A 230,686-nucleotide genomic window follows, 5' to 3' on the forward strand; every position below is an offset into this window, starting at 1 on the left:
CGGATCGAAGCCGGTCAGGTCGCAGCACAGCGATTCCGACAGATACTCGATCGCCAGCGCATCGTCGGCAAGGTCGAGGGTCGCGGTATGCTCGGCGCGGGCTTCCTCCTCGGTGCCGCCGAGCACGCAGGACAGGCCCGGCATGATACGCACGCCGTCAGGGCTGCGGCCGACGCCCGCCACGCGGCTGCGCAGGTCGGTGCGGAAATCGACACCCGCCTGGATCGTGGCGGCGGGGCAGAAGATCGCTTCGGCCGTGCGCGCGGCGAAGTCGCGGCCGTCGGGCGACTGGCCTGCCTGCACCAGCACCGGGCGGCCTTGCGGCAGTTCCGGCCCTTCGCGGTCCATTTCGGCCCACAGTTCGCAGGCGCGGGCGACGACTTCGACGGCGTTGCGATAGCGCGCGTCCTTGGGCGGCAGTTCGGTCTCGCCGAAGTTGGGCGCGGTGTCGGGGTGCGCGGTGGTGACGATGTTCCAGCCCGAACGGCCGCCGGTGATGCGCTCCATCGTGCCAAAGCGCTCGGCCAGCATCTCAGGGCTGTTGTATGTGGTGGAGACGGTGGCGACGAGGCCGATGTGCTTCGTCACCGCCGCCATCGCCGTCAGCAGCGTGACGGGATCGAGCGTCGGCATCGCAAGGCGTTCGGGGGCGCGGCCACCGGCGCCGCGCGATTGCAGCTGGTCGCCGAAGACGATCGCGTCGAAGCGGCCCTGTTCGGCCAGCTGCGCGACGCGGGTGTAGTAGTCCATGTGGAACACGCCCTCGGGCCGGGCGCGCTCATGCTTCCAGCCGGTCGGGAAGAAGCCGATGCCCTGCAGGAAGGCCCAAAGATGAATCTGGTTTTGCATCATGCGATCTCCGGGATCACGGCGCCGCCGGGCTGGTTGGAGGCGGTGGAAGGGATGGGCAGGCCAAGCCGCGCGCGCAGGTCTCCGGCCGGGCGAGGTGCCAGCAGGGAGGCAAGACGCGCGCCGATCTGCGGCAGCTGCGTCAGGGCATCGTTCAGGGTGAAGTGTGCGCCGTCGATCTCGCGCGCCTCGAAGCGTTCGGCCAGCATCGCGGCGTCGGCATCGGCGCCGACCTTGATCAGCCGCTTGGTCGCCTGCGGGGCGGCGGTGCCGTCGGACACCAGCGCGATGTCTGCATCGTCGATGGCGATCGGATCGTCGCCGTCCACCACCAGCAGCGGATGGCCGAGTGGCGGGCGCATCGCGTTGACGGGACCTGCGACCTTGAAGAACGCGCCCTTGTAGTTCGATGCCTTGACCTTCGATGCGTCGAGGTAGCGGCCGCTTGTCTTGTCGAGGATCAGCGTGTCGCTGCCCCAGCCGTCCCACAACGCGCGGGCGGCGCCGACCATGTCTTCGGCCATGCCCTCGGGCGCGCCTTCGGGGACGACCGACCAGCCGGTGCGCCCGGCGGCGAGAAAGTCCACTGCCGACAGCGCGCGGGCGACGTGGAAGGGGTGCGCCTTCGATGCGGGCACGGTGGCGACCACGCCCAGCGTCGAGGTCATCGGTGCGGCCCAGGCGACGAGCACTTGCGCGTCGAACGGACGCTCGCCCGAACGGCCGAGCATGAGGAGGTCGAACCCGGCCGCTTCGGCGGCCTGCAGCACGGCGCGGGCATGGCCGGGTACGGCGAAGGCCGGTTCGGCCACGGAGGCGGAAAGGATGAAAGGTCTGGTCATACGATGATCACCGGGTCGTGGAGAGGATGGATGGGTTCGCAGCCGGTCTCGGTAATGCGCACGAGGTCTTCGCAGTGGGCCGAGCCGCCGATGCCGGTATCCAGCGTCGGGCAGTCGACCGAGAGGATCATGCCGGGCTCGATGACGATGTCGGGCTTGCGCCAGAAACCGCCGTGGACTTCGCCGGGCTCGTCGGTGTGGGCAAGGCCGACGCTATGCGGGCCGAAGCCGATCGCGGCCTCGTACCCGGCGGCGCGGATCGCGGTCTCGCCGATCGCGGTGATCTCGGAATAGCGCAGGCCCGGGCGCAGCTTCTCGCGCACGGCTTGCCAGCCGAAGGCGGCGGCCTCGGCGGCGCGGCGCGCCTCGCGCGTCGGCTCGCCGATGAAGACGGTGCGCGCGAAGTCGCCATGGTAGCCGAGGAACTGGCTGACCCCGTCGAGCATCAGCGTCTGCCCGTCCTCGACCTGAAGGCGCGAGAGGTCGGAGGAGACGCGGTCGACGTTGAGGAACAGCGCGGTGTTGCCGCGCGCCGCGCACTCCATGCGATAGAGCGCCTGAAGCTCGACGTGCGTGGCGCCCGCGCGGATGGCATGGCCGACCGCATTGAGCGCATCGACGTTGGAGCGCGCCGCGCGCGCCATCAGCGCATGTTCCAGCGGCGACTTCACGAGGCGGATCTCGCGCAGGATGTTGTCGGCCTGGACCATCGCGCCGGGATGGTCGTGACGCTCAGCGACTTCGGCGATGACGGTGTGGTCGAAGCCGATCCGGCCCTGCCAGAGTCCCAGGCCCTTCATGGCCGCGACGATCGCGCCGCCCGCGTCGCTGCGTGCGGTCATGGCGCCGCTGAGGGTCGCGCTGACGGCCGCCCGGTGCCGTTCGGTGCCGCTGAGTGCCGCTGAGTGCCGTTCCGGAAGGACAGTAGAGAAGGGCACTTCGAGCGCGGTCTCGTCGCCCTCGTCGCCCATGTGGGTATAGAGCCAGACGGCGACGTCGCTGCGGTTGCGCCCGTCCGCCCAGCTATAATGATGCAGGAAGCGGCTGGTCACGAGGCCCGGATTCTCCGGCCTTTCGCGCGCGATCAGGGCGAAAGTGCCCGGCGGCTGCCCGGCGCGGGTGCGTCCGATCTGCGGCCAGTGACCCAGCGCGTGAAACACGTTGATCGGGTCGCCCAGCACCAGCCCGGCCAGATCGTGCTGCTCCATGACGGCGAGCGCGCGCGCCAGGTTCATCGGCCCTTCGCGCTCGAGCGCCGCGAGTAACGCGCCATCGTCGGGGAGGAGTGTCGTGTCCATGCTGCAATATGAACACGACCGGGCGCGGTTCGCGCTCAGTGCTAAAGTTTTATTCGCTAGCCGATAAACTTTCTCTTCATGTCACGGCTTGGCGAGCGACTGGGATAGCCTGCCTCTCATGAACCCGACTGACAAGAACCCATTTGCGCAGATCGAGCGCGCTTTCGTGCGGCTCGACGAGGGCCAGCTTCACTTGCGACGCCTTCCGGCCGCAGAGCCGGGGCACACGCCGCTGCTGCTGTTCCACGCCTCGCCTGCCTCTTCTTGGTTCCTGCAGGACTTCATGCTCGCCCTGCGCGCGGCAGGCCGGCTGGGCGAGATCGTCGCGCCCGACACGCTGGGCAACGGCGATTCGCCGCCGCCCGCCCCGGCCGAGCCCGACATTGCCTACTTCGCCGATTCGATGGAACGGCTTTGCACCGCGCTCGGCTTCGACGCGGTGGACGCCTATGGCACCCACACCGGCGCGCGCATCGCCTGCGAGCTGGCGGCGGGCCATGAAGGCCGCGTGCGCCGCCTCGTCCTCGACGGCATCACCGAATACGAGGACGAACTGCGGGACGCCGTCGTCGCCAACTATGCACCTGTGGTGGAGCCCGACGAATACGGCCGCCATCTGATCTGGGCCTTCAACTTCTGCCGCGACCAGGCGCTGTTCTTCCCGCACTTCATGAAGGACGCCGAGCACCGCCTCGCCGTGCCGATGCCGCCGCCGCAGATCCTGCATCGGATCACGCTCGACGTGCTCAAGGCGCTGGATACCTACCCCAAACCCTATATCGCCGCGTTCCGCTACCGCGCGTTCGAGCGCATGGCGCGGATCGCCGCGCCGACGCTGCTGCTCAAGCCGGAAACCGAACTGGCCCTGCTCAACGCCTCGGTGAAGACCGCGCTCGGCCTGCTGGCCGATGGGCATGAGGCATCCACCGGCGGCTCGGCGCAGGCCAAGGCGGACGTGATCGCGCAATTCCTCGCAGCCGGAGCATGAAGATGGACGCTACCACCGCAGCGGGTGCGCACAAGCGCCTCGACATCGGCATCTGCCTCGGTTTCGGGGTGGGCACGGTCGGCGTGTCGATCATGCTCAACACCGTGACGACGTACTTCCCGGCGCTGATGTCCACCGTGCTCGGGCAGTCGCCGGAGATTGCGGGCTACCTGCTGATGGTCTCCAAGCTGGCCGACGCGGTGATCGACGTCGTGATCGGCAGCCTGTCCGACCGCGCCCGCACCCGCTGGGGCCGCCGCAAGCCATTCCTTGCCGCAGGGGCGCTGCTTTCGGCGGTGTCGTTCGTGATGCTGTTCGCGCCGCCGGTCATGGGGCAGGGCGCGCTGATGGTCTGGATGATCGCCGCGCTGGTGATCTATTCGACTGCGTATTCGCTGTTCAACGTGCCGTACATGGCGCTGCCCGCCGAGCTGACCGACGGCTTCCACGAACGCACCCGCCTGATCGGTTTCCGCACCGTGTTCGTCTCGATCGGCCAGCTGCTGGCGATGGCGGGCACTGCGTGGCTGATCCAGAGCGGCGGCGCGGGCCGCGCGGGCTTCGCGACGATGGGCCTCGTCATGGCGCTCATCATCGGCGGCGCCATGACTGCGACGGCGCTCTCGGTGCCGGTCCAGCACGGTAGGCAGCCCGCGACGGGCAAGCACTTGCCGGGCTTCGCGCAGATGCGCGCCATCGCCCGCAACCGGCCGTTCATGATGCTGCTGGGCGCGAAAGTCTTCCAGTTCCTTTCGTTCGCCTCGGTCGCATCGACGATGCTGCTCTACATGCTCAACGTCGTGGGCGTGGGCTATACCGGCCAGATCATCATGGCCGTGACGCAGAATGTCGTCACCGCGCTCGCCATGCCGCTGTGGGTGTGGAGCGGCAAGACGATCGGCAAGCGCCGCACGTACCTTTGCGGCGTGGTGATCTTCTGCCTGACCACGCTGAGCTGGCTGCTGGCCGACAACTCCATCACCACCGTCGGCATCATGGTGCGCGCGGTAGGCGGCGGGCTCGGTTCGGGCGCGATCATCCTCATGTCGATCTCGATGCTGGGCGACACGCAGGCCTATGACCGCGTGCTGACCGGCGAGGCGCGCGAGGGCCTGCTCTCCAGCGCCATCGCCGTGGTCGAGAAGGTCAGCTTCGCGCTCGGCGTTGCGGTGCTCGGCGTGTTTCTCCATGCGCTCGGCTACGTGCCGACGACGGGCGGCGCGATCGTGAAGCAGCCCGAGAGCGCGATGCTGGCGCTGAAGGTCGGCTTCGCGGTGATCCCATCGATCATGTTCACGATCAACGGGCTGTTCCTGTGGGCCTACGACCTCGACGAAGACAAGTTCGCCGCCGCGCGCCTGCGCAGCGAAGAGGGCTTCGGGAACACCGCGCTGTGATTGCACGCGCTTACACGACCTGCCGCTACGGCCAGATGCATTACCGCATCGCCGGAACGGCGGGGGAGCGCGCGCCCGTCGTGCTGCTTCACCAGAACCCGTCATCGTCCTTCGAATACGAGCCGCTGATCGCCGCGCTCGCGGCCGATCGTCTGGTCGTGGCCTTCGATACGCCGGGCTACGGCATGTCGGATTCGCCGTCCGCGCCCCCGGGCATGGCGGGCTATGCGGCCGCCTTCTCCGATGCGCTCGATGCGCTGACGGAGGAAGGCGTGCTGGCGGGCAAGGTCGATCTTTACGGCTTCCACACCGGCTCGCTGTTGGCCTGCGAGCTTGCCATCGCCCGGCCGGACCGGGTCCGCGCCGTCGGCCTTACCGGCATCCCGATGTATGACGCCGAGGCCCTCGCCAAACGCCTCGCCGATGCCGAGAACTATCCTGCGCTCGACGAGGAGGGCACCGTCGTACGCGACCTGACGGCGGGCCTCTGGGCCTATGTCGTGGGCAAGCGCGACGCCCGCGTCCCGCTCGAAAAGGCGGCGCTGAACTTCGCCGACAAGGCGCGTGCGATGGACCGCTTCACCTGGGCCTATCGGGGCGTGTGGTCGTGGGACTTCGCCCGTCTCGAACAGGTCTCCCAGCCCGCGCTGCTGCTGCAGCCCGCCGAAGACCTCATGCACCTTTCACTCAAGGCGGCCGCGCGGCTGCCTTCCTGCCGAGTGGTTGAGCTTACCGACCTCGACCGCGACATTTTCGATATTGCACCGGAGCGACTAGCTGATGAATTGCGAGACTTCCTTGACCACCTCTGACCTTCCGCTTGCCGAAGTATCGCACTCGGTCCTCCACCCGGACTTCATCGTTCGCGAAGTGGCACGCCGCTACGCGCTGAAGGGCGACCTCACCTGCTTCCTGCTCTATCGCGGCATGAATGACGTCTACCTCGTGCAGGACGCCGAGGCGAAGTACGCCCTGCGCGTGTGGCGCAAGACCTACCGCGATGTCGACGACGTGTCCTATGAACTGGATTTCCTCGACTACCTGCGCCGCGCGGGCTTCCCCGCCTCGGTCGGTGTGCCGCAGCATGACGGCAAGCTCTACTTCAAGGTCATGTCGCCCGAGGGCGAGCGTGCGCTCGCGCTCTACGACTGGGCGCCGGGCGTGAAGTTCGGTGATCGGCTGTCCGAGGAAACCGCCTTCCGCATCGGCGCGGCCATGGCCGAGATGCACCTTCATGGTGATGCTTGGGTCGGCGAAGGTCACACGTTCTCGACCGAGACGGCCAAGGACTACAACATCTGCATGCCCGCGCTGATCGACTTCGTCTACGATCGCCCGGACGACCTGCGCGATTACCCGATCATCGCCGCCAACCTCGACAAGCGGCTGGACGAATACGCCGCTTCGGGCAAGGTTCCGCTCGGCGTGTGCCACCGCGACTTCCACCCGAGCAATGTCCACGTGGCGGAAGACGGCCAGATCACGCTTCTGGATTTCGACGCGGCGGGTGAGGATTTCCTCATGCAGGACGTGCAGAACTTCGTGTGGGGCAACCTCTTCTACGGCTTCGATCCCAAGATCGGCGAGGCTTTCGAGGCGGGCTATGAATCCGTGCGGCCCTTCACGCCCGAAGAGAAGGATGCGATTGAAGTGTTCCTGATGGCCAAGTGTCTGCGCCTTGTCGCAGGGATGGCGCATAGCTCGACGGCGGTGGGACGCGGCACGCTGCGCTTCCGCAATCTCGACTGGCTGGGCGACTACATCAAGACGCGCGCCCGCGCCGCCGGACTGCTCTGACGATGGCCGGCCCGCCAGCACTCGACCTGACTCCTCTCGATATGCCTGAGGTCTCCGCGACCGACGCTGTGCGGCCGAACACGCGCGGCGCCTGGACCATGGTGATCATGCTGTTCCTTGCGGGTATCCTGTCGGTGATCGACCGGGCCGCGCTGAACATCTTGGTCGACCCGGTCCGCGGCACGCTGGGCATCAGCGACGAGCAGATCGGGCTGCTGCAGGGCCTCGCCTTCGGGCTGTTCTATGCCTTCATGGGCATTCCCATGGGCCTTGCCGCGGACCGCATTTCGCGGCGCAACCTGATCGTCGCAGGCATCGGCCTGTGGAGCCTCGCGACGATCGGGAGCGGGCTGGCGCAGTCGTTCGGCTCGCTCTTCGCGGCGCGCCTGCTGGTCGGGCTGGGCGAGGCGGCGCTCGGTCCCGCCGCGATCTCGCTGATTGCGGACCTCTTCGCGCCTGCGCGGCGCGGGCGGCCGATCTCGGTCTACATGATGGGGCAGGGGCTGGCGAACGGCATCGCCATCTCGCTGACCAGCCTTATCCTCGCGGCGGCGGGAGCGGGGGCGTTCCTCGGCTTCCCGGTGCTGGGCGGGTTGGCGGCGTGGCGTACGGTGTTCGTGATCTTCGGTGCCTGCGGGCTCGTCATCGCGCTCGCCATGCTGCTGCTGACGCGCGAGCCGCCCCGGCAGGGCGATGCCCCCAAGGGCGCGGCGCAAGTGCCCGGCGCGGCGGAGGCGGCATACCTGTGGCGCAACCGCGGCGTGTTGCTGCCGCTCTATTTCGGTTTCGCGACCTGCTTCACCGTCGCTTACGGCGGCGCGTCGTGGGCGCCTTCGATGCTGCTGCGCGCCTATGGCGCCACGCCTGCCTATCTCGGTGCGTGGCTTGGCCCGTTGTCGATTCTGTTTTCGGCGATCGGGCCGTTGGTCGGCGGTACGCTGCTGGATCGTTCGATGCGTTCGGGCGATACCCTGGCGCGGTTCCGCATCCTGTCGGTCGCGCCGCTTTTCGCGCTGCCCTTCACGCTTTCGGTGCTGGCGCACGAGCTGCATTTCGCGACCGTGCTGGTCGCCTCGGCCAATGCGGTGTTCTCGGTCGTCGGCACGGTGATGTTCGCGACGCTGCAGTCGGTGGTGCCGCCGCGCATGCGGGGCAGTTCCATCGCGCTGACGCTGGTGCTCAACACCATCCTCGGCGCGAGCCTTGGCCCGCTCATGGTCGCCAGCGTGACCGAGCGCGTGTTCGGCGATCCGGCAAGCGTCGGCTGGTCGATCGCGCTGGTCTGCGTGCCGTTCCTGCTGCTGGGCACCGGGCTCTACGCCGTGGCCCTTCGCGCCATCCGCAAGGCACGGCTGCAGGGCGACAGTGAATGTGCGCGCCTGCTCGCAGGGGAAGCCCTTTAAGGAGATGACGATGCGCTGGGTATTCGGAGCCGCCATGCTGGCGATTACGTCCATGGCCGGCGCTCAGCCGCCCGAGGTGCCCTCCGACGCGCAGCTTCGCGAACGCTACGCCCTCCCGGCTTCGCACTTCGACACCATCGCCGGGGAGCCGTTGCACTACGTCGACGAAGGGCGCGGTCCGGCGATCCTGCTGCTGCATGGCTCCTATGCTAACTTGCGGCAGTGGGACGGCTGGGCGGCGAAGCTGAAGCGCCATTACCGGGTAATCCGCTTCGACCAGTCCCCGCTCGGCCTGTCCGGCCCGAACCCGCGCAACGACTATGAACTGAGCCAGCGCATTGCCGTGATCGACGCGCTGATGGACAAGCTCGGCGTGCGGCGCTTCGTCATCGCCGGCACCTCCAGCGCGGGTGTGCAGACCGCTGCCTACGCCGCCGCGCGGCCCGAGCGGGTCTCGGGCGTGATCCTCTCGAACATAGCCGCCGGGCCGCTCAAGATCGATTACGCGGCGATGCCGCAGGCGCTCAAGGATGCGGTGGCGCAGGACGCGAAGCATCCCGGCTGGCACGAGCCCGAATTCTGGCGCCAGATCATGCTGGCGAACATGCTCGACGCGAAGGCGGTCACGCCCGGGCTGGTGGCGCAGTGGACCGACCTCAACAACCGCGCGATGCGCGATCCGGCGACGACGGCGGGCGCGATGAAGGCGGCGACGGGTTCGCTGGCGTTCGCGCGCACCCCGGATGACTTGCGCGCGATCACCGTGCCGAGCCTGTTGCTGTGGTCTTCGGACGACCATGAAGTGCCGCTGGAGAAGGACGGGCGGCAGGCGCTCGACCTGCTCGGGGCGAAGGACAAGCGCCTCGAAGTGGTGGCGCAGTGCGGGCACATGATGCCGATGGACTGCCCCGCGCGCTCGGTGGACGCGGCGATGCCGTTCCTGAAGCGCGTGGCGGGGAAATGACGCTCCTCGTTCGTCATTGCGAGCGAAGCGAAGCAATCCAGGGCAGAGTCGCACCGCCCTGGATTGCTTCGCTTCGCTCGCAATGACGAGCCTTAGGGCTGACGGATACGGGATGAAGGGAGGGGCAATTACATCCCCTTTACCTCACTTCATCGCCGAACAGGCGTACCAGCTGCCGATCATCGCATGGCCCTGCGGGTGGCCTTCGGTGAAGAAGTCCTCGCGATCGGGCTTCAGGTAGGACGTGCCCTTGCGGTAGCCCACCAGCACCGTGTCACCCGCAAAACCGGCATCGACGGCGACCTTGTGCCAGTCGATCCGCGCCAGCGAGGTCATGAACGGTTCGTTGTTGTAGTGGCTCTCGAAGTCGCAGCGCATCTGGTCCCAGAGCGACAGGTGCTCGTGGCGCGGCGGCACGTCCACGTGGCACATCACGCCGCCGTCCCGCAGCAGGCGGTGGCACTCCCTGAATATCTGCCGCATGCCCTTGGCCGAAGTCTCGTGCATCACGGCAGACGAGCAGACGAGATCGAAGCTGCCGTCCGCGAAGTCGGTATGCTCGGCGTCCTGCTGGCTGAAGTGGATCGGCACGCCCATCGATTCCGCGCGGGCATGGCCATAGCGCAGCATCGGCGCGCCGACGTCGAGCGCGAAGATCTCCGCGTCCGGGAAAGCCTGCGCGATGGCGACGGTCGAATGGCCCACCGAGCAGCCGAGGTCGAGGATGCGCTTCGGCTTGAAGTCCGGGTAGAAGTCCTGAACGTGGCTGGCGAGGCTGTGCCCGCGCCCGTCGTTCTTCCATCCACCGTTGAGGTTGCGCAGGTACGTCGAGGCGAAGCGGTCGTAGAGCGCCCCGGCGCGAAAATCGTCCTGCGCGGTATCGACCACGTAGCTGCCCGGCATCCGGTGATGGTCGAAGGCGGCGATGTAACGCGGGATCTCAAGCTCCGGGTTCAGCCGCAGCGAGCCCTTGGGCTTGGCCACCTGCGCCTTCACCTTGCCTGCGAGTTCGTCGTACTGGCGGTCGATCGCGCCGTCCAGCGCCTGCCAGATGCGGTCCTGGTAGGTGAGCGAGAGCGTCAGCCAGTACTGGTGCAGCGGATGCGCTTCCAGCGCCTGACGGACTTGCGCGCTGGAGGTGGGCTTCGCGCCGGTCTTCTTCTCGATGCCGGGGACGATCACTTCGTCCAGCAGGCGGCGGTCGAGCGGGTCCATGTTGCGGTTGGTCCACGCCCGCATCGCGAGGAAGTGGTCCTCCATCGCCTGCTCGTCATGAGTGGCCTGCGGCATGACCGCGTGGCCGAAGTGTTCCTGGCGGTACTGTTCCATGGGTGATCCTCCTGCCTCAGTCGCGGGTCACGGCGTCGAGGACGCCTTCGTAGTCGTTCTGCTGTGCGAGTGCCTCGGGCATCAGCTTGTCGCGGGCGGAGCCGAGCACGCGGTCGTAGATCGCCTGGCGATAGGCGCTGCGCTCCGTCTTCGTCTGCGCGTCGGGTGCGAACATGTCGATGTCCGCCGGACCGTGCAAGCCCGCCGCCGCGAGCAGGCGTTCGTTCGCGTCGAGGCGGTCCTTGAGGACCACGACTTCGCCCAGCAGCGCCAGCACCATGCCGGCGAGGGCGTCGGTCGTCTCGCTTTCGAAGATGACCGGCTGGCTGCCCTTGGAGTGCGCCTTGCGGTCGAGGTTGATGCGGTCCGCCACTGTCAGTTCACTCCCAGATCGAAACGGAAGACGTGGCCGGTGCGCGCCACGATGTCCTTCTTGTCGAGGTCCGGCCCGTGGGCTTCCTCGGTCTGCGCGTCCTTGGCCTTGAGGTCGTAGCCGGTCTGGCTGGAGAGGATCACGACGAGGTCGGTGTCGTCCTCCACCGCGAAGGGAAATTCGTGCCAGGTGCCGATGTGCATGGCGAAACCGGCGCTGCCGTCGAAGCGGAAAGCGCGGACTTTCGACAAGTCGGGCAGGTCGTCCTCGCCGGGAGGGGCCATGACTGCGACGAAGGGCTTGCCGCCCAATGGCAGGAATGCCTGCGTGTGCTGGAAATGGCGCTCCATGTAGCGCACCTCCCCCTGGCGGCGGTCCATCTGCGCGAGGGTGATCTCCACCGGATGCTCGCATAGAAAGCGCGCCGGGTAGCTCATCTTCACCGCGCCCTTGTAGAAGTCGACCGAGACCGGCGTGACCGGCGCCTCGCGGCCGACGATCGCGCCGAATGGCGCCAGCGCCTCGGCGCTAGCCGGTTCGACTTCGAGCTGGATTACCGTCAATTCGCCGGTGGCCCGGCTGTCCTGTGTCATCCCTGTCTTCCCTCTGCCTTTCTGGCGAGGCGAGAATGATCGAGAATCGGAAATCTATTAGGGTGCAACAGTAAATTGATCGCCAGATGGAGAGGGCGGTGCTGCGACCCTTCGACAGGCTCAGGGTGAGCGGGGGTGGTGCAGGGACCAGTAGTCACGGCCCTCTCCACCCCGCTCAGGCTGAGCTTGTCGAAGCCCCCTTGGCCTAGCGGAACAGCCTCGGCGCGAAGTCCGCGAGGTAGCGGCGCCAGTTGGGCCATTCATGCCCGCCGCCGGTCTCGTTGTAGTGATACGCGATGTGGTAGCGATCGAACAGCGCGCGGGTCGGCGCGACGGTGCCGTAGAGGAAGTCGTCCTTGCCCATCGCGAAGTAGAGCAGCTTGAGATCGCGGGCCGACTGCTTGAGCGCGGCATCGTAAGTCTTCGCGTATTCGTCCACGCGGCCCTTGTCGGGACCGACGCCCAGACCCATCGAGAACACGCCGATCCAGCGGAACAGGTCGGGATGCGTCAACCCGTTGCGCAGCGTGTGCGATCCGCCCATCGACAGTCCCGCCATCGCCCGCGTTGCCGGGCGCGCGTCGGTGCGGTAGTTGGCGTCGACGTAAGGGATCAGGTCCTTGATCAGGTCGTTGCCAAAGTCCGGGTTGTCGAGCGTCATGACGCCTTCGCGCAGCGGTGTATGGCCGTCCGGCATGACGACGATCATCGGCACGGCCTTGCCGCTGGCGATCAGGTTGTCGAGGATCAGGTTGGCGTGGCCCACGCTGGTCCAGCTGTCGTCGCTGTCGCCGGCGCCGTGGACCAGATAGAGCACGGGGTACTTGCGCGCGTCCTTCGTGTAGCCGGGCGGCGTGTAGACATGAGCGCGGCGCTTGATGCCGAGCGAATTGGACCAATACTCGACGGTCGAGACGGTGCCGTGGGCGACTTTGGCATCCCACGTCTGGAACGCGCCTTCGGGGCCGGTGACCTCGAAGGTGGAATTGATGCCCTTCAGTTCCTCGGAGAAAGTCTTGCCGAGCGGATCGGGCGTCTTCACGCCATCGACGCGGAAAGCGAAGCGGTAGACATCGGCGGGGACGGGCTGGGGCGTGATGACGGTCCACAGGCCGGTCTTGTCCTTCGCCATCGTCAGGCCCTGCGGCGTACCTGGCGGGAAGCCCATCGGGATGATCTTCGCGATGTCGGTGCTGGTGAGCAGCACCTCTTTCGCATCAGGCGCGCAGATGCGGAAGGTGACGCGCTGGTCGGGAAGCTGTTCGACCGACTTGAACGGGGCTGGGCCGGAATAGAACGGCGGTGTGACGCAAGTGGACGGATCGAGCTGTACCTGCTGCTGCGCGGCGGCGGGCGCAAGCGGCATGGCGGTGGCGGCGCTCAGCGCGGCCAGAAAAGCGAGCCTGAATGACATGCAGGAATCCCTGATAGATGCAGCCTGTCGCTGCCAGTATCAGTCGATGTCAGTAAGCGGCTGTGGGCAAGGACGCCGCAGTGCCTTGCCCGCCTGTTGGATTTCGACGTGCATGTTCACCATGCCCCACTTCCCCCGCTTCGTCATTGCGAGCGTAGCGAAGCAATCCAGGGCGGCTTACGCGGCCCTGGATTGCTTCGCTACGCTCGCAATGACGGAGGTGAGGCCATGCCTCAGAACCGGATGATCTGGCGGATCGCCTCGCCGCGATCCATCGCGTCGAGCATTTCGTTCAGGTCGTCCAGCTTGTGTGTGGAGCTGATGAGGCGGTCCACCGGCAGGCGGCCGGCTTTCCACATCGCCACGTAGCGCGGAATGTCGCGCGCCGGGATCGACGAGCCCATGTAGGAGCCGATCAGCGACTTGCCCTCGGCCACCAGCGAGACGGCCTGCAGGTCGAGCCGCTGTTCGGGCGCGGGCAGGCCCACGGTGACGACACGGCCGCCGCGACGCGCTGCGGTATAGGCCGAGGCCAGCACCTTGGCGTTGCCCACGGTCTCGATCACGACGTCGGCCTTCCCGCCCAGATGCTCGGCCATCACGGCCTCAAGCTGGTCCGGGGTGGTGCCGATCGCACCGAGATCATCGGCCAGCGCGATCTTGTTCGGCGCGAGGTCCACGCCGATGACCGTCGCCGCGCCGCTCGCCACCGCGCCCATCAGCGCCGCAAGGCCGACGCCGCCGAGGCCGAAGACCACGACCGTCTCGCCCGCGCGGATGGCGGCGCTGTTGATGGCTGCGCCCACGCCCGTCAGCACCGCGCAGCCGAACACGGCGGCGACTTCCGCGGGAATGTCGCGGTCCACCTTCACGGTCGAGCGCTGGTCGACCACCACGTGCGTCGCGAAGCACGAGACGCCGAGGTGGTGGTGCACGTCGTTGCCGCAGTCGTGCAGGCGGAAGCCGCCGCCGATCAGTTCGCCGCGCCCGTTGGCCGCGGCGCCCGTCTCGCACAAGTAGCCCTCGCCCGAGAGGCAGGGGGTGCAGCGGCCGCACGAAGGCAGGAACACCAGCACCACGCGGTCGCCGACCTCGAGGCCGGTGACGCCGGAGCCAAGCGCCTCGACGATGCCGGTGCCTTCGTGGCCCAAGGCCATCGGCATCGGGCGCACGCGGTCGCCGTTCACCACCGACAGGTCGGAGTGGCACAGGCCCGCCGCGTCGATGGCCACGCGCACTTCGCCCTGGCCCGGTGCGTCGAGATCCAGTTCCGCGAAGCGCAGCGGGGTATTCTCGGCGTAAGGCTTGGCATTCCCGCCCGACTGGGCGAGCACGGCCGCGCGCGTCGTGGTGCCCATCAGCGCGCCCACTTCTTGTCGAACGCCCAGACCTCCTCGAAGCCGACGAGCGAGCAGAATTCCTTGAAGTCGAACAGGCCGGGCTCGGTCGGCTCGCCGGTGCCGTGGTCGCGCAGCTGGTTCAGCGCCAGCTCCATCGCGCGGGCCGAGACGAGGCTGGTGAGCGCGGGGTAGATCGCGAAGGCGAAGCCGAGTTCGGCCAGCACGTCGGTCGGGTAGGGCGGGGTCACGCCGCCGTTGGCGATGTTGACCATCACCGGTTTGCCGAAGGTCTCGCAGACCTTGCGCATCTCTTCCTCGGTGGTCACCGCCTCGGGGAAGAGGATGTCGGCGCCGGCCTTGTCGTAGGCTTCGAGGCGGCGCATCGTCTCGTCGAGGCCGAAGCTCTGGTAGGCGTCGGTGCGGGCGATGATCAGCATGTCCTCGCGCGCTTCGGCGGCGACCTTGATCTTGTCGACCATTTCCTCGGTGGTGACGACGCGCTTGCCCGGCGTGTGGCCGCACTTCTTGGGGAATTCCTGATCCTCGATCTGGATCGCGGCGATGCCCGCCTGCTCGTAGCCCTTCACGGTGTGGTGGACGTTGAGAAGACCGCCGAAGCCGGTGTCGGCATCCGCGATCAGGGCCGAGCCGATGGTGCGCTTGATCGTCGCCATGCGGTCGAGCATCTGGGTGTAGCTGACGATGCCCGCATCCGGCAGGCCGTAACCCGAAGCGGTCGTCCAGTAGCCGCTGCCGTAGACGACGTCGAAGCCCGCGCGCTCCGCCATCAGCGCGGCGATCATGTCGTGCACGCCGGGGACCGGGAAGAACTCGCCCTTGGCCAGCTTGGCCTTCAGGATGTTTGCGCTCATGCTTCAGTTTCCTCTGTCCAGAGCCACGGCGCGGCTGAGCGCTGGGCCTTTTCGAATGCGGTGATGTCCTGCCCGTGCAGGGCGAGGATGCGGGTGGTGTTGTTCCAGCCGGCGAGCAGCATTTCGCGGTCGCTGTCGGGAACGGTGAAGGCGAACTCCTGCCCGGCGCACGTCACGGTCTGCGCGGCGAGGTCGATGGATAGATCGTTGCCCGTTTTCGCCAGCGCCTGCAGCGCGGCGAGCGTCGCGGGCTCCATCATCCCTGCCACCATACCGTTGTTGGCGCAGTTGCCGCGGAAGATCTCGCCGAAGCTGGGCGCGAACACGGCGGTCAGGCCCATGCCGTCGAGCGACCAGACGGCATGCTCGCGGCTCGATCCGCAGCCGAAGTTGGCGCCCGCCAGCAGCACCGGCGGCTTGTCCGCAGCCTCGTAGGCTTCGAGCAGGGCCGGGCGGTCATGGAAGGCGAAGCGGCCGAGGCCCTTGCGCTCGGTGTGCAGCAGGAAGCGTGCCGGGAAGATGATGTCGGTGTCGACGTCGTCCTCGTCCAGCACGAAGGCGGGGGCGGTGAAGGGGGTGAAGCCGGGCATCAGGCGAACTCCTTCCGGACGTCGACGATGCGACCCGCGATCGCGGCGGCGGCGACCATCGCCGGGCTGGCGAGGTGCGTGCGTGCGCCCGCGCCCTGACGGCCCTCGAAGTTGCGGTTGGAGGTGGAGATGGAGCGCTTGCCTTCGGGCACGAAGTCTCCGTTCATCGCCACGCAGAGCGAGCAGCCCGCGTGATGCCACGCAAATCCCGCCGCCTCGAACACCTTGTCGAGCCCTTCGGCCTCGGCCTGGTGCTTGGTGACGGTGGAGCCGGGAACCACCATCGCGGTGACACCCTCGGCGACATGGCGGCCGCGGATTATGCCCGCGGCGGCGCGCAAGTCCTCGATGCGGCTGTTGGTGCAGCTGCCGATGAAGGCATAGTCGATGCCGATCCCGGCGATCGGCTTGCCCGCTTCAAGGCCCATGTAGTCCAGCGCGCGGGCAGGGCCGGCGGGCACGGTGCCGTCCACCGCCATGACCTGATCGGGCGAGGTACCGAAGGTCACCTGCGGGGCGATGGCGGCGGCGTCGATCTCGACCGTGCGGTCGAACACGGCGTCGTCGTCGGAACGCAGGGTGCGCCACCAGGCGACGGCCTGATCCCACATCGCGCCCTGCGGCGCGCGCGGGCGGCCCTTGAGCCAGGCGAAGGTAGTTTCGTCCGGCGCCACGAGGGCGACGCGCGACCCCGCTTCGATGCCCATGTTGCACAGCGTCATGCGCGCTTCTATCGACGCGGCGCGCACCGCCTCGCCGGTGAACTCGATGGCATGGCCGATGCCGCCGCCCGCGCCGATCGTGCCGATCAGGGCCAGGATCATGTCCTTGGTGGTGACATGCGGCTGCAGCTGCCCGGCGTAGTGGACGCGCAGGTTCCGGTTGCGCGCCTGCCAGAGCGTCTGCGTGGCCATCACCGTGCCGCACTCGCTGGCGCCGATGCCGAAGGCCAAGGCCCCGAAGGCCCCGTGCGTGGCGGTGTGGCTGTCCCCGCAAACCAGCGAGATGCCGGGCATCGTGAAGCCCTGCTCGGGCGAGATGACATGAACGATGCCCTGCCGCTCGCCTTCCAGCGCGAGGTATTCGATGCCGAACTCGGCGCAGTTCGCCTCCAGCAGCGCGACCTGCTTGCGCGCGAGTTCGCCCTTGATCGCGCCGCCGCGCTCCGAGGTCGGCACGGCATGGTCTGGCACCGCCAGCTGCGTCACCGGGCGGCGCACCGTAAGGGCATTGTCGCGCAGCAGCTCGAAGGACTGCGGGGTGCTCACCTCGTGCAAGAGGTGGCGGTCGATATAGATCAGGTCCTTGCCCGCATCGCCGCGCACCACCGTGTGCGCGTCCCAGAGGCGGTCGTAGAGCGTCTTCGGAGCAGATTGGCTGGTCATCACATCACGCATTGGAACGGGCAGGAGGCACCGTCGAGCGATCGGAACGGCATGTCCGTTCTACGGATAGTCGCCCCGGATCGCCCGCGCCAGCCCCGGCACCAGCAGCAGGCTGGCGAGGAAGAAGCCCACCGGGATCAGCGAATAGTTGAGCACCACGCCGAACAGCGCGGCGGGGCTCTGCTGCGCCGGGCCGGCGGTGGAGGAGACGAAGCCGCACAGGCTCAGCACCGCGCCCGAAATCACCGGGCCGAGCGCGAAGCTGAGCTTCTCGCAGGCAGACCACAGGCCCGCATAGCCGCCTTCGATGCCGCTCTCGTGCTCGCCAAGATGCACGGTGTCGGTGAACAGCGAGGTGACGAGCAGGATGAACCCGGCGTTGGTGACGCCGATCACCGCGCCGCGCAGCAGGATCAGCACGTCCTTGCCGCTGACCGCACCCAGCGAGACGCCGTCTCCCCAGTCGATGCCGAGCCATGTCAGCGTCACCGCGCACCAGCCGAGGCACAGATAGACGAACAGCGAAATCTTGCCGATCCGCCGCGAGATGCGCAGCCACAGCGGCTGCGTGACGAGGCCGGCCAGCGACATGATCAGGACATAGGCGGTCAGCAGTTCGATCCGGTCGACGAGATAGACGAAGACCAGCGCCACCACCGTATAGCTGCACGCCTGTCCCACGGTCTGGAGCAGATGGATGGCGGTCAGCTGCCGGAACGCCCGGTTGCGCCATGCGGCGGCAAGCATCCGCGTGAAGGGCACCGGCGCCTTCGCCGCTGCCGGGCGGTGCAGGCGCGAACGCAGGCCGAGCGCACAGCCGAGCATGGAGGCCAGGCACAGCGCGGCGAAGATCACCGACATCACGCTCCACGCCTGACGCCCGCCGCCGAGCCAGACGACCGTAGGCTGGGCAAGACCGATCCCCAGCACTACGCCGAGCGTGGTGAAGGCGATGCGCCATGCCAGCAGCTTGGTGCGTTCATGCGGGTCGGCGGAAAGGGTCGTGGCAACGGCGAGATAAGGCACGGAAAAGGCGCTGAAGGCCGTCATCGCCAGCAGGAACACCGCGCTCGTCGCGGCGGCGGCGGCATAGGGAGAGCCCATCGCTGGCAGGTTGAACAGCAGCACGAAGCCGATGCTCGTGGCGATGGCGCCGCCGACGAGGAACGGGATGCGTCCGATCGAACTTTCGCGCCGGTCGGACCACGCGCCGACCAGCGGGTCGCAGATGATCACCCACAGCTTGGGGAGCAGGATCACTAGCCCGGCCAGCCATGCCGGGACGCCGAGCACGGTGGTCATGTAGACGGGCAACAGCGCCGCCGGGGTGTCGCGGAAGACCTGCGCCCCGGTCTGGCCGAGGCCGTAGCGCACCATGGTGCCCGTATCGAGAGGAGTTCGGGGGGCGAGTGATTCGGATTCGTTCCGGGGTGTCTGGAGCAATTTCGGCCTCCACGCAGGACGGGAGGGAAACGTCTCATCGTCATCAACCGTATGACAGGCGCATTTCACCGCGATCCGCTGCGCGGATAAACGCGCACATCCGCCGTTTTTTGGTCGGTGTGCGGATTTTGTGCTCACCCTGCGGATAAAAAAGCATTCGCCAGGCGGTAATCGGGGCCGTAACGATAGCTTCACAAACATCGGAGGAGGGGTCCGATCAACAAAACGGGTTTGGGGTGAAGCTATGGAACGAGGTGTACCGATCCGGGCGGTTTGCCGGGCTATTTCGATACTTCAGGAAATAAATCAGATGGGCTCGCTTTCGATGATGCAGATCTCGAAACGTGGCCGCATCCCTTATCCCACCGCCTGCCGCATCGTGCAGACGCTGATGCATGAGGGCCTCATCGAGCAGGAGCCGGCGCGCAAGTTCTACCGGCCTACCGCGCTCGTCCAGTCGCTGTCGCAGGGCTTTCAGGCGGACAGCTTCCTAGTGGAACACAGCCGCCGGCATCTTCGGGCGCTGACGCACAAGATCGGCTGGCCGGTCTCGCTGACGGTTCGCATCGGCACGCATATGGTCGTGCGCGATTCGACCCACGCGGACACCTCGCTGACTTTCGAGCGGTATTATCCGGGCTTCCGCCTGCCGCTGATGGACTGCGCTTCGGGCCGGGTGTGCCTTGCGCATATGACGCCGGAACAGCTCGACCGCGTCATGGACTGGGTTTCGCTCGTCGGCTCGCCGTCGGAGCAGGACCTGACTGCCTACGTCTCGGTCAACACGCTCAACAAGATCCGCGAAGAAGGCTACGCGGCGATCGGTTGGGGCCAGCACAACCTGACGCCGGGCAAGACCTCGTCGGTGGCGGTGCCGATCTTCCGCGACGGCCAGTTCGAAGCGGCGCTGACGATGATCTACTTCGCCGCCGCCATGAAGCAGGGTGAGGCGGTGGAACGCCACCTTGCGGAACTCAAGGCGACGGCGGCAGCGATCACCGAAGAGATCAACTGCACCGAACTGCCGGACATGGAGTTTCCGGTTCTCAACTGATCGGAATCATCCGAAGGTCGCACGAAAAACGCCCGGTCTCGCGACCGGGCGTTTTGTTTTTTCGAGACTTTCCAGGACCGATGGTACGGCGGGGCAATCCTCCCTGTCGCGCAGCGATGGGGAGGTGGCAGCCCGCAGGGCTGACGGAGGGGTTTTTCTCCCCCTCCACCACCCGCTGCGCGGGCGGTCCCCCTCCCCATTCCTTCGGAACAGGGAGGATAAGGTTTTACCCCAGTTTCTTCGGCGCGGCCGGGGGCTGCGGCGGGGACCAGCCCGCCGGAACCGGCGCGGGCTTCTGCTCGCGGGCGTAGTTCTCGAGGCTGGAGAGCGAAGGCCCGTAGTCCTCGGTCGGCGAGTGCAGCCACTTTTCGTCCATCGCGCGCGCGGCCTCGACGAGGTCCTGCGGCAGTTCCTTGATGCCGCCGGGCAGCGTCTGGAACGTGGTGAAGTAAGTGATGTGGCCGGGGGCCTGACCCATCAGCATCCAGGGCAGCCACGGCGTCATGCGGGTCCATGCGCCGATGTGCGGGATGTGGGTGAGGTTGGGGTTCAGCACGTCCTCGCGCTTCACGGTGTAGATGAAGTGCTCGGAGACGCGGTTCATCACGCCCGAGGATTCGCGCGGCCACTTGTCGGGCTGCAGCGCGTTCGGATAGATCATGTCGATGTCGGTGTTGACGATCAGGGTTCCTTCCGGACCCTCCATCCAGTCCATCAGGAACGGCTTGGGCTCGGTCTTCACCTTCTGCAGCCCGCCGTAGCTCGGCGGCTCGGGGACCTTGTCGCTGATGGTGAAGTTGAACGGGTCGTTGGCGATCGGCACGACCTTGACGGTCTCGCCGGTATAGGGGTTGTCCCAAGTGTCCAGCAGCTTGCCGGTCTCGATGTCGCGATAGAACACGACTTCGCGCAGCATGCGGCGCCAGCTGCCGTCGTCCAGGCGCTTGATGCGGGTGAAGCTGAAGCCCTCGGCGATGAACAGCGGGCGGATCTTCTCGTTGTCGCGCACCCCGAAGGCCTTGCCGCGCAGCCAGCCGCACTTTTCCTTGGTGGGATCGACGTCACCGTCGATGCGCGCATACGTATCGCGGTTCCACACCGGGTCCTTGAAGTCCAGCTTGGTGGTGAAATTCAGGCGCGACGCGGCCGTCGCGGACTTGCCGGCGGCGGACGCCACCGTGGGAAGCGCCGCCACGCCTGCGGCGATGGCCGCCAGGCTGAGGCCTTCGCGGCGGGTAAACGTGTTATTCGACATGAGCTGATCACTCCATGAGGCCGAGAGGCTATGTGCCGCGATGGAGATGGATGAAGCCGGGGCCAGCGTCGATCAAGCTCCCACGAATGATCGCCAGACAGATACGGCGGATCGCCGATCACAATTTTTGATCATTGCGTATGGTCAAGGCAGGCACGTCTATTGGCCCCGAGCCGCACTGTCGGGCGCGGTCAGGGTGTTGTCAGGTGCCGCTAGGGTGCCTTTGGGTGCCGTTCAGTGCGCCTTGCGCATCGGTTCGAAGGCCGATTTCTCGAGAATTTCGCGCAGTGCCTTGCAGGCGGAAGTCTCGAAGTTCTCCGCCATGCTGACGAAGCCGAACTGCGAGGCGGTGACCTCGGTGCCGGGTACGCGCCTGAGCGTGCCGTTCTCCAGCTCCTCGGCAACCCGCTCGTCGGCGATCAGGCCGATGAAATCGCCGCTCAGAACCAGTAGGCGAATGACGTCCATCGAGGCCGTCCGCACACTCTTGCGCGCGACATCGCGGCCTGCCGTGGCCATGACCGAGACGATGTCGCTCTGGCCCGGAAATGCGCCGACAATGGCGGTGTCGAACTCCACCCACCGGTACTGGGAGATCGGGCGGCGCTTGGCGATATCGTCGAAAACCGGGTGCGTGGCGGCCGCGACGACGGAATAGTTAAGCGTCCCCAAGGGCTCGGTCAGCAGGGTGCCGCCATGTTCCTCGTCGGCCGGGATGGCGCAGCAGGCGAAGTCCACTTCACCTTGCTGGAGACGGCCGAGGAGCTGCGAACTGAAGCCCTCGAATACCCTGAGCGTGGTCGAGGGGTACTGCTCCGAAAACTCGGCGATGCAGCGGGCGAAGGCGTCGGTCAGGAAGATCGAGTGCACGCCCATGTTGATCGTCTGGTTGTGCGTGCTGTCGGCGACCTCGTCGAGGATGCGCTCCTGCTCGCGGAAGATCAGCCGGGCGCGGCGGACCAGACGGTCGCACAGCGGCGTCGGCCGGATGCCGCGCGGGCCGCGCTCGAACAGGCGGCCGTTCAGCGTTTCCTCAAGCTGGTGCATGCTCCAGGTCAGGGCGGGCTGGGAGATGCCCAGATCGCGCGCCGCCTGCCGGAAGCTCCCGGCTTCGTAGATCGCCACCATGCGTTGCAGTTTGACCAGGTCCATGCGCGTCACCGTTGATCGTCGGGCTCGGGTTTGTCCAGCCTTGCAAGCGGGGAGGGGCCATCGGCCGCACTCCCCGCCGTGCAGGGCGTTCAGTTCTGCGGAGCACCGGTGTCTTGGAAGTTCTGCCAGTCGCGGGTGACGAGGCGTTCGTCGATCAGCGTGCGCTGGTAGCATTCGCCGTCGCGGAACCACTGCCAGGTGCGGGCGCGCTTGGTGAAGTCCTCGTTCACCTGGATCATCTCGTAAAGATAGATGCCAGGCTCGTTGTGGCGGGTCCAGTTGAGGCAGGTCGAGCGGTTGTAGTCGTCCGGCTGCATCGCGGCGGCCCAGCCCTTGATCAGCTCGTTGTCCCAGCGGATGCGGCCGTCTTCGTACCACGCCGGGAAGTCGCGCACGTCGACGCGGCCGTCGTCCCAGAAGTAGTGGTTGGTCTGGTGGTATTCCTCGTGGCCCGGCTCGCCGACGAGGCGGCAGAACAGGCGCGAGCGATGCTGGTCGGTCAGTTCGCCGGTCTTCGCGTCGTAGTAGCGATACCAGCCTTCCCACACGCCTTCGTTGTTGCACAGCAGAGGCATGGCTTCCCGGATGCCGGGTTGCGAGACCTTGTTCACCATCATCGCCACTCCATAAGATGTCTTGAAAATGCCCATCGGCTGCCCCCTGCCTAGTTGCAGGAGGTGCACGCGCGAGCATTTTGCGTCCGATTGATCGCTGTTCGATCATATTGATCGCTTGCCTGACCGCTTCCGCGCGGGCGTGGCATTGGGGTTTCGAATCAGTTGATCACTGCAAGAGAGTCTAGGAGTCTTCGAGCCATGACGATGGACAGGCGTAGCTTCACCCTTGGTATGGCCAATGGCGCGATCGGTGTGGGAATGGCCTCGATGCTGCCTGCTGCAGCGCTCGCTGCCCCGGCCAAGAAGGCAGCGGCCGGGCTCGACGTGCTGGTGCTGGGCGCGGGTGTTTCCGGCCTGCAGGCCGCGTGGATGCTGGAGGAGCAGGGGCTCAAGGTCGCCGTCCTCGAAGGGCGCCAGCGCGTCGGCGGGCGGGTGATGACGCTGCTGGACGAGCCGGGCTATCCCGAGATGGGCTTCAACTCGATGGGCGAGGGCTATGGCCGCGGCGTCGACGCCGCGCAGCGCGCCGGGGTGACGCTGGAGGACATCGGCGGCCGATACCGCGTCGGCAAGCCGCCCATGCTGTGGATGAACGGCCAGCCCCTCACGCGTGAGGAATGGGCGCGCCATCCCGGCAACCCGTTCCCCGATGCGATGAAGTCGGTACTCCCCGCCGAGATGGTCAACAAGCTCCTTGCCGAGCGCACGCCGCTCAAGGACTGGAACGCCTGGACCGACCCGGCCAGCGCCGTGCTCGACGTTCCGTTGCATGATTTCCTGCGCGCGCAGGGGCTTTCGGACCCGGCGATCCGCCTCGCCAACGATGTCTCGCCTTATTACGGCACCAATTCGTGGGACGTCTCGGCGCTGATGCTGGAGTTCAACGACGGCTTCGTGAAGGCCCAGTTCGAGGCGGGGACAAAGTCGTTCGGCGTCAAGGGGGGCAACCTGCACTTGCCGATGGGCATGGCCAAGCTGCTCAAAGGCGACGTCATCCTCGGCAAGGAAGTGGTCGCGATCGAGGCCACCGACAGCGGCTCGACCGTCTATTGCCGGGATGGCTCGACGTTCAGCGCCAAGCGGGTGATCTGCTCGCTGCCGTTTTCGACGCTACGCTACGTGAAGATTCTGCCGGGCCTGTCCGGCGCGCAGGCGGAGGCGGTGTCGCAGATCGCCTATCAGCCGCTGTCGATGGCGTTCCTCACTGCCACCGCGCCGTTCTGGGACGAGGACGGGCTGTCGCCCGGCATGTGGACCGATGGCCTCGCGGGCACCGTCATTCCGCAGCACTACGGCGCGACGCCGGAGGAAGTCACCGGCTTGCTGGTGCAGGCGCGTGGCGGTCTCGCCAACTACTGGGACCGCTTGGGCCGGGACAAGGCGCTGGCGATGATCGTCGCGCAGATCGAGGCGATGCGCCCGGCGGCCAAGGGCAAGCTGATGGCGCGCACGTATTTCAGCTGGTCGCAGGAAGTCTTCAACGGCGGCGACTGGGCCTACTTCGGACCGGGACAGGTGAGCCGCCTCGTTCCCGAAATGTCCAAGCCCGCCGGTCGCCTGCACTTCTGCGGCGAGCATACCGCCACCGGCGCTCGCGGTCTCGAAGGTGCGCTGGAGTCGGCTGAGCGCGTGGCCCTCGAAGTTCTCGAAGCCTGACGCAAACACTTCTCCGAAGTGCGATCAGTTTGTATTATCGGTGATAACAATTTCCTTTGAATGCGCATGATCCGGGTGGTTTTCGGCCACCCGGATTTCGGCCGTTTCAGGGAGATTGCACGTGCGTCGTTCTCTTTGCGCCTTGCTGCTTGCGGTGATTGTTCTTTCCCCGGTCTCCGCCTCCGCCGCTCTTTCCACGCTCGGCAATTCGCCTGCGGGCCAGCAGGCCGACGGGGTGGAGGTGCAGGCGCCCACCGTGATCTGGCCCAAGGGCGCGCCTGAACTGAAGGGCTGGCCAGGCAAGGCCAGCGCCCCGGTGACCGAAGAACTGCGCGATGACGGCGAGACGCTGTGGAACGTCACCGTCCCGTCCTATCAGGCGTTCCTGCCCCCGCCCGGCAAGGCCACGGGAGCGGCGGTGATCATCGCGCCGGGCGGCGGCTTCCGCCTGCTCGCCATGCGGCACGAGGGGACGCGCGTGGCGCAATGGCTGGCGGAGCACGGCATCGCGGCCTTCGCGCTCAAATATCGCCTGATCCAGACCCTTCCCGGCGAGACCAACGAGGCGATGCGCAAGAGGGTCAACGCTACGATTCCCGCCGGGGTCGGTGGCGATCCCGGCGTGGCGGACGGGCTGGAAACGCTGCGCCTGCTGCGCTCACGCGCGGCCGAGTACCGCATCGATCCCAAGCGCATCGGTGTCGTCGGCTTCTCGGCGGGCGGTCATGTCGCGGGCATGATGGCTTTTGCTCCCGAGGCTGTGCGGCCCAATTTCGCCGGGCTGATCTACGGCATGCCGTTCGGCGCGAAGCTGCCGGAAATCCCGCCCGCGAACCTTCCCTATCCGGAAGGCACGCCCAGCGATCCCTGGCTGCAACCTGCGCCCAAGCCCGCGCCGGGCCGCCTGCCGCCGCTGTTCCTGGCCATGTCGCAGGATGACATGGCGGTGGGCTATGGCTTCCGGCCGTTCTACGATGCCCTGTTCGCCAGCGGCTACCGGCCCGAAACCCACCTGTATGAGCGGGGCGGCCACGGTTTCGGCATGAAGCAGACCGGCGGCACGACCGACCATTGGCTCGAGGAATTCCGCTGGTGGATCGCGGGCGAGGGCTTCACGCCCGGTAACTAGCCGGGCGCGGGTTCCGGCCTCAGGGAGCGGTGGTTTCCGCAGGCAGATTGGGGGTGCCCGCCTCGACATAGGCGGCGATGAGCTGGGCGAAGCGCTCGGGCACTTCCAGCGGCGGATAGTGGCCGACGTCGGGCATCATCACGCGCGAGATCTGCGCGTTCTTGAGGTAGCGCGCGATCGCATTGGCGGCCGATTCCGGCAGCAGGTGGTCGGCGGCGCCCCAGATCAGGAAAGTCGGCTTGCGGACCTTGGCCATTTCGACGGTGGCCTGCTTGCCGTCGCCGATGCGGGCGACGAGGGCGATCAGATTCTTCTCAGGGGTGCGGCGATAGAAGTCGTAGTATTCCTTGCGCGTCTGGGCGGAGATACGCGCAGCGTCGCCTGCGAAATAGCTCAGGAATTCGTTCCAGAAGGTCTGGTCGCGAAAGCCTGTCTGCTTGGCCCGCTCGGTCGCGTCGGTGAACGACTTGGGCATGACGAGATGGCTGGTATCCACCGGATCGGACGGGGTGTTCGACAGGATCAGCCGCTCGACGAGGTCGGGGCGGCGGGCGGCCAGATACATGCCCATCGTGCCGCCGCTCGACACGCCGACGAACGTGAGCTTCTTCACGCCGAGGCGGGTGAGCAGTTCCACCGGAATGTCGGTCGGCTGCATCGTCTTCGCAGCAGCGTCGGTGGCGCCGTCGGACAGGCCGTAGCCGGGAATGTCGTAGCGGATGATGCGGTAGCGGCCCTTGAGCGCCAGTGCGATCCGGTCCCACGTGCGCAGGCTGCTTTCCGAGCCATGGACCATGAACAGCACCGGCGCGTTTCTCGGCCCTTCATCCTTGTAGTGAATCTTGAGCCCGCCGATCACGGCATAGCGGCTCTGCGCATCGGCATACTTGCGGCGCAATTCCTCGATGGTGAGGTAGGGCAGGGCAGCCTTGGTTGCGGCTGCGGCGCTCTGCGCATGGGCGGCAGCCGGAACGAGGCCCAGCACCGAAATTGCGACTGTTGCGGCAAGCAGCGGAATGCGGATCATGGCTAACCTTCTTTATCAGGGACAGGCCGAGTTTATCGACTGCTTTCCCGATGTCCGAAAGATCGCCTGGACTATCCGACTGGCGGGCGTGCCCATACGCAAAGGCCCCGGCGAACCTGCGTCCGCCGGGGCCTCTATCTGTTTGCGATTCGGACGATCAGACGATCGCGGCCGCCTTTTCAAGACTGCGGAACATCGCCTGCTGTACGATGTACTCGTGCCGCGCATCGGCATCAGCCTCGAGGTGGGCGAGGTGCGTTTCGCGGGCATCGACCTTGTCCTCGACCGCCGCCTTGTTGGCGATGGTCTGCGCCTGCACGAAATCGCGCGTCACGGTGCGACGCTGGCGGTCGTAGAGCGAGAGCTGCGCTTCGGCGTCTGCGCCTTCGAGTATCACGCGGCTCAGCTTCTCGACGAGGTTCACCGCGTCATGGATGCCCGAGTTCATGCCGAAGCCGCCCAGCGGGTTGTTGAGGTGAGCGGAATCGCCCGCCAGCATGATGCGGCCCTGACGGAAGCTGTTCGCCACGCGCTGGTGGACGCGGTAGCAGGTGCGGTGCTCGGTCTGGACGGGAATGTTGACGCCCAGCAATTCGGCGAAGACCGCGTCCTTGGCGGCGTCGCTGGTCACTTCAGCGACGGAAGCGCCCGACTTCTGCGGCACGAGGACGCGCCACAGACCGGGAACCTTCAGCAGGACGCACCAGAACGGATCGCCGCTGACGTAGTTCACTTCCTTGACCCAGGGCAGATGCTCCTCGATCGGATAGGCGGTCGAGAGGGTCAGGAAGGTTTCGTCGTAGGTGAAGCCATCGAAGCCGATGCCCAGCCACTTGCGCACGGTGGAATTGCCGCCATCGGCGCCGATCAGGTAATCCGCGTGGAACAGCTTGATGTCGAACGGGGTCTCGACCGAAACCTGTACACCGTTGGAGCCCTGCACGCAGTTGGCGACCTGATGCGAGAACAGCACTTCCGCGTTCGGCATCTCGGCCAGCTTGGCGGCGATAAGGCGGGTCAGCTTCCACTGCTCGCACTGCAGGCGATAGGGATAGGGCGTGATGTCGCCGATTTCGCTCATGTCGAGCGAGAAGGTGCGGCCGGTGTTGCGGTTGCTGTACTGGTACAGCGGCGCGCGCAGGCCCTGGTCTTCCAGCGTCTGGCGCAGGCCGAGCTTTTCCAGCATCTCGAGCGTCGGCGGATGGAGGGTGGAGGCGCGCATGTCCTCAAGGCAGGTTGGCGCGCTTTCCAGAACGCGGACTGAAATCCCCTGCAGCGCCAGAGCATAAGCGGCCACCATGCCCACTGGGCCGCCACCGGCGACCAGTACCTGCGAGCGTGAATTGTCTAGTGGTAGCAGCAAGGCGTCCCCCGATGAGTAAATGCCTGTCAGGTAAGGTCGCCAAACGTCGCCGTGACTTGCACGACTGCGCGAAGACCGTCCCCCAGTGAACTGAAAACGACGTGTCGGACTGTGCGCCGCCTGCAGGACTGCCCTTCGACTTTTCGCGAATTCTGGTCCCAAGAGGCGCGCTGCCCTGTTTCGGCATAAGCGAGTTTGGCGGGAGGTGATCCGGTGATTGCACCGATGTTCGCGCTGCGATCACTCGGCCTTGATCACCCCTTGCCGTCCGGGGCATGTGGCAGAACGCAGGACAGGGAAACTCGGCCATGCCGGCCTACAGAATTGGAAAACCGATGTTACTTGACCCCAAGCCCCAGAGTTCCGCCGTTTCCGCGCTGCTCGATGCTCCCAAGACCGCCCGCATGCTCATCGGCGGACAGTGGGTCGATGCAGCGGACGGCGCCGTCGTCGAGACTCTCGATCCGGCCAGTGGAAAGATCATCGGCACGATCCCTGACGCCTCCGCTTCCGATGTGGACGCCGCCGTCGCCGCGGCGCGCAAGGCGCAAGGGCCGTGGGCCGCGACGCCGCCCGCCGAGCGTGCGCGTATCCTCTGGAAGATCGCCGACCTCATCGAGGCCAACATCGACGAATTGTCGGAACTGGAAGCGCTCGATCAGGGCAAGCCGCTCTACGTGGCGCGTTGGGCGGAAATCCCGGGCGCGGTCGGCCAGTTCCGTTTCTTCGCCGGGCAGGCCATGGCGATCGAGGGGCAGACCATCACCCCGTCGATCACCTATCAGCCGCAGGGCAAGGAAATGCGCGCCTGGACCGTGCGCGAGGCCGTCGGCGTCGTTGCGGCGATCGTGCCGTGGAACTCGCCGCTGGTGCTCACCGCGATGAAGCTGGCCCCGGCCTTCGCGGCGGGCTGCGCGGTCGTGCTCAAACCGGCCGAGGACACCTCGCTCTCGGCGATTCGCCTGGGTGAGCTGATCCAGGAAGCGGGCCTGCCCGACGGCGTGTTCAACGTGATCACCGGTCGCGGCGCGATTTCGGGTGCGGCGCTGGCCTCGCATCACGATGTCGACAAGGTCGCCTTTACCGGCAGCACTGCAACGGGCCGGGCGATTCTCGACGCGTCGAAGGGCAACCTCAAGCGCGTCAGCCTTGAACTGGGCGGCAAGTCGCCGGTCGTGATCATGGGTGATGCCGACCTGAACCTCGCGATTCCCGGCGCGGCGAACGCGATCTTCTTCAACGCCGGGCAGGTCTGCGTGGCGGGGTCGCGCTCCTATGTCCACGCCTCGGTCTACGATCAGGTGGTCGAGGGGCTGGCGGCTTATGCCGGCGGGCTCAAGCTCGGCCACGGTCTTGACCCGGCGACGCAGATGGGCCCGCTCGTCAACGCGCGCCAGGCCGAACGCGTCAGCGGTTTCATCGCGGGTGCGCGCAGCGAGGGCGCGGCCATCGTCGCGGGCGGCGAGCGCCTTGGCCCGGCCGGCACTTTCATCACCCCGACCGTGGTGGCGAACGTGACCGCCAGCATGGAAATCGTGCGCGAGGAAGTTTTCGGCCCGGTTCTCGCCGTGCAGAAGTTCGATGACGTGGAAGAAGTCGTCGCGATGGCCAACGACAGCGTCTACGGCCTTGCCGCCAGCATCTGGACGGAATCGCTCTCGCACGCGCATCGCCTGTCGTCGCGGATCAAGGCGGGTACGGTGTGGATCAACTGCCACTCGATGTACGACGCCAGCCTGCCGATCGGCGGCGTGAAGCAGTCCGGCTACGGCCGCGACAGCGGGCGCGAGGCGCTGGAAAGCTACCTCGAGACGAAGACCATCTGCGCGGTGGTGTGATGGACCAAATCCTCCCTGAGCTTACTCGGGGAGGGGGACCGCCGACGCAGTCGGTGGTGGAGGGGGAATTTCCCCTCCGTCAGCCGCTTCGCGACTGCCACCTCCCCATTGCTGCGCAACAGGGAGGATGTAGGACAAAAAAGAAGGCCCGGTAGGACTTGCGTCCCGCCGGGCCTTTTAGGGTGAGGGTGGGCCGGGCACCATTTCTGGCACCCGGTCCGGGAGAGATCAGAAGCTGTAGCGGGCAGTCGCCAGCACGGTGCGCGGGTCGGTCATGAAGCGCGGGTTCACGACCGAGAAGCCGAAGCCGGTCTGCCAGTTGATCTGGTTGAGCAGGTTCTTGCCAGCGACCTGGAACTGCCACGGCCCGACGTCGTACCCGACATAGGCATTGACGATCTGCGTCGAGGTCACCGCGCCGATTGCGGCGTTGTCCGCAGTCGAGAAGAACTTGTCGCGGAAGTTGGCGTCGGCGCCGAACTTCACCTTGCCCGAGCCGAGATCGAAGTTGTAGTCGAAGCCGACAGTCGCCTGGTAATCCGGTAGGAACGGCGGCGAGTTGCCCGCGAGCGAACCGCCCGAAGTGCGATACTTGCCGCGGTTCAGTGCGCCGTTGCCCCAGATCTGCAGGCCGTAGACCGGCTTCCACGCGATCTCGGCTTCGAGGCCCTTGATCGTCATGTTGTAGTTTTCGATCAGGAAGCCGCCGTCGCCGAGGTTGATCGATTCCTGACGGTTCTTGATCTTGTTGACGAAGCCCGAGAGCGCCACGCGCACGGTGCTGCCGAGGTCGGCCTTGATGCCCGCTTCGAAGGCGTCGGTGCTCTGCGGCTTGAACGCGGCGGCCAACTGCGCGGCGGTCGATGCGAGGCCATTATAGCCGCCCGACTTGAAGCCGACGCTGTACGAGCCGTAGAGCAGCACGTCGTTGCTCGGCTTGAAGTTGACGCCCAGCTTGGGGGTGAACTTCTTGTAGTGGTCGCGGCTAACTGCCGGATCGCCGCCGATGTCGGCGTTGAGCGCCTTGTCCTCGAGCGTGTAGCGGCCGCCGGCGATCAGGGCGAGCTGGTCGGTGACGTTGAAGGTCAGCTGGCCGTAACCCGCCCAGGCGTCGGTCTTGGCATGGAAGTTGGTGCGCGAGGGCACGAAGAACGTCGTCGTGTCGACGATCTGGTCGCCGTTTTCGTGGAAGTAGTAGAAGCCGACCACGTAATCGACGAGGCCGTCAGCCAGCGAGCCGGCGGCGTTAACTTCCTGGCTGAACTGCCACTGCTGGGAATCGCTGCTGCGCACGAACAGAGCAAGCGGTGTCGTGCCGGTGGAGCCGATCATCGAAGGATAGACGCCGCCCGAGAAGTCCTGAATCCAGAAGTCGTCCATCTCCGAGTAGCCGGTGATGGAGGTCAGCGTGCCGCCCGGATAGTCGGCCGAGAGGTGGAGCGATCCGCCCTTCTGCTTGACGCGGGTGTCCGATGCCACCGGCGAGAGCACGGTGCGGTACGAGCCCGAGAGCGGGACGATCTTGCCCTCGTCGTTGGTGGTGGTGTTGACCGACCACTGGCCGTCCGAGTTGAGGTCGAGGTAGAACAGGTTCAGGCGGGCCTTCACCACGTCGCCCTTGTAGGCGAGGTCGAACTGACCGCCCTTGAAGTCTTCCTTGCCCACCTTCTTGTCGAGCGTGGCGTTGTACTGGCGGCCGCCGTCACGGGCGCGCACGATGCCGTTGAACGATGCGGCCCACTTGCCGTCCTCGCTCAGCGGGACCGAGATGTAGCCCTTCACGCGTCGTTCGTTCCAGGTGCCGTAGCCGACCTGCACGTTGCCGGTGAACTCGTCCGAGGGCTGCTTGGTGATGATGTTGATCGCACCGGCCGAGGCATTGCGGCCGTAGAGCACGCCCTGCGGGCCGCGCAGGACTTCGATCCGCTCGATCTCGGCGAAGTCCATCAGCGCGCCCTGCATGCGGGCGTTGTAGACGTCGTTGATGTAGAGCGCGACTTCGGCTTCCGACATCACGTAGCCGCCGTCGGTGCCGCCGCCGCCGCGGATGTAGGCCTTGAGGCCCGCCGAGCCGCCGGTCACGCCGTCCAGCTTGAGGTTGGGGACGAGGCGCGCGACGTCGGTGGGGGTGTTCACCTGACGGGTCTGGATTTCGTCAGCGGTGATGGCGGTGACGCTGATGGGCACGTCCTGCAGGCGCTGTTCGGTGCGCTGCGAGGTGACGACGATGTCGCCGAAGCCGTTGGCATCGCTGCTCGCATTTGCGGCGGCGTCCTGCGCGGCGGCCATGGCGGGGAAGGAGCCGATCGCGGTCGCGAGCAGCAGCCCCTTGGAGAATGCCTTCATCATGGTGTCGAATGAACCTTTGTGCGTAGTATCTTCTGAACCCTGGCCCGTGGCGACGTGGCTCTTTTCGAAAGGAGCTTTGCGTCGGCGCCCGTCAGGCAAAGCGGAAGCTGTCGGTGATAAGGTTTTGTGGCAATGCTGCGCCGCAAACTGTCCGCAGGATGATAACTCAGACGCATCGCTCCATGCATGAACCGCTGTGCGGATAAAAACGGCCGGGTAGCGCGCCACTTTTCGGGGCGAGCGTCAGACTGCGGCGAAATCAACGCAGTGGAGGTCATGATGGCAGAGCTTACCGCAACGCAGGGCGCGGGCGTCGTACTGGTCACGGGCGCGGCGTCCGGCATCGGCAAGGCGGCGGCGGACCTGATCGAAGCGGCCGGGCGCACGGTGGTTCGCGCGGATTTGCACGATCAGGACGGACGCGGCGTCGCGCTCGATGTCGCCGATCCCGCCGCATGGGATGCACTCGTCGCGCGGCTGGAGGCCGAGGGTGGTATCGACGGCCTCGTCAACTGCGCGGGCGTCGGCGGCCTAGGCGCCATCGACGAGATCGCCATCGAGGACTGGGACCGCATCATGGCCGTCAACCTGCGAGGCACGGCGCTCGGCTGCCGCGCGGTGCTTCCGGCGATGCGCGCGCGGGGGCACGGGTCTATCGTCAATATCGGTTCCACCTTCGGTCTCGTCGCGCGCAACGACTGCGTGGCCTACGGCGTGAGCAAGGCGGCGGTAATCCACCTGACCCGCTGCATGGCGGTAGACCTTGCCGATGCGGGCGTGCGCGTGAACTGCGTGTGCCCCGGCCTGATCGAGACGCAGATGACAGCCCCGCTCGCCGATGCCGGGCTGGAGGCGCTGATGCAGGCCAACCTCCAGGCTCACGCGCTGCGCCGCATCGGCAAGCCCGCCGAGGTTGCGGAAATGGTCGCTTTCCTTATCTCGGATGCAGCCAGCTTCGTGACCGGGGCGGCGATCCCGGTCGATGGCGGCTACACCTCGGGCAAGTGGGTGTGACGCCCCACTGTCCGAGGGGTGGAGATTCCACTTTCGCAGGTGCGTGATCGCCGGCCCCGCTTATAGTTTGCGCATACGTCTTCAGGGATAACCCAATGCTCAACACCTTCCAGCAGCAGCTCCATGGCATGCTGCCCACCCCGACCTCGGAAGAAGCCTCGCGGCAGGAGTTCGCGAAGAGCCTCAAGCACTTCATCCAGCAGGGCCTGCTGCCCGGCCTGCACCCGATCTATTCGGGCCGCGCCGCCCAGCGCTTCGAGAAGGAAGCGGGTCGCGCGCCGGTCGATCGCCACGACATCCGCAAGGCGATGGTGCCGGACAACTACTTCCGCCACTACGCCGCTGTGAACCGCATCAGCCAGGAACTGCTGTGGGACAGCGTGATCGATTCGATCGAGCGCGAGGAAGACAGCCTCAAGGCCGCCGCCGCTGCGAATTCGGCGAAGAACAAGGGCGAGCTGCGCATCCCCGAGGGCTTCGAGGTTCCACGCTACGTCTCCTCGCTCGACATCCACTGCATGCCGGGTGGTTATGCGGGCGGCCCGGACGATGCTTCGGACGTCTCGCTCGGCGTGCTCTACGACCGCGGTGTGTACCTCTATTCGATGGGGTACACCGGCCCGTTCAACGACGACATGGGCCGCTCGGTGGTGAACTACCTCAAGCGTAACATGCCGGACTTCAAGCCCAGGCGCATCCTCGACCTGGGCTGCACGGTCGGCCACTCGACGCTGCCGTACAAGGAACTGTTCCCCGAGGCGGAGATCTGGGGCGTGGATGTCGGCGGTCCGATGGTGCGCTATGCCCACGCCCGCGCCGGTGCGTTCGGCCTCGACGTCAACTTCGCGCAGATGAACGCCGAGAAGACCGAGTTCGAGGACGCCTCGTTCGACCTCGTCGTCAGCCACATCCTGCTGCACGAGACCAGCGGCAAGGCAATGCCCCGCGTGTTCGAGGAATGCGCCCGCGTCCTCAAGCCCGGCGGCCTGATGATCCACGCGGATCTGCCGCCGTTCGACCTGATGGACCCGTTCACGCAGTTCATCCTCGACAACGAGACGTACTACAACAACGAGCCGTTCTGGGGCGCGATGCGCGACATGGACCAGATCGCGCTGGCCACCAAGGCGGGCTTCGACCCGGCGACCATCCGCTTCGACACCGCTCCGATGGCCGTGATGGAATATGCGGGTGCGGGCTATACCGAGGAATCGGCCGCCGACGTTGCCGAGCGCGAGTTCACGGCGGGCGAGTTCGCTCCCGGCGGCGGCTGGGAAGTTCTCATCGCCCAAAAGCCCGCAGCCTGACACAACAATGCGGAATGTCCTTCTTCTCTTCGTCATTGCGAGCGAAGCGAAGCAATCCAGAGCGGCGTTAACTGCCCTGGATTGCTTCGCTTCGCTCGCAATGACGAGGATGGGGAGTGGGCGCAGCCGCTACTAGGATAACAGACATGAAGCGTGACGCACGGGGCAAGCGGCCCCAGTTCTACCAAGACCCGGCCCTCGACCAGATGATGGGCATGATCATGGTCCTCGCGGGTGAGGTTTCGGTGCTGGCCGACCAGCTCGATTCTACCCAGCGTGTGCTGGCCAACCACAACATCGACGCGCGCGCCGAAGTCGATGCGCTCGTCCTCGACGACGCGGCGCTGGAAGCGCGCGAGGCGCGCCGCCAGCAGATGCTGGAACGCATGTTCTACCTCGTCCGCAAGGAAGCTTCCGAGGCGGCAGGCAAGGAAACAACCGAAGGCTACATCGCCACCCTCGACGCGATCGCGGAAGGGTAAGCGATACAATGAGCATAAATGCGAGCGCGCTGGCGAACATCGTCGGTGCGGACAACCTGCTGACCGACCCGGCCAAGGTCGCCTACTTCGCCACCGACGTCTACCGTGCACAGATCATGCCGGGCGCGGTCGCGCGTCCTGGCACGATCGAGGAACTGCAGGCCGTGGTGCGCGAGGCGGCGGCCGCCAAGCTGCCGTTCACCGTGCGCGGCGGCGGCGCGTCCTACACCGATGGCTACAATGCGGTGGACGGCTCGCACCTGCTGATCGACATGAGCCGCCTGAACCGCATCGTCGAGATCGACGAGTTCAACGGCTACGTCACCGTCGAGGCGGGCGTTACCTGGCTCCAGTTGTCCGACGCGCTGGAGGCCAAGGGCCTGCGTACGCCGTTCCGTGGGCCGTTCTCCGGCATTGCCGCGACCATCGGCGGATCGATGTCGCAAAACTCGATCAGCCACGGTTCGGGCGCATGGGGCATCTCGGCGGAATCGGCACTGGCCTTCGACATCGTGCTTGCCGACGGCAGCCTGCTGCGCACCGGCACAGGCGCGCTGGGCGAGAAGCCGTTCGGCCGTCATGCCGGGCCGGACCTCACGGGCCTGTTCACCGGCGACTGCGGCGTTTTCGGCCTCAAGGCCCGGGTTACGCTGCCGTTGCTGCGTCACAAGCCTGCGCATCGCGTGCTGTCCTTCGCCTTCGCCGAATTCGCGCAGATGCACGAATCGATGCGCCGCATCGCCATGGAGCGGGTCGAGGATTCGCACTTCGCGCTCGACGCCGCGCTGTCGCAGGGCCAGATCGCCAAGCAGGAGCGTGCGGGCGGCCAGCTGGCGATGGCGATGTCCATCGTCAAGAGTTCGCCCTCGGTCTTCGCCGGGCTCAAGCAGGTCGCGGCGGCGGGCATTCTCGCCCGCAAGCAGATTTCCGCTTCGAACTTCATGACGCACTACATCGTCGAGGGTTTTGACGATGCCGAGTGCCGCGCCAAGCTGCAGCGCCTGCGTGACCTGACCGCAGACCTCGGCCGCGAAATCGTCGCGACGGTGCCTTCGGTGGTGCGCGGCATGCCCTTCGCACCGCTCTACAACACGCTCGGCCCGGGCGGCGAGCGCTGGGTGCCGCTGCACGGCGTCATGGCGCATGACCGCGTGCGTGATTTCCACGAAGCGCTCCAGCGCTTCTACGCGGACCGCGCCGCCGACATGACGCAGCACGGCGTGTGGGGCGGCGGCATGTATTCCACCGTTGGGTCGAGCGGTTTCCTTTACGAAATCGCGCTCTACTGGCCGGACGAGCAGACCGCCTACCACGCGGAATCGGTGCCCGGCGACTACCTCGCCAGCCTGCCGAAATTCCCGGCGAACCCGGCCGCGCGTGAGTACGTCCATCGGCTCAAGGGTGAACTGGTCGACCTCTACGACGCCCACGGCGCGCTGCACTTCCAGCTCGGCCGAGCCTATCCCTACGCCGCGCGCCTCGGCGCGGAGCCCAAGGCGCTGGTCAGCGCGATCAAGTCGGCGCTCGATCCGCAGGGCCTCGTCGGTCCGGGCGTGCTGGGCCTGTGACCCGCAACAGCGTCCGCAAGTCCTACGTGGACCTTGCGGACGGGCAGCTGCACGTGCGCGAGGTGGCGGGCCTTGAAGCGCCGGGCGGGGAGCCCGCCATCGTCTTCCTGCACCAGACCGCGTGCTCGGCGCAGAGCTACGACCCGCTGCTGGCCGAACTCGATCTGCCCAACCGGCTCGTCGCGATCGACACGCCGGGCTTCGGGGGCAGCTTCGATCCGGTCGGCTGGCCTTCGCTCGCGGACTATGCGGCGTGGATTCTGGAAGGGATCGACGCGCTCGGGATCGGGCGTTTCCATGTCTTCGGGCATCACACCGGCTCCAGCCTTGCGGTGTACTTCGCCGCGAACCATCCCGAGCGGGTGGCGTCAATCATACTGGCGGGCGCCGAGCTGATGACGCCGGATGAGCGCGCGCACTTCGAGCAAACGCATGGCGAGCCGATCGGCCTCAAGCGCGACGGATCGCACCTCCAGACCAACTGGGACTACGCCGCCGGCTACAACGAGGGCATCGACGTGGAGATCATCCATGACGAAGTCGTCGCCATGCTGCGCGCATGGAAAGCCCGGCCGCAGGCCTACATGGCGGTGGCAAAGTCCGACACGCCTGCACTGGCAGCGCGTGTCACCGCGCCAGTGCTGCTGCTGACCTCACCCGACGACTACTTCCACGCCGAGCTGGACCGCGCGAAGGCCGCTTTCCCCGGCGCGAGCCTTGCCGTCACCGGCGGGGCGAACTTCCAGGCCACCGCGGACCCGCAAGGCGTCGCGCGCGCGGTGGAAGAGTTTCTGGCGTCGTCCCGGACTTGATCCGGGACCGCTGGCGGTCTTTAGGCGCGCGCTATCAGGACGATCCCGTCGAGAGGCGGGCTGGTCCTGATAGCGGTCCCGGATCAAATCCGGGACGACGTGTATCAGGAATAGTCCAGTTCCGGGCGGGTGCGCTCCTGCTGCGCGGGGTCGGTTTCAACGAGGTTGATGAATACCCCATCGCAGTCGCGGATGCAGACTTCCAGCTGCGCGCGGTGTTCCATCGCGAAGACCTGCGGCTCCGGCGCCCACGTTGCGCCGAGGGCGCGCAGCCTTTCCATCGTTCCGGCCATGTCGGTGACGTAGAAGACCAGCGCCACCTCGCCGATGCGCGCCGGGCCGGTTGCGGGGGGGATGGCCTCGTTCGTGGTGCCGTCCGCCAGCTTGAACAGGCCGACCATGCCGTAGTTGGGGCCGGGGCGCTTGACGATGCGGATCTCGAATGGGCGCGGGTCGTCGAAGCCCAGGATCTCGGTCGCCGAAGGATGGCTCAGCTTGCCCTCGAAGTAAGTCTCGGTGAGGCCGATGGCGCGGTAGAATTGCGTCGCCTTGTCGAGATCGCGCACGAAGATCGTCGCACGCACGAGGGCGGAGGAGGGATGCTCGGTCATCGGTCTGCCTTTGCTGGTTCGCCCCGATAGTTCCCGTCCTGCCGCGCCGCCGCGAGCGCGCGGCCGCCAATGGTCGTCAGGTGGACAACGGGACGGGTGTCGCCTTGCGGAAGGTCGGCCCGGGGCGCGATGAACGGTCATGATCGGGAGCATCAGCAGCCCCCGGTCCGCAAGGGCGACACGATCTTCCGGCCAGGGTTCTGCCGGCCCGTCTGCAACTCTTTCGGAGAGTCCGCTCTCCAGCTGCGTGGGATATAGAAAATGACGGATTCTCTCGGTTACCGCATGAAGTTCGCGGTGGTCGCCCCCTCGACCAACACCAGCGTCGAGCCCGAGTACGCGGACATGCGCCCGCGCGGCGTGACCAACCATTTCTCGCGCATCGCGATTCCCGACACCAAGGTCGTGGACGACGCGACGTTCGTGGAGATGCTGGAGAACATCCGCAGCGCCACGTTCGATGCGGTCGACGTGTCGATGTCGATGGACCCGGGCTGCGTCGTCATGGGCATGTCGGCCGAGACCTTCTGGGACGGCGCCGAGGGCGCCGAGCGCCTGCACCAGCGCATGCTGGAGCGGACCGGCGGCGTGCCGGTGATCATGGGCTCCACCGCCGTGGACGCCGCGATCCGGGCCTATGAGGAGGCCGACGGCAAGAAGATCCGCAAGATCGGCATCCTCACCCCTTATGCGCCGGTGGGCGACGCCAACGTCAAGAAGTTCTTCGAGGACCAGGGCTACGAGGTCGTCCACGTCGAAGGCCTCAAGTGCCAGTCGCCGATGCTGATCGCGCACGAGGACAAGCAGACCCTCAAGCGCGCCGCCATCAAGGTGAGCGAGGGCGTCGACGCGGTGATCCAGGCGGGCACCAACCTGGCCTTCGCCGAAGTCGCCGCCATGGCCGAGTTCTGGCTGGAAAAGCCGGTGATCGCGATCAACACCGCCACCTACTGGCACGCCCTGCGCACGATGGGCTTCACGGACCAGAAGGAAGGCTTCGGCCGCCTGCTTGCGGATTTCTGATCCGTCACTTGCAAAGCAAGCACTGGCGATACGGCATCGGCGCTCTAAGCTGACCTCAGGGTCGAGAGATTAGAATACGGAGTTCACAATGGAATACGATTACGTCCCGATGCCGCAGCGCCAGCCGCTCCAGTGGCCGGACGGCAAGCGCGTGGCGCTGCTGATCACCTTCAATCTCGAGACCTGGGATCTCACCAAGGATACCGACAAGCCCTATTACGCGGGCGGCCCGGCGATCCTGCCGGACATCCTGCCCGGCAACACGCCGGACTTCCCGAACTACACTTGGCGCGAATATGGCCAGCGCGTGGGCATCTGGCGCCTGTTCGACCTGTTCGACGAACTGGGCGTCAAGGCCAGCTGCACCACCAACGCCGTCACCTTCGAGCGTCGCAAGGCGATGACCGATGCGGTGCTGGAGCGCGGCTGGGAACTGCTCACCCACAACTGGGAGCAGGGCGAACTGCTCACCACCTTCGCGCACGAGCCGGAGAAGGAGCGCGACATCATCATGCGCTCGCTCGAGCAGTTCGAGAAGTACACCGGCCGCAAGTCCAAGGGCTGGCTCTCGTCGTCGCTGCGCGGCACGATGCAGACGGCGGACATCCTCGCAGGGGAGGGCTGCACCTTCTACTGCGACATCATGAACGACGACCAGCCGTACCTGCTGCGCACGCCGAACGGCCCGATCGTTTCTGTCCCGTATTCCAACGAGATCAACGACTTCACCTTCATCACCCGCAAGAACTTCACCACCGACCAATTCCGCGATGCGCTGATCGAGGAACTCGACGTCCTCTATGCGGAAGGCGCCAAGAGCGGCCGCATCATGAACATCGGCCTGCACCCGCACGTCGCCGGCCGCGCCCACCGCGTCCGCGCGGTGCGCGAGTTCATCGAGCACGCCAAGTCGCTCGACGGCGTCTGGTGGACCACGCGCGAGGAAATCGCCGAGTGGTATCTCCAGAACCACGAAAGCCATATTCCTGGCCAACTCGGCTGATGGAAAAGGCCCGGGTTCTCGTCGCCGGCGGCGGCATCGGCGGGTTGACGGCGGCCATCGGGCTCCTGCGCAAGGGGTTCGAGGTCGAAGTCTTCGAAGGCGCGCAGAGCTTCGGGGAAGTGGGGGCGGGCGTCACGCTCGCGCCCAACGCGATGGCGGGGCTGCAGTACCTCGGGCTCGGGCCAAAGATCGAGGCTGCGGGTAGCGAGCCGGTGCGGCAGGTCGTGCGGCACTGGGAAGATGGCCGCGTTCTCAAGACCTTGGAGCGCGGCAACCAGATGCGTGAGAAGTACGGCGTTCCGTACCTCTACATGCACCGCGCCGACCTGCACGCGATCCTCGTCGAGACAGCGCGGGAGCTGGGCGGCAAGCTGCACCTCTCCGCAAGGGTGGTGCAAGCGGCACACAGCGGCACACAAGCGTTGCTCAAGCTCGCAGACGGCACCGAACATCACGGCGACCTGCTCGTCGGCGCTGACGGGCTCAAGTCTGTAGTGCGCAAGATCTTCGAACCGATCTCCGCTCACTTCACCGGCCACGTCGCGTGGCGCGGCGTGGTGCCCGTGGACGAGCAGCTCCGCGAGCTGGCCGAGAACCCCGGCAACTTCATCGGGCCGGAGCGCATGGCGGTGTGGTATCCGCTGCGCGGCGGCACGCAGCTCAATCTCGTCTTCTTCGCCCGCGAGGAAGGCTGGACCGACGACGGCTGGACGATCCCCGCGAAACGTGCCGAACTGCAGCAGGTCTTCGCCGGCTGGTGCGAGCCGATCCAGTATATGATCGCGCATCTGGAGGAAGACCGCCTGTTCAAATGGGCGATCAATGCCCGCTCGGCGCTGTCGACCTGGAACCAAGGTGGCTGCATCACCCTGCTCGGCGACGCAGCGCATGCGATGACGCCATTCCTGGGGCAAGGCGCCTCCTGCGCCATCGAGGACGCGGTGGTCCTGTCGCGTGCGATGGAGGCCGGGGCCACGGTGGCCGAGGCGATCGAACGCTACGAACGTGCGCGCATCGCGCATGCGACGTTCATCCAGGCGGAATCGAACGCCAACGCCGAACGCCTGCAGAGCAAGGACGCGGACAACTTCGGCAAGAAGGAAGTCCGCAACGAGGAAACGCTGGGCCTGTTCGCCTACGATGCCGGCAAGGTGGAAGTATAAGATGACCCTGACTGCAGCCGATTTCCCCGTTGAACTCTCGCCCGGCACCTGGGACGTCCTGCGCGGCGACTTCCCGCTGCTGATCGACGGCAAGTTCGTATCCTCCGCAAGCGGCGCGGCGGGCGTAACCCACGATCCCGCGACCGGCGCCGCGCTGGCGGGCTTCGCGCTGGGCGATGCGGTGGACGTGGACCTTGCGGTCCGCGCGGCCCACAAGGCGTTCGGCGGCCCGTGGTCGAAGCTCTCGCACTTCGAGCGCGCAAGGCTGCTGCGCAAGCTGGCCGACCTGTTCGAGGCTAACACGCAAGTGCTGGCCGAACTCGAGGTCATCGACAACGGCATGCCGATGTGGCTCGCCGGACTGACCGCGCGCAACAATGCCGAACTGTTCCACTACTACGCGGGCTGGGCGGAGCGGATCGAGGGCACCACCACGACGCCGCCCGCGCATGTCCTCGCGGCGGGAGAGGCGCTGACCTACACCCTGCGCGAGCCGGTCGGCGTCGTTGGCCAGATCGTGCCGTGGAACGTGCCGCTCTCGATGGCGTGTCTCAAGCTGGCCCCGGCGCTGGCGGCGGGGTGCACCGTGGTCCTCAAGCCCGCCGAGGAGACGCCGCTCAGCGCCGTCGTGCTCGGCCGGCTGATCATGGAAGCGGGCTTCCCCGAGGGCGTCGTCAACATCGTCAATGGCGATGGCGCGACGGCGGGCGCGGCGTTGGTCAAGCACCCGCTGGTGTCCAAGATCTCGTTCACCGGGTCGACCGAAGTGGGCAAGCTGATCGTGCGCGAATGCGCCGACGATCTCAAGAAAGTCAGCCTCGAACTGGGCGGCAAGTCGCCGGTGATCGTCTTCCCGGATGCGGACATGGCCAAGGCCGTGCCGGGCGTTGCGATGGCGACCTTCTTCCTGCAGGGCCAGAACTGCATGGCGGGCACGCGCATCTTCGTCCACGCCGATATCTACGACGAACTGCTCGAAGGCATGGCCGCGTTCGCCGGGTCGATGAAGATCGGCCACGGCCTGCATGCGGACACGATGATCGGCCCGCTGATCTCCGCGAAGCAGAAGGCCCGCGTCATGAGCTACGTGGACGAGGCCAGGGCAGGCCCGGCGCGCGTCGTCGCGGGGGGCAAGGCGCCCGAAGGCCCCGGCCACTTCGTCGAGCCCACCATCGTCGCCGACACCACCCCCGACATGCGCGTGGTGCGCGAGGAGATATTCGGCCCGGTCATGGCCGTCCAGCGCTTCGAGGGCGACGACCTCGACGCCATCGCCGCGATGGCGAACGACAGCGACTTCGGCCTTTCGGGCAGCGTCTGGACGCAGGACCTGTCCACCGCGCACAAGATGGCGGCGCGGGTGCGGTCGGGCCATGTCTCGGTCAACACTCACGGCGCGGTCGGCGCGAACATCCCGTTCGGGGGCTTCAAGCAGTCGGGCTGGGGGCGTGAGTTCGGGCGCGAGGGGCTGGACCTCTATCTGGAGACCAAGGCCGTGACCGTGGCCCTGTGATGGAAAATGCAGTGACTTATCTTCGTCGTCATGCGGGCCGCATCGTCTATCATCACGCCAACGGCCCGCAGGGGATCGAGGACTTCGGCATCGACGTGCGCGCCGATGGTCGCACGGTCCGCGCCTATTGCGAGATGGGCGACGGCGCCCTGACCCGCGACGCTTCGTGGAGCCTCGATGCCGATCTGCGCCCGGTCGAGGGTCAGGTGCGCGTCGTCCAGCACGGCAAGCTGACGGGCAGTTCCTGGTACTATTTCACGCCTGACGCCACGCACTGCGAGTCGCTGACCGCGAACCTCGGGCGCACCAGCCAGACCTTGCCCGGACGGGTCGATTATCTCGGCCTGCATCCGCTAGTGGGCGACGGTGCCATCGCGCTTGCGCGCGGGACCGACGAGCCGGGGGCGGAGCGGATGATCCCGAGCGTCACCTGCTCCTACGACGTCAACGGCGAAAGCTCGCTTGTCGCGCTGCCGATCACGATCGGCGTTACCTATGTCGGCAAGGAGGAGGTGACCGTCCCGGCGGGCACGTTCACGGCCGACGTCTACGAACTGCGCTGGCAGCCGCACTGGCCGCCGGCGCGGCTGTGGGTGCACGGCGAGGATTCGGTGTTCCTGCGCCTGACCTGGGAATTCTCCGGCCTCGACAGCCAACTGGAGCGCTACGCGACCGCCACGGGCGAGGATAGCGCCTGGTTTGCAAGCTGACGTCGGCCCCGCTCACCCTTTTCCTGCTCTCACTCCTTTTCGTCATTGCTTCGCTACGCTCGCAATGACGAGGGGTGTGGACGACGCCTGCCCTCAATGTCGCTCGATCGAGACGTGGCGCAGTTCATGCACCGGCGCGAGGCGGCGGCGCAGTTCGCCATGGTCGCGTGCCGAACTGGCCGATATGATCGCGGCATGGGCGTCGGGGCCGATGCGCCAGACGTGGAGGTCGGTGATGCGCGCGTCGCCGGGGCCTTCGATGGCCTCGCGCACTTCTTCCGCGACGTGGTCGTCGGTGCGGTCGAGCAGGATGGCGGCGGTGTCCTTCATCAGCGACCATGACCAGCGCGCAATGACGACCGCGCCGACCACGCCCATCAGCGGGTCGAGGAAGGTCCAGCCCAGATAGCGCCCGGCCAGCAACGCGACGATCGCCATGACCGAGGTGAGCGCATCGGCCAGCACGTGCAGGTAGGCCGAGCGCAAGTTGTTGTCGTTGTGCGCGTGGCCGTGATGATGCCCGTGATCATGAGCGTGCTCATGATGGTGGCCATGCCCGTGCCCATGGTGGTGATGGTCGCCCGACAGCAGCAGGGCGCTGACGATGTTCACGATCAGGCCGATCACCGCGACGATGGTGGCGTCCCCGAACGCCACCGGGCCGGGGTTGAGCAGGCGTTCCACTGATTCCACCCCGATCCCCACCGCGAACAGCGCCAGAACCAGAGCCGAGGCGAAGCCGGCGAGGTCACCGACCTTGCCGGTCCCGAAGCTGAAGGCCGGATTTCGGCGGTGCCTGCGGGCATAGCGATAGGCCAGCGCGGCGACGCCGAGCGCTCCGGCATGGGTCGCCATGTGGAACCCGTCGGCGAGCAGGGCCATCGATCCCGTGGCATATCCGGCGACGATCTCGCCCACCATCATGACGGCGGTGAGCACGACGACCCACTGCGTGCGGCGGGCGTTGGCGTCGTGCGAGGCGCCGAGGAAATCGTGATCGTGAACGGATGGGTGAGGCAGGGAAGCCATGGGAAATGCGGTCTTTCTACTTCGCGTAACGGCGGATGGCGGCGATCACGGCCTGTACGCCGTCCTCGCGCTCGGCATCGGAGAGGTCGGGCGCGGAGACGTGGGTGCGCAGGTGGTCCTCGATCAGTTCGTCGATGAAACCGTTGACCGCGCCGCGCACCGCCGCGCTCTGCAGCAGCACTTTCGCGCAGTCCTCGCCCTCGACGAGCGAACGCTCGACCGCCTGCAACTGCCCGACCATGCGACGTATCCGCATGATGAGCGCCTGATTGTCCTTGCCGAGATGTGCCATACCTATACCCCCTTAGGGTATAAGCGGTGAAGCCGCAAGGTTTGACCCGCCCGGGCGGTCCCGATACGGGAACAAAGTCGAGGGCCGTTCATTTCAAAAGCCCGCGCCGACGCTCCGTTTCGCTTCGGGAGCGTCGCCCATCCGCCGGTTCGGGTCGCCATCCGCAGCCGGCGCCACAGACGCAGGATCACGAGCACGCGATGAGCGTAATCACCACTATCGCCGCAGCGGCAGCCGCCCCCGCCGCCACTCCGGCTCCCGCAAAGTCCCCCATTCCCGACGTTTCCGTGCAGGTCCGCGACTTGTCGAATTCGACCTTCGCGTGGTTCCAGACCTACTGGCTGCAGATCATCATCGCGGTGGCCATCGCCGTCGCCATCGTCTCGGCGCTTTACGCGCTACGCCGCCTCGGCGCGCGGTTGTGTCGGGAAGAGCGCGGGCGCGGCGACTGGCTCACCATCGTCGGCCGGGTGGTCACCAAGACGACCAACTATTTCATCATCATGGTCGCGATCCGCGCGGTCGACGGCTACGCGCAGACGCCGCCGATGATCGACCGGATGGTGACCTTCTTCTTCACCCTCGCCGCCGTCCTGCAAGGCGCGATCTGGGCGCGCGAGTTCATCCTCGGCGCAATCGAGCACAAGACTTCGGCCGAGCACTTCAAGGGCGAAGCGATCATCAACGCCATGGGCCTCATCCGCCTGCTGGTGAGCGTGGTCGTCTTCGCGGTGGCGACGGTGGTTCTGCTCGACAACATCGGCGTCAACGTCACCGGCCTCGTCGCGGGTCTGGGTGTGGGCGGCATCGCCATCGGTCTGGCAGCGCAAGGCATCTTCGCCGATCTTTTCGCGGCGCTGGCGATCATCTTCGACCGCCCCTTCAGCAAGGGCGATCAGATCAGCTTCGGCACCAGTTCGGGCGTGATCGAGGCGATCGGGCTCAAATCCACGCGCATCCGCGCCTATACCGGCGAACTGCGGATCATCGCCAACAAGAACCTGCTCGACAAGGAGATCCTGAACGTCAGCGGGCGCGACCACATCCGCCTGCCGTTCACCATCGGCGTCGCCTACGAGACCCCTCCGGAGACGCTGGCGCGCATTCCGGGCATCCTGACCGAGCTTGTCGAGGCGGAAGGCGGCAAGGCATCGCGCGCCGGTTTCGAGAGCTTCGGCGCCAGTTCGCTCGATTTCAGCCTGCTGGTGGACGTGCCCGGCAAGGACTGGGGCATCGCCCACCCCTTGCGCGACCGCTTGATGGTGGCGATCGTCAAGCGGTTCGCGCAGGAGGGCATTGCGATCCCCTATCCCACGCAGACGACCTTCACCGCCGCGCCCGACGGCACGATCATCATGCCCTATCCCGAAAAGGCGACCTGACGACGATGGCAGGGCGCTGTACGCCTTTCGTCGAAACCCCGGATGCGTTTGCCGGGAGAATCAGCTAAACGCAGGCGGCAATGGAGCTTTCCCGCCATATAGCCGCCGACCCCCGCGAGCCCGAACTGGACAACGTGCTCGTCGAGACCCCCTTGCCCGAAGGCAGGGGGTGGCGCACTTGGCCGCGCCGACTGTTGGCATGGCTGTGGCGGCTTCTGCCGTGGCACCGCTGGACGTGGAAGCAGCGCATCGTCCGCACTTTCGCGGGGGTTCTGGCGCTGTTCGTGCTGACCGTGGGCTATCTCGCGGTCACCGCGCCGCTGTCCAAGTCGCTCCAGCCGATCGCGCCGCCCGAGATCACCCTGCTCGCCGCCGACGGTACGCCGATCGCCCGCAACGGCGCGGTCACCGACGATCCGGTCAAGGTAAAGGACCTGCCGCCGCACGTCGTGCAGGCGTTCCTGGCGATCGAGGACCGGCGGTTCTATTCGCACTGGGGCATCGACCCGCGCGGCATCGCCCGCGCCGCGCTCAGCAACGTGACCGGCGGGAATACGCAGGGCGGCTCCACCATCACGCAGCAGCTGGCCAAGTTCACGTTCCTGAGTTCGGAGCGCAGCCTCACGCGCAAGGGGCGCGAGATGCTGATCGCGTTCTGGCTGGAGGCATGGCTGACCAAGGACGAGATCCTCGAGCGCTACCTTTCCAACGCCTACTTCGGGGACAATACCTACGGCATCCGCGCGGCCTCGCTGCACTACTTCCATCGCCAGCCCGAGAAGCTGACCGAGGGGCAGGCGGCGCTGCTGGCAGGGCTGATGAAGGCTCCCTCGCGCCTGGCGCCGACCAACAACTTCGCCGCGTCCGAAAAGCGGATGAGGGTGGTCCTGCAAGCCATGGCCGATGCGGGATACATGACTCCGCAGCACGCGAAGGCCGTATCCACGCCCCGTCTCGACGTGCGCAACCGGGCCGAGCTTCCGACCGGCACCTACTTCGCCGACTGGGCGCTGCCGCAGGCGCGCCAGCTCGAAGCGGCGGGCCACGCCGAGTCCTATCGCACCACGCTGGATTCGCGCCTGCAAGCCGCCGCGCACCGCGCCACCCGGCAGGTTCCTGCAGGCACGCAGGTCGCGCTCGTGGCCATGCGCCGTAACGGAGAGGTCGTCGCCATGGTCGGCGGGCGGGACTATTCGCAAAGCCCGTTCAACCGCGTCACGCAGGCGCGCCGCCAGCCAGGCTCGACTTTCAAGCTGTTCGTCTACCTCGCCGCGATCAAGTCCGGGATGAGCCCCGAGGATACGATCCCCAACACGCCGATCGATACCGGCTCCTACCGCCCGCAGAACGCCGGCGGGGCCTATTCGCCGACGATCACGCTGGAGGATGCCTTCGCGCGGTCCAGCAACGTCGCGGCGGTGCGGCTGTTCAACCGGGTCGGGGACGAGTCGGTGATCGACATGGCGCGGCGGCTCGGCGTGTCTTCGCCGCTGCCGATGGGCGATCCCAGTCTGGCGCTCGGCACCGCGACGATGACGCTGCTGGAACTGACCTCCGCCTATGCGGGCGTCGCCGCCAACAGCTTCCCGGTCGAGCCGCGCGCTTTCCCGGTGCCGGAGGCGGGCTGGTTCGACTGGTTGCTCGATGGCAAGCGCTCGCTCTCGAAGCATGATCACGAGGCGATCGAGGGCATGCTGCGCGCCACCGTCAATCGCGGCACAGGCCGTGCGGCCATGCTGCAGGCGCCGAACTTCGGCAAGACCGGCACCAGTCAGGAGAACCGCGATGCGCTCTTCGTGGGCTATTCGGGTGATCTCGTCGTCGGCGTCTGGGTCGGCAAGGACGATAATTCGCCGCTGAACGGGGTCTCCGGCGGCACCGTCCCGGCGCGCATCTGGCGCGACTTCATGCGCGAGGCATTGGGCGAGAAGGCCGCGCCGCCGCGCAAGGCTGCCGATCCGGACGGCCCGGTCCAGCCGCTCGACGTGCCCGACCTCGGCGACATTCCGGTGGGCGACGACAACCACATCCGCATCGAGAACGGGCAGGCGGTGTTGAGCACCAGGGTCGAAGGGGTGCCGCTCGACGTGACGCTGGACGGGCAGGGCCTGCGCATCGAGCCGAGCGGCAGCGCCTCACCCGCACCGAGATCATCGGTCGCGCCGAGCCCTTCGGGGGCGCCGTGACAGTTCGTCGTCCCGGACTTGATCCGGGACCGGTGGCTGTCTTTAGGCGAGTTCTGTCGGTAAGGTGCTGCTCCCGTAAGTGGGCTGGTCACGGCCAGCGGTCCCGGATCAAGTCCGGGAAGACGTCCCTGCCGCCATCACACCGGAATCTTCGTCCGGTACACCACCGGCCTTAGTGCAAAGCTGGTGGTGACTTGCGAGACGCCCTCGATCCGCGTCAGCCTGTTGCGCAGGAAATCCTCGAAAGTGCCCAGCGAAGGCACCAGCAGCCGCAACTGATAGTCCGCCTCCCCGGTCATCAGGTAGCATTCCATCACCTCGGGAAACTGCATGATCGCGGTCTCGAAGGCTTCGAGGTGGCGGTCGTCCTGCTGGTCGAGCCGCACGCGGACGAAGGCGGTGACGCCAAGGCCCACCGTCTCGGGATCGACCAGCGCGACGTAGCGGGTGATCACGCCTTCGCCTTCCAGCTGTTTGAGGCGGCGCAGGCAGGGGGACGGGGACAGGCCGACCCGCTCCGACAGTTCCTGATTGGTGATACGCCCGTCCGACTGCAGCTCGTCGAGAATCCGGCGGTCAATCGAGTCCAGCGGTGATGGCATGATTATGGCGTCCATTATGGAATTATCGGCAGGTTCTGCCAATGGATACGCGCCGAGAGGCCGAACACGCAAGGACATGCGCAGCCCGCCGAGCGTATTCTGCCGCGATGGCGCTCGAGCGCCATTCAGGGAGCATGAGCAGATGGCCGACACGATCACCCAGACCCGCGCCGACCTTGTCGCGACTCTGGAGGCGCTGGAGAAGCGGCTGCTGTGGCTTTCGGCATGGACGATCCACAACGCCAACCACCTGCGCCCCAAGCGCGATGGCCTGAAGGTCGGCGGGCATCAGGCCAGCTGCGCCTCGATGACGGCGATCATGTCCGCGCTCTACTTCCATGCGCTGCGCCCGCAGGACAAGGTGGCGGTGAAGCCCCACGCCGGGCCGGTGCTCCACGCGATCCACTATCTGCTGGGCGAGCAGACGCGCGAGAAGCTGGAGCGCTTTCGCGGCCTCGGCGGCGTGCAGAGCTATCCCTCGCGCACCAAGGACACGATCCCCGTCGATTTTTCGACCGGCTCGGTCGGCCTCGGCGTCGCGGTGACGGCGTTCTCGAGTCTGGTGCAGGACTATCTCGTCGCGCATGGTCAAGTGCGCGAGGAAGACGCGGGGCGGATGATCGCGCTGATGGGCGACGCCGAACTCGACGAAGGCAACATCTACGAATGCCTCATTGAAGGCTACAAGCACGACTTGCGCAACTGCTGGTGGGTGGTGGACTACAACCGCCAGTCGCTCGACAGCACGACGGCGGACCGCATGTTCCGCCGCTTCGACGACATCTTCGAGACCTGCGGCTGGCGCGTCGTCACGCTCAAGTACGGCAAGCTGCAGCGCGAGGCTTTCGCAAAGCCCGGCGGCAAGGCGATCGAGGAATGGATCGACCAGTGCCCCAACGCCGACTTCGCGGTGCTGACCTATCAGGGCGGTGTGGCCTGGCGGGCGCGGCTGATGGCCGACATCGGCGACAAGGCGCAAGTGCGCAAGCTGCTGGACAGCTACGACGACGATGCGCTGGCGGCGCTGATGACGAACCTTGGCGGCCACTGCATCGAGAGCCTGATCGACGCCTTCGATGCCTGCGACGATGACCGGCCGACGCTGTTCATCGCCTACACCGTCAAGGGCCACGGGCTACCGCTGGCGGGGCACAAGGACAACCATTCGGGCATGATGAACCCGCCCCAGATGGAGCAGTTCCGCAGCCTGATGGGCGTGCCGGAAGGGCAGGAGTGGGAACCCTGGGGCGGCCTTGGCGACAATGCCGCCGCCGCGCTCGACGCCTTCGTCAAGACCAGCCCGATCGCCCGCAAGCCCGCCGAACCGCTGGCGCCTGCCGTCGCCGTGCCCGCGCTGCCGGCGCCCGAAGGCGCGGAGCAATCGACGCAGGCCGCCTTCGGGCGCATCCTGCTCGACATTGCCAAGTCGGGTGAGGAACTGGCCGACCGCATCGTCACCACCGCGCCCGACGTCACGCAGACCACCAACCTCGGCGGCTTCGTCAACCAGCGCGGGCTGTTTCGGCGGCAGGAACTGGCCGACGTGTTCCAGAAGGCGAAGATCCCCTCGGCGCAGAAATGGTCGGCGCACGGGGCGGGCCAGCACATCGAACTGGGCATCGCCGAGAACAACTTCTTCATCATGCTCGCCTCGCTGGGGCTGGCCGGGCCGCACTTCGGCACACGGCTGCTGCCGGTGGGGACGGTCTACGACCCGTTCATTTCGCGCGGGCTCGATGCGCTGAACTATGGTTGCTATCAGGACTCGCGGTTCCTGCTGGTGGGCACGCCCTCGGGCCTGACGCTGGCGGCGGAGGGCGGCGCGCACCAGTCGATCAACACGCCGCTGATCGGCATGGGCCAGCCCGGCCTCACCGCCTTCGACCCGGCCTTCGCCGACGAACTGGCGCTCATCATGGGTTGGTCGTTCGACCACATGCAGCGCGAGGACGGCGGCTCGGTCTATTTGCGCCTCTCGACCCGCGCGATCCCGCAGGTGGAGCGCGAGGACGACGACTGGCAGGTCGATGCGCTGAAGGGCGGATACTGGCTGAAGGAGCCGGGGCCGGACGCGCAGGCGGCGATCGCCTTCTCCGGCGTCGTCGCGCCCGAAGCGCTGGCGGCGTGGGAAGAGCTGGCGGAGGATCTGCCGGGTATCGGCCTGCTCAACGTGACTTCGCCGGACCTGCTGCATCGGGGCTGGTCGGCGCGGCGGGCGGCGCGCTGGAACGGGCAGAAGCAGGCGCCGAGCCATGCCGAAGCCTTGCTGGGTGCGCTGGCGCCGGGGGCGGGGCTGGTGACGGTACTGGACGGCTCGCCGGGCGCACTGTCATGGCTGGGCGGGGTCAAGGGCATGCGCGTCAGCCCGCTCGGCACCGACCGCTTCGGGCAGACGGGGGACCTCTACGATCTCTACCGGACTTACCGCCTCGACGCCGACGCCATCATCGACGCCGCCGCCGAACTTTTCCTGGAGGACTGAGCGCCTTCAGCGGCGAGGGGGCGCGGTCGATCCCCTCGTCACCAGGGTGCAATCGAAGGTCTTCTTGCCGACTTCGCTGGTCTTCCAGAAGTCGAGGAGCAGCCGCACGGCTTCTTCGGCCATTTCGAAGATAGGCTGGCGCATCGTCGTCAGTTCCGGCCAGACGCTGCGGGCGATCCAGCTGTCGTCGAAGCCGACGACGGAGAGGTCGTCGGGGATCTTGACGCCGAGTTGCGCGGCGGCGGCGAAGACACCGGCGGCCATGTCGTCGTTCTCCGCGAAGATCGCGGTCGGCGGCTGGGGCGCGCGCATGATCTGCAGTCCGGCACCGATCCCGGAGGAAAACGTGAACTCGCCGGTGGCGGTGACGATGTCGGACGGGGCGTGGCCACGTTCCTCCAGCGCGGCGACGAAAGCTTCGCGCCGCCATTGGCTCGCGCCATGCGTCGCCGGGCCGTCGATCAGGCCGAACCTGCGGTGGCCGAGGCCCCAGAGGTGGCGGACGAGATCGTGCACCGCCGCCGCGTCGTTCGAGCGGACGCTGGCGACTTCGGGATTGTCGCGGATCGGGGCGAGCAGGACGTAGGGCAGCTTGCGCGCGTCGAGGGCGGCGATGACGGCCGCGTTGTCGCAGGCGGGCGGGGTGACGACCATGCCGTCCAGGCGGGCGCTGGCGAGCAGGCCGTCCATGGTCTCACGGATGTCGCTGGCCGAGGTGTCGACGCTCTCGATGACCAGTTGGAAGCCCGCCGCGCGGCAGGCGGCATAAGCGCCGTTGAGAATCTGGAGGGTGTAGCCCGGACTCGGGTTGTCGAACAGGATGCCGAGGAAGAACGAGCGTCCGGCCGCCAGCGCACGCGCGGCGAAGTTGGGGCGGTAACCGAGTTCGGCGACGGCCTTGTCGACCTTGGCCTTGAGGTCGGGGCGGACGCTCGCTTCGTTGTTGATGACCCGGGAGACGCTTTTCATCGAGACGCCCGCCTGACGGGCAACGTCCATGATGGTGACCTTTTTCATTTCCCCCGGTGCTTCCTCAGATTGGCTTTGTGCATGGCCTCTGTTTCACCAAGCCCGCCCGAATGCAAGGCAATCGCCATCACGCGGGAGGCGGGTTCAGTATGAAGACAGCGTTGTATCAAGCAATCCTGTTAGCGGTCACGTTCTACCTGCAATCGCAAGCATCTTTTTTAATGACAGCGCTGTTTTTTGGAAATACATATGCAGCAGATCAAACGTCAGGCGCAATCTTCAAGCGCGCCGGCAGAGCGGGAGGGGACAGTGAGCGAATTCCTTGCAGTCGCTTCGGCGCAAAAGCCGGGCGAACCCGTGGCGGCGCGGCCGGGCGGAGAGCTTTGGGAGGGTTGATCCTCCCAGCAAGGCCGGTCGCACCCTCCTCCGCGACCGGCCTTGCAGAAACCCCCGCTTGATCTACGACCGCTCCCGACACGCAGCACAAGGAATCCCCAGTCATGGCGATGGCGCCGTCCACCAGCAGTGATCCGCAATTCGCCGAGGAAGTGCCCGGAGGCCACGTCGATGCGGCCGAGCTGCGCTATTTCGTGATGGCGCTGTTCTTCATCTTCGGCGGCATCACCAGCCTGAACGACGTGATCATCCCCAAGCTCAAGGAACTGTTCACGCTCAGCTACACGCAGGCGATGCTGGTGCAGTTCTGCTTCTTCACGGCTTATGCGGTGATCGGCATTCCGGGCGCGATGCTGGTGCGTAAGGTCGGCTACATGCGCGGCGCGGCCGCCGGTCTGGTGATCATGATCGCGGGCTGCCTGGCGTTCATCCCGGCCTCGCAGACCGCGAGCTACTGGCTGTTCCTGGCCGCGTACTTCGTGCTCGCGGCGGGGGTCGTGATCGTGCAGGTGGTGGCGAACCCGCTGATCAGCCTGCTCGGCAAGCCGGAAACCACCAGTTCGCGCCTGACGTTCGCGCAGGCGTTCAACTCGCTGGGGACCACGATCTTCCCGATCGCGGGGTCGGTGCTGATCCTCGGCAGTCTGGCCAAGGTGTCCGCCCATGACCTGACCGGAGAGGCGCTCGACGCCTATCGCCGCGCGGAAAGCGCCGCGATCGTGCACGGCTATCTGGGCATCGCGGTTGCCCTGGCGATCGTCGCGGGAGCCGTGTGGACGTTCCGCAATCGTCTCCCGGTCGAGAAGCACGGGGACACCGACGGTTTCGCGGGCTTCGATCTGCTGAAGCGTCCGCGCTTCGGCTACGGCGCGCTATGCATCTTCCTGTATGTCGGGGCGGAAGTGTCGATAGGCTCGCTCATCGTCAGCTATCTGATGCAGGACCATGTGATGGCGCTGCCCGAGCAGTCGGCGGGCAAGCTGATCGGCCTCTACTGGGGCGGAGCGATGGTCGGCCGCTTCATCGGTTCGGCGGTGCTGCGCGTGCTGAACCCCGGCATCGTGCTGGCTTTCAATGCCTGCGCGGCGATAGCGCTGATCGCTCTTTCGGTGACGTCCAGCGGCCATGTCTCGGGCTATGCCCTGCTGGCTGTGGGTCTGATGAACTCGATCATGTTCCCGACCATCTTCAGCCTCGCCTGCGACAAGCTGGGCATGCGTGCGGCGGACGGGTCGGGCATCATCAACGTCGCGATCTGCGGCGGTGCGATCGTGCCGCTGGCGACCGGCGCGATCGCCGACGCGGCCGGGGGCAATCTCGGCGTGGCGCTGGTGCTTCCGGCGCTATGCTATGCGGTCATCGCGGGCTTCGGCCTCTTCGCGCGCAAGAGCGCCGCACAGGCGTAGGCCAACGCCGCCGCGATGCGTGGCTGATCGCTCACCCAGCGCTGGCGAGCAATCGCCGCCCATGGTACTCTCAGTGACGCACTCAAGAATGAGGCGGCATGGAGAGAGGCTATGGACGGTTTGGAATCCGTATTTTGCGCCTGCGAATTCCGCATCTTGTGCATTGCGGTGATGTGCACCGGCACGATCGCGGCTCTGACGGTCGCCTTACTGACCTGAGGCCGCACCCGGGATCAGGCCGACTGGCGCGCCCATCTCGATGATCCGGTCGTTCAGCGTTTTCAGGATGCGCAGGAACTCTGCCATGTCCGTTGCCGGAAGAGTCTCGAAGAACTCGGCGGCGAACGCATCCCGGTAAGGCGCGACTTCCTGCACCACCACCGCCCCGGCCGGCGTCAGGCTGATCCGCTTCGCGCGGCGATCGTTCGGATCGGGCGTGCGCATCGCCAGGCCATCGCGTTCCAGCGCATCCACAGCCTCGGTCACCGTGCGCGGCGCCTGATTGAGGGTGTCGGCTATATCGGTCGAGCGGATTGGCCCGGCCCGATCCAGCAGCATCAGCAGCTTGAGCTGCGCAAGGGACGTGCCCCGCTCGCGCACGCGATCGTTGAACAGGCGATGCATCCGCTGGTGCAGATCGCGCATCTCTTCGAGGATTTCGTGCTCGATGCTCATGACGAGAAATAGTGTGGGACCATATAAAATGGTGTTGCCATACATCGCGCTTAGGTGCAAGTGCGAGCGCAATCGCCGCTGCGATGCAGCAATAACGGTATGGATTTCGATTGATGGCAACGGATTTGAGCGAATCGCAGGGACAGTCTGCTGCGAATCAGGGGCAGGAGCGCGTGCCGCCGCTCAAGCGTCCGGGTGTGCGCCGGGGCCTGCTGGCGGCAGGCGTTCTGGTGCTGGTCGCAGGCGGCATCTGGCTCGCCCAGTACCAGATGTACGGCAAGTTCGAACAGGACACCAACGACGCCTATATCCAGGCTGACGCCGTCACGATCTCTCCCAAGATTTCCGGCTATGTCGAGCAGGTCCTCGTCGGTGACAACCAGGATGTGAAGGTGGGCCAGCCACTCGTCCGCATCGACCCGCGTGACTACGATGCGCAGGCGCAGCAGTATCAGGCCCAGATCGACGTCGCCAAGGCCAATGCCGACAATGTGCGCGCCACGATCGGCGAGCAGGAAGCGGCCATCGCGCAGGCGCGCGCGCAGCTTGCCTCGGCCGAGCAGGACGCGCGCTTCGCCGCCGGAGAGGCGGCCCGCTACGCGCCGCTCGCCGCCAGCGGAGCGGAGACCGCCGAGCGCCTGTCCAGCCTGCGCAATCAGGCGGTGAAAGCCCGCGCCGTCGCGGATGCACAGCGCGCCACGCTGCTTTCGGCCGAGCGCCGGATCGCTTCGCTCAATGCGCAGGTTCGTCAGGCCGACGCGCAGGGCGAGGCGGCGCGCGCGCAGCTGGCCGCCGCGCACGTCAACGTCGGCTCGACCGTGCTGAAGAGCAGCGTTGCCGGCCGGATCGGCGACCGCACGGTGCGGGCCGGGCAGTTCGTGCAGGCGGGGACGCGGCTGATGTCGGTGGTGCCGCTGTCCAAGCTCTACGTCACCGCCAATTTCAAGGAAACCCAGATCGGCCTGATGCGTCCGGGCCAGCCCGCGACGATCGAGATCGACGCGCTGGACGGCACGAAGATCGCCGGACACGTCGAAAGCATCTCGCCGGGTACGGGTGCGCAGTTCTCGCTGTTGCCGCCGCAGAATGCCACGGGCAACTTCACCAAGATCGTCCAGCGCGTGCCGGTGCGCATCGCCATCGACGCGGGCACCGAAGCGCGGCGCGTGCTGGTGCCGGGCCTGTCGGTGGTCGTCACCGTTGACACGATCTCGGCCAAGGGCGCGCAGCGCAGCATCGCCGCTCAGGAAGAGGCGCGCCGGGACGCCAAGCAGTGAACGACGCGGTTTCCGCGCCTCAACCTGAAAAGCGCGCTGATGCGGCGGCTTGGCTGGCCGTGGCGGCGGGCACGCTCGGTGCGCTCATGGCGACGCTCGACGTGTCGATCGTCAACAGTTCGCTGCCGACGATCCAGGGCGAAATCGGCGCCAGCGGCACCGAGGGCACGTGGATCGCGACGGCTTATCTGGTGGCGGAGATCATCGTCATTCCCCTCTCCGGCTGGCTCGAGCGGCTGCTCGGCCTGCGCACGCTGCTGCTGGTCGCCTCGATCCTGTTCACCCTGTTCTCGATCGCCTGCGGTCTTTCGACGACGCTGCCGATGATGATCGCCGGCCGCATCGGACAGGGCTTCACCGGCGGTGCGCTGATCCCGACGGCGATGACGATCGTGGCGACACGATTGCCTCGCGCGCAGCAACCGGTAGGCAACGCCCTGTTCGGCGCGACCGCGCTGCTGGGGCCGGTGGTCGGCCCGGTGCTCGGCGGCTGGCTGACCGAGAACGTGAGCTGGCACTACGCCTTCTTCCTCAACCTGCCGGTCGGCATCGCGCTGGTGACGCTGCTGCTCCTCGCGATCCCGCACCAGCCGGCCAAGCTGCACCTGATCCGCGAGGCGGACTGGCTCGGCATCCTCGGCCTTGCGCTGGGGCTGGGCGCGCTGACGGTGGTGCTGGAAGAGGGTGAGCGCGAACAGTGGTTCGAATCCTCGCTGATCATCACACTGACGCTGATCTCGCTGCTGGGCTTCGCCTTGCTGGGGCTGGGGCAGGTCATTGCGCGCAAACCTGTCATCCGGCTGAGCCTCCTGCTCAACCGGCAGTTCGGCAGCGTCGTCGCCATGGTCACCGTGGTCGGCATGGTGATTTACGGCACGTCCTATGCGATCCCGCAGTTCCTTGCGACCATCGCCGGGTACAATTCGCTGCAGGCGGGGCAGGTGGTGATGCTCTCGGGCATTCCGGTGATGCTGATGATGCCGATCACGCCATTGCTGTTGCGCAACGTGGACATCCGCATTTCCGTCTGCCTCGGGCTGTGTATCCTTGCGCTCAGCGCGTGGCTGGAGACCGGGCTGACTGCCACGTCCGATAGTTCGGATTTCACCGATTCCCAGCTGCTGCGCGGCATGGGCACCGTGTTCTGCATGATGTTCCTGAATCAGGCGGCGATCCGATCGGTGCCGCCGGAGCAGGCGGGCGACGCCTCGGGGCTCTACAATTCCGCGCGCAACCTGGGCGGCTCGTTCGCTCTCGCCGGGATCGCAATCATCCAGGACCAGCGGCTCTGGCTGCATAGCCGCAGGCTCGAGGAGAGCCTCAACGCCAACTCGCTGGCGGTCCAGAACTACGTCGCCGGGCAGGGGAGCGGCGCCTTGCGCTCGATCGCGGCGACGATCCAGACTCAGGCGCTGACGATGACGTACAGCGACATGTTCTGGATCATGTCGGTGGGGATCGTGTTCGTGATCCCGCTCGTGCTTTTCCTGCGCCCGCTGCCCAAGAATGCGCCGCTGGCGTCCGGACATTGAGGAAGACCATGCGTTCCCAGATTCTGCTGCTTTCCCTCGCCACCGGCTTGCTGGCCGGTTGCACCGTCGGCCCCGACTATGCCGGGCCGCCCAAGACGGCATCGGATGCCGCTGGAGGCTTCGTGCGCGCCGATGCGGGCACGACCAGTGCGCCGCCGGTCGCCGACTGGTGGAAGACCCTCGGCGATCCGCACCTCGACGCCCTGATCACCCGCGCGCTCGCGGACAACACCGACATTCGAGCTGCCGAAGCCCGGTTGCGGCAGGCCCGCGCGGCGCTGGGCGAGCAGCGCGCGAACAGCGCACCCAAGGCGAGCGCCTCGGCGCTCTATGCCCATGCGCACATTCCCGGGGCGAACCTTGGATCGAGTGACAGCGGAGAGGAAAGCGGCAGTTCCAGCAGCGACCTCAACCTCTACAATGTCGGCTTCGACGCGAGCTGGGAGATCGACCTTTTCGGCGGCCAGCGCCGCGCGGTCGAAGCCGCGCGCGCACAGATGGAAGGCACCGAGGCGAGCCTTGCCGACGTGCAGGTCAGCATCTCCGCCAACGTTGCGCAGAGCTACCTGAACTTGCGCGATCGCCAGCAGCGCATTGCGCTGGGCGAGCAGTCGGTGGCGATGCAGCAGGACATGCTGGCGCTCACCCGCCAGCGCTTCGATCGCGGCACGGCGACAGCGGCGGACGTCGCGCAGGCCGAGAGCCAACTGGATGCGACGCGGGCACGGATCTCCCCTCTGGCGGCCGAGCGGGACGCCTATTTCAATGCGCTGGCGGTGCTGACCGGTCAGCAGCCCGGTGCGGTCGATGCGGACCTGTCCGGGGGCGGTGAGATACCCTTACCCCCCGCCTTGGTGCCGGTGGGGGACCCTTCGGTGCTGCTTGCGCACCGTCCCGATATTCGCGCTGCCGAGCGTACGCTGGCCGCCGATACCGCGAAAATCGGCCAGGCGGAGGCGGCGCGCTTCCCGCGTCTGTCGTTCATGGGCCTCATCGGCATCGGCGGCACCAAGATCAGCGATCTGGGCAATCTCGACGACTTCGTGGCGGTCGGAGCGCCGCAGCTGAGCTGGAGTTTCCTCGATTTCGGCCGCACCAAGGCGAAAGTCGGACAGGCCAGGGCGACCCGTGACGAAGCGGAGGCCCGCTACGACGGCGCCGTCCTGTCGGCCCTGCAGGATGCGGAAGACGCCCTTGCACGGTTCCGCGAGGCCCGCGTGACCGTCGCCTCGCTAGCGCGCGTGCGGGACAAGGCGGCGCTGACCGAACGGCTGGCGCAGAGCCGCTATAAGGCGGGAACGACGACCAAGGTAGCCGCGCTCAGCGCTCGCAACGACCTCAATCGTGCCGAGCAGGACCTCGTCTCCGCGCGCGCCGCCCTGACGGGCGATTACGTCGCCATCCAGAAAGCGCTGGGCTTCGCCTGGCGCTGACCGGACCTAATTGAGCAGATCGGCCGGCAGGCATGGGCCGCTGTCGGCCGTCCAGTCGATTTGGTACGGCGCGGGATTGAATTGCAATCCTGCGCTGCCGGGCTTGCGTGGTCCGTATCCCGGTGCCTATTAGCCACGATGCGCATTGCTCTCTTCGAACCGGAAATCGCCGGAAACGTCGGCGCCGTCTTGCGGCTGTGTGCCTGTTTCGGCGCCGGGGTGGACCTCATCGAGCCGATGGGCTTCGCGTGGGACGATCGCCGGGTCCGCCGGACGGCGATGGACTATATCGATCACGTCAGCGTGACGCGGCATGCCGATTTCGCGGCATTCAAGAGTACCGTCGGGACCAGCAGGTTGGTGTTGTTCACGACGAAGAGCAGCGAATCCGCTTACGAATTCAGCTTCTGGCCGGACGACGTGCTGCTGTTCGGCAAGGAAAGCGCAGGTGTGCCCGAATTCGTAGCCGAGGCGTGCCAGGCCCGCGTACGCATTCCGATGCGTCCGCAGGTCCGCTCAATGAACCTCGCGACATCGGCGGCACTCGCACTCGGCGAAGGATTGCGGCAGACTTCGACGCTTCCATAACCCGGCCGATCAACAAAACTGCCGCGCTCGCTCAAGTGCCGCCCGGTGTCTGAGCTATAGTCGCAGCCATCACCACGGCGGGGACGCATGCAGGCAGACACCATCATTACCGGCGCGACGGTCATCACGATGGATGCCGGGCGCCGCGTCATCCGCGACGGCGCGGTGGCCTTTTCGGGGGACACCATCGTGGCGGTGGGCAAGGCCGCCGACCTTGCCGGGATCGCCGCGCTCGAAGTCGTGGACGGTTCCGGGTTCCTGCTGACGCCGGGCTTCGTCAATGCCCATGTCCACGTCACGGAGACGCTCATCCGGGGCTTCGTCCCCGGCGATCTGCCGTTCGACGAGACGCTCGGCCGGTGGGTGATCCCGCTCTACAAGGACCATTCCCCCGCCGAGCAGGCGGTGGCGGCTAGGCTTGCCGTCGCGGCGATGCTGCGCACCGGGACGACGACCTTCCTGGAGGCCGGAACGGTCATCGCCTTCGACGAAGTCATGGCCGCGATCGCCGGTACGGGTATCCGGGGCCGTGTCGGCCGCTGGACCGAGGACCGCGCATGGGATCCCGCTGCCGACGCCGATGCGCTCACCCGCGATGCCTTCGCGGCGCTGGAGCGCGACATCGAAGCTTATCCGCAGGACGGTCGCCGCATTGCCGCCTGGCCCAACCTCATCGGGCATATGACCGCGACCGACAGCTTGTGGCGGCAGGTGACGGAACTCGCCCGGCGAACCGGAACCGGCGTTTCGGCGCACATGAGCCCGGTCGCGGGCGATTCCGAATGGTATCTTGCCGCGACCGGGAAGCGCGCGGTCGAGCATCTGGCCGATCTGGGCGTGCTCGGGCCGCATCTCAACCTCGTCCACATGGTCCACATCGATGCGCGCGAGGCGGAACTGGTCGCGGCGAGCGGAACCCGTGTTACGCACTGCCCCGACGCCGCCCTGCGGGGCGGCTATGGCGTGACGCGGCGCGGGCTGTTCCCCGAACTGGCGGCGGCGGGCGTCACGATCGCGCTCGGCACCGACGGGGCGGACAACCACGACATGATGCGCGTCATGGCGCTGATGGCCTCGCTGTTCCGCGATGCGCGTGAAGACCGCTCGCTGTTCCCCGCCCACGCTGCGCTGGAGATGGCGACGCTGCACGGCGCGACAGTACTCGGGCTGTCGGACAGCATCGGGGCTCTCGCACAGGGCATGAAGGCGGACATCGTCGCCCATGACATCCGGCGTCCGGAATGGGTGCCGCTCAACAATCCGGTCGAGCAACTGGTCGCCTCAGCCGACGGGCGGGGTGTCCATTCGGTCTGGGTCGATGGCGTGCGTGTGGTGCAGGACCATCGCTGCACCCTCATCGACGAGGATGCGCTGTGGGCCGAGGGGCAGGCGATGGCGCAGGCCCTGCTCAGCCGATCGGGGTTGCCGTTGGTCAGTGAATGGCCGATCATCTGATGCAGGAAGGGACGAACAAGGTGGAATATTCGGCGATCACGGTAACCCCGCTCACGCCCGGTATGGGCGGGGTGGTATCGGGCGTGGACCTCACGCAGCCGCTCTCCAATATCGAGGTGGAGGAACTGCACCGCGCGCTGGAGGACCGGCTGGTGATCTTCTTCCGCGACCAGCCGATCGACCACGCGGCGCACAAGCGCTTTGCCAACTATTTCGGCGGCATCCATATCGCGCCGAGCACGAAACCCTGGCAGGAGCCGGGCCATCCCGAGATCACGATCATGCACGCCGACGGGGATTCCACCTTCGTCGCAGGCGAGGACTGGCATTCGGATATGAGCTGTGACGCAGAACCGCCGCTGGGCTCGGTGCTCTACCTGCACACGGTGCCGCCGGTAGGAGGGGATACCGCGTTCTCGAACATGTACGCGGCGTACGATGCCTTGTCCGACCGGATGAAGGCGCATCTGGAGGGGCTGACGGCGGTGCATGATGCGGTGGTCGGCTTCGGCGGCATCACGCCCGAGGGGATGAAGCTGCCGCGCAGCAGCCATCCGGTGATCCGGACGCATCCGACTTCGGGGCGCAAGGCCATCTACGTCAACAAGGGCTACACGACCTATATCGAGGGCCTGCCGCGCGCCGAAAGCGACGCGCTGCTGGCCTACCTGTTCGACCATGTGAAGCACCCGCTGTTCCAGTGCCGCTTCTCATGGGCGCAGCATTCGATCGCGTTCTGGGACAACCGCTGCACGCAGCACTCGGCGACCTGGGACTACTTCCCGCAAGTGCGTTCCGGCTATCGCGTGCAGATACTCGGCGATACTCCTGTATGATAATCAGTTGAATTATAAGAATAATAAAAACTATTGATCGGTCGCGAAGAATGTGTCCGGCGCTGGAAAAGGGCAGATATTGCCGTTGCTTCAACGTGCGGCTATCAAACCGATGAAGCGGGCGTACAGCTTTGCGCAAGCTTACGCGACGGCCGTGGTCCACGTGCGTGCCACGTGGCAAAAGGGGGCAGGTCCGCTTTTTGCAGCACTACATGAAACGCGGTCTGGATAGCGATCAGCGTCTGTTCCTGGCGGCACACACGCATAAGCCACGACGAGCGCAGGCCATAACGATGTTTGCGATCATGTACGTTATTGCGTGCTTGCTCATTCGATTGAGGGGATGCGATCCTCGATCAGCACGAGTACGTCACCGATAATCGTGCGCATGGCGATGCGGGCGACGTCGGGATCGCGCGACGCGATGGCGTCGCGTACCTTTGCGTGCTCGGCAACGTCAGCGGTACGACCCTTGATGCGGTTGGTGAAGCGGATCGACGTGCGCAGCGCGGTGCTGACCACTTCACGAAGCTGGATGTAAAAGGGATTTTTCGAAGCCCTTAGCACCGCAACGTGAAAGGCGATGTCGGCTTCCAGCGGATCGTCGAAGCCGCATTCAGCCGCCTGCATGCGGCACAGGCCCTCGTCAATGCGGCGGATGTCGTCTTCTCCGGCGACACGCGCGGCGAGAGAAGCCGCTTCAGGCTCCACCGCCACCCGCAACTCGTTGAACTGGCGCAGCAGGTCGATCGAAAGCTGTCGCTCCAGCATCCAGCGGAGCACGTCGGCATCGAACAGGTTCCAAGACGATGTCGGTTGGACAATCGTACCCTGGCGCGGTCGCGCGCTGAGCAAACCTTTCGCGGTCAACATTTTCACCGCTTCGCGCGTGACCGACCGACTGACCCCATGTTGCTTGGCGAGCTCCGCTTCAGTTGGGAAGACAGCACTGCCAAACTGCCCGGTGACGATCGCGCGGCCGATGCTGTCGAGCAAGCCGAAGGTAAGGTTCCGGCCGAGCTGAACTACCGGTTCATCGACGATGAGATGCGAAGACCCTGCCACGAAGCCGTCCTTGTCCTTCCAACCGGGCCATTGCCGCAATGCTATGGTAATCTGTACGTCCAGCCGAACAAGAACGTTTCATATGATAATTATGACTCTACAAGGTGATCCTTCGATCAAGGCTGGTCGGCGATTTCACGGATGCGATCGGCCAACGCATCCATCGCAAATGGCTTGGTCATGATCGCCATGTTCTTTGCCAACTGGCCGCTGCCCATCACCGCCTGCTCCGCATAGCCCGTTATGAACAGCACTTTGAGCGAGGGCAGGCGGGTCAGCGCGGCATCGGCTATCTGTCGCCCGTTCATGCCACCGGGCAAGCCCACGTCCGTGACCAGAAGGTCGATCGGCTGTCCGCTGTCGATCACGCGCATTGCGCTTGGTCCATCTTGTGCCTCCAGCACCCGATAGCCCAGTTCCTCTACGACCTCGACCACGAGCATCCGCACTGTCGGTTCGTCGTCCACCACCAGTACCCGGCCGACGCGCCGGGGCTGCTCGGCCGCTGGTTCACCTTCAAGAACCGGCGCCATGATCGCGGATGCCTCGAGCGTTGCGTGGCGCGGCAGGTATAGGCGCATGGTGGTGCCGCAGCCCGGTTCGGTTTCTATGTCTATCTGTCCTCCGGACTGACGTGCGAAACCGTAGATCATCGACAGGCCGAGCCCGGTGCCCTCACCGATCGGCTTGGTGGTGAAGAACGGATCGAAGGCGCGTGCGACCACCTCCCTGGCCATGCCTGTGCCCGTGTCGGCCACGCTGAGCTCGACATATTCGCCGGGTTGCAGGTCGTGCTCGCGCGCCTGTTGCGCCGACAGCGCGACATTGGCGCTCGAAATCCGGATGAGGCCACCGTCGGGCATGGCGTCTCGGGCATTGATGCACAAGTTGAGCAGCGCATTCTCGAGTTGATTGGGATCGACCAGAGTGGACCACAGCCCACCGTGAGAGGATGTCTGCACTTCCACATGGGGCCCAACCGTGCGCCTTACCATGTCCTCTATCCCGGCCACGAGCTTATCGACGTTCGTGGGCGTCGGAGCAAGCGTCTGGCGGCGGGAAAAGGCCAGCAGGCGATGGGTCAGCGCCGCTGCGCGGCGCACCGCGCCTTGCGCTGCTGTCGAATATTTCTCGAGTTCGCCGGTGCGGCCCTGGGCGATGCGCGTCTGCATCATCTCCAGCGCGCCCGAAATCCCGGCCAGCAGGTTGTTGAAATCGTGCGCGAGGCCGCCTGTAAGCTGTCCGACCGCCTCCATTTTTTGCGACTGGCGCAGGGCCTCCTCGGCGCGGTCGCGTTCGGCGGCCGTCTCGACCACTTCGTCGTAGAGGCGGCGGCGCTCTTCCTCGAGCTGGCGTTCCACGGCCTTGCGGGCCGATACGTCCTGCATGGCGCCGACCATGCGCTGCGGCCGCCCGGCTTCGTCGCGGATGACGTAACCGCGGTCGAGAACGTCGGCGTAGCTGCCATCTGCACGGCGGAAGCGGTACTCGTCGCTCCAGTCGGTGTCCTGACCGCCTATGACCTGGAAGATGCTGTCGTGGATGCGGGTGGCGTCGTCCGGGTGGATTTGCGCCAGCCACCATTCGCCTGTCGGGGCTACCGTCTCCGGAGCATGGCCGTAGGCATGGGTGAGTGCCTCGTTCCAGGTGACGAGGTCGTCGCGCAGGTCCCAGTCCCATACCGCGTCGTTGGTGGCCCGCCCGGCAAGCCGCAGGCGCTCGCCGGTTTCGCGCAGGGCGGCATTGGCCTCGCGGTCACTGGTGACGTCCTGCACCGTGCCAATGAGCCGGACGGGCGCACGCCCGTCGAAGAAGGCCAGACCATGGGCGCTGATGTGGCGCAGTTCGCCATCCTCGATGCCGATCGTCCGGTATTCGACCTCGAAGTGATGCGAGCCATCGGGATCGAGTGATGCCGCGACGGCGCGATCCGCGCGGTCACGGTCTTCGGGGTGGAGACCGGCCAGGAACGCGGTTTCGTAACTGACGCTTACCCCGGGAGAAAGGCCGAACAATTCGCGGCACCGGTCGTCCCACGTCAACGTGCCCTCGCGGGGTCGGTAGTCGAAGCGGCCCAGCTCGGCCGCGCGGACGGCCAGCTCCAACTCCTCGCGGCTGCGTTCCAGTGCGCGTTCGGTACGGCGGCGGACGGTCAGGTCGGTAAACAGGACGGCGACATGATGCCGCGCCGGATCGTCGACGCGATAGGCTTGTACGGCGTACCAGCGGTCGGCCAGCTGGCGGGCGGGGAGTTCGATCCTTTCGGAAATCCCGGTCTTCGCGACGCGCCCGTAGAGGTCGAACCAGTGTTGCTCATGGGCCGGCGCGATCTCGCGCATCCAGCGACCCGGGGCCTCGGCAATCCCGGTATAGGCCTCGAAGGAATCGTTGACCTCGATGAAGCGATAGTCACTGGCCTTGCCGTCATCGTCGAAGACTACCTCAACGACGCAGAAGCCGGCATCGATGGAATTGAAAAGGGAGCGATAGCGCAGTTCGCTGGCACGCAGTGCCACTTCGCTGCGGGCGCGATCCACCGCATCGCGCGTCCGCAGGGCTACGTCTTCCACTTGCAGGCTCTCGCGCCCGGTCCAGACGCGCGGGCTCGTGTCGTGGACGTAGAGGACGCTGTCGAGCCTGCCTTCGCGGAAGATCGGGCAGACCAAGAGTGCGCGCGAGCCGATGGTACGCCAGCCTTCCGCGAAGGCTCTGGTGCGTGGGTCGATGTCGCTGTCGGAAACCGCCAGAGTGCGGCCGAGTCGCAGTTCCGCGATGATCTCCGGACCGAAGCTGTCGAGCACGCGGGTCTCGCCGGCAAGGCTGGGCAGGCTGGGCAGGCTGGACGACCAGTCCGCGTCGAGGTAGGCCCTCGTACCGTCTTCGCTGATCGTCGCGAAGCCGCATCGCCCGGCTGCCAGGTGCTCACCCAGCAGTTGCGCGGCGGCCGCCAGGATGTCCTCGGCGTCGTCGCTGCGCCGCATCGCGTCGAGGAGACGCAGCTGGAACGCCTGCCGCTCCAGCAGTTCCTCGTGGCTGGGCCTCTCGGGTTCGTTGCTCACGCTCGGCCTTCGATGGGCAGGATCATGCGGCAGACTACACCGCCGGGTGCGAAATCGACGGTGGCCCCGGTGCCGTCGCCGCGTGCCAGGCTGCGGGTGATGAGGGTCTGGCCGAAGCCGTGGCGCCTGGGCATTTTCACATGCGGGCCACCGCTTTCCGTCCAGGCCACTTCGTAAAGATCGCGTTCCAGCTGTCGTCCGGTGACGGTTACGCAGCCGCTTTCTGCCGACAACGCGCCGTACTTGACCGCATTGGTCGTCAGTTCATGCACGACAAGGCCGAATGCGATGGCAACGTCCGGGCCGACCGACCGATCGAGTTCACCGATCTCCATGCGAGGTCCGGAGGACGATAGATAGGGCGCCAGTTCGCTGCGGATCATCGCCGACAGGTCTATGCCCGTCCATGAGGCGTCGGCGAGCAGGTTGTGCGTGGCGGCGAGCGCCTGAATGCGGCGGGTGAAGCGCACTCGGAAGTCGTCTAGCCCGTCAGAACCCGACAGAGTACGGCTACAGATCGACAGAACCATCGTAAGCGTGTTCTTCACCCGGTGGTCCAGCTCATGCATCAGCAGGGTCTGGCGTTTTTCTATGGCCTTGCGCTCGGACAGGTCGATCAGGGTGATCACGCTGCCGCCCGGCGCCTCTCCCGTCAGGCGCAAGGGGGCAACGCTGACCAGCAGGTCCTTGGGCGGACTGGCGAAGGGCGCGAAAGCTTCGAGCCCCTTCACCGCCTTGCCCGCGCCCGCCATGGCGATCAGGTCCTCGGTGCGGGTGGCGGCGCTGCCGTTCGGGAAGATCAGCGGCATGGCCTGCTCGAAGGGGCGGCCGGCGAGCTCTCCGGGCATGACGGCGCAGGCGGCGGCGTTGGCGTTGATGATCCGCCCTGAGCGATCACAGACGACCACGGCCTCGTTGGCGGAGGCGATGACGGCTTGCGCAATGCGCTCGGACTCCTCGGCGACGGCGGCCTCGACTCGGACCGTCACGTCGCTGAAGGTCAGCGCGGAGCCGATCCCGAATGCAAGGGGAAGCGGGGCGGCCGTGACCATTAGGTGCCGGTCGGCACCGTCGTGGGTCTGGACGAACTGTGTCTGATGCCGACCGTCGCGCGCCTGGACGATCGTTCCGCGCACCGTATCCGCCGTGCGGGCGTCCAGCCGGGCGAACAGCCCTTCACGCTGCAGGTCCGCCGCGCCGCAGCCGATCAGGGCGCAGAAGGCTGCGTTGGCGTAGAGCAAGCGCTCCTGGTCGTCGAGCGCGACGGCGCCGATATCCATCGCCTCCATCATCGCGCGATAGCTGTCTTCTCCCCCGGCTAGGGCGAATACGGTGTCCTCGTCGGCGCTGCGCACGACGACTGCGTCGGCGTCACCTTCGCGGATCGCGCGCAGGGTTTCCTCCGCGTCGTGGAGGCGGTGTCTCAGCTCCTCTATCGAGAGCGCGTCGAGCCCCGGCCCGGTCGTCACGCGGCGTCACCCAGCTGGAGGTGGACCAGCACTTTCTCGGTGTCCGACAGGTCGCCGATGATCTTCTGGATCGGCACCGGCAGTTGCCTTACCAGAGTGGGGATGGCGACGATGTTGTGCTCCCGCGCGAGCCGCGGGTTTTCCTTCAGATCGATGACTTTGACCGCATAGCTGGAATCGAGGTATTCCTTGCAGATCCGCTCGAGATTGCGGATCGCGGCGACTGACTTGGGGGTCTGCCCGGCGACGTAGAGGGTGAGTTCGGTAGACCTGTCCATGATCATCCCCTAAAAGCGCTTCGGCCGGTCGCAAGTTCCGCCAGATCGGACGCGGCCTGATCGCGGAAATCCGTTTCCGCCTGTATCAGCCGGAGCAATTCCGCCTCCTCCGCTGCGACGTCGGCCTGGAGCGCGGCGATTTCCACTTCGGCCTTGCGACGACGCTGCTCGACCTTCTGCTGCAGGGCGGTGACGGTAGTTCGTCGGTCTACCTCGTTGCGGCGGGCCTGCGCCTCGGCAAACCGCCGGGCCGAGCCGGTCAGCGCCCCATTCTCGCCCAGATAGGGTTCGACCAGGCTGATACCGTCGTCGCTCATGACGAATTCGCGCACCTGATTGGAGTGCGCCATGCCGCGCGCCTTCAGCAGATAAAGCTCGCGGTTGAACTCGCCGTTCACCTCGCGGTTGAGCAGCAGCAGCCAGGCATCCATCAGCGAGGACAGGCCGGCATCGGTCTGAGCCAGCGCCTGGTCGTGGGCGAGGTGGGTGAAGACGGCGGTGATGCCGTTGGACTTGAGGTAGTCCACCATCCGCAGCAGCATAGACTGGACTTCGAGTGTCTCGCCGCTGTCCATGAAGGCGGAGATCGGGTCGAGCACCACCAGCGAGGGACGGAAGCGCGCGATCTCGCGGATCATGATCGCAAGGTGCATCTCGAGACTGTAGAAGGTCGGCCGCGCCGATACGCAGCGCAGCAGGTCTCCTTCGATCCATGGCGCGATGTCGAGGCCGATCGAGCGCATGTTGCGCACGATCTGCCCGGCCGATTCCTCGAACGAGAAGATCATCGCCCGTTCGCCCCGGCGGCATGCGGCATCGACGAAGCACATCGCCATGGAGCTCTTGCCCGACCCGGCCACGCCTGAGACGAGGATGCTGCTGGCGCGATGAAAACCGCCGCCCGTCAGCATCTGATCGAGGTCGGCGATGCCGCTTGACACCCGTTCCTCGAAGACCTTGTGCGCAAGGCCGAGCGAACTGACCGGCAGGACGCTGAAGCCTTCCTCGCCGATCAGGAAAGGGTATTCGTTGGTGCCGTGGGCGGTGCCGCGATACTTTACGATGCGCATCCGGCGCGTCGAGATCTGGTTGTGGACGCGGTGGTCGAGCAGGATCACGCAGTCGGAGACGTATTCCTCAAGCCCCTGCCGCGTGAGCGAGCCGTCGCCGCGCTCGCCGGTGATCACGGCGGTCAGGCCCTTTCCCTTTAGCCAGTCGAACAGGCGGCGGATTTCCGCGCGCAGGATCGCGGGATTCTGGAAGGCCGAGAACAGGCTCTCGATCGTGTCCAGGACAATGCGTTTGGCGCCGACCTCGTCGATGGCGAGTTCGAGGCGCAGGAACAGGCCCTCCAGGTCGTAGTCGCCCACTTCGGCCAGTTCGGAAGGTTCGACGGCGATGTGCTCGATGGCGACGAGGCCCTTTTCGACGAGGCTGTCGAGCCCGAAGCCAAGCGAGGCGACGTTATCGACGATGTCCCTCGGGCGCTCCTCGAAGGTCACGAACACGCCCGGCTCGCCTTCCCGCGCGCCGTTGACGAGGAACGTCGAGGCGAACAGCGTCTTGCCGCAGCCTGCCGAGCCACATACGAGGGTGGGGCGTCCGCGCGGCAGGCCGCCCATGGTGATGTCGTCGAAGCCTTCGATACCCGTCAGGGCCTTTTCGATGCCGGCAGTCATGCTCGTCCCGATTTGATCGCAGAATCGGTGCTTATGCGAGCCCCCGATGCGAGGCAAACGATCTCATCCGCGCCGGGTTCCGAGTTGGCCGGATCAGCATTCCACGACGTTGGCGGCAAGACCGCCAAGGCTGGTTTCCTTGTACTTGCTGGCCATGTCTACGCCCGTCTGGCGCATCGTCTCGATCACCGCGTCGAGGCTGACGATATGGCGTCCGTCGCCCTGAAGCGCGAGGTAGGCGGCGTTGATGGCCTTGACCACGCCCATCGTGTTGCGTTCGATGCAGGGGATCTGGACGAGGCCACCGATGGGATCGCAGGTGAGCCCGAGGTTATGCTCCATGCCGATCTCGGCGGCATTCTCGATCTGCTGGTTGGTGCCGCCGAGCGCCGCTACGAGCCCCGCCGCCGCCATCGAGCAGGCGACGCCGACTTCGCCCTGGCACCCCATCTCGGCGGCCGAGATCGACGCGCGCTTCTTGTAGAGGAAGCCGATCGCCGCAGCCGTTAGCAACAGCGTGCGCTCGCCCTCACGGTCGGCACCGGGCACGAACTTGCGGTAGTAGAGCAGGGTTGCCGGGATGACCCCGGCGGCGCCGTTGGTGGGGGCGGTGACGACGCGGCCGCCCGCTGCGTTCTCCTCGTTCACGGCAAGCGCGAAGAGGCTGACCCATTCGAAGGTCTGGGCCGGGCCGAAGCTGTCCTTCTGGGCGCGCAGGCGGGTATGGATCGTCCGGGCGCGGCGACGCACTTTGAGGCCGCCGGGCAGCAGGCCCTCTTGTCTGAGCCCGCGCTGGACGCAGGCGTCCATGGCATCGATGATACGGTCGAGCCCGGCCAGCGTCTCCGCCTCCGGGCGCCAGACGCCTTCGTTGCGCAGCACCAGCGTGGCGAAGCAGAGCCCGGTTTCCTCGCCCAGCGCAAGCAGCCCTGCGCCGGAGGAGAACGGGAAAGGCTGGCGCAGGTTGTGGCCGCTCTCGGGCGTCAGGGGTGCAAGGGACGTCGCATCGCCGCGCACCACCGCGCCGCCCCCGACAGAGTACCAGTGCTGCTCCACCGGCTTCGCCCCTTCGCTGAACCATGCGGTGAAGCGCATGCCATTGGCGTGGGCGGGCAGGAACTCGCCGAAATGGAAGACGAGGTCGGTGCTCTCGTTAAACGCGATCTCGGTGTCGAACGTCCGGCTGGCAAGGCGGCCGTGCTCGCGAATGTCGGCGACGATCGCGGGCACCGCATCGGGATCGGCCGATTCCGGGCGCAGGCCGGAGAGACCCAGTAACACCGCCGCGTCGGTCGCATGGCCGCGCCCGGTCAGTGCGAGTGAGCCGTAGAGGTCGCAGGCCACACGTGACGGCGTTTGCGGTAGGCTCTCCATGAATGCCAGCGCCGCGCGCATCGGACCGACTGTGTGCGAACTCGACGGACCTATACCGATAGAGAAGATGTCGAGAGCGCTGATCGCAACTGCCGAGAGTTCGGCGTCGGAGGGGGGGAGGGCGGTCGTGTGCATATCGGTTTCCGATGCCGGTATAGCGCAGTGGATCATCGGGGAAAGGGGCCAGTTCCAGCTGAAGTGCCGGGGCCAGCAGCACACCGATCGTCAGGCCCTGTCGGCAGATCGGTGTTCAAGGCAGCGAGCGGTAGAACTCCAGTTTCATGTCCTCGGCCACGCATTCGAGGATCGGCGGGACGAGCCGGTCGTGAAAGTCGATATGCATGTGCTTTTCGTAAGCGGCCTCGTCGCGGAAAGTGGCGACGACCTGGAACAGGTCGGGGTCCGCCTCCGACTGGAACAGTTCATAGACGAGGGCATCGGGCTCGTTTTCGAACACCAGACCCTTCAGTTCGGATTGCAGGGCGATCATGTCGTCGCGCTTTTCCGGCCGGGTGCGCAGCTGGGCGATGAAGCTCTTGGCGGGCATAGGGTCAGGCCCTTCCATGAGGTGCGAGGTCGAACAGGAGCTCGCGTTCGTACGTGCCTTCCATGCAGCCGACGATCTTCTCGATCAGCGGCTTGTTGTGATCGTAAGCCATGTGGGCCTCGTCGGCGGCCTCATCGACGAAACTTTCGTGGACGGCGAACATGCCAGGTTCGGCAAGGCGGAAGAACTTGTAGACAAGCGTGCCCGGTTCCTGCTTCGACAAATCCTCCATCTGGCGGGCGAGGGCGATGAAATCGTCCTGCCGGTCGTGGCGGACGCGGAAGCGGGACAGGAAACTGAAGGCCATGAGGCACTCTCTCCTTTCAGTGCGGGACGAGTCGCTCTCGTTCCCGCAGGTTCTCTCCGAATGCCGCGCCTATCTTGGCGCGTGCTCCGTGGAATCGAGGATAGGCGATCACAGAATAAAAACAATCATGAATGCATGCTATATCGCGTTTCCCTGCCCCCCGAGAGGTTTGTCGACAACCACCGCATGAGCCCGGGGCATATGATGAAAATAGTCATCAAAAAAACATACATGAATGATTGCCAAACGCCGTCTTCGTGATAATCCTTGATGCAACCCGCAAACAAATGGCGGGGCACAAGGAGAGAGAGGCATGTTCACCAGGCAGCTTTACTGCTCGTCTTGCGCGTTCGCGCTCGTCGCCGGAATCGCAAGCACGCCAGCCTTCGCACAGGACACTTCGACCACGGACGCAGCGCCACAAGAATCGGGGCAGCAATCGTCGGGTGGCCTGGCCGAGATTGTCGTCACCGCAACCCGCCGCGCCACCGACCTTCAGTCCACGCCGGTCTCGGTCTCGGCGGTGGACAGCACGTTGATCGCGCAGGCCGCCCCGCGCGACCTCGGCGACATCGCGGCGTTCGTGCCGAACTTCTCGGCCGCGACGATCGCCAACTTCAATGCCGCCAGCTTTGCGATGCGCGGCGTCGGGCAGACCTCGATCATCGTCTATTTCGAGCCGCCGGTGGCGGTGCTGGTGGACGACTTCGTAGTGCCCTCGGTCCAGACTCAGCTGCTCGACACTTTCGACATTGCGCAGGTCGAAGTGCTGCGCGGCCCGCAGGGCACGCTGTTCGGCAAGAACACTACGGGCGGCGTCGTCACCGTGCGCACCAAGCGCCCGCAGATGGAGTACGTGGGCGTCGATGCCCGCGCCGAGTACGGCGACTTCGGCCAGAAGAAAGTGCAGGCCGCGCTCAACGTGCCGATCGGCGATATCGCCGCCTTCCGCCTCGTCGGCGGTTACGAGAAGTCTGACGGGTTCTACAAGAACGGGGCCTGTTACGGCCCGGTCACCGGCTTCGTCGACAACAAGTTCCAGGGGCGCAGCGGCTGCCTTGGCGGCGAGACGATCGGCGGCAAGGACGTTTGGCAGGCCCGGGCCAAGCTGCTGGTCGAGCCTTCGCCCAATTTCAGCGCGCTGTTCCAGTACGAATGGATCCGCGACCGGTCGGACTCGGTGCCGTCGGTGAACGAGAACTACCTCTATACCGGCACCAATCCCTTCGTTACCGACCTGCTCGGGCTGACCGATCCGAATGCGCAGGGCACCGATCCGCTGAAGCGGGCGGCCTATACCGGACGGCACGACGGCCTGCTGTTCATGGACAAGGGCCAGCGCATTTCGGTCGACGGGCTCTACGCCAACCTCGAATATGACACCGGCATCGGCACCGTCACTTCGGTCTCGGGCTATCGCAACCAGCGCTCGCGCATTCCCAACTCCTACGCGGGTGCGACGGCCGTGGCGGAAGACGGCCAGTACCTGTCGTTCTTCGACGCGACCCGCGATGACAACCGCAAGACTTGGCAGCAGGAACTGCGCTTCGCCTCCGACCTGCAGGGGCCGTTCAATTTCGTCGCGGGCGGGTTCTACCAGCGCGACAAGATCGATTTCTGCGTGGCGCAGATACTCGGGTTCCTCGACCTCACCTCCGGTCCGCTGCCGTTCGGCAACTGGAACGATACGCCGTACGTCCTGTGCAACGCGCAGCGGGCCAAGTCGCGCGCGGTGTTCCTCGAAGGCACGCTGAAGCTGGGCGAGAAGCTGACGATCGCGGCGGGCGGGCGCTATACCTGGGACGACAAGACCTGGCTCGGCCGGCAGCAGACCTTCATTCCGGCACTGAACGGCGGCTTCGACCCGACGATCACCATCAACGAGGCGCTCGACGCCAGCGTCTACAAGTACCCGGCGGGCGTCGTCAGCGTGAAGGGCAAGTGGCGCGAGCCGACCTACCGCGCCAGCATCAGCTATCAGGCCACCGACGATATCTTCGTCTTTGGCGGCTACTCGCATGGCTACAAGGGCGGCGGTTTCAACGACCAGATCGGCGGCTTCGCGGCCTTCGGCACCGACCTCGACGCCTTCCGCGCCGCCGCGCGGCCGACCGATCCGGAAAAGGCCGACAGCTTCGAACTGGGCTTCAAGTCGCAGTTCCTCGACAACCGGCTGCGCTTCAACCTCACCGGTTTCTACGTGAAGTACAAGGATCTGCAGAAGCAGCTCAACGTGCCAATCGTGGTCAACGGCCAGCCCAATCAGGTTACGTTGTTCGTCAACGCCGCCAGCGCCGACGTGAAGGGTATCGAAGCGGAACTCTCCGCCACTCCGGTCGAGGGCCTGACCCTGCGCGGCGTGCTCGGCTACCAGGACGGTAAGTACAAGACCTATACCGCCGAGAACGCGGGCTATGACCTGGCCTCCGCTCCGCTGGACCGCGCGCCGAAGTGGCAGTGGACGCTGGACGGCTCCTATGCGCTGCCGCTGGGCAGCGACTACAAGCTGACCGTGAACGGCAACGTCGCGTATACCGGGCGCAACCTCAATACGCAGGCGATCGACGATCCGCTGGGCAACACGTTCCTCAATGCGAGGACGCTGGTGAACGGCTCGATCACGCTCGCGCAGGCGGATGACCGCTACTACGTGCGCCTGATCGGCAAGAACCTGACCGACAAGCGCTACCGCGTGGCGGTGCAGAACGTCGCGGGGCTGTGGCTCAACTCGCAATACGGGGCGCCGCGTTACTTCGGTGTCGAACTCGGGCTGTCGTTCGGCGACCATCTTTGAGAGGTGCTTGATGTTTGAGGCAAAGGTGCTGCGCTGGGGAATCCCTCTTGCGCTGACGTGGTCGCTCGCGGCCTGCGGATCGGCGGATCAGCAGGCGCTGGCAGGCAAGGGCGCTCCCGAAGGCTGGGAGCGCCAGCTCGACGACGGCAGCGACGGCGAGGACTGGCCCGCTTTCGGCCGAACGTACGGCGAGCAGCACTACAGCCCGCTTGATCAGGTCAACGCCGGGAACGTCAAGGATCTCGGCCTCGTCTGGGCGGTGGACCTTCCGGCGGGCAACCCCGCGACCGGGCCGATCGAGGTGGGCGGCACGGTCTATCTCGCCAGCGGCTATTCGGTGGTCCGCGCGATCGACGTCGCTTCCGGCAAGGTGAAATGGGAACACGATCCCAAGGCCCCCGAAGCCTCCGGCATCCGCCTCAGGCAGGGCTGGGGCAGTCGCGGCATCGCCTACTGGAATCACAAGGTCATCACCGCTACGCAGGACGGCCGCCTCGTTGCGCTCGACGAGAAGACCGGCAAGCCCGTCTGGACCGTGCAGACGCTGGAGGAGGGCGCGCCGATGTTCATCTCCGGACCGCCGCGCGTGTTCGATGGCAAGGTGATCATCGGCAATGCCGGGTCCGACGAAAGCGCGGTGCGCGGCTTCGTCACCGCCTTCGATGCGGACAGCGGCAGGCAGCTCTGGAAGTTCTACACCGTCCCCGGCGACCCGGCGAAGGGCTTCGAGGACGAGACGCAGAAGATGGCCGCGAAGACCTGGAGCGGCGACTGGTGGAAGTACGGCGGCGGCGGTTCGGTGTGGAACGCCATCACTTACGACAAGGCCAACGACCAGATTCTGCTCGGCACCGGCAACGGCGCGCCTTGGAACCACAAGATCCGTTCTCTGGGCAAGGGCGACAACCTGTTCGTCTGCTCGATCGTCGCGCTCGATGCGAAGACGGGCAAGTACAAATGGCACTACCAGATCAACCCCGGCGAAAGCTGGGACTTCAACGCCGCGATGGATATGGAACTGGCCGACCTGACCATCGACGGCAAGCCGCGTCAGGTGGTGATGACGGCGCCGAAGAACGGCTTCTACTACGTGATCGACCGGAAGGATGGAAAGCTGATCTCGGCCGAGCCTTTCGTGGAAGTGACGTGGGCGAAGAAGATCGACCTTGCCACCGGCCGTCCGGTCGAGAACCCCGGCGTGCGCTACGAAAGCGGCAGGACTTCGTTCCGCCCGACGCCGCTCGGTGCGCATAGCTGGATGCCGATGGCATACAGCCCGAAGACGAAGTTGACCTATATTCCCGCCATCGATTTGCAGGCGCACTTCGACGATACTGGCATCACCCGGGAAAATTTCAAGTTCGCCGAGGGCATGGGACTGTCTCCGGGCGTCGGCTACGCGATCGACGCGGGGGGCAAGGACGTCACCGGCTGGCTCGTCGCCTGGGACCCGGTGGCGCAGAAGGCGCGCTGGAAGCTGCCGATGCCCACGCACGGCAACGGCGGCATCATGGCGACGGGCGGGAACCTGGTGTTCCAGGGGCGGCCCGACGGCGGCTTTTCGGCCTATGACGCCGAGGACGGCAAGCGCTTGTGGAACTTCGATGCGCGCGCGGGCGTGGTGGCGCCGCCGATCACGTACCGCGTCAACGGCAAGCAGTACGTCACGGTGATCGCCGGGATCGGCACCAGCGTCGGCCTGTTCGGCCCGATGTTTGCGCAGTATGGCATCGATTACCGCACGCAGGCGCGGCGGGTGCTGACTTTCGCGATCGGCGGCAAGCAACAGTTGCCGCCGCGCGAACCTTACAAGGCCGTCGCCTTCGAGGATGCCGACTTCAAGCCGGACGCCGGCAAGGCCGCGCGCGGAGAGGGCATCTTCGGCGGTCGCTGTGCGGTCTGCCATGGCACCTCGGTCATCGCGGGCGGCACCGCGCCGGACCTGCGTACTTCGCCGATCCCTGCCAATTCGGAGGCGTTCGCCGAAGTGGTCCGCAACGGCGCGCTGGTTCCTGCGGGAATGCCGAAATTCGGCGAATTCACGCCCGATCAGGTCGAGGCCCTACGCCAGTACATCCGCACCCGCGCCGAAGTCCTGCGCAGCGGACGGCCCGACAGTGCAGTAGGGTCTGCGCACAAGACCGGGGAGTGATCTGCGTTTCGGCAAGGGGCGCCCGGAAAGGGCGCCCCGATCCTCCGATCACGCTTCTCGGTTGGTATTTCTCAGCATTTTCCTGAAGTAAAAAGAGGATTTACCCTTCCGCTCATTGCTCGGGGGTGTGTTGCGCAAGAACTGATTCGTGTCGTTCGTCACCATCGCCCGCCGGCGATCAGTAGAGGGGCTCTGCAGTGCGCAAACAGAAGTTTACAGCGACCGCGCTCGTTACTCGTAGTTCACTGTCTTACATCCGCAGCGTGTTCGCGCTTGGCGAGGCCCGCCAGGCCTTCGTCAACGTTCATGACGAGGCCCACGCGGAAGGCCTTACCGGACTGGAAATCGTTTCCTGCATCACGCCGGACGACGGAGGCGGCTGGTTCGATGAAAGCCATCCGCTGATCCATGAAGATCGGCCTGCGCAGGTCACGTACACTTCGGGCACCGAAGGCAAGCCCAAGGGCATCGTCCTGACTTACGCCAATCTTGCGGATGCAGCGGAGCGGATCATCGACCAGATGGGCCTGACCGCAGAAGTGCGCGAGTATGTTGGCGTGCCGGTCACCTACAGCTTCGGCATCGGCCGCATCCGCGCAGTCAGCGCGGTCGGTGGATGCGCATATCTGCCGCCGCGAGGTTTCGATCCCCTCGAACTGGCTCGCATGCTGAGGTCGGGTGAGGTGAACGCCTTGTCCGCAGTCCCCACTCTTCTGCGTATCCTGCTGCAGCGGCGGTCCGTCATCGGGGATGCAGGCAAGAAGCTGCTGTGGCTGGAGATCGGTTCGCAATACATGTCGGGCGCTGAAAAGCGCGGCATTCGCGAGATGTTTCCCAATGCCCGCATCGTACAGCATTATGGCCTGACGGAAGCCTCGCGCAGCACTTTCCTCCAGATTTCCGACGTTCCGGATGCCGCGCTGGATTCAGTCGGCAAAGCCGTCGGCGCGACCGAGGTGGCGATTTCCGAAGAAGGACGCATCTGCATTCGCGGTCCGCACGTTGCGCGCTGGAAGCTGGATGCCGGCGAAATGCGCGATCTTTGCGGCGCCGACGGCTGGCTGGAGACCAGCGACCTCGGCCATATCGACGATGGCTATCTCTATTACGACGGGAGAGCGGACGACCTGATCAACTCAGGCGGCGTGAAGCTGAACCCGGATTTGCTCGAGATGCGCATTTCCCAGCTTCTCGGCCAGAGCGGCAGAGCTGTCGTGGCGAAAGTGCCTGACGCGCTTCGGGGCGAGGGCGTGCTGGTCGCCACGGATGCGACGGACATCGCCGCCGACCGGCTTCATTCGGCGGCGGCAGAGGCCCTGAAGGAATTCGGCGTCGTTGCCGGGGATTCCCTCCACATCCGTGTCATCCCGAAGATTCCGCGCACGGCGACGGGCAAGGCCATGCGCCGCGTCATGACCCAGGATTTCGTCGAGGAGCGCAAGGCTGCCGTCGTCGATCCCGTGCCCGATCGGGCACCCGAAGCGGCGCCGCGCGACGTCCAGGGGTTCTTCCGGCAGTTCTTCCCCGGACGGCGCATCGGCGCCCACGACAGTTTCGAAAGCCTGGGCGGGGACTCACTAAGCTACATCCAGTTCTCGCTTGGTTTCGAAGGACGTTTCGGTGCCCTGCCGGACGGGTGGGAGTCGCTCACTGTCGAGCAACTGGAAAAGAGCGCCGGCCCGCCGGCAGGAGACAACTGGCGCAAGCTCGACACCGCGATGCTGACGCGCGCGTTCTTCATGATCTGCATCGTGGCCTTGCATCTCGACACGTTCGTCTACAGCAAGAACTGGGGCGCAGCCTATTTCCTGTTCATGCTGTGCGGCTACAGCGTCATGCGCTTCCAGTGGCCGGAGATCAGCCGGACCGGAAAGCTGGGTACGATCTTCGGGACGGTGCTGAGCGTAGCTATCCCGACGTTGATGGTGACGATCGCAATGCAGCTGTGGGCCAGGAACCTCGAACTGAAGCCCCTGCTCTTGATATCGAACTGGTTCGACCCGCATCAATATCATGTGGCCTATTACTATTTCGCTGAAATCTACATGCAATTGCTGCTCGTCGTGGCGGCGCTCTTCTCTATCCCGGCCATTCGTAGATTTCTCAAGGCGAGGCCGATGAGCTTCTGCACGATGCTGCTGATCGCCGCGACCGTAGGAAGCTGGATGGTCGAGAAAGTCTGGGACACCAACTACATTTTCCATCGCACGCCGATCTGGTATCTGTGGACGGTTGCCGCGGGCATGCTGATAGCAAGTGCGCGAGACTTGCGGAGCCGGATCGTGGCCATGCCGATAGTGACGGTCGCGGTGCTTCTGCACCACGGTTTCACGTCCGCCAGCGGCTATATCGTGGGCGGCGTGGCCCTGTTGCTCTTCGGGACATCCATCAAGGTTCCGCCTGTTGCGAAATCCATCGTTTCCGAGGTCGCCGGGTCTTCGATGTTCATGTACCTCAGTCACTATCAGGTCAGGTCGCTGATCATTCGGGTGTTTCATGGCCCGAAGCCATGGGTTGCGCTTTCCGTCGCCATCGGGTTCGGCATCGTCTTTGCCCATGCTTACGCCTGGACCGAACGCAAGGTGCGCGGCTTCCTGCGGGCGCGGGAGGAGGGTACGGGCAGTCCAGCCACCTACGCATACGAAGAGCCTGCAGGACTGGTCAAAGCAATCAGTTGAATGTCTTGCCGGTGTCGATGACCCTGCTCGCGACAGCCACCTTTGGGGTGGTGATGCCGGCCGGCAATATGCGAATGCAAAAAAGGAGCGGCCGCAAGCGACGAGGCGATGCATGCGGCCGCTCCCTGCGCTTTTGTCAGCGTCCCGCTAGCAGGCGCGGGTAAAATGAAAAGCGTGAGCCTCGGCGAATTTCGCAATTCGATCGCCAAGCTTGCCGGACGGATACGAACGGACACGCTGTTCCTGCCCGCAAGGTGACAGGGTTTACACGGTTGACACGGTCCAGAAGGAAACGGTGTCACCTTGGGCCGGAAATGTGTCACCTTGCGGTTGTAAGGTGACACATTTTGCCGCGGATGTGTCACCTTGTGCGGGTGAGGTGTCACCTTGCGGTGTAACCTTGTGCAGTGTGAGGCGATCAGGCTGGGCATGGGCGCAATGTACCGGGCCCGACGACGTGTAGGAAAGCGGCTTGCCCGAGCGCTCCTTCAGGCGACAGGGCTGCCGACGGTGGGGGCCAGGCGATCAACCAGGATCGCGCTCGCCGCATTCAGGCCGATCACCTCGACTGCGATGCCGTGGTGTCGCATCTTCGTAACCACATCCTCCAGTGCACCGACCGCAGTGATGTCCCACAAATGGCTGGCGGTCAGGTCGATGAGGACATGGGCGACCGTGTCGCGCAGGTCGAAGCGATCAGCGAAAATCTCTGCACTGGCGAAGAAGATCTGGCCCGTGACGGTGTAGGTGCGCGTGTCGGTCGCCGGGTCATAATCCTCGCGCACGTCCATCAGACGCGTCACCTTGAAGGCGAAGAATACACCACTGAGCAACACCCCCACCGTGACGCCCGCCGAGAGATCATGCGTTGCGACGGTGACGATGACGGTGGCGACCATGACGATGCCGGATACCTTGGGATGCCGGGCAAGGTCGCGGATGGATCCCCAGGAAAAGGTGCTTGCCGATACCATAATCATGATCGCGACCAGTGCCGCCACCGGCACTTGTGCGACCCAGGGGCGGAGCGGCACCATGACCAGGAGGAGGAATACCCCTGCGACCAGCGTAGACAACCGCCGCCGCCCGCCGTAGCGCACATTGCCGACCGTCTGGCCGATCATGCCGCAACCGGCGATGCCGCCGAACAGCGCGGCGGCGACATTGGCAAGGCCCAGGCCCGTGCATTCGCGTGCCTTGGAACTGGCCGTCTCGGTCAGGTCGTCCACCACACTTGCCGTCATCATGGATTCCAGAAGGCCGACTGCCGCCATGGCCAGCGCATAAGGGGCGACGATGCGCAACGTCTGGCCGTCAAAGGGCACGGCGGGAAGCGTGAAGGCCGGCAGCGAGGCGGGCAGACGGCCCAGATCTGCGACAGTGTGGATGGGCATGGGAAAGGCGATGCTGATCGCGGTGAGGATCAGGATGCAGATGAGCGGCGAGGGAATGGCCCTGGTAAGGCGCGGAGCCAGATAGATGATCGCCAGCCCCCCTGCGATCATCGCATATGTGTGCCAGGTGACATGCAGCATCTGCGGCACCTGCGCCGAGAAGATGAGGATGGCGAGCGCGTTGACGAAGCCCGTGCGCACGGATCGAGAGACGAAGCGCATCAGCACGTCGAGCTTGAGCAGGCCGAATATGATCTGGAACAGCCCGGCCAGCAGCGTGGCGGCCAGGAGATATTGGAGGCCATTGGTATGGACCAGGGCTGCCGCGACCAGCGCCACCGATCCCGCCGCCCCGGAGATCATGGCGGGCCGCCCACCGGCAAAGGCGATGACGATACCGATGATGAAGGAGGCGAACAGGCCCACCTCCGGATCGATGCCCGCCACGAAGGAAAAGGCGATGACCTCCGGGATCAGGGCGAAGGTGCCGACCATGCCGGCGAGTATGTCGCGCCGGGCATCGCCCACGCCGTTGAACCATTCGGCGCGGTAGCGCGAAAGAGGGGAGCTGTGCATGCTGGAAAACCGACGATGGTCGCAGGGGCAGCGGCGTGGATAGGGCGGATTGCCCTGCAACGAACGTTGTCCGGCGGATCGGCGGCCGGAATAGCCACCCGGAATTTCACCGGGTCCTTGCGAATGGATGCCTCCTAGCGCGGCCGTCAGGCCAATGCAATCGCAGGACTAAACGGCTCCAACCCGCTGTTCGAAAAGCCTGTCTGAGGATTATCTAAGCGGGGTTCGATAAGCGCGCGCCGGTGCCTGCTCGCTCAGGGTTTCACGCGCAAAGCCGGCGGCATAGCCGTCATGGTCCTGCGCCCGCCAAAAGGGCCGAGCACGTGAAATTGGTCAATTGAACAGACGCCTGACAAGGGCTCGCTGCCGACGAGATTGATATTGGCGGCCTCGAGATCATGCATGGAAATGAATGCTATGTGCGCGCGTCGCCGGTCTCGCCGTGATCATGCGCCATGGGGCAACGCCTGCTCCTGAAAGGTATGCCCTTCGTTGCAGTGTTCGTTCGGGGTGATCCGTTTCTGCCCGAAGCGGGCATAGAGGGTCGGTAGAACGAACAAGGTCAATAGCGTCGCTGAGATCAGGCCGCCAATCACGACGGTCGCCAGCGGTTTTTGCACTTCCGCGCCGGCGCCTGAACCCAGCGCCATGGGCACGAAGCCGAGGCTGGCGACCAGTGCCGTCATGGCTACCGGGCGCAGACGCTGCATGGCGCCGGTACGGGCAGCTTCGGCCCGCTCTATCCCCGAACGGATCAGGTCCTGGATGGAGCTGACCATGACGAGGCCATTGAGCACGGCGATGCCGGACAGGGCGATGAAGCCGACTGCTGCCGAGATCGAGAAGTCCATGCCTCGCACGAACAGAAGAAGGGCCCCGCCGACCAGGGCGAAAGGAACGCCGGTGAAGACGATCGCGGCATCGCGAACGCTTCCAAGTGCCCCGTAGAGCAGCAGCAGGATGAGCACGAAGCAGGCCGGGATGACGAGCTTCAGGCGTTCGCTGGCTGACTTCATGTTCTCGAACTGGCCGCCCCATTCGACATAGCTGCCAGCGGGCAGGCGCACCGTCCGGGCAATCGCGGCCTGGGCATCGGCTACCACGCTACCGACGTCGCGCCCACGCACGTTGGCCTGCACCACGACGCGGCGCTTGCCGTTCTCGCGGCTGATCTGGTTGGGGCCATCCACGAGGTTGATCTCGGCGACGCTGGCGAGAGGGACATGAGAGCCGCCGGGCACCGCCACCTGCAACTGTTGGAGCAGGTTGATGTCGGCACGTTGTGCATCGGAAAGGCGGATCACCACCGGGAAGCGGCGGTCGCCTTCGAAGATCATGCCCGAGGTACGCCCACCTATCGTAGCGGTGACGGTATCCTGCACGTCCTGTGCGGTGACACCGAGGCGAGCCATCGCATCGCGGTTCACCTTTATGTCGAGCATCGGCAGGCCGGTGGTCTGTTCGACCTTCACATCCGCAGCGCCCTCGGTCTTGCGCAGGATACCAGCGATCTGTTCGGCGGTGCGGTTCATCGTGTTGAAGTCGTCACCGAAGACCTTGACGGCGATGTCGCCGCGAACGCCCGCGATGAGTTCGTTGAAGCGCATCTGGATCGGCTGTGTGATCTCGTAGGCATTGCCGGGGAACTTCGCGAGTTCGCCTTCGATGCGAGCGACCAGGTCAGCCTTTTCCAGCTTCGGGTCCGGCCATTCCTCGCGTGGTTTGAGGATGACGAACATGTCGGTGGCGTTGGGCGGCATCGGGTCGGACGCAAGTTCGGCCGTGCCGGTCTTTGAGAAGACGAACTTCACCTCCGGCTGTTTCGACATCATCCGTTCGATCGGCACCTGCATCGCCTGGCTCTGCTGGACAGAAGTAGCGGGAATACGCAGGGCCTGGATGAGAATGTCGCCTTCGTCGAGCTGGGGCAGGAACACTTGTCCGAGCGAAATGAACGCAGCGGCGGCAAGGACAAGACTGCCCAGCGCCGCACCGATCGTGAAGCTGGGCCGCTTCATCGCCCGGTCGAGGCCCTGCGCGTAGCGCTGTTTGAGCGAGGTTATGATGAGGCCGTCCTCTTCCTCCACCCGTTTGGAGAGCCAGATGGCGACGATCGCGGGAACGAAGGTGAGCGACAGGACGAAGGCGAAGGCCAGCGCCATGATGACGGTAAGCGCCATCGGCACGAAAGTCTTGCCCTCGACATCGGTAAGGCTGAGCAAAGGCACGTAGACGAGGATGATGATCGCCTGGCCGTAAACCGAAGGGCGGATCATCTCGCGCGCGGCCGAAGTCACGGTCGCGAGACGTTCCTTCACGCTGAGGAGACGACCATGATGCTGCTGCTCCTCGGCGATCCGGCGCAGCGCGTTCTCGACGATGATGACCGCGCCATCGACGATCAGGCCGAAGTCGAGCGCGCCCAGACTCATCAGGTTGGCCGAAACCCCGGCCTTGAGCATGCCGAAGCCGGTCAGCATCATCGTCACCGGAATGACGAGCGCGGCGATGAGGGCGGCGCGGAAGTTGCCGAGCAGCAGGAACAGCACGACGATGACGAGGATCGCGCCTTCGCCGAGGTTCCTGGCGACGGTCTTGATGGTTGAATCGACCAGTGCGGTGCGGTTGAGAACCGGCTGAACCACGACATCGGGCGGCAGCGAGGCATTGATGGACTGTAGCTTGTCGGCAACCGCGGTCGCCACCGTGCGGCTGTTCTCGCCGATGCGCATGATGGCGGTGCCGACCACGACTTCGGTGCCGTTCTCGGACGCCGAGCCCATGCGGATGGCCTGGCCCGAACGAACCGATGCGACTTGGTCGAGCGTGATCGGCACCCCGTCGCGGGTGGCGACGACGGTGCGGCCCAGTTCCGCCGAATTGCGGATCAGCGCGTCGGAGCGGACGGCAAGCCCCTCGCCATTACGGTCGACGAAACCGCCCCCGACGCTGGTGTTGTTGCGCTCCAGTGCGTTGCCCAGGTCGGTCAGCGAGAGGTCGAGCGCGGCAAGCCTCTGAATGTCGGGAACGACCAGGAACTGCCTGGCATAGCCGCCGATGGAATCGACGCCGGCCAGCCCCTTGGTGCTTTTCAGCAGCGGGGTGACGATCCAGTCCTGCGCCGTGCGCAGATAGGTCGCCTTCTCCGCCTCCGTGGTCAGTCGTTCACCTTCGGGGGTTATGTAACTGCCGTCGGGCTGCTGGCCGGGTTCACCCGGTCGATGCTTGTCGTCGGCGCGGTGCTGGAGCTTGACGGTCCACATGTAGACTTCGCCAAGCCCCGTGGCGATCGGCCCCATCTCGGGGTTCACGCCATCGGGCAGGTTCTCAGCGACGCCCTGCAGGCGTTCGCCGACCTGCTGGCGGGCGAAATAGATGTCGGTGGAGTCCGAGAAGACCGCCGTTACTTGCGCAAAGCCGTTGCGGCTGAGCGAGCGGGTGAAGTCGAGGCCGGGGATGCCGGCCAGTGCCGTCTCGATCGGGAACGAGACCTGCTTCTCCACCAGTTCGGGCGAGAGGGCGGGCGCGCGGACGTTGATCTGGACCTGGTTGTTGGTGATGTCCGGCACGGCATCGATCGGCAGGCGGGAAAGCGATGCCGCACCGATGACGGCGGCAATGGCGGTGAGAAGCAGGACGAGCCAGCGCTTCTCGACCGCCCATGTGACTACGCGGGCGATCATGGCTCAGTCCTCCACCGCTTCGCTCTTGCCCAGTTCGGCCTTGAGCGTGAAGCTGTTGACGGTGGCGATCTTCTCGGTGCCCTTGAGGCCCGACTTGACGATGACCATGTCCCCGGCACTGTCGCCCAAAATGACGGGCACAGCTTTGAAGCCGGTCTGCGTGCGCACGAAGATGACGGTCCTGCCCTCGTCGGTCTGGACCGCCGTAGTCGGCACCTTGACGGCCCCATCGCCGTTGTCGCCGTCGTCGCTGCTGGAAAGCGCAATGGATGCGGTGACCGGTTCGCCTACTCGCCATTGGCCCGCGCGATTGTCGAGCATGGCGATCACCGGCACGAGGCGAGTGGCCGTGTCGAGTGCCGGGGACACGAAGGTCACGCGCGCGGTCGTCTCTCGGCCTGCCGCCTTGACGGTCACGGGATTGCCCGGATGCACGCGGCCGGCATCCTGCGGCAGCACGTTGAGCGAGAGCGAGACGCTGGAAAGGTTCGCCACGCGGAACAGCTCGGCATCGGCGGCTACGGTCTGGCCCAGCACCACGCTGCGCGCGATGATCTGGCCGGAGATCGGCGAGAGGATGGCGATACGGTTCAGTGCGCCGCCACCCGTGCCTGCCGCCGATACCTGCTGCTGGGCGAGGCGAAGCGCGATACGCGCCTCGGTCGCGGCGGTACGCGCTGCGATGAGATCCTGTTCGGGCGAGACTTTCTGGGCGAACAGGCGCTGTTCGCGATCGAGGTTGGATTTGGCGAGGGAAAGCCGCGCCCGTGCGGCGTCGATCTCGGCGTTGAGGGAGGCTGCCTCGCGGCTCTCGATCACGGCGATCGCCTGGCCTTGTCCGACCGAATGGCCAAGGTTGCTGGTCAGCGAGACCACACGCCCGCCGATCGCGGCGGAGACGACCTGCATACCCTGGGGGTCTGCGTCGATCGTAGCGGGAAGTTCGACAGTGCCCGAGCCGCCGATCATGGGATGTGCGATCTGGATACCGGCCAAACCGATCTGCTCGGCGCTCATGACGATTGTGCCCTCGACCCGCTTGGCGTCCGTCGCGCCTTTCTCTTCGACTGGGGGGTGTGCCGCCTTGTCGCCGTCACCGCAGGCCGTGAGGGCAAGGGCGAACGAGAGGGGCAATGCGGCGTAAGTGCGCTTATTCTGTTTCATGGCAATCAGTTTCCCCCTTGAGGCGCGGCGGCGGGCGCGGTCAGGCGCTCCAGCTGCGCACGGGCAATCTGGTAGGATGCGAGCGCATCGATGGCGACGATGCGGATTTCGGCGAGCGTGCGCTCGGCATCGAGAAGGTCGAGCTGGCTGAACTTGCCCTCCCGGTATCCGATACGGGCGATGCGTGCGGCTTCCTGCGCAGCCTGCAAGGCAGGGCCGGAAGCCGCACGAGCGGTTGTCGCGGCATTGTCGGCATCGGCCTGCGCGTTGGTGATGGCCTGCTCGATATCGAGGGCCGTCACCCGGCGATTAGCCTCGGCCTGCGTGCGCTGCGCGCCGGCCTGAGCAAGCGCGGCGCTGCCGCTGTCGAAGACCTGCAGCGGGATCGACACCGTGAAAACAGCAGCGAAATCCTTCGTCGCTTCCAGACGGCGCACCGACGGGCCGACGTCGATGTTCGGTGTCCGATTCGCCTTGGCGAGACGGACGCCGGCGTCGGCGATGGCGAGGTCCGCATCGGCGGCAGCCAGTGCCAGTGTGCCTTGAGGACCGATCGGCGCCGACGGTCCGTACGGCGCGGAAGCGGGCGGCAGCCGATCGAGCAGGGCCGCGTCGAGAGGACCGTCGATGGCCCGGCCTATCCGGCGTTGAAGGTTCGTGCGCGCGGCACGGGCAAGGCGGTCCTGCCGTTCGGCATTGGCTTCAGCGTTCACGCGCACCACGTCGGCGCGCTGCTTTTCGAGCGGTGAGGCGCGGCCTGCCTGAACCCGCACACCGGCGGCTCTAAGTGCGTCAGCAGCGATCCGTGCCTGGTCCTTCGCCGCGATCAGTCGGCGCTCGGCCGAGACAGCTTCCACGTAGAGCTGCGTCACGTGCAGGCGAACGTCGGCGGCGATGATGGCAGCCTGCAGTTCTGCTCGGGACAGTTCCGCGTTGGCGACTGCAACGCGGGCACTGCGCTTGCCGCCCAGTTCCAAGGTCTGCATGAATCCGGCCGTGGTCTCGTTGCTGCCGATGCCGGAATAGCGACCGGTTCCCATGACATTCTCGATCTGCCCCTGAGCGACCGGATTTGGGCGAAGTCCTGCGACCTTGCGGCCGGCGATTGCCGCATCGACACCGGCGCGACCGGCATCCACTGCCGGAGCGGAGCCGCCTGCTGCCGCGATGGCATCTTCGAGCATCAGCGTTACGGCGCCATAAGGTGCGCCCGGTACTTCCTGCGCCTGCACCGTTGCGGCACAGGACGCTGCGGCGAGCAACGCCGCGAGTACAGTCTTCATGATGTGATAGTCCTGACGGAGGATTCCTGACCGACAGTCAGCCGGTCGACGGAAGCGTCAGGTTCGTGGAGGGCGTGGCATCACGTTATCGTCCGCCGAATGCAGCGGCGAGGCCCCTTTGAAGCCGAAAGTTTGCCCGTCCGAGTCGGCAATGGGTTGCTCGAACGTCATCTGCATGGTGCCGAGGTCATGGTTATGGCAGGCACCATGATGGTGCGGGAGGCCGCTATCGGCATCTGCAGGCGCTTCGTCACCGTCGCCGGGCGCATGATAGGAGAAATCGTACCCGGCGTCGCTGCCGCTCGCCGCCTCTACGGCGTGCGCCATGCCGGACCAGCTGATCAGGATCAACATAAGGCAGGCAAGGAAAGGCAGCAGCGTGCGCATCGATCAGCCCCTACCACTCCGCCGGTGCGGTGTAACCCCATTCGGGTTGAAACCAGCTTGCTTTGTGCCTGCCTTTCTACTTGCGACCGCGGCGTCTCCGGTCATGCAATGACTCAGAGCGAAAAAATGGTCGGGGCGAGCAAGGCAAGGAGCCGCCCCGACCAAAGGTCACAGGATGAAGGAACGCCCCATGACAAGCGTTCCTTACGGGCTTGTGGCTTGACGAGAGAGGCAAGCTACATGACCTACGCTATTGCGACGCATTCGCATATGCAAGCTATTTTTTACTCCACGAATGTGTGCCTGACATTTCGGGGATGCCGCATCCTCCACGCTTGCTGGGCGGCTGTCGCACCTCGGTACGTCGCGGGCACGTTGCTGCGCTTGCAAAAGAAAAGCCGACCCAAGGGCCGGCTTGATGAAGTTGGGAGAGGATACCTGAAAGGCAAGGCGGATATGCAGGCGGAAGGTCGATGCGCCAAGCGCTACAAGCGCAATGGTTCATCGAATTTCCGCATCGAGTCCATCTGCGCAAAAAACAGGCAAGAATGCTTCAGGCGACATCTTTTACCCTTGCATTCGGATGCATGGCAGCCGCAGAAAGGTCGTCTCGGTTTTTGCAAAAGATCACAGACGTATTGGGAGCTTGATCGCACATGCCTGACATCGACAAGACTACGGACATCGCCGCTCTCACCGTGCAACTGCTGAGCGCCTATCTGGTGAACAATACAGTGGCATCCGAAGATCTGTCCGGATTGATACGATCGACCAAAGCGGCATTGACCGATGACGCCGTCATCGAGCCAGTCGTCGAGGAAGCACCGACGTACACACCCGCTGTTTCTGTTCGCAAGAGCCAATCGTCACCGGAACATTTGTTGAGCCTGATCGATGGCAAGCCGTACAAGACGCTCAAGCGTCATCTGGCAGCGCACGGATTAACGCCTGCGACTTATCGGGAGCGCTATAACCTTCCTGCGAGCTATCCGATGGTCGCGCCGGATTTTGCGGCCAAGCGCCGCTCCATCGCCGAGAAAATCGGACTGGGTAGCCGCAAGCAGAAAACCTCTGGAGAACGCGCTCCAGTCGTGGCCAGTTCGGATGCTTCCGCCAATGAACCGACCGTCGCTGCCTCGGTCGCGGCAAACGACGTGGCACCCGAACAGGTGCCGTCGGTCGCCGTTGCGCCAGCAAAGGCCAAGGGACGTCGGGTAAAGAAGCCTGCTGGATCGGCCGCTAAGGCGCTGGACGCCGGTAGGGCAGGTGATGCGACTGCCGCAGCGTCGGCTGAACCGGCGGCCCCGAAAGCGCCGCGGCGCAAGGTCAAGGTCGCATCGAAGCCCGCAATTGCGGCCTCGGCGCAAACGGAACCTGCTGCCGAGGACGCTAAGGCGCCTGCGGCTCCGAAGAGCACTCGGACCAAGAAGCAGAAAGAACCGGCCGTCGCCGCACAGGGCTCCAAGCCTGCAAAGCGCGGGGCTGCATCTTCAGAAGCGACGCCTGACACCGTAGAACCCACAAATAGTGTAGTCCCGGAAGTTCCGGCAAAGCGCCGTGGCAAGCTTGGTCTGTTCAGTAAAGGCGACACCGGGAGCAAGAAGACTGCACCAGCAGCAGCAAGTAAAGACGGCGCATCAGGTGAAAAAGCTAATGCCGCGAAGGCGGAGAAACCTCGCCAGACGGGCAGGCCTAAGCGGATGGCTCGAACGCCGAAGGCAGCCTCTCCCGACGCTGGCTGAGCGCTGCCGGGTTTGAGTTTTACGACTATCGCGCCTTCGATCCTGGCATGCGCCGCTTTCGGCGGTGAGTACGTCTCGCGCCGCACCTTCCTGGGCGAACTGCGGTTGACGTTCTGAACATGGCGAAGGTGCGGGCAAGAAGGTGGGCTATGGGAAAGGGTGTATGCCCTCGTTCCTGTTGGCACGGTGTTGACGGGGATGTCGGTAGGCCGACACGCAGGTCGCGGTCGTGATCATTCCCCCGTGCATGCCGGGGCGAGACAGGGGAAGGCTGCATCGTTGCCGCCGTCTTCCCTTGAAGCAAGGGTCGCACGGAAGCGCAGGTGCTGTGGTGTGGCATCGATGACCTCGATGGCGATGTCTGCGATTTGGATCGTCTTTTGTGCTAGCGGAAAACGCATAGTCTGCGCGCTGCTCGCCCGGGCAAGATCGCCGATGCTGTAGCCGCGTTGCTCGAAGGTCAATTCGCCGTCTTCGGTCCCAATATAGGCGATATCGTATATCGTTCCGCTCTCGTCGGTATCGTAGTTCTTCAGATCGGGCAGGGCGGTGCCTTTCGCGTAGTCGCGCGGTGGGACAACCGCATCGCCCGCCATGGTACGCTGCGGCGTGCCGAAAGTCTCCGGGGCGGGCGCGGTGGAGCGGATCACCGGCACCTTCGGATCGGCGCGCATACGGTCGTGAATGGTTGCGGGCGGCTCGCTCGCTTCGGTGTCGGCGATGAGCGCTTCGGCAAAGGCAACCTCGTCGATCTTGAGGGGAAACCCGCCGGTCGCGGCGCGATCGGTGGCGCATACGAACTGCATTTGTGCATCCGCCAGCGTTCCGGCGGTGACCGGCTCCGGGTCGGGATAACTGAGTGCGGTCTCGTCGAGCCGCTCGTCCCGGGAGCCATAGCGCAAGTACAGATCCCAGCTTTCGGTCTGCCTGCGGCAGTCGGTGATCATCCAGGCGCGCAGGGATGCGGCCGGGTTGCCGGGCTCGCGCAGGATCTGGCTGGCTTCGTAGCGCACCGTGTCGCCGTCCCGCCGGATTGAGCCGACGTCGACGAACAGCACCTTTTCCGCCGCTTGGGCCACGTACCACCACTCGGAAGACCGCGCCTGGGAGGTGGAGGGCAAAAGGATGCCAAGGCTCCATGCGATGCCGAGCATTGCCGATTTCATCGAATTCTCCCGATCAGGCTCAGGTGCCGCAGCTATGGGCGGTGGACACTACGCCGGAGATGGCGTCGGTGGCCATCGTGGCGGCATCCTTCGCAGATTTGCCGAGGTGAACAGCGTAGTAACGCCCCAGTTCGCTGCGTGCTGTCTCGACAGCAGCGGTGGGGACGCCATCGGGAGCGGCGATCTCGGGCCTGGCCTCATGCGGTGCCTGACCCAGCCGTGCACGGTCCAGCGCGGTCTGATACGATCGGTATGCGGCGAAGCGTATCGTCCCGTCGCAGTCCGGCCAGGTGCCGCGAATCCTCGCGGCGAGGGTGTCGAGCGCCGGGGTCGGGGGCAGGGTCTGCTCGCAGTCGTTGCGCAGCACGAAGTTGTCCATGGTGGAGCCGAATACCGATTCCGTGGCCTCGATCAGCGCCGGATGGCGTACGATCGCCCCGCACGGCAGGTTGCGCTCGATGCCGTTCGCATCTTCGTCGAGGTAAGGGCCTAGCACGTTGAGAAAGGCCGCGAAGTGGCGTTCGCTGGTGAACAGGTCGCCCGTCGTCCTAACCTTGGGAGAATCCCCGTAAGGTTCGGAGAGGATCGACCAGCCGAAGGATTGCCCCTCATCCGTGCTCAGGCGGGTCAGGTAAGGGAAGAGGAGGGCGGTGATGCGCGTCCTGACAACTGCCCGCTCCGGGGCCGACCAGTCGGTGTCGACGGGTTCCCGCGCCCAGAGCGCAACCGCTTCCAACACCGGTGCGAACTGCGGGTCGAGGCGGCGCAGCACCGGCAGCGCCTGGTCGGGAGCATGCATCAGCGCGGCGATGGCAAGTGCACCGTTGCGCTCGGCATAAACGGTCTTGAGGCATTTGCGGATTTCCGCGCCCTCGCAGCCGCGCATCCGTTTCAGCGCCTGGCGCTGGGCGGCCAGTTCGCTCGACGGGCCGGTGCCGAACGCGCTTTCGCGGGACAGCGCGAAGAGTGCGGCCATCTCCCGATCCGCGACGGCAAGCGCCGGATCGGTGCAGATCGCCCGCTCCATCGCCGTGCGCGCCGCCGTGCAGGAGAAGCTCGGGCCATCGGTATGCGCGGCTTCACCCTGCGCATGAGCCGAAAGTGCCCAGAGCGACGCCGTGATCGCCAGCCCCCAGCACGCGGCCAGATGTTTCGCAGCCTTCATCTAGATCCTTTCGTGTTCGTTCAGGCGTCGATCAGAGCGCCCCTTGCGTGCAGAGTTTCGATGACGCGCGCCGCCGCAAGGTCGGCTGGTCGCGCAACACCTAACAGAGCGAAAGTGCCGCCCAGCATGAACGCGCAATGCCCGTGCACGGTGGCGATAAGCGAACTGGTAAGCTCTGCCGCGTTTGCGGCCTCCGTTGCAGGCAGAACCGTCGCGACCTCTCGCGCGATGACGCCGGTGAGACGCATGCGCTCGGCGGCGAGCGTCTCGGGCATCTCCATGCCTTCCGGCACGCGGTGCTCGTAGATCGCCGACCACAGGTTGCGATGGGTCTGCGCGAAGTCGAAATAGCCCTGGACGAGGACGATAATGCGCGCACGCCCCTCGGCCCCGCCAAGGCGCTCTTCCAGCCACTCGCTCCAGAGCCTGAACGTGCGCGCGTTGATCTCCATGACGAGCCGGTCGACGTTCCCGAAGACGTGCATCACCGTGCCCACCGAATAGCCGATACGCTTGGCGACCTCACGCGCGGAGAACCGGGCATAACCGCTTTCGGCCATGACCTGCCGCCCGTTGTCGAGGATCAGCGATTCCAGTTCCTCGCGTCCGTGGTCCGATCTCCTGCCCATCGTCAGCCGGCCTTGCGCACGAAAGGATAGCGCATCTGCGCCAGATAGCCCTTCGGCACAGTTTCGGGCACGCCGTAGCCCTGCGGCCACTGCCCCTTGGGGAAGTAGTGCGTGCCGAAAAGACGGTCGAGCCAGGGGAAGTGGATCGCGAAGTTCTTGTCGATTCCTTCGGCTTCCAGCGCGTGATGCCAGTGGTGGAAGCGCGGGACCACGATGAACCGGCCCAGACGGTCGAAGTCGCCCCGGATGTTGGCGTGGATCAGCGAGGAATAGACGTAGACCATGCCGATGTAAGCCTGCATGACCGAAGGCAGGAAGCCCAGTGTCAGCAGTGGCAGCGAAGTTACACCGCGCAGAAGCACGATCTCGGCGAAGTGCATTCGCCCACCGGCCAGCCAGTCCATGGACCGGGCCGAGTGGTGCACCGCATGGAAGCCCCAGAGAAACGGGATGCGGTGGAACACGCGGTGGAACCAGTACTGCGTAAGGTCGGTCAGGAGCATCGCCATGATGAACTGGACCAACCACGGCAATCCGCCCACGGTTGCGCGAATACCCGAAAGGGCGGTGCCATGCGCGTTGAGATAGCTCGACGGCGCAAGGGCAAGGAAGGTGATCAACTGCACCAGCATCGAACTGACGAGGAAGTAGAACAGGTCCTCGCTCCACTCGGGGCGGAACAGGCGCTGCCTGCCGCGATGAGGCACGAGGCGTTCCAGCGGGGCGAACATCAGGCCGGTGGCGACAAGGTTCACCGCGAAGAAATCGACACCGAAGAACACGCCCCAGTCGTGCATCTCGCGCGGCTGGACCGACGCGCCGCCAAGGATGGTTCCCGCAAGTGCCACCATCAGCGCAGTCATGCCCATCGCCTTGCGCGGCCGGAGCAGCAAGCTCAGCAGGGCAAGCGCATAGGCGCCCAGCAGCGTTGTGTAGACGACGATGCGAAAGCCTGATGATTTCAGCACCACGGCCAGTTCCGGCGTGGCGAACCAGTCAGGCCAGCGCAGCGCGACCACGAAGCACAGCCCGGCGGCGGCCAGCAGCATGGCAAAGAACCCCGCGAACCAGCCGGTGCCGAAGCCGCGTGCTTCGATCGGCGCTTCAAGGTCGCGTACCAGCTTCTTCAGAAATCCCGTCATTGTCGGCCTTCTCCAAAGTCCATGCGATATCGTATATCGCTATAATCGAACGCTGTCTAATTTTATATTGCACAGCGTTCAATTCACCTGTACCCATGTCATGCAATTGAGATCGAAAGGTGCGTCATGACCGGGATCCTGCTGTTCGCCACGCTAATCCTGAGCGTTCTGCTATATGATACGCGGCGACGCATTGGGCGCCTCGAGCGGCTTATCCCGGATCATCAGGCATTGGATCATGCCGTGCCGGTCCAGCCGGAGCGGCCGGAACATCAGGAGGTTGAAGCGATCGCGGCGCCGGACCTCGATTTCCAGCCGCCGGCGCAATTCGTGCCGTTGACGTCTGACTCGGGAGCGGTTCCAACTCCTGCTGCGGCGAACGAGCCCGAACCCGGCGAAGCTCAGTCGGAACCGGAATTCGAGCCCGCTTCAGGGCCTGAGTCCACGTTTCCCCAGCGCGCAATCGCGTCATGGACCGGTCTCGGATTCGAGGATCTGTTCGGTCGCAAGTTGCCGATCTGGGCGGGCGGCATCACGCTGATCGTGGCAGCCGTGCTGATGGTGAAATACTCGATAGACACCGGCCTGCTTTCCCCGGTGGTGCGGGTAATCATGGGGCTGTCCTTTGGCGGCGCGTTGATCGGCATGGGTGAACTTGCGCGTCACCGTCAGGAGGTCGTGCGCGATATACGTGTCGCCCAGGCCCTCGCGGGCGCCGGTGTGGGCGGGCTTTATGCCGCGGTTCTGGCGGCGAGCAATCTTTATGAACTGGTCGGGCCCGGCACGGCTTTCGCCGGACTGACGGCGATCACTGCGCTCGCTCTTGGTCTTGCCCTCAGGTTCGGGGCACCTTGCGCCGTGCTCGGCCTTGTCGGCGGTCTGGCGACCCCCGCGGTCGTGCAATCGCAGAGCCCCAGCGTACCCCTGCTGGCGGGATACCTGGCGATCGTCATTGGCGCGATTACCCTGCTTTCACGGCGCCAGCGTTGGGCCTGGCTGGGCATCGGCGCGCTGACCGGCGGTGCGGGCTGGAGCCTGCTGACGATTGCCATGGGCGATCTGGACAGTGGATCCACGCTGGCGATGGGGCTGCTCGTGATCCTGTTCGGCCTCGGTCTGCCCGCTCTCGCAATGGAAGGGCGTTCCGCGCCGATACTGCGCGCGGTGACCGGCGTGGTCGGGGCGCTGCAACTGGCGCTGGTCGTCGCCCGTGGCGATTTCGCGCCGCTGACATGGGGGCTTTACGGACTGCTCTCGCTGGCGTTCGTCTGGCTGGCGGGACGCACGCCGATTCTGCAGCGCACGGTCGCCGTCCCGCTGCTGACGGCGCTTGGCCTGATTGCCATCTGGCCGGCGCCGGATGCAGGGTTGTTCGCGGCTGTCGTGGTCGGGATTGCGGCGATCTACGGCAGCTATGCGTTGCGGCACTTGTGGCACGTCACCGGAGGCCTCGTCGAAGTAGGCCTGCTCGGCGCGATTGCGCTGGGCGGTTACATGGTCAGCTTCGGAAAGTTCTACGAAGGAAATACGGGTCAGGACTTGCGGTTCGCGGTGCTGGCAATGGCTTTCGCCGCCTTGCCCGCGCTGGGTGCCGGGTTGGGCTGGCGCAGCAGCGAACGCCTGGGCGACGCGCGCTTCGCGTTGCTGGCATCCTGTTCGGGCTTGCTGGTGGTGCTGGCGGGGATGGTCGGCCTGCCCGAATGGTGCGTATCGATCGTGATCGCCGTAGTTGCCGCCGCGTTGCTCGGGCTGTCGGTCACGGCACGCGATAGCCGGCTGGCGAAGGGCGCGCTCGGCTTCCTGAGCGCCGCGGTCGCCGCTCTGGTTATCACGATAGAGACGACCGGCGAACTCGCGCGCCTTTTCCAAGCTGCATCGGTCCCGCATCCCGCGCGTGCCGTGCTGCGGTGGGCGACGCTGTGCATCGTCGCGACCGGCTTTGCATGGCGCAACGCCGGCACCGTACTGCGATATGCACTGCAGCCGCTGGCTATATTGCTCGGCTATGGCCTGGTCGCGCAACTCGTCCCGGCTGCATGGCTGCCCGTGGCCACGGCGGCGGCGCTCGTCGCGCTGGTGGAGGGTGGCCGCCGCCGCCCGGCTCTCGCGCCGGGACCGGCATTGGCGACACTGGGCGGCCTGTTGGTGCTGTGGGCGCTGGAGCCGATGGGGTACTGGCTTGCGGCCGGAGCACTGTCGCTTGGCGGAAACCCGGTGTTCTACACGGACCTGCCATCGGTCGGCGTCGCGATGGGCAGGCTGCTCGTACCGGCCATCGCGCTGGCCGTCGCGCTATGGCGCAGTCCCGAGCATCAGCCGGCCATCGTACGTGCGGGTGGTGCCGCATTGTCCGGCGGACTGACCCTCGTTGGCGTGCATATCCTGTTCAAGCAACTTTTTACCATCGGTGATTACGCCGCCTTCGTCCGCGTCGGACTCGCCGAACGGTGTCTGTGGCAGGCCCTGCTCATGGCGATGGGTGCCTTGGCATGGCGCTACCTGGCGGCACGCCGCATAGCCGTCGGGCTGATCATGGTGAGCATCGCGCACAACCTCGTCTATACTGTCGCGTTGCACGATCCCTTGTGGGCGAAGCAGGCGGTCGGGCCATGGCCTTTGGTCAACTTGCTGCTGCCGGCCTTCGGCATCACGTTCGTCGGCATATCGATCCTCTTCCGCATCGTGCCCGATCGAGCGGAGTACTGGACGAGAATCGGCGATGCCCTGCGCATGTCGATGATCCTGCTTTTCGCCTTCGCCACGTTGCGCCAGTTGTTCACCGGCACGGTATTGCCTGTCGGGGAGGTGTTGGAGATCGAGAACATCGGGCGTTCGGTGCTCGCCATCCTGCTCGCCATCGGGTTCCTGCTATGGGGCATCCGCAAGAGCTTGCGCGACTGGCGGCTCGCTTCTCTTGCCCTGATGCTGGGGGCCGTGGGCAAGGTGTTCCTGTTCGATGCTTCCGGCCTTGAAGGCTTGCTGCGGATCGCTTCATTCCTAGCGCTTGGCTTCAGCCTGATCGGGATCGGATGGCTTTATACCCGCTATCGTCATTAAGGGCCGTACGTGCGGGGCAGTCGAGCCGATCCTCGACTGCCGCACCCAATCGCGGTTTTTGTTCAAAAATGGATATGGCTTATCCACTCGCTAATGCGAGTGACTTGCATTTGTTTCCGCTGGCGCTAGAAGGCCCGCCCATAAAGGGAGGCCGCCAAGTCATGATTTTTCGTTCGCTGCTCGTATTGCCGCTGGCCATGGCCGCATGGCCCGCATTGGCCCAGAATTCGGATGGTCTTGCGGCTAGCCATGCGGATGCCGACGAAGGCATCGTCGTCACGGCCGCGCGAACGATCCTGCCGTTGAACGCGCTGCCGCTGACGGTCGATGTCATCGACAACGCGGCGCTCAATCAGCAGGTGGCCATCGGTGGTTCGATAGTCGATGCCGTCTCCGCGCTCACGCCTTCGTTCTCGCCCACGCGCCAGAAGCTGTCCGGCGCGGGCGAGACGCTCCGCGGCCGCTCTCCGCTTTACGCAATCAACGGTATTCCGCAGACGGCGCCGCTGCGCGACGGTGCCCGCGACGGCTTCGCCATCGATCCGTTCTTCGTCGATCGCGTGGAAGTCATTTACGGCTCAAATGCCTTGCAGGGGATCGGGGGCACTGGCGGTATCGTCAATCAGGTCACGGTCGGTCCGCCCCGGCAGGACGGTATTTCAGGCCGTGTGCTGGTGCAGGGCAATTCGGACACCGGCTTCAGCGACGATGGCAGGGGTGGCAAGGTAGCCGGCCTGATCGGCTGGCGACAGGGGCGCTTCGACGCGACCGTCGGCGCGGCATTCGAAAAGCGCGGCGTCTTCTACGATGGCCACGGCGATCGTGTCGGCACCGACCTGACGCAGGGCGAGACGCAGGACAGCCGATCCTGGTCGGTGTTCGGTCGCTTCGGCTATGCGGTGTCGGACACGGCGCGACTGGATATCATGGTCAATCGCTTCGAACTGAAGGGCGAGGGCGATTTCGTCGCGGCCAACGGCGATTACCGGCGCAACCTGCCGACGACTTCGGTTCGCGGTACGCCGCCGGGCGTCCCCGCGACCAATCGCACGCAAAGCGCCGCACTGACGTACACCGATTCCGATCTCTGGGGCGGCAACCTGATGCTCCAGGGGTTCTACAACCTTTCGCGTGATACCTATGGCGGCGAGATCGCGCCGATCGCGACGTTCCAGGATGCCGCGCTTGCGCCGATAGGAACGCTGTTCGACCAGTCGCAGAACCGTAGCCGCAAGTATGGCGGCAAGTTCTCATATGAACGCAAAGTCCCCGGTTTCGAGGCGCTGACGGCCACGGTCGGGCTGGATGTGCTCTACGACAAGACCGAGCAGCGCCTGATCGCGACCGGTCGTGCCTGGGTACCGCCCGCGGAATATCGCAGCCTCGCACCGTTCGCGCAGGCCAACCTCGCGTTGTTCGACGACAAGGTGCACCTCGCGGGCGGTGTCCGGCATGAGGACGTGCGCATCACCATCGACGATTATCGCACGCTGGCCAGCTATGGTGGCGGTTTTGCGGTGTCGGGCGGCACTCCCCGGTTCAGCGATACCCTGCTGAACGGCGGCGTCATCGTCGAACCGTGGAAAGGCATCCGGGCCTATGCCAGCTATGCGGAAGGCTACACGGTTCCGGATGTCGGCCGTATCGCGCGCGCGGTCAACCGGCCGGGCGTCGACATCGACGACTATGTCAACATCAGCCCGATCGTGTCGAACAACCGGGAATTGGGGGTTGAGGTCAAGCGCGGTCCGCTGGATGCCAGCGCGGCCTATTTCTGGTCTACCAGCAAGAACGGCTCGCTGCTGGTGCAGAGCGGCGGCGTGTTCGAAGTTCAGCGTCAGCGGGTGGAAATCCAGGGGCTCGAAATCAACCTCTCCGCGCAGACGCCGCTGCCGGGGCTTACGCTGTCGGCCGGTTACGCGCACCTTATTGGGCGCACCGATGGTTCCGATGACGGGATCGAGGCGGTCGATCGCGATCTGGATGGTGCTAACATTTCTCCCGATCGCCTGAACCTTGCCGCAAGCTACCGCCAGGGGGCCGTCTCCGCCCGTATCCAGACTCAGTTCTTCCTCTCGCGCAAGTTCGAGCGGGCACCGGGCAACTATGATGATACGTACGGCTTCGGTGGCTACAACGTCACCGATCTCAGCTTGCGCTACGATACGCGCCTGGGCGGTCTGACACTGGCTGCACAGAACATCTTCGACAAGTTCTACATAGACTACTACACCCAGACGGTGCGGCCGACGGACAATGCGCACTTCTTTGCAGGACGCGGTCGCAACTTCACACTGGGCTGGGATTACCGCTTCTGATGAAGCTGCTCGATACCCTGCATCGCTGGGCCGGCGGGCTTGTCGGCCTGCTGCTGGCGATCGTGGGGCTGAGCGGTGCGATCCTCGTCCACCGGGATGCCTGGGTCGTCCTGCCCCATGCCAACGATGCGCAAGTGCAGGATACCCGGGTGCTGGCTGCGACGAGTGCCAGACTGATGGCCGATCCAACGCGGCGGCCGCAGTCGATCACGTTCGCCGACGCGGGTTTCGGGCTGGACCGTCTCGTCTACAAGGGCGGGGCGGGCGCATACGTGACGCAGGCGGGGGATCCGGTGCTGGCCTGGGGCAGCGGGTGGCAGCGGCCGGAACTGTGGCTTTCGGACTTTCACCAGCACCTGCTTGCGGGGGAAGAGGGCGAGACGGTGATCGGGATCGCCGGCCTGTGCGGACTGTTCTTCGTCGTCAGCGGCACCGTGCTGTGGTGGCGGACACGGCGAACGTTCGAAGTGCGGCTGTGGCCTGCGCGATTGACGCGGCCATCGATCGTGCGTCAGCACCGCGACCTGGGGATCGTCGTCGCGCCATTGCTGGCGCTCTCGCTGGTGACGGGAACGGTGCTTGTGTTCCGGCCGCTGGCGTCGGTCATCCTTGGGCCGGGGGCACCTGCCGAGATCGACCGGGCCCTGAAAGCGCCTGCAGGGGGCGGAGCAAGGCTGGCGGACGATCTTGACTGGGCTGCGATGATACGTGCCGCCCGCACCCGTTTTCCCGATGCGGAAGTGCGCAGCCTTGCCCTGCCGCGCGGCGACAGCGGCCTCATCACCCTGCGGATGCGCGGTCCGGAGGAGTGGTTGCCGAACGGGCGGACGACCGTATGGTTCGCTGCCGACACCGGGCGCATGGTGGCTGCGCGAGACGCGCGTGATCTTCCCGGCAGGGTGACGGCCTACAACGCCCTTTATCCGCTCCACGCGGGCAAGGTCGGAGGCATCGTGTTCCGGCTGGTCATGACGCTGTCCGGCCTTGCGCTGGCCATGCTGGGCACGCTTGCCGTCTGGACGTTCTGGTTCAGGCGGCCCGCGCGCAAGGTGGCGTTTCGCCGGTGATGGCAGGGCCAGACTGCCTGTCTCTGCAATTGCAGAGCCTGAGCCTAGGACTTTTCAAGGGCAAGCGAGGCCGTGCCAAGGCTGTGCCAGTTTTTCTCCTGCAGGGTAAATCGTATTTCGGTCATTTTGAGGATCGGCGGCAGAATTCCGTGGTTCAGCGCAGTTGAGAATGCTGCCTGGATCACCCGTTCAAATCTCATGTCCGGAACGGCAACGAGGATCAGGCCCGGATCGGCAATCTTGACATAGCTCGCCAGTACCTGGCCAAGATGAGCGCCGGCGGTATCGAACACGGCGCGCGCGTCGCTGTCGCCTGCGCATGCCCGGTCGAGAAGTTCGATGAACAATGCCTCGACCTGGGCCTCGTTACGCGGATCCAGCTGGGAAGCGTCAGCGCTGAAACCGCGCAGCACTATGCTGTAGATCGAGGCGTAGGTCGTGGCGCAGCCACGCGATCCACAGTAACAGAGTTCAGCATCATCTGGACTGCCGGTCCGCACATGGGCGAGTTCAGGGCCGAAGCCGTGCACGCCGACGCGCGGCAGGCCATCGCTGTAGGCGGCCGAGTCCAGTGACAATCCTACGTTGACCAGAGTAAAGGTGTCATGGCCTTGGGCCGCGCCGTGCCAATGCTGGGCGCGCGCCTTGTAGGTCGTGCCTTTTTCTATGGTCACCGGCAGGCCGATCCTGTCGGCCACCGCAGCGGCGAAAGGATACGGCGTGTCTTCGAAAGTCGCCATGAAATGAACAACGCCTTCCACGCTGTCGACCAGCGCGGGAACGCCGATGCCGACATGCTCGATGCGCTCTCTGGCAAACCCGCTCGCATCGATCGCCTGGGCGATCGTTTCCGCCACCCGCTCCGCAAGTTCCGCGATTGAACCGGGGCCGGCGAAAGGCAGTTCGCTCTCGCTGCGGATGGTGCCGTTGAGATCGACGAACGTGATCAGAAGGGTGTTTGTGGTGGAAATGACGGCGCCCAGCACCAGCGGGCCTTCGCTCGCGATCGTCAGGTAAGTCCGCGGTCGTCCGGAGCGTTTCTCGGTTTCCCGCGCCTCAACGACGTATCCTCGCGCCACAAGCTCTGCGGTTGTCTGTGAGATCGTACCGGCAGCCAGACCGGTCAACCGGGGCAAATCGCTGCGAGAAACCGGAGCATGGACACGAATGGCCTTGAGCACTTCGAGGCGGCTCGTGCTTGGGCTTCGTTTGCGCATTGGCGCCACCAATAAGATGACGCCTCCCCGATGGGAAGGGGCAAGGTTATTTCACTATATGAAATATAGTTTGACAGGAGGCGGAGCGTTCTCAACAATCTGCCTCGGGAAACAACTGCGGCCGCAAACAACCCGCGTGCCGAAGCGCCGAACGAGCGTCAAAAACAGGGGGGGACCGATGAGGCACCAAGGGAAAAGTGCGCGCGCATATCATGGCGCTGCAGGATCGAGCTGGCATGCGCTGGCATTGGCCGGGCTGGCCGCAATGGGGGTGATACCCTGTTCGGCAGATGCCCAGGAGACCGGCCAGCAGGACATGCCGACCGTCGAGAACGAGATCGTCGTGACCGGTACGTTGCTTCGTGGCGGTGCGCCTGTCGGCTCCAATTCCGTGATGCTCGGCGCCGACACCATCCAGAAAACGGCTGCGATATCGTCCAACGAACTGCTGGCTTCGGTGCCGCAGGTCTCCAACTTCTTCAATCGCGTGCCCCTGGCCGATCTCGCGATTGCCACGAACCAGATTCAGGTGACCCGGCCGAATATCCGCAACCTGGCACCGGGCGGAAAGACGAGTGTGGCGGCGAGTTCGCCTACCCTTATCCTCGTCGACGGGCACCGTATCGCTTCGGTCGGTGTGAACCAGGCTTCCATCGACCCCGATCTCATACCCATCGGCGCGATCGAGCGCGTGGACGTGGTCACTGAAGGCGGCTCGGCGACCTACGGCGCGGATGCGGTTGCGGGGACGATCAATTTCGTCACCCGGCGACGGTTCGACGGGCTGAAGGTCGATGGGCACTACGGCTTCGCCGACGATTACTGGCAATGGGATGCCAGCGCCACGGCTGGCAAGGACTGGGGCAGCGGATCGCTCTATGTTTCCTACAGCTATTCCAAGAGCGACAAGCTCTATGGCCGGGAGCGCAGCTTCATCCGCGATCTGGATTACACCGCGCAGCCCTATCGGCCCCGCGACCTGACTTGCGCATCGCCGAACCTGTCGCTGAATACCGTGATTCCCGCTTTCGGTGCGACGGTCGCCTCGGTCAACTACGCGGCTCCTGCCTATGTCGCGGGTACGCGCAACCTCTGCGACAATTCGCAGGACGACGTCTACATCCCGTCGGCGGAGCGGCACGGCGTGCTGGCCAGCCTGTTCCAGCAGTTGGATGACCGGACCGAGGTTACCGTGAAGGCGTTCTACGCGCGCCGATCGACGCTCAAGACGGGCGATCTGACCGGCGTCGTCGCCGTCAGCCCGGCCAACCCTTACGCCGCCGCCAGTTTGCCGCCGGGATTGGCGCTCGGGCCCACGACTGTTCAGATTCCCGGGTTCGGGACATTTCCTGCGGTCAATCTCGCCTCGGTAAGCTTCAATCTGCGACCGGTCCTGGGCGCAGACGCGCAGCGGGAACGCACCCGTCTGGAGGAGTGGGGCTTCAACGCCGAAGTCGTTCGCGATCTCGACGACAACTGGCAGGCCCGCCTGCTGTTCAACTGGAGCGAAAGCGACAGTTCGTTCGCACTTACCGGCATAAGCAGTGCGCGGCTCAACGCCGCCGGCGCCGGCACGAGCCTTGCCACGGCTTTCAACCCGTTCGACGTCAGCAGCAACAACCCGGCGCTCCTCGCCGACCTGATCGACAGCCAGATCGGGGGGCAGGCGCGCGACAATCTGGTCGACATCCGGGGCATCGTGGAAGGCCGCCTTGCAGTGCTGCCCGGCGGCGATCTGCGGCTGGCCGTCGGTTACGAATACATGAATGACCAGCTGCAGCAGCGCTATCTGAGCGACATCCGCATCGGCACGCTCTCGACCTATCCGTTCGCCAGCTATTCACGCAACGTGCACGCGTTCTTCGGTGAGGTGCGGGCGCCGTTGCTGTCCGACGGTGCCGGCGGCAGCATGCTCACCCTGTCGGCATCCGGTCGCTACGACAAGTACAGCGACTTCGGCGGAACGTTCAACACCAAGTTCGGCGGGACGTTCAAGCCGGCGGAATGGCTGTCCCTTCGCGGGAACTGGGGCACCTCGTTCACCGCTCCGACGCCGCTCGACCAGTTGGGGTCGCAGCGCAACACGATCAGTTCCTTCGCGTTCGTTCCCTTCGCCAACCCCGCCGATCCGCCACCGGGCGGCGCCTATACGGTCTCGATCCAGGGATCGACCGCCAACCTCAAGCCGCAAACCGCCGATACCTGGTCCGTCGGCGCGGACCTCACGCCGTTCCAGGGCTTGCGGGCGAGCGTCAACTATTATGACGTGAAGTTCCAGGACATCCTGCAGACGCCGCTCGTCAATGCGGATATTCTCGACAATTATCCCAGCCAGATCCTGACCCGAGGGACCGGCTTCTCCGCTGCCGAACTGCTGGCTTTCGCCGCCGGTGCACCAAACGGAGAGGCTGTCGTTCGACCGCTGATCGACAGTGGCACGCTGGTCTATTCGCTTGTCGACTTCCGGGTCGCGAACTTCGGCATCCTGCACATCAAGGGCATCGATTTCGACGTCAACTATGCGTACGATACCAGCTTCGGCAGCATCGACGCATCGGTCAACGGCAACCGCCCGCTTTCGCGCAAGGCGCAGGCGAGCCCGACCTCCCCGGTCGTCGATGAACTCGCGCTCGAAAGTCCCAAGCTGTATCTGCAGGCGGCTCTCGGCGCCACCGTCGGAGGTCTGCGTGCGCAGGCGACGTGGAACCACACAGGCGGCTATGCCATCGCGCCGACCAGTTCCGTGCCGGTACAGGACCGCGTTGGAGCGTTCGATACGGTCAATCTCTTCTTCAAGTACGATGTGCCCGGTCAGAGCGCGCTGCTGAAGAACCTGAGCTTCACGCTCAACGTGAACAACGTCTTCGATCAGGATCCGCCGCTGCTGCGCCGGAACCTACCCAGCGAACTGGGCTTCGCCAACGGCTTCACTTTCGGCCGCATGTTCATCCTCGGGGTGAGCAAGCAGTTTTGACCTTGCAGCAGGGGGGGGGCATCGACCGCCCGAACACACAGCATATCGGACTTGTCCGATGCCTTGGGAGACGATCATGAAAAATTCGTTCATCGGCGCCGGAGCCATCGGTCTGGCCGTTCTGGCGGGATCGACCTGCCTTGCGACTTCCAGCGCGGCGGCGGAATGCAAGTTCGCGCCTGTCCGGAAGATCGACAGGGATGTCGGCGTCGACCCACAATTGCTGATCGATGGCGCCTGTACCGATCCCGACTACAACGAGAACACGTTCGTCGTGGACAAGACCGAACAGCTTTCATTGGAAGTGTCCGGCGGACCTACGATCCCCTACACTCAGGTCACCGGTCACTTCCCGGCGACGCGAACGGCCGCAACGCTGCCGTCGTACGTGCGGCAGAGCCCGACACTTTTCCGGCAGGACTACGTATTCCGTTTCCCCGCGAAGGCATTCTGGAAGCACCGTTCCTTTCAGCAGCAGCACCCGTCGGGCGGCGGCGTGGTTGATAACCGGATGGCGTTCACCAACGGCGCGTTCTCAGTCAACTGGATGAGCGCAAGCACGGCCAATTCGGTGGCCAGCCATCGCCATGAGGCGGCGGCCACGAAAGTCGCCAAGGCCTATGCCAACAAGCTCTACGGCAACTCGGCGAAAATCTACAGCTACTTCTGGGGCTGCAGTGGAGGCGGCATCGTCAGCATGGCCGCCGCAGAGAACACCGTCGGTGTTTGGGATGGCGTCCAGCCGCAATGTCTGGGGCCGAAGGGCGTGGCGACTTTCCATTCGTTCCAATGGCAGGCACACTACACAATGGCGATCCCGCAGGCGAAGCGCGACGCCATCGCCGCAGCGGCAGCGCCCGGCGGCACCGGCGACATTTACGCCGGGTTGAACGATGAAGAGAAGGCCGTCCTCGACGAGTTCATCGCCGCAGGCTACCCGCTGCCCGCCATCGGCAACCATTTCAAGAGCCTGGTGCCGTTGGTCGACCCCATCGACATCCGCATGGCGGATCCGACCTACGAGGATGATTTCTGGTCCAAGCCGGGATATGCTGGCGCAAATCCGCCAGCCTATCTCAAGACGGCGTTGATCGATGGCTGGGCGACGATCACCGGGATCGATCGCAGCGCTGACGGCGCGCCGGAGACGATCCGGTTCGATCCCGCGACGCTTCCCCGGCTCGGCGTCACAGGCGACAACTACCTAGAGTTCTTCGTCTATGGTGCAGACGGCAAGACGCGCCTGATCGACCCCGAGACCGTGGTCGGCGAGCCGAGCGACAATCGCCGCCGGTACAGCCTACAGGGCAAGTACGATCCGGTGGCGGGCACGCTTGCACTGACCGGCACCACGACCAACGTGTTCGGAAAGACGTCGCCGCTGACCAACAGCAAGCTCCTGCTCGACGGCCTGAAAATCGGCGGCAAAATCAGGGTCAACAACCGCTTCATCCTGGCGATGTACTACTACCCGCGCTACAGCAACATTCCGGGCAGCCGAAGCTACGACCAGTATCGTAACGCCGACGGGTCGGCCAGGTACCCGCAGCGCGCGGACATCAGCGTCCTGTGGGGAGCGAACTATCGCACCATGGGCGGACGAGTCGAAACCGGCGACGTCAAGACCAGGACCATGATCATGGAGGGCATGAGTGACAACCTCTCCTGGCCGATCTTCAATGCCAGCTATGCCGAGCAGATCCAGCATGCCCTCGGCACGGCCAAGGCGGACAAGACGATGCGCTTCTACTTGCACGACAACGGCAATCACAGCACCGGAGGCGGCGAGCCGGGAATCTTCCAGCAATCGATCCAGGACCTGATGGCATGGGTGGAGCGCGGCGTGACGCCGCCGCCTTCGACGCGGTACACCATCCAGAAGGGCCAGGTCATGCCCGCGCCGCGCGCCGCCGATCGCGGTGGGCTCCAGCCGGTGATGACGCTCGCGGTCGACGGGGAAAATCGCGCGACGGTGGCGGCGGGTCAGCCGGTCAGGCTGGCGGCCACGCTGGAGATGCCTCCCGCCACTGGCAAGATCGTCCAGTATTTCTGGACGGTGTCGGGGACGGACGAGACGCCCACGGATCTATCCGCGCCGCAGCAGAAGGTGGATGTCGAGCGCACGCTGAGCTTCCCGGCTGCCGGCTCGTACCTCGTCCGGCTGACCGTGAACGGGCAGCGCGACGGGCAGATCGATCCGTTCGACAAGACGCTGCTGCGCAACTTCAAGGAGGTGCGCATCCTGGTGCAATAGGCGGTTGCCGCCTACTTCTTCATGGCCTGCACGAAGGCAAGCGCGCCCTTCACGTGATCGCGAACCTCGTCTTCGTTGTGAACGAAGGCGATCTTGCCGGAGGGCGCGATCACGTAAGTCGTGCGGGTATTGAACATCGCGCCGTCGTTGACGTCGAAAGCGTTCACAAGGCTTTCGTCTGCGCTGGCCAGAGCGAATTTTCCGTGTGCCGCGCCGGTTGAAAGGCCGCTCAGCGATCCGACGGAATCGCGCGACATGCCGACGACGGTTGCGCCCGCAGCGCGAAATTGATCGACCTTGGCCGCAAACTCTTCCGTTTCGGCGGCCTCAGTGAAGGCGGACGGAAAGAAGTACAGCACGACCGGGCCATCCTTGAGCAAGGCAGTGAGTTTGATCTGCCTAAGCGATCCATCCTGTACCGCATCGACCGTGAAGACCGGAGCCTGATCGCCTACGACCAGCGCTGCGTGCGCCTGATTTGCGAACATAAGATATAGACTGGAAATTGCGAACGCGATTTTCATGGCCACTTTTCACACATGAAGCCTTCGGTCCGCCATGGAAAACGGTATCGGCAAATAATGATCGCAGGCGCGAAGGGGAAGGATCTTCAAGAGATATGCGATTCATCAATCATGTTCGAGATTATTGCGACAACATATTTTCGATAAAGTGCTGGGGTCGTATTGAATAAAAATTTTCAATTTACCGCGCATGAGGCCCAAAATCCTTCAACGCCTGCTGCAGACTAGGCAGTTCGCGGGAAACCCATGCCGGGCCGAGCCCGGCAGGCGGCTGCTATCCCAGGACCAGTTTGTCGTGCTGCGTCACCTGTTCAGCGACTTGGCGCAAGCGAGATCAAGGCGCAAACTCTAATGCAAGGTGCTCCAGTTTCCGGGGGGTCAGGTCATGCCTTCCCAGATCGCCGCGATGCCCTGGCCGCCTCCGATGCACATCGTCGTCAGGCCGTAGCGCCCGCTGGTCCGGCGCAGTTCGTGGAACAGCTTGGTGGCGATGATCGCGCCCGTCGCACCGACCGGATGACCAAGCGCGATGCCGCTGCCGTTGGGGTTGACCTTGTCCGGATCGAGCCCGAGTTCCTGCGCCACCGCGCAGGCCTGCGCGGCGAAGGCCTCGTTTGCCTCGATCACGTCGAGGTCGGCGACGGCAAGCCCCGCCCGCGCCAGCGCCGCGCGGGTCGCCGGGACCGGGCCGATGCCCATGTATTCGGGCTCGACGCCCGCGTGGCCGTACGAAACGAGCCGGGCCAGCGGCGTCAGGCCATGGTCGCGGACCGCCTGCTCGCTGGCGAGCACGACCGCCGCCGCGCCGTCGTTGATGCCCGAGGCATTGCCGGCGGTGACGGTGCCATCGGTCTTGCGGAATACCGGGCGCAGCGTCTCGAAGTCGGCGAGGGTGGCATCGCGGCGGACGTATTCGTCCTCTTCGAACAGGCGGGTGCCCGCGCGCGTCTTCAGTTCGAACGGGGCGATCTGCTCGCGGAAACGCCCTTCCGCGATCGCGCGCGCGGCGCGGGTCTGGCTGGTGAGGGCGAGGGCGTCCTGCTGTTCGCGGCTGATGCCGTGGCGTGCGGCGACGTTCTCCGCCGTCACGCCCATCAGGATCTCGTGGAAGGGATCGGTGAGCGCGCCGTTCAGTCCGTCGATCACCGCGCCGTCGCCCATCTTGCGGCCCCAGCGCATGTCGGGGAGGTAGAACGGCGCGCGGCTCATGACCTCGGTGCCGCCTGCCAGCGCCACGTTGCAGTCGCCCAGCATGATCGCCTGCGCGGCCGAGATGATCGCCTGCAGCCCCGATCCGCACAGCCGGTTGACGGTCAGCGCGGGCGTCTCGACCGGCAGCCCGGCGCCGAGCGCGGCGATGCGGGCGACGAAGTGGTCGCGCGGGTGCGTGGTGATGACATGCCCGAACACGACATGGCCGACCGCCTCGGCCGCCACCCCGGAACGGACAAGCGCGGCGCGGGCGGCGTGAGCGCCGAGGTCTCCTGGCGTCTGGTCCTTGAGCGAACCGCCGAACGATCCGATGGCGGTGCGGGCGGCGGCGACGGCGTAGATGGTGGTCACGAGAGCGGTCCTGTCAGTGCGCGGGATCTAGGTGGTGGCGGTACTGGTCGCGCAGTTCGGACTTGATGACCTTGCCCGAACCGGTGTGCGGCAACTCGTCCACCGTCACGATGTCGTCGGGGAGCCACCAGCGCGCGACGTGCTCGGTGAGGTGGGCGAGCATCGCCTCGCGGCTCACCGTCTCGCCGGGCTGGAGGACGAGCAGCAGCAGCGGCCGCTCCTGCCAGCGCGGATGGGGCACGCCGATCACGGCGGCTTCCTTGACGGCGGGGTGCGCGACGGCGGCGTTTTCGAGGTCGATCGAGGAAATCCACTCGCCGCCCGACTTGATGACGTCCTTCGAGCGGTCGGTGATCTGGACGAAGCCGTCGGCATCGATGCGGGCGATGTCGCCGCTGTCGAACCAGCCCTGCGCGTCGAGCGCGGAGCCGGGTTCCTTGCCGAAGTAGCCTTTCGTCACCCAGTGCCCGCGCACCACCAGCGCGCCCACCGCGTCGGCGCCGGGGCCGGTGACGTTGCCGTCCGCATCCGCCACCCCGACCTCGCAGCCGAACAGGCAGCGCCCGGCCTTGGCGCGAAGGTCCAGCTCTTCTTCCCACGGCTGGCCGTGGTGGCGGCCCATCGGGCGGGTGACGGCGACGACGGGGCTGGTCTCGGTCATGCCCCAGGCCTGCATCGTCTCGACGCCGAGCAGGTCGCGGAAGCGCTGCACCAGCGCGCGCGGGGTCGCCGCGCCGCCCATGAACACGCGCTCGAGCCGCAGTGCCCCGCGTTCCTCTGCCGTGGCGGTGCGCTCGATTTGGTCGAGGATGGAGAACCACACGGTCGGCACGCCGAGCGAGAAGGTGATCGCCTCGTCCCGCAGCAGCGCATGGAGCGAGGCGCCGTCGAGCTGCGCGCCGGGCAGCACCAGCTTGGCCCCGCACATCGCCGAGCCATAAGGCACGCCCCACGAATTGACGTGGAACATCGGCGGCAACAGCAGCGCATTGTCGCGCGCCGAAAGCGCCATCGAGTCCGCCGTCATCAGCGACATCGCATGCAGCACCGTCGAGCGGTGGCTATAGAGCACGCCCTTGGGCGCGCCGGTGGTGCCGGAGGTGTAGCACAGGCTGGAGGCGGTGCGCTCATCGAGGTCGGGCCATTGTGCGAGCGGATCGGCGGCGGCGATCAGGTCTTCGTAGGCGATGAGATCGTCGCGCGTGGATGCGGGCATGTCCTCGCGCGCGCAGAGCACGATGACGGTGACGGGTTCATCGTGGATCGCCAGCACGCCCTCGGCAAGCGCCAGCAGGTCCGGGTCCACGAACAGCACCCGTGCGCCGCCGTCGGCGAGGACGTAGCGGATCTGCTCCTCGAACAGGCGCGGGTTCAGCGTGTGCAGCACCCGGCCGCTGGCGGGGACGCCGTAGTAGAGTTCGAGGTGCGGGATGCGGTTCCACGCCAGGCTGGCGATCCGGTCGCCGGGCTTCGTGCCCAGCGCGTCCAGCGCGGTGGCCAGTCGCCGCGAGCGCTGCGCCACTTGTGCCCAGGTGCTGCGCTCAAAGCTGCCGTCCACGCGGCGCGAGACCACTTCGGTGGCGCCGTGGTTGCGCGCCGCGTGGTCGATCACGCTGCCGATGGTCAGCGGCAGGCATTGCATCAGGCCCATCATCGCGCCTTCGTCCTTTCCCGAAACGTGTCCGTCTTCGCCGATCGGCGAGGTTCTCGTTCCGCCCCGGTTAGACGGCGCGGCGCGGGCCGCAAAAAGGAGCGCCGGACGCGGGCCGAATATCACAGGGGGAATAGGAACAGGGTTTCGATGCCGGGTGCCGCACCATCACATATGTGATATGGCAGAAGGGACATTCCGTTCCCGCACCGGATCGGGCTAACACTGGTCGCAACGAAGCCGCGCACGATAGCGGCCATACATGGAGAGGCTGATGATCCGGCGAACGGTCAAGTCCGCATCACGCACGCTAGAGGTGCTGGAACTGTTTGCGGAAGAGCGCAGGCCCATGCGGCTGCACGAGGTCTACACCACGCTCGGCTACCCGCAGTCCAGCGCCACCAACCTGCTCAAGAGCATGGTGGTGATGGGCTACCTCAACTACAACCGCATGACCCGCACCTACCTGCCGACGATGCGCGTGGGCGCACTGGGCAACTGGCTGCCGGGCTACGTCTATTCGGACGAGAGCTATCGCTGGCTGGTTGAGGAACTGCAGCGCCGCACCAACGAGACGGTGGGCCTCAGCACCCAGAACGACCTGTTCGTGCAGTACATCATCCTCAAGGCGCCGGACCACGAATTCAAGCTGCCGCCGCCGGTCGGCACGATGCGCCTGCTGGTCGATTCCGCCGGCGGCCTCGCGCTGATGAGCGAGATGAAGGACCGCGAGATCGACAAGATCTGCCGCTACACCAACTACTACCAGCTGGCCGAGCGCCAGCGCTTCGACCTTGCCGACCTGATGCGCGAGATCCGCTGGACCCGGCATACGGGCTACGCCTATCTCGCCAACAAGCCGACGCAGGAAGTGTCGTCGATCTCGATGACGCTGGGCGAGAAGATCCACGGCATTCCGCTCGCGATCGGCGTCGGTGGCTTTGCGGATCGCATCTCGCGCGCGCAGTACGACATCATCGAAGCGATGAAGGAGTGCATCGCCGAGTTCAAGGCGATCCGCGAGGAACAGGACTACGCGCAGGCGGCCGAGTAGGGGGTGCCCCCATCGTTCGTCATCGCGAGCGTAGCGAAGCAATCCAGAGTTACGTAAACCGCCCTGGGTTGCTTTGCTGCGCTCGCAATGACGATACGGTGCGGTCAATCACGCTGATGATTTTCGCGCCCGGTTCCGCGCGGAGATCGACAGCGCGAGGGACGGCGCGCTCATCCTCTCCGTTCGTGGAGAGAGGATGAGCCGTGAAGACCGAAGCGGAAAAGCAGGCATTCAAGCGCGCCTATATCGAGGCGCGCGGGTACTGGGTGGAGTTCAACGAAGGGCTGCTGGAATATAGCCCCGAGTGGCTGGAAGCGTACCTCGCCTATTCCTCCACGCCTGCGCGCACCGGCCCGCTTTCGGCGCGGATGCGCGAATTGATCTACGTCGCCGTCGACGGCTCCACCACGCATTTGTTCGCGGCCGGGCTGGAGGTGCATATCCGCATCGCGCTGGACGTGGGCTGCACCCCCGCCGAACTGGTCGAGGTGCTGCAAATCGCGACGCTGCAGGGGCTCGACAGCGTGGCGCTGGGCATGGACGTGCTGGCGCAGGAACTGGCGGCGCGCGGGACGCCGCTCGCCGGACCGCAGGACTGGCTCTCGGCCGCCGCGCGCGTCTCGCCGGAGTGGGCCTCGGCGCTGGCCCAGCTTCAGGCGACGGCGGACCGGACCTCGCGCCTTACCCCTTGCGAGCGCGCGCTGATCCGGCTGGCGCTGGCGGCTTCGCCCACGCATCTCAACGAAAGCGCGGTGCGCGTCGAAGTGCGCAGCGCATTGGATGCCGGGGCCTCGGCGGAGGAGATCGCGCAAGTGTTCCAACTGGTCGCGCACCTCGGCCTCCATGCCTGCACCGACGGCATCCCCGCCGTCATGCGCGCGGTGGCCGAGCGGGAGGGAGCCTGACGCGATGGACATCTCCTTCTTCACCGACGTCGCCAACGACCTCGGCGAAAGCCCGGTGTGGGACGCGCGGCGCGGCTGGCTGTGGTGGGTGGATATCCGCCACGACCGCGTCATGGCCGCCGATGCCGACGGCCGGGTGCAGCGCGACTGGACGTTCGACAGCGCGGTCGGCTCGATCGGGCTGGCGGACAGGGGCCTCGTCGCCGCCTTCGTCGATCACTTCGCGCTGATCGACGGGGATGGCGCGGTGCAGCCGCTGGCCCGCCCGCCGATCGGCACCGGAGCGATCCGCTTCAACGATGGCAAGGCCGACCGGCAGGGGCGTTTCCTCTCGGGCACCATGCAGCATGGCGGGCAGGAGGAGGCGCTCGCCACCGTCTGGCGCCTCGATCCCGATGGCACAGCCACGCGGGTCGAAGCCGGGATGAAGCTGACCAACGCGATCTGCTTCTCGCCGTGCGGCAATTGGCTCTACCTCACCGACACCCTCGAAGGCATGATCCGCCGCTACTCCTACGACCCGCAGACCGGAGCGCTGGGCGCGCGCGAGGACTTCTTCGACTGCGCACGCGTCGGCGCTCCGGACGGCGCCACCGTCGATGCCGAAGGCCGTCTGTGGGTGGCGCTGGTGACGACGCAGCGGATCGGCTGCATCTCGCCGCAGGGCGAATTGCTGCGCAGCATCGACGTGCCGGTGCCTTATCCCTCGTGCCCCGCCTTCGGGGGCGAGGACATGGCGACGCTCTACGTCACCACCATCGCCGATTCCGGCCACAAGCTGAAGTCCGACCACCCCGACGCCGGGCGCATGCTGGCGATCACCGGCCTCGACGCGCGCGGGATGGCCGAGGCGATTTACGTTCCGGACAATCACACTTGAAATTAGCGGCGCCGCAAGGGGCCTCGGGCTGGAAATGAGGCGGGCGCTCAAGGCAGTCAGCTGCCCATGGACCTCGATTTCACCCCCGCCGAACTGGCCTTCCGCGACGAGGTGCGCGCCTTCTTCGCGAAGACCGTGCCCGCCGAATGGCTCACCCGCGTGCGCGCCGGGCTCCGGCTCGAACCGGCCGAACTGATCGCCTACCAGAAGGCGCTCGCCGCCAAGGGCTGGGGCGCGCCGACCTGGCCCGTCGAGTACGGCGGCCCCGGCTGGACCCCGGCGCAGAACTACATCTTCGAAAGCGAATCCGCCCGCGCCGGGGCGCCGATCCAGTTCCACCAGGGCCTTGAACTGATCGGCCCGATCATCTTCACGTACGGTTCGCAGGAGCTGAAGGACCGCTACCTGCCCGGCATCATCAATGCCGACGACTGGTGGTGCCAGGGCTATTCCGAGCCGGGCGCGGGGTCCGACCTTGCCTCGCTGCGCACCACGGCGGTGCGCGACGGCGACCACTACGTCCTCAACGGGCAGAAGATGTGGACCAGCTACGCGCAGGTCGCCAGCCACATGTTCGTGCTCGCCCGCACGTCGCAGGAACCCAAGCGCCAGCAGGGCATCTCGCTGCTGCTGGTGGACATGAAGACGCCCGGCATCGCGATCCGCAAGATCGAGACGATGGACGAGAAGTATACCACCAACGAAGTCTTCCTCGACGACGTGCGGGTGCCGGTAACGAACCTCGTCGGCACCGAGGGCAAGGGCTGGGAATACGGCAAGGTGCTGCTCGACCGCGAGCGCATGGTCTGCTCGGCCACCGCGATCCACCTGCCGCAAGTGCTCGATGGCGTGCGCGATGCCGCGCGTGCCCGCAAGATCGGCGGGGTGCCGCTGATCGAGACGCCCGCCTTCGCCGCGCAGCTCGCGCAGCTGGAGATCGAGGCGATGGCGCTCGAAACCATGGTGCTGCGCCTGCTCGCCGACCTCGCCTCGGGCGCCGATTCCGGCCCGCGCGGCTCGATGGTCAAGCTGCGCTGGTCCGACCTCTACCAGCGCGCCACCGCGCTGTGGATGGACGCGCTCGGCCCGGAGGCGGCGCATTTCCGGGCGCTGGAAGGAGAAGGCCCCGCCGACATGCCCTACGGCATGCAGGGCGCCCTCTATTCGCGCGTCACCTCGATCTACGGCGGATCGAGCGAGATCCAGCACAACATCATCGCCCGCCGCGCGCTGGGTCTGTGAGGCTGCCATGAACTTCGAATATTCCGACGAACAGCGCATGCTGGCCGACAGCGCCAACCGCCTCGGCGCGGACTTGTGGCCCTCCAGCGACCGGCTCAAGCTGCTGGAGCGCTTCGACGACCTGACCGCGCGCACCGCCGCGCAAATGGCCGAACTCGGTTGGCTGATGCTGCCGATTGCCGAGGACGACGGCGGCCTCGGCGGCTCGGCGGTCGATGTCATGGCGATCATGGAGGGCGTCGGCCGCCACCTGATCCCGACCTCCTACGTCGCCAACGCGGTGCTCGTCCCCGCGCTGGTGAGCGGCGATCCCGCCGCCGCCGACCTGCTCGCCGCGATCGGCGAGGGCAGCGCCAAGGCGGCCGCGGGCCTGCTCGAACCCGATGGCGGCTACGACCTCGGCTGGGTCGAGTGCGCCGCGACCGGTAGCGGCACCGAATGGACGTTGACCGGCGAGAAGCTGCACGTCGAGGACGGCGCCGACGCCGACTGGTTCGTCGTCACCGCGAAGACCGATGCGGGCATCAGCCTGTTCCTCGTGCGCGCCGATGCGCCGGGCCTCACCGTCTCGCGCTTCCGCGCCATCGACCAGCACCGCCACGCCCGGCTGAAGCTGGACGGCGTCACCGCCGTGTTGATCGGCGAGGCGGGCGCGGCGCTCCCGAAGGTGGAACTCGCGGTTGACAAGGCGATCTGCGCGCATCTGGCCGAGGCGGTCGGATCGATGGAAGCGGCGCTTGCGGCCACGCTGGATTACCTTCGCACCCGCAAGCAGTTCGGCGTGGCGATCGGCAGCTTCCAGTCGCTCCAGCACCGCGCCGTGGACATGGGAATCGCGCTGGAGGAGGCGCGCTCGATGTCCTACCGCGCCACGCTCAGCCTGGGCCTTCCCGCAGCGGAGCGCCGCCGCGTGGTCTCGGCCGCCAAGGCGCGGGTGGGGCAGTGTGGGCTCTACGTCGGGCGGCAGGCGGTGCAGCTTCACGGCGGCGTCGGCTTCTCGGACGAGCTGATCATCAGCCACCACCTCAAGCGGCAGATGATGCTCGACTGCGCCTACGGCTCTGTGGAGCACCACGTCGCGCGCTTCGTCGCGCCACAAGTTCTGGGGGCGTGAAGGCGCTCTCACGAATGTGATTTTGGGTCCGCAGGGGCCCCAACGGTCGGTCCACGGCAGCCCCTTGCGGCATAGTCGGTGGATCGAGCCTCCCAGGAGATGATGGGCGAAATGGTTGAAGTTGCGAACAAGCATGTCGACGGCACGTACGACGCGGTCGTCGTCGGCGCGGGCATCGGCGGTCTCTACGCCGTCTACAAGCTGCGTGAGATGGGGCTTTCGGTGCTCGGCATCGAGGCGGGCGACAACGTCGGCGGCGTCTGGTACTGGAACCGCTATCCCGGCGCGCGCTGCGATCTGCTGACGATCGACTACTGCTACACCTTCTCGCCCGAAGTCGATGCCGAGTGGTCGTGGTCCGAGCAGTTCGCCGCCCAGCCCGAAATCCTCGAATACATCAACTTCGTCGCCGACCGCCATGAACTGCGCAAGGACTACCTGTTCGACACCCGCGTCAGCCGGGCCGAATACGACGAGGCGCGGCAGGTCTGGACCTTCGGGACCGAGACCGGCAAGACCTTCGAGGCGACCTATGCCGTCATGGCCACCGGCCCGCTCTCGGTACCCAAGCGCCCGGATTTCGAGGACTTCGACAGCTTCAAGGGCGAACTCTATTACTCCGGCCGCTGGCCCAAGGAGCCGGTGAGCTACGAGGGCAAGCGCGTGGGCGTGGTGGGCGTCGGCTCCACCGGCATCCAGATCATCCCGGTTGTGGCGCAAGAGGCGAAGGAGCTTTTCGTGTTCCAGCGCACGCCCAGCTTCACCATGCCGATGCGCAACCACAAGCACTCCGACGAGTACACCGCCGAGATCAAGCGCAACCTGCCGGCGATGCGCGTGGCGGCGAAGAACAGCCCGCTCGGCGGCGTGCGCCCGGCGACCACGCGCCCCTATTTCAGCCTGCCGCCCGAGCAGCGCGTGAAGATCATGGAATCGGCGTGGCAGAACGGTGGCCACACGTTCCTCGGCTCGTTCTCCGACCTCATGCAGAACGAGGAGGCCAACGAGCAGGTCGCCGAATTCGTGCGCGGCAAGATCAGCGAAGTGGTCAAGGATCCCGCCACCGCCGAGACGCTGAAGCCGCGCGGCTACCCGATCTTCGCGCGCCGCGCCTGCCTCGACACCAACTACTACGAGACCTACAACGAGGAGCACGTCAGCCTCGTCGACTGCTTCAAGGAGCCGATCGTCGGCCTGACCGAGAAGGGCGTGCGCACCGCAAGCCGCGAGATCGAGCTGGACATGCTGATCCTCGCCACCGGCTATGACGGCCTCACCGGCGCGCTGATGGCGTTCGACGTGGTGGGCCGGGATGGCAAGACGATCAACGAGGAATGGAAGGGCGGCGCGCACTCCTACCTCGGCCTGATGATGAAGGACTTCCCCAACCTGTTCATCGTCTGCGGCCCTAACGGCCCCTCGGCGCTGGCGAACATCTTCACCATCAACGAGCAGAACGTGAACTGGCTGGCCGGCGCGATCGAGCATATGCGCGGCAATGGCCTGACCGCCATGGAACCCACCGCCGAGGCCGAGCACGAGTGGATGGAGCATGTCCATGAACTCTCGCTCAACACCTTGGTGCGCAAGGCGAACACCTGGTACACCGGCGCCAATGTGGCGGGCAAGGCACGCGGGCTGACGATGTACACCGGCGGCTTCAAGGCCTACCGCGAAACCTGTCAGGAGGCCGCCGACGACGACTGGCGCGGCATGGTCTTCGAGAAGACCGGGGTTCCTGAAACGGTTGCCTGACCCTTCGCCATTTCCGGAATGATGCTGCCGGCCCGGCTCCCGATGGGGAGGCGGGCCGGTGGTCGTTTCGGGCCTTGCAAGGTGACGCAGGTTTACACGGTTTACACGGTCAAGGGGGAAAGGGCGTCACTTTGGGCCGGAATGTGTCACGTTAGAGGTGCAAGGTGACACATTTGGCGGTCGATGTGTCAGCTTTTGTGCGGGAGAGGTGTCACTACCTTGTGCGATGCGGCGCGATCGGATGGAGCATGGGCGCAGTGTATTGGACAGCGCTGCTTGTAGGAAAGCGGACTATCCGAAACCGCCCCATTGCGGCCATTGCCTGCCGGACATAAGTTCTGGCCATGGCCGAACATGAAATAGCTTTGCAGACGCGACTTTGGCGGCTTCAACCTAGATGGCTCAAACTGGCCATGATTTGCATCGGGCTTCCCGCGTGGTGCATTTTCGCAGTCTTTGGAGTTTTTTTGGGCGAACTCAGTTCGCCCGTAGTCCATGCGGCTATCGCTGTGTTCGTGAGCATCGGCTTGCTGGAATTGGCCTTCGTGGCGAAGGCACTTTGGCGTCAGGACCTGTAGGACCGCTTTCCACCCTTATCGTCATTCCCGCGAAGGCGGGAACCCATCTCCTGACGGTTCCTGTTGCACCGGCATCAGCTGGGTCCCTGCTTTCGCGGGTATGACGAGGATATAGCTGAGGACGCTTACGCTCCGGATCGCTGCGTTCGCGACGACGGACTGCCATGAAAAAACGGGGGCCTTCGAAAAGGCCCCCGCTTGAAAGTCAGGGAGGATGTTCTCCCCTTTCGGGAAGCTCTGTTCAGGCCTTGATGACCGAGTGGGTCAGCGAGCCGATCTTCTCGACGGTCGCTGTGATCACGTCGCCCGGCCAGACCCACTCCTGCGGGTCCATGCCCGCGCCGACGCCCGCCGGGGTGCCGGTGGCGATGATGTCGCCCGGCTCAAGCGTGATGCCCTTCGAGATGTCGGCGACCAGTTCGTCGACCTTGAACAGCATGAAGGCGGTGTTGCTCGACTGCTTGGTCACGCCGTTGACGGTGAGCGAGAGGTCGAGGGTCTGCGGATCGCCCAGCTCGTCGGCGGTGACCACGACCGGCCCCATCGGCGCGAAAGTGTCCTGGCCCTTGGAGTAGATCCACTGGCCGGCACGGCGGCAGTCGCGCGCGCTCATGTCGATGCAGACGGTATAGCCGAACACATAGTTCAGCGCGTCCTCACGGGCGACGCCCTTGGCCTTGGTGCCGATGATCGCGGCGAGTTCGACTTCCCAGTCGAGCTGCTGGGTGATCTCGCCGTTGTGGCGGATCGGCTCGCCCGGCGCGATCACCGAGGTCGGCGGCTTGGAGAAGATCACCGGCTGGCGCGGCAGTTCGGGCGAGGTGTCGAGCGACTTGGCGCTCTCGGCGACGTGCTCGGTGTAGTTGAGGCCGATGCCGAAGATGTTCTTGCGCGGACGAGGGATCGGCGCAAGCAGGATGACGTTGGCGAAGGGGATGGCGGTGCCCAGCGGGAACAGGCCCTCGGCCTGCTCGATCAGCTTGCTGGCGATCAGGACCGCCTGCGGGCCGAGGTCGATGAACTCGAGCATCGTCGCGGGGAAGGGAACGCCCATTTCCTCGCCGAACAGTTCGAGGTCGAGCACGAGATCGCCGCCGAAGCCGGAGACGAGGGCGCCGAGCCGGGCTTCGGCTTCGACATTGGCACGGTAAGTAACGAGACGCATTGGGCTATTCCCCCGAAGGTTATCGTGTTGAGTTGAAAATCAGGTCAGGATCGGCTGGTGACCGCCGTTTTCCGCCAGCGCTTCCTCGCGGTAGAGGCCAAGGGCGCGCATCACGGGCAGGTCGTTGAAGGTGAACAGGCAGGCATCCTCGCTGTCCGAGGCGTTCGCGTGTTCGTGGTACATCCAGGCGGGAACCACGAAGATGTCGCGTTCCTGCCAGTCGAAGCGCTGGCCGTTGATGATCGACCAGCCCTTCCCCTTGGCGCACTGGTAGACGAAGCTGCCGGTCTGGCGGTGGGCCTTCGTCCGCTCGCCGGGGCGCAGCAGTTGCATGGATGCGCCGATCGTCTGCATCACCGGACCGCCGGTATGCGGATTGACGTATTCCATCATCACACCGTCGAAGGGCGACCCGTCGGTGACTCGAGCGTACTTGGTCAGCGCCTCGTAGGTGGGCGCCCATTCGTATTTGAACAGCGGCGAATAGGGCTTGGACCACGCCATGCCTGCCGGGCGCAGGCCGGTGCCCGCCCAGGTCGCGGTGGAATCGTCGACCGGGTAGGAGACCGCCTGCTGCAGATCGGGATGAACCTCGTAGAAGTTGGCTTCCAGCGCGTTCATCAGCGGAATGTCGAGACCGTCCTGCCAGATGCACGGGGTGCCGCCCTCGGCGACGCCATGTTCGTGCCAGGTGCCGTTGGGCGTCAGCACGAAGTCGTTCGCGCCCAGCGTCATCTTGTGCCCGTCGACATTGGTGAAGGCGCCCTCGCCCTCCATGATGAAGCGCAGCGCGGAGGCAGAATGGCGGTGGCTGGAGGCCAGCTCGCCCGGCCCCATCACCTGCAGCCCCGAATAGAGCCAGCCCACGGCGGCGACCACGTCGGCGCGGCCGGGGTTCTCCAGATAGACGACGCGGCGCCCCGCCTGCTCCGGCGTGACGAGGTCGAGCGCCTTCATCACGTCGTCGCGCAGGTCCTTGTAGCGCCACAAGTACGGCACCGAGGTGGAGATCGGTTCCCACGGTTCGATCTTGTTCGCCACGGTCCACAGCGCGCCGGTGCCCAGCTGCTTCAGGCGCTCGTAATAGGCCACCAGTGCGGGCGTGTCCGCCACGTTCGCGCGGCCGATCATTTCCTCACGGTACTGGTCGTAGCTCTGATCGGCCATGGGTGCCTCCATCTGCGAGATATTACAGACCTAAAATAATTTGAATAAAGTGTCAAATGCAACTATTGTCCCTTATGTGAACCGCAGATTCCCTGTGCTTTTCCAAAGGAGCGCCGCATGTCCGCATCGTTTAAGGCAGCCCCCTTCAAGGCCGCCGTCATCCAGGCCGCATCGATCCCGACCGATTCTCTCGCCGCCGCCGAAAAGGCCGCTGGTCTGATCCGCAAGGCAGCCGCAGGCGGCGCGCAGCTCATGGTGTTCCCCGAGGCGTTCCTCGGCGGCTATCCCAAGGGTGCCTCGTTCGGCACGCCTGTCGGCATGCGCAAGCCGCAGGGACGCGAGGACTTCCGCGCCTATCACGAAGCCGCGATCGACCTGAACGGCCCCGAAGTGGACCTGCTCGCCGAAGCCACCGCCGAGACCGGCGCCTTCGTCGTCATCGGCGTGATCGAGCGGGACGGCGGCACCGTCTACTGCACCGCGCTGTTCTTCGACGGCGACAAGGGCCTCGTCGGCAAGCATCGCAAGCTCATGCCGACCGGCGCGGAACGCCTGATCTGGGGCTTCGGCGACGGCTCCACGCTGCCGGTCTTCGACACGCCCCTCGGCAAGGTCGGCGCGGTGATCTGCTGGGAAAACTACATGCCCATGATGCGCATGGCGATGTACGATCAGGGCATCTCCATCTACTGCGCCCCCACCGCCGACGACCGCGACGCCTGGCCCTCGACCATGCAGCACATCGCACTGGAGGGCCGCTGCTTCGTGCTTTCCGCCTGCCAGCATGTGACGCGCGGCGCCTATCCGGCCGACTATGACTGCGCGCTGGGCGACGATCCCGAGACGGTGCTGCTGCGCGGCGGCTCGATGATCGTGGATCCGCTGGGCACGGTGCTTGCAGGACCGGACTATTCGGCCGAAACGATCCTCTATGCCGATATCGAACCGGCGCAGGTGGTGCGCGGCAAGTACGACTTCGACGTCGTCGGCCACTACGCACGGCCCGACGTGTTCGAACTGAAGGTCAACGTCGCACCGCGCCGCGCGGTCACCCGTTCGGGGGAATAGCCAAGTGGAATTCGATTTTTCAAAAGTACCGGGCCCTGATCGCTACAAGCTGATGGGCTCCAGCATCACCCCGCGCCCGATCGCGTGGGTGACGACGGTGTCGGGCGCGGGGCTGCGCAATGCCGCGCCCTACAGCTTCTTCAACATGATGAGCGCCGAGCCGCCGCTGATCGTGCTGGGCATGATGCGCCGCCCCGACGGCACGCACAAGGACAGCGCCGCCAACATCCTCGAAACCGGGGAATTCGTGGTGAACCTCGTCTCCGAGGCCGACAGTGCGGCGATGAACTTCACTTGCATCGACGGCCCGCCCGAATTCGACGAACTGGCGGCGGCCGGTATCCCGACCCAGCCCTCCAGCGTGATCGGCGCCCCGCGCATCGCGACCGCGCCGGTGGCGATGGAGTGCCGTCTCTACGAGGCGGTCGAGACGGAGAAGACCACCATCGCGCTGGGCGAAGTGCTGCGCTTCCATATCGACGACGCCTTCATCGATGCCGAGAAGCTGCATGTCGATACGCTGGCGATGAACCTCGTCGCGCGCGTTCACGGCGCGGGCTGGTATGCGCGCACCACGGACCTGTTCCAGATGACCCGCCCCACCTTCGCGCAGTGGAGCGCGGAGAAGGCCGAGTCCTGACGGTACGGGGATGGCCTGCCGCCTTCGCGGCAGGCCACTCGCATCAGGCGGCGGGCACGTCGACCCAGGCATTGGTGTCCGCCGACCGGATCACTGCGTCGATGATGCGGGCCGAGCGCAGACCGTCGGCGAACGTCGGCAGACCGGCAGGTGCCTCCCCGCGCACGGCAGCGTACGTGTCCGCAACGAAGTTCTCGAAGCACTGGGCATAACCCTGCGCATGGCCCGGCGGCAGGCTGGAAAGACGGCGCGCGTCGGCCGCGCCCGCGCCCGGGCTGCGGAACAGTGTTTCGGCCGAATCCTCGGTGCCGAGCCAGACCGTCTCGGGGTTCTCCTGATCGAAGACGGCGGACTTGTGCGCGCCGTCGAACTCGAACCACAGCCGGTTCTTGCGGCCCGCCGAGACTTGCGAGATCACGGCGCTGCCCAGCACGCCGGACGCCGTGCGGAACAGGATGGTCGCGGCGTCCTCGGTATCGACCTTCACCAGCGGCCCGGTGGCCGCCCCGCCCGAGAAACTGGCCTGCGACACTGCGGGACGCTCCGGCACGGTGATCGTCATCGCCGCCATGACCGAGGCGATGCGCTCGCCGGTCACGAATTCCATGAGGTCGCACCAGTGCGAGCCGATGTCGGCGAAGGCCCGGCTGCGCCCGCCCTTCGATGCATCGACACGCCAGCTGGTCGCGTTCGGCGAGAGCAGCCAGTCCTGCAGATAGCTGCCGTGCAGCAATTGCCACGCGCCGAACTCGCCCGCCTCGCGCCGCGCGCGAATTTCGCGCACCAGCGGATGGAAACGGTAGACGAAGGGTACCGTGGCGATCCTGCCCGCCTCGGCCGCGAGGGTGTGGAGATGCAGCGCCTCGTCGGTGCCGACGGCCAGCGGCTTCTCGCAGATCACGTGGGCACCGGCCGCCAACGCCGCCTCGACATGGGCTGCGTGCAGGCTGTTGGGGCTGCAGACGTGGACGACATCGAGGCCGAGCCCCGCCAGTTCCTCCAGCGAGCCGATCGCCTGCGTGCCCCACTGCGCCGCCGCCGCGGCGGACCGTTCGGGAGAGGACGCCATGACGCCGACCAGTTCGACACCGGCCAGCAATGCCGCACGGCGGTGGATCTCGCCGATCATGCCGGCGCCGAGGATCGCAACGCGCAGGGGCTTGCGGGTGGAAACGGTCAACGGACTCTCCTGCTCTTGGTCATGCGGCCGCCGGATGCGGGGCCGCACCTCTAGCCGTGTCAGCGCTGTCAGGGAACAGGTTTGCGACCTTCGCAGAAGTCTTCACTTACTTCGCAGAAGTCGAGTGGACATAGGCGGCGATCTGCGCCAGTTGCGCGTCGTCGAGGCCGGAGCCCATCTCCTTCATCTTGCCCACCTTGAGTGCATAGACGATCTGCGCCTGCGCGTATCCGGCGATCACTGAGACCGGCGGCGCTCCCGATCCGACTTTCGAATGGCAGGCTGCGCAGCGCCCGTCGAACAGCGACTTGCCCACGTTCGCGGCCGAGGCGGCGGCGGGATGCTGGAGTTGCGGGGCCACGGCTCCCGGCGCCCGCAGCCCGAATGCCTGCAGCCGGTCGGTGCCGACCAGCACCATGCCATCCACTACGGCTGGCTCGTTGTACTTGCCCGAGGTGAACAGCGCATCGCCGCTCTGCCACAGCGGTTTCAGGCTCTTTGCGTCGAAGGCATGGAGGCGTGCGCCCGGGGCATCGGGCTGGTAGATGTCGACGCTGCGCGGCACATTGGTGTCCAGCACCCAGACCACGCCGTTCTCGCCGCCATTGCTGGAGACCACCGGCGAGCCGGGGTTCTGCATCGTCACTGTCATCTCGCGCCCGTCAACCTTGAGGTAGGCCGGCTCGCTCTTGCGTGTCACCACCCGGACCCGCACGAGGCTGGGCGGCACGTTGGTGCCGAAGTCCGGGCCGGTCTTGGCGCTGCCCGCAAGGAACAGGTAGTGCTCGCCGAGGCGATTGCGGAAATGGGCCAGCGTGGCGCGGCTCTTGGCGGAATTCACCATACCGATGCTGTCGGAATAGGGACCGAAGACCACCACCGGACCGCGCGACTTCAGTTCCGGCTGCACGCTCGGCGCAAGGAGCGAGCCGTCGCTCGCTGGATCGGTGCTGCAGGCATGGCGCTTATGGGTGCCGCCGGGCATGTGATCGCGATCGAGCAGATAGGCGTTGCCCTGCTTGCCCGCCCCCAGCGTCAGCAGGTGCGGCGTGCCCGCGCTGCCGCGATCGAGGTCGAACAGGACCGCGCCGCTCCCCGCGATGTCGATGTCGGACGCGGCCGTCTGGCAATAGTTGAACGGTGAATACGTGCCCGTCAGGCGCAGGCCAGCCTTGGGATCGTCGCGGAACTGCAGGATCGATTGCCCCCAGGCACCCGCGACTTCAGGGAATACGCCCGGGATGCCACGCTTCTCGAGGGCGGAAAGGAAGCTGGCCCCGGTCGCGATATAGATGCGCCCCTGCGCGTCGATCGCCGGGCCGGACGCGCCCCACATGCCGCCCTGCTGCAAGTCCGCACGCGGCATCGAGGAGAAGGCGCTCGCCACCCGGTGGTTTGCGGTATTCACCGATACGAGGAAGCCTTGAAGGTCAGGCCCGAACGCCACGTAAAGGCGCCCGCCGTCGCGGCTCAGGTTGAGAGCGCCGCGCTGGTAGTAGATTTGGCCCGGCACGAAGCGGCTGACGCCGTTGCGGTTGACCTGCGCCGTGACGGTGCGGTGGCTGATCTCTACCGGCCAGCCTGAAACTTCCTCCCCGGTCCGCAGGTCCAGCGCATGGGTGTCCCAGGTCCAGTCGCCCCGGCAACTGGTGACGTAGAGCCGGTTGGCGGCGCGGTCAATCACCGGTGTGGAGAGGTTGCCGAACTGGCCGTCCTGGCACGGGTCGGCGGTCAGCCTGCGCTTCCACAGGATCGTTCCAGCCGGAAGGTCGGCCCGCTGCCCGGCGTGGATGGCATAGGCATAGCCGGTGCTGGATACGACGAAGGTGACGCGCAGCGTCCGGCCCGCCTGCGCGCCCTCGTCGAAGCCCAGCGCGCTGACGTAGAGCGGCGAGGCGAACAGGCGCGGCGGCGTGCTCCCGTGGAAATCCAGCCTCGGCGACTGCCAGATCTCACCGAACTGTCCGCCCGCTACTGCTGCCGGGGTGAGCATCCTCTCCCGGTCGTTCCAGCCCTCGCGCCCGGCGCTGTTGTGATATGTCAGCTTGTCCACGCCCGCCGGAGACAGCGCCGGATCGCCGCAGCCGCCGAGCAGCAGCGCCGTACCGGCGGCAAAGCTTGCGAGGATATGCTTCATGCCGGAATGCTCCATGCCGGGTCGCGCGGCCCCAGACCGCCCAGAAAGCGCAAAGGTCTAACCTTGCCCGGATCGACCGGACGCCGCGAAAGGCTCCGGTCGTCGTCAGGCGGATAGCAGCCGCAGGGCGGCTCGACCTTGCGCGTTCCGCTCCGGACACTCGCTCTGGATCGAAACAAGGAGACCCGGGTGGTCACTCGACGCGCGTTTGCCGGTGGCATGACCCTTGGGGCAGCGGCCCTCGCCACCCTGCCTGCCGCTGCGCAGGCAGGAGAGCAACCGCCGCAGTATCCGGCGGCGCCATGGACCGGCGCCGGAACGGTGCGCCGCGCGGGGGGAGAACTCCATTACGTCTCGCTGGGAGAGGACGGCGCGGCGCTGCCCGTAGTCCTACTGCACAAGCTGGGCGGCTGGGTCGCAGACTGGCGCGACGTGGCACCCGCGCTTGCGCGTGGTCGTCGCGTTATCGCCATCGACTTGCCCGGCCACGGTGCCTCGCGCTGGCAGGGAACACCGCCGCAAGTCCAGACCGTAATGGAAACGGCGACACTGGTGCTTGGCGCGCTTCAGGACATGGGACTGCCCCAGGTCGACCTCGTGGGGACGTCGCTCGGTGGCTGCGTGGCAGTCGCCATGGCGGCGCTCGCGCCGGAGCGCGTGCGGCGGCTGGCCCTGCCATGCTGCGTCCTCGGCCCGGCGAGCACGCACGAGCAGGTCGCTGCCAAGGAAAAGGGCCAGGCCGCGATGTTCACCGCCGAGGGCGATCCTCTGCCCGGCGATCCGGGGCTGGCCCGCGACATCTTCGGTCTGCGCGACTTCGAGCGCATCGGCGCCGAGCAGAACGCCAGCCGCGCTCGGGCCGGACGCTGGATCCGCCCGCACGAACGCGGCGTCGCATACACCGATTTCGTAGAACTCATGCGCCGGATCACCGCGCCCACCCTGCTGCTTTACGGCGGGCACGACACGTTCTTCCTCAAGTATCGCCCGACCGCAGAGGCAAATCTTCGCGATGTGCGCAGCGTGGTGCTTTCGGACGCGAGCGGCTTCCCGGTGCAGGACGACCCGCAGGAGACGGCCTTGGAACTCGTGCGCTTTTTCGCCTGATCCGCACGCGCGGGATCCCGCGAGGACCTCGGCGCATTGAACAGGGAACCGGTATCAACGAGGAACCCGCAATGCCCGCAAGGTCCAAAGCCCAGCAGAAAGCCGCCGGAGCCGCCCTGTCCGCGAAGCGCGGCGAAATGCCCATGTCGAAGCTTCAGGGCGCTTCGAAGGAAATGGCGGCGTCCATGACCGAACGGCAACTCGAGGATTTCGCCTCCACCAAACGCAAAGGCCTTCCCGAACACAAGCACTGATTGTTTCGGTCAAACGAATGAAGCCTCGGTGTGTGGAGGTCACGTTTGGGTGGTAAGTTGCCGGTGGTCAGCCGAGCAATCGCTGAGCCTCTACTGGAGAATCTGTCATGACATGCACGGTCACGTCCAACGTCACTATGACGAAATGCCGCCACTCCCGGCCGTAAAGCGCGCCGTTTCTGAGCAATACTCTGGCAATCCATTCTGAGCCTATGACTTCCTGAAAAGGCCAAGGGACTGCTCGTAGGATCGGGTCAGGCATTAACGATGCAGGACTGAAAATTGCCGGGTCTGAGAATTCCTCATAAACTTTAACCGCCTCTATGCTTCCGAACATGAGGCGCACCGGGCAGGCCACAACTGTGTCGTCGTATTGGGCTGTTGCTAGGAGTGTCCTGCCGTCAGACGACAAATGGACACTGCCGAGCATTTGCTCGGGTAGGTCATTGAGTGGCTCCCATTTACGCAAACGCTCAGAAGATATGTTCATTTGAGCTTTATCTGTTCATAGGCCAACATCCGCAACGGGGCGTTCGCTGACTGTCCGAATTTGTCCACGCAGCCTAGGCCGTCAGCCGCCGGTGGCAGGCCATGAGCGACAGGGCGATCCCTGCGACCCCCGCGCCGAACACCATATCCACCAGGTAATGCGTGCCCTCGACCGGCGTGGACAGCAGCATCCCTGCATTGAGCCCAACGATCCACCAGCGCAGCGCTGGAATGCGCCAGCCCGCCGCGATGTAGAGCACCGCCGCCGCCGTATGGAAACTCGGCGCCGAGACGATCCCGCGCAAGTGGCCCAGATCAACGACGTGAACCTGATAGGCCCTTAGCGCCGGGATCAGGCCCTCCTGCCACTGCTCGCTTTCGGGCATGTAGGGGATCGCAGCATGCCACAGGTAGGAGAACGGGCCGATGGCGGGCATCAGGCTGAACAGCAGCAGGGTGATGATCGTGGCCAGCCAGAACCCGGCGATGAAGCGATAGGCCTCGTCATGCCGCCCGTCCCGCGCCGCGCACCACAGCAGCACTACGGGAGTGACGTAAATGCTGCGATAGACCACCGTGCCCACCGCCTGCAGCACCGGATGCGCGGCGACGAGGCGGTAGAGGCTCACCCAGTCGAACCCCATGGCCACGTCGATCGCCTGAAGCCGTTCGTCGGCATAGCCGCTGGTCAGGGCCGCCACCGGGTAGCTGGCGGTGGCGCCCATCAGCGAGATCATCGTGAAGATCGCGGCGTACTCGCTGAAATGCGCGAGCGGCAGCGCATGGCGCCAACTGGTTCGGGGCAGGACGAAGCGCGCGAGCAGGGCGAGCAGCCCGGCGGCGTAGAATGGCCGATTGCCCGCCTGCCACGGATCGATGACGAGTTGCGCCCGGTGCATCAGCACGGTCAGGACGGCAAGGCTCAGCAGCATCGCGCCCCAGACCTGCGGCCGGATCGCCGGGCCGGAGCGGCGCAGTTCCACGAGCGCCGGAGTGATCGCGGCAACAGGCGTCGCGGTGCCAGTGGGAACGGTCGTGGCCCACCGGGGCGGCGTCGATTGCATTGGTCGTGGATCCTGGGCGATAAGTGCGAACGAGAAGCCTATCGCCGCTTAAGCCTCCATGAACCAGTGGAATTGTGCGTGGGTCAGGCCGGAACCAGCCCCGCCTCGATCCTTTCGCGCACGTGGACGGGCCATTCGACCGGGCGGTGGTCGTTCAGGTCCATGCATACCAGCACCACTTGCGCGCGCAGGCGGTCGCGGCCTTCACCAGCGAACACGACTTCGATCCCGCAGCTGGTACGACCAAGCCGCTTGGCGGTGACGGTCATCTCCAGCCGGTCGCCGAGGCGGCTGGGCGAGACGAATTCGACGTCCAGCTTCACCGTCGGCACGCCGATGTGGTGTTCCAGATGCATGGATGCGAAGTCCATGCCGAGGTCCTGCGCGAACCAGTCTTCCACCGCGCCGTTCAGCATCTCGAAGTAGCGGGGGTAGAAGACGATCCCCGCTGGGTCGACATGCGCGAAGCGCACTTGCGTGGAGGTGGTGAAAGGCATCGGCGAGAGGTCCTAGAGAATGGAAGTCTTGAGCTGGGTCAGCAGGGTCAGAAGCTGGCGCTGGCTGTCCTCGGGAAAGTCGGCGAGGGCTTCGCGCACCCAGCCGTGGTGGGCCTCTGCCAGTACGGCGAACTGGACGCGGCCGTTCGGCGTGAGCGAGACGATGGCGGAGCGGGCGTCTTCCGGGTCGGTGTACGAAGAGACGAGGCCCTGTTCCTGTAACTGGCGCACGATCGCGGTGACGTTGCCGTTCGACACCAGCAGCGCGCGCGACAGTTCGCCCATGCGCAGGCCGTCCGGCGCGCGGTCGAGCGTCGCGAGGATGTCGAAACGGGGCAGGGTGGTGGAGAACTGGTCCTCGAAATTGCGGCGCAGGCGCTTCTCGATGATCTTCGCGCAGTCGAGCAGGCGCACCCAGACGCGCAAGTCGAGCGTGCCGGACGGCGCGGTGCTGCCGGGAATCGTCTTTTCCATCGTCGCCAAGGCTCCTCGTTCTCCAGGAGGTTCCATAGCGGGGGATGCGATTATGTCGATTCCTGCAGGCATAAAGTTTCTTTCGGGCAAGCAACCCTGCGTTGAAGCAGACCCTTCGACAGGCTCAGGGTGAGCGGGGTTGGAATGAACCTCCCAATTCCGCTCAGGCTGAGCTTGTCGAAGCCCCGGCCGCGGGGCGCGAGGGTCAGGCTCGTGCGCCCTCCGCCTGTTTCGCGGCGCGCATCGCCATCTGCTGGCCCAGTTTGTAGGGCGCGGGGATCGGCTGTTCCTCATACCCGGCCGAGGCCGCCGCGCGCAGCGTCCACACCGGGTCGAACAGGTGCGTGCGGCCCAGTGCGACGAGGTCGGCGCGGCCTGCCGTCAGGATCGAGTTGACCTGATCGGCATCGGCGATGTTGCCCACCGCGATCGTCGGTACGCCTGCCTCGTTGCGGATCTGGTCGGCGAACGGGGTCTGGAACATGCGGCCGTAGACCGGGCGGCCTTCGGGCGCGGTCTCACCGGCGGAAACGTCGACGATGTCCACGCCCGCTTCGCGCAGCAGCCTGGCGATTTCGACCGCCTCGGCAGGGGTCACGCCCGCTTCGCCGACCCAGTCGTTGGCGGAAATGCGCACCGCCAGCGGCTTGTCCTGCGGCCATGCGGCGCGGACCGCCTCGACCACGCGCAGCGGGAAACGCATGCGGTTTTCAAGGGAGCCGCCAAAGGCGTCGTCACGCGCGTTCATCACCGGGGTGATGAAGGCCGAGAGCAGGTTGCCGTGGCCCGCCTGCACTTCGAGCATGTCGAAGCCAGCCTTGTCGGCCAGCATGGCGGTCGCGACGAATTGCTGGACGATCCGGTCCATGCCCTTCGCGTCCAATGCCTGCGGGACCGTGCCGCCCTTGCGCCACGCCTGCGCGCTGGCGGAGACGATCGGCCACGGCGCGTCCATCGGCACGTCGTAGCCCACACCTTCACCGGGCACCTGACACGCGGCGCGGGCACCGGCATGGCCGATCTGCGCGCAGGTCTTGGCCGCCGAGTGCTGATGCGCGAACTGGTTGAACGCCGTCCAGCGCTCGGCCTGACCGTCATGCCACAGGCCGGGGCAGGCGGGGGTGGTGCGGCCCTCGGGCGCGACGCTCAGCATCTCGGTCACCACCAGACCCGCTCCGCCCAGCGCGCGCGAGCCGTAGTGGACCGAATGGAAGTCGTTGGCATAGCCGTCGGCATCCGCCGAGTACGTCAACATCGCCGGGATCACCACCCGGTTGGGCACCGTCATCCCGCGCAAGGTATAAGGCGTGAACATCGGCTGCAGCGGCACGTTACGGCCTTCGTTGCCTGCCCAGAACCAGCGCTCCAGCCCTTCCAGCCAGGCGGCGTCGCGCAGGCGCAGGTTTTCGTGGCTGACGCGCTGCGAGCGGGTCATCAGCGAATAGGCGAACTGCGGCAGGTCGAAGCCGAGGTAACGGTCCAGCGTCTCGAACCACTCGGTCGAATTGCGGGCCGAGTTCTGGATCTTGAGCACCTCGACATGGCGCTCCTCCTGATATTCGGCTAGCGCGGCGGCCAGTTCCTCGCGGCCCGTAATGCCGGGGCGGTCCAGCACTTGCGCCAACTTGATCGCGTCTTCCAGCGCCAGCTTGGTGCCCGAACCGATCGAGAAGTGCGCGGTGTGCGCGGCATCCCCAAGCAGCACGACGTTGTCGAACGACCACTGCTTGCAGATCACGCGGCGGAAGTTGATCCACGCTGCCGAACCGCGCAAGTGCGTGGCGTTGGAGATCAGCGGGTGACCGTCCAGATGGCGGGCGAAGATTGTCTCGCAGAGCGCGATCGAATCGGCCTGCTCCATCGCGTCGAGGCCAAGGCCGGTCCACGTTTCGGGCGAGCATTCGACGATGAAGGTCGAATGCGTCTCGTCGAAGCGGTAGGCGTGCGCCCAGATCCAGCCTGCGTGAGTCTTCTCGAAGATGAAGGCGAAGGCATCGAACAGCTTGGTGGTGCCCAGCCAGGAGAACTTGTTGGTCTTGGTCTGGATATCGACGCCGAACTTCTCTTCGTTGGCGGTGCGGACCATCGAATTGATGCCGTCCGCCGCCACGATCAGGTCGAAGTCCGCGAACTGCGACAGGTCCGCGTCGAACTGCGTCTCGAAGTGCATCACGACGCCCAGCTCGCCCGCGCGGGCCTGCAGGATCTGCAGCAGGTGCTTGCGGCCGATGCCGATGAAGCCGTGGCCCGAGGAACTGACGGTGTTCTCGCCCACGGTGACGTCCACGTCGTCCCAGTGCGCGAAGCTTTCGACGATGGTGGCGGCGCTGACCGGATCGTTGGTCTGCAGATTTGCCAGCGTCTGGTCGGAGAAGACGACGCCCCAGCCGAACGTGTCGCCCGAGCGGTTGCGCTCGAACACGTGAACCTCATGCGCGGGGTCGCGCAGCTTCATCGAGATCGCGAAATAGATACCGGCAGGTCCGCCGCCGAGGCACGCAATACGCATGGATGTCTCTCCTGAATTGCTTCATGCCTAAACTAATATGGTTGCACGTGCAAGTTTAATCGGAGTGGAGATGTGTGGGCGGTCCGTGGGCTTATGGCTGACCCTCACGCTTACACGTCCGTCACCCTGAACCTGTTTCAGGGTCCATTCCTCGGTGTAAACCGGAGCGAAGTGCCGTGGTGCCGCGCTGGCCGCTCGCTATTGCAACGGCAGGGCGCGGGGCCCGATGAACCCTGAAACAAGTTCAGGGTGACAAGCGTATGGGCCGAGGTGGATCGCTCACGGCATGCAGTCCCGGATCAGGTCCGGGACGACGAATTAATCCAGATTGTCGTAGAGCCGCCCGAGCAGGTCCAGCATCTTCGAAAAGTCCCCGGCCGAGAAACCCCGGATGATCTTTTCATAAAGCGGCGCGGTCACTTCGCGCGCTTGCGCCAGCTTCACGCGGCCTTCCGCCGTCATGCGGATCTCGGTCACGCGGCCGTCCGTTTCGCTCGGCGTCGTCTCGATCAGCCCGGCCTTGGTCATGCGCTCGACGATGCGCATCATGGTGGAGAGGTTGATCACCGCCGACTTCGCCACCTGACCGATCGCCAGCGGCTCGTGCTCGCCCAGGATCATCAGTACGCGCCAGGTCGGGATGTCGATGCCGATGCCGCGCAGGCCCGACTCGATGACCACGTTGTACCGGCTGGCGGCACGGTTCAGCAGGTAGAACGGATAAGTGTCGAGGCGGAAGTCCTCCGATCCCGGGTTACCGAAAGGGCGCAAATCCTCGCTCATCCTAAGCTCCAGCAGGCCAAAACGCCCGGCATGACATTTTAGTTGCATATGCAACTTAATCCGATACTCTTCGCCGTAATGGTCCAACAGGAGGCCCAAGTCCATGACAGACGTTCTCGCTTCTCTCGCCCATGCGCTGACGGCCGGTGACATCACCGTCGTCGATCTGACCCAGACCCTCTCCGAAGACACCCCGCTGCTGGTGCTGCCCGAGCCGTTCGGGCAGACGGCGGCGTTCTCGCGTCAGGAAATCTCGCGCTACGACGAGCGCGGCGTCGCATGGCACTGGAACAACTTCACCGTGGGCGAGCACACCGGCACGCACTTCGATGCGCCGGTCCACTGGGTCTCGGGCAAGGACCTGCCGGACAACACCATCGACAAGGTGCCCGCGCAGAAGCTGGTCGCGCCTGCCGTGGTGCTCGATTTCTCGGCCGAATGCGCCTCGAACCCGGACTTCCTGCTGACGGCCGAGCATATCAGGGGCTGGGAAGCCGAGCACGGCGCCATTCCCGCCGGTGCCTGGGTGCTGTTCCGCACCGACTGGTCGAAGCTGGACGTCGATGCCTACACCAACCGCAAGGAAGACGGTGCCCACACCCCGGGTCCGGACGCCTCCGCGATCCAGTACATCCTCGACCGCGATGCGCTGGGCTTCGGCGTCGAGACGATCGGCACCGACGCAGGGCAGGCGCATCTGCTTGAGCCGATGTATCCGGCGCACACGCTGCTGCACGGCGCGGGCAAGTACGGCCTGCAGTGCCTTGAAAACCTCGACAAGCTGCCCGCCACCGGCGCGATCGTGATTGCCTCGCCGCTCAAGATCCTGGGCGGTTCGGGCAGCCCGCTGCGCGTCCTCGCGCTCGTTTCGGAGTAAGGGCAAGTGGCGGAGCGTTCATTCAAGAAGGAAGTCCTCAAGCTCACTGCGGGCGAGGGCGAGGTCTTCACCGGCGAAGGCATCCTCGCGGTCACCAAGGGGCTGCTGCAGTCGGGCGTGGCTTATGTCGGCGGCTATCAGGGCTCGCCGATCAGCCACCTGATGGACGTCTTCGCCGACGCCAACGATCTGCTCGAAAGCCTCGGCGTCCATTTCGAGGCGAGCGCCTCGGAAGCGACGGCGGCGGCGATGCTGGCGGCCTCGGTTAACTACCCCTTACGCGGCGCGGTCGCGTGGAAATCGGTGGTGGGGACCAACGTGGCGTCGGACGCGCTGTCCAACGTCTCGTCGGGCGGCGTTACCGGCGGCGCGCTGGTGATCGTGGGCGAGGACTACGGCGAAGGCTCCTCGATCATGCAGGAGCGCACCCATGCCTTCGCGATGAAGTCGCAGATGTGGCTGATCGATCCGCGCCCGAACCTGCCCAGCATCGTGGACTCGGTGGAGCAGGGCTTCCGCCTCTCCGAAGCCTCGAATACCCCGGTCATGCTGCAGCTGCGCGTGCGGTCTTGCCACATGACCGGCTCGTTCGTGGCGAAGGACAACGTGCGCCCGCCGCTGACGGTGGGCGAGGCGGCGGCCAGCCCGGTGCGCGATACCGACCGCATCGTGCTGCCGCCTGCGAACTTCCTTCACGAAGTCGAGAAGATCGAGAAGCGCTGGCCCGCCGGCATCGCCTATGTCCGCGACAACAAGCTGAACGAGTGGTTCGGGCCTGAGGAAAGCCCTGGAGATTCTGGCGAGGGCATCGGCCTGATCGTGCAGGGCGGCCTCTACAACAACCTCAACCGCGCGATGGAACTGATCGGGCTGGCGGACTCCTATGGGGTCAGCAAGCTGCCGATCTACTGCCTCAACGTCGTCTACCCGATCATCCCTGAGGAAGTCGCCGCGTTCTGCAAGGGCAAGCGCGCGGTGATGATCCTTGAGGAAGGCCAGCCCGAGTTCATCGAGCACGAACTCAACACGCTGATCCGCCGTGAGGAGCTGGACACCCGGATCGTCGGCAAGGACATGCTGCCGCGCTCGGGCGAGTACACCGCCGACGTGATCCGCAAGGGTCTGGCGAAATTCCTCGAAGCCTATGCGCCTGCGCTGGCTCCGCAGTTGGAAGCGGCCAACCCGCTGCCCGCACCCGTGGCCAAGGAAATCCCGCAGCGCCCCGCAGGCTTCTGCACCGGCTGTCCGGAGCGCCCGATCTTCACCGCGATGAAGCTGGTGGAGCGCGAGCTTGGTCCCACGCACGTCTCGGCGGACATCGGCTGCCACCTGTTCTCGATCCTGCCGCCGTTCAACATCGGCAACACGACGATGGGCTATGGCCTTGGTGCGGCGGGTGCCTCGGCGTTCAAGCCCAAGGAAGGCGAGGGGTCAAAGCGGTCGATCGCGATCATGGGCGACGGGGGCTTCTGGCACAACGGCCTGACCTCGGGCGTCGGCAATGCGGTGTTCAACAAGGACGACACCGTCACGATGATCATCGACAACGGCTATTCGGCGGCCACCGGCGGTCAGGATATCCTGTCGTCGCGCGCCGAGAACGCCAATCGCGTGACCAAGAACCCGATCACCAAGGCAGTGCGCGGTGTCGGCGCGAAGTGGGTGCGCGAGACGCATCGCACTTATGACCTCAAGGGCATGACCTCGATGCTGCGCGAAGCGCTGACGACCGAGGAAAAAGGCCCCAAGGTCATCGTCGCGCAGTCCGAATGCATGCTCAACAAGCAGCGGCGCGAGAAGAAGGCGACTTCGGCGAAGCTGAAGGCGGGCGAGCGCGTGGTGCGCGAGCGCTTCGGCGTCGACAGCGACACCTGCACCGGCGATCACAGCTGCATCCGCCTGTCGGGCTGCCCGTCGTTGACGATCAAGCCCAACCCGGACCCGCTGCGGCAGGACCCGGTGGCGCATGTCGAGAACTCCTGCGTGGGCTGCGGCCTGTGCGGCGAGGTGAGCCATGCGGCGGTGCTGTGTCCCAGCTTCTACCGCGCGCAGATCGTCGCCAATCCAGGCAAGTTCGAACGCTTCAAGGCGAAAGTCAGCGGCGCGATCATGGCCCGCTGGCAGGCCGGCGCCGACAAGGCCCGCGCGGCGCGCGCGTTCTGAAGCCATTCCTCCCCGTTGCGCAGCAATGGGGAGGGGGACCGCCGACGCAGTCGGTGGTGGAGGGGGCGGAACCCAGCCCGTCCCCTCCGTCAGCCCTGACGGGCTGCCACCTCCCCATCGCTTCGCGACAGGGAGGATGAAGCAAGAGAGTGAGAGACACCACCATGACGATCGCCAACGAAAACCGCATCACCATCGCCATCCTCGCCCTCGGCGGACAGGGCGGCGGCGTGCTGGCCGACTGGATTCAGGAAGTCGCCCGCGCCGAGGGCTGGCTGGCGCAGGGCACCTCGGTCCCCGGCGTGGCGCAGCGCACCGGCTCGACCGTGTACTACGTCGAACTGGCGAAGCCCGACGGATCGGGCCGCCTGCCGGTGATGGCGCAGATGCCGATGCCGGGCGACGTGGACGTGGTTGTCGCCTCCGAACTCATGGAAACCGGTCGCGCACTGCTGCGCGGGTTCTCCACCGCGGGGCGCACGACGCTGATCGGCTCCACCCACCGCATCTACGCCATCGGTGAGAAGCAGGCGATGGGCGACGGCCGTGGCAACGGCGAAAAGATCATCGAGGCGGCGTACCAGCGTTCGAAGCGCTTCATCGGCTTCGACATGGAAGCCGCGACCGACCGTTCGGGCAGCGTCATCAGCGCGATCATGTTCGGCGCGCTGGCGGGCAGCGGCGGCTTGCCCTTCGCTGCCAACACCTATCGCGCCGCGATCGAGCACAGCGGCATCGCGGTGAAAAGCAACCTCAAGGGATTCAAGGAAGGCTTCGACCGCGCCCAGCAGCCCGTCGCCAGGCCGGATGAGATCACGCACGACCTCCCCGTGCCGACCACCGAGCAGGGCCGCGCGCTCGCCGCGCGCATCGCCGCGAACCTGCCCCCGCCCGCGCAGGCCAACGCCCTGCACGGCGTCGCCAAGCTGATGGACTGGCAGGACGGCGCCTATGCCGCGCTCTACCTCGATCGCCTCGAAACCGTCGCCTCGCTCGATGCCGCCCCGTTCGAGCTGACCGCCGAGACCGCGCGCCACCTCGCGCTGTGGATGGGCTATGAAGACACCATTCGCGTCGCCGACCTCAAGACGCGCGCCAGCCGCATCACCCGTGTACGCGGCGAAGTGAAGGCGGGCGACGAGCAGATCCTCTCGATCACCGAATTCATGCACCCGCGCCTGCAGGAAGTGTGCGAGACGCTGCCCGCCGGGATCGGCCGCCGCATCCTCGCCAGCAAGGGTCTGACGAAGCTGCTCGGCCGCTTCTTCACCGAAGGGCGCCATGTCGAGACGACCGGCCTGCGCTGGTTCCTGGCGCTGCGCACCGTTGCGGCGATGCGGTCGATCCGCCCACGCTCGCTGCGCTACATCGAGGAGCAGGAGCGCATCGAGCACTGGCTGGAACTGGTGCGCACCGAGGCAGCCAAGGACCGCGAACTGGCGCTGGAACTGGTGCTGTGCCAGCGGCTGATCAAAGGCTACGGGGATACCTTCGAGCGCGGCCTCGGGAACTTCCAGCGCATCGTCGCCGAACACGCCCGCGCTCCCCGGGATGCGGCAGGCGTCCGCACTTTGCGCGAATTGGCGCTGGCGGACGACAAGTCGAGCGGGCTGACCGAAGCCCTCGCAGGTTGATGGCCGGATCGGGGCGATCCTTGCGGGATCGCCCCGATCCGCTCAGTTCCCGGCCCGCTTCGCGCTGTCCCTGAAGGATAGCGCGAACACCACCGCGACCACGGCGGCCAGTGCCGAGGGGATCAGCCAGAAGCCGGTCCAGTCGACCTCGTGCCCGTTCGTGCCGCTGCTGTGCGCGACGTAGACGGCGTTCGCCAGCAGGCTGCCGATGATCGAGCCGACACCCCAGGTGACGAGCGCGAGGAACGACTGCGCGCGGCCCCGCGTCTCGGTCGGGAAGCGCTGGTCCACCCAGATCTGTCCGGCGACGAGAAAGAAGTCGAAGCACACGCCGTGCAGCGCCAGCGCGACCAGCAGCATCGGCATATGCGGGCCGCCCGCGTCGAAGCCGAAGGCGAACAGCGCATAGCGTGCGGTCCATGCCAGCATGCCGACGAGCAGCACCGTCTTCATCCCGAACCAGCGCAGGAACAGCGGCAGCAGCAGCAGGAAGCCGACTTCGGAAACCTGCCCGATCGTCTGCACCCCTGCCGCCGCGCCGACGCCCACGCCGACCAGGAACGGGTTGGCATAGGCGTAGTAGAAGCTCAGCGGGATCATCAGCAGCAGCGAGCAGCCGATCAGCGCCCAGAACGAGCGGTCGCCGCCCTTGATCGCGTCCAGACCCAGCAGTCCGGCAAGGCCCACGCGCTTCGAACTGGCGGCCGGAGGAGTGGCGGGCAGCGTGAAGGCATAGAGGCCGTAGAGCACCGAAACCCCGGCCGCCATGCCCAGGGGTAGCGCAGTCTCCTCCGCACCCAGCCAGCCGACGAGCAGGCCCGCGACGATCCAGCCGATCGTGCCCAGCACGCGGATCGCGGGAAACTCCTTCGCGGTGTCCGTCATCGCGGCGAAGGCGATCGCGTTCGACAGGGCGAGAGTGGGCATGTAGGCCAGCAGCACGCCCAGTGTCAGCGCGAAGACGAGGCCCGGGTCGCTCCCCGCGAACGAAAGCGCGAGCAGCGCGCCGCCGCCTGCCAGATGCAGCACGCCGACCACTTTCTGCGCGGAGAGGTAGCGATCGGCTATGGCGCCGACGAACAGCGGCGACAGGATCGCTGCCCAACCCTGCGCCGAAAACATCGTGCCGATCCACGAGCCGAGACCGGCGTGCATCAGATAGCTGCCGAACGGCACCCACCACGCACCCCAGACGAAATACTGCAGAAACATCATCAGCGAGAGGCGCACTCTTGTGCCGATATCCATGACCCGGTTCCCCTTCCTTTCTGCGACGCCATCGTTCTCGCCCGTGCCTGACGTCGGGCGCCGGATTTTTCCGCGGGTGGCGCTGTGTCGCGGCCAACTCAAGCGGAAAGTGAGCCTGAATTTCCCGACATAGGGATTTAGTTCACGACTGAATTATCTGGATTGATGCGCTCCGCGCACTTTGACGCTGCCAGGGGGTGTCATGGTGGCGGAGCCATTACGCGGTCGGGGGGCGTCAGGCTCGCCGGTCCTCGACCTGCTTTCTCCGTTCCCAGTATCGGTCTCCACCGAGTGGTCGGAGGAATGCGCGTGGGCGCTACCGGGGTATCCGGACGTAAAAGCGAGATAATATGTTTGTACGGACAATTTACATTATGAATGTCTTGAGCAATGGTCCGCGTTCGCAGCCCGCACAGACGGGCAAGCAACCGAACGAGGATGAATTGAATGCGGATACGCCACGCTCTCATGGTTTCCGGCCTTGCGCTGACGGTGGTGCCACAAGGCGCGTTCGCGCAGTCGCAGGCTTCCGATGGCAATGATACGACTTACCGCACCCTGCTCGCGCTGATCGACGAGATGGTCGCCAACAAGCTCATCACGCGCGAAAAAGCGGATGCGCTGGTGGAGAATGCAAGAGCCAAGGCCGCGCTGGGAGATGGGGTTCCTCCGCAGTCCGTTGCCCCCGTACAATCGGCCAATGCTCAGGATCGCGCCATGAGCACCGCCGCCGTCCCGATGATGGCGGCAGATTCTCCCGAACCGAGCGTCGAAGTCGCCGCTGTCGAAGCCGGCAACGCGCAAGTTGGCAGGGGCGCCGGCGGAGTCGACGTCCCGGCCGATCTCAATGTCGACTGGAGCCGCGGCGCACCGGTCTTCTCCAGCAAGGACGGCAATTTCACCTTCAAGCCGCGCGGGCGCATCCTGGCCGACATCTCGTCGACCAGCGGGTCCGACTACGATCGCCGCAACATCACCGTCTCCACTTTGCGCCAGTTCCGCTTCGGCGGCGTCGGCACAGTGGGCCAGCACCTGTTCTACCAGTTCGAGGCTGATTTTCGCCGCAACTCGGTCGAGGTCGTGAACACCTTCCTGGGTTACAAGACCAAGTTCGGGAAAGTCGACGCCGACATCCGCGCGGGCAACCTCATCACCGACCGTGGTATCGACATCGGCACGGCGGCAACCGCCAACCCCTTCATCACCACCAACATCAACACCATCGCGCTGGCGACGCAGGGCGGGCGGGCGTACCTGATGGGCATCGCTGCCAGGGCCGGGCAGAAGAACTGGCACTGGAGCGTGGCGGTCCACGGGGACGCGCTGGATTCGGACTTCACCCGCAACGACCACCGCATGTTCCTGAGCCGCGCGCACTGGAACCCGATCCTGACCGACAAGGCCATCGTCCATGTCGGCGGATGGGCATATTCGGAGCACATCCCCGCCGCGACTGCTTCCGTGGCGGTCAACCAGTTCATCTCGGGCGCGCTCAACAACAGCGTGCAGGTGAACGCGGCGACGCTGACCGGCGCGACCGGATCGAAGGCGTTCGGCCTCGAATTCGGCGGCGTCTACGGCCCGGTCTACGCCTTCTCCGAATATGGCGAGCGCCATGTGAAGGGTGGCCCGGCCGCCGCCTTCGACACCGCGAAGTTCAAGACGCTGTCGGTCAACGGCGGCTTCTGGCTGACCGGGGAGAAGCCGACCTACACCTCGGTCAGCGGCACATACGTAGCTCCGAAGGTGCTGAGCCCGATCACCGAAGGCGGCTCCGGCGGCATCGAACTCGTCGCCCGCTACGAACACCAGGACAGTTCCGGCGCGCCGCTGGGTGGCACCGGCTGGGCGGCCACGGCGGGGGTGAACTGGTATCTTACAAACTACTTCCGCCTGATGCTCGACGGCATCCACTGGGAAACGAACAACCTCACTGGATCGTATCTCGGCAAGGATTCGGGGAACACAATCGCCGCGCGGGCCGAAGTCGCTTTTTGACATCCAGACGCTTGCACGAACGCATGTCCGTGATATTGTCCGGACAAACATACAAGGAGAGTCGATAACATGACGTTGACCGCGCAGAAGGTCGGTGAGAACCGGTATCGCGCCAGCTATGGCCGCTATCTGGAAGACTTCACCGTTGGCGACATCTATGAGCATCGCCCCGGTCGAACGATCACCGATGCCGATAACATCCAGTTCTCGCTGATGACGATGAACTACCATCCGATGCACTGCGATGCGCACTTCGCGAAGCAGAGCGAGTTCGGCAAGCTGCTGGTCAACAGCGGCCTCAGCCTTGCCATCGTGCTGGGCATGACGGTCAACGACGTCAGCGGGAAGTCGCCTGCGAACCTCGGCTGGACCGACATCAAGCTGACTCATCCGGTCTTCGCCGGCGATACGCTCTATGCCGAATCCGAGGTTCTCAATGTGCGCGAATCCGCTTCGCGGCCGACCCAGGGCATCGTCACCACGCGTACGCGCGGTTTCAACCAGGACGGCAAGATGGTGATGGAATTCACGCGCAACTCGCTGGTCTACAAGCGCGGCCGCGCGCCGGGCGATGTCCCCGCATAAGCGGACGCGTCATTCCAGCATACGACAGGACAGCCCCGGGCGCCTTGCGAACGACCTCGACAGGAGGCGGGAAGCGTCCGGCGGTAAGGAGAGGATTATCGTGACTTCGATGCCAACAACCGTTCACGCAGGAGCCAGGCTGGATCGCCTGCCGGTTTCGCGTTTCCACTGGCGCATCCTCGGCCTTATCAGCGCCGGCGCGTTCCTTGACGCTTTCGACGTCTACCTTGCGGGTGGCGTGATGGCTGCCGTGAAGTCGGAAGGCTTCGGCACTTTGCCGCAGGCGGCGGCCTTCATGTCGATGACATTCCTCGGCATGCTGCTCGGCGCGGCCATGGCGGGCTATGTCGGCGACCGGTTCGGCCGCCGCTATTCCTATCAGTTCAACCTCGCGCTCTTCGGGTTCGCATCCATCGCGGCGGTTTTCTCTCCCTCGATGACGTTCCTGATCGTCTGCCGTTTCATCATGGGCCTTGGACTGGGTGCGGAACTGGTCGTCGCGGCGGGTACGCTGGGCGAGTTCATCCCGCCAAGCCATCGCGGCCGGTGGGGCGCTATACTGGGCGCGATCATCGGTTCGGGTCTGTTGATCGCCACCTCGATCGGCTACCTCGTGATCCCGAACCTGGGCTGGCGCTACATGTTCGCCATCGCGGGCGCCGGTGCCATCGGAATCTGGATCCTGCGCAAGACCATGCCGGAATCGCCGCGCTGGCTGGAATCGGTCGGCCGCACGCAGGAGGCCGAGGCCGTCCTGCAGCAGATCGAGGCGGAGATCACCGCCGAGAAGGGCCCGCTCGCCCCTTATGCGAAGACCGCATCCGCCGCCCCGGCCCATGCACCGCTTTCCCGCCTCTTTGCATCGGACATGCGCGGACGGCTTGCCGCCGCGACGCTCACGGCCATCGCCGCCAACGTCTCCGTTTACGGCTTCGTCGCCTGGCTGCCGACCTTCCTTGTGAGCAAGGGGCAGACGATGGTGCAGTCGCTGGGCTTCACCACGCTGATGTCGTTCGGCAGCATCGCCGGTTCGCTGGTCGCCGTGGCGATTGCCGACAAGGTGTCGCGCCGCGCTTCGCTCATCATCGCGGGCCTGCTCATCATCCTGTTCGGCGCGATCTATCCCAACGTCGAGGGCACGGTGCCGCTCGCCATCGCCGGCTTCCTGCTGGTGAGCAGCATCTATATGCTGACCGCGATCGGGCTGTTCCTCTACGTGCCGGAGATGTTCCCGACCGCCTATCGTCTGCGCGGCACCGGCTTTGCCGGGATGTGTGCCCGCGCCGGTTCGATGCTGACGCCGTTCATGACCGTGTGGCTGTTCGAAAACGTCGGACTTGAGGGCGTCCTCATGATGGTCGGCACGGTGCTGGCGCTGATGATGATCGCCGTGATCGCGGTGCGCGTCGAGGGACGCGGGGCCTCGCTCGACGCCATTGCGCAGGATCCGGACGCAGCCCCGGCCCGGCGCACCGTCGGCCTCGCGGGAGAGTGAAGATGATTGCCCGGACTTATGCCGAATTCGCGAGCGGGCTGACGCTTGATGCCGTGCCCGAGCGGGTGCGCGAGCGCGCCTGCCACCTCATGCTGGACTCGATCGGCACCGGCATCGCCGCCCTTGGCGAGACCTGGGGGCAGAGCGCCTTCGCAGCGGCGCGGGATCTGGGGGAGGGGCGCTCGCCCGTCCTCGGCCACGGACGATCGCTGGCCCCGCGTGAGGCGGCGCTGGTCAATGGCCTCCTTATGCATGGTCTGGATTACGACGACACACATTCGCGCGGCATCATCCATGCGACGGTGAGCAGCCTTCCCGCTGCCCTTGCCGCCGCCGATAATGCCGGAGCGAGTGGCGCCGATCTGCTGCGTGCCTACATCATCGCCATGGAAGTCTCCACCCGCGTCGCCAGCGTCGCGGCCGGGGGCTTCCACCGCCACGGCTTCCACCCAACAAGCCTGTGCGGTGCTTTCGGGGCGACGGTGGGCGCGGGTCTCCTGATGGGGCTCGATGCGCAGCAGATCGGCATGGCGCAGGGCATCGTCCTGTCGATGGCGGGCGGCAGCCTCGAATTCCTGGAGGACGGCGCCTGGACCAAGCGCCTGCATCCCGGCTGGGCGGCCAGCTCCGCGCTGACCGCCGCGACGATGGCGAAGCACGGCTTCGTCGGGCCGAAGGCGGCATATGAGGGGCGCTTCGGCCTCTATTCCCTCTACCTGCGCGATGGCGCGCCGGCCGGCCTGGCCGATGCCTGCGCGGGACTTGGGGAAAGCTGGGAGATCGAGAACGTCTCGGTCAAGCCGCTGCCGGCCTGCCACATGACCCATGCCGCCGGCGATGCCGCCGCCGCGATCTGCGCCGAGCATGGCCTTTCGGGTGATGACATCGCGCGCGTCGTGGTGCTGGTCCCCGAAGCGGTGATCCCCATCGTGTGCGAGCCTTCCGCACCCAAGAAGGTCCCGGCGACCAGCTACGACGCGCAGTTCTCGATCCCCTACATCGTCGCCACGGCGCTGCTGAAGGGCCGCTTCACGCTGGACGAACTGGACGGCGCGGCGCTGGCCGATCCGGATGTGCTCAAGCTGGCGCAGAAGGTCGATTATGCCGTCGATCCCGATACCGACTATCCGGTCCACTTCACCGGCGAGGTTATCGTCGAGACCACGGATGGCCGCCGCATCGCGAAGCGCGAGGCGGTGAACCGGGGCGCGGCGGACCGTCCGCTTTCCAATGCCGAAATCCGCGCCAAGTACGACGACAACGCCGCCCGCCGCGTGACCGCCGTGCAGGCCGCCGCGATCGCCGATGCCGTGCTGGACATCGCCAACCATCCCGCAGCGCGCCTGAGCGACCTGCTCGCCGCTGCTGTCCCTGTTGAAATTCGAGAAGGAACCGCCGCGTGAACATGGAAAGCCCGATCACCAGCCAGGGCGCGACGCCCGAAGAGGAACAGATGATCCTCGACACCGTCGAGAAGTTCCTTGAGGCCGAAGTGAAGCCCTACGTCCACCAGCTGGACCATGACGACGAATACCCGCAGGCCATCGTCGACAAGATGAAGGAGCTGGGCTTCTTCGGTCTGATGATCGATCCGGAATTCGGCGGCTTCGGCATCTCGACGCTGACCTATGCGCGCATCATCGAGAAGATCTCGGCGGTGTGGATGTCCGTCTCGGGCATCATCAATTCGCACATGATCATGGCGATGACCGTGCAGCGCTGCGGTACTGACGAGCAGAAGGCGCATTACCTCCCGAAGTTCGCCACCGGCGAACTGCGCGGCGGCATCGGCCTGACCGAGCCCGACGCGGGCACCGACCTGCAGAACATCCGCACCGTCGCCAAGCGCGAGGGCGACGAGTACGTCGTCAACGGCAACAAGATGTGGATCACCAACTCGGGCTCGGGCAACTGCATCCTGCTGCTGGTCAAGACCGACCCGACCGCAGAGCCGCGCCACAAGGGTATGAGCCTGCTGATCGCCGAGAAGGGCCCGGGCTTCGTCGTCTCCAAGAAGCTGGAGAAGCTGGGCTACAAGGGTATCGACAGCTGCGCGCTGGCCTTCGAGGACTACCGCGTGCCGGTCGAGCGCCTTGTCGGCGGCGTCGAGGGCAAGGGTCTGAAGCAGGTGCTGGGCGGTCTGGAACTGGGCCGCATCAACGTGGCCGCGCGCGGCCTCGGCATCGCGCAGGCGGCGCTGAACGAGGCGGTCGCCTATTCGCAGACCCGCAAGACCTTCGGCAAGCCGATCTGCGAACACCAGGCGATCCAGCTCAAGCTGGGCGAGATGGCCACCCGCGTCACTGCCGCCCGCCTGCTGACCGAGAATGCCGCAATGGCCTACGACCGCGGCGAACGCTGCGACATGGAAGCGGGCATGGCCAAGTTCTTCGCCACCGAAGCCGGTCTTGAAAACGCGACCGAGGCGATGCGCATCTTCGGCGGCTACGGCTATTCCAAGGAATATCCGATCGAGCGCCTCTACCGCGACGCCCCGCTGCTGACCATCGGCGAGGGCACCAACGAACTGCAGCGCATCATCATCGCCAAGCAGATCATCGCAAGGAACCCGGCATGAACGCCCCCGCTTCCGATATCACGGCGGACACCGCGCAGCCCGGCCTGCAGCCGCTGGCGGGCCTGCGCATCGTCGCGGTCGAGCAGTACGGCGCCGGGCCCTTCGGCACCCAGCAGCTGGCCGACCTCGGCGCCGAGGTCATCAAGATCGAGAACCACAAGGATGGCGGCGACGTGGGCCGTCATGTCGGCCCGTACTTCTTCGGCCCCGAGGACAGCCACTTCTACGAAGCGTTCAACCGCAACAAGAAGAGCCTTGGCGTCGACCTGAAGAGCGCCGAGGGCCGCGCCGTCCTTGAGCGTCTGGTCGCTTCGGCGGACGTCGTGTTCAACAACCTGCGCGGCGATCTGCCGGCGAAGCTGGGCCTCGATTACGCCAGCCTCTCAGCCGTCAATCCGCGCATCGTCTGCGCCCACCTTTCGGCCTATGGCCGCACCGGCAGCCGCGCCAACTGGCCGGGCTACGATTACCTGATGCAGGCCGAGGCGGGCTACCTCTCGCTGACCGGCGAGCCGGAGGCGCCGCCTTCGCGCTTCGGCCTTTCGATCATCGACTTCATGACCGGCACCACCGCCGCGATGGCGATCCTGGCGGGTGTCGTCTCGGCGCGGGCGCAGGGCGTGGGCCGTGACTATGACGTCAGCCTGTTCGACGTGGCGCTGTCCAACCTTAACTACGTGGCCGAATGGTATCTCAACGGCGGTGTCACCGTGGGCCGCACGCCGCGTTCGGGCCACCCGTCGCTGACACCCAGCCAGCTCTACACCACGCAGGATGGCTGGATCTTCATCATGTGCAACAAGGAGAAGTTCTGGCAGAACATGGCGCCGCTGATCGGCAAGCCCGAATGGGCGTCCGATCCGCGCTACGCCACGTTCAAGGACCGCCTTGAGAACCGCGCGGGGTTCAACGCGGATCTCGACGCCGTGCTAGCCACCCGCACCACTGCTGAGTGGATGGAGATCTTCGCGGGCAAGGTGCCTGCCGCGCCGGTGCTCGACGTGGGGCAGGCGCTGGAAAATCCCTTCGTTCGCGAACAGGGTCGCATCGTCGACTTCGCCCACCCGGACCATGGCGCACTTCCCGGCGTCGCCTCGGCGGTGCGCGCAAGCGGTGCCGAACATCCCGCCAGAGCCGCGCCGAAACTGGGGCAGGATACCGACGATGTGCTGGTCTCGCTCGGCTTCGGCGTTCCGGAAATCTCGGCCCTGCGCGAAAAGGAGATCATCCGCTGACATCTGCCGTGTCTTTGGTTTACGGAGGATTGTCCGGACCACCGGACAATCCAGTCGTGCCGAGGGGACATGAGATGACGCCGCCGCTCCAACAGCAACCCCGCTACCTGCAGCTTGCCCAGACCCTGATCGCGGAGATCGAGGCGGGACGTTTCCCGGTGGGAGCGCTGATCCCCACGGAATTCGAGTTGTGCGCGCAGTTCGGCGCCAGTCGATTCACCGTGCGCGAAGCCATCAAGCGGCTGGTGCAACTGGGTATGGTGACGCGGCAGGCCGGTGTCGGCACTCGCGTCGTCGGTCCACGCCAGCAGGGCGGCTATGTGCAGGTGATCGAAGGGCTGAGCGACCTTCACCGCTTCACTTCCGAAACGCGGCTGGAACTGCACGGACGCGAGGTGATGGAAATCACCGGCGATCTTGCCGGGACGCTGGAGGCGAAGCCGGGTGAGGCGTGGCTGGTGCTCGATGCGGTACGCCGTACCGAGGCTGGTGTCGCGATCGCCCTGTCGCGGATCTACATTCATCCCGCCTTTCGCGGCGTCACGCTTGCCGACGCGGACGATCACACCCCGATCTACACGCGGATCGAGCAGCAGTTCGGGGAACGGATCGTAGAGGTGCAGCAGACCATCGAGGGCTTCGCCGTCGATGCGCGGTCGGCCGAGCGGCTGGGCGTCAAGCGCGGCGCGCCTGCCCTGCGGGTAACCCGCAAGTACAACAACCGGCGGGGCGAGGTGGTCGAGATGGCCGTCAGCACGCACCCCGCCGATCGCTATTCCTATTCGCAGACCTTCCGCCGCGACGATCGCGGCAACCTGACCTGAGAGGACCTTTCCATGTCGCTGCCCGCCCGTTCCATCCTGTTCGTGCCCGGCGACCGCGCCGATCGCTTCGAGAAGGCGGCCTGCAGCGGCGCGGACATGGTGGTGCTCGATCTTGAGGACGCGGTGTTGCCGGATCACAAGGTCGCCGCGCGCGACACGATCTACCAGGCGCTGGCAATGCTCGCCGAACCGCGCTTCGTGGTGCGGGTCAACAGTTTGGGAACCCCGTGGCATGAGGATGATGTCTGGGCGCTGGCGGGGCTGCCGGGGCTTGCCGGGCTGATGCTGCCCAAGGCGGAGAGGGCTGAGGATTTTGTCGATATGCGCCGGGCCAAGGTACCGCTGCACGCGCTGGTGGAAACGGTGCGAGGAGCGCTGGATCTGTCGGGTCTGTGCGGCGCGGAGGGCCTCGTGAGGCTGCATTTCGGCACCGTCGATTTTCAGGTCGATGCGGGTATCGACGGCGACCGGGAGGAGATCGATGCGATCCGTACCCAGATGGTGCTGCACTCGCGGCTGGCCGGCCTCCAGGCGCCGGTCGACGGCGTCTCGGTCGACCTTGCCGACGTGGAGGGAATGGCGCGGGATGCGGCGCGGTCGCGCCGCTTCGGTTTCGGCGGCAAGCTTTGCGTCCATCCCCGGCAGGTCGCGCCGGTGAACGCGGCATTTTCGCCCAGCGCGGCTTCGGTCGACTGGGCCCGCCGCGTGGTCGATGCCCTGTCGAACGGTCACGGCGCGGTGGCGGTCGACGGCAAGCTGGTCGACAAGCCCATCGTCGATCGCGCACACCGCGTGCTGGCGCAAAGCGAGAGCTACGGCGTGGTCGCCTGATCCCCACCTGATCGGCGCCTTTGGGGCTTGCGGCGGGGTACTCAGGGCGTGTGCGGGATGGTGCCGCCTGCCGGTCGATCGGGTCGCAGGCGGATCAGGCCTTCCTGCACGGTGCTGGCGACAAGGCGCCCGTCGCGGGTGTAGATGCTGCCTGCGGCCCTGCCGCGCCCACGGCCTGCCCAGTTGCTTTCGGTGGCGTAAAGCAGCCAGTCGTCCAGTGGAGCCTCTTCATGGAACCACACCGCGTGATCGAGACTGGCGGTCTGCATGCTCGTCTCGAACATGTTCACACCGTGCGGGATCAGCGCCGAACTCAGCAGAGCATAGTCGGAAACGTAGGCGAGCATGACCCGCTGCAGTGACGCGTCCACCGGGATCGATCCGCGCAGGCGGAACCATGTGCGCGAGACCGGCAGGTCCTTGCCTTGTTGCAGGAACGAGGGATAGCCGACCGGGCGCATCTCGAATGCGGAACGGCGTTCGAGATAGGCGCGCGCGACCTCGCCGATGTCCTCGCCATACTGCAGGGCCAGCGCATCTAGCGGCAGCAGCCCTTCCGGGTCGGGCACGCGCGGCATCGGTGATGCATGCTCGAGACCGGTTTCGAGCCTGTGGAACGAGGCTGTCAGCGTGAGCAGAGGCGCCTCGTTTTGCAGCACGACCGTCCGGCGTACCGCGAAACTGCCGCCATCGAAATCGCGCTCGACTTTCAGGAGCAACGGTTCCGCCTCGCGCCCCGGCCTGAGAAAGTGGGCGTGAAGATTGTGCGCGATCTTGTCGTCGACGGTATGCCGGGCCGCGTTGAACGCCTGGGCGACGAGCTGGCCGCCGAAGCATCGCCCGGTGGCTCCGGGTATGGGCGGAGCGCGGAACAGGTCGTCGTCGATCCGTTCCAGCGCGAATTGCCGCGCGAAGCCGTCAACCAGGTCGTCGTCAGAGTAATGTCCGGACAAATCAAGCATGGACATGCCATAGCCGAATGGCGGTAACGATCAAGCGCTTCGCGCCGCCTTGTCTCGCCAGGAGCGGTCCGAAGCCCCATATCGGATTTGAGAGCAAGAAACAGAGCGCGGGCTGGATCTCGGGCTGGCAGAACGGCTTCATGACGAACGCAGACAGACATATCGATCGCACCGCAAGCGACCCGCGCTGGGCGCAGGTCGTCGCCCGTGACAAGAGCGCCGATGGCAAGTTGTGGTATTCGGTGGCGACCACCGGGATCTACTGTCGGCCCTCGTGTCCCTCGCGGACGGCCAACCCCCGGAACGTGACGTTGCACGATACGCTGGAGAGCGCGCGGGCGACGGGATGCCGGCCGTGCCGGCGCTGTAATCCGGAAGGTGCATCCCGGGAGGCCGGCAACGCCGCTCTGGTGGAACAGGCATGCCGGTTGATCGAGGCATCGGACGAGCCGATTTCGCTCGATGACCTGGCGGCCGCGGTGGAACTGAGCCCCGCCTATTTCCACCGGCTGTTCAAGGCACAGACCGGCCTTACCCCGAAGGCCTATGCCGGTGCGCACCGTGCCCGCAAAGTGCGCGAGACTCTCGCGGCCGGCAGCCGGGTGACCGATGCGATCTATGAGGCGGGCTTCAACTCCAGCGGTCGCTTCTACGAGCAATCCTCGGCGATGCTGGGCATGACGCCGGGACGCTATCGGAGCGGCGGTGCCGACGAAGTGCTGCACTTCGCGGTTGCGCAGTGTTCGCTGGGCGCGATCCTCGTGGCTTCCAGCGACAGGGGGGTGGCATCGATCCTGCTCGGTGACGATCCCGACGAACTGGTCCGTGACCTGCAGGACCGCTTTGCGAAGGCGGAACTGATCGGCGCCGATGCGAACTACGAGCAGACGGTCGCAAAAGTCGTCGGTTTCGCCGAGGCGCCGAACATGGGGCTCGATCTTGCGCTGGATGTGCGCGGTACGGCCTTTCAGCAGCGCGTCTGGCAGGTTCTTCGCGGGATTCCGGCGGGCGAGACCGTTACTTACGCGGAAGTGGCACGGCGCATCGGTTCGCCCCGTGCCACGCGCGCGGTCGCCGGCGCCTGCGCGGCCAACCCCATCGCCATCGCCATTCCCTGCCACCGGGTGATCCGCAACGACGGCGCGCTTTCGGGCTACCGCTGGGGCGTGGAGCGCAAGCGCAGGCTCATCGAGATCGAGGGTGCGGCATGAGCACCGACATGGACGCCCGCGTCTCGGCCTATGACTGGCGGGCGATCGCGGACTGTCTCGACCGGGAAGGTTGGGCGATGCTGCCGGGCCTGCTCGACGGCGCCGAATGTGATGCCATGGCCGGGCTCTATGGACCGACCGATGCTTTTCGCAATCACATCCACATGGCGCGGCACGGCTTTGGCAGAGGTGAGTATCGCTACTTCGCCTACCCGTTGCCGCCGCTGGTAGCGGCGGCGCGCACCGGGCTCTATCGGCATCTCGCGCCGGTCGCCGACAGGTGGCACGAGCGGATGGGAATTGCGGCCCGCTTTCCCACCGACCACGCCGGTTTTCGTGCGCGCTGCCATGAAGCGGGCCAGACGCGACCGACGCCGTTGCTGCTGCAATACGGTGAAGGCGATTACAACTGCCTGCATCAGGATCTCTATGGCGATCACGTGTTCCCGCTGCAGGTGGCTGTGCTGCTGTCCGAACCCGACCGGGATTTTACCGGAGGCGAGTTCGTGCTCACCGAGCAGCGCCCGCGCATGCAGTCGCGCGCGGCGGTCGTTCCGCTCCGCAAGGGCGATGGGGTCATCTTCGCGGTGAACGTACGTCCACATCGTGGCACGCGGGGCGATTATCGGGTCGCCCTGCGCCACGGGGTCAGCACGCTGCGATCCGGAAGACGGCATGCGCTGGGGATCATCTTCCACGACGCGGCCTGACGGCTAAGAGCCCGTATCTCGGCGGCGCTCAGTTCCCCATCACGGGCAGCGCCAAGGCCGCGTCGAGCGCCGGAACACCGTGAGTAGTGGCCCACATCGCCGCCTGTGTCCGGTTCGCGACGTTCAGCTTGCGCAGGATCGCTTTCACGTGAACCTTCACCGTGGCCTCGGTCACGAGGAGCTTGCGGGCGATCCTCTTGTTCGAGTAGCCCGCCATCAGGCAGCACAGCACGTCGTTCTCGCGCTGGGAAAGCTTCGAGCCGCCGCCGTAGCCGGAATTGTGCGCGCCTCCGGGATCGTCACGCGGTTCGGGCGCGGCGGCCCGGAAATCCTCACGCCGCAGCATGTCCGCGACATCGGGCGGGATGACTTTGTGGCCCAGCGCGGCGAGGCGCAGCAGGGCGATCAGAGTGTCGCACGGCATGTCCTTCACGGCATAGCCTTGCGCGCCATGATCGAAGCAGTTCAGCATCGATGACAGGTCGAACTTTTCCGCCAGGATCAGCGCGCTGACCATGTCGCGGCTTGCCAGTTGCTGGAGGGAGTCGAGTTGCTCCGACAGGCTGGGAACGTCCACCAGAACCAGATGATCGCTTCGGTCAGGCAATTCAGGCAAGTCCTCCACGCTGGCGGAAGTCGAGATGACCTCGATCCCACCGTCCAGGATTATGCGCCGAAGCCCCTCGCGCGAAATGGAGCTGGGGTTGATGATCGAGACTGAAATACCCAATGGTCACCCTTCCGAGTCCCAACTCGGGCATTGAATTGCTCAATGTCCGGAGTGTTGTTCAAGTGCGGCCTTTCGAGGTCAGTCCTGTTGTTCGAGTATACAAGACGACATCCGGCGTCCGAATGCACGGGCGCGGCTTTCTCCCAATTATGATCTTTCCGTATTCGGCGGGCCTCCGGGATTTGTGATCGCCGTACTGGCAGATGACGATCCCTTTAACTCGCTACGTAGATAACCATATTTGGTCTTGGTCGGGTGCTACATTGGGATTTTTCAGTGTTTTGAGAGAATCACGCCAGAAATGCCGATTTTTGCGATGAACGGTTCATCGCGGGACGGTCAGAGCATCGACTCGTTAACGGTGATGGTGTCGCCCGGCATGATGATCAGGGCGGGGTCTCCAACCACGACCTTGCGCCCGCCACCCCAGCTCTTGCGCAGCACGACGACCGTGCCCTTGTTGGCGCGGGGCGTGAAACCGCCCGCCTTGGCGATCGCCTGAAGCAGCGACATCTGGCCGGCATACGTGTACTCGCCGGGCTTGCCGACTTCGCCCAGGATGTAGAACGGTCGATACGACATGACGTCCACCGCGACATGCGGGTTCAGCACGTAGCCGCCCTGGGTCAGCTTGGCGGTGATGGCGCCGGCCATCTGGTCCGGCGTGCTGCCGGCGGCCGATACGTCGGCGATGAGCGGCATCGTCACCGCGCCTGCCGTGCCGATCTCGTACTCGCCGGTCAGTGTCGGTTCGTCGAACACGGTTACACGCACTTTGTCGCCCGCGTCCAGGCGCATGCCCTGGGTAGCGCGCGCGTTCGCCTCGGACACATCGACGAGCGGATAGTTCTGAGTCGCGCATCCGGCGGTCAGCGCCGTGGCCAAGAGAAAAGCCGGAATGCCGGTGCAGCGGCGTGCGCGAGGCCTGAAAAGTCCCTGGATCATTTCGCCCTCCTTACGAGATCCCCGGTCCAAAGTCGGGGTACGATGCAATCCTATCCAAGTACCGTCGCGGTTCCATACCTCTTCGGTTGTGAAGAAAAATCAGCAAGTTCCGGGGCGATAGTCCGAAAGGGGTAGGTGGGTTTACGTCTTATGACCGTTTGCCTGCGGGCCATCGATACCGTCACTCTGACCCTCGCTGATCAGTTCTCTTTGTACGCAAACGGAAAGAGGTCTGGTCCTTCGGTAATCGCGACGCAGAGAGGTATCTCCATGGATGGGAATTCCGCCGGGACGCAGGCTCGGAGGCACGAATCCTTCTCGGATGCGATGCTGTCCGAGGGTTCAGAGCAGGCGGATCCGGTGCCGCTGGCTCCGATCGTGGCAGGCGCCCACTCGCGCTGGGATTGCTGGGATCTGCTGGCGCAGCCCGATCACGTGCTGGCGCGGCCGTTCGACATCATCATCGCCACTGCCGCGATCATCGCGTTCCTGCCGCTGTTCATCATCGTCGCCATCGCGATCTGGGTCGACCAGCCGGGGCCGGTGATCTTTGCCCAGCGCCGGGTAGGCCGCAACGGTCGCGGATTTCCGTGTTTCAAGTTCCGTTCTATGCAGATCGACGCCGAGAGCAGTCTCGAAGGCATCCTCAGCGAGAACCCGCATCTGCTCGCGCAGTGGGAGCGCGATCGCAAGCTGCCCAACGACCCGCGCGTCACCCGCGTCGGCCGGATCATCCGCGTCACCAGCCTCGACGAACTGCCGCAGCTGTTCAACGTCCTGCGCGGGGAGATGAGCATCGTCGGACCCCGCCCGATCGTGGTGGACGAGATGCCGCGTTACGGGCGCTACATCCATCACTACCTTGCCGTGCGGCCGGGTCTGACCGGGTTGTGGCAGGTCTCCGGGCGCAGCAGCGTGACCTATCGCCGCCGTATCGCCGCCGACATTCGCTATACCCGGGCGCGCACGCTTGCCTACGATGCGCGGATACTGGCGGCCACCATTCCCGCCGTCGCTTCCGGGCGAGGGTCCTGCTGATGCGGTTGGCATTTGCGCCAACCGGTCTGGGGCGAAAACGCTTCCAGCGCGCCGCGGCGCTCTGGCTCACCGGATCGTTCGTGCCCGCGTTCCTGTCGGGCACCGCACGGGCGCAGGACTATCCGGTCGAAGTGCCCGAATCGGTGGTCGAGCAGACCGATGCCGAGGGCATCCGCATCGGCACGATGAAGGTGCTGCCCCGGGTCAACTTCGACCTGCGCTACGACACCAACATCTATAACCAGCGCAGCAAGATAGACGACGGTGTCGCCGTGGTACGCCCCAGCGTCAGTCTGCAGAGCGACTTTTCCCGCCACGCGCTGCGTTTCGATGCCGCCGCCGAGGGCCGCCGCTACCTCGACACCAGCGCCGAGAACAGCAACCAGTGGTCGCTTTCGGCGGACGGGCGACTGGACTTCGCGGACCGCTTCGTGCTCGACGGCGACTTCGGCGTCGCGCGCAGGATCGAGCGGCGCGGCACGTTCGGCGACCAGTTCTTCACCGACCGCCCGGTATCCTACAACGAATACGGCGGCGGCCTGCGCCTGTCGAGCGGCGGCGGCATCATCGAGTGGCAGATCGGCGTCAGTTCACGCAAGCTGGACTATAACGATGCGCGCCAGAACGGGCTCCCAGTCGACCAGTCCTTCCGCGACGTCAGGCGCGATGCCGTGACCTTCCGGGGCGATTATCGCCGCTCCGACACCTTCGGTCTGTTCGTCAGGGCGACCGGTAACCGGCTGGCCTACGACATCGGCACCGGCCGCAATTCCAAGGGCTTCTCCGTGGTCGGCGGCGTCAGCTACCGGATAACGGACCTGGTGACGGCGGAAGCGGCGCTGGGCTACGTCAAGCAGGACACCCGCGATCCGGCCCGCCCGGACATCGGCGCGATGGACTACCACGTCAGCGTCAAGTGGACTCCCACCGCGCGCACCCGCTTCGAACTGAAGGGCGAGCGCACGGTGGAGCGCAGCCCGCTGATGCTGGGCTCCGCCGTCCTGCAGTCCACGCTGGTCGGCAATGCCTCGATCGCGCTGGGCAGCCGGACGCTGGTGGGGATCGAGGCCGGGTTCCTGCGCAACGAATACGAAGGCTTCGACCGCCGCGAATCGCGCGTCTTCGGCGAAGCTACCGTGACCCGCACGATCTCCACCCGCATCGCCGCCTTCGTCGGCGTGAGTGCGCGGCGGCAGCGCGGGTCAGGCATCGTTCCAAGGGAATACGACGGGGCAGCCGTTCGAGTGGGAGCCCGGATCGCGATCTGAGGCGCCACCATCTCCAGCGGCCGGAAGGGCAGGAGCAGACAATGAACAGTGCACACCAGATTATCAGTGCCGGGTCCGATCCGCGCGATCTTGCGCTGGCGCCCGGGCAATCGCTCATGCTGCCGTCGGCGCGCGTCGACCTTGGCGGGTCGATGGCGTTCTTCCGGCGCCGATCGGGGCTGATCGCGCTGGTCACCGGAGCGGCGCTGGCGATCGGCGCGGCGGTGACCTTCTCGATGCCGATCACGTACACGGCCGAGGCGGTCGTCAGCCTGCTGGCGCCGACCGACACGCCTGAGGCCGCGGCAAGCGCCGGGCGACAGGCCGGGCCTTCGCCGAACAGCTCTTACGTCGATACGCAAGTGGAGACGCTGAAATCGCGCGACCTTGCGCAGCGTGTCGCTTCCGCACTCGGCGTCCTCGACGGCAAGAGCGCGGCCCAGCAGGCCGAGATCGTCACCACCTACCAGAACAACGTCTCGGCCGTGCGCAGCGGCGAGAGCTACGCGCTCAAGGTCGCGTTCAAGGCGCCGAACGGGCAGGACGCGGCGAAAGTCGCCAACATGTACGCGCAGCAGTTCACCCAGATCGAGGTCAAGGCCGCGCACGAGAGCAACACCGAAACCGCCAAGCTGGTCGCGCCCCGGCTCGAGCAACTGCGCCAGCAGGCCCACGCGGATACCGAGCGGCTGCAGCGCTACCGCATCGCCAACGGCCTCTTGAGCACTTCGGGGGCCTCGCTGACCGAGCAGGAGATTTCCAGCTACAACCAGGAAGTCACCAAGGCCCGCGCCGAGGCGGCCGAGAGCCAGGCGCGGCTCGCGACCGCGCAGGCGCAGCTGCGCTCTGGATCGGCGGGCGACGACGTGGGCGAGGCGCTCGGCTCGGGCGTGATCGGCTCGCTGCGTGCGCGGGAATCGCAGATCGGCGGCGAGGTCGCCAACATGCAGGCGCGCTACGGCCCCAATCATCCCCAGCTCGTGCGCAGCCGGAGCGAACTCGCCGAAGTGCGCAGCGACATCAGGAACGAGATTACCCGCATCATGTCCAACCTGCAGGCGCAGCGCGATGTGGCGGACCAGCGCCTCGCCTCGCTCAGCTCCAGCCTCGGTGCGGCGCGCGGGAACCTTGCGCGCAACAACGCGGCGATGGTCGGCCTCGATGAACTGGAGCGCACCGCGCAGTCCTCGCAGGCGATGTACGAGACGTACCTCAACAGCTACCGCCAGCTGATCGCGCAGGACGGCACCCAGCGGCCGAACGCCCGCGTGCTGTCGCTGGCCGAGGTGCCGCTGCTGCCAAGCTCGCCCAACATTCCCATGAACATGCTGCTGGCGCTGGTGATCGGCCTCGGCGCCGGGCTTGCCGCCGCTTACGTCGCCGAGGCGCTGTTCCGCGGCGTGACGACGTCGGACGAAGTCGAGCAGGGGCTGGGCAGCCGCTACCTCGGCGCGATCCCGCTGCTCGCCTCGGTCAGCCGCAAGTCGCGGCGCGAGGTGCCAGCGATCACGCAGGAACCGCGCTCCGCCTTCGCCGAATCGTTCCGCTCGCTGCGCACCTCGATCGAGCAGGCGGTCTATGGCCCGGCGCAGATCATAGCGGTGACCTCGGCGCTGCCCAAGGAGGGCAAGACGACGGTGGCCTCCTGCCTCGCGCAGACGCTGGCGGTGAGCGGACGCGGCGCGATCCTCGTCGACTGCGATTTGCGCGGGCGCGGTGTCAGCAAGCTGCTGCGCCTCTCGCCCGAGCACCCGGGCCTGATCGAAGTGCTCGAAGGCAAGGTTTCGCTCGCCGATGCGCTGGTGACCGGGGAATCGGGGCTTTGTGTCCTGCCGGTAAAGCCTTCCGACCTTGCCCATGACACGCTGCTGACGGGCGAGACTTTCACCCGGTTGCTGCAGGAATTGCGCGCCTGCTTCGATTATGTCGTGCTCGACCTGCCGCCGGTGCTGCCGATCGCGGCGGGCCGCACCCTGGCCGGAATGGCCGACGCGACGGTGCTTGTGGTGCGCTGGCGCAAGACGATGAAGGGGGCGGCGCGCTCGGCCCTGGGCATGCTGCCGCGTGAGAGCGTCAACGTCGTGGGCGTGACGATCAACCGGATGGACATGCGCCGCAAGCGCCTCTTCGGCTACTCCGACCCGGCCTACTTCTACCGTGAATACAAGGCCTATTACGCATGACACTGAACCTGGCCGAACCCCCGGTGGCGGGACGGCACACCCGGTTCAGCGAACCGCGCGTCGCCATCGTCCATTACTGGCTGGTGTCGATGCGCGGCGGGGAGCGGGTGCTGGAGCGGCTGCTCGGCCTGTTCCCGGGCGCGGACGTCTTCACCCACGTCTACGATGAAAGCCGGATGTCGGAGAGCATCCGCAAGGCCAATGTGACGACGACCTGGATCAACGGCTTGCCGTTCTCGCGCCGGTTGTACCAGTATTACCTGCCGCTGATGCCGATGGCATTGGAGCATCTCGACCTGACCGGCTACGACCTCGTCATCAGCAGCGAGAGCGGGCCGGCCAAGGGGGTGATCACCAGCCCCCATGCGCAGCACTTGTGCTACTGCCACTCGCCGATGCGGTATTTGTGGGATCACTACCACCTCTACCGCAAGGACGCCAATCCGATCGCCCGCGCGGCGATGCCGCTGATCTACCACCGGATGCGGCAATGGGACATGTCGTCCAGCGCAAGGGTGGACACGATCGTCGCCAACAGCAGCTTCATCCGCGAGCGCGTGCGCAAGTTCTGGCGGCGCGAGTCCGAGGTCATCCACCCGCCGGTCGATACGCGCATCTTCACCCCCAGCCTCGACGTCGATGATCACTACCTGTGGGTCGGCCAGATGGTGCCCTACAAGCGCCCCGACCTTGCGGTGGAGGCGTTCAACCGCACCGGACTGCCGCTGCTCATGGTGGGTGACGGCGGGATGCTCGCCAGGCTCAAGCGCGTCGCCGGGCCGAACATCCGCTTCGTCTCGCGGCTGGGTTTCAACGAGTTGCGGCAGGCTTATGCGCGGGCGCGGGGCCTGGTGTTCACGGCGGAGGAGGACTTCGGCATCGTCCCGGTGGAGGCCATGGCCTCGGGCCGCCCGGTGCTGGCCTACGGGCGCGGCGGCGTGCTCGACAGCGTGGTGCCGGGCGAAACCGGCCTGTTTTTCGAACGACAGACGGCGGACTCGCTGGTCGACGGGATCGAGCGGTTCGAGCGCTGGCTCCCCGAATTCGACCCAAGCGTCGCGGTCGCGCAGTCCAACCGCTTCGCGCCCGAGCATTTCGATCGCAAGATCCTTACGGCGGTGGGGCAACTGTCATGAGCTTCACTTTCGTCGGTCTGGTGCAACTTGTGATCGGCTTCGTGCTGCTGTTCCGCTCGATGCCCGCGATGCTGCTGTTCCTGATGGCTTCGGGCCTGTTCGGCGGGGCGGCGGCGGTGACGGTGCCGGCGCTGGGCAACAGCTCGATCCCGCCGATCCAGTTCGCGCTTGTCTTCGTTTACTTGCGCGTGCTGATGCCGAGCGGCGGCTATTTCGAACTCTGGCGCGACGGGGTGAAGGACAACTTCCCGCTCGTGCTCTTCACGCTCTACGGCATGGTCGCCGCGCTGGTCGCACCGCGCATCTTCGCCGGGCAGATCGACGTCGCGCCGATGCGCTTCGACGATGCGCGTAGCCTGTTCGATACGGTGCCGTTGAAGCCGACTTCGCAGAACATCACAGCCTGTGTGTACCTCTTGGGTGCCCTTATGGTCACGTTGAGTGCCTATGTGGCGGTGCGTACGGCGGGCGGAATCGAGGCTCTGGTCAAGGGCGGCGTCGTCATCGGCTGGGTCCACGCGCTGACCGGCCTGATCGCCTCGCAGACCAAGGGCACCTGGGTGCAGGACGTATTCGCGCTGTTCCGCAACGGCACTTACGCGCAGCTTGATCAGTCTTATCAAGGGTTTAACCGGGTAGACGGGCTTTTCCCAGAAGCCTCCGGCTGGGCCGCCTTCGCGCTCGGCTGGTTCGTGTTCAACGCCGAGTGCTGGTATCGCTCGGTCTGGGCACGCCACACCGGCACGGCCGCGCTCCTGCTGGGCGGAGTCCTGTTCCTCAGCACCTCCAGCACCGCCTACGTCGGCCTCGCCTGCTACGCCGCGTTTTTCGCCGCGCGCGCTGCGCTGTTCCCTGCGGCAGCGCAGCCGCAGCGGCTTCGTCAGGCGGGCTTCGCGCTCGTCGCGCTGGCGTTCATGGTGGCGGTGGCAATCGCGGTAGTGCCTGGAATGGCAGCGAAAATCGGCCAGATGGTCGTGCATATGACGGTGGACAAGGGCACCAGCGTGTCCGGCCAGCAGCGCCTGTTCTGGGCGATGCAGGGGGTGACCGCCTTCATCGCCTCGGGCGGGCTCGGCATCGGGCCGGGCAGCTTCCGCTCGTCCAGCCTGTTCATGGCGATCCTTGGCACGATGGGCGTCATCGGCATCGGCACTTTCGCGTGGTATCTCATCAGCGTGGTACGACCGATCGGCGCCACCGTGGCCGCAAGCGGGCACGAGGCGATGATCGCGGTGATGCGCGCCTGCGCGGTCACGGCGCCAATCATCCTGATCCCGGCGGCGGTGTCCTCCCCCAACAGCCACCCGGGCACCAGCTTCGCGATCTTCGCAGGCGCCGCGCTCGGCCTCAGGCGGATGATCCCGCACGTGGTGAGGATGCCCGACCTGGCGATGCTGGTCAGCCGCCGCCTGTCCGGCTCTCCGCCGCAAGCCGTTGTAACTGCCGGGTCTTCCAGAGGGAGCGCCTGATGCATTTCCGATCGATCAACGACCTCTACCGCGATGTCTGGCGTGGCCTTTCCCGGCTGCCGCAGGACATCGACCTGGTGGTTGGCGTGCCCCGCAGCGGGATGCTGCCCGCCTCGATGGTCGCTCTCGCGCGCAACCTGCCGCTGGCGGACATCGATGGTTTTGCGCAAGGGCGGCTGCTCTCCTCCGGACACACCCGGCGCGAGGAAGGGGCCGCTTCCCGGTTCGCCCATGTCCTCGTTATCGATGACAGCTGCCGCACCGGCGCCTCCATGCAGGAGGCGCGTGCGAAGCTGGCGCACCTCGACTGCCGCATCACCTTCGCGGCGGTCTACGGCGTGCCGGGCAAGTCCGGCGGCGCCGACTTCGTGTTCGAGACTGTCCCGGAACCACGCGTTTTCGAGTGGAACGTACTCCATCATCCGATCGTCTCGCGCTCCTGCTTCGACATTGACGGCGTGCTCTGCGTCGACCCGACCGAGCGCGAGAACGACGACGGCGCCCGCTACCTGAACTTCCTTGCCAGCGCCGTGCCGCTCCACCGCCCGCGCCGAGAGATCGCGATGCTGGTGACCAGCCGGCTGGAGAAGTACCGTGCGCCGACCGAGGACTGGCTGGACCGTCACGGCGTCCGTTACGGCCAGCTCCGGATGCTCGACCTCCCCGACGCCGCCGCGCGGCGGCGCCTGCGGGCACACGGCAGTTTCAAGGCGGAGGTTTACCGCGAAGCCGCCTGCGACCTGTTCGTGGAGAGCGAACTGCCGCAGGCCCGCGACATTGCGCGGCTGTCCGGCAAACCCGTGCTCAGCCTTCAGGACCCGCAGATGCTGATGCCGGGGATGATGAACCCGCAGGCGATCCGCCATACGCTGGCTCCGCACCGGTTCCGCGCGCGTGTCGGCCGGATGGTCTCGCGCGTGCTGCGAGCAGGGTAGCGGTGAAGCACCAGCCGGTGATCGATGCAGGGAGCGACGGGGCTGCGACGCCCCGCCATTCGCATCGGCGGCAGGTCTTCGTACCGGGTGATCTGCACAATCTCGGCGACCTCAAGCTGGTGCTGCAGAACCTTGCGGTCTCGCGAGGGGAGGGCGGAGCGGTGCGGTACTGGGCGCGGCTCCCCGCAGCGATCGTCAGGCAGGTCGAGGAGGCAGGCGGCGAACTCACGCCGGGCAAGCGCCTGCTTGACTTCGCGGGCCGGGCCTTCGGGACCGATCTCGTGATTGGCGGCGGCCAGATCGTGCGGGACAACGTGTCGATCGCGTCGATGTTCGGCCTTGCACTGGCCGCCGTAAGCGCACGCGCGGGCGGCGGGCGCGTGGTCACGCGGGGGCTTGGGGTGAGTGTGATCCGTTCACGCTCCCGGCGTTTTCTCTGGCGCATGGTGCTGCGACGCTGTGCCGTGGTGAACGTGCGCGATGCGGCTTCCGCGCGTAATCTGGCCGATCTGCTGCCGGGCAAGGCGGTGGCGGTCCTCGCCGACATGGTGTTCCTGCCGATCGGCGCCTATGTCGAAGCCGAACGCGGGCCGGTCGCGCGTTGGATCGTGGTGGCGCCTTGCGACGACGGCAGCGAGCGCCGCTCGCTTGACGGCGCCGCGCTCGATGCGGTGCTCGATGCAGCGCAGGCGGCATTGCCCGACGCGCGGGTCGCCATTGCCTGCCACGACCCGCGCGAATCGATGGACAAGGTGTCCGCTGCCCGTCTCGCAGGCCGCTGGCAGGGGCGTGAGCCCCATGTCTTCGACAGTTTCGAACTGGAAACCCTGACGCAGCTCTATCGCGACGCCGCCCTGGTGGTGACGAACCGGCTGCATTCGCTGATCTTCGCGATCCTCGCCGATGCGCCCGCGCTGGCGATCGAGGACGGCACGGCCAAGGTCCGTGTCGTGGCCGACGACTTCGCGATCCCCCTGATCGGCCGTGAGGAGGCGGGCAAGGCCGGAGCCAAAGTCGCGGCGGCGCTGGCGTTCGATGTCGCGGCCCGGGCGCAAGTCCGGCAGGAACTCGGGCGCAGGGCGGCGCTCAACCTCGATTGATACCCGAAAGGGCTAATCCCGCTGCGCCGCCGCTCGCCCGCCGTGGCACTTTCCGTCCAGGCGGGGAGACGGCATCACGGCACCGTGCAGTATCCCGCTGCCTCGACATCGGCGCGGCCGTCAGGCCCTGCACGATTCCCGGTGGTCCGGGTGATGCGCGCGATGACGGCGATCGTCGCAGCTGTCGGCCTGTGCTCCTATGCACTGCCTGCCGCCGTGCGCGCGCCGGTCTCCGTGGCGGCCCGATCCGGGCCGATGATGCTCCGCAATCCGGTCGTGAAGCCACCATTCGGTTCCGCCGCACCGGCGGCCGATACCGCCGGCTCACCCGAAAAGGCGCACTTGCTCAACGATGCGCGGCGTTTCGATGCGCCTCCGGGCCTCGCGAAGCCCTTCGCCTTCGCGGGCGGGAACGAGGACCACGTGCGAGCAGTCACGTGCCTTGCTGCGGCGGGCTGGTACGAGGCGGGCGACGATGCTGCGGGGGAGCGTGCGGTGATGCAGGTGGTGCTCAACCGCGTGCGCCACGGGGTCTACCCGGCGAGCGTTTGCGGCGTGGTGTTCCAGGGTTCCGAACTATCGACCGGCTGCCAGTTCACTTTCACCTGCGACGGCGCGATGACGCGGCGGCCAGCGCCCGAAGCCTGGCGGCGTGCGCGGGTTCTCGCAGCGGCGGCGCTGTCCGGAGCGGTGGACCCGGCGGTGGGCGATGCCACGCATTACCATGCGGACTACGTCTATCCCTACTGGGCGCCGAGCCTCACGAAAGTCGCGCAGGTCGGCGCGCATGTGTTCTACCGGTTCGCCGGTGGACATCTGATCCGCCCGAATGCGCCGGAGCCCGTGATCGAGCGGCTCGGGACACTCATGAGATCGGAGCAGGCAGAAGTCGAAACCACCGCAGCGTCCTTGCCTGCCGTCACGGAGCCCGCATTCGCCGCCGCACATCCGTCCGTCATGGCAGGGAACCCCGGCGGTGTTCAGGGTGACGCGATACTTCTCTCCATCGATCCGGCGATGCCTCCGGGACGGTGGGCGATGGATGCGCTTTCTCGCTGTGCGGGCAAGGCCAGTTGCCGTGTCGTCGCCTGGTCCTCTCCCGCAATGCTGGAGGCCAACCGCCTGCGGTCGCCGTCCCAGCGCGACCTTCCGGTCTTCGTCTTCATCCGCGACCCGGCGAGCCACCGCGACCTGGCGCTGTGGGATTGCTCCGCCGTGACCCGTCCGGATATGCGGCAATGCCTGCCGCCCGACCGCGTCGCCGTCCAGAGACTGCTCCATACTCCGCTTTAAGGTTAAGAAACCGTCAGATTTCCTGCTCCCGTGCGGACCGGCGCAAGCCCGGGGCCGCGCGTCCCGTTGCGCCTTCCGGAGGGTATGATCGCCCGATATGCGGCCGATCCGGATTCGCCCTCTGGAGCAACGACAATAATGTCCGAATACGGTTTCCCTCTCTCTCGACGTCACCTGATCGGCGCGCTTGCGACCGCTCCCCTCCTTCCTTCCATCGCACGGGGCGCTACCCCTTCCATCAGCCGGCTGATGGTGCAGGGGCGTCCGCAAGACACCCAATCGCCTTACAAGCTGGCTAACATATTGCCTGCGCTCGACAAGCTGGGCGGCGTGCGCAAGATGCGCTGCCGCGAGCCTTACAGCGGAACCGCAGGCTGGGCGACTTACGTGGGCCTCGCAAGGGCGGGCGTGCGGTTCTGCTTCACGCTTTCGGTGCGGGACATCCGCAAGAGCATCGCCGACATGAAGGCGTTCGTGGCGACCGTTCCCAATTCGATCTTCGCCATCGAGTTTCCCAACGAGCCGGATCTCAATCCGGTCACCTACAATGGCGTGACCGACAAGCGCATGGGCTTCCGCACCGGCAATGCACCGGCGCTGATGGCGTTCATCAAGGACTTCCACGCCGCCATCAAGGTGGACCCGGTGCTGCGCTCGATCCCGCTGGTCGCCAGCAACGACTTCATGCAGGCGCAGCAGGCGCCGTACACCGACTTGGCCAATTCCCACATCTACCCGACGCCGCCGTCCGACGTCGCCGGGCGCGTGGCGGGGTTCAAGCAGAAGGTGGTCGAGAGCAAGACTACCCAGGGCATCATCACCGAGTGGGGCCGCACGACCGGGGGAAGCGCCAGCAACAATACCTCGCCGCCGGTCACGATCGCCCAGCAGGCGACGTTGCTGGCGTCCGACGTCAAGACCGCGATGGCGCAGTCCTACGTCCACACGATCAGCATCTACGAGCTGTTCTGCTGGAAGGGCACGAGCGAGATCACCAATTTCGGCCTGTTCAACAACGACCTGACTCCGCGCCCGGCGGTGGCGGCGATCCGTTCCGCGGTAGGCGCGTGAGGATCAGGCCCCGGTTATCGCCGGGGCCGTCCGTCCTTTCCTGAAGCGGGCGAAGGCGGTGCGTGCGAGGCCTAGCAGTTCGGCCTCCGCGCCCGCACTTCGTCCGCTGCCGATCCATAGCAGGTGAAGCGTGCCGAGGTAGGTCAGCGCGCCCAAGGGTGCGAGCACGGCGATGCGTGCGATGGGCACGGCGCCGACCTGCAGCAGTTCGTGGTCGGCGGCGAGTACCGCAGCGGCCATGACGCCCACGGCCGCGACCGTGCGGCGATGCGCCTTCATCTGGTCGAGGACCGACAGTCCCGTCAGCTTCGTGACGAGCGCGGAGGTGATGAACAGGCCCAGTACCGAACTCAGCAGTCGTCCCCAGACCAGCCCCATCAGGCCCCAGCCCATCAGCCCGACCGTCACGCAGGGCACGCGCAGTGCCAGTCCCCAGACGTCGCGCACGAACAGCGTGCGGGTGGCCCCTTCGGCCATGGCCAGCGGGCGCGATCCGGTCACCAGCGTCTGCAGCGCGTAGCTGAAGCCGATCACCTGGATCAGCGGCACCGTTATCAGCCATTTCTGCCCGAGCGCCACGCGCACCATCGGGTCGGCGAGCAACATGAAGCCGACCGCGATCGGCAAGGCGACGATGCCGATCGCGCCTTGCGCGGTCTGATAGGCGGAGCGCAGCCGGGCGCGGTCGCCCTGCATGCGGGCGAAGCTGGGGAACAGGGTCTGGACCAGCGGCGTCGTCGCCTCGCGGCTCGGGATGGCGGAGACGTTGTCGGCCATCGAATAGGCGCCCAGCTGCGCGGTCGGCAGGAACAGGCCGATCACCAGCTGGTCGAAGCGCCAGTTCACCACGTTCATCACCTGGCCGAGGAACAGCCAGCTGGAGAAGCCCAGCAGGTCGCGCGAACGCGACAGGGTGAAGCGCGGGCGGTAAGGCACGACGAGGTAGCTCAGCACCGTGCCCAGCGCGCCGCCGATCGCCGACCCCACCACGATAGCCCAGTAGTTGCGCAGCCACAGTGCCAGCCCCACGGAGATCGCCAGCGCCGACAGCTTCTGCACGATCTGCAGCATGATCATCGGCCGGAAATTCATCGCCCGCATCCGCAGCGAAACGAGCGGATTGGTGAGCCCCGCCAGTGCGCCGGTGATGCCCGACAGCACGAAGAGCGGCGCCAGCCTGTCGTCGCCGTAGAGCCGGGCCAGCGGTTCGGACGCCAGCGCGAAGCCGCCAGCGATGAGGGCCGCGCGCAGCAACGACATGGTCCAGGCGCTGTCGATGTGCGCGGGCGTCACCTCGTCGCGCTGGATGAGGGCCGATCCGACCGAAAGCTCGGTCAGCGCGACCAGTACGCCCAGCACCGTCGTGCAGATGGCGACGAGGCCGAAGTCCTGCGGCGTGAGCAGCCGCGCCAGCACGACCAGCGCGCCTAGGTTGGCGAGGTTAGTGGCTATCCGCGTTGCCCCCAGGGCTGCGGCGCCGCGCGCTACACCGACTTTGCTCATGCGGCGCTGGCCGGGCGTGGTTGGCGCAGGTCGTCCCAGATGCCGCGTGTGGTGCGCCAGCCGACCGCCAGTGCCCGCTTGCTCGGGGCTTGAAGAAAGGAGCGCAGGATCAGCCACAGCGCCGCGCCGTTGCTGCCGAAGCGGCGCTTGATCTCGGCTTCCACCAGCTTGTGCTGCGACCGGATGCGCGCCCGTTCGCCCGCACGCTCGACGTCGGCGAGGAGGTTGGCGAAGATGGCGCGGTGGCCGGAGAGCACCTTGTTCATGTTGGTCGTGATCCGCTCGTGCGGGCCACAGTTGAACCGCACCAGCGGCAGGCGCGCAACCCCCATGGGTCCGATACGGCGCAAACGGAACCACAAGTCCCAGTCCTGGCAGCTTGGCAGCTCCGGATTGAACCCGGTTGCCTCCTGCAGCGCCGATCGCCGGATCACCGCGCCCGACGTGCTGCCGAGGCCATTGGCGCAGCGCAAGTCGAGCAGCGAGGGATTGTCGCGCGGCCGGTGGATCTTCTCCACCTTGATGCCGACGAGGCGAAATCCGCAGAACAGGCCGACCAGATCGGGCCTTTCTTCCAGCAGTGCGAACTGGCGCTCCAGCTTTTCCGGCTCCCAGGCATCGTCGGAATCGAGGAAGGCGACCCATTCCGAGCGTGCCCGCGCGATCCCGGCATTGCGCGCGACATTGGCGCCGCCGTGCTGCATCTCGACCAGTTCGATAGCCGGATCGTCCTGCGCCAGCGTGCGGACCCATTCGATCGTGCCGTCGGTAGAGCCGTCGTCGACGATGAAGATCCGCGCGACCGGCAGGGTCTGCGCCTTTATGCTGGCGATGGCTCCGGGCAGCAGGTCGCGGCGGTTGTAGGTCGGGATCACCACGTCGATGGTCGGGCCTGCGTGCTTCATCGCGGCTGTCCTCCTGAAACCTGTTTGATGACGTCCATCAGGCCCGATCCCGCCGCCTTCCAGGTGAAGCGCGCGGCGCGGCGGCGACCCTGTGCGATCTTGAAGGCGCGCAGGGCGGGATCGCTGCGCAGGCGCACGATGGCCTCGGCCCACTCGTCCGGGCGGTCGGTGCCGGCGTAGATCGCGGCGTCTCCGCAAGCCTCGGGGATCGCGCCGGCCGGGCTGGCGACGACGGGGCAGTCGCACAGCATCGCTTCGAGCGGGGGGAGTCCGAAGCCTTCGGTGCGCGAGGGAAACAGGATCGCCACCGCGCCGCCGAGAAGACTCTTGAGTTCGCCGTCATCAGGCCGTCCGGCAAAGATCGTGCCCTCGGGCGGACGGAGGCCCGATGCGGCGAGCGCCTCGCGCTGCGGGCCGACGACCACCAGCCGGGTCGGGGCGGCGGCGCCGGAGGAGAAGGCGTCGAAGACGACCGCGTTGTTCTTGTAAGCCTTGGGGCTGCCGAACAGGACGGCGTAGCTCCCCGGTATCAGGCCAAGGCGTTCGCGCAGGCCGTTGTCCTCGGCCGCGTCGAGGATGTGGTCGGCCCCGTTGGCGATGACGCGCGTGCGCCCCTGATCGGCGATGGCATGCTGGTGCAGCAGGCGGCGGGAGAATTCCGAGACGGTCAGCGTCGCCTTGCTCGATCGCCCCAGCAGCGGCGTCAACCAGCGATAGCCGATCCGCTGGCGGGCCGGATAGCCGCAGTCGGAGAACAGGAACTGCACGTCATGGATCATCGTGATCTTGTTGCGGTGGGCGATCGGCGCGAGGTTGGCGAGGTTCACCAGCACCCCGTCGCGGCTCGCCAGCGGCAGGATGACCTGTTCCCAGAACTGGTCGGTTCGCGCGTAGTCGCGCCGCTCTATGGCTTGTAGTGGCGGCACCCAGTCGGCTTTTGTCGCCGTCATCAGATAGGCGCGGGGCCGGTGTTCAAAGGGGATCAGCGCCAGCATGCGGTCACACTCGCGGATCAGCCGGTCGGCGACGCGGTGGACGCCGTTCAGCCCGCCGGAATAGAATTTGCCGTTGAAGTAGATGGGGCGCGGCATGGTCACATCGTCTCGACGCGGCGTGGATCGATGCGGCCGGTCATGAGGTCGCGAAGCGCGATGAGGTTGCCAAGCAGACGCCCCCGCCGGTCGATGTGCGGTTCGGGATAGAAGCTGCGCAGCGCGTTCGAGGCGAGGTTCTGCACCAGCAGCCGCTGGCCGAGGTTGGGCTGCATCGTACCCTTGCGCCACAAGTGGACGAGGTTCGCGACTTGCGAATAGCCCAGCCGCTTGCCCGGCGACCGGGCGCTGCGGGTGCCGAGGTGGATGCCGGTCAGCCGATCGCCCGACACCAGCCTCCCGCGCTTGCCAAGCTGGTGGGTGAAGTCGATGTCCTCCTGCCAGCCGTAGAGCGGCAGTGCCTCGTCGAACCACAGCCCGTCGATGGCCGAGGCGCGCACGGCCATGTTGCAGCCGTAGAGGGCCTGTCGCGGCCTGAGCGGAGTGAAGGCGGGCAGGGTGTGGCCGTCCAGCCTCAGCGCGGCGGCGTCGAAGGGGATTTCCTCGCCGTGGATGCCGTCGGCTAGCAGGTCCCCGGTGGCGCCGACGATGCTCTGGTCGGTGAAAGTCTCCTCTATCACCGCGAGGTAGTCGTTATGGACGACGAAGTCGTCGTCGAGGAACACCACCACGTCGGTTTCGGTGGAGAGTTCGCGCAACGCCGCGTTGCGCTGGCGGCAGAGGCCTTTGTCTCCGAACATGACGCGGGCGGGCATGCGTGCGCGTTCGACGCCCGCGACGTCGGCCGGGCCGGTGGCCGAAACGAGGATGCCGTCGGGCAGGCGCGTCTGCTCGGCGATGCGGTCCACCGTGCGCGCGAGCAGAGCAGCGCGGCCGACGGTGGCGAAGACGACGTGGATGCGCATAAGGCTAGACTCTCCCCGCCGCGCGGCGATTGCGGAATGGCAGGACGATGGCGGTCGGCGGCACCTCGGGCGCATTGCCGGCGCTGTGCCGGACCGCCGCGAGGAGCCCGGCCCGGCCGCCGTCGAGGTAGGCGGCATAACCATCGAGCAGCGCGTCGATCCAGGCTTCGGGAGGCAGGGCAAGGGCGCGGGTGTGACGATGGGCGTTCTCGCTCATTTCCCGGGCGCGCGCATCGTCTGCGAAGATCGCGGAAAGCGCGGCGGCGAAAGCGGCCACGTCGCGTGGGTCGACGGACAGGCCCGCCCCTGCGGCGACGATGTCCGGCGCGATAAGCGCATCGCGTGAGGTCACGACCGGAAGCCCGCTCCACAGCGCTTCGACTGCGGCGAGGCCGAACGGCTCGATGTGGCGGCTGGGCATGACGGCGACGCGGGCATGCCGCGCGAACTGGCCGACTTCGGAAGGCTTGCGGCGGCCGATCCAGGCCATCTCCGGGTAGTGTTGCCGCAAGTCGGAGAGCATCTCGCCGTCGCCGATGGCGGTCAGGCGCACTCCGGCCCGGCGACAGGCTTCGGCGGCGAGGTCGATGCCCTTGGTCGCCTCCATGCGGCCGACGAATAGGACACCCCGGTTTTCTTCGGCGGGTATGCGCTCAAGGGTCCAGGGGATGACGGGATTGGGCAGGACCGCCATATCGCCGTCGCTCAGCCCGGAGCGGGCGAGGTACGGGGCCATGCCGCCGTGAATCAGCAGCAGCGGCGGGGGCGTTGCTCCCAGCACGCGATTCTGGATGCCCTGACGGGCGCTGCGCCACGCCTTCGATACGATGCCCCGGCGGTCGCAGGCGGACGTGAGGCAGGCCGCGCTCATCGGCGTGGCGCCGCACGGCGCGTCGCGGCCAAAATGAAACATCGCACCGTTGGGGCAGGTGAAGAAGAAGTCGTGCGCGTGAACCAGCATGCGTTCGCGCACCGGGCGTAGCGCCGCAAAAAGCGCGGGCGAAAGAATCTGCGACCACCCGTGGACATGATATACGGTGCGCGGGGTATCGTTCCGGGCGACCCAGTCGGCGACCATCATCGCCGCCGGGCGGTTGTAGAGCCCGTGGACCATTGCCCTGGCGCGGCTGCCTTCCAGCAACCGCCCATGCCCCAGCGCCGCGACTTCGATGCCCTCGGCTTCGAGTTCGCGACTGCCGGTCGATCCGCACAGAAGGGTCACCGACTGCCCGCGCCGCGCGAACTGCACGGCTGCCTCCAGGGCAAGCTGCGAAGCGCCTCCCTTGGCGTTGGACAGGTCGTTGATGATGACGATACGGTCGATCATCCGGCCGACGTCCTTCCGGCTGCGCTCGCGAGTTGGCGCGCGAGGGCGTGGATGGCAGAAGTGGCACCTTGCAGCAGGTCGGTATGGATCTGCTCCTCGATGCCCTGTTCGATAGCGGTCACCGCAAGGTCGGCGACGTGCATCGGGCTCGCCTCGCGCGGATCGACGACGAAGGCGCCGCGGCCGGTCAGCTCGAAGAAGCTGCGCAGCTTGCAGTCCCAGGCGAAGCCGATCGTGGGCACCCGATAGGAATAGGCCACGATGCAGGCATGCAGGCGATGGGCCAGTACGCAGTCGAAACCGGAGAGGGCATGGGCCAGCTCGCGCGGTTCCGCAAAGTCGGGGGCGAAGGAGATGCCCTGCTCGCGCCCGATCCTAGCCTTAAGGCGATCCCGGAACAGGCGGTCCTCGGGGCTGCCGTTGGTGAACAGCACGACCTCTCGCCGCAGCGCCGTCAGCTGGCGCGCGACCGCGCGCATCCATGACTCCAGCTGGCCATCGTCGTGCGCCCCTTCGTGATGGAGGCGCAGCGCGATCGGCGCGGTCACGCAAAGGCCGACGCGCGGCGGACCCGACAGGCGCGGAGTACCGTAGTGCCGGGCGCTGAGCAGGCCCGGATCGGGCGCGATCCTGGCCGTACCAAGACCTTCACGGCCCATCGTCGCCTGCCAGTTCGCAGCGGAGCGCTCGTCCCGTACCGAGACGTAGAGCAGGCGCGCCGCCTGAAGCTGTTCGGCCAGACGCGCGCGCCCGCGGTCGGACCACTCGCCGGAAACCCCCACGCTGGCGATCGCCACCGGCAAGCGGCGCGCGTTGGCAAGCTTGAGGGCTTCGGCGATCTTTATCGGGAAGTTCTGGTCGACATCCTGGAACAACGCGCCGCCGCCGATAACCACGCTGTCGCACGTGGCCAGTTGCTTCGCCCAGCGCGGCGCGAAACGATGGCGCACCAGCAGCAGGAGCAGCGCGGGAACCATCACGGTGCGCAGGCGGGCAGGAAGCCTCTCGATGATCGACAGCGCCGTGGCCCGGCGCCGTCCGTGCGCGGTGCTGAAGCTTGTGCGCCCGGCAAGGTCGATGGAAGCCGGCTCGATGCGCGGACCGGCGCGTCGCAGTTCGCCTTCGAGGCACTCCGCAATGATGCCGTCGCCCAGGTTGGGGCTGTACTTGACGTTGAGGATGGCTACCCGAACAGCGGCGGGCCAGTCATTGACGGGGATATCATCGGCAGGATGGTCGATGGTTGGCTCCGGCTGAACGGACGGCTGATCGTGAGCGTCTTGTGCATTCGTCGGAGGCAGACTCTCGCACGGCGCCTCGCATGGATCGTCGAGCATCAGTCGGTCGGCGGCTTCCATGGACGATCCTGTTTCCGGTTGCGGACAGACTGTATCCCGTGCCGCGTATGACCGCGACGGCACTGCAACAAAACCAAAGGTATGGAATCGCGCCGCTTTGGCGAAGAGGGGCGAATGGGGGGCTACCGAAGGGGTAGGCGGTATCGGAAGCGCAGCCGAAAGCTCAGGACAGCGGCCCTCCGTATTCCATCAGGTCCGCAAGAGCGCGCAACTGTCCGGGCAGTTCGGCGGACAGTCCGAAGCATTCGTAGAAGTTCACGGTTGCCCCCAGCATCGCCACGGCCACGGTACTGGCGGGCAGCCCGCGCTCCGCCAGTCGTCCGTAGATCGTCGCCAGCTGGTGGGATACGGGCGCGAAGTCGCGGTAGTCGATGTCTGCGCTGGTACGTGCGATACGATCAAGGCAGTCCCTGACACTGTCGGCCCTCACACTGTCGCGTTCGGCTTCTGAAGCATCGTGCATATCGACCCCTTCGATCCGGTTGGTGAATCCGCAATGTGCCGGGCGCGCCGCAAGCGCCCTTTCCCAAGTATCAGGTCAGCAATTGTCCGAAGCCATTTCTATGAAGGCGTCATCATTTCTGGTCGTCTTGGACTTGCGGCTAACCCTTTGGAGCTAGGTCGTTCAGCCCAGTTGCGCGAAAGGGTTGCTGCAGGGATTGTCGGCGAAAAGGCCGTGGTATTCCAGATGACCCGGATCGGCGGACCCGTCGTGCCCGGTGGCAAGGACGAATTCGGTCAGCAGCTTGCGGTCGAAGGTATCGAAGCGCTTGCCGATGCCAGGCTGCTGCAGGGCCAGGCGCCTGGCGCCGCCGACTGTCTCCAGAAGGCGCAGCGCGCCCGCTTCCATGTGGCCGAGATGGCCGTTGCGGGCGCTGAAATCCTTGACGAAGAGGGCGAAGTCGGTGTCGCTCATGGTGAAGGGACCGGCAAGGCGGTGCAGGATCGCGCGCATGGCGTCCGCACTTTCACTGCCGGCCACGAACCCGGCGAGCCCGCCCGTGATGCCGATTCCGGCAACGCCGATCCCGACCAGCGCGGTGCGGCGGCTGATCCCGCTCATGCCAGCACCTGTCGGGCTGCGCGGATCGACATGGCGGCGACGGTCAGGCTGGGGTTGCTGGCCGAGCAGGTCGGAAACACGCTCGACCCGACGACGACGAGGTTGCGCAGGTCATGATGGACCTGCCCGCCGTCGACCACGGAATCGCGCGGATCGCCGCCCATGCGCAGGCTACCCTGCAAATGGCTTTCGGTCGGCCGCACGGAGCGGCGCTCTATGCGCTCCACCGGGATGCCGGAAAGGATGTCCGGCAACTGCTTGAAGGCCCGCTCGACACCGGCGAGGGCATAAGCGCCGGGTTCGCCGCCGACGACCTTGGCTCGTCCGTCCGGGCCGAGCACGACGGCGTTCCGGTCGTCCGGCAGTTCCTCTGCGACGATGACGATCGGCAATGTCTGTCGCCAGCGCCCGGGCTCGGTCCGGAAACCGAACTTCCAGCGGTTCTCGAAATAGAGCAGCACGGCACCGGAGCTTTTGCGGAACGGGCCGTCGTAGGCGCCGTAGTCGAGCCCGGTGGTGATCGTGCTGCCGTCGAAGTTGTCGATCCCGTCGAGCATGGCTTCAACCTCGATGCCGTAAGCTTCGTGCAGCCCCTTGCCGACCGGTCCCCGGTCGATACCGGAGCGCAGCAGGATGGCGGGTGAATGGATGGCGTTGGCGCCCAGCACGAAAAGGTCGCCATGCACGGTGAATTCGCGCCCTCCGGAGCGGAACTTCACCGATCGTGCGACGCCTGCCGCCGCCTCCAGACGGGTGACCTCGGCGCCAGGGCAGACGCTGACGGAAGCGTGCTGGAACACGTCCATGAGCCCGTTGTTGGCGGTGAACTTCGCATCGACCGGGCATAGCGAGCAGCGATGGTTGGCGCAGCAGGACGGCCGCGTCGCGGTCGCCACGCGGGCGCGGGCGGTGGGCATGACGAAGTGCAGGTCGGGCCGGGCGTGCTTCAGCCGCGCATCCGGGGTCGAGGGGTGGTGCGGCGGCTGGGGGAAGGGGCGCGATCGCGGCAGCACCTGCGCCATCGCCTCGTCTCCCGAGATAGCCATGATGTCTTCCGCCTCGCAGTAGAACGGCTCCAGCTCCGCATAGTCGAACGGCCAGTCGCGGCCGGTTCCGTAAAAGCTGTGCAGGCGGAAGTCGGTCGGGTGGAAGCGCGGTGTCTGCGCGAACCAGCAGTTGGTGCCGCCGCCGAAGCCGATCGTGAAATTCCATGGATGATCGCCTTCGTTGGCGAACGTCGAACCCGGTTCGATTCGGCTTTGCCGGCCGTCTTCCCACTGATCGGCATGGCTGCGGATCTCACCCCATTCGAGCACCAGAATCTTGCCGGCACGTCCATGCCTGAGCGCTTCATGCAGGAAGAAGCCCGATCCGAAGCCCGATCCGATCACAACCGTGTCGAAATGCTGCCCGGCGACGTCCTCGGCACGGACCTGCGTTTCAAGCCTGGTCATGCGGGAATGACGGCATGAGATGGACGAGAAGGCCGGTGATGATGCGGTTCGGACCGAAATGTTTCCACGATAACCGCGTCCTTGTCGAAGTACCTGGGTTTCAGCGAACTGAATTTCTTCGTGTCAGTCTCTTCCCTTCGGGCGGCGGCGCAAATGGACATGATTGATTAATCCAATGGGGTAGCGGGTTTGTCATTTGGATTAATCTGAGGTTTTTCACCGACCGTTTTATTCGGAGCATTTCTTGCCATTTCTCCGCGCGAAATGGGAGTAATCCTTATGGTGCAGTTGGAGCGGTCGTCGGTATGCGCGATTTATCGAAGCTAGACACAAGGTGGCAACATGGGGACATGTCGTGGCGACACAGGCATCGATCGACGCAAATCCGCGCATCGGCTCGTCCCATGACTTGCCGGGGGGAGAGGAGCGGCCGGTGCCTCGTCTGTTCATCAACGGCCGTTTCCTCGTCCAGCAGGCGACCGGCGTGCAGCGCGCAGCCCGCGAGGTCACCGTGGCGCTGGACCGGCTGCTCGGGCGCGGGGCCGTCGATGCAGACGTAACGCTGCTGGTGCCGCCGGGGCCATGGGTGCAGCGCCTTTCTCTGGACTACATAAAGGTCGAGACGGTTGGCAGGTTCGGCGGCGTGCTGTGGGAGCAGTTCGATCTGCCCGGCTATGCGCGCAGCGGGACGCTCCTGTGCCTTGGCAACAGTGCGCCCGCGCGGTCGCTGACGGAGCGTGACACCGACGTGGTGGTGATGGTCCATGACGTCTCGTTCCTCGATCATCCCGGGGCCTACAAGCTAACCTACCGGATCGGGCATCGGATGATGCTGCCGCTGCTGATGCGGGCTGCACGTGCGATCGTCACCGTTTCGGAGACGGAGCGCGAGCGCCTGGTGCGGCTGGCTCCGGCCGCCGCGCCGCGCATCAGCGTCGCGCCCAATGGTGGCTGGAGCACCGATATCGCCGCTTCCACCGGCGAGGTCGAGGGACTGCCGCCGCCCGGCTACGGCCTCTATGTGGGCTCGCTGTCGCATCGGAAGAATTTCGCGCGTACGCTTGAAGCGGCGATCCGCCTCGCACGCGAAGACGGGCTGCACTTCGTCTTCGTCGGCGCGACGGGCAGGGTGCTGCGCCAGCCCCGATGCGACGTGCCGGACGACGTTGCCGACCGAATCCACTTCCTCGGACAGGTCAACGATGCGGCCAGTCTCGCACGCATCTACCGCGACGCGCGCTTCCTGCTGTTCCCCTCGCTTTACGAGGCCTGCCCGTTACCGCCGGTCGAAGCGGCCCATTTCGGCTGCCCGGTCGTGGTTTCGAACATACCGTCGATGTGGGAGCGGTGCGGGCGGGGGGTTATCTATTGCGACCCACTGTCGGTGGATTCCATGCTGCGCGGCGTGCGCACCGTGCTGGCGGACTCCGCCTGGCGCGACCGCGCCATCGCGGCCGGACAGGCCATGGCCCGGCGACGCTGCTGGCAGGACCAGGCGGCGCTGGTCTGCGTCGCGGCACTTGGTGAGGATTGTCTTGCGAACCGGGCCTCGGGGGGTGGGGCCACGGTGGCGGCGGCGGGGCCTTGCGGCTCCGTCGCCGTCTCAGTCTGAACCTAACAGGCTAAGCCTATCAAGCGGGCGCGGGGACTGAGGCGCAGGCCACAGGCGATACCGCGTCGATCATCGCCAGGCGGTGTTGTTCCGCCGCGATCACGGCGACCACCCGCGCGATCTCCGCCGCTGCCAATCCCGATCCCGTCGGCAGGCCGAGCAGCGAGCCGGAAAGTCGGTCGGTGACGGGCAGTTCGTCGCGGGGTACGTCTGCCAGATGGTCGTGCAAGTGCAGGCCACGCCCGTACCAGAACCGCGTCTCGATGCCGGCAATGTCCAAAGCGGACTGCAGGGCTTCCGCCGTCGTGGCATCGGCGCATCGATGGACCACGTAGTTGGATGCGATATGCGGCGCCGTGAGCAGGGTGTCGGCGTTCAGGCCTCCCTGCACGAACGCAGCGCGATAGGCACGCGCTGCGCGGCTTAAATCGGCGCGCTTGACAGCCCACCCATCCAGTTCGGCAAGGGCCACGGCAGCATGATACTCGCTCATCTTGCCGTTCAGGCTGGCGGTCTGGCTGTTGCGTGAACCCATGAAGCCGAAGTTGGTCGCCTGCGATGCCCTGGCGGCAAGAGCCGGATCCGGCCACAGGACGCAGCCGCCTTCGCCGCAGCCGAAAGCCTTCGTGGCGTGGAAGCTGAGGGCGAGGGGAATGCGTGCGTCACAGACCATGGCACCGTCGGCGACTGCCTCGATGGCGGCGGCGGCGTCGATGATCACTTTCACGCCGGTCTCGCGCTGGAAACGCGCCCAGCGCTCGACGTCGATGGGCCGACCATATGCCGTGACGGGGATGACCACGCCGAACCGCTCGATCAGCGGATGGTTCGCCAGCGGGTCCGGGTCCAGCGTCCAGCTTTCTTCGCAGATGTCGGCGAGGTAGGGCTGGTAACCGCACTGGCTGGCTGCCGCCGCGGTCGCCACGAAAGTGTAGGCCGGGCACACCGCATAAGGGCGTCCCGGAGTCGCGGTCCCCGCATGGGCCATGATCGCGGCGATGAGCGCCGCCGTGCCGGAGCTGGTGGTGATGACGCTGCCGTCGATCAGTCCGAAGGACGTTTGCAGGCGCTTCTGCAAAGACCTGACCAGCGGCCCCTGGTTGGAGTACATGCGGGCCTGGTCGATCTGCCGGAGATAGGGCGCGACTGCATCGGTCGTGGGGAGGCGCGGTTCATAGGCCAGGAGGCGGCGCCGGCTTCTGGGCGCAAAAGCCGACAGTCGATGGGACAACTCGTCCGGTGCGATGCCGTCGATCATGCGCAGGGGACCGAAATCCCCGGGGAAGTCGGGGACGTCGACGAGAGGCGCACCAGGCGCGATGGGCTTGAAGAGGCCGATGGTGATTTCTCCTTTTTTGTCTTTACGGTCTCACTGCCGGATTGAGGGCGAACTGGCGGGCGCGGCCGCTGCCGGAACCATGGATCATGTCCTGGTAGATGCGTCGGATCCCCCGCACGAGCGCGCGCGGAGCGATCAACAGCGGCAGGCCGATGGCCCAGAACCGTGGCAGCGCGAAGTAGCGGCGCGTCAGATAGAGTGCGGCCAGAAGCGCGTCACGCACGGTCGTACCCTCCGATTTGGCGTTGAGGATCCGCGCGATCACGTGGGTCTCGAAAATCCGTCCGGCCATGGCGCGGCGGACGCGGCGGTCCTCGGGGAACAGGAGTTGTGCGATCTCGTCGTAGGCGCGCACATCGACTTTCAACCGCTCCAGCCAGCCGATACGGCGCTTGAGTTGGTCGTTTCCTGAACGGAAGCCGACGCAAGGCTCCTCGATCACGCCCCATTTGCCCCGGGCGCCGACGGCAAGACCCTCGATATATACCTGCGAATAGAGGTTCGTCATCGCCCGGGCACGGGGATCCGTGGCTGCTGCTTCCCAATCGCTGCGCCGCACGAGGGTGGCCGAGATGAAGCCGAGCAGTTCGGCAAGATGGCTGAAGGCCGGGCCGATCCCGGTGAAGCACTGAGTCCTGGGCATCTTGCGGATACCCGTCATCCGACGCATCGTTACATCGTAATCCACCACGCCGACGGTCAATGCCACCGTGTCCGGCCAGGCCGCCAGCGCCGAAAGAACCCGGCGGATGCCGCCTCGCTCGATCCGGTCGTCATCGCCCATCAGCCAGACGTAGTCTCCCGTCGCCCGGGCGGCTACGGCGGCGATATTGCCGTCCACCCCGATGTTGATCGGGTGTCGGAAGTAGATGAAATGCGCGAGGCGGTCGGCATAGGCTCCGGCGACCGCCTCGGTATCGTCAGGAGAGGCATCGTCCCCGACGACCACTTCCACGTCACCGCTATTCTCTGCGAGAATGCTGTCGAGCAGTTCCGCCAGGCAGGCGGAACGATTGTAGGTGGGAATGCAAATCGAAAGCGTCGGCATACGATTTCCAGGATTTGAGGCAGTGCCTCCCGCGAGCTGAAATACACCATATGTAACAAAATGCGTCTACATGGGGGCGGCATTAGTGTTACTGCGTTATTGTAAATAATGGCCGATTTTCATGGCTTGGAGTCGGGAGTATTGATAAGAGAGGGTAATTGTGCCCTCTGATATATCAGGATACGCAAGGCGCTCTATGCGTACATGTGATCATCGGTCCATTTAGAACCTACGTTCGATGGCGATGCGGAAAGGTGCGCGCCTGACTATGCGGATACGTTCCGGATCGAGCCCCGCTTCGGCAAGTCTTGCCGGCCATTCGCCGGGTCGCATCGAGCGCGCGATGGAAAGCTGCCCGTCCTCGCGTACGATGCGGTGGACGCCCATGACGCGGGCGAGCAGGGGGAAGCCATAATAGGCGAAGCGGTGGCGATGCAGGTCGCAGATCAGCCATCCCCGCCGCGCCCTGATCTCCATGTGGTGCAGGAACCGGTCGAGTTGATCGTCGCTCATGTGATGCGCGACCTGGCTGCTGACGATGAAATCGAAGCTCTCGGGCTGCGCGGCATAGTCTCCGGTGCGGTAGTCCACGCCGAGCCCCGGCGGGGTCGCCGCACGGGCGAGTCCTTCGCTGGCGGGGTTGAGATCGACGCCCACCAAGGTTGCGGCGATGCCCCTCCGGACAGCCCACCGGGCCACCGTGCGTAGCAGGTCGCCATGACCGAACCCGACGTCGAGCAGGCTGAACGACTTCGCTTCGCCGAGCGCCCGCTGCAGGAACGCCGTCGTCGAGTGGGTGGTGAAGGTCCAGCGGTTGACCCGTGCCAGATCGCTCAGGACCTTCGCGTAGACGAGCGGATCGAGGTCCGGGGCATCCATCTGCTCTTCCCGGCGTGACCGGATCGACAGGTCGTTCACTGAACCACAATCTCGCCGGTCATGCCGAAAGTGCTATGCATGAAGTGCGTGCAGCGCACCTTGTAGGTGCCGGCCATCGGCGCGACGAGATGGACATCTACGCTGTGCCCGGCATCGACCGCCACCTTGCCGCCGGAAACCCTTGCGCGATCGGAATCCATGATCTGCGCAGCCGCGAAGAATTCCTTCGCCGTGAAATCATGGCCGCCGGATGATACGTTGGCGAAGTGCAGGTCGTAGGCCTGGCCATGCTGCAACGTGATGGTGGAGGGGCTGAACTGGAAGCTGGAAAGCTGGACGTCAAGCGTTTCGGCATGGCTCCAGTCGAGCGCGGCAGGCGCGCCCCGGGATGCCTCGACCGGAGCGAGAGTCAGCATGGCGATGGCGATCATGCAGGGGGCGATTAGACGAATGCCGGAAATGTTAACGGAGGTCATTTGCGAATCTCCTGCCCCCTTGCGGCCCATGTGCCTCATGTTGCCGGAGGCTGCTGCAGTATCTCACCTTTCAGGGCGGGACAGAAGCGTAATTGCCGTCATCTCGCGGGACTTGCCGGGGCCGGAAAAAGCGAGCAGTCTCGTGAAGATATCGCGTGGGAGCGTTGCGATGAAGGGCATATGCATGGCAGTGGCCTGCGCACTCACGATCGGCGAATTCCCCCGGGGCACCGTGGCACGAGCAGTTGTCTACGGACGATCGTTGACCGATGAAGGCGGCGGGATCGTACCTATCGCGCCGCGATCCGCCTCTCGCCGGGCGAGAGCCTCGACGTGACGGGATGCCTTCTGTTGATGTGCCGCACCCGGCACTGGACCCGGTTCAAGGAGAAACATGGATGACCAACGACGACATCCTGGCGCTGATCGCGCAGGAAACGGGACTTCCGATCGAACGATTGCAACCCGATGCGACGCTGGCCACGCTCGACATTTCCTCGATCGACCTTGTTTCGATGCTCTTCGAACTCGAAGATCGCTACGGGATCGAAATCCAGCCCGAGGAACTCACGCGCGAGATGACCTTGCGGCAGTTGTTCGATCGCATCGGTGTGCCGCTGGCGTCATGATGGCGCGGCAATGACCAACCGGGTGCTGATAACCGGACTGGGCTGCGTAAGTGGGCTTGGTCGCGGGGTCGGGGTGAACTGGGAGCGCGTGCGGGGCGGTGATGGCGCGATCCGCCCGCTCGAACCTCCGGCGCCGGAGGGGATCGCGGCATGGTTCGACGACGACAAAGCTCACGAGGCCGTAGGGCAATCTCTGCAACGTTCGGCCCTGCATCGTTCGGCCCTTCTGGGCAATGTTGATCCGGAGCGGCTGCGTCGGCTCGGCAAGCTGGACAGGCTTTCCTCCTTCGCGCTCGAAGCCGGGCTGGAGGCGGTGACGCATGCGGGCCTGCTCGCGCACCCTGCTCTGGTGCAGCGAACCGCTATCTTGCTCGGCTGCGGCAGCGGCGGCAACGGGACGATCGAGACCGCTTATGAACGGCTGTTCGCGGCAGGGCAGTCCAGGGTCCATCCGCAGACGATTCCCAGCTCGATGATCGCCGCTCCTGCCGCGCAGCTTTCCATGCTGCTTGGCGTGCACGGGCCGGTGCTGACCCTTTCCGGCGCCTGCGCCTCCTCGGCACAGGCGCTCGGCGAAGCGATGCACATGATCCGCGCCGGGCGGGCGGACGTGGTCATTGCCGGTGGAGCGGAGGCATGCCTGACGCGCGGCTCCCTTACCGGGTGGCAGTCCCTTGGCGTGTTGGCCCCCGATACCTGCCGCCCCTTCTCGCGCGATCGCCGCGGCATGGTGCTTGGCGAGGGCGCCGCGGTGCTGGTGCTGGAGAGCGAACGTCACGCGCAGGCTCGCGGCGCGCGCGTTCTCGGCGAACTTGCCGGCTACGGGGTGTCGAGCGATGCCACGCACATGACCGCGCCCGACGTTGAGGGCATCGCCTCCGCCATCCGAGCGGCCCACGAAGATGCCGGTATCGGCATCGATACTCCCGCGCTCGTTTCCGCGCACGGCACCGGCACGGCGCTGAACGACCCGGCCGAGGCCGCCGCGATGCATCGTGTCTACGGCCCTGCACTGGCGCATCACCGGGTCATCGCCACGAAGTCCGCCCATGGCCACATGATCGGCGCGACCGGAGCCATCGAGTTCCTGCTCGGTCTTGTGGCGCTGTCCGAAGGAATCGCTCCCCCCGTGCTCAATCACCTCGGCCCCGATCCCGATTGCGACCTGCCGCTGGTCCTTGCGGCGCAAGAGTTCGCGCCCGACGTTCTCGTATCGAACAGCTTCGCGTTCGGCGGCCTCAACGCCGTCCTGGTGGGACGCCGCGCATGACCGCCACGATCGCCCGCGTCAATCGCATCGGCACCGCCAATCCGCCGTTCGAAGTGCACGATGCCTTCCTGCGCTTCGTCACCTCCCGGATCGGCGACGATCGCATGCGCCACTTGTTCGAACGCATGGCGGCCCGTTCGGGGATCGAGCGTCGCTTCTCCTTCCTGGAGCCGGTGACGCTGGAAGACGGCACCGTCACGGACCGGGAAGGCTTCTACGGCAGCGGCCCATGGCCCTCTACCGGCAGCCGCATGGAGCGCTACGAACGCGATGCCCCGCGCCTTGCACTGGACGCCATCGCCGCGCTCGACCCAGACATCGCGCAGGCCGGCATCACGCACCTGATCGTCGCTTCGTGCACGGGCTTCATGGCGCCGGGGCTCGACCAGGCGATTGTCGCGGGGGCGGGGCTGGACCCCGGTGTCGAGCGTACGGTGGTCGGCTTCATGGGGTGTTACGCGGCGGTGAATTCCCTGCGGCTGGCGCATCACATCGTCCGTTCCGAGCCTTGTGCGCGGGTGCTGGTGGTGACGCTCGAACTGTGCAGCATCCATTTCCAGCGCAGCGACGACCTGCCGAGCCTGCTCGCCATGCTGCTGTTCGGCGACGGTGCGGCGGCGGCGCTGGTGACCGCGCAGGAGGGCGGCATCGCCCTGCGGGACTTCCGGGCGGTCACGATCCCGGGCACGGCCGACGCCATCACTTGGAACATTCGCGACCAGGGTTTCGACATGCATCTTGGCGGCGAAGTGCCCGCCCGGATCGCGACCGCCCTCGCTTGGGAGGCGAAGCGCGAGGATGCGCTCGGCCTGTTGCGCGGGGGATCGCCCGGCGACTTCGCGCTGTGGGCGGTGCATGCGGGCGGGCGTACCATTCTCGACGCGGTGGAGCAGGGGTTCGGCCTTGGCGCAGAAGCGCTGGCGCCTTCGCGTTCGGTGCTGCGAGACCGGGGCAACATGTCCTCGGCGACGCTGATGTTCATCCTGGCGCAGATGCTGGACTGCAAGGCGCGCGGGCCGGGTCTGGCGCTGGCCTTCGGTCCGGGAATGGCGGCGGAAAGCTTCCGCTTCACGATCGAGGGCTGAGGTGGCCGATGCACTGATCCTCGGCGGTGGGCTGGCCGGCAGCGCCGCCGCCTGCCTGATCGCGCGCGGTGGAGGCGACGTGCACCTGCTCGAACGCGAGACCGGGGCGCATCACAAGGTCTGTGGAGAATTCCTGTCGGTCGAGGCCGTGGCGCATCTGCGGCAACTGGGGGTCGAGCCGCTGGATCTGGGCGCCGTGCCGATCCACCGGATGCGCCTTGTGTGGGAGAACCGGGAAGTCGAGGCTGCACTGCCGTTCGCGGCGCTAGGCCTCAGTCGCCACGTTCTGGACGAAGCGCTGATAAGCCAGGCCGCGGCGAACGGCGCCCGCGTCGAGCGCGGTGTGCGCGTGACGGAGCTGGACGGACACGTCGCCCGCACGAACGTCGGCGAGCGCGAGGGGCGTCAGGTGCTGATCGCCACCGGCAAGCTGCCGATCCGGGGCGAGAAAGCCCCCGCTCGCATCGCCAACGGACATGTGGGCTTCAAGATGCACTATCGCCTCGCCCCGTCCGCTGCGCGGCAACTGGCGGAAACGATCGTTCTGGCACTGCTGGATGGTGGCTATGCGGGATTGCAGTTGGTCGAGAATGGCCGGGCCAACTTGTGCCTCGTACTGCGCGCGCAGGCGTTCGCGCGGCTTGGCGGAGACTGGCAGGGCGTGCGCGCATGTCTGGATGGCACGTCGCAACTTCAGCGGATACTTGCCGATGCGGAGCCGCTGTTCGCAAGACCGCTCGCCATCGCCAACCTCGGCTACGGTCCGCCGCCCCGGGGCCATGGCACGGACATAGCCGGGGCAATGTTCCTCGGCGATCGCTGGGCGATGACACCTTCGCTGACCGGCGACGGCATGGCCATCGCCTTGCGCAGCGGGTTGCTGGCGGCAGGCTGCGTCCTCGCGGGGGAAAGCGCGGGGACCTATCACCGGCTGCTCGCTGCAGAGACCCGCCGCCAGATCGCGCGCGCGACGATATTGCAGAACGGGTTCGAAGCGCCCGCGTTTCGCCATGCCGCGTATTGGCTGGCGCGTCTTTATCCTGCCCTGCTGACACATGCGGCGCGGGCGACACGGTTGCCGGACTGGAGCGGGCCTTGATGGGCACTGGCACCAGGGAGAAGGGTTCGGTAGACCACCTTCCACCATGTTCACCACTATCCATCACGTCGCCCTGATCTGCACCGACTACGCCGTGTCCCGGCGCTTCTATACGGAAATTCTCGGAATGGAGATCATCCGTGAGGTCTACCGGGAGGAGCGCCAGTCGTGGAAGTGCGATTTGCGCATCGGGGCGGCCCAACTGGAACTGTTCTCGTTCCCGGCGCCGGCCGCGCGCCCTTCGTATCCCGAAGCCACCGGGCTGCGCCATCTCGCCTTCGCGACCGCAGACATCGACGTGGCGGTCGCGCGGCTCGCGGAAAATGGCGTGACTTGCGAACCGCTGCGCCGGGACGAGCATACCGGCGCCCGTTTCACGTTCTTCAACGACCCCGACGGTCTGCCCCTGGAACTCTACGAACAGTCAGCCGGGAGTTAAACCTGGCAGAGAGTACGCAGCCGCGTCGTCGGCCCCGGCAGGCCGGGCACGTCGACCTTCATGCGCAGTACCGCGCCTGAGCGCGGCGCATCGACGTTGCCGCCGGTACTGACGTAGAGCCAGTCCGGATCGTGGCTGCCGAATGCCACGCTGACCACATGCGGGTAAGGGAGCGGCAGGTCGTCGGTCTGCGTCCCGTCCGGGGCAAAGCGACGCAGGCGCGCGGTATTCCAGCAGGCGGCCCAGAGGTTTCCGGCGGTATCCAGCGTCAGCCCGTCGCCGTCCTCCAGTTCCACCAGCAGTTCGCCCGCTCCGGGCAGGCCGTCCGGCGCAAGCGGATAGCGCCAGATGCCGCGCGTGGTTTCCATGTGATAGAGCCACGTCCCACAAGGGCTTGCCGCGATGCCGTTGGATGCGACGACGTCGCGGCGCAGCACCGTGACTTCGCCGTCGCCGGACAAGTGGAAGAACAGGCCGGGGGAAGGCTTCTTGCCGGTTTCGAAGATCGCCTCGAAATCGATAGTGCCGGCGAAGAGGCCGCCGCGCCCGTCGCCTTCCATGTCGTTGACCGCGACGACCGGCATGTCTTCGATCCGCGTGAGGACCTCGCGCGTAGCGCCCGTCGCAGGGTCGAGCGCGACGATGCCGCCCCGCCCGCTGCACAGGACTTTGCCGGAATCGTCGAAAACGATGCCGCCCACCCATAGCCGGTCGGGCAGCATCAGTTCTGTCGCCTGTCCCGGGCTGTTGCGGTAGACGCCTTTCCCGGTGAGATCCGCGAACCAGACCTCGCCTTCGGCGGAAATGCGCGGTGCCTCGATGAAGTCGTGGCCTTCGGCGACGATCTCGAACGGGGGCAGGGTCATGAGGCGCGCGCTGAACGGACCGCTGCCGGTCAGGCTGCCTCCGCCTTGGCGGCCGCGGCGGCGTTGAAGGCGGCAGGATCGTAATAGTACGGCTTGATCTCGCAGCACTTGCCGTCGCGGAAACGGAACATCTCGCACAGTTCGGCGGGCTTGAGTGCAGGGTCGGCGAAACGCATCGTCAGTACCGCGATGGCGCTGTCCTTGCCGGTCAGCAGGTCGCTGCGGTCGAGCCCGACGACGTCGGCCATGCCCATGGCCTTGGCGAACAGGTCTTGCAGGCCGGTCTTGCCGCGATAAGCGCCGGCCATCGGCAGGGAGTCGGCTTCATAGGCCACGAAATCATCAGTGAGCATTGCGTTCGCCGTCTCCCAGTCGCCCGCGCCGGCGGCGGCGTAGAGGGCATCGACGAGCCGAGCGATTTCTTCGGGGGACATGCTCATGAATCCTGCTCCACATCTATCTTTGCGGCGGAGTTTGCCTCCGGTGCCCGGGTGGCGAACCTAGCGTTTAGAACAGCCTTCCGCTCGGGCCCGGCGCGGGTAAGCAAGGGGGATGGGAAAGGTAAGACAGATATTGCTGGCGCGGCGCCCTGACGGGATGCCGGTGCCCGAGGACTTTACACTCGCAGAGGTGGAGATGCCCGAGCCGGGTGACGGTGAGTTCCTGGTGGCCATGCGGGTCGGGTCGGTAGATCCGGCGATCCGCGGCTTCCTCGACGACCGGCCCAGCTACATCGAGCCGGTCGCGCTGGGTGCGCCGATCAACGGCATGTCGCTTGGCGAGGTCGTGCAGTCCAACAATGCGGATTACCCGGTGGGCACGTTCGTGCGCGCCTTCGCCACGTGGCAGGATCACTATATCCTCTCGGGCGAGAGCTGGGGGCTGGAGACGGTGCACCAGCAGGCGGGCACGGATCTCCACCACTACATGGGCGCGCTCGGCCCGGTCGGCCTGACCGCGTGGGTGGGCCTTTTCGCGGTGGGTGAGGCCAAGGCGGGCGAGACCGTGCTGGTCAGCGCCGCCGCCGGGGCGACGGGTTCGACGGTGGGTCAGATCGCCAAGGCCAAGGGATGCCGGGTGATAGGCATCGTCGGTTCTCCGGAGAAGGCCGAAGTCATCCGCGAACTCGGCTTCGATGCCGCGATCGACTATCGCGCCACGCCCGACATCGCCGCCGAAATCGCGAAAGTCGCGCCCGAGGGCATCGACGTCTATTTCGACAACGTCGGCGGCGAGATGCTTGAAGCAATCCTGCCGCTGATGCGCCTCCACGGGCGCGTCGCGGTGTGCGGCATGATCGGCCAGTACAACGATGCCGATCACCCTTACGGCGTCAAGACGCTCTGGCAGCTGGTGGTGAACCGCATCAAGATGCAGGGCTTCATCACTTACGATTATCCGCATGTGCTGGCCGAGGCGCAGGCGGAGCTGGACCAATGGGTGGCCGAAGGAAAGCTGCGTCCGCTCGCCAATCTGCGCAACGGGTTCGAGAACCTGCCCGCCGCCTTCATCGACCTCATGTCCGGCCGTACCATCGGCAAGACGCTGGTTTGCATCTGAGTTCTGGATACGATGGCTACCATGAGCGAAACCTTCCACTCCGTCATCGCCGAGGCCGACTTTCCCGAGGAAGGCAAGGCGGCGATCATGCTGGGCGGCTGGAGCGTGCTGATCGTCAAGGTCGAGGACGGCTTTCGCGCCGTGAACGACCGCTGCACCCATCAGGCGGCGCTGCTCTCGCCCGGCCGCGTGCGGCGTGGGGCGATCATGTGCCCGCTGCACGGCGCGCGCTTCGAAGCCGCGACCGGACGCTGCATCGGCGGCGCCTACGCGGACCTTCGCGTGTTCCCGCTGCGGATCGAGGGCGGCATGATCGAGGTGGCCGTGCCGGACGAGGCGCCGGGGCCGAACGAACGACCGGTGGGGGCGTAATTACTCGCACAAGGCATAGTTTCGCGCGCCGGAGCAGGGGCTAGCATCTGCCTGAAACGATTTGGGAGAATGCTGAAATGCCCTTTACCGGCCCGTTCGAGGACCGCCTCGCCATCCGTGAACTGCTTGAGACTTATGCCGACGCGGTGACGCGCTGCGACTCCGAAGCCTGGGGCGCGACCTGGGCCGAGGATGCGGAATGGTCGCTGCCGGACTATCCGGAACTCGGCACCACCAAGGGCCGTCCGGCGATCGTCGCGATGTGGATAGAGGCGATGAAGGCTTATCCCGGCATCATGTTCGAGGCATGGCCCGGCTCGGTTGAGGTGAGCGGCGATAGCGCGGTGATGCGCAGCTACACCTCCGAGGTCTACGACCAGGACGGTATCACCATGCGCGATCGCGGCGTCTACGAGGACACTTGCGTGAAGATCGAAGGCAAGTGGCTGTTCAAGAGCCGCTCGTTCCGCAACATCCACCGCCAGCACGCGCCGCGCGGGGTGTAGGAACCGCTGGCTCTGAACCTTTTCCTTGTCATTCCCGCGAAGGCGGGAACCCATCTGACGACATCGCAAGTTGCACCAGCATCAGATGGGTCCCCGCCTTCGCGGGGATGACGGATAAAGCGGGCGGGGTGTTTGTTTCCACTCCCGCCCTTTTCACATCACCACAGCTTCACGCGCTTTTCGGGCGGCAGGTACAGCTTGTCGCCCGGCTTGATGTCGAACGCCTTGTACCAGGCATCGATGTTGCGCACGGTCAGCGCGCGGTACTGGCCCGGGGCGTGGGGGTTGCCGATGACCTGACGGCGCAGCGCGCCTTCGCGGGTCTTGTCGCCCCAGCTCTGGGCGAAGGCGATGAAGAAGCGCTGGTCGCCGGTGTAGCCGTCTATCACCGGCAGTTCCTTGCTGCCCAGCGCTTCGCGGTAGGCGTCGTAAGCGGCGGCAAGACCCGCCACGTCGGCGCCGTTCTCACCCAGTTCCAGCTTGCCGTTGAGGTGCAGGTCGGGGAACGGCTGGTAGGCGTCGTACTGAACAACCAGAGCCTGCGTCTGCGCCTCGAAGTGGGCAAGGTCCTCCTTCGTCCACCAGTCGCGCAGGATGCCGTTGCCGTCCACCGCCGCGCCGCTGGCGTCGAAGCTGTGGCTGATCTCGTGGCCGATCACCGCGCCGATTGCGCCGTAGTTGGAAGCAAGGTCGGCGGCCGGATCGAAGAACGGCTTCTGCAGGATCGCGGCGGGGAAGTTCAGCGCGTTCTGCACGGGCAGGTTCACCGCGTTGACGAGCTGCGGCGTCATCCACCATTCGCCCCGGTCCTGCGGCTTGCCCAGCTTGGAAATCTGTTGGAGCGTATAGCCGTGGATCGCCGACATGCGGTTGGCGTAGGCCTGACCCGGCTTGATGACGATCATGGAGGTGTCGGGCCACACGTCGGGATAGCCGACCGCGACGACCATGCCTTCGAGCTTGGCCTTGGCCTCGGTGCGCGTCGCCGGGCTCATCCAGTCGAGCGCGTCGATGCGGCGGGCGAAGGCGTGCTTGATGCGGGCGGACATGTCCTCCACCTGCGCCTTGGCGGCCGGCGGGAAGTATTCGCGCACGTAGAGCTTGCCAAAGGGCATGCCGAGGTCGCTGTTGATCGAAGCCAGCGCCCGCTTCTCGCGCGTCTTCTGCTCCGGCGTGCCCGAAAGGTTGGTGTCGAAGAACGCAAAGTGCAGCGCGTCGAACTTCATGGGCAGCACGTCGGTCTGCGCGTTGATGCGGTGGAAGGCCAGCCAGTCCTTCCACGCGGCCAGCGGCTCGGAAGCGACGAGGGCGGCGAGGCCGGTGATCGCGCCGGGGCTGTACACGTCGAAGGTCTGCTGCGAGGGCATGTGCGCGGCGGTGAAGTAGGCGTCCCAGTCCATACCGGGGGCCTTCGCGGCGAACTCGGCGCGGGTCCACAGGGTGCCGCCTTGCGTGAAGTCGGCGGTTTCCGCCTTGCTCGGGTGGGCCTGCGCGATCTTGGTTTCGAGCGCGAGGATACGCGCGGCGCGCGTTTCTGGCTGGTCGAGGCCGGACAGGCGCAGAAGGTCGGCGATGTACTTGAGGTAGTCGGCCCTGATCTTGACCATGCGCGGTTCGGCCGAGACGTAGTATTCGCGGTCGGGCAGGGCGATGCCGCCCTGGAACAGGTAGGGCACGACCTCGTCGCTCTTGAGCGCCTTGGTGATGAACAGGCCGAACAGGTTCTCGGTCGACATGTCGTTGTTGTTGTTGAACAGGTCGAGGTCGGCCTCGGTCTGGTCGCCCAGCACCTTGACCAGCGCGGCCTTGTCCGGAATCGCCGCGTAGCGCGTCAGGTCGGCCTTGAGCGGGGCGATGCCCAGCTTGTCGATCGCGGCGGTGTCGAGGTAGGCGCGCCAGTAGTCGCCGATCTTCGCCTCGTCGGTGCCGGGCTTCTGCCTGGGGCCGAGGATCTTCTGGATGAGTGCGGTCTGCTGGCGCTCGGTCTCGTCGGCGGCGACGGTGTGGGAGCCGATGCGGCTGCGGTCGGCGGGGATTTCGGCCTTGGCCAGCCAGGAGCCGTTCGAGAAGAGGTAGAACTCGTCGCCCGGCTTCACCGAAGTATCCATCGCGGCTTCGTCGATGCCTGCGGGGGCCGGATCGGTGGCGGCGATGGCGAAGGGCGCGGCGCACAGCAGCAGCGCGGCAAGAATGCGAGTCTTCATCGGGCGGTCCTTTCGCGGCGTCGGCGGGAACCGCGCCGGTTCTGTCATGCCCGGTGGACTAGCGCCGGATGATGCCTGCGCATACGAAAAAATTGCGCTGCGACGCAACAAAGGCATCGTCATCCCGGACTTGATCCGGGATCGCTGGCCATGAACGGCCGAGCCCTCGGCGAGGCGCATGGCGCCTTGCCGAGGGCTTCTTGTCTAAGGATCGCCACCGGTCCCGGATCAAGTCCGGGACGACGAGGTCGTCAGAACCGCTTGGTCACTTCCACCATGACCGTACGGGGCAGGGTGCCGAAGCCCAGCTGGTCGGCCTTCGTGCCCGCCGCGGTGCCGGTGCCGCCGCCGGTCGAGGGGCCATCGACCACGCCGGTGACGTAGAAGCGGTTGGTCAGGTTCTTGCCGATGAGGGCGATCTGCCAGTTGTCGTCCTCGGCGCCGAAGCGGATGCCAGCATCGAGCGTCACGTACTTGCTCTGGCGCGACAGCGGGTTGCCAAAGCCGGAAGCGAGATAGCTGGCCGAGTACTTGCTATCGACGTTGAAGCCCAGCTTGCTCGCCGATCCGACCGAGACCTCGTAGCCGATGCCGAGGTTGCCAGTCCAGCGCGGGGCCACCGAAAGCGGTGCGCCAGTCAGGTTCTGGCGGCTGTTGCCCGACAGGTTGCAGCCTTCCGCCGGGGTCTGGCCCGCATAGCACGGTGCCAGCGGGAAGTCGGTGTAGGTCGCCTTGTCGTAGTTGATCGAGCCATGGATATCGAGCCCGGCGATGCCGTTGGGCGCGAATTCGAACTCGGCCTCGATGCCCTTGGTGCGCGCGTCCGCGGTGAGGGTCTGGAACGCGAAGATCGGCGAGTTGAAGAAGTCCACCTGCAGGTTGCGGTACTTGTAGGTGAACGCCGTCACGTTGAAGCGCAACTGGCGGTCGAGCAGGGTGGACTTGAAGCCGATCTCGAAGCCTTCCGCCTTTTCCGGATCGAAGGTGAGGTCGGCGGTGGGATCGCTCGAGAACTTCGAGTTGATGCCGCCGTTGGAGAAGCCGCCCGACTTGTAGGCGGTCTTGTAGGCGCCGTAGACCATGAGATCCGGCGTCGGCTTCCAGGTCAGCGTGGCTTCCGGCGACCAGTTGGTGAAGTGCTGGCGCGCGGCCACTTCGCCGAGGCCGTCGGGGTCGTTCTGATCGCGGAAGATGCCGAGGACCAGCGGGTTGTTGTAAGGCTGCGTGAAGAAGCTGTTCTTCGTCTCGTCGGTGTAGCGCACGCCGCCCGCGAGTTCGAGGTCGGGCAGGATCTTGTAAGTCATCTGGCCGAAGACGGCCATCGTCTCGCCTTTGGTGAAGCTGCTCTTGGCGGTGGTGACGTATTCGTAGCCCTCGGGCGCATCCGAATTGGAGACGCCGCCAGTCAGCACGAACTGGTCGAAGTCACGCCGCGTCTTCTGGTAGAGCATGCCGACCATCATGTTGAACGGCCCGTCGAACTGGGTCAGCGCGCGCAGTTCCTGGCTGAACGCCTTCCACGAGGAGTTCTCGGTCGCCCAGGTCGGGCCGATGCCGTTCTCGCTGCCGCCCGACTGGAAGTCGCAGGCGCAGGCCCAGCGGTTGTTGTTCCACTGGTAGTTGGTGACGGAGGACAGCTGCAACTGGTCCGCATCGTACGTCAGGTTAAGCGTGCCGCCTGCCGAGCGGTACTTGTTGTAGAGCGAGCCGTCCTTCTTCGCGTAGGGATAGGTCGCCGCGATGTCGGCGGGCATGTTGTTCTGGTGGGTGACGAAGTCCTTGCCGCAGGCATAGCCGTTGAGCTGCGAGGTATCGCCGTCGCCGCACCGGTAAGCCACGTAGTTCCACGAGGAGTTGTTGACCGTGCTCTGGTCGAAGCTGCCCTTGAGGGTGGCGGTGAAGCGGTCGGTCGGTTCCCACTTCAGGGTGGCGCGGGTGAGGAATTCCTCTTCGCCCGGCGCCTTGCGTGCGGCAGGCTGGGCGACATGGGTGGTCGCATCGCCGGTGCCGCCCGCGAGGATGCTGGCGGAGTCGATCTCGGTGTAGTTGATGGGATCGGCGACGTTGCGGTAATAGCCGCCGTCCATCTTGGTATAGCGCGCGGCCAGACGGAAGCCGAGGGTGTCGCTGATCGGGCCGGAAAGGTAGCCTTCCAGGCGGTACTGCTGGCTCTTGATCTCGTAGCCGCCCTTGACCATGCCCTCGAACTTGTCGGTCGGGTCGGCGGTGGTGATCGAGATCACGCCCGCCGTCGCGTTCTTGCCGAAGAACAGCGCCTGCGGGCCTTTCAGGACCTCGACGCGGGCGAGGTCGAAGAAGCCCTCGTTGATGACGCGGCCCTGGCCGTAATAGGCGCCATCGACGACGACCGCGACCGACTGCTCGATGCCGATCGAGGTCGAGGACGAACCGATGCCGCGCAAGGTGAGCTGCGCGCCGGAACCGTTGGAAGCGCGGCCGACGCTGAACTGCGGGGCGATCGCGGTGATCTTCTCGACGCTGGTGACATCGCGCGTGGCGATCTGCTCGGCGGAGATGGCGGTGACGGCGACGGGCACGTCCTGCACGGATTCCTGACGCTTGCGCGCGGTGACGATGATCTCGTTGAGGCCGCCCTTCTGCTGGGCCGCGTCATCCTGAGGAGCGGCAGCCGGTGCCTCTGCAGACGTATCCTGGGCCATGGCCGGAGACGCCACCATCGTCAGCGCCGTGGAGACGAGCAGGACGGATTTGGGGACTCGCATTTCAGAAACCTCCCGTTTTGTAATCGTTCTTGGCTGCTGGTTAGACCCGTCGCGGTTGGGCGGCGTCCTGTGCAAACGGATAGCCCTATCAGTTTGGACAGGTGGCCTCGGCGGGCCTGCGCGCGAGGGTCGGGCAGAGGAGACCTGAATTGACGCGCTGCCGTTTCTGGCGACTGGATCGCCACCCCGAAGGAAATACCGATTTCGCCCGCTTCCTGAGCCTGCAGGAAGAAGACTGCGCGCCGCTGGCCGATGGCGAGGTGCGCATTGGCACCGAGTGGTTGTCGATGGACGCGGGCACGCGCATGTGGATGAGCCCGCGCACCGACGGCTATCAGCCTCCGCTGCCGCTGGGATCGAAGATGGTCGGCCTCGTGCTCGGCCGGGTGATCGAGAGTGCGGACGCGGGCTATCCGGTCGGTGCGCTGGTGCGCGGCTTCGGGCAGTGGGCGGATGTCGCCACCGTGGTCCCGGCGCTGACCGGGCTGGAAGTGGTGGACGAGACCGTCGCCGATCCGCGCCAGCATTTCGGGGCGCTCGGCATGAATGCCTGGACGGCCTATGTCGGCGTCAGGGAAGTCGCGGCGGTGAAGCCGGGCGAGTGGCTGGTCGTCTCGGCGGCGGCGGGGGCGACGGGAAGCCTGGCCTGTCAGGTCGGCCGGAACCTGGGCGCGAAAGTCGTCGGTATTGCGGGCGGGGCGGACAAGTGCCGCTATCTGACCGAAGAGGTCGGCGTCGATATGGCGATCGACTACCGCAATGAGGACGTCGACGCGCGATTGGCCGAGGTGCCGGGCGGGGTGAATGCCTTCTTCGACAACGTTGGCGGCCCGATCCTCGACGCGGTGCTGGGCAACATGGCGCATTACGGGCGCGTCGCAGTGTGCGGAATGGTCGCGGGCTACGACACCGATGCGCCGATGCCGGGACCGGCGAAGTTCGATCAGGTGCTGATGCGGCGCCTGCGGATCGAGGGCTTCTTCATTCCCGACTTCCTCCATCGCGGCGCCGAATTCATGCCGCAGCTGCGCGAATGGCTCGATGCCGGGAAACTGGCGGTGCGCTTCGACGAGACGGCCGGGCTGGAGAATGTCCTCACCGCTTACGAGCGGATGCTGACCGGCAAGAACATCGGCAAGGTGGTCGTGAAGCTCTGATGCCGACGATCCGCCATCGCGCTCCGATCCAGTGCCTGGTCGCGGTACGCGGGCATCCGTTCGATCGTACTGCCTTTGATGCGCTGTTCCAGTCGATGGAGGGTATCAGCGCGACGATGGTGGACCAGCCCGCAGCGGCCAAGCTGATGAACACTGACGGGATGCGCGGCTTCGATGCGCTGGTGCTATACGACATGCCGGGCCTCGATTTCGAGGCAGAGGTGGGAGCGCCTCAGCATCTTGATCCGCCACCGGGACTGGCTGACGGCTTTCGCGCGTTGCTGGAGGAGGGCAAGGGCGTCGTCGCGCTGCACCACGCGCTGGCGGGCTGGCCGACTTGGGACGAATATCACGAATGGCTGGGCGGGCGATTCCTCTACCATCCGGGCACGGTGCGCGGGCGACCGGTGCTCGATAGCGGCTATGCGCACGGCGTGACATACGATGCGGTCGTGCTGGCGGAGCACCCGGTGACGGCCGGCCTGCCACCGCGCTTCAGGTTGACCGACGAGACCTACCTTGCGGAGATATTCGCTGAGGATGTCACGCCATTGCTGCGGGCAGACATTCCCTTCACGCGCGAGCAGTTCTTCTCCGCCGAACTGGCGGTCCGGGGACGTATGTACGACCGCGAGGACTGGGACCATCCGCCGGGCAGCGACCTGATCGGCTGGACGCGTGAGGTGGGACGCAGCAGGCTGGTCTACCTCCAGCCGGGTGACGGGCCATCGGCTTACGACGATGTGAATTACCGGCGGCTGGTGGAGAACGCGATCCGCTGGGTCGCGTGAGCGTTCACTCGTTCGCGGTGAGCCGATCCAGCCAGGCGCGGGCCTGCTTGGGCTCACCCACGGCCTGCGAGTCCACCGGGCCGCGCTGGCGCAGGAATTCCTGGTGGAGTTCGAAAGGCTCCATGAACAGCTGTTCGCGCGCGGTGTCGATCTCTTCGGCGAGTTCGGTCAGTTCGGCGATCGTCGGAGCTACGGCTGCGCGTGCAGCGCGGTCGGCATTGTGGTCGAACAGGCCCCACTTGCCTGCCGCACAGACCTTGAGCGCGGCGATCAGCGCCTCGCGGTAATCGACCTCGAGGTCGGCGCGGCGGGTGTCGAGGCGTTCGAGACGGTCTGCTTTGGCCATCCGGCGGCGGTAGAACGGGGCAGCGCGGACTGCAAGTGCCGCAATCCTCCCTGTTGCGAAGCAATGGGGAGGTGGCAGCCCGCAGGGCTGACGGGGGGGGGCCTTAACCCCTCCACCACCGACTGCGTCGGCGGTCCCCCTCCCCATCGCTGCGCGACAGGGAGGATCAGGAGCGATCACATCGCGGTCACGCCGCCGTCCACGGTGAATTCGCAACCGGTGACGTAGTTCGCCTCGTCGCTGGCGAGGAACAGGTTCATGTTGGCGATGTCGACGGGGCTGCCCATGCGCTTCATTGGAATGCCGGAGACAATCTCCTTGAAACCCTCGGGGTTATCCTGGCGGGCGACGTCCTGCATGGCGGTTTCGATCATGCCGGGATGGACCGAGTTGCAGCGGATGCCCTCGGCCGCGCATTCCAGCGCCACGACCTTGGAGAACAGGCGCACGCCGCCCTTGGCCGCGCCGTAGGCCCCGCACATCGGCACGCCGACCAGCCCGCCGATCGAGGAAAGGTTCACGATCGAGCCGCCATGGCCGACCTTGCGCATCAGCGCCACCGCGCGCTGGGTGCCGAGGAACACGCTGTCGAGGTTGACCTTGTTCTGCTTCTCCCAGTCGGCGAGGGAGAGTTCCTGCAGCGGCTTGAGAATGGCGATGCCCGCGTTGTTCACCAGCACGTCGAGACGCCCGTGGCCCTGCTCGATCGCAGAGATGGTGTCGTCCCACGAGGCTTCGCTGGTCACGTCCTGTGCCAGTGCCTCGGCCTGGCCGCCTGCTTCACGGATCGACGCGGCAACGCCTTCGGCGTCTTCCAGCCTGAGATCGGTGACGTAGACGAAGGCACCTTCCTCCGCGAAGCGCTGCGCGGTGGCGGCGCCGAGGCCCCGGGCGTTGCCCGCGCCGGTTACCAGAGTGATCTTGCCTTCGAGACGGCCCATTTCATGTACTCCTTCTTCAAAGTTAAGGGTGCCCGGCGGGGGAACGCCGGACACCCCGTTTCCCCCCGCGGGGGTAAGAGATCAGAACTTCACGCCGACGGTGGCTCCGTAGGTGCGCGGTTCCAATGCCATGCCGAACGAGAACAGCCCGGCCACGGTGAACGCGTGCGTCGTGGTCTTCTCGTTGGCGAGGTTGCGGCCGAAGACGCGGAAGTAGGCTTCCTTGTCGCCGACATCGAAGTTGAAGGTCAGGCTGGCATCGACAAGGTCCTGCGTGGTGGTACGCACGCGGGCATCGTTGCCATTGACCGTCACGCCGGTCACGTCGCCGCTGCCGTCGAGTGTCGGTGTCAGCGACCCTTGCGAGATCTGCTCGTCATAGGGGCTGATGTGACGCCAGCCGGCCGTGGCGACGATCTTGCCGAAGCTGGTGGGCACTTCGTAGTCGGCATTGACCGAGCCGGTGAACCTGGGCGCGTAGATCAGGCGGTTGGCGGAGTAGTTGAACGGCACCAGCCCGGTGCCGCAGCTGTTGGCCGCCGCCGTTTGCGTTGCCGAGACAGCGCCGCAGGTCACGAAGTTGCGGAAGTGCGACTTCATGTACGCGGTCGAGGCGGTGATCTTGAACTGCGAGGTGATGCGCAGGGTGGCGTCGGCCTCGATGCCCTTGATGATCGCGCCGCCCGGCACGTTGCCGGTGATCGTCTGGTTGCCCAGCGGACCGCCGGGAACCGTCAGGTTCTGCTGCATGTCCTTGTAGTCGGACACGTAGCCCGCAACGTTGAATTCCAGCTTGCGATCGAACGCCGAGAGCTTGGCGCCCACTTCGTAGGCGTCCACGGTCTCGGGCTGGAACGGGGTGCTGGCGGTGGCGGCGGTGGCGGCGCGGGGGCTGAAGCCACCCGAACGATAGCCGCGCGACCAGCTGGCGTAGAGCATCACGTCGCTGTTGGGGCGGTAGTCGATGCCGATCTTGGGCGTGAACTTGGTGAAGTTCGCATCTCCCGAACCGATCAGGCCCGCCGTCGCGAAGCTGTTGGTCAGCTTCTTGTTGTCATGGCTCCAGCGACCGCCGAAGGACAGGCGCCACTTGTCGGCAAAGGCCCAGTTGAAGTCGCCGAAGAAGGCGTAGCTGGTGGTCTTGCCGATGTTGGTCTGGGCGTTGGTGTCGAATTCCATCGGCGACACCGAAGGATCGAAGCCGAAGAAGCGCGTCCACTGCGTCAGGCTGTACTTCGAATGGAAGTAGTAGCCGCCCACGACGTAGTCGAACCCGGTGAACAGGTTGCCCGCTGCGCGCAGTTCCTGGCTCCACTGCGTGTACTTCTGGCGGCGATCGACGTAGTAGAGATCGCTCGAAGACCCGTCGAAGTCCTGGGTCTGCGCTTCCTTGCTGTGGCGCCAGCCGGTAATCGAGCTGAGCTTGATGCCGCCCAGGTCGTAGTTCATCTGCAACGTGGCGTTCGGCGCGCGGTACTTGCTTTTCGCGGGCAGGGTAAACACCGTGTAGAGGTCGGTGGTGTTGTTGCGGCCGCACTCGTTGGCGGGGATCAACCCGCAGAACAGTTCGGTGCTGTTGGTCAGGTTGCTGACCACCGGCTCGAAGCTCTGCACCACGTTTTCGACGGAAAGCTGCGCGTCGAAGCCCGATCCGGCGGGTTCGAACAGCAGGCTCGCGCCATAGGCATCGGCCTTGCTGCCGCCCGCGCGGGTGTCGCGGATGGCATTGCGGTAGAAGCCGTCGGACTCGTTGTGGAAGTACCAGCCCTTGATGCCCCAGGTCTCGCCGTCGCCATAGTTGACGATGGCCTTGCCGGCCCAGGTGTTCCAGCGGCCGTAGGTGAATTCGGCCTTGCCGCCGGGCTCCATGGTGGGCTTGGTGCGGGTGATGTTGATGACGCCGCCGATGGTGTTGGCGCCGAACAGCGTGCCCTGGGGCCCGCGCAGCACTTCGATCTGGGCGATGTCGAAGGCATCCTGCAACTGGCCGGTGTTGGTGCCGATCGTCACGCCGTCCACCACGACGCCGACGGTCGGCGTCTGCGACTTCTCGATATCGGCATAAGTCAGGCCGCGGATCGAGATGTTAGCCGCCTGCGCGCCCGAATTCTGCTGGGTGATGAGCAGACCCGGCGCGGCGCCCTGCAGGTCGCCGATGTTGGCCGAGGCCTTGTTTTCCAGCATCGCCGCGCTGACGGCGGTGATCGCGATCGGAGTTTCCTGCAGCGTTTCCGAGCGGCGGCGGGCAGAGACGATGATCTCGTTCGGATCGACGACGGCGGTGTCGGCCGCCTGCGGTGCGGCGTCCTGCGCGAAGGCGGGTGCTGAAATACAGGTCAGTGCGCTGGATGCGAGTGCGAGCTTGATGAGCGCGGTATTTCGCGCTCCGCGAACATGTGCGGATGCCATCAGTTTATCCTCCCGGTGCGGCCGCGATTCTGTGCGGCCGTCTTCCGGTGGTCACTATGCATCGGATCGTTTCGCGACCTACCTGTCGATTTGCACAGGTGCGGGCTTGCGTCCGAAATCGGACCACTCGCATAAATAGAGGAGATCGATGCCATGGCCGAGAACCGGCGATTCCTGCTCGCGCGCAGGCCGGAGGGGGAACCCGTTCCCGAAGACTTCATGCTGGTGACCGAAGCTGTCCCCACCCCGCCACCCGGCGGGATCGTCGTGCGCAATCACTACGCCTCGCTGGATCCGGCCCAGCGCGGGTGGATGGACGACGCCGAAAGCTACATGCCGCCGATCCCGCTTGGCGATCCGGTACGCGCGACGACGGTGGGTGTGGTCCATGCCTCGGACAACCCGGACTTCGCTGCCGGTCAATGGGTCATGGGGCTCAACGCACTTGAGGACTACTCGGTAGCCATGCCCGGCGGCTTCACGATGCCGATCGATGTAGAGGCCGTGGCATCGCCGTCGAACTTTCTGTCGGCACTGGGCGCGGTCGGGCTCACGGCCTACTTTGGGCTGACCGAAGTGGCAAAGCCCCAGCCGGGCGAGACGCTGTTGGTTTCGGGCGCAGCAGGTGCCGTAGGCTCGGCGGTCGGCCAGATCGGCAAGATCATGGGCTGCCGCGTCGTCGGCATCGCCGGCGGTGCGAAGAAATGCCGCCGCCTGATCGAGGACTATGGCTTCGATGCCGCGATCGACTACAAGGGCAAGGATCACGCAAGCCTAGTTTCCGAGATCGCCGCCGCCGCGCCTGACGGCGTCAACGTAGTGTTCGAGAACGTCGGCGGAGCGGTGCTGGAGGCGGAGGTCTTCACCCTCGCGCATCACGCCCGCATCGTCCTGTGCGGCCTCATCGCCGAATACAACACGCCCGAAAAGCTGGGCCTGCGCAACCTGTGGCAGATCCTTGCCCGGCGCGCGACGATCCATGGTTTCCTGATTGCCGACTATGCCCACCGTTTCGCCGAAGGCGGTGCGCAGATGGCGCAGTGGCTGGCGGACGGAAAACTGCGTGCGGACGAAGACGTGCAGGAGGGGCTCGAGAACGCCTACCCGGCCTTCATGCGCCTGTTCTCGGGGGCGAACACGGGCAAGCTCGTGCTGAAGATCGCATGAGCGGGCGTCTGCAGAGCCGCCGGGCCATCGTCACCGGCGCGGGTTCGGGCATTGGCGCTGCCGTTGCTAAGCGCTTGGCTGCGGACGGAGCGCAAGTCTTCACGGCGGACATTCAGGGGGAGGTCGATTTCATCGCGGACCTCACCGGTGCGGACGCCAATGCGCGGCTGGTCGCGGCGGCGGCGGAGCGGATGGGCGGGCTGGACACCGTGGTCCCCTGTGCCGGCATCAGCGCTTTCCATCCGCTGGAGGGGCACGAAGACGCATATTTCCTGCGCGTGATCGAGGTGAACCTAATCGCCGTGTTCCGGCTGGTGCGCGAGGCGGCACCCTGGCTCAAGGCCCATGGCGCGGGCCGGATCGTCACGATCGGCTCGACCACCTCGACTTACGGGGACGAGGGGCTTTGCGCCTATGCCGCCTCCAAGCACGCGGTACTGGGCTTCACCAAGTCGGTCGCGGCGGAACTTGGGCCGTTCGGCGTCACCGCCACTTGTGTCCAGCCCGGGGCCATCGACACGCCGATGACGGCCCCTGCCTTCGACCAGATGCCGGAGTACCGGACGTTCTGGGAAGGCAAGGCCCCGTTGCGCCGTCTTGGCAAACCGCAGGACATTGCCGACGTCGTGGCGTTCCTGTGCAGCGAGGAGGCGCGTTTCGTATCCGGGCATGGCCTGTGGGTCGATGGCGGGGCGATGGTGCGGCACTGAGGGTTCAGAGGGATAGTGCAGTTCTCGCCGAAAAGCCGTATCATGGTCATCACGGTCCCAGCCTTCGCCGGGATGACGATCGAGTTGAATGACGCTTTGGGTAGTGAACTGCCTGCCCCTTGACCGCCCGCCTATTCTTTGATCGGGTGAAAAGGCGCCCGGTCGGCCGCACGCCCACTCAAGTCATTGATCAATGCGCCAGTGTTCCGGACGGGGCGAACAGTAAAAGATTTCTGGAACTTACAGGTTGCGCCGCTATTGTGATGATCAGGCTCGAACGGAGCCTGCGAGCCTCGGCCCATGAAATCGGGACGGCATGCCGGGCTGACTGCTGCGCCCCTCAGAGAGCCGTCTTTTCATGCCGTCTCACCCCATTGTCCTCGTTGTCGAGGATGAACCCCTTATTTTGTTGGCCGCCTGCGATATGGCCGAGAGCGCGGGCTTCATTACGAAAGAAGCGACGAATGCCACACGGGCTCTCGGCATCCTTGCAGAGACCCCTTCGATCGCGATCTTGTTCACCGACATCGACATGCCGGGCCCAATCGACGGCATGGCCCTGGCGTTTGAAGCGCAAACACGCTGGCCGCACATCGGCATCATCATCACTTCGGGCCGCCGGCCGCTGGCTCGGCACGAAATGCCTTTCGGTGCCGTGTTCCTCGAAAAGCCCTACCTCGAACGATCCCTCGGCGAAGCGTTGAAGAACCTCCTCGCCTGACCTACCGCTTGCGAGCGGGACCGTCCTGCCGCACCAGCATATCAGACCCGGCGACGGGCTATTCAAGGAAATGCGATGATAGACGATGTCGTGCTCGGTCATGCAACCGTGCCGGATGGAGTGGAACTGAGGCTTGTCCAGCACGGCACCAATTTCACCATCCTGCTGGAAGACAACGAATTGATGAGCACGCGGGCCAATGCTTCGGAAGAGGCGCTGGCGGTGATGACCTGCGAGAAGATCGCCGATCGCCTTGCCCCGCAATTGCTGATCGGCGGGTATGGCATGGGGTTCACGCTCCGCGCGGCACTGGCAGCGCTGGCAGGGGAGGCAAGTGTCGTCGTCGCCGAAATCGTCCCGGAAATCCTGACATGGGCCAGAGGGCCGATGCAGGAAATTACCGATGGGTGTCTTGACGATCCGCGCGTTCACGTCGTCGGCGAAGACGTGGCGCTGCTTATCGATTCAGCGTGGGAAGCTTACGATGCCATTCTGCTGGACGTCGATAACGGTCCGGAAGGTCTGACGCGCCAGCTCAACGACGGGCTGTACTCGGTGCCTGGATTGCAGCGAGCGATGCTTGCGCTGCGGCCGAGGGGCATACTTGCCATCTGGTCGGCGTTTCCAGAACCTGCATTTACGCAGCGATTGCGTGACGTCGGCTTCGAAGTGACCGAGACGCAGGTGAGAGCGCGGGCGAACAACAAGGGCTTTCGCCATGTCATCTGGTTCGCCCACAAGCCTTGATCCTGCGACCCCGAGCCTGCAGCGATGCCTCCCCGGCTGAAACCGGGGAGGGGCTGATCAGTCCACCATCGCGGCGACGAGGCGCTGCAGGTGATCCCGGCTCAGAAGCCCTGCGGGCCACTGAATGGAGCCGTTACGACTGGCAACTGGGTTGAGGGTGGCATTTTCGGGGCGTTTTTGCGCGCCTTGGGTATTGATGTGCATGTTTTCCTGTGTGCGGATTTTTCCGCGTTTATCTTTTAAACCCGCTGCGCCGTCTCGGCGGCCCTCCGGCTTGTCCCGGTGTCTTTTCGCGAAATACGATCCGACCCTTTGAAAGGTCGTAAGGCGTCATCTCGACATGTACGCGATCACCGACCACCGAGCGGATGCGGAACTTGCGCATCTTGCCTGCCGTGTAGGCGATTATCTTGTGCTCGTTGTCGAGCAAAACCGCGAAGCGCCCATCGGGGAGGATTTCCTCGATAAAGCCTTCCATTGTCAGCAATTCTTCCTTGGCCAATCCACGATGTCCCGAATACGAGGGCGCCCGCCGACATGCATGCGCAAAACGGCGATCATGAGAGCCAGGCTGATGTCTGAGAATGCCTGCGGGGCGCAGGCAAAAATCCGTCAAAAATGACGCAGCGACATCCATATACACCTTAGAATCGATTTTTCAATGCGGGCGTAGACTTTTAAATATTATCCTGATCGGTGGAATGCGCTCGCTGGTCGGGACAAAATCATGTAGAAGAAAAATATTGCCGGTCATTTCTGCATGTCGGCGACTGAGAGACCAAGCGCGCTCCCGCAAAAAGGAGTGCCTGTATGGACCTCAATCAGCTACTTTATCATCACCAAATTGCTCTCATCGAGTACGCGACCCGCGACAAGGGCAGCCCTGAGGTCAGATCGCGATTCGACCTGGTTCGCCATTACGAAATCCGGATCGCCCGTCTGCGACAGGACATGGGTGTATCGACCTACCCGCAATGGTCATGACCTGGCCGCCGCCGAACCACTTCGCTTGTCCAAGGTCGCGACCGGCAGGCATCCCGCCGTGCGGTCGGCAATGGATCCACGTCTCGAGAGATGACCTGACCTTTCAGCGGCGCAGTGAAATAGCCGATCTCGCGTTCGCATTACTGGGCGGTCGAGTGGCTGCGCGGAATTTTCTTTCCAGCCCCGGCCCCGATCACGAAGGCACCATGCTTGAGGTCGGAGCCGGCTCTTCCATCGGGAAAGCGCAGGTAACCAGCATGCTCTGGAAGATCGCCGCATCCCGGATGCGTCCGTATCAGTAGGAAATCCGAAATGGAAAGCGAAGACAAGGTCGCTCGGCCGGCCCGCGCGAAAATGCGATGGTCGGATCGCCCGAAGCTGGCCCCTGATGCGGCAAGCCGCCAGGGGCAGGTGACGAAGCTGGCGCTCGAAGCATTTGGGGGTCGGGACGAAGCTATTGCCTATCTCAACACGGCTTGCGGCAAGCTCGGAGGGCGACCGCTCGATCTTGCCGTGGAGTCTGCCGAAGGGCTGGGACGGGTGGAACGTGATCTTGCAGGCCTGAAGCCTGCATGCTGATCCGCGCGGGATACGATATCGCTTTCACATGCGAGCAGTCCGTGCCGATGCTCGCGCATCTCAGTATCCATGCTTCGCGCAACAAGGATTTGCGCACGCCGCAGCGGCTGTTCACCACGCCGGACGTGCCGATCTATGATTACGTGGACAGTTTCGGTAACATCTGCACCCGCCTGACCATCCCGGCTGGCGGACTGACGCTGTCCTGCGGCTTCGTCATCGACGATGATTTCGAACCGGACCCGGTTGAGCCGGAAGCCTCGCAATCCGCGATCGAGGCTCTGCCTGACGACGTCATGCTCTACCTTCTGGCCAGCCGCTATTGCGAAACGGACCGCCTGAACGAGACGGCATGGGAACTGTTCGGAGGCACCGCGCCGGGGTGGCCCCTTGTCCAGGCCATCGTCGAATACGTGCATCACCACATCCGCTTCGACTACATGACGGCAAGGTCAACGAAGACTGCGCGGGACGTGTTCGAGGAGCGCGAGGGTGTCTGCCGCGATTTCGCGCATCTGGCGATCACGCTGTGTCGCTGCATGAACGTGCCCGCACGGTATTGCACCGGCTATCTCGGCGACATGGACTTGCCGACGCCGCTGGGAAACATGGATTTCTCCGCCTGGTTCGAGGTGTGGCTGGGGGATCGCTGGTATGTTTTCGATGCAAGGCACAACCGCCCTCGTCGTGGGCGGATACTGATGGCACGAGGACGTGACGCGGCCGATGCGGCGTTGACGATGACCTTCGGCGCCGTCACCCTTTCCCGGTTCGATATCTATACCGACGAAGACAGGTTGGGCCTCGCTCTATCCTGATGCCGGCGCCGTTTGCTCGTGGGAGGCTTCAGGGAAAAAGCATGCCATGACGGCGGCTGTTACCCGAACGGGCCGCCGTGACACCGCGTCGATGCAACACCAGCGCGATTTTACTTCGGCAATCACTTCGCTGCCGCGCCGGATCGTCGTTTCATAGAATGCACTTTCCCGGCGCACTTGTTCCAGCACGACATTGGCCGTCAGCCGGTCGCGCAGGAACGCCGGTTTACGATACGTGATTTCATGCTTGAGCGCGATCCATAGATAGGTGGCAACTGCGGCAGGCGATGCGACCCTCTGCCAGTGTTCGATGACGGCTTCCTGCACCCATTTCAAGTATATCGAATTATTGACGTGACCCATAAAGTCGATGTCGTCGATGCCGATCGTCACAGGATAATCGTGGGTTTGCGTGGAATCCATGGCATCATGTATCACATTACCGTGACAGTCCGGATTCATTTCCCGACTAAACCCTGATTCAGCCTATCCATTTTTCTCGATGCGTGTACAATGATCGGGCTGAAACGTCGCCTGCGACGGATATTGGGCCGCCAAGGCTCCCCTTTGTCCTTTACTAGCCTCACGAAGCCGGGATGTGCCGCTGTTGGCGCATGCCCGTCATACTGCATTGGGCAAAGGATACCCATATGATCACCGGAACCGTAAAATTCTTCAACGCCGACAAGGGCTTCGGTTTCATCGCTCCCGAAACGGGCGGCGATGATGCCTTCGTTCACATCAGCGCTGTGGAACGTGCCGGCATGCGCACCCTGAACAAGGATCAGCGCGTGTCCTATGAACTGGAAACCGACCGCCGCGGCAAGACCTCGGCCGTCAATCTCCAGTCGGCCTGAACAAACCGGAGCGGCGGACCTTTACGAAGGTCCGCCGATCTTGGCCACCGGACACAGGAGTGAACTGATGTCGTCGCTGGCATTTTATCGCGAGCAAGCCGATCTCCAGACGATTGCGGCCGATGCCGCAAGCCTGCCTCAGGTACGTGACCGATGCCTGCGAGCAGTGTCCGCCTGGAACGAACTGGCTGATCGCGCCCAGAAAACCGAAGATGCTCGGAAAGTGAAAAATTCCCAGGCAGAAGTGATTTCTCTGGAAAGCAGTGAAATCAACTTTCAATAACGGCGCAAGATTTCCGTGTGAACGGCGGGCACGACTTCACAAGAAGTACGGTGTGATCGTCTTGGTCCGGACGGTGATCGTTGCCGAAATCTGCTGCGGATTGGGAGAGCGTCCCATCGGCTGAGCCGCGTTTCGAAAGAAGCTCCTCGATTTAAAGCTGCCAATCTCTTTTCGGTCAGTGTCGGATCTGTCGTGTGGTAAAGCCGCGCACGGGCGGTCGGTAAAGCACTGACGGATTAAAGTCCGTAACGGGTAGAGCCCGAAAAGTCGAAGTCCGGCATGCCAAAGGCAAGTATCGGAACTATCGCTGGGTCGCGACAGTCCCCCAACCGTCATACTTCACGTTGAACTTCGCTTCGAGACGAAGCGCTGTTTCCGTCAGGGCTCGTATCGCATCCCGATCGGTGGTCTGATCGCGCTGGACATCAAGCGCCTTTTCTCCGGTGTCGATTGTCACGCATTGGACGATGCGCCACCCAAGCGAACTTATGGCCTTTTGCAGCGCCTTGATCTCTTGCGTACTCCCGGTGAATCGTACGTCGACCGGGCGAATGATGAACGGTTTGTCACCGTTCTCGTTCAGGGATCGCAGGACATCACCATCCGCCGCCAATTCGGCTTCGACGCAGGCGGGATCAATTGACGGTAATTGCGCGCCAACGGTCTCTGCGAAAAGAAGGATGAGCATGGGATTCATGCTCAGTTGATCGCAGCCCTTTGGGGTGACCGCAAGAAGGCACTCTCCGGCCCAAGGAGACACCTTTTTCTTCTGGACTGTGCAAATCCCGTATCAACTCGCCCCGACTTCCCGGGAAGGCGCGGTGGGCCAACAAAAAGGCGGCGGCTCTTGCAAGCCGCCGCACTGATCCTCTGGAGGGACGTTGAACTTCAGAACTGGGTGCGCTTGGTGTAGCCGTTGTCGACCACGATGTTGGCGCCGGTCATCGCCTTGCATGCGGGCGAGACGACGAAAGCCACCGCCTTGGCGAGTTCCTCGCCGGTGGTGAACCGGCCCGAGGGCATGTTGGCGAGCGTCGCGTTGTAGAAGTCCGGCATGGCGGCCTGGATCTTGGGCCAGGGGCCGTCCTCGGTCAGCACCGGGCCGGGGGTGATGCAGTTCACGCGGATGCCTTCGCCCGCCAGCGCCTGCGCCAGTGACGAGGAATAGTTCATCACGGCGGCCTTGAGGGCGTTGTAGGGCTGAACGCCCATGAATTCCTCGACCGCGCCGGTCGAGCTGAAGCACACGATCGCGGCGTTGTCCGACTTGGCAAGGTGCGGGCGGGCCGCCGCAATGCCGCGCCGCATCGGCAGGATGTCGGCCTGGATCACGGCTTCCCACGCGGCGTCGGTGTCTTCGCCGAGGTTGGTGGAGGTGAAGCTGATGAAGATATCGCAGCCGCCGAGCGCCTCGGCCGCCTTGTCGACGAAGGCGGGGACCGCCTCGACCTGCGTGACGTCAAGCGCCTCGCCGTAGGTCTTCACGCCTGAAGCGGCGACCTCCGACAGCACGTTGTCCACCTTGTCCTGCGAGCGGCCGCAGATGGCGATGTCGCAGCCTTCGGCCGACAGCACATGCGCGACTACGCGGCCGATGCCGCCGTTCGCGCCCACGAGGATGGCCTTGAGGCCCTTCAGTCCGAGATCCATGTCTTGCGCTCCTCTGCCACGCGCGTGGTTTCTTGTCAGATGCCGTGGTGTCGCCGCTCGGGCGCGGCATGGCCACTATTTCTTTGGTCAGGAATGACCGCAGCCCCGCCGTGCTAGCGCGGGGGCCGCAACAATTCGACGGGAGAGTGTCATGAAGCGCCTCGAAGGAAAGCGCGCCGTTGTCCTCGGCGCCAGCAGCCCCGACAACATGGGCCAGCATATCGCCCGGCGCCTGATGGACGAGGGCGCCAGCGTGCTCGTTTCCGGCCGCAAGCAAGACGTGCTGGCCGATTTCGCCGCGCAGCATGACTGCAAGTGGAGCGCCTGCGACCTGACCGACAAGGCCAGCGTCGATGCTCTGGCGGACAGCGCCGCGCAGCAGCTTGGCGGCATCGACATTGCGGTGAATGCCACCGGCTGGGGGCTCCTGAAGGGCTTCCTGGAAACCACGCATGACGAACTGATGGCGATGACGATGCTGCAGTATGTCGGGCCTTTCCACTTCTACCAGGCGATGGTGGGCAAGATGGCGCGCAGCAAGGGCGGGCGCGGGGGCTCGCTGATCCAGATCAGCTCCGCGACGGCGACGATCATGCTCAACGACCACGCCGCCTACATGGGCACCAAGGCGGGGGCCGACCACGTGATCCGCTGCGTCGCGCACGAGTTCGGGGCGGAAGGCGTGCGCGCGAATTCGATCTCGCCGGGGTTGACCGACACGCCGATGACTTCGGACGCCAAGCAGGTGCCGGGCCTGTTCGACGCCTTCCTTGCGGGCTATCCGCTCGGCCGGATCGGCACCAGCGACGACATTGCGGCCGCCGTCGTCTGGCTTTCCAGCGACGAGTGCTTCATGACCGGCGAGAACCTGCAGGTAAATGGCGGCTTGACGCTGCGCCGCAACCCGATGAAGAGCGAAATCGACGCGGCCGTCGCAGCCGCCATGGCTGCGGGCTGAGAGTTTCCTGGGGAGGAAGGGCCGGCGGCGGTATCCAAGGATGCCGTCGCCAGTTCCAGTTACTTTCACTCCGCATCGTCATTGCGAGCGAAGCGAAGCAATCCAGGGCGACGCGAGATTGCCCTGGATTGCTTCGCTTCGCTCGCAATGACGAAAGTAGAGGGCTACTGACCGGGCACCAGCGCCTTCACATCCGCGCGCAGCAGGTCCTTGCGCACTTTGCCGGAAGCCGTGCGCGGGAAATCCTCGCGGAATTCGAACCTCTCGGGAATCTTCTGCTTCGCCAGCCCGCTGTCGGCGATGTGTGCGGCGAGCGCTTGCGGGCTCGGTGCCTCGCCATCGGCGATGACGTAGGCGCAGACACCTTCGCCCAGCCGTTCGTGCGGCATGGCGACGACGGCCGCCTCGCGCACGGCGGGATGGGCGTGCAGCACGTCCTCGATCTCCTTGGCCGAGATGTTCTCGCCGCCGCGGATGATGAGGTCCTTCTTGCGGCCGGTGATGGTGATCGCGCCGTCCTCCGTCCGCACGCCGAGGTCGCCGGTGCGGAAGAAGCCGTCCGTGGTGATCGCCTCGCGGGTCTGCGCCTCGTCGGCGTAGCCCAGCATCATGCCGGGGCCGCGCGCGAGGATTTCGCCTTCCCGGCCGTCGGGCAGGTCGCGGTCCTCGTGATCGACGATGCGCACTTCGTAATCGACCACGGCGCCGTCGGTCGTCGCGGCCAGTGCCTCGACGTTGGGCCAGCCGAACGTCACCAGCGGCACTTCGGAGGCGCCGAAGACGCGGAAGGCGCGGCAGTGGTCAAACGCGGCATTGGCGGCGGGGATCAGGTCCGCCGGAACCGCCGCGCCGCCGCAGGCGAAGAAGCGGAAGCTGGGCAGGCGATTGCCGCTCGCACGCGCGGCGGCCGCCAGCTCGACGAGAAACGGCGTGGCGGCGACGGTGCCGACCGCCTGATGCCGGTCGATCAGGGCGAGTGCCTGCTCCGCGTTCCAGCTTTCCATCAGCACCGTGCGGATTCCGCAGATGAACGGCGCCTCCAGCCCGTTGGCATAGCCCGAGACATGCGTGACGGGGGAGGGCATCAGCGTCGCCTCGCCTTCGGTCAGGCCCCAGTAGTGCCCGCTCTCGCGCAGGATGCGGGCGATCGAGACGTGGCTGTGCAGCACGCCCTTCGGCCGCCCCGTGGTGCCCGAGGTATAGAGCACCATCTTCACGCCCAGCGGATCGACTTTCGGCCGCGCGAAGGGGAGGGCGCGCCCTTCCTCGATCAGCGCTGTGTAATCGTCCGAACCTTCGCCGCGCACGGTGAAGACATGAGCCAGGTCCGGCAGCACGCCTGCGAGTCGCCGCGCCATCGCCGCGTAGTCGAACTTGCGGAACGAAGAGGCGACGAAGAACGCCCGCGCGCCGCAGTCCGCCAGCATCAGCGAGACTTCATGGTCGCGGTAGATCGGCACGATCGGGTTGACGACGAGGCCCGACATCGCGGCGGCCAGGTTGATCACCATCGCCTCGCGCCAGTTGGGCACCTGGAAGGCGATGACGTCTCCCGGCCGCAGGCCGCGCGCATGCATCGCGGCGCTCAGCGCCTCGGCATCGGCTACGGCCTGCGCGCGGGTGACGGTCACGTCGCCTTCGATCAGGCACACGAAGCCGGGGTCGGCCTCGGCCAGCGCGCTCGCCTGCTCGGCGATCGTGCGTTCGTCCCACAAGTCCGTTCCGGCGTAAGCAGCCAGATGCGGCGGTGGGGTTTCAAGCCATGCCCACGGGGGGCTCTTCCTCTCCATCATGATCCCCTGAGTGCCGCACTGTGCGCCCCCCTGTCGCCTATCACCTTGCGCAGCTTGTGGCGACCGGGCGGCTCGCGCAGGATCGACGTATAAATTACCGGGAGAAGACCGTGGAACGCGTAAAGCGCATTGGTGACGTGGCCGAGATCATGCTCGACTACGTGGCGAACAAGAAGACCTTCCAGACGGCGCGGCCGCTGCGCGTGCCCACCGGCAGCTATACCGACAAGGACCAGTTCAAGGCCGAGCTGGAGCTGGTCTTCAAGCGCGTGCCGCTGATGCTGGCCTTCACCGCCGAACTGCCGAATCCTGGCGACTACAAGGCGATGGACGCGGTCGGTTCGCCCGTGCTCATCAACCGCGACAAGCAGGGCAAGGTCCGCGCCTTCCTCAACGTCTGCTCGCATCGCGGCGCCCCGGTCGCGCCGGACGGCAAGGGCAACTGCTCGCGCTTCACCTGCAAGTACCACTCTTGGACCTATGGCGCCGACGGCAAGCTGATCGGCATCTCCGAGCCGGGCACCTTCGGCGAGGTGGACAAGGGCGCGATGGGCCTGCGCGAACTGCCGTGCGAGGAACGCGGCGGTATGATCTTCGTGTGCCTGACGCCCAACGCGCCGATGGACCTCGATCACTATTTCAAGGACTTCCTCGAGGATTTCGACGCGCTCGACTTCGCGAACTGGACGTACCTCGGCAATCGCACGATCCACGGCGCCAACTGGAAGATCGCCTTCGACGGATACCTAGAGGGCTACCACTTCAAGTCGCTCCACCCCGAGACGATTTTCCCGCGCACGCCGTCGAACTGCACGCATTACGAGGGCTTCGGGCCGAACATCCGCATCGGCTTCCCGCAGCATTCGATCGCCGAGCAGCTCAAGGACGTGCCGCGCGAGGAATGGGGCAACCGCGAGAACTACGGCTACGATTTCGTGCGCATCTTCTTCCCCAACGTCTCGATCTTCATCGCGCCGGAGATCACGCAAGTCGCGCAGCTGTTCCCCGGACCGACGCCCGCCGAGAACCGCACGGTGCTGAACTACCTGCGCCGCAATCCGGTCAAGGACGAGGCGGACCGCGAGGCCGTGGAAGGCGCGATGAACTTCTTCCGCGATGTCACGTATGAGGAAGACTACGTGATCGGCCTCGAGATCCAGAAGGGCCTCGAATCGGGCGCGCATGACGACCTGACGTTCGGCAAGAACGAACGCGGGAACCAGTACTTCCATGAGTGGCTGAACTGGTATCTGGCGGATGATGCCTCCTTGCCCGAACCGGTGATGTAGGATTTGCCCACCCCTGTCCCCTCCCGCGAGCGGGAGGGGGATGACAGACCTGCGCCTTGCCCTCCCGCTCGCGGGAGGGCCGGGAGGCTTGAGAGCGCAGCGAACTAGCCGGACGGGGTGGGTTTGGGAGAAAAAACAATGCATAAACTATCCCTCGCCTCCGGCGTCCTGCCCGAATTCGGGGCGGTGGACGTGATCGAGGCAGGCGCCGCCGCCGGGTTCGACGCGGTCGGCCTCTGGGTCGATCCGCTGGAATGGACCGCGCAGCATACCCGCGATGCGCGCGCAGCATTGCAGCGCACCGGCCTGCCGGTGCTCGACGTCGAGGTCGTGTGGATTCGCCCCGACACCACGCTCGACGATCACCGCAAGGTGCTGGACGTCGGGGCGCAGCTCGGCGCGGCGAACGTGCTATGCGTATCCTCGCACGAGGAGGGCGAGACGATCGAGCGCCTCTCCGCCCTTTGCCGCCACGCCGAGGGATCGGGAATGCGGGTGGCGCTGGAATTCGGCATCTTCACCGAGGTGAAGACCCTGAGCCAGGCGCTCGGCATCCTCGACCGGGTGGGGCATCCCTTGCGCGCGGTGCTGGTCGATCCGATCCACGTCGACCGCTCCGGCACTACGGTCGACCAGATCGCGGCCATCGATCCGGCGCTGCTGCCTTACGCCCAGTTCTGCGACGCGCGGGCCGAGCGGCCCGATCCGGCGAACTTCGACGCGGTCATCACCGATGCCATCGACCTGCGCGAACAGCCGGGCGAAGGCGCGTTGCCGCTGGCGGCGATGCTGCAGGCCCTGCCGCAAGGTATTCCGCTGTCCCTGGAACTGCGCTCGGCGGCGCTACGCGAGGCGTTCTCGCACCCGGCGCTGCGGGCGAAGGCGGTGCTGGACGGGATGCGCGAGTGGATGGGCGTGCTGGCATGACGGTTACCGTGATCACGCTCCTCAAGCGCCGCGAAGGCATGAGCGTCGAGGACTTCCGCGCCTACTACGAAAGCAGCCACCGCGTGATCGGCGAGAAGGTACTGGCCGGCTACGCCACGCGCTACGTGCGCCGGTTTCTCTCGCCGATGGACGGGACGGACCAGCCGTTCGATCACGACGTGGTGATGGAAATCGACTTCCCCGACGCGGCGACGCGCGATGCCTGCTTCGCCGCGCTGGGCGATCCGCAGGTCGCCGCGATGATCGCCGAGGACGAGGAAAACCTGTTTGACCGCAGCCGGGTCCGCGCCTTCACCGTGACCGAGAGTGCATCGGTGATGCCGCCGGTTGGATAACCTCTTCCGTCATTGCGAGCGAAGCGAAGCAAAGCAATCCAGGGCCGAGCGAACCGCTCTGGATTGCTTTGCTTCGCTTCGCTTGCAATGACGAAGGCGTCAGGCCGACTTGCGAGCGGCGCGCTCGCTGGGACGGAAACCGATCTCCGCGAGCAAGTCCATGAGACGCTGGCCGTCGGCCCGGACGCGATCGCGCCATTCCTTGTGGTCGAGGTGGCCCAGCACCGAGCGCTGGAACAACCCGGCTTCCCGCACGGCATCGCGGAGCAGGGCGGCGGGCACAGCATCGGCGTCCACCGTGCCGCTCTCGATGGCACGGATCTCGACGACGCGCGCCACCTGCTGGGCACGACTGCGGTTGAGGGTGTTCATATCCACGTTTCAGGCTCCCGGGCGGGGGCGGCGTCGCGACCGATACCGCGCTGTCTCTCAATCCGGGAACACGGCCGGGCCGATTAAGTTTCGGTTCATCCGGCGAATTAGGGCTTCGCGTTGAAATTTTTTCCTTTGCGTTCAAATGTGAACGCGGAAAGTCAGGCGTGGATCTCCAGAATCTCGAAGACATTGCCGAAGAAGTCGCGGCAATAGGTTCCGGCATAGCCGTGTTTCACGCCGCTCGCATCGATGGTGATGCCCTCCATCGCGGGCGGCGTGTGCACCGGCAGGCCCGCCGCGACGATCCGTTCGTGGACGGCAAGGACGTCCTCCACTTGCAGCGCCATATGGGTATAGCCGTATTCGTTGACGCCCCGGCGCGGGTCCTGCGGTGCCTGCTTCGGGGCGTCGTACTGGAAGACCTCGATCTGGAGATTGCCGAGGCGGCAGAAGAACTGGTTGGCGGCGCTGCCCTTGAGACCCACCACTTCGTCGATGAAGGGGTTGTCGGACCAGCTCAGCGGCTCGACTTCCTCGACCGCGCCGAGGATCTCGAGGTAGAATTCACGTGCCTTGCCCAGATCGGGCACCGAGACGCCGATATGGTGGACGCCGATGACGCCGGGCAGTTTCTGGGCCATGCTCCGCTCCTCCTTTTCAGACCTGGCTGAACCCGCCGTCCATCACCAGTTCGTCGCAGGTCATGAAGCTGGACGCGCTGGAGGCGAGGAACACCACGCCGCCCGCCATTTCCTCCGGTTTGCCGAGGCGGCCGATCGGGTGCGCGACGTTCATCGCCGCGATCGAGGCTTCGCGCGAAGGCGCAGCGCCAAGCTCGATATAGCGGTCCATGATCGAGCCCAGCATCGGCGTGTCGATCCCGCCGGGGTGCACCGAGTTGACGCGGATGTTGTACTTGAGCGCGGCGAACTCTGCGCCCAGGCACTTCGAAAGCATCTTGATCGCGGCCTTGCTGACGCAATAGGCGGCATTGAACGCCGCGCCGCGCAGGCCGCCGACGCTCGAGAAGTTGATGACCGAGGCGCCCGAGGCCCGCGCCTTACCGCCTTCCTGCAGCAGGCCCAGCATGACCTGCGTGCCGATGATCGCCGAGTCGACGTTGATGGCGTTGACCTTGTGGAACTCGGAGAGCGGGGTGTCCTCGAACTTGGTCACGATCGAGAAGCCCGCGTTGTTCACCAGTGCATCGAGGCGGCCGTATTTTTCGCGCACCAGCGCCTCCACCGCGCGCCAGTCGGCCTCGCTGGTGACGTCGTGCCTGAGGTAGTGGTCGGCGCCTTCGATGTCTGCGCTTTCCTTGAGGTCGGTGGCGATCACGGTGGCGCCGGCGGCCTTCATGGCCTTGACGATCTCGCGGCCGATGCCGCCGGCGGCGCCGGTGACGACGGCGATCACGTCGGGAAGGGCGATGGTCATGGTCTTGTCTCTCCCAAGGGCCTCTGTGTGCCGCTGTGGTGGGGTTATGGTATCGCTAGGTGCCGTTGAGTGCCGCTTTGTGCCGCTATTGCGCGGTCCAGCCGCCATCGATGACAAGCTCGCCGCCGGTCATGTACGAACTGTCTGAGGACGCGAGGAAATAGACCGCGCTGGCCAGTTCCGCAGGGTCCGCCAGTCGCCCAATCGGGGTCTTGCTGGACATCAGATCGACCAGATCCTGCGCCTTGCTGGCGACGCCCTTGTCCACCCAGCGCTGGAACCCTTCCTTGAGGAGCGGGGTCAGAACGAAGCCGGGATGCAGCGAATTGGCGCGGATCGGCATCTTCTTTTCGGCGAATTCCAGCGCGATCGACTTGGTGAACAGCCGCACCGCGCCCTTGCTGGCGTTGTAGCCCGAAACCTCGCTCATGCCGACGAGGCCCATGATCGAACTGACGTTGATGATCGAGGCGCCGCCCCGGAAATCCGCCCCGCTCGCGGCCATCAGCGGCACGAACGTCCGCACGCCGAGGAACACGCCATCGACGTTGATGCTCATGATCCGGCGCCAGCCCTCAAGCGAGGTCTCGGCCACCGGGCCGGTCAGGTCGATGCCCGCATTGTTGACCAGAATGTGCAGTTTTCCGTGCCTTTCGGTCACGGCGGCGAGCACTTTGGCCCAGTCGTCCTCGCTGGCGACATTGGCGCTGACGTAGCTGGCGGCCTGCCCCAGACGGGCGAGCGTGGCGCTGGCATACTCGGTGTCCGGCGCCTCGAGGTCGGTCAGGACCACTTCCGCGCCTTCGGCCAGGAACCGCTCGACACAGGCGAGGCCGATGCCGCGAAGCCCGCCGGAAACCAGCGCTACGCGGCCCTTCAGCCGCTGCGAACCCAGTTCCTCGCTCATACGCCGTTCATCCCTGCGGTGGACGCGCCGTCCATGGTGAATTCGCTTCCCGAACAGAACCTTGCCTCATCGCTTGCAAGCCAAGCGACCATCCCGGCGACTTCCTCCACGGCGGCCATGCGGCCCATCGGAGACAGGCCCTCGTAGGCGGCGCGGGTGGCGACGGGGTCGCCCGATTTCTCGATCAGGTTCACGATCAGGGCGGTCTCGACGACGCCCGGCAGCACGGCGTTGACGCGGATGCCGTACTTCTGGTTGCCCGAATGCACCGCCGACGCCTTGACCAGCGCGATCACGGCGGCCTTCGACACCGAATAGGCCACGAAGTTGCCCATCGCCCGGTGCGCGTTCATCGAGGAGTTGACGATGATCGAGCCGACCGGCCCTTCCGGGTTCTTCGCCATGGCCCGCATCGCGTGCTGCACGGTGAGCATGACGCCGGTGAGGTTGACCCCCATGACGTTGTTCCAGCCTTCGATCGAGATGCTCTCGATGCTGCCGTCGCCGCTTTCGGTCCCGGCATTGGCGAAGGCGATGTCGAGCCGCCCGTGCTTTTCGAGGATCTGTGCGATCAGGCCGTCCCACGCCGCCGCGTCGGTGACGTTGTGCTTCACGAACTCGGCCCCGGTCGCGGCGCACAGCGCATCCGCCGCCGCTTGGTTGGAGCCGGTGAAAATGACTTTAGCCCCGTCGGCGCACAGACGCTCGACAGTGCCGGCGCCGATGCCGGAGGTTCCTCCGGTGACCAGCGCCACCTTGCCTTCAAGCCGCTTCACGGCATTCTCCCGATTACTATCCCGGCCAACATGGCCCATCCGCGCCGCTCCACAACCTATGATTTTGAGCAAGGTGACTTGTGGTGCAGCGGGGTGCAGAAATGGCGACAAACAGGGAAATGCGTTCTTGGGAGATTGAACGACCATGGCCGATCGAGATCCGGAAATCGCCGGAAAGCTGGGTGAAGACCGCAGCGAAGGCATAAGCTGGGCGGAACTGATGGCGCAGGATTCGCGCACTCCGCCTGCGATTCTGACTGACGAGAGCTATACGTACCGCGGTTCGGAGGCGATTCCCGCCGAGCGTTACACCAGCGAGGCATTCGCCAAGCTCGAACGCGAGCGGATGTGGCCCTACGTGTGGCAGTTCGTCGCGCGCGAGGAAGACCTGCCCGATCCGGGCGACTTCATCGTCTATGAGAACGCGGGCCGTTCGTACCTCGTCAGCCGTCAGGACGACGGCTCGATCCGGGCGATGCACAACGTCTGCCTCCACCGTGGCCGCAAGCTGCGCACCGAGGAAGGCGCGGCCGACAAGTTCGTTTGCCCGTTCCATGGCTTTGCTTGGAAGAAGGACGGCAGCTTCGATTCGATGCCCTGCCAGTGGGACTTCCCGCACCTCGCCGAAAAGGATCTCGACCTGCCCGCCGCCGAAGTCGGCCGCTGGTCGGGCTACGTCTTCATCCGTGAGGAATCGGGCGGCCCGAGCCTCGAGGAATTTCTCGCCCCGCTGCCCGAGCACTTCAAGCGCTGGCGGCATGAGGAATGTGCCAGCGTCATGCGCGTGGCCAAGGAAGTGCCGGCCAACTGGAAGGTGGTGATGGAGGCTTTCATGGAAGCCTGGCACACCATCGTCACGCACCCGCAGCTGCTGCCGTTCACCGGCGATTCCAACGCCGCCTACTGGACCTGGGGCGACAACGTGAACGTCAACCTCGTGCCCTTCGGCGTGATGAGCCCGCACATCGCGGAAGGGCAGGGCGAGCAGTGGATCGTCGACGAGTTCATCAAGTACAACGGTCGTTCGGGTGACAACTACGAGGGTGAGGCCCACACCAACCCGATGGCGATCAAGGTGCCCGAGGGCATGACCGCTCGCGCCGCGCTGGGCGCCGCCATGCGCGCGGCCTATACCGAGAGCACCGGCTACGACCATGCCGACGCGACCGACGCCGAGCTGCTCGACGGACTCGTCTACAACGTGTTCCCGAACTTCGCGCCTTGGGGCGGGTACATGCCGAACATCGTCTACAACTGGCTGCCCGGCAAGACGCCCGACACCTGCATCATGGAAGTCCGCATCCTCGCGCGCATTCCCAAGGGCCAGCCGATCCCGCGCGGCGCGCCGCTGAAGATGCTGCGGCTCGACCAGAAGTGGACCGAGGCGCCGGAACTCGGCATTCTGGGCGACGTGTTCGAGCAGGACATGGATAACCTGCCTTACGTGCAGGACGGCCTCCATGCCTCGAAGAACGGCAAGGTGAACCTCGGCAACTATCAGGAAATCCGCATCCGCCAGTTCCAGGACACGATGATGAAGTACATCGTCGGCGACCTTGGGGGCGACCTCGGCGGGGCTCCGAAGGCATGAGTGAGGCTGAAGGCGCGCATCCGCCGCGCATAAACTGCGCCCTCATCTGCGGCGGCGTGTGGCACGACATGGACTTCGCGCGGCTGGAGCTTCTGAAGCTCCTCGCCGAAGACCCCAGCGTGCGCACCCGCGTGTTTGAGGATTACGAGAACCTCGACGCGCTGCGGCAGGCGGACATCCTCATCACCTATACCTGCGACGTCACGCCCTCGCTGGCGGCGCAGGAGGTGCTGCGCGACTGGCTGAAGGCGGGCGGGCGCTGGCATGCGCTGCACGGCACCAACTCGGTGCTGCGCCTGCTTTCCGAAGGGCCGGACAAGGGCCTTTGGGACGCCCCGCGCTGGGCGCCGCTGTTCATGGACATGCTGGGTTCGCAGTTCATCTCGCACCCGCCGATCGCCCCTTACACGGTGACCGTGGCCGATCCCGGCCATCCGCTGGTGGAGGGGATCGAGCCGTTCGAGACAACCGACGAACTCTACCACATGGAAACGCACGGCCACCTGCACGTCCTGCTGGAAACCGATTGCACGGTGGAGGGTACCGGCTTCGTCGAAGCGGCCGATGCACTCGGCAAGCAGCCGGTGATGTACCTCAAGGATCACGGCAAGGGCGCTGTGCTCTACAACACGCTGGGCCATTGCCGGGGACACTACGATCTCCAGCCGATGCTCGACTGGTGGCCGACGGTGGACCGCTGCGCGTGGGATCTCCCGGTGTTCTACGAATTGCTGCGCCGGGGCATCGCCTGGCTCAAGCAGGGCGGGAAGTGAGACGCGGCGCCGGGGTCTGCCCCGGCGCCGTCCCGCTCAATCGACCTTGAACGGAAGCGCTCCGGTTTCATCCGACCGCGTCGGCCACAGGATAGTCAGAGCGATCCGGGCGAACTTCCAGCGGCCGTGCTGCCGGACGTAGTGGTCGTCGTAGCGGCCGATCAGCAGCAGCGGGTTCGCCTCCCCGCCCGGCGTGACGATGGCCGAGCCCGTATGCTGGCGCGTGACGAGGTCCAGCAACAGGCAATGCCCGCGCGCGGTGTCAGGTCCAGTCAGCTCGATGGCGTGATTGGCGACGTAATGCAGCGTCTCCAGCGGCGCGCGCAGGTGCTTCCAGTGCTGGCGATAGAGGCCGAGCACCGCGTCGATGCCTTCGTAGGGCTCCGGAAACTCGCATAGGATGTCGTCGGCGAAATTGCGGCGCACCGCAGCCTCGTCCATCGAGTCGAAGGCGGTCGAGTAATCCACGCGAAGCTGGCGGATTCCCTCGCGTGCGATCAGGTCTTCAAGAGTCATCATCTTCTCCCGCTTGTGATTATTCTTTGGTCGAGGCGCGCTTGAGGCGGGCGATCTTCTTCTGGATCGCTGCCAGCTTGCGCATGTAGGTCTCGCGAATGTCGCCGGTCAGCAGCAGCGCCGCGCTCTGCAGGAAGCAGGCGTGCAGCTCGGCGCGGCACTGGTCACCCGCGCACTGGCCCAGCGACCAGCGGCGGTAGACCACGAATTCGTGCATGACGTGGGTATCGACCAGCGAGGCGAGGTCGAGATCATCGCGCACGTGGCCTTTGGCGCGCTGCAGGTCCAGCCACCCCGAGAAGCGCGTGTGCGCCACCGAGGTCAGTTCCCGCACTTCCAGTTCGCGCGGTTCGGGCGCGAAGACGAAGTCGATCACCACCCGGGCGTAGAGACTGTCGCGCTCAAGCTCGCTGACCATCCAGTCGAGTTCGCGGAACACCACCTCCAGCGTGTAAGTCGCACCGCGCCGGGCGATGTGTTCGCGCACCTCGACCATGCGATCGACGACGGTGGCGCTGATGACGCCGTCCTTGTCGCCGAACAAGCGGTAGAGCGTGCGCTGGGCCACCCCGGCGTCCTCTGACAGCCGCCGGATCGTCAGCGCCGCGACCCCGCCTTCGCCCAGGATGCGGTGTGCGGTGTCGACGATGCGCGCGCGCCGCTCCGTCATGGCCGGGCTGGTATAGCGGCGGCGAATCACGGGCGCTTTTTTCGCGATCACGTCTTGCATCGCAGCAATGCCCCCCGGCGTGGCGGTTCTCTTTTCATTACCGCGAGAAACGTGAACTTCGCCGCTGTCCAAGACAATCCCCTCCGCTCCATCACCGCTGCACTGCGGTAAAACAAATCATACATGAATGTTTTTTATGTCTTCACAAAAATGATCATATGTACTCATTTATGCCTGTCCGGCGAAAAAGTCGGCACGTGATTCGAACTGCCCATGACCAGACGAAGGCAGTCGGTTCGGAGGGGAAGAACATGATCGGCAAACGACACCTGAATTGCGTCTTCACGACTTTTGCCACGGGGCTTCTGGCGAGTGTCAGCACTACCGCGATGGCCCAGAGCACACCGGCTTCCGCGCCGCCGCAGGCCGACCCGCCGCCGCAGCAGGGCGGACTGGAGGACATCGTCGTCACCGCGCGGCGCATCTCGGAATCGCTGCAGGATACGCCGGTGGCAGTCTCCGCCTTCACCGAGACGGCGATCCAGAACAAGTTCGCCACCGACATCCGCGCGCTGGCGGGCGACGTGCCCAACGTCGTCATCACCAACGTGCCGGGCTTCAACGCCGCCTCGATCGGTATTCGCGGCCAGTCCACCGGCGACATCATCCTGACCTTCGAGCCCGCCGTCGGCGTGGTGGTGGACGACTTCGTCCTCGCCCACGTCCAGACCCAGTTGTTCGACCTGTTCGACGTGGAGCGCATCGAAGTTCTACGCGGCCCGCAGGGCACGCTGTTCGGCAAGAACACCGTGGGCGGCGTCGTCAACGTCATCACCAAGAAGCCGGAGCCCGGCTTCAGCGGCGAAGTGCGGCTCGGCTATTCCAGCTTCAACACCAAGGACGTCAAGGCCGCGATCAATATCCCGCTGGCCGAGAACCTCTATTTCCGCGCGGCGGGATCGTTCCAGGAGAGCGACGGCTACTACCGCCTGACCAAGAACAATGACGTCGACGGCTTCGAGGGCGTGCCGGGACGCGGCCAGCGCTGGGGCGGATCGCGCTACTTCAGCGCCCGCGCCAAGCTCTTGTGGGAGCCGACCGACGACACCAACATCCTGCTCACCTACGAACTGCTGCGCGATCGCGGCGACAGTCCGCCCTCGGTCAACGAGACGCCTCCGGGTTTCCTGATCGACGTAGTCGGGTTTCCCGGCATCCAGACCACCGGGCAGAGCCCCTACAAGACCGGCACCACGCTGTGCGAAGGTTCGGCCACCGCGCCGACTTGCGTGGGCACGCTCGATGGTCACCGCGTCGATGTGGACGGCGTCTACTTGCGCGGCGAGCATTCGGTCGATGACGTCGGCACGATCACCGTCGTCGGCGGTTGGCGGCGGGTGCAGTCCAAACTGCCTTCCGACTATACGGGCGAGAACGCCTACCTGTTCGTCTCCACGCGTGAGGACGTGCGCAAGCAGTACAGCCTCGAAGCACGGTTCAGCTCCGACTTCTCGGACGTCCTGAAGTTCACCGTGGGCGGCATGTACTGGGGGCAGAAGCTGGACGCCAATGCCACCAGCTTCCTCGGCTTCCTGCGTTTCCTGGGCGACCCCACTGCGCTGACCGACCCGAACCAGTCCACCGCGAACTACAAGGTCGACAGCTACGCGGTGTTCGGCGAGGCGGAGTACAAGGTCGCCGACCCGTTCTCGGTCTTCGTCGGTGCACGCTACACCAAGGAGAGCAAGGACTTCGCGGTGCGTCCGCAGGTTCGCCGCTCGACCATCGCGACGGGGTTCTGGCCCGAGTACAGCGACAGCGCGAAGTTCTCCAAGCCGACGATGCGCGCAGGCTATCGCTGGGAGATCGCCCCGGGCATCAACAACTACTTCACCTACAGCCAGGGCTACAAGTCGGGCGGCTACAACGAGCAGGCGATGTCCGCTACGTCGGCACTGCCGTTCCGTGAGGAGACCGCCGACAGCTTCGAACTGGGCTTCAAGACCGAGACGGCCGATCGCAAGCTGCGCGTCAACATCGCGGCGTTCTATGTGAAGTACAACGATCTGCAGCGCGACGCAGTGGTCCCCTTCATCGATCCGATCACCGGACTGCCGGGGCAGGAGACGCGGACGACCAATGCGGGCAAGGCCCACGTAAAGGGCATCGAACTCGAAATCTCCGCCGCACCGGTGGTGGGCCTGACGATGGGCGCTTCGGTCGGCTGGCAGAAGGCGGAGTACGACGAGTTCAGCACCGACGTGAACGGTGACGGCATCAACGACGATGCCTCTTACCTCAAGCTGCGCAATGCGCCCAAGTGGACGGCCAGCGGGAACGTGCATTACGAGTTCCCGCCGACCGACTGGGGCGTCGTCTCGCTCAACGCCGACGTCAACTATCAGGCACAGTACGAATCCACGACGCTCAACGCCGACTATTCGCAAGGTCAGGCGCGCACACTGGTGGGGGCGAGCATCGGCTGGACCGATCCCGACGAGCGCTTCCGCGTCGCGGTGTTCGGTCGCAACCTGCTGGACAAAGTCTACCGCGTCTCGGCCAACTCGGTCGCGGGGCTGTTCAACTTCACCAACTACGCCCCGCCGAGGAGCTTCGGCGTCGAAGGCTCTGTGAAGTTCTGACGATGGTGGCGGCGCTCTCCTCACGGGCAGGTGCGGGCCTGCGCCGAGCCGGCCTTCCCCTGCGGTTTCGTGCGCCGCAGGGGAAGGTTAGGCTTCTCTCGCTTCGTGATGACGCCCCCCCATACCGTCATTGCGAGCGGAGCGAAGCAATCCAGGGCGGTTTGCGAGCCGTTGGATCGCGTCGCTCCGCTCGCAATGACGAAGGTAGGGCTTCAGGGCAGCTTGTGCGCGCGGCCGATGCCCTTGGGGACGAGGTCGAAGGCGAAGCTGATGCGTTCCTTGTCGCCGCCGAAGGGCAGGGTGGCGTGCCACATGTACGAGGGGAACAGGATCATCCGGCCCGCGCGCGGCGGGTAGGTGACGGGCGTGCCGCCGCCGCCCAGTTCCTCCGGCAGCAGGCCGATGGCGAAAGCGCCGTCCTCACCCTCGAACTCGGGATAATAGACGCCCGAGAGCCAGTTGGGTGCATGGATATGCGGGCCGACTTCCCCGCCGGGGCGCAGGATCGTGCCCCACAAGGTGAGGCTCCACTCCTCGGGCAACGCGTGGAGCAGGGGGTGGTCGGCGGGTTCCTCGGCAAGGCGTGCATGGGCACTGGCGAGATGATCGCGGGCGATCCGTGCAAGGGCGCCGATCGCCGGGCTCCGCGCATCGGCGAGGTCGGCGCTTTGGCGTCCCTGGCGGGTCACGAGGCCCTCCGGCTCGAACGTCAGCGACGGGTGAGCACGCAGTTCCTCCACCAGCGCGGCGTTGAACGTCGCGAGGTCGTCGAAGCCCGGCGCGGCGTCGATGTCATGCACGGTGACGAAGCGGTCGAGCGCCATGATCCGTTCGCGATCGCCGGTCCAGCCCAGCTTCTCGAAGGCGGCGAGCGCCAGCGCGACCGGCGTGGTGACGCTTGGCTGCGTGGCGACGAGTTTACCGCAGACGCCCAGCGCATCGCGCTCCTGCCCGGCGCGGATCATCGCCCGCACCAGATTGATGCCGAGCGCATGGTTGGGTTGCGCCGTATCGAAAGCGCGGCGCAGCACCTCCACCGCACCTGTGTAATCGCCCGCCTGCTCACGCATGAGCCCAAGCTGGTTCGCCGCGCGAGGGTTGCCGGGCTGCACGCGCAGGATTTGCCCGACGAGGCTTTCCGCCTCGTCCCGCTCTCCACAGGCGGCAAGCGCATCGACAAGGTTCAGCGCCGTGTCGAGGTGCCCGGGCCGCAGTTCCAGCGAGCGCCGGTAACGCGTAACCGCTTCGCCATGTCGTCCCAGCCGGGCCAGTGCGACGCCGGTATTGTTGAGCGCATCGGCGCTGTCTCCGGCCTGCGTCAGCACCTCCAGCGCCTCTTCATACCGCTCCGCCGCGATCAGGCAGGAGCCGAGGTTGGCCAGCGTCGCGGCATGTCCGGGGCGCAGTTCCAGCGCGGCGGCGAAGGCCTGCAGCGCCTCTTCGTAAGCGCCCGCGTTCTTGAGCGCGACGCCCAGGTTCTGCCGCCGCCCGGCATCGCGCGGATCGGCGGCGCAGGCATCGCCGAAGGCGCGCACGGCATCTTCCATGCGCCCGGTACGCTGGGCGACGATCCCTGCCAAAGTCAGCGCGTCGGCATCCCCCGGCTTCGCGGACAGCAGGCGGTCCACCAACGGCCGGGCCGCCACCGGGTCCGGCCCCTGCGCGACGCGCGCCGCTTCGGCCAGCATTTCCCCCCACATGACGAAAGGTCCTCTCCGATATGATTGGTGTCATCATGCATGTCCGCACGAAGCCGGACAAGACGCAGCGCTTCATCGAACTGACCACGCAGCTGCAGAAGGACGTGCGCGCCAACGAGGCCGATACCCTGCTGTTCCAGGTCATGCAATCGCGCGAGGACCCGAACGCCTTCGGCTTCACCGAGATCTTCACCGACATCGCCGCCAAGGAAGCGCATGCGAACCGCCCCTACCACGTCGCCATGTCGGCGGAGGGCTACGCCTGCCTCGACGGCGACCCCGACATCCGCGTCTTCGACCTTCTGGGTGAAGCCGCCAAGGCAGGAGTTCACGCATGACCGGTTCGCTTGAAGGACGCATCGCCCTCGTCACCGGCTGCACCGGCGGCATCGGCAGTGAAATCTCCCGCCAGCTGGCGGAAGCAGGCGCGACGGTGATCGGCGCCGACCTCCCGGCCGAGGCAGGCGGCTGGCAGGGCGATTCCTACCTGTCCCTCGACGTGACCGACGAGGTATCCTGGCAGTCGGCGATCGGCGCGGTGGAGGCGCAGTACGGGCGGCTCGACGTGCTGGTCCATGTCGCGGGCATTGTCGTCGTCGAGAAGATGGAGAACACCACCATCGAGCAGTGGCGCAAACAGATGGCGGTCAACGTCGACGGCCCGTTCCTCGGCACCAAGGTGGCCGCGCAGCTCCTCCGGCGCTCGGGCGAGAGCCTGCCGCACGGCGCCTCGGTGGTGGTGATTTCCTCGGTCGCGGGCAAGATCGGCTCGCCGCTGCACGTCGGGTACTGCACGTCCAAGGGCGCGGTGACGCTGTTCGTGAAGGCCTGCGCGATGGAGTTCTCCGCGCTGGGCTACAAGGTGCGGGTCAACTCGGTGCACCCCAGCGGCGTCAAGACCGGCATGGTCGACCACATCCTCCAGCGCATCGTCGACAACGGTTTCGCCGCCAGCGTCGAGGAAGCCGCGGCCGGGCTCGCGCCCGCGCACCCGATCGGGCGCATGGCCGATCCCATCGACGTCGCGAAGACCGTGCGCTTCCTCGCCTCGGACGAGGCCGGGTACATGCACGGCTCGGAACTGATCGTCGACGGCGGGTTCACCGCGCAATGAGCGGGCTCAGCGGAAAAGTCGCCGTCGTGACGGGCGGCACCAGCGGTATCGGCGCGGCCGTCGCCAAGCTGCTGACCGAGGCGGGCGCAAAGGTCGCGGTGCTGTCCGAAGTGCCGCAGGCCGATCTCGACAAGGCGGTGGCAAGCGGCACGCTCGCCCATGCGGCGCACGTGGACATCGCCGATGCCGCTGCCGTCGCGGCGGCTGTGCAGGGCATTGAGGCGGCGCTCGGCCCGGTCACGCTGCTGGTCAACAACGCGGCGATCTGGGCGCCCAACCCGGTGCCGGAAAGCCCGCTCGCGCTGTTCGATCGGCACATCGACGTCAATCTCAAGGGCAGCTTCTACGTCACCCAGGCGGTGCTGCCCGCGATGATCGAGGCGGGCGGCGGCGCGATCGTGTTCATCGGCTCGGTCAGCGGCACGGCGGGCCGCGCGGGCGACAGCGCCTACAGCGCTTCCAAAGCCGGGGTCGCCATGCTGGCGCGTACGCTGGCGGCGGAGCTGGGCCCGAAACGCATCCGCATCAACTGCGTGTGCCCCGGCGCGGTGGCGACGCCGCTGACCGCGAACTTGCGCACCCCCGAAGGCGAGCAGGCCATCGCCGCGCTGATGGACGGCCATCCCAGCCCGCGCCGCCAGTTCTTCATGGACCCCGAGCAGATCGCCCAGCTCGTCTGCTTCCTGCTCGATGACAAGTCGAGCGCGCTGCACGGCGCGGTCATCCCCGCCGACGAAGGCCTTACCGCAACGATGTAATTCCCAACGAGAGGACAAGAACCATGACCGTTCAGCATGATGCCGGAAAACTCGGCGACCTCATCGTCAACATCAACGACTGCCACGAAGTCGCGCTCGGCACCGGCACCACGATCCGGCTGCTGCGCTACAGCGAGGAGACCGGCGACTGGGTCCTGTGGGTCCACATGGAGCCCGGCGCGACCTTCGCCCCGCACTGGCACCTTGGGCACGGGCAGTACTTCGTCACCAAGGGCGAGCTGATCTACGACGTCGGCTCAGCGCCTGCGGGGACTTACGGCTACGAACCGATCGGCTCGCGCCACAACGAGGCGCGCTGCGACGAAGTGACCGAATATCTCTTCATGGGCCACGGCGCCGTCGCCTTCCTCGACGAGGCGGGCGAGATCCGCTTCATCCTCAACCACGAATTCCTGCGCGACGTGGCCAAGGGCGAGGTCGTCTCCAACGTCGCCAACGAGGGGCTGGAGGAAGCGGCATGACCGCACCCTCAAACCCCCGCGCCGACCGACTGCGCGCGATGATGGCGGCGGAGGGGCTGGACGCGGTCGTGCTCAGCCATCCGCATGACGTGCGCTATGCGGTGGGCTATCACTCGATCCTCGAACGCTGGCAGCAGATGGAGCCGATGGCCGCCGCCATCGTATACGCCGACCCCGCCAAGCCGCTGACACTGGTGATCCCGGAGGCGAACCTCGGCCTCGTCGCGGTGCTCAACAAGGACGGCGATGCCTGCACCTTCGGCGAGGTGCGGACGTTCGACATGCTCAACTTCTGCGAGGTCAGCCGCTACATCGACCCCGACCGCAACGGCGGCCAGCTGGCCGAGGACGCCGCCGGGATGATGGGCGCGATCAGGGGCAGTTGCCAGCCCGACATCGCCGCCGCCATTGCTTCGGGCCTTGTCGATCACGGCATGGCGGGCAAGGCGATCGGCTTCGACGAGCACCGCGTCTCCGCGCGCATTTCGGCCGCCGTTCCGCATGCATATTCCGACGTGCTCGACTTCATGATGCGCGTGCGGGTGGTGAAGACCCCCGGCGAACTGGCGCGCTACCGCAAGCTGGGCAAGCTGGCCGACCGGATCATCGCCCACGCCGGATCGCTGCTCCATGAAGGCGCCGACTGGAACGACGTACAGGCGCGCATCTGCGACTTCATGGTGCGCAATGAAGTGATCCCGGTGGACGAAGGCGCGATGCTGTTCGGCGGCGCTTACGAAGCGGACGAGTTCATCCCCGACTTGTTCCGCACACGCGGCAACCGGGCCTTGCGGCGCGGCGACATCGTGATCCTGGAGACGCAGGGCATCCACGACGGCTTCTGGGTGGATATCAACCGCACCGCCGTCGTCGGCAAGGCCAGCGCCGAGTACCGCCACCAGCATGACGTCCTGCGCGATGCTTTCCTGAAGATGGTGGACCACCTGCGCCCCGGCGTCTCCACCGCCAGCCTGCCCGCGATCGGCTATGAGCACCTCAAGGCCAACGGTATCGCCACGCCCGAGAAGCTGCTGGTCGTGGCGCACGGCATCGGCCTGATGCCGCTGGAAATCCCGCTGGCTTTCCCCGCAGCTGGCCTTGCGGGCGTGAAGCAGGGCTTCGTGATGGAGGAGGGGATGCTGATCTCGCTCGACAGCCTCTACTTCGGCGCGAAGCTGGGGCCGTGCCACATGGAGAACGTCTACGCGATCACCGCGGGCGCTCCCGAACCGATGTACGCGGCCCCGCTCGAACTGTTCGAGGCGGTGACGCCCGAGCCTGCGAACGCAGCATGAGGTGCGACGGGCCACGCCGGGCGGCCCCACGCTGGATTGCCGCGCGACAGCGTCGCTCGCAATGACGAGTGCAGGAACACACCCCACTCTCGTCATTGCGAGCGTAGCGAAGCAATCCAGGGCGGCTTGTGCGGTGCCGGATCCTTTCGCGCCGCTCGCAATGACGAACCCCAAGAAAAGGAGAGAGCGATGACCGCCATCGGCGACAACGACCGCAGGCTTGAGAAGTACCGCCGGATGCAGCGCATCCGCCAGTTCGAGACCAAGGCCGAATCCATCCATGCTGCAGGCGAGATCCCCGGCGCGCTGCACACCTATGCGGGGATGGAGGCTTCGGGCGTCGGCGCCTGCATGGCGCTGCGCGACGACGACTACATGGTCGGCACGCACCGCAGCCACGGCCATCCGATCGCCAAGGGATCGACGCTGCGCCCGCTCATGGCCGAACTGCTCGGCAAGGCGACGGGCGTGTGCAAGGGCAAGGGCGGCTCGATGCACTTGTCCGATTTCGCGATGGGCAGCCTGGGCGAAACCAGCATCGTCGGCTCCGGCGGCCCGGTCGCGGCAGGTGCAGCATTGGGCGCGAAGCTGCAGGGGCTGGACCGCGTTGCGCTGTGCTTCTTCGGCGACGGCGCCTCCAGCGAAGGGGCGATCCATGAAGGCATGAACCTTGCCGCTGTATGGAAGCTGCCCGCGATCTTCGTGTGCGAGAACAACCGCTTCGGCATGTCCACGCCGACTTCCGCCGCCGTGGCGGGCGTCAATGTCGCGGACCGCGCGCATGGCTACGGCATCCCCGGCGTCATCGTCGACGGGCAGGACGTGGACGCCGTCGAGGAGGCCGTGCGCGAGGCGGTGGACCGTGCTCGTGCCGGCAAGGGGCCGACGCTGATCGAGACCAAGACCTACCGCTACCGTGACCACGCGGTGAACATGGGCCGCGACCTCACCCCGCGCGGGCCGGAGCATGACGACTGGGTCGCACGCGATCCGATCACGCTCTACCGCGCGCGCCTGCTCGCCGATGGCGTGGCCGAGGGCGATCTCGACGCCATCGACGCGGCAATCGCCGAGGAAGTGACGGATTCGCTGAACTTCGCGCGCGAGAGCGCATACCCGGTCTTCGAGGAGGCCTTTGACCACGTCTTCGTCGATCGCTTGCCGATCCCCGACGACGTTTTGGCGCACGCCTGAGAAGGAACCGCAATCATGGCCAAGATCACTTTCCTCGAAGCCATCCAGCAGGCCCAGGCCGAAGAGCTGGAGCGCGACCCCCGTGTCTTCATGATGGGCGAGGACATTCGCTGCAACGTCTTCGGCACCACCACCGGCTTCGTCGAGCGCTTCGGCGAGGAGCGCATCCGCGACACGCCGATCTCCGAGAACGGCTTCATCGGCGCGGCGGGCGGCGCGGCGATGGTGGGGATGCGGCCCATCGTCGATGCGACGCTGTCCTCGTTCCTCTATCCGGCGATGGACCAGATCTGCTCGATCATCGCCAAGTCCCGCTACATCTACGGCGGACAGGCGAAGCTGCCGCTCGTGCTGCGCTCCTGCATGTTCTACGGCAACTCCAATGCTGCGCAGCATTCCGACCGGCCCTACCCGATGTTCATGAACATGCCGGGCCTCAAGATCATCTGTCCCTCCGATGCCGCCGATATGAAGGGCCTGCTCAAGTCCGCGATCCGCGACGACGATCCGGTGATGAGTTTCGAGGACGGCACCTGCTGGATGAACAAGGCAGAAGTGCCTGACGATCCCGACTTCCTGATCCCCATCGGCAAGGGCGACATCAAGCGCGAAGGCACCGACATCACCGTCGTCGCTATCGCCGGCGGGGTCAACGTCGCGCTCAAGGCCGCGAAGCAACTGGCGGGCGAAGGCATCTCGCTGGAGGTCATCGACCCGCGCACGCTGGTCCCGCTCGACCGCGATCTGATCCTGCGCTCGGTGCGCAAGACCGGCCGCGCGATCTGCGTCGATCCGGCCAACCGCACCTGCAGCGCCGCCAGTGAGATCGCCGCCACCATCGTCGAGGAGGCGTTCGAGGCCCTGCGCGCGCCGGTGGTGCGGATCACGACTCCCGATACGCACCTGCCGTTCAGTCCGCTCATCGAAAAGCCGCTCTATCCCTCGGTGGAGCGCATCGTGAGTGCCGCCAGGCGCCTCGTAGGTGCCGTTGAGTTCCAGTCAGCCTGAGGAGCGAACATGGCCGAATTCACGATGGTCCTGCCGCAATACGGCATGGGGATGCAGGACGGCGAGATCGTCCGCTGGCTCAAGCAGCCGGGCGACGCGGTCGAGGAAGGCGAGAATCTCGTCGAGGTGGAAGCCGCGAAAACCACGGTGGAAGTGCCCGCGCCGGTCTCCGGCACGCTGCTGCGCATCGTCGCCGGGGAGGGCGAGACGGTGGACGTGCGCGCCCCGATCGCGGTGATCGAGACGGGCTGAGGGCGGCTTCGCGCGATACCGAAACAGACCTCCGGGAGAGGACGCGAGAATGAAGGACGGGAAGGAAGCCCGTTGGCCGCGCTGGCTGGCGGGAGCAGTGCTGATCGCGATTGGAGCGGTGCTCCTCGTCGGTGGCGTCAGGCTGCTGACGCTGGGGGGATCGGCGTATTACCTGCTGGCCGGGCTGGCCTGCACGGCGTCCGGGGCACTGCTCTGGAAGGGCGATGGGCGGGGACTCTGGCTCTATGCGGCGATGCTGCTAGGCACCGTGATCTGGGCCTTCTGGGAGGTCGGCGTACAGTTCTGGCAGCTCCTGCCGCGTCTTGCGGGGCCGACGGTGATCGGCGCCGTTCTGGTGCTGCCGTGGCTGCGACGCCGACTGACTTCCGCTTCCGACGCCGGGACGCGCTGGGGGCCCGGCGCGGTCGTGCTGGTCGCGGCACTGGCGCTGCTTGGGACGTTCCTGACGGTGCCTGTCTTCGATGTATCGCCCGGTCGCGTAGACCCCCTCGCTCCGGTGAGCCCAGGAAGCGCGGAGTGGACGGACTATGGCGCGAACCTGTCAGGCACCCGCCATTCACCGGCCGCGCAGATCACCCCGGTCAATGCCGCGAAGCTCAAACAGGCATGGTCCTTCAAAACCGGTGACACCAAGGCCAAGCGGCCTGAGATCAAGTCCATTTCCTTCATGGCGACGCCGCTGATGGTGGACGACAAGGTCGTGTTCTGCTCGCCTACCGGCAAAGTCTTCGCTCTCGACGCCGATACCGGTAGGCAGATCTGGCTACGCGATCCGCATACGCAAATCGGCAATGCGCAGATGCTCAACTGCCGCGGCGTGTCCTATCATGCCGACCCTGCCGCAACGGGGATCTGCGCCAGGAGGATCCTCAGCATGACTGTGGATGGTCGTTTCCTTGCAAGCGACCTGGCAACCGGCGCGCCCTGTCCGGACTTCGGGAAGGGTGGGACCGTGAACCTTGATGAAGGACTGGGTGATGTGGACCCGTTCCGCTCCTACACCTCGTCACCGCCAGTCATCGTCGGCAACACGGCGATCCTGGGCGCCTATGTGCGTGACAACTACACCAAGGATGACCCCTCCGGCGTCGTGCGCGCGTTCGATGTGAAGAGTGGCAAGTTGCTCTGGGCTTGGGACAGTGGCCGTCCGGACGATGCCCCGCCGCTCAAGTCCGGCGAAAAGTGGACGCGCGGTTCAGTCAATGCCTGGACCGCCTTCAGCGCCGATCCTGCGTTGGGTCTTGTGTACGTGCCCACGGGCAACGCGACGCCTGATCACGTCGGCACCCATCGCTCGCCGATGCTGGAACGGTACGCCAGCTCGATCGTAGCGCTGGACGTGACCAGCGGACGGGTGCGCTGGGCGTTCCAATCGGTACATCACGACTTGTGGGATTACGATTTGCCGGCCCAGCCCAGCGCTGTGAATTTCGTGCTGAAGGGTCGTAAAGTTGCAGCGCTGATCGTTCCGACCAAGCGCGGTGAAATCTTCGTTCTCGATCGTGCTACCGGCAAACCGCTTACACCGGTCGAGGAGCGCCCAGTCCCGCGTGGGAATCTGCCAGGTGAACGTTACTCACCCACGCAGCCTTATCCCACAGGTTTTGCATCTTTCGCTCCGGCGCCTCTGACGGAAGCTGGCATGTGGGGGGCTACGCCGCTCGATCAGATGTGGTGTCGGATTCGCTTTCGATCGCTTGACTATAAAGGCATGTTCACACCGCCGTCGGAACGCGGAATACTGCAGTGGCCCGGAACGTTCGGTATCCTCAACTGGGGTGGCGTCAGCATCGATCCTGAGCGCAATCTGATGATCGTGAACTCGGCGGCTATTCCGCAGGAAGTGCGCTTGTTCCGTCATGGCGCCAACACGGATCGACCGGCGATGGCAAAGGATTCCCACGCACCGGGTTACCTTCCGCAATATGGAACCAATTATGGTGTCAGCTTGCTGCCGATGTTTTCTCCTCTGGGCATCCCTTGCGCAGCTCCGCC

The 230,686-nt window shown here is 65.7% G+C and carries 201 protein-coding genes, 1 pseudogene and 1 other annotated feature (2 of these 203 only partly in view); of the genes and pseudogenes, 109 read left to right on the forward strand and 93 right to left on the reverse strand.

What is annotated here, in order from left to right; all coding sequences use genetic code 11:
• The 3 genes in view from PKE80_RS18545 to PKE80_RS18555 are tightly spaced (each overlapping or abutting the next) and all read right to left on the reverse strand, a layout consistent with a single transcriptional unit that may run on beyond the window.
• Positions 1–849 carry the 5' portion of an LLM class flavin-dependent oxidoreductase gene (locus PKE80_RS18545; protein WP_271183763.1) on the reverse strand. 378 nt of this gene lie to the left of the window's left edge, so only the first 849 of its 1,227 coding nucleotides appear in the window; the start codon lies at positions 847–849; its stop codon lies beyond the left edge, outside the window.
• A complete protein-coding gene (locus tag PKE80_RS18550) occupies positions 849–1,691 on the reverse strand; it encodes an LLM class flavin-dependent oxidoreductase (protein WP_271183764.1) in 843 nt (280 codons plus the stop codon). The genes PKE80_RS18545 and PKE80_RS18550 overlap by 1 nt, the downstream gene beginning before the upstream one ends.
• Positions 1,688–2,989 (reverse strand): M24 family metallopeptidase, encoded by a 1,302-nt coding sequence (locus tag PKE80_RS18555; protein WP_271183765.1) that lies wholly within the window; start codon positions 2,987–2,989, stop codon positions 1,688–1,690. The genes PKE80_RS18550 and PKE80_RS18555 overlap by 4 nt, the downstream gene beginning before the upstream one ends.
• 118 nt (positions 2,990–3,107) lie before the next feature.
• Here PKE80_RS18555 and PKE80_RS18560 point away from each other — a divergent pair, with 118 nt between their 5' ends.
• From PKE80_RS18560 to PKE80_RS18585, 6 genes are read left to right on the forward strand one after another with little or no spacing between them, the layout of a single operon-like run.
• Positions 3,108–3,977: an alpha/beta fold hydrolase gene (locus PKE80_RS18560; protein ID WP_271183766.1), complete on the forward strand. Its 870-nt coding sequence runs from the start codon at positions 3,108–3,110 to the stop codon at positions 3,975–3,977.
• Positions 3,978–3,979: 2 nt separating this feature from the next.
• Positions 3,980–5,374: an MFS transporter gene (locus tag PKE80_RS18565; RefSeq protein ID WP_271183767.1), complete on the forward strand. Its 1,395-nt coding sequence runs from the start codon at positions 3,980–3,982 to the stop codon at positions 5,372–5,374.
• Positions 5,371–6,186, forward strand: a complete 816-nt coding sequence (locus PKE80_RS18570) for an alpha/beta fold hydrolase (protein WP_271183768.1) — start codon at positions 5,371–5,373, stop codon at positions 6,184–6,186. Before PKE80_RS18565 ends, PKE80_RS18570 begins: the two co-directional genes overlap by 4 nt.
• On the forward strand, positions 6,173–7,171 hold the full coding sequence (locus PKE80_RS18575; RefSeq protein WP_271183769.1) for a phosphotransferase enzyme family protein: 999 nt from the start codon (positions 6,173–6,175) through the stop codon (positions 7,169–7,171). Before PKE80_RS18570 ends, PKE80_RS18575 begins: the two co-directional genes overlap by 14 nt.
• Before the next feature lie 2 nt (positions 7,172–7,173).
• Positions 7,174–8,574: an MFS transporter gene (locus PKE80_RS18580; RefSeq protein ID WP_271183770.1), complete on the forward strand. Its 1,401-nt coding sequence runs from the start codon at positions 7,174–7,176 to the stop codon at positions 8,572–8,574.
• A 10-nt stretch (positions 8,575–8,584) separates the two neighbouring features.
• A complete protein-coding gene (locus PKE80_RS18585; RefSeq protein ID WP_271183771.1) occupies positions 8,585–9,538 on the forward strand; it encodes an alpha/beta fold hydrolase in 954 nt (317 codons plus the stop codon).
• A gap of 144 nt (positions 9,539–9,682) precedes the next feature.
• Here the strand turns inward: PKE80_RS18585 and PKE80_RS18590 are convergent, their stop codons facing one another.
• The 9 genes from PKE80_RS18590 to PKE80_RS18630 form a co-directional block, all read right to left on the reverse strand.
• A complete protein-coding gene (locus tag PKE80_RS18590) occupies positions 9,683–10,867 on the reverse strand; it encodes a class I SAM-dependent methyltransferase (RefSeq protein WP_271183772.1) in 1,185 nt (394 codons plus the stop codon).
• 16 nt (positions 10,868–10,883) lie between these two features.
• Positions 10,884–11,240: a hypothetical protein gene (locus PKE80_RS18595; RefSeq protein ID WP_036528996.1), complete on the reverse strand. Its 357-nt coding sequence runs from the start codon at positions 11,238–11,240 to the stop codon at positions 10,884–10,886.
• A gap of 2 nt (positions 11,241–11,242) precedes the next feature.
• Positions 11,243–11,833 carry an ureidoglycolate lyase gene (locus PKE80_RS18600; protein WP_271183773.1) on the reverse strand — a complete coding sequence of 197 codons (591 nt, stop codon included), beginning with the start codon at positions 11,831–11,833 and terminating at the stop codon, positions 11,243–11,245.
• 205 nt (positions 11,834–12,038) lie between these two features.
• Complete coding sequence (locus PKE80_RS18605; RefSeq protein WP_271183774.1) at positions 12,039–13,247, reverse strand: alpha/beta hydrolase-fold protein; 1,209 nt, start codon at positions 13,245–13,247, stop codon at positions 12,039–12,041.
• A 233-nt stretch (positions 13,248–13,480) separates the two neighbouring features.
• Positions 13,481–14,605, reverse strand: coding sequence for a zinc-binding dehydrogenase (locus PKE80_RS18610; RefSeq protein WP_271183775.1), 1,125 nt, complete (start codon positions 14,603–14,605; stop codon positions 13,481–13,483).
• Positions 14,605–15,459, reverse strand: a complete 855-nt coding sequence (locus PKE80_RS18615; protein WP_036529001.1) for an isocitrate lyase/PEP mutase family protein — start codon at positions 15,457–15,459, stop codon at positions 14,605–14,607. The genes PKE80_RS18610 and PKE80_RS18615 overlap by 1 nt, the downstream gene beginning before the upstream one ends.
• Positions 15,456–16,049: a 3-isopropylmalate dehydratase small subunit gene (locus tag PKE80_RS18620; RefSeq protein WP_271183776.1), complete on the reverse strand. Its 594-nt coding sequence runs from the start codon at positions 16,047–16,049 to the stop codon at positions 15,456–15,458. Before PKE80_RS18620 ends, PKE80_RS18615 begins: the two co-directional genes overlap by 4 nt.
• Positions 16,049–17,434 carry a 3-isopropylmalate dehydratase large subunit gene (leuC, locus tag PKE80_RS18625; RefSeq protein WP_271183777.1) on the reverse strand — a complete coding sequence of 462 codons (1,386 nt, stop codon included), beginning with the start codon at positions 17,432–17,434 and terminating at the stop codon, positions 16,049–16,051. The genes PKE80_RS18620 and leuC overlap by 1 nt, the downstream gene beginning before the upstream one ends.
• Positions 17,435–17,494: 60 nt before the next feature.
• Positions 17,495–18,811 carry an MFS transporter gene (locus PKE80_RS18630; RefSeq protein ID WP_271183778.1) on the reverse strand — a complete coding sequence of 439 codons (1,317 nt, stop codon included), beginning with the start codon at positions 18,809–18,811 and terminating at the stop codon, positions 17,495–17,497.
• Between the two features lie 310 nt (positions 18,812–19,121).
• On the opposite strand from PKE80_RS18630, the gene PKE80_RS18635 reads away from it, so the two are divergent.
• Complete coding sequence (locus PKE80_RS18635; RefSeq protein ID WP_036529004.1) at positions 19,122–19,931, forward strand: IclR family transcriptional regulator domain-containing protein; 810 nt, start codon at positions 19,122–19,124, stop codon at positions 19,929–19,931.
• Positions 19,932–20,157: 226 nt separating this feature from the next.
• Here the strand turns inward: PKE80_RS18635 and PKE80_RS18640 are convergent, their stop codons facing one another.
• The 3 genes from PKE80_RS18640 to PKE80_RS18650 all read right to left on the reverse strand — a co-directional run bounded on the left by PKE80_RS18640 (position 20,158) and on the right by PKE80_RS18650 (position 22,988).
• A complete protein-coding gene (locus tag PKE80_RS18640) occupies positions 20,158–21,186 on the reverse strand; it encodes a DUF1838 family protein (RefSeq protein WP_271183779.1) in 1,029 nt (342 codons plus the stop codon).
• Between the two features lie 234 nt (positions 21,187–21,420).
• On the reverse strand, positions 21,421–22,338 hold the full coding sequence (locus tag PKE80_RS18645) for a LysR family transcriptional regulator (protein WP_271184014.1): 918 nt from the start codon (positions 22,336–22,338) through the stop codon (positions 21,421–21,423).
• Positions 22,339–22,427: 89 nt separating this feature from the next.
• Positions 22,428–22,988 (reverse strand): DUF3598 domain-containing protein, encoded by a 561-nt coding sequence (locus PKE80_RS18650; RefSeq protein WP_231958331.1) that lies wholly within the window; start codon positions 22,986–22,988, stop codon positions 22,428–22,430.
• A 165-nt stretch (positions 22,989–23,153) separates the two neighbouring features.
• On the opposite strand from PKE80_RS18650, the gene PKE80_RS18655 reads away from it, so the two are divergent.
• Entirely contained in the window at positions 23,154–24,611 is a 1,458-nt protein-coding gene (locus PKE80_RS18655; protein ID WP_271183780.1) for a flavin monoamine oxidase family protein, read from the forward strand.
• Positions 24,612–24,732: 121 nt separating this feature from the next.
• On the forward strand, positions 24,733–25,740 hold the full coding sequence (locus tag PKE80_RS18660) for an alpha/beta hydrolase (protein ID WP_271183781.1): 1,008 nt from the start codon (positions 24,733–24,735) through the stop codon (positions 25,738–25,740).
• 19 nt (positions 25,741–25,759) lie between these two features.
• On the opposite strand, the gene PKE80_RS18665 is transcribed toward PKE80_RS18660, so the two are convergent.
• On the reverse strand, positions 25,760–26,767 hold the full coding sequence (locus PKE80_RS18665) for an alpha/beta fold hydrolase (RefSeq protein WP_271183782.1): 1,008 nt from the start codon (positions 26,765–26,767) through the stop codon (positions 25,760–25,762).
• Positions 26,768–26,924: 157 nt separating this feature from the next.
• Positions 26,925–28,130, reverse strand: coding sequence for an FAD-dependent oxidoreductase (locus PKE80_RS18670; RefSeq protein ID WP_231958333.1), 1,206 nt, complete (start codon positions 28,128–28,130; stop codon positions 26,925–26,927).
• A 404-nt stretch (positions 28,131–28,534) separates the two neighbouring features.
• Between PKE80_RS18670 and PKE80_RS18675 the strand changes: the two genes are divergently transcribed.
• Positions 28,535–29,968 (forward strand): aldehyde dehydrogenase family protein, encoded by a 1,434-nt coding sequence (locus PKE80_RS18675; RefSeq protein ID WP_370424080.1) that lies wholly within the window; start codon positions 28,535–28,537, stop codon positions 29,966–29,968.
• A 228-nt stretch (positions 29,969–30,196) separates the two neighbouring features.
• Here the strand turns inward: PKE80_RS18675 and PKE80_RS18680 are convergent, their stop codons facing one another.
• Complete coding sequence (locus tag PKE80_RS18680; RefSeq protein ID WP_271183784.1) at positions 30,197–32,314, reverse strand: TonB-dependent receptor; 2,118 nt, start codon at positions 32,312–32,314, stop codon at positions 30,197–30,199.
• 282 nt (positions 32,315–32,596) lie between these two features.
• Between PKE80_RS18680 and PKE80_RS18685 the strand changes: the two genes are divergently transcribed.
• From PKE80_RS18685 to PKE80_RS18705, 5 genes are all read left to right on the forward strand, one after another.
• Positions 32,597–33,331 (forward strand): SDR family NAD(P)-dependent oxidoreductase, encoded by a 735-nt coding sequence (locus tag PKE80_RS18685; RefSeq protein ID WP_271183785.1) that lies wholly within the window; start codon positions 32,597–32,599, stop codon positions 33,329–33,331.
• Positions 33,332–33,426: 95 nt separating this feature from the next.
• Complete coding sequence (locus PKE80_RS18690; RefSeq protein ID WP_271183786.1) at positions 33,427–34,638, forward strand: class I SAM-dependent methyltransferase; 1,212 nt, start codon at positions 33,427–33,429, stop codon at positions 34,636–34,638.
• A gap of 146 nt (positions 34,639–34,784) precedes the next feature.
• Entirely contained in the window at positions 34,785–35,120 is a 336-nt protein-coding gene (locus PKE80_RS18695; RefSeq protein WP_036529014.1) for a hypothetical protein, read from the forward strand.
• Between the two features lie 8 nt (positions 35,121–35,128).
• Positions 35,129–36,688 carry an FAD-binding oxidoreductase gene (locus PKE80_RS18700; RefSeq protein ID WP_271183787.1) on the forward strand — a complete coding sequence of 520 codons (1,560 nt, stop codon included), beginning with the start codon at positions 35,129–35,131 and terminating at the stop codon, positions 36,686–36,688.
• On the forward strand, positions 36,685–37,500 hold the full coding sequence (locus PKE80_RS18705) for an alpha/beta fold hydrolase (RefSeq protein ID WP_271183788.1): 816 nt from the start codon (positions 36,685–36,687) through the stop codon (positions 37,498–37,500). The genes PKE80_RS18700 and PKE80_RS18705 overlap by 4 nt, the downstream gene beginning before the upstream one ends.
• Before the next feature lie 104 nt (positions 37,501–37,604).
• Here the strand turns inward: PKE80_RS18705 and PKE80_RS18710 are convergent, their stop codons facing one another.
• Positions 37,605–38,111, reverse strand: coding sequence for a VOC family protein (locus tag PKE80_RS18710; RefSeq protein WP_271183789.1), 507 nt, complete (start codon positions 38,109–38,111; stop codon positions 37,605–37,607).
• Between the two features lie 261 nt (positions 38,112–38,372).
• Here PKE80_RS18710 and PKE80_RS18715 point away from each other — a divergent pair, with 261 nt between their 5' ends.
• The 5 genes from PKE80_RS18715 to PKE80_RS18735 all read left to right on the forward strand — a co-directional run bounded on the left by PKE80_RS18715 (position 38,373) and on the right by PKE80_RS18735 (position 43,523).
• Positions 38,373–39,134 carry a maleate cis-trans isomerase family protein gene (locus PKE80_RS18715; RefSeq protein ID WP_271183790.1) on the forward strand — a complete coding sequence of 254 codons (762 nt, stop codon included), beginning with the start codon at positions 38,373–38,375 and terminating at the stop codon, positions 39,132–39,134.
• Positions 39,135–39,222: 88 nt separating this feature from the next.
• Positions 39,223–40,137, forward strand: a complete 915-nt coding sequence (locus PKE80_RS18720; RefSeq protein ID WP_271183791.1) for a polysaccharide deacetylase family protein — start codon at positions 39,223–39,225, stop codon at positions 40,135–40,137.
• Positions 40,137–41,300 (forward strand): FAD-dependent monooxygenase, encoded by a 1,164-nt coding sequence (locus PKE80_RS18725; RefSeq protein WP_271183792.1) that lies wholly within the window; start codon positions 40,137–40,139, stop codon positions 41,298–41,300. The genes PKE80_RS18720 and PKE80_RS18725 overlap by 1 nt, the downstream gene beginning before the upstream one ends.
• A 1-nt stretch (position 41,301) precedes the next feature.
• On the forward strand, positions 41,302–42,813 hold the full coding sequence (locus PKE80_RS18730) for an aldehyde dehydrogenase family protein (protein WP_271183793.1): 1,512 nt from the start codon (positions 41,302–41,304) through the stop codon (positions 42,811–42,813).
• Between the two features lie 11 nt (positions 42,814–42,824).
• Entirely contained in the window at positions 42,825–43,523 is a 699-nt protein-coding gene (locus tag PKE80_RS18735; RefSeq protein WP_271183794.1) for a hypothetical protein, read from the forward strand.
• Between the two features lie 93 nt (positions 43,524–43,616).
• On the opposite strand, the gene dmeF is transcribed toward PKE80_RS18735, so the two are convergent.
• Together dmeF and PKE80_RS18745 are read right to left on the reverse strand one after the other, a co-directional pair.
• Positions 43,617–44,552: a CDF family Co(II)/Ni(II) efflux transporter DmeF gene (gene dmeF / locus PKE80_RS18740; protein WP_271183795.1), complete on the reverse strand. Its 936-nt coding sequence runs from the start codon at positions 44,550–44,552 to the stop codon at positions 43,617–43,619.
• Positions 44,553–44,568: 16 nt separating this feature from the next.
• Positions 44,569–44,844: a metal/formaldehyde-sensitive transcriptional repressor gene (locus PKE80_RS18745; protein WP_008832657.1), complete on the reverse strand. Its 276-nt coding sequence runs from the start codon at positions 44,842–44,844 to the stop codon at positions 44,569–44,571.
• Between the two features lie 200 nt (positions 44,845–45,044).
• Here PKE80_RS18745 and PKE80_RS18750 point away from each other — a divergent pair, with 200 nt between their 5' ends.
• Positions 45,045–46,226, forward strand: coding sequence for a mechanosensitive ion channel family protein (locus tag PKE80_RS18750; protein WP_271183796.1), 1,182 nt, complete (start codon positions 45,045–45,047; stop codon positions 46,224–46,226).
• A gap of 80 nt (positions 46,227–46,306) precedes the next feature.
• A complete protein-coding gene (locus PKE80_RS18755; protein ID WP_271183797.1) occupies positions 46,307–48,412 on the forward strand; it encodes a transglycosylase domain-containing protein in 2,106 nt (701 codons plus the stop codon).
• A 137-nt stretch (positions 48,413–48,549) separates the two neighbouring features.
• Here the strand turns inward: PKE80_RS18755 and PKE80_RS18760 are convergent, their stop codons facing one another.
• Positions 48,550–49,029: an Lrp/AsnC family transcriptional regulator gene (locus tag PKE80_RS18760; RefSeq protein WP_008832660.1), complete on the reverse strand. Its 480-nt coding sequence runs from the start codon at positions 49,027–49,029 to the stop codon at positions 48,550–48,552.
• A 127-nt stretch (positions 49,030–49,156) separates the two neighbouring features.
• On the opposite strand from PKE80_RS18760, the gene PKE80_RS18765 reads away from it, so the two are divergent.
• Positions 49,157–51,496 (forward strand): thiamine pyrophosphate-binding protein, encoded by a 2,340-nt coding sequence (locus PKE80_RS18765; RefSeq protein ID WP_271183798.1) that lies wholly within the window; start codon positions 49,157–49,159, stop codon positions 51,494–51,496.
• A 6-nt stretch (positions 51,497–51,502) separates the two neighbouring features.
• On the opposite strand, the gene PKE80_RS18770 is transcribed toward PKE80_RS18765, so the two are convergent.
• Positions 51,503–52,513 (reverse strand): LacI family DNA-binding transcriptional regulator, encoded by a 1,011-nt coding sequence (locus PKE80_RS18770; protein ID WP_271183799.1) that lies wholly within the window; start codon positions 52,511–52,513, stop codon positions 51,503–51,505.
• A gap of 452 nt (positions 52,514–52,965) precedes the next feature.
• On the opposite strand from PKE80_RS18770, the gene PKE80_RS18775 reads away from it, so the two are divergent.
• Positions 52,966–54,267 (forward strand): sugar MFS transporter, encoded by a 1,302-nt coding sequence (locus PKE80_RS18775; protein WP_271183800.1) that lies wholly within the window; start codon positions 52,966–52,968, stop codon positions 54,265–54,267.
• Between the two features lie 207 nt (positions 54,268–54,474).
• On the opposite strand, the gene PKE80_RS18780 is transcribed toward PKE80_RS18775, so the two are convergent.
• Positions 54,475–55,062, reverse strand: a complete 588-nt coding sequence (locus PKE80_RS18780) for a MarR family winged helix-turn-helix transcriptional regulator (protein ID WP_271183801.1) — start codon at positions 55,060–55,062, stop codon at positions 54,475–54,477.
• Here PKE80_RS18780 and PKE80_RS18785 point away from each other — a divergent pair.
• From PKE80_RS18785 to PKE80_RS18810, 6 genes are all read left to right on the forward strand, one after another.
• Positions 55,056–56,219 (forward strand): HlyD family secretion protein, encoded by a 1,164-nt coding sequence (locus PKE80_RS18785; RefSeq protein WP_271183802.1) that lies wholly within the window; start codon positions 55,056–55,058, stop codon positions 56,217–56,219. The genes PKE80_RS18780 and PKE80_RS18785 overlap by 7 nt on opposite strands.
• Entirely contained in the window at positions 56,216–57,751 is a 1,536-nt protein-coding gene (locus tag PKE80_RS18790; RefSeq protein ID WP_271183803.1) for an MDR family MFS transporter, read from the forward strand. Before PKE80_RS18785 ends, PKE80_RS18790 begins: the two co-directional genes overlap by 4 nt.
• A gap of 8 nt (positions 57,752–57,759) precedes the next feature.
• Positions 57,760–59,184: an efflux transporter outer membrane subunit gene (locus tag PKE80_RS18795; protein WP_271183804.1), complete on the forward strand. Its 1,425-nt coding sequence runs from the start codon at positions 57,760–57,762 to the stop codon at positions 59,182–59,184.
• Positions 59,185–59,322: 138 nt separating this feature from the next.
• Positions 59,323–59,772 (forward strand): tRNA (cytidine(34)-2'-O)-methyltransferase, encoded by a 450-nt coding sequence (locus PKE80_RS18800; RefSeq protein WP_271183805.1) that lies wholly within the window; start codon positions 59,323–59,325, stop codon positions 59,770–59,772.
• A gap of 87 nt (positions 59,773–59,859) precedes the next feature.
• Positions 59,860–61,227, forward strand: coding sequence for an amidohydrolase family protein (locus PKE80_RS18805; RefSeq protein WP_271183806.1), 1,368 nt, complete (start codon positions 59,860–59,862; stop codon positions 61,225–61,227).
• Complete coding sequence (locus PKE80_RS18810) at positions 61,212–62,063, forward strand: TauD/TfdA dioxygenase family protein (protein ID WP_271183807.1); 852 nt, start codon at positions 61,212–61,214, stop codon at positions 62,061–62,063. The genes PKE80_RS18805 and PKE80_RS18810 overlap by 16 nt, the downstream gene beginning before the upstream one ends.
• A 327-nt stretch (positions 62,064–62,390) precedes the next feature.
• Here the strand turns inward: PKE80_RS18810 and PKE80_RS18815 are convergent, their stop codons facing one another.
• The 8 genes from PKE80_RS18815 to PKE80_RS18850 all read right to left on the reverse strand — a co-directional run bounded on the left by PKE80_RS18815 (position 62,391) and on the right by PKE80_RS18850 (position 71,841).
• Positions 62,391–63,128, reverse strand: coding sequence for a FadR/GntR family transcriptional regulator (locus tag PKE80_RS18815; protein ID WP_271183808.1), 738 nt, complete (start codon positions 63,126–63,128; stop codon positions 62,391–62,393).
• Between the two features lie 116 nt (positions 63,129–63,244).
• A complete protein-coding gene (locus PKE80_RS18820) occupies positions 63,245–66,187 on the reverse strand; it encodes a PAS domain-containing protein (protein WP_271183809.1) in 2,943 nt (980 codons plus the stop codon).
• Positions 66,184–67,656: a sensor histidine kinase gene (locus tag PKE80_RS18825; protein ID WP_271183810.1), complete on the reverse strand. Its 1,473-nt coding sequence runs from the start codon at positions 67,654–67,656 to the stop codon at positions 66,184–66,186. The genes PKE80_RS18820 and PKE80_RS18825 overlap by 4 nt, the downstream gene beginning before the upstream one ends.
• Entirely contained in the window at positions 67,653–67,934 is a 282-nt protein-coding gene (locus PKE80_RS18830; RefSeq protein WP_271183811.1) for a circadian clock KaiB family protein, read from the reverse strand. The genes PKE80_RS18825 and PKE80_RS18830 overlap by 4 nt, the downstream gene beginning before the upstream one ends.
• A 2-nt stretch (positions 67,935–67,936) precedes the next feature.
• A complete protein-coding gene (kaiC, locus tag PKE80_RS18835) occupies positions 67,937–69,613 on the reverse strand; it encodes a circadian clock protein KaiC (protein WP_271183812.1) in 1,677 nt (558 codons plus the stop codon).
• Between the two features lie 93 nt (positions 69,614–69,706).
• A complete protein-coding gene (locus tag PKE80_RS18840) occupies positions 69,707–71,122 on the reverse strand; it encodes an L-serine ammonia-lyase (protein WP_271183813.1) in 1,416 nt (471 codons plus the stop codon).
• Positions 71,123–71,237: 115 nt separating this feature from the next.
• Positions 71,238–71,534, reverse strand: coding sequence for a putative quinol monooxygenase (locus PKE80_RS18845; protein ID WP_271183814.1), 297 nt, complete (start codon positions 71,532–71,534; stop codon positions 71,238–71,240).
• A gap of 4 nt (positions 71,535–71,538) precedes the next feature.
• Positions 71,539–71,841 carry a putative quinol monooxygenase gene (locus tag PKE80_RS18850; protein WP_271183815.1) on the reverse strand — a complete coding sequence of 101 codons (303 nt, stop codon included), beginning with the start codon at positions 71,839–71,841 and terminating at the stop codon, positions 71,539–71,541.
• Between the two features lie 313 nt (positions 71,842–72,154).
• Here PKE80_RS18850 and PKE80_RS18855 point away from each other — a divergent pair, with 313 nt between their 5' ends.
• The 3 genes from PKE80_RS18855 (at position 72,155) to PKE80_RS18865 (ending at position 79,465) form a co-directional block, all read left to right on the forward strand.
• Positions 72,155–74,635 (forward strand): TonB-dependent receptor, encoded by a 2,481-nt coding sequence (locus PKE80_RS18855; protein ID WP_271183816.1) that lies wholly within the window; start codon positions 72,155–72,157, stop codon positions 74,633–74,635.
• A gap of 10 nt (positions 74,636–74,645) precedes the next feature.
• A complete protein-coding gene (locus tag PKE80_RS18860; protein WP_271183817.1) occupies positions 74,646–76,787 on the forward strand; it encodes a PQQ-dependent dehydrogenase, methanol/ethanol family in 2,142 nt (713 codons plus the stop codon).
• 197 nt (positions 76,788–76,984) lie between these two features.
• Positions 76,985–79,465 (forward strand): AMP-binding protein, encoded by a 2,481-nt coding sequence (locus PKE80_RS18865; protein ID WP_271183818.1) that lies wholly within the window; start codon positions 76,985–76,987, stop codon positions 79,463–79,465.
• 488 nt (positions 79,466–79,953) lie between these two features.
• On the opposite strand, the gene PKE80_RS18870 is transcribed toward PKE80_RS18865, so the two are convergent.
• The 5 genes from PKE80_RS18870 to PKE80_RS18890 all read right to left on the reverse strand — a co-directional run bounded on the left by PKE80_RS18870 (position 79,954) and on the right by PKE80_RS18890 (position 87,952).
• Positions 79,954–81,435, reverse strand: coding sequence for a SulP family inorganic anion transporter (locus tag PKE80_RS18870; protein WP_271183819.1), 1,482 nt, complete (start codon positions 81,433–81,435; stop codon positions 79,954–79,956).
• Between the two features lie 64 nt (positions 81,436–81,499).
• Positions 81,500–81,555 (reverse strand) — a sequence feature (sul1 is cis-regulatory element that is thought to sense ions involved in sulfur or methionine metabolism; They are found in Alphaproteobacteria).
• A 326-nt stretch (positions 81,556–81,881) separates the two neighbouring features.
• Positions 81,882–85,118 (reverse strand): efflux RND transporter permease subunit, encoded by a 3,237-nt coding sequence (locus PKE80_RS18875; RefSeq protein WP_271183820.1) that lies wholly within the window; start codon positions 85,116–85,118, stop codon positions 81,882–81,884.
• 3 nt (positions 85,119–85,121) lie between these two features.
• Positions 85,122–86,282 carry an efflux RND transporter periplasmic adaptor subunit gene (locus PKE80_RS18880; protein ID WP_271183821.1) on the reverse strand — a complete coding sequence of 387 codons (1,161 nt, stop codon included), beginning with the start codon at positions 86,280–86,282 and terminating at the stop codon, positions 85,122–85,124.
• 5 nt (positions 86,283–86,287) lie between these two features.
• Positions 86,288–87,565: a TolC family protein gene (locus PKE80_RS18885; protein ID WP_271183822.1), complete on the reverse strand. Its 1,278-nt coding sequence runs from the start codon at positions 87,563–87,565 to the stop codon at positions 86,288–86,290.
• Between the two features lie 57 nt (positions 87,566–87,622).
• Positions 87,623–87,952, reverse strand: coding sequence for a hypothetical protein (locus PKE80_RS18890; RefSeq protein WP_271183823.1), 330 nt, complete (start codon positions 87,950–87,952; stop codon positions 87,623–87,625).
• A 656-nt stretch (positions 87,953–88,608) separates the two neighbouring features.
• On the opposite strand from PKE80_RS18890, the gene PKE80_RS18895 reads away from it, so the two are divergent.
• Entirely contained in the window at positions 88,609–89,694 is a 1,086-nt protein-coding gene (locus tag PKE80_RS18895; RefSeq protein WP_271183824.1) for a Ros/MucR family transcriptional regulator, read from the forward strand.
• 233 nt (positions 89,695–89,927) lie between these two features.
• Here the strand turns inward: PKE80_RS18895 and PKE80_RS18900 are convergent, their stop codons facing one another.
• The 4 genes from PKE80_RS18900 to PKE80_RS18915 are packed head-to-tail and all read right to left on the reverse strand — an operon-like array spanning position 89,928 to position 93,796.
• Positions 89,928–90,860 (reverse strand): surface-adhesin E family protein, encoded by a 933-nt coding sequence (locus PKE80_RS18900; RefSeq protein WP_271183825.1) that lies wholly within the window; start codon positions 90,858–90,860, stop codon positions 89,928–89,930.
• A gap of 19 nt (positions 90,861–90,879) precedes the next feature.
• Positions 90,880–92,025, reverse strand: coding sequence for a lysozyme inhibitor LprI family protein (locus PKE80_RS18905; RefSeq protein WP_271183826.1), 1,146 nt, complete (start codon positions 92,023–92,025; stop codon positions 90,880–90,882).
• Positions 92,026–92,045: 20 nt separating this feature from the next.
• The gene (locus PKE80_RS18910; protein ID WP_271183827.1) at positions 92,046–92,654 is read right to left on the reverse strand and encodes a TetR/AcrR family transcriptional regulator; all 609 of its coding nucleotides are present in this window, start codon (positions 92,652–92,654) and stop codon (positions 92,046–92,048) included.
• A gap of 2 nt (positions 92,655–92,656) precedes the next feature.
• Positions 92,657–93,796, reverse strand: coding sequence for a sterol desaturase family protein (locus tag PKE80_RS18915; RefSeq protein ID WP_271183828.1), 1,140 nt, complete (start codon positions 93,794–93,796; stop codon positions 92,657–92,659).
• 126 nt (positions 93,797–93,922) lie between these two features.
• Between PKE80_RS18915 and PKE80_RS18920 the strand changes: the two genes are divergently transcribed.
• The 3 genes from PKE80_RS18920 (at position 93,923) to PKE80_RS18930 (ending at position 100,238) form a co-directional block, all read left to right on the forward strand.
• Positions 93,923–96,853, forward strand: a complete 2,931-nt coding sequence (locus tag PKE80_RS18920) for a DUF2339 domain-containing protein (RefSeq protein WP_271183829.1) — start codon at positions 93,923–93,925, stop codon at positions 96,851–96,853.
• A gap of 161 nt (positions 96,854–97,014) precedes the next feature.
• Complete coding sequence (locus PKE80_RS18925) at positions 97,015–99,171, forward strand: TonB-dependent receptor (protein ID WP_271183830.1); 2,157 nt, start codon at positions 97,015–97,017, stop codon at positions 99,169–99,171.
• Complete coding sequence (locus tag PKE80_RS18930) at positions 99,171–100,238, forward strand: PepSY-associated TM helix domain-containing protein (RefSeq protein WP_271183831.1); 1,068 nt, start codon at positions 99,171–99,173, stop codon at positions 100,236–100,238. Before PKE80_RS18925 ends, PKE80_RS18930 begins: the two co-directional genes overlap by 1 nt.
• 44 nt (positions 100,239–100,282) lie before the next feature.
• Here the strand turns inward: PKE80_RS18930 and PKE80_RS18935 are convergent, their stop codons facing one another.
• Positions 100,283–101,419 (reverse strand): ROK family transcriptional regulator, encoded by a 1,137-nt coding sequence (locus tag PKE80_RS18935; protein ID WP_271183832.1) that lies wholly within the window; start codon positions 101,417–101,419, stop codon positions 100,283–100,285.
• Positions 101,420–101,726: 307 nt separating this feature from the next.
• On the opposite strand from PKE80_RS18935, the gene PKE80_RS18940 reads away from it, so the two are divergent.
• The gene (locus PKE80_RS18940; protein WP_271183833.1) at positions 101,727–104,429 is read left to right on the forward strand and encodes a TonB-dependent receptor domain-containing protein; all 2,703 of its coding nucleotides are present in this window, start codon (positions 101,727–101,729) and stop codon (positions 104,427–104,429) included.
• Between the two features lie 76 nt (positions 104,430–104,505).
• Positions 104,506–106,683, forward strand: a complete 2,178-nt coding sequence (locus PKE80_RS18945) for a PKD domain-containing protein (RefSeq protein WP_271183834.1) — start codon at positions 104,506–104,508, stop codon at positions 106,681–106,683.
• A gap of 11 nt (positions 106,684–106,694) precedes the next feature.
• On the opposite strand, the gene PKE80_RS18950 is transcribed toward PKE80_RS18945, so the two are convergent.
• The 3 genes from PKE80_RS18950 to PKE80_RS18960 all read right to left on the reverse strand — a co-directional run bounded on the left by PKE80_RS18950 (position 106,695) and on the right by PKE80_RS18960 (position 110,424).
• Complete coding sequence (locus tag PKE80_RS18950) at positions 106,695–107,207, reverse strand: redoxin domain-containing protein (RefSeq protein ID WP_271183835.1); 513 nt, start codon at positions 107,205–107,207, stop codon at positions 106,695–106,697.
• Between the two features lie 378 nt (positions 107,208–107,585).
• Positions 107,586–108,770, reverse strand: coding sequence for a beta-ketothiolase BktB (bktB, locus tag PKE80_RS18955; RefSeq protein ID WP_271183836.1), 1,185 nt, complete (start codon positions 108,768–108,770; stop codon positions 107,586–107,588).
• Positions 108,771–108,783: 13 nt separating this feature from the next.
• Positions 108,784–110,424, reverse strand: a complete 1,641-nt coding sequence (locus PKE80_RS18960; protein WP_271183837.1) for a long-chain fatty acid--CoA ligase — start codon at positions 110,422–110,424, stop codon at positions 108,784–108,786.
• A gap of 271 nt (positions 110,425–110,695) precedes the next feature.
• On the opposite strand from PKE80_RS18960, the gene PKE80_RS18965 reads away from it, so the two are divergent.
• From PKE80_RS18965 to PKE80_RS18995, 7 genes are all read left to right on the forward strand, one after another.
• The gene (locus tag PKE80_RS18965) at positions 110,696–111,475 is read left to right on the forward strand and encodes an IclR family transcriptional regulator (RefSeq protein ID WP_271183838.1); all 780 of its coding nucleotides are present in this window, start codon (positions 110,696–110,698) and stop codon (positions 111,473–111,475) included.
• Positions 111,476–111,678: 203 nt separating this feature from the next.
• Positions 111,679–112,380: a carboxymuconolactone decarboxylase family protein gene (locus PKE80_RS18970; RefSeq protein ID WP_271183839.1), complete on the forward strand. Its 702-nt coding sequence runs from the start codon at positions 111,679–111,681 to the stop codon at positions 112,378–112,380.
• A 4-nt stretch (positions 112,381–112,384) separates the two neighbouring features.
• Entirely contained in the window at positions 112,385–113,260 is an 876-nt protein-coding gene (locus PKE80_RS18975) for an SMP-30/gluconolactonase/LRE family protein (protein WP_271183840.1), read from the forward strand.
• Positions 113,261–113,326: 66 nt separating this feature from the next.
• The gene (locus PKE80_RS18980; protein ID WP_271183841.1) at positions 113,327–114,502 is read left to right on the forward strand and encodes an acyl-CoA dehydrogenase family protein; all 1,176 of its coding nucleotides are present in this window, start codon (positions 113,327–113,329) and stop codon (positions 114,500–114,502) included.
• Positions 114,503–114,509: 7 nt separating this feature from the next.
• Positions 114,510–115,616 carry an acyl-CoA dehydrogenase family protein gene (locus PKE80_RS18985; protein WP_271183842.1) on the forward strand — a complete coding sequence of 369 codons (1,107 nt, stop codon included), beginning with the start codon at positions 114,510–114,512 and terminating at the stop codon, positions 115,614–115,616.
• A gap of 111 nt (positions 115,617–115,727) precedes the next feature.
• A complete protein-coding gene (locus tag PKE80_RS18990) occupies positions 115,728–117,371 on the forward strand; it encodes a flavin-containing monooxygenase (protein ID WP_271183843.1) in 1,644 nt (547 codons plus the stop codon).
• A gap of 344 nt (positions 117,372–117,715) precedes the next feature.
• On the forward strand, positions 117,716–117,949 hold the full coding sequence (locus PKE80_RS18995; RefSeq protein ID WP_271183844.1) for a hypothetical protein: 234 nt from the start codon (positions 117,716–117,718) through the stop codon (positions 117,947–117,949).
• 241 nt (positions 117,950–118,190) lie between these two features.
• Here the strand turns inward: PKE80_RS18995 and PKE80_RS19000 are convergent, their stop codons facing one another.
• Positions 118,191–119,114: a fumarylacetoacetate hydrolase family protein gene (locus tag PKE80_RS19000; RefSeq protein ID WP_271183845.1), complete on the reverse strand. Its 924-nt coding sequence runs from the start codon at positions 119,112–119,114 to the stop codon at positions 118,191–118,193.
• 39 nt (positions 119,115–119,153) lie between these two features.
• The gene (locus PKE80_RS19005) at positions 119,154–120,281 is read right to left on the reverse strand and encodes a cupin domain-containing protein (protein WP_271183846.1); all 1,128 of its coding nucleotides are present in this window, start codon (positions 120,279–120,281) and stop codon (positions 119,154–119,156) included.
• Between the two features lie 117 nt (positions 120,282–120,398).
• On the opposite strand from PKE80_RS19005, the gene PKE80_RS19010 reads away from it, so the two are divergent.
• Both PKE80_RS19010 and PKE80_RS19015 read left to right on the forward strand, forming a co-directional pair.
• A complete protein-coding gene (locus tag PKE80_RS19010) occupies positions 120,399–121,349 on the forward strand; it encodes a carbon-nitrogen hydrolase family protein (protein WP_271183847.1) in 951 nt (316 codons plus the stop codon).
• 4 nt (positions 121,350–121,353) lie between these two features.
• A complete protein-coding gene (locus PKE80_RS19015; RefSeq protein ID WP_271183848.1) occupies positions 121,354–121,989 on the forward strand; it encodes a flavin reductase family protein in 636 nt (211 codons plus the stop codon).
• A 43-nt stretch (positions 121,990–122,032) separates the two neighbouring features.
• Here the strand turns inward: PKE80_RS19015 and PKE80_RS19020 are convergent, their stop codons facing one another.
• Positions 122,033–123,169 (reverse strand): Gfo/Idh/MocA family protein, encoded by a 1,137-nt coding sequence (locus tag PKE80_RS19020; RefSeq protein WP_271183849.1) that lies wholly within the window; start codon positions 123,167–123,169, stop codon positions 122,033–122,035.
• 106 nt (positions 123,170–123,275) lie between these two features.
• Entirely contained in the window at positions 123,276–125,306 is a 2,031-nt protein-coding gene (locus PKE80_RS19025) for a c-type cytochrome (RefSeq protein WP_271183850.1), read from the reverse strand.
• A gap of 219 nt (positions 125,307–125,525) precedes the next feature.
• Between PKE80_RS19025 and PKE80_RS19030 the strand changes: the two genes are divergently transcribed.
• Together PKE80_RS19030 and PKE80_RS19035 are read left to right on the forward strand one after the other, a co-directional pair.
• Positions 125,526–126,413, forward strand: a complete 888-nt coding sequence (locus PKE80_RS19030; protein WP_271183851.1) for an alpha/beta fold hydrolase — start codon at positions 125,526–125,528, stop codon at positions 126,411–126,413.
• A gap of 71 nt (positions 126,414–126,484) precedes the next feature.
• Complete coding sequence (locus PKE80_RS19035) at positions 126,485–126,667, forward strand: DUF3008 family protein (RefSeq protein WP_271183852.1); 183 nt, start codon at positions 126,485–126,487, stop codon at positions 126,665–126,667.
• Positions 126,668–126,734: 67 nt separating this feature from the next.
• Here PKE80_RS19035 and PKE80_RS19040 read toward each other — a convergent pair whose 3' ends face one another.
• From PKE80_RS19040 to PKE80_RS19065, 6 genes are all read right to left on the reverse strand, one after another.
• On the reverse strand, positions 126,735–127,157 hold the full coding sequence (locus PKE80_RS19040; protein WP_271183853.1) for a hypothetical protein: 423 nt from the start codon (positions 127,155–127,157) through the stop codon (positions 126,735–126,737).
• 73 nt (positions 127,158–127,230) lie between these two features.
• Positions 127,231–128,220 (reverse strand): phosphatase PAP2 family protein, encoded by a 990-nt coding sequence (locus PKE80_RS19045; protein WP_271183854.1) that lies wholly within the window; start codon positions 128,218–128,220, stop codon positions 127,231–127,233.
• Positions 128,221–128,303: 83 nt separating this feature from the next.
• Complete coding sequence (locus tag PKE80_RS19050) at positions 128,304–128,717, reverse strand: acyl-CoA thioesterase (protein ID WP_271183855.1); 414 nt, start codon at positions 128,715–128,717, stop codon at positions 128,304–128,306.
• A 12-nt stretch (positions 128,718–128,729) separates the two neighbouring features.
• The gene (locus tag PKE80_RS19055; RefSeq protein ID WP_008831914.1) at positions 128,730–129,191 is read right to left on the reverse strand and encodes a MarR family winged helix-turn-helix transcriptional regulator; all 462 of its coding nucleotides are present in this window, start codon (positions 129,189–129,191) and stop codon (positions 128,730–128,732) included.
• A 205-nt stretch (positions 129,192–129,396) separates the two neighbouring features.
• The gene (locus PKE80_RS19060) at positions 129,397–131,700 is read right to left on the reverse strand and encodes a bifunctional salicylyl-CoA 5-hydroxylase/oxidoreductase (protein ID WP_271183856.1); all 2,304 of its coding nucleotides are present in this window, start codon (positions 131,698–131,700) and stop codon (positions 129,397–129,399) included.
• 318 nt (positions 131,701–132,018) lie between these two features.
• Positions 132,019–132,483: a MarR family winged helix-turn-helix transcriptional regulator gene (locus tag PKE80_RS19065; protein ID WP_271183857.1), complete on the reverse strand. Its 465-nt coding sequence runs from the start codon at positions 132,481–132,483 to the stop codon at positions 132,019–132,021.
• Positions 132,484–132,586: 103 nt separating this feature from the next.
• On the opposite strand from PKE80_RS19065, the gene PKE80_RS19070 reads away from it, so the two are divergent.
• From PKE80_RS19070 to PKE80_RS19080, 3 genes are all read left to right on the forward strand, one after another.
• Positions 132,587–133,360, forward strand: coding sequence for a cyclase family protein (locus PKE80_RS19070; RefSeq protein ID WP_271183858.1), 774 nt, complete (start codon positions 132,587–132,589; stop codon positions 133,358–133,360).
• 6 nt (positions 133,361–133,366) lie between these two features.
• Positions 133,367–135,523: a ferredoxin family protein gene (locus PKE80_RS19075; RefSeq protein WP_271183859.1), complete on the forward strand. Its 2,157-nt coding sequence runs from the start codon at positions 133,367–133,369 to the stop codon at positions 135,521–135,523.
• A gap of 149 nt (positions 135,524–135,672) precedes the next feature.
• On the forward strand, positions 135,673–137,157 hold the full coding sequence (locus tag PKE80_RS19080; protein WP_271183860.1) for an indolepyruvate oxidoreductase subunit beta family protein: 1,485 nt from the start codon (positions 135,673–135,675) through the stop codon (positions 137,155–137,157).
• A 42-nt stretch (positions 137,158–137,199) separates the two neighbouring features.
• On the opposite strand, the gene PKE80_RS19085 is transcribed toward PKE80_RS19080, so the two are convergent.
• Positions 137,200–138,405: an MFS transporter gene (locus tag PKE80_RS19085; protein ID WP_271183861.1), complete on the reverse strand. Its 1,206-nt coding sequence runs from the start codon at positions 138,403–138,405 to the stop codon at positions 137,200–137,202.
• A gap of 447 nt (positions 138,406–138,852) precedes the next feature.
• Here PKE80_RS19085 and PKE80_RS19090 point away from each other — a divergent pair, with 447 nt between their 5' ends.
• The 8 genes from PKE80_RS19090 to PKE80_RS19125 all read left to right on the forward strand — a co-directional run bounded on the left by PKE80_RS19090 (position 138,853) and on the right by PKE80_RS19125 (position 147,951).
• Positions 138,853–140,403 (forward strand): OprO/OprP family phosphate-selective porin, encoded by a 1,551-nt coding sequence (locus PKE80_RS19090; protein ID WP_271183862.1) that lies wholly within the window; start codon positions 138,853–138,855, stop codon positions 140,401–140,403.
• Positions 140,404–140,472: 69 nt separating this feature from the next.
• Positions 140,473–140,988 carry a MaoC family dehydratase gene (locus PKE80_RS19095; RefSeq protein WP_271183863.1) on the forward strand — a complete coding sequence of 172 codons (516 nt, stop codon included), beginning with the start codon at positions 140,473–140,475 and terminating at the stop codon, positions 140,986–140,988.
• Between the two features lie 109 nt (positions 140,989–141,097).
• Positions 141,098–142,483: an MFS transporter gene (locus tag PKE80_RS19100; RefSeq protein ID WP_271184015.1), complete on the forward strand. Its 1,386-nt coding sequence runs from the start codon at positions 141,098–141,100 to the stop codon at positions 142,481–142,483.
• Between the two features lie 2 nt (positions 142,484–142,485).
• Complete coding sequence (locus PKE80_RS19105; RefSeq protein WP_271183864.1) at positions 142,486–143,886, forward strand: MmgE/PrpD family protein; 1,401 nt, start codon at positions 142,486–142,488, stop codon at positions 143,884–143,886.
• A 2-nt stretch (positions 143,887–143,888) separates the two neighbouring features.
• Positions 143,889–145,061 (forward strand): acyl-CoA dehydrogenase family protein, encoded by a 1,173-nt coding sequence (locus PKE80_RS19110; RefSeq protein ID WP_271184016.1) that lies wholly within the window; start codon positions 143,889–143,891, stop codon positions 145,059–145,061.
• The gene (locus PKE80_RS19115) at positions 145,058–146,296 is read left to right on the forward strand and encodes a CaiB/BaiF CoA transferase family protein (protein ID WP_271183865.1); all 1,239 of its coding nucleotides are present in this window, start codon (positions 145,058–145,060) and stop codon (positions 146,294–146,296) included. The genes PKE80_RS19110 and PKE80_RS19115 overlap by 4 nt, the downstream gene beginning before the upstream one ends.
• A gap of 74 nt (positions 146,297–146,370) precedes the next feature.
• The gene (locus PKE80_RS19120; protein ID WP_271183866.1) at positions 146,371–147,120 is read left to right on the forward strand and encodes a GntR family transcriptional regulator; all 750 of its coding nucleotides are present in this window, start codon (positions 146,371–146,373) and stop codon (positions 147,118–147,120) included.
• A gap of 12 nt (positions 147,121–147,132) precedes the next feature.
• Positions 147,133–147,951, forward strand: coding sequence for an HpcH/HpaI aldolase/citrate lyase family protein (locus PKE80_RS19125; protein WP_271183867.1), 819 nt, complete (start codon positions 147,133–147,135; stop codon positions 147,949–147,951).
• Positions 147,952–147,992: 41 nt separating this feature from the next.
• On the opposite strand, the gene PKE80_RS19130 is transcribed toward PKE80_RS19125, so the two are convergent.
• Positions 147,993–148,913, reverse strand: coding sequence for an acyl-CoA thioesterase (locus PKE80_RS19130; protein WP_271183868.1), 921 nt, complete (start codon positions 148,911–148,913; stop codon positions 147,993–147,995).
• A 140-nt stretch (positions 148,914–149,053) separates the two neighbouring features.
• Here PKE80_RS19130 and ada point away from each other — a divergent pair, with 140 nt between their 5' ends.
• Positions 149,054–150,124 (forward strand): bifunctional DNA-binding transcriptional regulator/O6-methylguanine-DNA methyltransferase Ada, encoded by a 1,071-nt coding sequence (gene ada / locus PKE80_RS19135; RefSeq protein ID WP_271183869.1) that lies wholly within the window; start codon positions 149,054–149,056, stop codon positions 150,122–150,124.
• Positions 150,121–150,834 carry a 2OG-Fe(II) oxygenase gene (locus tag PKE80_RS19140; RefSeq protein WP_271183870.1) on the forward strand — a complete coding sequence of 238 codons (714 nt, stop codon included), beginning with the start codon at positions 150,121–150,123 and terminating at the stop codon, positions 150,832–150,834. The genes ada and PKE80_RS19140 overlap by 4 nt, the downstream gene beginning before the upstream one ends.
• A 28-nt stretch (positions 150,835–150,862) precedes the next feature.
• Here PKE80_RS19140 and PKE80_RS19145 read toward each other — a convergent pair whose 3' ends face one another.
• On the reverse strand, positions 150,863–151,564 hold the full coding sequence (locus PKE80_RS19145; protein ID WP_271183871.1) for a LuxR C-terminal-related transcriptional regulator: 702 nt from the start codon (positions 151,562–151,564) through the stop codon (positions 150,863–150,865).
• Positions 151,565–151,903: 339 nt separating this feature from the next.
• Complete coding sequence (locus PKE80_RS19150; protein ID WP_271183872.1) at positions 151,904–152,509, reverse strand: polysaccharide biosynthesis/export family protein; 606 nt, start codon at positions 152,507–152,509, stop codon at positions 151,904–151,906.
• 270 nt (positions 152,510–152,779) lie between these two features.
• Between PKE80_RS19150 and PKE80_RS19155 the strand changes: the two genes are divergently transcribed.
• The 9 genes from PKE80_RS19155 to PKE80_RS19195 all read left to right on the forward strand — a co-directional run bounded on the left by PKE80_RS19155 (position 152,780) and on the right by PKE80_RS19195 (position 164,002).
• Positions 152,780–153,547: a sugar transferase gene (locus tag PKE80_RS19155; protein WP_271183873.1), complete on the forward strand. Its 768-nt coding sequence runs from the start codon at positions 152,780–152,782 to the stop codon at positions 153,545–153,547.
• Positions 153,547–154,815 carry an outer membrane beta-barrel protein gene (locus tag PKE80_RS19160; RefSeq protein WP_271183874.1) on the forward strand — a complete coding sequence of 423 codons (1,269 nt, stop codon included), beginning with the start codon at positions 153,547–153,549 and terminating at the stop codon, positions 154,813–154,815. Before PKE80_RS19155 ends, PKE80_RS19160 begins: the two co-directional genes overlap by 1 nt.
• Before the next feature lie 41 nt (positions 154,816–154,856).
• On the forward strand, positions 154,857–156,998 hold the full coding sequence (locus tag PKE80_RS19165; protein ID WP_271183875.1) for a GumC family protein: 2,142 nt from the start codon (positions 154,857–154,859) through the stop codon (positions 156,996–156,998).
• Positions 156,995–158,134: a glycosyltransferase gene (locus tag PKE80_RS19170; RefSeq protein WP_008828458.1), complete on the forward strand. Its 1,140-nt coding sequence runs from the start codon at positions 156,995–156,997 to the stop codon at positions 158,132–158,134. The genes PKE80_RS19165 and PKE80_RS19170 overlap by 4 nt, the downstream gene beginning before the upstream one ends.
• On the forward strand, positions 158,131–159,603 hold the full coding sequence (locus PKE80_RS19175) for a glycoside hydrolase (protein ID WP_271183876.1): 1,473 nt from the start codon (positions 158,131–158,133) through the stop codon (positions 159,601–159,603). Before PKE80_RS19170 ends, PKE80_RS19175 begins: the two co-directional genes overlap by 4 nt.
• Positions 159,603–160,538, forward strand: coding sequence for a phosphoribosyltransferase family protein (locus tag PKE80_RS19180; protein ID WP_271183877.1), 936 nt, complete (start codon positions 159,603–159,605; stop codon positions 160,536–160,538). The genes PKE80_RS19175 and PKE80_RS19180 overlap by 1 nt, the downstream gene beginning before the upstream one ends.
• 2 nt (positions 160,539–160,540) lie before the next feature.
• Positions 160,541–161,638 carry a polysaccharide pyruvyl transferase family protein gene (locus PKE80_RS19185; RefSeq protein WP_271183878.1) on the forward strand — a complete coding sequence of 366 codons (1,098 nt, stop codon included), beginning with the start codon at positions 160,541–160,543 and terminating at the stop codon, positions 161,636–161,638.
• A 42-nt stretch (positions 161,639–161,680) separates the two neighbouring features.
• Positions 161,681–162,931 (forward strand): cell wall hydrolase, encoded by a 1,251-nt coding sequence (locus tag PKE80_RS19190; protein ID WP_271183879.1) that lies wholly within the window; start codon positions 161,681–161,683, stop codon positions 162,929–162,931.
• A gap of 249 nt (positions 162,932–163,180) precedes the next feature.
• The gene (locus tag PKE80_RS19195; RefSeq protein WP_271183880.1) at positions 163,181–164,002 is read left to right on the forward strand and encodes a calcium-binding protein; all 822 of its coding nucleotides are present in this window, start codon (positions 163,181–163,183) and stop codon (positions 164,000–164,002) included.
• 3 nt (positions 164,003–164,005) lie between these two features.
• Here PKE80_RS19195 and PKE80_RS19200 read toward each other — a convergent pair whose 3' ends face one another.
• From PKE80_RS19200 to PKE80_RS19240, 9 genes are all read right to left on the reverse strand, one after another.
• Positions 164,006–165,505: a lipopolysaccharide biosynthesis protein gene (locus PKE80_RS19200; protein ID WP_271183881.1), complete on the reverse strand. Its 1,500-nt coding sequence runs from the start codon at positions 165,503–165,505 to the stop codon at positions 164,006–164,008.
• On the reverse strand, positions 165,502–166,410 hold the full coding sequence (locus PKE80_RS19205; protein WP_271183882.1) for a glycosyltransferase family 2 protein: 909 nt from the start codon (positions 166,408–166,410) through the stop codon (positions 165,502–165,504). The genes PKE80_RS19200 and PKE80_RS19205 overlap by 4 nt, the downstream gene beginning before the upstream one ends.
• On the reverse strand, positions 166,407–167,501 hold the full coding sequence (locus PKE80_RS19210) for a glycosyltransferase family 4 protein (protein ID WP_271183883.1): 1,095 nt from the start codon (positions 167,499–167,501) through the stop codon (positions 166,407–166,409). Before PKE80_RS19210 ends, PKE80_RS19205 begins: the two co-directional genes overlap by 4 nt.
• A gap of 2 nt (positions 167,502–167,503) precedes the next feature.
• The gene (locus tag PKE80_RS19215; protein ID WP_271183884.1) at positions 167,504–168,367 is read right to left on the reverse strand and encodes a glycosyltransferase family 2 protein; all 864 of its coding nucleotides are present in this window, start codon (positions 168,365–168,367) and stop codon (positions 167,504–167,506) included.
• A gap of 4 nt (positions 168,368–168,371) precedes the next feature.
• Positions 168,372–169,694, reverse strand: a complete 1,323-nt coding sequence (locus PKE80_RS19220; RefSeq protein ID WP_271183885.1) for a glycosyltransferase family 4 protein — start codon at positions 169,692–169,694, stop codon at positions 168,372–168,374.
• On the reverse strand, positions 169,691–171,052 hold the full coding sequence (locus PKE80_RS19225; RefSeq protein WP_271183886.1) for a polysaccharide pyruvyl transferase family protein: 1,362 nt from the start codon (positions 171,050–171,052) through the stop codon (positions 169,691–169,693). The genes PKE80_RS19220 and PKE80_RS19225 overlap by 4 nt, the downstream gene beginning before the upstream one ends.
• A gap of 163 nt (positions 171,053–171,215) precedes the next feature.
• On the reverse strand, positions 171,216–171,515 hold the full coding sequence (locus PKE80_RS19230) for a hypothetical protein (RefSeq protein WP_271183887.1): 300 nt from the start codon (positions 171,513–171,515) through the stop codon (positions 171,216–171,218).
• 162 nt (positions 171,516–171,677) lie between these two features.
• Positions 171,678–172,115, reverse strand: coding sequence for a hypothetical protein (locus PKE80_RS19235; RefSeq protein ID WP_271183888.1), 438 nt, complete (start codon positions 172,113–172,115; stop codon positions 171,678–171,680).
• Positions 172,112–173,569: a GMC oxidoreductase gene (locus PKE80_RS19240; protein ID WP_271183889.1), complete on the reverse strand. Its 1,458-nt coding sequence runs from the start codon at positions 173,567–173,569 to the stop codon at positions 172,112–172,114. The genes PKE80_RS19235 and PKE80_RS19240 overlap by 4 nt, the downstream gene beginning before the upstream one ends.
• A gap of 355 nt (positions 173,570–173,924) precedes the next feature.
• On the opposite strand from PKE80_RS19240, the gene PKE80_RS19245 reads away from it, so the two are divergent.
• Complete coding sequence (locus tag PKE80_RS19245; protein ID WP_271183890.1) at positions 173,925–175,181, forward strand: glycosyltransferase family 4 protein; 1,257 nt, start codon at positions 173,925–173,927, stop codon at positions 175,179–175,181.
• Between the two features lie 19 nt (positions 175,182–175,200).
• Here the strand turns inward: PKE80_RS19245 and PKE80_RS19250 are convergent, their stop codons facing one another.
• The 4 genes from PKE80_RS19250 to PKE80_RS19265 form a co-directional block, all read right to left on the reverse strand.
• Positions 175,201–176,439: a DegT/DnrJ/EryC1/StrS family aminotransferase gene (locus tag PKE80_RS19250; RefSeq protein WP_271183891.1), complete on the reverse strand. Its 1,239-nt coding sequence runs from the start codon at positions 176,437–176,439 to the stop codon at positions 175,201–175,203.
• 103 nt (positions 176,440–176,542) lie between these two features.
• The gene (locus tag PKE80_RS19255) at positions 176,543–177,568 is read right to left on the reverse strand and encodes a glycosyltransferase family 2 protein (RefSeq protein WP_271183892.1); all 1,026 of its coding nucleotides are present in this window, start codon (positions 177,566–177,568) and stop codon (positions 176,543–176,545) included.
• A 222-nt stretch (positions 177,569–177,790) separates the two neighbouring features.
• A complete protein-coding gene (locus PKE80_RS19260) occupies positions 177,791–178,447 on the reverse strand; it encodes a methyltransferase domain-containing protein (RefSeq protein WP_271183893.1) in 657 nt (218 codons plus the stop codon).
• Positions 178,448–178,482: 35 nt separating this feature from the next.
• Entirely contained in the window at positions 178,483–178,923 is a 441-nt protein-coding gene (locus PKE80_RS19265) for a plastocyanin/azurin family copper-binding protein (RefSeq protein WP_271183894.1), read from the reverse strand.
• Positions 178,924–179,220: 297 nt separating this feature from the next.
• Between PKE80_RS19265 and PKE80_RS25350 the strand changes: the two are divergent.
• From PKE80_RS25350 to gloA2, 6 genes and pseudogenes are all read left to right on the forward strand, one after another.
• A pseudogene (locus PKE80_RS25350) lies at positions 179,221–179,325 on the forward strand (DUF2147 domain-containing protein); the annotation flags it as partial.
• A complete protein-coding gene (locus tag PKE80_RS19270; RefSeq protein ID WP_271183895.1) occupies positions 179,322–179,552 on the forward strand; it encodes an acyl carrier protein in 231 nt (76 codons plus the stop codon). The pseudogene PKE80_RS25350 and the gene PKE80_RS19270, both read left to right, overlap by 4 nt.
• Before the next feature lie 10 nt (positions 179,553–179,562).
• Positions 179,563–180,822 (forward strand): beta-ketoacyl-[acyl-carrier-protein] synthase family protein, encoded by a 1,260-nt coding sequence (locus tag PKE80_RS19275; protein ID WP_271183896.1) that lies wholly within the window; start codon positions 179,563–179,565, stop codon positions 180,820–180,822.
• Positions 180,819–181,907: a type III polyketide synthase gene (locus PKE80_RS19280; protein ID WP_271183897.1), complete on the forward strand. Its 1,089-nt coding sequence runs from the start codon at positions 180,819–180,821 to the stop codon at positions 181,905–181,907. The genes PKE80_RS19275 and PKE80_RS19280 overlap by 4 nt, the downstream gene beginning before the upstream one ends.
• A 1-nt stretch (position 181,908) precedes the next feature.
• On the forward strand, positions 181,909–183,006 hold the full coding sequence (locus tag PKE80_RS19285) for an NAD(P)/FAD-dependent oxidoreductase (protein WP_271183898.1): 1,098 nt from the start codon (positions 181,909–181,911) through the stop codon (positions 183,004–183,006).
• Between the two features lie 46 nt (positions 183,007–183,052).
• A complete protein-coding gene (gloA2, locus tag PKE80_RS19290; protein ID WP_271183899.1) occupies positions 183,053–183,445 on the forward strand; it encodes an SMU1112c/YaeR family gloxylase I-like metalloprotein in 393 nt (130 codons plus the stop codon).
• Here gloA2 and PKE80_RS19295 read toward each other — a convergent pair.
• Together PKE80_RS19295 and PKE80_RS19300 are read right to left on the reverse strand one after the other, a co-directional pair.
• Positions 183,442–184,311, reverse strand: a complete 870-nt coding sequence (locus PKE80_RS19295; protein ID WP_271183900.1) for an SMP-30/gluconolactonase/LRE family protein — start codon at positions 184,309–184,311, stop codon at positions 183,442–183,444. The genes gloA2 and PKE80_RS19295 overlap by 4 nt on opposite strands.
• Before the next feature lie 29 nt (positions 184,312–184,340).
• Positions 184,341–184,745, reverse strand: a complete 405-nt coding sequence (locus PKE80_RS19300) for a nuclear transport factor 2 family protein (RefSeq protein ID WP_271183901.1) — start codon at positions 184,743–184,745, stop codon at positions 184,341–184,343.
• A gap of 118 nt (positions 184,746–184,863) precedes the next feature.
• Here PKE80_RS19300 and PKE80_RS19305 point away from each other — a divergent pair, with 118 nt between their 5' ends.
• From PKE80_RS19305 to PKE80_RS19315, 3 genes are all read left to right on the forward strand, one after another.
• A complete protein-coding gene (locus tag PKE80_RS19305; protein WP_271183902.1) occupies positions 184,864–185,871 on the forward strand; it encodes an NADP-dependent oxidoreductase in 1,008 nt (335 codons plus the stop codon).
• Between the two features lie 21 nt (positions 185,872–185,892).
• Positions 185,893–186,243, forward strand: coding sequence for a Rieske (2Fe-2S) protein (locus tag PKE80_RS19310; protein WP_008830733.1), 351 nt, complete (start codon positions 185,893–185,895; stop codon positions 186,241–186,243).
• Between the two features lie 77 nt (positions 186,244–186,320).
• Positions 186,321–186,749, forward strand: a complete 429-nt coding sequence (locus tag PKE80_RS19315; RefSeq protein WP_271183903.1) for a nuclear transport factor 2 family protein — start codon at positions 186,321–186,323, stop codon at positions 186,747–186,749.
• A gap of 158 nt (positions 186,750–186,907) precedes the next feature.
• On the opposite strand, the gene PKE80_RS19320 is transcribed toward PKE80_RS19315, so the two are convergent.
• Both PKE80_RS19320 and PKE80_RS19325 read right to left on the reverse strand, forming a co-directional pair.
• Positions 186,908–188,953, reverse strand: a complete 2,046-nt coding sequence (locus PKE80_RS19320) for a M13 family metallopeptidase (protein WP_271183904.1) — start codon at positions 188,951–188,953, stop codon at positions 186,908–186,910.
• Between the two features lie 251 nt (positions 188,954–189,204).
• On the reverse strand, positions 189,205–191,697 hold the full coding sequence (locus PKE80_RS19325; RefSeq protein ID WP_271183905.1) for a TonB-dependent receptor: 2,493 nt from the start codon (positions 191,695–191,697) through the stop codon (positions 189,205–189,207).
• A gap of 149 nt (positions 191,698–191,846) precedes the next feature.
• On the opposite strand from PKE80_RS19325, the gene PKE80_RS19330 reads away from it, so the two are divergent.
• Complete coding sequence (locus tag PKE80_RS19330; protein WP_271183906.1) at positions 191,847–192,854, forward strand: NADP-dependent oxidoreductase; 1,008 nt, start codon at positions 191,847–191,849, stop codon at positions 192,852–192,854.
• Positions 192,854–193,645 (forward strand): ThuA domain-containing protein, encoded by a 792-nt coding sequence (locus PKE80_RS19335; RefSeq protein WP_271183907.1) that lies wholly within the window; start codon positions 192,854–192,856, stop codon positions 193,643–193,645. The genes PKE80_RS19330 and PKE80_RS19335 overlap by 1 nt, the downstream gene beginning before the upstream one ends.
• A gap of 4 nt (positions 193,646–193,649) precedes the next feature.
• Here the strand turns inward: PKE80_RS19335 and PKE80_RS19340 are convergent, their stop codons facing one another.
• The 3 genes from PKE80_RS19340 to PKE80_RS19350 all read right to left on the reverse strand — a co-directional run bounded on the left by PKE80_RS19340 (position 193,650) and on the right by PKE80_RS19350 (position 197,341).
• Positions 193,650–193,991, reverse strand: coding sequence for a hypothetical protein (locus PKE80_RS19340; protein WP_271183908.1), 342 nt, complete (start codon positions 193,989–193,991; stop codon positions 193,650–193,652).
• A gap of 176 nt (positions 193,992–194,167) precedes the next feature.
• Positions 194,168–194,932 (reverse strand): SDR family NAD(P)-dependent oxidoreductase, encoded by a 765-nt coding sequence (locus PKE80_RS19345; protein WP_008828682.1) that lies wholly within the window; start codon positions 194,930–194,932, stop codon positions 194,168–194,170.
• Between the two features lie 81 nt (positions 194,933–195,013).
• Positions 195,014–197,341: a TonB-dependent receptor gene (locus PKE80_RS19350; protein ID WP_271183909.1), complete on the reverse strand. Its 2,328-nt coding sequence runs from the start codon at positions 197,339–197,341 to the stop codon at positions 195,014–195,016.
• A 153-nt stretch (positions 197,342–197,494) separates the two neighbouring features.
• Between PKE80_RS19350 and PKE80_RS19355 the strand changes: the two genes are divergently transcribed.
• The 4 genes from PKE80_RS19355 to PKE80_RS19370 all read left to right on the forward strand — a co-directional run bounded on the left by PKE80_RS19355 (position 197,495) and on the right by PKE80_RS19370 (position 200,686).
• Positions 197,495–198,508, forward strand: coding sequence for an NADP-dependent oxidoreductase (locus PKE80_RS19355; RefSeq protein WP_271183910.1), 1,014 nt, complete (start codon positions 197,495–197,497; stop codon positions 198,506–198,508).
• Entirely contained in the window at positions 198,505–199,218 is a 714-nt protein-coding gene (locus tag PKE80_RS19360) for an SDR family NAD(P)-dependent oxidoreductase (RefSeq protein ID WP_271183911.1), read from the forward strand. The genes PKE80_RS19355 and PKE80_RS19360 overlap by 4 nt, the downstream gene beginning before the upstream one ends.
• A gap of 358 nt (positions 199,219–199,576) precedes the next feature.
• On the forward strand, positions 199,577–199,939 hold the full coding sequence (locus tag PKE80_RS19365) for a response regulator (protein WP_271183912.1): 363 nt from the start codon (positions 199,577–199,579) through the stop codon (positions 199,937–199,939).
• A gap of 75 nt (positions 199,940–200,014) precedes the next feature.
• Positions 200,015–200,686: a spermidine synthase family protein gene (locus PKE80_RS19370; protein WP_271183913.1), complete on the forward strand. Its 672-nt coding sequence runs from the start codon at positions 200,015–200,017 to the stop codon at positions 200,684–200,686.
• A 57-nt stretch (positions 200,687–200,743) separates the two neighbouring features.
• Here the strand turns inward: PKE80_RS19370 and PKE80_RS19375 are convergent, their stop codons facing one another.
• Positions 200,744–200,890, reverse strand: coding sequence for a hypothetical protein (locus PKE80_RS19375; RefSeq protein WP_271183914.1), 147 nt, complete (start codon positions 200,888–200,890; stop codon positions 200,744–200,746).
• Positions 200,891–200,918: 28 nt separating this feature from the next.
• Positions 200,919–201,188: a translation initiation factor IF-1 gene (gene infA / locus PKE80_RS19380; RefSeq protein WP_271183915.1), complete on the reverse strand. Its 270-nt coding sequence runs from the start codon at positions 201,186–201,188 to the stop codon at positions 200,919–200,921.
• Between the two features lie 308 nt (positions 201,189–201,496).
• Between infA and PKE80_RS19385 the strand changes: the two genes are divergently transcribed.
• The 3 genes from PKE80_RS19385 (at position 201,497) to PKE80_RS19395 (ending at position 203,067) form a co-directional block, all read left to right on the forward strand.
• Positions 201,497–201,670 carry a hypothetical protein gene (locus PKE80_RS19385; RefSeq protein ID WP_271183916.1) on the forward strand — a complete coding sequence of 58 codons (174 nt, stop codon included), beginning with the start codon at positions 201,497–201,499 and terminating at the stop codon, positions 201,668–201,670.
• 312 nt (positions 201,671–201,982) lie between these two features.
• Complete coding sequence (locus PKE80_RS19390; protein WP_271183917.1) at positions 201,983–202,249, forward strand: antitoxin Xre/MbcA/ParS toxin-binding domain-containing protein; 267 nt, start codon at positions 201,983–201,985, stop codon at positions 202,247–202,249.
• Entirely contained in the window at positions 202,243–203,067 is an 825-nt protein-coding gene (locus PKE80_RS19395) for a transglutaminase-like domain-containing protein (RefSeq protein WP_271183918.1), read from the forward strand. Before PKE80_RS19390 ends, PKE80_RS19395 begins: the two co-directional genes overlap by 7 nt.
• On the opposite strand, the gene PKE80_RS19400 is transcribed toward PKE80_RS19395, so the two are convergent.
• Positions 203,059–203,490, reverse strand: a complete 432-nt coding sequence (locus PKE80_RS19400) for an acyl-CoA thioesterase (RefSeq protein ID WP_271183919.1) — start codon at positions 203,488–203,490, stop codon at positions 203,059–203,061. The genes PKE80_RS19395 and PKE80_RS19400 overlap by 9 nt on opposite strands.
• Positions 203,491–203,717: 227 nt before the next feature.
• Here PKE80_RS19400 and PKE80_RS19405 point away from each other — a divergent pair, with 227 nt between their 5' ends.
• Positions 203,718–203,924, forward strand: a complete 207-nt coding sequence (locus PKE80_RS19405; protein WP_036526131.1) for a cold-shock protein — start codon at positions 203,718–203,720, stop codon at positions 203,922–203,924.
• A 67-nt stretch (positions 203,925–203,991) separates the two neighbouring features.
• Positions 203,992–204,207, forward strand: a complete 216-nt coding sequence (locus PKE80_RS19410; RefSeq protein ID WP_271183920.1) for a hypothetical protein — start codon at positions 203,992–203,994, stop codon at positions 204,205–204,207.
• A 301-nt stretch (positions 204,208–204,508) separates the two neighbouring features.
• Here PKE80_RS19410 and PKE80_RS19415 read toward each other — a convergent pair whose 3' ends face one another.
• Both PKE80_RS19415 and PKE80_RS19420 read right to left on the reverse strand, forming a co-directional pair.
• Entirely contained in the window at positions 204,509–204,904 is a 396-nt protein-coding gene (locus tag PKE80_RS19415; protein ID WP_271183921.1) for a ribonuclease E inhibitor RraB, read from the reverse strand.
• Positions 204,905–205,095: 191 nt separating this feature from the next.
• Positions 205,096–205,857 carry an SDR family NAD(P)-dependent oxidoreductase gene (locus tag PKE80_RS19420; protein WP_271183922.1) on the reverse strand — a complete coding sequence of 254 codons (762 nt, stop codon included), beginning with the start codon at positions 205,855–205,857 and terminating at the stop codon, positions 205,096–205,098.
• Between the two features lie 151 nt (positions 205,858–206,008).
• On the opposite strand from PKE80_RS19420, the gene PKE80_RS19425 reads away from it, so the two are divergent.
• The gene (locus PKE80_RS19425) at positions 206,009–206,815 is read left to right on the forward strand and encodes an SDR family NAD(P)-dependent oxidoreductase (RefSeq protein WP_271183923.1); all 807 of its coding nucleotides are present in this window, start codon (positions 206,009–206,011) and stop codon (positions 206,813–206,815) included.
• 164 nt (positions 206,816–206,979) lie between these two features.
• Here the strand turns inward: PKE80_RS19425 and PKE80_RS19430 are convergent, their stop codons facing one another.
• A complete protein-coding gene (locus PKE80_RS19430; protein ID WP_370424384.1) occupies positions 206,980–208,608 on the reverse strand; it encodes an AMP-binding protein in 1,629 nt (542 codons plus the stop codon).
• 110 nt (positions 208,609–208,718) lie between these two features.
• Here PKE80_RS19430 and PKE80_RS19435 point away from each other — a divergent pair, with 110 nt between their 5' ends.
• The 3 genes from PKE80_RS19435 to PKE80_RS19445 all read left to right on the forward strand — a co-directional run bounded on the left by PKE80_RS19435 (position 208,719) and on the right by PKE80_RS19445 (position 211,180).
• Positions 208,719–209,897: an aromatic ring-hydroxylating oxygenase subunit alpha gene (locus tag PKE80_RS19435; protein ID WP_271183925.1), complete on the forward strand. Its 1,179-nt coding sequence runs from the start codon at positions 208,719–208,721 to the stop codon at positions 209,895–209,897.
• Positions 209,898–210,035: 138 nt separating this feature from the next.
• Positions 210,036–210,824: a sugar phosphate isomerase/epimerase family protein gene (locus tag PKE80_RS19440; RefSeq protein WP_271183926.1), complete on the forward strand. Its 789-nt coding sequence runs from the start codon at positions 210,036–210,038 to the stop codon at positions 210,822–210,824.
• A complete protein-coding gene (locus PKE80_RS19445; RefSeq protein WP_271183927.1) occupies positions 210,821–211,180 on the forward strand; it encodes an EthD domain-containing protein in 360 nt (119 codons plus the stop codon). The genes PKE80_RS19440 and PKE80_RS19445 overlap by 4 nt, the downstream gene beginning before the upstream one ends.
• Before the next feature lie 99 nt (positions 211,181–211,279).
• Here PKE80_RS19445 and PKE80_RS19450 read toward each other — a convergent pair whose 3' ends face one another.
• The 5 genes from PKE80_RS19450 to PKE80_RS19470 form a co-directional block, all read right to left on the reverse strand.
• Complete coding sequence (locus tag PKE80_RS19450; protein WP_271183928.1) at positions 211,280–211,558, reverse strand: hypothetical protein; 279 nt, start codon at positions 211,556–211,558, stop codon at positions 211,280–211,282.
• 155 nt (positions 211,559–211,713) lie between these two features.
• Positions 211,714–212,196, reverse strand: a complete 483-nt coding sequence (locus tag PKE80_RS19455; protein ID WP_271183929.1) for a VOC family protein — start codon at positions 212,194–212,196, stop codon at positions 211,714–211,716.
• A gap of 16 nt (positions 212,197–212,212) precedes the next feature.
• Complete coding sequence (locus PKE80_RS19460) at positions 212,213–212,992, reverse strand: SDR family NAD(P)-dependent oxidoreductase (RefSeq protein ID WP_271183930.1); 780 nt, start codon at positions 212,990–212,992, stop codon at positions 212,213–212,215.
• Between the two features lie 85 nt (positions 212,993–213,077).
• On the reverse strand, positions 213,078–213,899 hold the full coding sequence (locus PKE80_RS19465; RefSeq protein ID WP_271183931.1) for an SDR family NAD(P)-dependent oxidoreductase: 822 nt from the start codon (positions 213,897–213,899) through the stop codon (positions 213,078–213,080).
• The gene (locus PKE80_RS19470) at positions 213,896–214,675 is read right to left on the reverse strand and encodes an SDR family NAD(P)-dependent oxidoreductase (RefSeq protein WP_036526546.1); all 780 of its coding nucleotides are present in this window, start codon (positions 214,673–214,675) and stop codon (positions 213,896–213,898) included. Before PKE80_RS19470 ends, PKE80_RS19465 begins: the two co-directional genes overlap by 4 nt.
• A gap of 145 nt (positions 214,676–214,820) precedes the next feature.
• Here PKE80_RS19470 and PKE80_RS19475 point away from each other — a divergent pair, with 145 nt between their 5' ends.
• Together PKE80_RS19475 and PKE80_RS19480 are read left to right on the forward strand one after the other, a co-directional pair.
• The gene (locus tag PKE80_RS19475) at positions 214,821–216,266 is read left to right on the forward strand and encodes an aromatic ring-hydroxylating oxygenase subunit alpha (RefSeq protein WP_271183932.1); all 1,446 of its coding nucleotides are present in this window, start codon (positions 214,821–214,823) and stop codon (positions 216,264–216,266) included.
• Positions 216,263–217,039, forward strand: coding sequence for a ThuA domain-containing protein (locus PKE80_RS19480; protein WP_271183933.1), 777 nt, complete (start codon positions 216,263–216,265; stop codon positions 217,037–217,039). The genes PKE80_RS19475 and PKE80_RS19480 overlap by 4 nt, the downstream gene beginning before the upstream one ends.
• A 36-nt stretch (positions 217,040–217,075) precedes the next feature.
• On the opposite strand, the gene PKE80_RS19485 is transcribed toward PKE80_RS19480, so the two are convergent.
• Positions 217,076–217,555, reverse strand: coding sequence for a nuclear transport factor 2 family protein (locus tag PKE80_RS19485; RefSeq protein WP_271183934.1), 480 nt, complete (start codon positions 217,553–217,555; stop codon positions 217,076–217,078).
• Positions 217,556–217,574: 19 nt separating this feature from the next.
• Positions 217,575–218,255, reverse strand: a complete 681-nt coding sequence (locus PKE80_RS19490; protein WP_271183935.1) for a TetR/AcrR family transcriptional regulator — start codon at positions 218,253–218,255, stop codon at positions 217,575–217,577.
• Positions 218,256–218,536: 281 nt separating this feature from the next.
• Between PKE80_RS19490 and PKE80_RS19495 the strand changes: the two genes are divergently transcribed.
• The gene (locus tag PKE80_RS19495; RefSeq protein WP_271183936.1) at positions 218,537–220,867 is read left to right on the forward strand and encodes a TonB-dependent receptor; all 2,331 of its coding nucleotides are present in this window, start codon (positions 218,537–218,539) and stop codon (positions 220,865–220,867) included.
• Between the two features lie 212 nt (positions 220,868–221,079).
• Here PKE80_RS19495 and PKE80_RS19500 read toward each other — a convergent pair whose 3' ends face one another.
• Entirely contained in the window at positions 221,080–222,567 is a 1,488-nt protein-coding gene (locus PKE80_RS19500; protein WP_271183937.1) for a tetratricopeptide repeat protein, read from the reverse strand.
• A 20-nt stretch (positions 222,568–222,587) separates the two neighbouring features.
• Between PKE80_RS19500 and PKE80_RS19505 the strand changes: the two genes are divergently transcribed.
• From PKE80_RS19505 to PKE80_RS19545, 9 genes are all read left to right on the forward strand, one after another.
• On the forward strand, positions 222,588–222,905 hold the full coding sequence (locus PKE80_RS19505; RefSeq protein WP_036526536.1) for a putative quinol monooxygenase: 318 nt from the start codon (positions 222,588–222,590) through the stop codon (positions 222,903–222,905).
• Entirely contained in the window at positions 222,902–223,681 is a 780-nt protein-coding gene (locus PKE80_RS19510) for an SDR family NAD(P)-dependent oxidoreductase (protein WP_271183938.1), read from the forward strand. The genes PKE80_RS19505 and PKE80_RS19510 overlap by 4 nt, the downstream gene beginning before the upstream one ends.
• Positions 223,678–224,439, forward strand: coding sequence for an SDR family NAD(P)-dependent oxidoreductase (locus PKE80_RS19515; protein WP_271183939.1), 762 nt, complete (start codon positions 223,678–223,680; stop codon positions 224,437–224,439). Before PKE80_RS19510 ends, PKE80_RS19515 begins: the two co-directional genes overlap by 4 nt.
• 23 nt (positions 224,440–224,462) lie before the next feature.
• Positions 224,463–224,921, forward strand: a complete 459-nt coding sequence (locus tag PKE80_RS19520; RefSeq protein ID WP_271183940.1) for a cupin domain-containing protein — start codon at positions 224,463–224,465, stop codon at positions 224,919–224,921.
• Positions 224,918–226,216, forward strand: coding sequence for a M24 family metallopeptidase (locus tag PKE80_RS19525; RefSeq protein WP_271183941.1), 1,299 nt, complete (start codon positions 224,918–224,920; stop codon positions 226,214–226,216). The genes PKE80_RS19520 and PKE80_RS19525 overlap by 4 nt, the downstream gene beginning before the upstream one ends.
• A 189-nt stretch (positions 226,217–226,405) precedes the next feature.
• A complete protein-coding gene (locus tag PKE80_RS19530) occupies positions 226,406–227,410 on the forward strand; it encodes a thiamine pyrophosphate-dependent dehydrogenase E1 component subunit alpha (protein ID WP_271183942.1) in 1,005 nt (334 codons plus the stop codon).
• A gap of 15 nt (positions 227,411–227,425) precedes the next feature.
• Positions 227,426–228,418: an alpha-ketoacid dehydrogenase subunit beta gene (locus tag PKE80_RS19535; protein ID WP_271183943.1), complete on the forward strand. Its 993-nt coding sequence runs from the start codon at positions 227,426–227,428 to the stop codon at positions 228,416–228,418.
• 9 nt (positions 228,419–228,427) lie between these two features.
• Positions 228,428–228,670 (forward strand): biotin/lipoyl-containing protein, encoded by a 243-nt coding sequence (locus PKE80_RS19540; protein ID WP_271183944.1) that lies wholly within the window; start codon positions 228,428–228,430, stop codon positions 228,668–228,670.
• A gap of 49 nt (positions 228,671–228,719) precedes the next feature.
• Positions 228,720–230,686 carry the 5' portion of a membrane-bound PQQ-dependent dehydrogenase, glucose/quinate/shikimate family gene (locus tag PKE80_RS19545; RefSeq protein ID WP_271183945.1) on the forward strand. It continues 367 nt past the right edge of the window, so 1,967 of the gene's 2,334 nt are visible here — the first part of the coding sequence; its start codon is at positions 228,720–228,722; the stop codon falls past the right edge of the window.

Origin of the sequence: Novosphingobium resinovorum (assembly GCF_027922145.1) — a bacterium.
GTDB lineage: Bacteria > Pseudomonadota > Alphaproteobacteria > Sphingomonadales > Sphingomonadaceae > Novosphingobium > Novosphingobium resinovorum.

Coding starts and splice junctions, on each gene's coding strand:
- PKE80_RS19125 (WP_271183867.1), top strand. CDS start 147,133: ATGTCGCTGCCCGCCCGTTCCATCCTGTTCGTGCCCGGCGACCGCGCC.
- PKE80_RS19160 (WP_271183874.1), top strand. CDS start 153,547: ATGCGGTTGGCATTTGCGCCAACCGGTCTGGGGCGAAAACGCTTCCAG.
- PKE80_RS18810 (WP_271183807.1), top strand. CDS start 61,212: ATGGCCGATCATCTGATGCAGGAAGGGACGAACAAGGTGGAATATTCG.
- PKE80_RS19250 (WP_271183891.1), bottom strand. CDS start 176,439: ATGATCGACGGCATCGCACCGGACGAGTTGTCCCATCGACTGTCGGCT.
- PKE80_RS18640 (WP_271183779.1), bottom strand. CDS start 21,186: ATGTCGAATAACACGTTTACCCGCCGCGAAGGCCTCAGCCTGGCGGCC.
- PKE80_RS18870 (WP_271183819.1), bottom strand. CDS start 81,435: ATGCACAGCTCCCCTCTTTCGCGCTACCGCGCCGAATGGTTCAACGGC.
- PKE80_RS19000 (WP_271183845.1), bottom strand. CDS start 119,114: ATGCGTCTCGTTACTTACCGTGCCAATGTCGAAGCCGAAGCCCGGCTC.
- PKE80_RS19195 (WP_271183880.1), top strand. CDS start 163,181: ATGGTGCAGGGGCGTCCGCAAGACACCCAATCGCCTTACAAGCTGGCT.
- PKE80_RS19530 (WP_271183942.1), top strand. CDS start 226,406: ATGACCGCCATCGGCGACAACGACCGCAGGCTTGAGAAGTACCGCCGG.
- PKE80_RS18975 (WP_271183840.1), top strand. CDS start 112,385: ATGGACATCTCCTTCTTCACCGACGTCGCCAACGACCTCGGCGAAAGC.
- PKE80_RS18850 (WP_271183815.1), bottom strand. CDS start 71,841: ATGGCCTTCAGTTTCCTGTCCCGCTTCCGCGTCCGCCACGACCGGCAG.
- PKE80_RS19455 (WP_271183929.1), bottom strand. CDS start 212,196: ATGGCCCAGAAACTGCCCGGCGTCATCGGCGTCCACCATATCGGCGTC.
- PKE80_RS18590 (WP_271183772.1), bottom strand. CDS start 10,867: ATGGAACAGTACCGCCAGGAACACTTCGGCCACGCGGTCATGCCGCAG.
- gloA2 (WP_271183899.1), top strand. CDS start 183,053: ATGTTCACCACTATCCATCACGTCGCCCTGATCTGCACCGACTACGCC.
- PKE80_RS18695 (WP_036529014.1), top strand. CDS start 34,785: ATGAAGCGTGACGCACGGGGCAAGCGGCCCCAGTTCTACCAAGACCCG.
- PKE80_RS19275 (WP_271183896.1), top strand. CDS start 179,563: ATGACCAACCGGGTGCTGATAACCGGACTGGGCTGCGTAAGTGGGCTT.
- ada (WP_271183869.1), top strand. CDS start 149,054: ATGACGAACGCAGACAGACATATCGATCGCACCGCAAGCGACCCGCGC.
- PKE80_RS18665 (WP_271183782.1), bottom strand. CDS start 26,767: ATGATCCGCATTCCGCTGCTTGCCGCAACAGTCGCAATTTCGGTGCTG.
- PKE80_RS19060 (WP_271183856.1), bottom strand. CDS start 131,700: ATGCGTATTGCGTGCCTCGGCGGCGGACCTGCCGGTATCTATTTCGCG.
- PKE80_RS18925 (WP_271183830.1), top strand. CDS start 97,015: ATGATTTTTCGTTCGCTGCTCGTATTGCCGCTGGCCATGGCCGCATGG.
- PKE80_RS19505 (WP_036526536.1), top strand. CDS start 222,588: ATGATTGGTGTCATCATGCATGTCCGCACGAAGCCGGACAAGACGCAG.
- PKE80_RS19340 (WP_271183908.1), bottom strand. CDS start 193,991: ATGGCCAAAGCAGACCGTCTCGAACGCCTCGACACCCGCCGCGCCGAC.
- PKE80_RS19130 (WP_271183868.1), bottom strand. CDS start 148,913: ATGCTTGATTTGTCCGGACATTACTCTGACGACGACCTGGTTGACGGC.
- PKE80_RS19095 (WP_271183863.1), top strand. CDS start 140,473: ATGACGTTGACCGCGCAGAAGGTCGGTGAGAACCGGTATCGCGCCAGC.
- PKE80_RS19255 (WP_271183892.1), bottom strand. CDS start 177,568: ATGCCGACGCTTTCGATTTGCATTCCCACCTACAATCGTTCCGCCTGC.
- PKE80_RS19120 (WP_271183866.1), top strand. CDS start 146,371: ATGACGCCGCCGCTCCAACAGCAACCCCGCTACCTGCAGCTTGCCCAG.
- PKE80_RS18960 (WP_271183837.1), bottom strand. CDS start 110,424: ATGATGGGCCTGATGCAATGCCTGCCGCTGACCATCGGCAGCGTGATC.
- PKE80_RS19325 (WP_271183905.1), bottom strand. CDS start 191,697: ATGCGAGTCCCCAAATCCGTCCTGCTCGTCTCCACGGCGCTGACGATG.
- PKE80_RS19045 (WP_271183854.1), bottom strand. CDS start 128,220: ATGCAATCGACGCCGCCCCGGTGGGCCACGACCGTTCCCACTGGCACC.
- PKE80_RS18745 (WP_008832657.1), bottom strand. CDS start 44,844: ATGGCACATCTCGGCAAGGACAATCAGGCGCTCATCATGCGGATACGT.
- PKE80_RS19165 (WP_271183875.1), top strand. CDS start 154,857: ATGAACAGTGCACACCAGATTATCAGTGCCGGGTCCGATCCGCGCGAT.
- PKE80_RS19460 (WP_271183930.1), bottom strand. CDS start 212,992: ATGACCATCGCCCTTCCCGACGTGATCGCCGTCGTCACCGGCGCCGCC.
- kaiC (WP_271183812.1), bottom strand. CDS start 69,613: ATGACTGCCGGCATCGAAAAGGCCCTGACGGGTATCGAAGGCTTCGAC.
- PKE80_RS19005 (WP_271183846.1), bottom strand. CDS start 120,281: ATGGCCGATCAGAGCTACGACCAGTACCGTGAGGAAATGATCGGCCGC.
- PKE80_RS19220 (WP_271183885.1), bottom strand. CDS start 169,694: ATGATCGACCGTATCGTCATCATCAACGACCTGTCCAACGCCAAGGGA.
- PKE80_RS19320 (WP_271183904.1), bottom strand. CDS start 188,953: ATGAAGACTCGCATTCTTGCCGCGCTGCTGCTGTGCGCCGCGCCCTTC.
- PKE80_RS18655 (WP_271183780.1), top strand. CDS start 23,154: ATGACGATGGACAGGCGTAGCTTCACCCTTGGTATGGCCAATGGCGCG.
- PKE80_RS19410 (WP_271183920.1), top strand. CDS start 203,992: ATGTCGTCGCTGGCATTTTATCGCGAGCAAGCCGATCTCCAGACGATT.
- PKE80_RS18585 (WP_271183771.1), top strand. CDS start 8,585: ATGCGCTGGGTATTCGGAGCCGCCATGCTGGCGATTACGTCCATGGCC.
- PKE80_RS18680 (WP_271183784.1), bottom strand. CDS start 32,314: ATGAAGGCATTCTCCAAGGGGCTGCTGCTCGCGACCGCGATCGGCTCC.
- PKE80_RS18775 (WP_271183800.1), top strand. CDS start 52,966: ATGGCGATGGCGCCGTCCACCAGCAGTGATCCGCAATTCGCCGAGGAA.
- PKE80_RS18890 (WP_271183823.1), bottom strand. CDS start 87,952: ATGCGCACGCTGCTGCCTTTCCTTGCCTGCCTTATGTTGATCCTGATC.
- PKE80_RS18950 (WP_271183835.1), bottom strand. CDS start 107,207: ATGAAAATCGCGTTCGCAATTTCCAGTCTATATCTTATGTTCGCAAAT.
- PKE80_RS19355 (WP_271183910.1), top strand. CDS start 197,495: ATGGCCGAGAACCGGCGATTCCTGCTCGCGCGCAGGCCGGAGGGGGAA.
- PKE80_RS19235 (WP_271183888.1), bottom strand. CDS start 172,115: ATGAGCGGGATCAGCCGCCGCACCGCGCTGGTCGGGATCGGCGTTGCC.
- PKE80_RS18785 (WP_271183802.1), top strand. CDS start 55,056: ATGGCAACGGATTTGAGCGAATCGCAGGGACAGTCTGCTGCGAATCAG.
- PKE80_RS19425 (WP_271183923.1), top strand. CDS start 206,009: ATGAAGCGCCTCGAAGGAAAGCGCGCCGTTGTCCTCGGCGCCAGCAGC.
- PKE80_RS18985 (WP_271183842.1), top strand. CDS start 114,510: ATGAACTTCGAATATTCCGACGAACAGCGCATGCTGGCCGACAGCGCC.
- PKE80_RS19150 (WP_271183872.1), bottom strand. CDS start 152,509: ATGATCCAGGGACTTTTCAGGCCTCGCGCACGCCGCTGCACCGGCATT.
- PKE80_RS19070 (WP_271183858.1), top strand. CDS start 132,587: ATGACAGACGTTCTCGCTTCTCTCGCCCATGCGCTGACGGCCGGTGAC.
- PKE80_RS19105 (WP_271183864.1), top strand. CDS start 142,486: ATGATTGCCCGGACTTATGCCGAATTCGCGAGCGGGCTGACGCTTGAT.
- PKE80_RS18555 (WP_271183765.1), bottom strand. CDS start 2,989: ATGGACACGACACTCCTCCCCGACGATGGCGCGTTACTCGCGGCGCTC.
- PKE80_RS18635 (WP_036529004.1), top strand. CDS start 19,122: ATGGAACGAGGTGTACCGATCCGGGCGGTTTGCCGGGCTATTTCGATA.
- PKE80_RS18920 (WP_271183829.1), top strand. CDS start 93,923: ATGACCGGGATCCTGCTGTTCGCCACGCTAATCCTGAGCGTTCTGCTA.
- PKE80_RS18980 (WP_271183841.1), top strand. CDS start 113,327: ATGGACCTCGATTTCACCCCCGCCGAACTGGCCTTCCGCGACGAGGTG.
- PKE80_RS18800 (WP_271183805.1), top strand. CDS start 59,323: ATGCGCATTGCTCTCTTCGAACCGGAAATCGCCGGAAACGTCGGCGCC.
- PKE80_RS18565 (WP_271183767.1), top strand. CDS start 3,980: ATGGACGCTACCACCGCAGCGGGTGCGCACAAGCGCCTCGACATCGGC.
- leuC (WP_271183777.1), bottom strand. CDS start 17,434: ATGACCAGCCAATCTGCTCCGAAGACGCTCTACGACCGCCTCTGGGAC.
- PKE80_RS19345 (WP_008828682.1), bottom strand. CDS start 194,932: ATGGGCCGTCTCGAAGGCAAGATCACTCTGGTAACCGGCGCGGGCAAC.
- PKE80_RS19305 (WP_271183902.1), top strand. CDS start 184,864: ATGGGAAAGGTAAGACAGATATTGCTGGCGCGGCGCCCTGACGGGATG.
- PKE80_RS19430 (WP_370424384.1), bottom strand. CDS start 208,608: ATGATGGAGAGGAAGAGCCCCCCGTGGGCATGGCTTGAAACCCCACCG.
- PKE80_RS19535 (WP_271183943.1), top strand. CDS start 227,426: ATGGCCAAGATCACTTTCCTCGAAGCCATCCAGCAGGCCCAGGCCGAA.
- PKE80_RS18750 (WP_271183796.1), top strand. CDS start 45,045: ATGAGCGTAATCACCACTATCGCCGCAGCGGCAGCCGCCCCCGCCGCC.
- PKE80_RS19480 (WP_271183933.1), top strand. CDS start 216,263: ATGAGTGAGGCTGAAGGCGCGCATCCGCCGCGCATAAACTGCGCCCTC.
- PKE80_RS19510 (WP_271183938.1), top strand. CDS start 222,902: ATGACCGGTTCGCTTGAAGGACGCATCGCCCTCGTCACCGGCTGCACC.
- PKE80_RS19055 (WP_008831914.1), bottom strand. CDS start 129,191: ATGGAAAAGACGATTCCCGGCAGCACCGCGCCGTCCGGCACGCTCGAC.
- PKE80_RS18645 (WP_271184014.1), bottom strand. CDS start 22,338: ATGGACCTGGTCAAACTGCAACGCATGGTGGCGATCTACGAAGCCGGG.
- PKE80_RS19375 (WP_271183914.1), bottom strand. CDS start 200,890: ATGCACATCAATACCCAAGGCGCGCAAAAACGCCCCGAAAATGCCACC.
- PKE80_RS19215 (WP_271183884.1), bottom strand. CDS start 168,367: ATGCGCATCCACGTCGTCTTCGCCACCGTCGGCCGCGCTGCTCTGCTC.
- PKE80_RS19200 (WP_271183881.1), bottom strand. CDS start 165,505: ATGAGCAAAGTCGGTGTAGCGCGCGGCGCCGCAGCCCTGGGGGCAACG.
- PKE80_RS18560 (WP_271183766.1), top strand. CDS start 3,108: ATGAACCCGACTGACAAGAACCCATTTGCGCAGATCGAGCGCGCTTTC.
- PKE80_RS19540 (WP_271183944.1), top strand. CDS start 228,428: ATGGCCGAATTCACGATGGTCCTGCCGCAATACGGCATGGGGATGCAG.
- PKE80_RS18885 (WP_271183822.1), bottom strand. CDS start 87,565: ATGAAGACTGTACTCGCGGCGTTGCTCGCCGCAGCGTCCTGTGCCGCA.
- PKE80_RS19010 (WP_271183847.1), top strand. CDS start 120,399: ATGTCCGCATCGTTTAAGGCAGCCCCCTTCAAGGCCGCCGTCATCCAG.
- PKE80_RS19240 (WP_271183889.1), bottom strand. CDS start 173,569: ATGACCAGGCTTGAAACGCAGGTCCGTGCCGAGGACGTCGCCGGGCAG.
- PKE80_RS18830 (WP_271183811.1), bottom strand. CDS start 67,934: ATGGACAGGTCTACCGAACTCACCCTCTACGTCGCCGGGCAGACCCCC.
- PKE80_RS19300 (WP_271183901.1), bottom strand. CDS start 184,745: ATGTCCCCCGAAGAAATCGCTCGGCTCGTCGATGCCCTCTACGCCGCC.
- PKE80_RS18915 (WP_271183828.1), bottom strand. CDS start 93,796: ATGACGGGATTTCTGAAGAAGCTGGTACGCGACCTTGAAGCGCCGATC.
- PKE80_RS19405 (WP_036526131.1), top strand. CDS start 203,718: ATGATCACCGGAACCGTAAAATTCTTCAACGCCGACAAGGGCTTCGGT.
- PKE80_RS19230 (WP_271183887.1), bottom strand. CDS start 171,515: ATGCACGATGCTTCAGAAGCCGAACGCGACAGTGTGAGGGCCGACAGT.
- PKE80_RS19525 (WP_271183941.1), top strand. CDS start 224,918: ATGACCGCACCCTCAAACCCCCGCGCCGACCGACTGCGCGCGATGATG.
- PKE80_RS18650 (WP_231958331.1), bottom strand. CDS start 22,988: ATGGGCATTTTCAAGACATCTTATGGAGTGGCGATGATGGTGAACAAG.
- PKE80_RS19170 (WP_008828458.1), top strand. CDS start 156,995: ATGACACTGAACCTGGCCGAACCCCCGGTGGCGGGACGGCACACCCGG.
- PKE80_RS19335 (WP_271183907.1), top strand. CDS start 192,854: ATGCCGACGATCCGCCATCGCGCTCCGATCCAGTGCCTGGTCGCGGTA.
- PKE80_RS18605 (WP_271183774.1), bottom strand. CDS start 13,247: ATGTCATTCAGGCTCGCTTTTCTGGCCGCGCTGAGCGCCGCCACCGCC.
- PKE80_RS19310 (WP_008830733.1), top strand. CDS start 185,893: ATGAGCGAAACCTTCCACTCCGTCATCGCCGAGGCCGACTTTCCCGAG.
- PKE80_RS18905 (WP_271183826.1), bottom strand. CDS start 92,025: ATGAAGGCTGCGAAACATCTGGCCGCGTGCTGGGGGCTGGCGATCACG.
- PKE80_RS18550 (WP_271183764.1), bottom strand. CDS start 1,691: ATGACCAGACCTTTCATCCTTTCCGCCTCCGTGGCCGAACCGGCCTTC.
- PKE80_RS19205 (WP_271183882.1), bottom strand. CDS start 166,410: ATGAAGCACGCAGGCCCGACCATCGACGTGGTGATCCCGACCTACAAC.
- PKE80_RS19385 (WP_271183916.1), top strand. CDS start 201,497: ATGGACCTCAATCAGCTACTTTATCATCACCAAATTGCTCTCATCGAG.
- PKE80_RS19390 (WP_271183917.1), top strand. CDS start 201,983: ATGGAAAGCGAAGACAAGGTCGCTCGGCCGGCCCGCGCGAAAATGCGA.
- PKE80_RS18715 (WP_271183790.1), top strand. CDS start 38,373: ATGACGGATTCTCTCGGTTACCGCATGAAGTTCGCGGTGGTCGCCCCC.
- PKE80_RS19365 (WP_271183912.1), top strand. CDS start 199,577: ATGCCGTCTCACCCCATTGTCCTCGTTGTCGAGGATGAACCCCTTATT.
- PKE80_RS19420 (WP_271183922.1), bottom strand. CDS start 205,857: ATGGATCTCGGACTGAAGGGCCTCAAGGCCATCCTCGTGGGCGCGAAC.
- PKE80_RS18755 (WP_271183797.1), top strand. CDS start 46,307: ATGGAGCTTTCCCGCCATATAGCCGCCGACCCCCGCGAGCCCGAACTG.
- dmeF (WP_271183795.1), bottom strand. CDS start 44,552: ATGGCTTCCCTGCCTCACCCATCCGTTCACGATCACGATTTCCTCGGC.
- PKE80_RS19210 (WP_271183883.1), bottom strand. CDS start 167,501: ATGCCGCGCCCCATCTACTTCAACGGCAAATTCTATTCCGGCGGGCTG.
- PKE80_RS18805 (WP_271183806.1), top strand. CDS start 59,860: ATGCAGGCAGACACCATCATTACCGGCGCGACGGTCATCACGATGGAT.
- PKE80_RS19110 (WP_271184016.1), top strand. CDS start 143,889: ATGGAAAGCCCGATCACCAGCCAGGGCGCGACGCCCGAAGAGGAACAG.
- PKE80_RS18765 (WP_271183798.1), top strand. CDS start 49,157: ATGGCCGACACGATCACCCAGACCCGCGCCGACCTTGTCGCGACTCTG.
- PKE80_RS18620 (WP_271183776.1), bottom strand. CDS start 16,049: ATGCCCGGCTTCACCCCCTTCACCGCCCCCGCCTTCGTGCTGGACGAG.
- PKE80_RS19400 (WP_271183919.1), bottom strand. CDS start 203,490: ATGGATTCCACGCAAACCCACGATTATCCTGTGACGATCGGCATCGAC.
- PKE80_RS18610 (WP_271183775.1), bottom strand. CDS start 14,605: ATGGGCACCACGACGCGCGCGGCCGTGCTCGCCCAGTCGGGCGGGAAT.
- PKE80_RS18855 (WP_271183816.1), top strand. CDS start 72,155: ATGTTCACCAGGCAGCTTTACTGCTCGTCTTGCGCGTTCGCGCTCGTC.
- PKE80_RS18795 (WP_271183804.1), top strand. CDS start 57,760: ATGCGTTCCCAGATTCTGCTGCTTTCCCTCGCCACCGGCTTGCTGGCC.
- PKE80_RS18875 (WP_271183820.1), bottom strand. CDS start 85,118: ATGATCGCCCGCGTAGTCACATGGGCGGTCGAGAAGCGCTGGCTCGTC.
- PKE80_RS18995 (WP_271183844.1), top strand. CDS start 117,716: ATGGCCGAACATGAAATAGCTTTGCAGACGCGACTTTGGCGGCTTCAA.
- PKE80_RS18725 (WP_271183792.1), top strand. CDS start 40,137: ATGGAAAAGGCCCGGGTTCTCGTCGCCGGCGGCGGCATCGGCGGGTTG.
- PKE80_RS18895 (WP_271183824.1), top strand. CDS start 88,609: ATGCCTGACATCGACAAGACTACGGACATCGCCGCTCTCACCGTGCAA.
- PKE80_RS19115 (WP_271183865.1), top strand. CDS start 145,058: ATGAACGCCCCCGCTTCCGATATCACGGCGGACACCGCGCAGCCCGGC.
- PKE80_RS18845 (WP_271183814.1), bottom strand. CDS start 71,534: ATGCCCGCCAAGAGCTTCATCGCCCAGCTGCGCACCCGGCCGGAAAAG.
- PKE80_RS19520 (WP_271183940.1), top strand. CDS start 224,463: ATGACCGTTCAGCATGATGCCGGAAAACTCGGCGACCTCATCGTCAAC.
- PKE80_RS19440 (WP_271183926.1), top strand. CDS start 210,036: ATGCATAAACTATCCCTCGCCTCCGGCGTCCTGCCCGAATTCGGGGCG.
- PKE80_RS18690 (WP_271183786.1), top strand. CDS start 33,427: ATGCTCAACACCTTCCAGCAGCAGCTCCATGGCATGCTGCCCACCCCG.
- PKE80_RS18910 (WP_271183827.1), bottom strand. CDS start 92,654: ATGGGCAGGAGATCGGACCACGGACGCGAGGAACTGGAATCGCTGATC.
- PKE80_RS18860 (WP_271183817.1), top strand. CDS start 74,646: ATGTTTGAGGCAAAGGTGCTGCGCTGGGGAATCCCTCTTGCGCTGACG.
- PKE80_RS19040 (WP_271183853.1), bottom strand. CDS start 127,157: ATGAACATATCTTCTGAGCGTTTGCGTAAATGGGAGCCACTCAATGAC.
- PKE80_RS19495 (WP_271183936.1), top strand. CDS start 218,537: ATGATCGGCAAACGACACCTGAATTGCGTCTTCACGACTTTTGCCACG.
- PKE80_RS19100 (WP_271184015.1), top strand. CDS start 141,098: ATGCCAACAACCGTTCACGCAGGAGCCAGGCTGGATCGCCTGCCGGTT.
- PKE80_RS19350 (WP_271183909.1), bottom strand. CDS start 197,341: ATGGCATCCGCACATGTTCGCGGAGCGCGAAATACCGCGCTCATCAAG.
- PKE80_RS19270 (WP_271183895.1), top strand. CDS start 179,322: ATGACCAACGACGACATCCTGGCGCTGATCGCGCAGGAAACGGGACTT.
- PKE80_RS19415 (WP_271183921.1), bottom strand. CDS start 204,904: ATGAATCCCATGCTCATCCTTCTTTTCGCAGAGACCGTTGGCGCGCAA.
- PKE80_RS19030 (WP_271183851.1), top strand. CDS start 125,526: ATGACCCTTGGGGCAGCGGCCCTCGCCACCCTGCCTGCCGCTGCGCAG.
- PKE80_RS19395 (WP_271183918.1), top strand. CDS start 202,243: ATGCTGATCCGCGCGGGATACGATATCGCTTTCACATGCGAGCAGTCC.
- PKE80_RS19155 (WP_271183873.1), top strand. CDS start 152,780: ATGGATGGGAATTCCGCCGGGACGCAGGCTCGGAGGCACGAATCCTTC.
- PKE80_RS18685 (WP_271183785.1), top strand. CDS start 32,597: ATGGCAGAGCTTACCGCAACGCAGGGCGCGGGCGTCGTACTGGTCACG.
- PKE80_RS19180 (WP_271183877.1), top strand. CDS start 159,603: ATGCATTTCCGATCGATCAACGACCTCTACCGCGATGTCTGGCGTGGC.
- PKE80_RS18930 (WP_271183831.1), top strand. CDS start 99,171: ATGAAGCTGCTCGATACCCTGCATCGCTGGGCCGGCGGGCTTGTCGGC.
- PKE80_RS19360 (WP_271183911.1), top strand. CDS start 198,505: ATGAGCGGGCGTCTGCAGAGCCGCCGGGCCATCGTCACCGGCGCGGGT.
- PKE80_RS18700 (WP_271183787.1), top strand. CDS start 35,129: ATGAGCATAAATGCGAGCGCGCTGGCGAACATCGTCGGTGCGGACAAC.
- PKE80_RS19175 (WP_271183876.1), top strand. CDS start 158,131: ATGAGCTTCACTTTCGTCGGTCTGGTGCAACTTGTGATCGGCTTCGTG.
- PKE80_RS18730 (WP_271183793.1), top strand. CDS start 41,302: ATGACCCTGACTGCAGCCGATTTCCCCGTTGAACTCTCGCCCGGCACC.
- PKE80_RS19315 (WP_271183903.1), top strand. CDS start 186,321: ATGCCCTTTACCGGCCCGTTCGAGGACCGCCTCGCCATCCGTGAACTG.
- PKE80_RS19295 (WP_271183900.1), bottom strand. CDS start 184,311: ATGACCCTGCCCCCGTTCGAGATCGTCGCCGAAGGCCACGACTTCATC.
- PKE80_RS19025 (WP_271183850.1), bottom strand. CDS start 125,306: ATGAAGCATATCCTCGCAAGCTTTGCCGCCGGTACGGCGCTGCTGCTC.
- PKE80_RS19065 (WP_271183857.1), bottom strand. CDS start 132,483: ATGAGCGAGGATTTGCGCCCTTTCGGTAACCCGGGATCGGAGGACTTC.
- PKE80_RS18945 (WP_271183834.1), top strand. CDS start 104,506: ATGAAAAATTCGTTCATCGGCGCCGGAGCCATCGGTCTGGCCGTTCTG.
- PKE80_RS19485 (WP_271183934.1), bottom strand. CDS start 217,555: ATGACTCTTGAAGACCTGATCGCACGCGAGGGAATCCGCCAGCTTCGC.
- PKE80_RS18760 (WP_008832660.1), bottom strand. CDS start 49,029: ATGGACGCCATAATCATGCCATCACCGCTGGACTCGATTGACCGCCGG.
- PKE80_RS19445 (WP_271183927.1), top strand. CDS start 210,821: ATGACGGTTACCGTGATCACGCTCCTCAAGCGCCGCGAAGGCATGAGC.
- PKE80_RS18600 (WP_271183773.1), bottom strand. CDS start 11,833: ATGACACAGGACAGCCGGGCCACCGGCGAATTGACGGTAATCCAGCTC.
- PKE80_RS18615 (WP_036529001.1), bottom strand. CDS start 15,459: ATGAGCGCAAACATCCTGAAGGCCAAGCTGGCCAAGGGCGAGTTCTTC.
- PKE80_RS18990 (WP_271183843.1), top strand. CDS start 115,728: ATGGTTGAAGTTGCGAACAAGCATGTCGACGGCACGTACGACGCGGTC.
- PKE80_RS18630 (WP_271183778.1), bottom strand. CDS start 18,811: ATGGTGCGCTACGGCCTCGGCCAGACCGGGGCGCAGGTCTTCCGCGAC.
- PKE80_RS18675 (WP_370424080.1), top strand. CDS start 28,535: ATGCTCATCGGCGGACAGTGGGTCGATGCAGCGGACGGCGCCGTCGTC.
- PKE80_RS19140 (WP_271183870.1), top strand. CDS start 150,121: ATGAGCACCGACATGGACGCCCGCGTCTCGGCCTATGACTGGCGGGCG.
- PKE80_RS18880 (WP_271183821.1), bottom strand. CDS start 86,282: ATGAAACAGAATAAGCGCACTTACGCCGCATTGCCCCTCTCGTTCGCC.
- PKE80_RS19515 (WP_271183939.1), top strand. CDS start 223,678: ATGAGCGGGCTCAGCGGAAAAGTCGCCGTCGTGACGGGCGGCACCAGC.
- PKE80_RS18580 (WP_271183770.1), top strand. CDS start 7,174: ATGGCCGGCCCGCCAGCACTCGACCTGACTCCTCTCGATATGCCTGAG.
- PKE80_RS19465 (WP_271183931.1), bottom strand. CDS start 213,899: ATGAGCGAGGAACTGGGTTCGCAGCGGCTGAAGGGCCGCGTAGCGCTG.
- PKE80_RS19050 (WP_271183855.1), bottom strand. CDS start 128,717: ATGCCTTTCACCACCTCCACGCAAGTGCGCTTCGCGCATGTCGACCCA.
- PKE80_RS19085 (WP_271183861.1), bottom strand. CDS start 138,405: ATGGATATCGGCACAAGAGTGCGCCTCTCGCTGATGATGTTTCTGCAG.
- PKE80_RS18770 (WP_271183799.1), bottom strand. CDS start 52,513: ATGAAAAAGGTCACCATCATGGACGTTGCCCGTCAGGCGGGCGTCTCG.
- PKE80_RS19500 (WP_271183937.1), bottom strand. CDS start 222,567: ATGTGGGGGGAAATGCTGGCCGAAGCGGCGCGCGTCGCGCAGGGGCCG.
- PKE80_RS19035 (WP_271183852.1), top strand. CDS start 126,485: ATGCCCGCAAGGTCCAAAGCCCAGCAGAAAGCCGCCGGAGCCGCCCTG.
- PKE80_RS19475 (WP_271183932.1), top strand. CDS start 214,821: ATGGCCGATCGAGATCCGGAAATCGCCGGAAAGCTGGGTGAAGACCGC.
- PKE80_RS18840 (WP_271183813.1), bottom strand. CDS start 71,122: ATGCACACGACCGCCCTCCCCCCCTCCGACGCCGAACTCTCGGCAGTT.
- PKE80_RS18720 (WP_271183791.1), top strand. CDS start 39,223: ATGGAATACGATTACGTCCCGATGCCGCAGCGCCAGCCGCTCCAGTGG.
- PKE80_RS19265 (WP_271183894.1), bottom strand. CDS start 178,923: ATGACCTCCGTTAACATTTCCGGCATTCGTCTAATCGCCCCCTGCATG.
- PKE80_RS18710 (WP_271183789.1), bottom strand. CDS start 38,111: ATGACCGAGCATCCCTCCTCCGCCCTCGTGCGTGCGACGATCTTCGTG.
- PKE80_RS19225 (WP_271183886.1), bottom strand. CDS start 171,052: ATGGAAGCCGCCGACCGACTGATGCTCGACGATCCATGCGAGGCGCCG.
- PKE80_RS19370 (WP_271183913.1), top strand. CDS start 200,015: ATGATAGACGATGTCGTGCTCGGTCATGCAACCGTGCCGGATGGAGTG.
- PKE80_RS19090 (WP_271183862.1), top strand. CDS start 138,853: ATGCGGATACGCCACGCTCTCATGGTTTCCGGCCTTGCGCTGACGGTG.
- PKE80_RS18965 (WP_271183838.1), top strand. CDS start 110,696: ATGATCCGGCGAACGGTCAAGTCCGCATCACGCACGCTAGAGGTGCTG.
- PKE80_RS19280 (WP_271183897.1), top strand. CDS start 180,819: ATGACCGCCACGATCGCCCGCGTCAATCGCATCGGCACCGCCAATCCG.
- PKE80_RS18900 (WP_271183825.1), bottom strand. CDS start 90,860: ATGAAATCGGCAATGCTCGGCATCGCATGGAGCCTTGGCATCCTTTTG.
- PKE80_RS19260 (WP_271183893.1), bottom strand. CDS start 178,447: ATGGATGCCCCGGACCTCGATCCGCTCGTCTACGCGAAGGTCCTGAGC.